The following is a 230,686-nucleotide window of genomic DNA, read 5'->3' on the forward strand; positions in this document are numbered from 1 at the left end:
ACTCATCGATACGACCGATGGAATGTTTGTTGGGCATAGAGAAGCTGTGTTTTTAGGACTTTACGGCTCAACTCTTCTTATTGGGAGAAAATAAAAATCTATATAAATTACCATAAAAAATTTTAGAAAAATAATAGAAGAAGCAGATGATTTAAGCAATGATAACCCCATGGCATACAATGAGAAGTTCTCCCTTACCTTTCTTGCTCCATATATAGTAAGTAAGAAAAAAATACTGGCGTAGGCATCCACAAAATGATCCGTAGCATTCTTTATTTTATTTCAGGCGATAAAGAATGAACCTAAGTTATAATAATATGATTTGGTGAAAATTTGCAGAATTAAGATTAATTGATTATTAAGGGAGTAGAATAAAATGAGTATAACTTATAAAATTGCATCAGAAATAGTAAGACTTCTTGGGGTCAAAAAAATGTTTTTAAAGAATAAGGAAGAGATGCTTGAGTATGCAAAGGGAGAAAACGCAAAGGCGGTATTTGATTTAGATAAGGCAAAGAAGAGAGCCGAGAGAAAAAATTACTATCTCATAGATAGAGATGTTATGGGATACAGCCTTATCTCCTATCAAAAGAATGAGGGCCCTGCTGAGGGAGTGGTGCTACATTTCTTCGGCGGAGGAATGATTACACAACCTGACAAATTGGATTTTGCACTGGCTGAAAGAATAATGGAACAAACTGGTAAAGACGTATGGTTTTTATTTTATCCCCTTTGCTCGGAAGATGTAAAGATAGATAAGACCTATGAAGTTTGTTTTGAAACCTATAGGCTGATGACCGAAACTTATAAGGCAGAAAACATAAGTGTCCTTGGGTTTTCATCAGGCGCTGGTTTAGCCCTAGGAATTTTTTTGCATAATAATGCATTAGGCAGACCTTTACCAATGGCTGGGAAAATAATTTCAGTATCTCCTGGTGGACTTCCAGATGTAAGTCTTGATGAAAATAAAGAAGTATGGGAAAAATTAAATGAACTTAATCATAAAGACATAATGATTGAACCTACTTATTTTAAAACTGCAAGGGAAATCGTAAAAGGAGATGCAGACTTACCTGAATATATGTTAGACGGAACAAATGGAGATTTTTCAGACTTTCCAAAAACTTACTTTTATTACGGAGGAAATGAATGTCTTTACGCTTTTGCAGAATACTTTAAAAAGGCAATGGAAAAACATAATGCTCCATATAAAATCATTGTTGGTGAAGGAATGTGTCACTGTTATCCACTTTTAAGATTTTTTAAAGAAGGTAGAGAGGCACAGGATGAAATTATTGAATTATTAAAGTCTTAATATTACAAAGATATAAGAAAAGTTTATAAGAGGGAAAAATGAACTTTATAACATTTGGAAATAGAAATAACAAGTCAATATTATTTATTCATGGACTTGCCTCTACTGCAGACCTCTGCTTCAAACCTCTGCTTCCTTATTTTCAAGATTATTTTGTAATTTTCTGTGAATTGGACGGACATTATGGGACCGATCCCAAAGATTTGACATCCTTGGAAGAAACCGTAGATTCCATAGAAAGCTACATATTAAATCAAATGGGTGGAATTGTCTATGGACTATGTGGATTTTCTATGGGAGCAACCATCGCAGTAGAACTCATTGGAAGAGGAAATATTTCTGCTTCGAAAGTCCTTTTAGATGCGGCTATTACAGCCGAGTTGGGCTTGATGGCAAGACCTTTGACCTATGCTTTTATCATTGGAACAAGTAGAACCAAAAATAAAAAGCCAATACCTAAATTTTTATTAGATAAGATTATGGGCAAAGATAATCTAAGCGTAATCGAAATGATGTATCCGCAAATTTCAAAAAATACGATTAAAAATGCTTGTAAGTTTATTTATCATTACAAGCCTCCAAAAAATCTAAGCAAGTTTTCAAACCCAGTAATGTTTTGGAGGGGAAGCGAAGAGCCAATCCCTTCTAAAAGTGAAAAAATATTAAGAGAGTATCTTCCGCAAATGGATACAGAAGTATTTGAAGGAATGGGGCACGGACAATTTCTCCATGAACATCCCCAAGAATACGCTGAGAAACTAAAAATCTTTTTGGAAAATAAATAAGGAGAATATTATGGATATAAGACGAGCAATATTAGATGGAATTGCAATGGCTGCTATCTTTAACGGACCAGTGGCAGCTTTTGTACTGATTAACCCAAGATTTTTCTTCGATTCCTATCCAAAGGCAATTCAAAATTCTGCTCCAGATAAGATGACAAAAGAAGAGAAAAGAATAAATTTAATACTTACGATTATAATTTTAGGAATTGTATTTATATATGGAGTGACCTCTCTTTTACATACAGGAATAAGAGGACTTAGAGATCTTTTCTGGATGAGCTATATTCAGTGGATAATATTAAACTTGGGAGATTTCCTTTTGTTGGATCTACTTTTGTTCCAAGGAAGATACAAGGATAGGATAGTCATACCAGGCACAGAAGGGCATGAGGACTACGAATTTGGAAATTGGATGAAACATTTGGCCATCAAGGAACATTTTATCTTGATGCCATTATTACTAATTCCAATCGTATCCATAGTAGAAGCTTGGCTAGTGGTGTTACTGGGATTATAAAATAAAATTTGAAAGGTGTGAAAAAAGTTGTGATGCAGAAGAAGTACGAGAAAAACTCTTCAAAAAAGTGCAACTAATATAAGATATTAATTTAGGACCAGATAAATTCAAGCAAAAACAAGAGGAGAGAAATTTGGAAATTAGAAAAATATCAAAATCAGATTTAGAAGAATTAGCAAAGTTAATGGTAGGTGTCTATAATGCTCCACCTTGGAATGATAACTGGACGGCAGAAACAGCCCTGGAATCCTTAACCGATATTTCAGATTTTCCTAAATTTTTTGGCAATGTAATTGTTGATGGGAATAAAATAATTGGCGCAATAATTGGTCATATAAGAAGATATGCTAGTGAATCAACTTTTTATATTGATGAGTTTTTTATTTCTGAAAAATATAGAGGGACTGGTCTAGCAAAAAAACTCTATCAAACGAGTATAAAACAATTGCAGCAAAGAGGTATAAGCGGTGCATTTTTTACTACTTTAAAAAATTCTCAAGCCTATAATTTTTATGTAAAACAAGGTGCTTGGGTTTTGGAAGATTCAGCATGTTTCTACCATAAATTTTAGTAACTTTCTATCAAGCTGACACGTGTTTTTCTTAAAAAATTTTTGATAAGGGTATTATTGTAATTATTTATTACTTGTGGGGCATTTTATTTTACAGCCTATTATAGAGATAAAATATAGAGCCTTTGTACACTAGTATCATCCTGCAACATTTAAAAAAGAACTATTTGAAAGGCTTTTAAAATTAAGCCAGGAGTTTTCAAAATAGAGAAAACATAGCATTTATAATAATTTCATATCAGAAGCTTAAGGATATTGCAATCAAAAAGTCAAAGACAGAAGAAAATTTTTAAGGGTAAAATTCTAGGATAAAAGAACCTAATTCAATATGTAGATTTGTTTATTGAAGAGCTAAAGATATAATTTGAGTTTAAAATGAAATCCATATTCTCTCAGGACTGATTTTTTGTAATTTTTATTTATATTTAATTAGTCCTATGAGTAATACTTTTATATTAATCCCTCTTTTTTCATAAGAGATAACTCTCTTGAAAGGGCAGACCTATTACAAGCTAAAAATTTAGCTAAGTCCTCTCTGGATAATTTATTTGAAAATAGGTAATCTTTTCCATACCTATCTATATACATATTAATTTTCTCCCTAATCTTAGGTTTAGAATATATATCTAATTTGTAAGTTAAGTATGAAATTTGCTCATCATACAATTTTATAATATTTTCCATAAAAATCGGTCTGCTTGAACAAGACCTTTTATTTTCTTCAAAGATTTTGCTGACATCAAGTGCTAAAACTTCAGAATCTTTTTTTGCGACCATGAATCTATCAGCTAAGGAGGAAAAATTCAAAGAAAAAGAATCTGAAGCCTCATAAATTCTATCTATAATTTCTTTATCATCATCTATTGTAGATAGATCAATTCTTCCCTTCAAAACTATACCTGCCTTAAATCCCTTAGAAAAATCATATAGGTATTCGCCTTTACTAAAAACTAAGATTTTATGATCAATACAAGAAAGTATGTTGTGTATAGTACTTTCGTCTAAACCATAAAATAATTTACTTTTCACAATAATTTTTTCCATAAAATCCTTTCTTGTTGCTTTAGCAACTGCAATAAAAATCATCCATGCTATAATTATAAACATAATGATAATTATTATCAAGGAGGAAGATAAAATGGAAAAAAATAAAATTGTTTTTGGACATGATTTTTTAAAGATGCTTGGAAGAACAAGACTCAGACCAGGCGGCGGTATTATGACCGATTGGTTGCTTGATCAGGTACAGATAGATAAAGATATGCAAGTTTTGGAAGTTGCTTGCAATAGAGGAGATAACCTAATAAGAGTTTATACGAAATATAAATGCAAAGTAATAGGTATAGACAATGACCAAGTTGTCATAGATCAAGCCCTAGAGAATATAAAGCTTTTAGGCTTAGACAAAGAAATTGAAGTTATGAATATGGATGCCTTAAAGTTGGATTTTGAGGATGAAACATTTGACTTAGTAATTAATGAGGCAATGCTCACCATGCTTCCAAATGAAGAAAAAGCAAAGGCTATTAAAAATTATCACAGGGTTTTAAAAAAGGGCGGCTATTTATTAACTCATGATGTAGCATTAGAAAATGAAAGCGAAGATATAAGAAGGCAACTTTCGAAATTTACAAACATGAATGTGTATCCTCTAACCGCAGAAAATTGGAACAAGCTATTTATAGAAAATTCTTTTAGACCTTTTGCACAAAGGACTGGTAGGATGCTTCTCTTAGACAGGGATACGATCATAAAAGATGAGGGGCCAGTAGGGGCTGCAAATTTTTATAAAAATGCTTATTCAGAAGAAAATAAGGATAGATTTGTAAAAATGTTAGAGAGGTCTAAAAATACAAAAATTTCTTATATAGTTTTAGCAAGTAAAAAGGAAGATTAGATGAAAGTTATAAAAAAATAAAGCTAAGCTCATATATAATCCTCATAAGTCTACCCATATTAACTAGTATTTTGGCACTTGCCATAGGTAGGATGCCTCTTAGTATAGCAGGAGATTAAAATGGAAAATATTAGCAAAGGGAAAATATTGACACTAGAAGAGGTCATACCCATAAAAGAAAATCAAACTATAAGTAAGAAACTCTTAGATTTATGTGATCGTCATATCTTACTTATGAGTCTTGACCAAAACACGGACATTTCCCCTGAATTTTATGCTGAAGACAGAATATATTTTGTTTTAAAAGGCGAGATTAACTTTAATAATGAAAAACTTATAAATAATGAATTAATACTTTTTGAAAAAAACAAACTTTTTGACATCGAGACAAATAAAAAAAGTATATTTTTAGAAATTGCCATTAACTTGGAGGAGGAAGAAATGAAAAATATTGAAAAAGGAAAGAAAATCAAATTAATTAACTGTTTAGATTATGTAGAGGGAGCAATCGCAAACATTGATCTTGTATCTAAAGAGGAGTTTAAGGTATTTCTAATGGCCTTTGATGCAGGAGAAGGTCTAAAACCACATAAGGCTCCCGGAGATGCTCTTGTTATGGCACTTGAGGGCAAGGCAAAGCTTCTTGTTGGAGACAAAGAAATCGAGATTCAATCCGGAGAACAAATAGTATTTCCGGCAAATGTAATCCATAATGTAACTGCAATTACAAGATTCAAAATGTTATTAATCTTATCTATAGACAAATAAAAAAGATCTTGAATGATTTCTCAATCATAAATCTGAAGCCTAAAAATGGGACCAATACCAGAGTTGGCATTAAAGCTTACTCTGGTATTTATTTGTAATAAAGATGCTCTATAATAAAGAACATAGCAAATGTACAGAGAGATAAATATCGGAAGTCTTCGGACTGCCTTTATTTTTTCTTTACAAGCACATTTGGCACTGTATAATATTTTCTTGCGCCGGAGATTAAACTCTCTTTTCCGATTCTCGTATATGGTGCGACAAATTCTTCGTCATATATAAACATTCCAAGTACTACGCCGAATTCGCCAACATGAAGCTCTCCCTTGTTGTCAAATTCTACAAACTTAAGTGGATCCATGTCGTAATATTCTTGGTAGATATAGTTCTTTCCAAGGATGTCTCTTAATACTTTTTCGTATTCTTCTTTAGAATAATCCCGTCCTGTATATATTCCTTGTGAAGCATAGGAGTCCATTGGTTTTAATATATAGTCGTCTTTATTATTTAAGACTTCATTAAAGTCTTCTTCTGTTTCAAACTTAAGTGTCTTTGGTATGGACTTTTCTAAAAATTCAATTTCATCCTTCTTTAAAAATGCTTTCGTTTCGTCCATTAGAAGTATTTCAAAAATTGGTTTAATATGCATCAGTTGTGATCTAAAGGAACCAAGCATCATAAATGCATTGTCCATGTAGGCTTCTATAAATGGTTTCACTGTGTCAATTTTATTCATTATTTCAACAGTGACAGCTCTTCTATACACCAAGTCCACCACATAGTCGCCTTTGCATAGTTTGCCATTTTTATATTCAAGATCTCTTATATCTATGACTTCACAGTTAACTCCCGCTTCGATGTAGGCTTTTTTAAAGGCTTCAAACTCATATGTTGTACCAATATCTAAAAAGTCTACGATTGCAACATTTGGTTTTCCATCTTTGTTTCTATTATATATGTCTAGTGACGCCTTAACCCAAGAGTTAATAAGGTCCACATTTATAAGCTCGTACTCTTTTGAAAGCTCTTTCATTGCCAAAGTGTCTAAAAGTATTTGACCGATTTCGTTGTCTTCGTTCATTGCGGAGGATCCGTCGGTGTTAAACTCTACAAATTTAAACTTGTCCTTGGAGTTATAAAATATATCGTATCTACAAATTGGAACGGGAATGTCGTAACCAGGGTCGTGTAAAATTAATTCTTCAAGTTTTTTTGGAAAATTAAAAAGTTTTCTATATTCTTCGTCCTCTAGGTATTGTTTAGTAACTTTCCTTGTAATTTCCATAAGTTTTGATGAGATGTCACTTAAGTTTTTTCTAGTGTCTTCACCATAAAAAAGTCCTTGATAGGTCACAGGTATTGGCTCTCCGTTATAAATTGCATTGGAATGATTTACCCTGTCAACCATATTTAGGTAGTCACTGTAGTATTTATCTTTATCTTTTTCAATTATTTCAAGGTATTTATCAAAATATTCTTGATTATACAATTAGTCCTCCAATCTTATTTTAAATCTGTCTATGGCTTTTAAAAGGCCTTCTTTCCTATAGATATTTTCAAAAATATCCCTTGGAGTCTTTTTATTTTCCACATATGGCTTTAGAGGCTTTAAATAAGGTTTATCCTCTTCATCAAGACCGTCCATGGCAATTTCGTAAAGTGTATTTGAAAGTTCGCTTAGTGTCTTTCCAAGATACTTTGCATCAAGGCCCTTTGATATAATGTCCCTCTTTGCATTAATAGCTTCTTCATAGGTTGTGCCCTTTGCCATTTCATAAAGTTTTTTTAGATTTTCGTCATTGTAGAACAGTCCCTTTATTAAAGCTGGCACTGTAAAGTTAAGAGGGTATGGTACGGCGTCAAACATTCTAACTTCAATATATTTTTTTGCTCTGATGTCAGGAAACACTATGGATAGGGCGTGAAATATCAGTTCATCTGTAAGTTCTACGCCTTCTTCAACGACTTCTCCTAAAGTCATATCTCCAGTGGAAACTGTCTTTCCATCCACATCTCTAAAGATGATTGGCGTATTATATATCTTTGTTGCATATTTTTCGTATGAAAAGTCTTCATCAAAACCTATTTTGAATAGGCCAGACCTGTCTCGGTCAGTGTTTTCCCAAATCTTTTGTCTAATGGTGTGTAAATTAGTAGGATTTGATTGAAAAATATATGCATTGTCATACATTGCATAGAGTACAGGTGTGAAGACACTTAATAGAAAATATTTTAACTTAAAATCTTCTTCGTCCTTGTAGTCTATGGCAGTTTGGACAGATGCAGTTCCCTTCATCATATTGTGTGCCATGTCACCTTGATTTTTGAAATAGTTAAACATGTGGTCATATCTATGTTTAGGAAGAATTTTTATATCTTTAATCTTAGTAACTGGATGGTATCCAAGGGCCACTAATGATTGATCTTTTTCATCTAAATGTTTTAATATATTAGGCATAAACTCCCTATAAATTTTATCAAGTTCTTTTACAGTCCTTTGAGATTTTATGGCTATTTCAAACTGACTGCCAGGCTCTGTGCTAATATCTACAAGGGGAGAATCTAGAGTTAATATATAACCATCTTCCTCTCCAGCTTCAAAATCAAAATTATCCTTTAAATATTTAAGCGTTTCATTTACACCTTCGTCGCCATAGTAGCTAACGGATGTTCCGTCTTTATTGGACACTGTAAAATGTTCCATTTCAACGCCAACAGTGAAGTCTTCTATTTTTTTCTCACCAGACTTTATGTAGTCGGTAATTTTTTGAATATTAACGTCTTTCATAACTCTCCTACTTCTTTATATCTTCATATTTTCCATTTATTAAACTAATTAAATCATCAGGGTCTATCTTTAATTGTACCCCTATTTTACCCCCTGAAACATATATGAAGTCCTTGTCCGATGCGGAAATATCAATAACCGTAGGGAATAGCTTCTTCATTCCAACGGGGGAACATCCACCTCTAACATAGCCTGTAGTTTTAAGCAGGTCCTTTAGATGAAGCATTTCAATCTTCTTTTCATCAACAGAAGTAGCTGCCTTTTTTAAATCAAGTTCTTTATTTACAGGCACAACAAAAACATAATTTGAATTTTTTCCAGTTGTGACCAAGGTTTTATATACAAGATTTTCATCTTCCCCAAGTTTTTTTGCTACGGAAACTCCATCAACATCCTCTCCCGGCTCATAGGTAAAGTATTCAAAATCTATATTTTTTGACTCTAATAATCTAATTGCATTTGTCTTTAACTTTTTAATAGTACCACCCTTTTCCTTTAATACTATTATTTATTATATCACTAATGTATAAATCATGACTTAGAAGGGGCTTATTGGGTACATATAAGTAAAGATGATATTGAGGAGGTTACTATGAAAAATAAAATCAAGATTACATTCATTCACCACAGCTCGTTTACAATTGAAACAGATAAATTCTTTTTCATTATCGACTACTTCAAAGGTGAATTGCCAAAGCCAAAGGAAGATAAGGAAACTATTTTTTTGGTGACACATAGCCATAGCGACCACTTTTCAAAGGAAATCTTTAATTATGGAGACTTTAAGGACAATGTCTATATACTTTCAGAAGATTTGAAGGAGCTACCTAAGGAAGACAAGGTAATCTATTTAAAGGACGACATAGAGGAAAAGAAGAAGATATTCTGCGGTTCAAACATATTTTTTATGAAGCCCGATGAAAAACTAAGCTATCATAACATCGACTTTTATACCTTTGGATCTACAGACAAGGGCGTGTCATACCTAATAGAACTTCCATTTATGACAATCTTTCACGCTGGGGACTTGAATAACTGGGTATGGCCAGAGGACTCACAAATTGAAAGAGAGAAGATGAAGAGGGATTTTGAAAGGGAAATAAATAAGATTCACACAGACATTAATGTGTCATTTTTCCCAGTGGACCCAAGACTAAAGGAGAACTACGACCTGGGAGTATCTTACTTTTTAGAAAAAATTGCACCTGACTATCTGTTTCCAATGCATCTATGGAATGACTTTGAGTTTTCAAAGAAGTTTAAAGAGGATTATAAAGACTCTTACAGCAGTATTTTTGAAATTGAAAAAGACGGACAGAGTTTTGAAATATGTATAGAAGAATAAAAAATTGGCTTATCAAAAGGTAGGCCAATTTTTAAATCATACGTTTAATTATTAAAAGTGCACAAAGTAAAAATAAGATAAAATTTCCAATAGGAACTACTAAATCTTTCTTTGAGCCGCTTTCTCTATATTCTTTGTAATCTAGAAAACCATTTATTATAAGCACAACTGCAAGTAGCCCCATAAAAATATTTTGACTAACGGGAACTTTTAAAAAGAATAGAACCAAGTAGGTTACAGTTGCGACAATAAGTATTATATTAAGAATTTTTTTCATCATGCCCTCCCAATGTAATTATAATATACTACTTTAGAAAAATAAAGAAAAAGACTCATCCCATGGACGAGCCTTAAAAATTATTCGTTTTCACTTACATTTTCATTTTTCCATTTACGATATTTATCTAGTTCTTTCCTTATTTTCTTTATCATATAGGTAAATACAGCTAAATCATCTAAAAATCCAATGCCTATTAAAAAGTCTGGAATTACATCCATTGGATTTAAAAGATATAGTAGTGAACAGATTATTAAAAGTAGGGAAGTCTTTGAAACTTTTTTATAATTTCCATGTAAGTAGTCGCTTACTAAACTAAAAACAGTTCCTAAATCTGATTTTATTTCATTAAATTCATTAACTCCGTCAGCTTTTGACATGGATCTTGTGAAAACATCAAAAAATCTATGCTTATTATTTAAAACTCTGTTTGATTTACCCATAAGGCCATCTAAAATTCTTTTTGCGTTCATATTAACCCCCTAATGTTATAATGAATACTAATTATTTTAATGTAAATTAAGCATTATCTTAATTTGCCAATATATTATATACCCGTTTTTAATAAGATGATACAATTATGTTAGGAAATGTTAAGGAGAAATTATGGAAAATGAAATGTTACGCCTTGCAAAGGGCGTGGAAGAATATATTATTAAACACAGGAGAGAGCTTCACAAAATTCCTGAACTACATTTAGATTTGCCAAATACTTTAAAATATATAACGGATGAACTGGATGAGCTTGGAATAAATTATGAAGTTTATAAAGATATATCTTCGGTGGTTGCAGTTATAGAAGGAAGGAAAAAAGGCAAAACACTAGCAATAAGATGTGATATGGATGGCCTTCCAATAGTAGAAGAGACAAATCTACCCTTTGCATCCATAAATAAAAATATGCATGCCTGTGGCCATGACGGTCATATGGCGGTGTTACTTGGAACTGCAAAGCTTTTAAAAGAGAGAAATAATTTTAATGGCAGAGTTAAACTAATATTTCAAGCTGGAGAGGAATATCCTGGAGGAGCAAAGCTTCTAATTGAAAGAGGAGTTTTAAAAGATGTAGACTCTATAATTGGAATGCACGCTGGAAATTTACACAAAGATCTTCCAAAGGGATGTGTCGGTTTTAAAGTAGGACCATTAATGTCTTCAATGGATAGATTTTTAATTAGAGTTCTTGGCAAGGGAGGCCATGGAGCAAGCCCTGAAAACACAGTGGACTGCATAAACATAGCCTGCGAAATAGTTCAGTCCTTAAACAAGATACCTTCCAGGGAGGTTTCTGCCACAGAACCTGCCATAATTTCGGTTACTAGGATAAATGGAGGTATAAACCAAAATGTATTGCCTAACGTTGTGGAGATTGAAGGAACTTGTAGAAGTACTTCAGAACAGGTGCGACAACTTATGTATAGAAGGATTGGAGAAGTGTCAAAGGCAATTGCAAATTGCTTCGGTGCAGATGTGGAGTACCAATATGACTTTAAATACCCCGCTCTTATGAACGACGAAGAGTTTACGAAGTTTTTAATTAAATCCACGGAAAAAATTATCTCCGCTGACAATATCAAAATACTAAAAAATCCCGTAATGTCTTCCGATGATATGGCATTTTATTTGCATGATATTCCAGGAAGTTATTTCTTTTTATCAAATCCTAAATGTGGGCATTGTCCTACTCCACACCACAACAGCAAGTTTGATATGGACGAAGAGCTACTTTACTTACCTGTAGCTATATATTTAAATATTGTAGAGGAATTTTTAAATGAAGATAACTAAATCAAAAGCATTACTGCTTTCGTTTTTTGCTGTAGCTTTCTATGACCTATTCTTTATGCTATTTTTTAGCATAGTAGAAGTTTCTGCAAATTACTTAAATTTTAATTATGATAGCTTAATAGAAAATAAATATATATTACTGGATAGCATCAGCTGTATTTTAATCCTGCCCATATATATCTACATCTACAAATATAAAATAGACAAAGATTATTTGACGGGGAAAATATCCATATTAAAAGCAACTATTATGGCTTTAGGATGTGGTGGGATTTCCACAATATGGATGATGATACTTGGACAGTTGGCAGAGATAAGTCCAAATGTAAATGACATGTTTGAAGAGTTTGGAGATAGCTGGGATGAAATGCTTAACACCAACTATATATGGATACTTTTATCGGTGGTGGTGCTAGGACCGATTATTGAAGAATTGATTTTTAGAGGAATTTTAATAAATATTTTAAAGAAGCCCTTTGGAAAAATTACCGCAGTTGTGCTTCAGGGAATATTCTTTGGACTATGGCATAGAGACCCAGTGCAAATTGTATACACTGCCATATTTGGAATATTTTTAGGAGTTGTGTACCTTCGTACAAATAAAATTAAGTACCCAATATATATGCATATTTTAAATAACTTGACTAACTCCCTTCCAGAAGGGCCATTTTTTGAAGATGTTTATTCCGCAACAGTAATTGTATCTTTAATTTTAGTATTGCCTGCGGTTATTTTGATTACAAGAAGGGGTAAGAATGAACTGTATATTAGAAAGCAAGATGAATTTATAAATTGATTGAAACTGTCCGATAATATATAATAGTTAAAAAGGGGAGTAGCTATAACGTTCAAGTCGTCAATACGGATTTATCCCGGCTGAACACCCTAGAGGTAGCAAGACCTTTGCTTTATTATAAGGCAAGGGTCTATTTTTATAAGATAACAGGAGGTAAAAAATGAATTGGTATAATCAAAAACCAGATGAAATCGAAAATAAACTCGATACCAATAGAAAATCTGGTTTAACTTCCTCCAAAGCCCAATCACTTCTACAAGAGCATGGACCAAATGCGCTAAAGGAAGGAGAAAAGAAGGGACTTGGAGAAAAACTAAAAGAACAATTTTTAGATCCCATGATTATAATACTATTTATAGCAGCAATTCTTTCCGCAGTTGTATCTGAGTGGTCAGACGCAGTTATAATTATTGCAATCGTAATTTTAAACGCTGCACTTAGTATTTATCAAGAGGGAAAGGCGGAAGAGGCCATTGCAGCTTTAAAGAAGATGGCATCGCCCTCAGCCAAGGTCTATAGGGATGGAGAATTAAAACACATCTCATCAGAAGAACTAGTTCCTGGAGACTTGGTTGAACTTGAAACTGGAGATATTGTTCCAGCAGACCTAAGACTTGTGGATTCAGTTAATTTAAAGATTGAAGAAGCGTCTTTAACAGGAGAATCTGTTCCGGTTGAAAAAAATGCAGATCTTACTTACGACCAAGATATGGGACTGGGAGACACTGCAAATATGGCATATAGCTCTACAATAGTTTCATATGGTAGAGGTAAGGGAATTGTAGTTGAAACTGGAGAACATACAGAAATAGGTAAAATTGCAACAAAACTTGCAACAACAGAAGATGAACAAACACCTTTACAAAGAAAACTTGCACAGCTTTCAAAGGTACTAGGAATACTTACAGTGGGAGTTTGTATCGTAGTTTTAGTAGTTGGAGTTATTTATGGACACGAATTTTTAAACATGGTACTTACTTCAGTGTCCCTTGCAGTTGCGGCCATACCAGAAGGACTTCCTGCCATAGTTACAATAGTTCTATCCCTTGGTATGAGCAGAATGGCGGACAGACATGCCATAGTTAAAAAACTACTTGCAGTAGAAACCCTTGGTACAACAACATTTATTTGTTCAGATAAGACAGGAACCCTTACTCAAAACGAAATGACAGTTGTTAAGGCACTTGTGGACAATGAAGAGATAAATATAACCGGTACGGGATATGCTCCAGAAGGAGAATTTTTCGTAGGAGAAAATAAAATTGGCGTTGAAAACGAAGGATCATTATATACCTTCCTAAATATCTGCGCATTAACAAACGACGCTAAGCTTAAAAAGCACGCTGATGGTTACGAAATGATTGGTGACCCAACGGAAGGGTCATTACTAACATTGGCGGGCAAACTTGGAATCACAAAGGAAATGGCAAACGAAGACTACGAAAGAATTGCAGAAATTCCATTTGATTCAGGAAGAAAGATGATGACAACTTTCCACAATAGATTTATCCCTGAAAAGGTAGTTTCATTTACAAAGGGAGCACCTGACATTGTAATTGACAGATGTACAAAGATTTTAATAAATGGAAAAATCGAAGAACTTACAGAGGATATGAGAAAGAATATCCTAGATAAGAATACAGAATTTGCAAGACAAGCTTTAAGAGTTCTTTCATTTGCATTTAGAATTCACGACAGTCTTCCAAGTGAAATAACATCTGAAAATATAGAAAAAGATTTAATCTTTGTAGGACTTGCGGGAATGATTGACCCTGCAAGACCAGAAGTTAAGGTAGCAATAAAAGAATGTAAATCAGCGGGAATAGTTCCAGTTATGATTACAGGGGACTACCTTGAAACAGCCCTTGCAATTGCAAAGGAACTTGGAATTGCAGAAGATGACTCACAAGCCATCATGGGAAAAGAACTTAACAACATGAGCGAAGAAGAAATTAGAGAAGTTGTTAAGACAAAGAGAGTATTTGCAAGAGTTTCTCCAGAAAATAAAGTACAAATTGTAAGTGCTTTAAAACAAAATGGAGAGATAACAGCCATGACAGGAGACGGTGTTAACGACGCTCCTGCAATTAAAAAGGCGGACATCGGTGTTGCCATGGGTATTACAGGTACCGATGTAACAAAGAACACCGCAGAAGTAATCTTAACAGACGACAACTTTGCAACCATAGTTCACGCAGTTGAAGAAGGAAGAATAATATACTCAAATATTAAAAAATTCGTTTGCTTCCTATTAAGCTGTAACGTAGGAGAAATACTTGTAATATTCTTAGCCATTATATTTAACTGGCCAGTACCACTTGTGCCAATCCAATTACTATGGCTAAACCTTGTAACAGACTCATTCCCTGCATTGGCACTTGGAGTTGAACATGGTGAAAAAGATATAATGGAAAAAGAACCAAGAGATCCAAATGAACCGATTATTGATAAACAACTTACAGTTTCAATAGTTCTACAGTCACTGGCAATTACAGTTGCCGTACTTGCATCCTACTTCCTTGCACTTAAGAACTACGCACCGGCAGGATGGCAAGAACTTCACGCAGCGGGAACACTAAACCCTGTTGAACTTAGAGAACCACGTTCCATAGCCTTTACAACACTTATACTATGCGAACTTCTACGTTCATTCTCAGTAAGATCAACAGACTACACACTATGGGAACTTGGACCTGCTTCAAACAAGAGACTTCTTCAAGGAGTTGGAGTATCACTGCTTCTAACACTTATAGTAGTATATATTCCAGGACTTAATGACCTGTTTGAAACATTTCCACTAGGACTAAGAGATTGGGTTCTTATAATACCTTTCTCACTACTTCCTTTTGTAATTGGAGAGGCGTGGAAAGTTATAAAGAGAAAAAAATAAATCATAGAGGATGTATCTTTAGGGGTGCATCCTTTTATTTATAATACCAAAATAGTATGCTTATTTATTATTTTGCTTTTTTATTTTTATTTACTATGATACAATAAGACCAAGGATTAATCATCTTTAAAATAAAAGGAAAGGAGCGTAAAAATGAAAAAAGAAGACAGTAAAGTATTTATAGGAGGACTTCTTATTGGTGCAATTGGAATTATTTTAATGCATCTAGGAAACCCTGGCAACATGGGCTTTTGTATAGCATGTTTCTGGAGAGACATCGCTGGAGGAATTGGTCTACATAGAGCAGAAGTGGTTCAATATATAAGACCAGAAATAATCGGTCTAATACTTGGAGGTACCCTTTCAAGCTTTATCTTTAAAGACTTTAGAGTAAGAGGCGGATCAAACACACTAATAAGATTTTTATATGGCGTGTTTATGTCCATAGGAGCGTTAGTATTCTTAGGATGTCCTCTTAGAATGTTATTTAGACTTGGTGGCGGAGACCTAAACGCAATAGTTGGACTTGTAGGATTTTTAGTAGGAATTATAATTGGTATTCAATTCTTAAAAAATGGTTACTCACTAGGAAGAAACTACAGAGAATCTAAAGTAGCAGGATTAATCATGCCAGCATTTGCCATAATGTTATTAATCTTCTTACTAGTTAAACCTGCATTCATATTCTTCTCAGAAAAGGGACCAGGCTCAATGCATGCACCAATGATAGCATCATTAGTAGGTGGACTAGTAGTTGGAGTAATCTTACAAAGAACAAGACTTTGTACAGGTGGAGCATTTAGAGATTTATTCCTAATAAAAGACAAACACTATCTATGGGGAATTATTGGAATATTTTTAGCAGCACTAATAGGAAACCTTATCCTTACAAAAGGTCATCTACACATAGGCTTTGCTGAACAACCAGTAGCTCACTCAGATGGACTATGGAACTTCTTAGGAATGGTTATAGTTGGACTTGGCGCAGTACTACTAGGTGGTTGTCCAATTAGACAAACCATCCTTTCATCAGAAGGAGACAGTGACGCAGCAGTTACAGTATTCGGTCTTTTAGTAGGAGCTGCAGTGGCTCATAACTTTGGACTTGCATCAAGCCCAGAAGGAGCTACACCAAATGGAAAGATAGCTACAATCATAATAATAGTTATTATGCTTATAATGTCCGCAATGACAACAAAATTTGCAAAGGAGAAATAATGAAAAATATAGACGTTAGAGGACTTTCATGTCCAGAACCTGTTATCCAAACACAAATGGCAGTTAAAGCAGGGGAAAAATCCTTAGAGATTTTAGTTGACACAAATATAGCAAAAGAAAATATTAACAGATTTTTAGAATCAGAAGGCTTCAAGGTTCAAATCACAGAAGAAGGCACAGACATAAAAATAGTGGCAAACAAATAATGAACCATATTGTAACATTTCACACAATAAGCGAAGCACTGAGATTCGAAAGAGAATTAAAAGCAAATAATTTAAAAGTAGAACTTAGGCCCGTTCCACGAAAACTTAGCAGTTCATGCGGCAACTGTGCCTTCATAGACTCCAGTGAGTTAGAAGAAGTAAAAAACATAATGCAAGAAAAAAATTTAGAATATGACGGTATCTATTCAGAAGCAGATTCTATGTAAGTGTTTAAAGATCTCAAAAAAGGATATATATATTATATCAGAGATTGATTCTCAAATTTTTAATTTTTAAGGAGGCATTATGGGATTTTTATCTTGGATTATAGTTGGAGCCCTTGCAGGATGGATTGCAAGTATGATAATGGGCAAGAACGAACAAATGGGAGGTTTTGCTAATATAATAGTAGGTATTATCGGTGGTTTACTAGGAGGAGGAATTGCAAGTAAGTTCTTTAGCCTTGGAAAACCAGATGGTATTAATATCTATAGTATACTAATATCCGTTGTAGGTGCAGTAATACTATTAGCAATAATCAACGCAGTAAAAAAGAAATAAGATGATTAATCAAAGAGGGAGGCAGCGGCCTCCCTTTTTTATATGGAATTTTATACTAGATTATTTTGAAAACTTCAAGCATAGTTTCATATATTTTGTCTTTTCACATCTTAATACAATAATATAAGTAGCCACCTGCCAACAAGATTACAGAAGTTAATAAATTTACATAATAGCAAATTAGTGGTAAAATATTGTTGACATAAATAAAAGAAAGGATGAGCATATGAAAAAATTACTTAGTGCATTTCTTGCTTTTGTAATGATATTTACAACTGTAGCTCCAGCTACCAAAGCATTGGCACAATCTTTGCCAACAGCTACAGCAAGTGAAATGCAAATGCCAACACCAAAGGATGGGGTAAGCGATTACCACATAAAAGTAGAAGAGCCAAAGGCGGACAAAAATGGAAATTATATTATGTCTGCACTTGGAGGAGCAATCAACATCAACTACCCTAGAGAAGGTGTGAAAAAAGAAGATGTTGTTGTTAAATTCTTTAAAGATGGGAAAGAAATTAACCCTGATTATCATATTGGAATAAGCGAAGCGGGATCTTATGCAAAGGGTGCAGAAATAAAGTCTCAAATTCCTAAAAACGAAACAGATAATGAAATAATTTACAATATTTTTGTAAAAGAAAAATCTGATGCTTACTTTGATACTAAAAACTCAATTGAAATCAAAGTTAAACCACTTGGCGAGTCAGTAATTACAAAACTTAAAGTAAGTGAATTTACGGTTAAAAAAGACACTTTACCAAGAACAGCGAAAACAACTATAGAAGGTTCAGGTCTTACTAAAGACAATGTTGTCTTTGGGATAACAAAGGGAACAGAAGATGCTCCTGATATTGATATGTCAGAAATTGGACTTATCTCATTTGTCGATGACACTGCTCTAATGGCATCAATTCCTATACCAGAAAACAAGACTACAAAAACATGGACTTATTTTGTAGATTTTTATGTTGAAGGTAAAGACGAAAACAAACATAGATTTGCTATTACAGTATTACCAGAAAAAGAAGAATCTGAAAAACCAGAAGAACCAGAAGAACCAAAAATAGAAAGTACTATTTTTGAAGTAAATTTTGACTTTGAAAGAATAAAACCTGAAGACAGTAGAGAAGCTAATGGTAGATTATTAGGTACAAATTTAATTACTTCCAACATTTCTACAGAAGTTGTTAACAAGACAGAAGGTAGTGGAAAATTAGAAGTTGTTTTAGACAATATAACAGATCCTAAAAGTCAAATTCCATTTACAGTAAATGTACAAGATAATAAAACAGCAACTGACTGGGAATATGAAATCAAATTTAGCGCTAAAAATAATCCTACAGATGTTAAAACTGTAAAATTTACTGTTGTAGGAAGTAATGAAATGGAAACAGGCAAAGAATTTGATGTTAAGGTGAGCACCGACAAGTTACCTTCTGAAGGTGGAGAGGTACTATTTTATATAACTGGGGATGGATTTGATACTTCAAATTTAAGTTCATTGATAAAAAAAGAAGATCAACGTACTCCACATAAGGTTATTTATAGTGAAGATAGTACTGGAAAAGCAAGGTTCGTAGGTAAACTTACATTACCACAAAATAGAACAGAAGCAGATGAAATATATGATATAAACATTAGGAAAATTGTTCAAGGCACAGCCAATCCTTTTGTAGAAATACCTTTTAAAGTAACAGTTCTTGCTAAAAGCAGCACACCTGTAGAAAAGTCAGCTACTCTAAAAGTATATAATAACGAGATTGAAGCAAAGGGTGACAATGCTGTTATCTATATTGACACTAAAGACTATACTTTAAATGAGTTTAAGACAGAAGTTAAATTAAATGGAACTACTTTAGATAATCCAAATGGAGAATTTAAAGAAAGTGACAAGGCTGACCACAATTTTATGTATAGTCTTCATATAGCTGAAAATAAAACCGAACTTCCAAAGAACTATGAAATAACTATTTTAGATAATAACAATAAAGTTATTGGAACTGAAAAGTTCACACAAAAGGCGGCGACTATAAAAGCGAATGGTGAAGTATATATAATAGAGCCAAATTCTCTTGAAATAGAATCTTCTGACAAGAAAGCTAAATTAAGTGTTATTACTTCAAAGGGTGTATTACTTGATGATGTTAAACTACAAATTACTAAAGATGGAAAAGTTCAAAATCTAAAATATACTGCTAAAGACAACGGAGCTAGAAAGGATATAGAATTAGACGTTCCTGAAAACAAGACAGGCTCAAATGAAGTATATACCATTAAATTTAACGCCAATGGTTCAGAAACAGAGTTCCAAGATACGCCAGTATTTACACTAACTGTAAAACCTGCTCCACAAGAAAAGAAGGCAGTTATAGAAGATGTACATGTGCTATATCCAAACCTTCCTTTAAAAGCAGCTGAAGGTTCAAAGTTAGAACAGTCTTTAAACATTAAAGGAACTGACCTAACTCTTTTAAAAGAAAAAACATATGAAATTTACGAAAAAGTAAATGGAGAATATGTAGAGTATTCTACAGAAAAACCTGCATTTCAAGGAACAGACAACCTTCAATCTGTAAGAATTCCAATAAATGAATCTGAAGAATCAAAGGAATTTAAAATTGTTGTTAAGTTAGATGATACAGTAAAAGAAGTTTTCTTTAAACAAAGTGCAACTGGAAACACAAATGGACTTCAACATATTATTCCTGCTGAAGCCTTCACAAAAGGAGATGATACTGTAGTTATTAATTTCTTCTCAGAAATTGAAGAAGCAGCTCCTTCAAAACTAAAAGAAGCTATAACTATAATGGCAGGAAGTAAGACTATTAAACTTTCAGAAGAAGATAGTGTTGAAATCAATGGTTCACAAGTCATAGTTAAATTTAAAGAACCTGTTTTAAAAGATAAAAATATAAATTATGCTTTAAATATAGCTGAAAGATCATATTCTAATGGCCAAGCTTTAAATAGAGAGCTTAAAAATTATACAATAACTAAAAACTCTTGTTCTGTTGACTCCTTCAAGTTTATTGAAGGATATCAATTAGATAGCGAGGGAGGAAAGGTAGTAATTGAGATTACAGGACATAACCTGTTAAATGAAAACAATGAATCTAATTTGAAACTAAAAATTCAAGAAAACTCTAAGGAAAAGAAAAATTTTTACGATTCAAATAGAGAAGATAATATTATAAATGATTTAAAAATTACAGGCACAGATAATAAACAAACAATAACATTTACTGCACCTGCAAACACTGGAGACAAGGTTAAGACCTATACAATCTTAGTTTCAAGAGACGGTGGAAAGCTATACACAGCTTCACTTCCAGCAACGCTTGAAGAAAGATTTACAAAATCAGTCATAGCTGTATTGCCTGAGGGAGCAGATCCTAACGAAAAGATGATAGACTTTATCCAAATCCAATCTTATGGAACACAAGGTGGAGGCGACGGAGCTGATATTACTCATACAGACCTACCTACTGGACAAGGATCTAAGAAAACTTTAGTTTGGATTTATGGAACTAATCTAGATGCTTCAAAGTCAAAAGTAAGATTAAAAGACGTTAATGGAGTATACTGGTCACCAATTCATGACGCAGTTTATGATTCATCAGACAGAGTTATGATGACTATGATGGATGCCATTAAAGATGGAAAGACCTTTGGAATGTCTGGTAAGGGCAATAATATGCTAATGGAAGTAATCCTTCCTAATGGATACAAGCCTGATGGACAAGAAGGATTCCCTGAAGGAGTTACTTTTGAGTACGAAGTTGCGCCAGATGGAGTTAATTTTAACAAAGACACCAAAGTTACAGGAACAGTTCTTTATGATGGTGCTACAAAGACATTGGATTTAAAAGAAAAAGTGATTGATTTAACAGTAAGGCATGTAAACGAAGATGGAAAAGATATTGTTGAACCAAGAGCTATAAAAGGATATAAACATCTTCCTCCAAATACTCTATTCTATGGACTACCACTTGTAGATGAAAATGGAGAATTCAAAGATAGCTTTATGGGTTATAAAGTTAAAGATACTGAAGAACTTGTAAAGGGAAGAGATGCATTTGGACATAATAAATTCTATTATGATGGTAAAGCAGTTCCAGAATTACTAAATTCAAATAATGAATTGGTACTTGTATACAAGGGCAAAACTGAAACAGAAAAACCACAAGAAGAAATCAGAGTAACATTTGAAATTGAAGATAAAGACAAAGACGTTGCAGAATTTGTAAAAGACGAACATGGTGGAATTTATATAACATTTGTATACAAAAAAGGAAAAGAAGCTTCAGAAATAGAAGCACAAGCACCAAAGGTAGAAGTTAAAGAAGGTTACGAGTTCAAAGGTTGGACACCAGCGTTCGAAGGTAAATTAACCGAAGATACTGTATATAAAGCAATAATCGAAAAGGTTGAAGAAACAGATCCAACTACTCCTACAGAACCAAGTAATCCAACAGAACCATCAAAACCAACAGAACCATCAAAACCAACAGAACCAAGTAGACCGGGAACTACTACACCGGGCAAGGTAACTGAACAAGACGACAAAGAAATCAAAAACACCGATACCTTTAAAGAAGTATTTGAAAAAATAAACACAACAAGGATATCAGGAAAGAATCGTCAACTAACAGCAGTAGAAGTAAGCAAGAGACTATACAAACAAGCAGACACTATAGTACTAACATCAAGTAGCGAAATGATAGACTCACTTACCTCATCACCACTTGCCATAGCAGCAAAGGGACCAACACTATTTGTAGAAAAAGATACAATACTTCAAGAAGTATTAGCAGAAATAAATAGACTACAACCAAAGAAAGTAATAATAGCAGGAGGAGACTCCGTAGTATCAGAAAAAGTAGTAAAACAAATAGAAGCTATGGGAGTAGAAGTAGAAAGAACTGCAGGAGAAAATAGATTCCAAACAGCAGTAAAACTAGGAGAACAAATTAGAAGAAACTCTACTAATAAGACAGATGTAATCCTTGCAAACGGCTACAACTTCATAGACGCATTAACAGCAGGAAGCCTAGCAGCAAAGATGAACATCCCAATTCTACTAACAGGAGACAGTTCACTAAATAGCATTACAGAAAAAGCCATTAAAGAATGGGGAATAAAAAATGTGATAGTCGTAGGAGGGGACCAACAAGTATCAAATGGTATAATCTCAAAACTACAAAATGATGGACTAAAAGTAGATAGAATTGCAGGAAAAACAAGAACAGAAACAGCATTAAAATTAGCAGAGAGAGTTAACCCAAACCCAGAAAAAGTAATCTTTGCAAACGGAAGAACCTACGCAGATGCACTAGTAGCATCACATCTATCAAATGAAGAAAACGCACCAATAGTACTAATAGAAAAAGAAAACGTACCAGTATCCGTAAAAGAATATCTAAGAGAAAACAAGATAAAAGATTCAATAATTCTAGGTGGGGACAGCAGTATTGCTAATGTAAAGTAAAATAAACTGAGCAATGTGAGAAATCGCATTGCTCTTTTTAGTATTTATGAAATTCTTAATAAAAAAAGGCTCTAAAGAATCCATTGGGGGATGCTAACCTATAAAGTTGGCATCTCCTCTTATTTATACATCATTATTCACTTACTTTTAAAAGACCTATCTAAATAGTCACTTTTTAACTGTTTTTAGGTTCACTTAATAAGCCTCTAGGCTTATTTTTCCTAAAAGCTAATTCTTTTATTCAATTTATGTATATTATTCGAGTGCTAATATCCTATTTCTAAATCTTTTGAAATTTTTCATTCCAAATGTTATTCTCTTTAATACTTTTATTTTGTTGTTCATTCCTTCTACGTATCCATTGGTGAATTCGTAGTCAAAGCTATTGGATATTGGATCTATCCAGTTCTTAAAGGCTGTTGAACAGGCTCTCCACTTAATAGATCCGTCTTTTAACAGGTATTCTATCCAACCTTGTATGTTTTTTGAGCTTTCTCTTTGTTTTCGCTCTTCATTACTAAATTGTAGAAGGTTTCTTTTGTTAGGTATGCTTTTCTTATTTCTTCGTTTCTTTCTAACATTATTGATACTTTTATTTTTTCATCTTCGTGTAGTTTTATCATTGGTTTTGTCAGTAGGGATTTACTTCTCATAAAGTGTGTTCTTTCTTGTTTTTTCATCTTTTTTGATTCTGCTATTCTTGTGTTTTCAAATCCCCATGTTACCTGTCTTATGAAGTGATATCTGTCTATTAGATGTTTTGCGTTTGGAAAGTGTTTTTTCTTTATATCTCTGTATGGTCTATACATATCGCTTACGAAGATTTTTACTTTATCTTTTTCTTCTTTTGGTATTTGACTGAAGTATTTATCTAGGTAATCAAATTTCCTTGTTGGTAGTACGTCTAATATCTTTTTATTTTGACTATCTGCTATTATTGTCTGGTATTTCTCTCTTCCGGAGTCGCCTTTGAATTCGTCTATATTTAGTACTTCTCCTAGTTTTAATCTTTTTATTTCTATGGTATCTATTATATTTGAGACTGTTTTGGGTGAAATGTAAAATTTTTTAGCTATATCTTTGATGGATATTTTATTTTTAAATTCTTCTAATACTCTTCTTTTGAGTCTTGTTGTTATTTGGCAATGTTTTGATACGAATGGTTTAGATTCTGTAAATCTTTTATTGCACTGTCTACATTTAAATCTTCGTACGTCTATTTTTAATACTACTTGTTTATCTCTATATGGTAAATCTCTTATGTTTTGATGTCTATGGTCATGTATTTCTATCTTTTTTGATCCACAGCACGGACATGTTTTAGGTCTTTTCTTACATTTACCTGTTATTGTTATCTTGTCTTCTGTTTCTTCTACTTTTTCTAATTTTATACCTTTTATTCCCACAAGCTTTGTGATATTATTTATTTGCACTTACTTTACCTCCTTTATTTGGTTGTGGTGACTTTATTTTAGGTGATTTGTAGAGTAAGTGCAATTTTTTTATTTAAAAAACTGTTGAGGTGGTATGTTTATTCATACCCCCCCAACAGTTTCTTTTGTTCCTAAAAAAACTGTTGAGAGAAATATCTTTCAACAGTTTTATTTTATCTTGTGCTATTTATAAACTCAAACATTCTATCGGCTATTTTTTCCCAAGAGTGGGCTTTAACTTCTTTAAAGATTTCATCTGGAATCTTCTCGCCATTTTTTGCCCTTTGAACCTGAATGTCGATGGATTTGGCTAGAGTTTTTACATAGTTTGGTATCTCTTCTTCAACTGGCGTGTCCAAATTTTTTAATTTTGGAAGTGGACAGAACTCAATTGCCTTTGAGTTATTTACCTTTTCTCCCAGAACTTCTTTAAGTGGTTTTAAATCTGATGATACTATAAAGCAACCTGAGGCCAATGCTTCTATGGCGACTAGGCCAAGGCCTTCGTAGTATGATGGTAGGATAAATATGTCTGAGTATCTAAACATATCTGCCAGTTCCGCTTGATGCTTTGCGTTAAAAAGTTTTATGTTTTTTGTTCCCTTTATTGCATTATGAATTCTATCTACATTTTCTCCAACTGGTGTACCTATAACATTTAATATTACATCACAGCCATAGTTAAGTGACTTAAATGCTTCTATCATTTCATAGACGCCCTTTGAGTTGTCAATCTTTCCTGCGAATACCACATTTATAAAGCTGTTATGCTCTTCGTATTTATATTCATCGTCACGGTAAAATAGTTCTTGGTTGTATCCGCCACCGGTGTAATGAATTTTTTCTTTATCTATGCCATAAGTTTGTGCAATTTCATCAATCTGTTTTTTTGACAGAGCAAATGCAAGGTCTAGTCTATTTAGATTATGAACGTATTTTTCTTTCATTCTTTCGTTTTGAACGCATTGTCTAATGTCCGTTCCGTGACAGATTCCAATAATTTTTTTGCCCCTATCTCCTAGTAAATCTAGCACCAGTGAAGTTAGCATCCAAAGGTGGTGACACACGATTATATCGGGATTAACCTCGTCAAAGGCCTTTAGTATTTGCTCTTGGAAAGCGCGTTTCCAATTCTTAACCATTTCTTCAGTCATGTCCTTATACCTGGTGTTGTCATAAGGCATAACGTCTGACATTCCGACTATTGGGAAGTTTAGATTGTCTGTTTTAAAATGTACTGGATAGCATTTTTCTTCATTAAGTTCTGTAAAGGGGTATCCTATGCTTTCATCAAATCCATAGATAGCATAGTTTTCTCCATGCTTTTTAAATTCTCTTATTAAGTTTGAAAAGTAAACTCCGCTGCCTGTTCGTGCAGGAAGTTGAGCAATTATATGAAGTATTTTCATTTTTTCTCCTATAAATAAATTTTCTCTCTAATCCCCTATAATTTAACATTATGTGGGAATTTAGTCAAATTATAAATAAGCTAAAAAAGCCTTTAATAATATATGGAAAATATTGTACTTTATTGTTACAATGTAGTTAAGTATTATTAGTGGAGGAATGTGATGAACAAAATTCTTACAATAATTGTGGGTAGCAAATATGGCAAAAAAATACTGGAAAGTATTGACAAGAGCCTCTATAAAGAAGTATTCTTACTTGAAGGCACTGGCACATCTTCCAGTGGACTACATTATTTGCTAAAGCTTTACGATATTAAAAAGGACATTCTGTCATTTATAGTTTCTAACGAGAATTTAGATAAAATTTATAGTTTTTTACTTGATGATATAGGCCTTGGTAACGATTTACGAGGTATAGCCTTTGATATAGACATAGAAAAATTTGAGGAAGAAGATATGGATACAGATAGAAGAAAAGAAGGTTTTCTTTACGATGCAATATTTGCAATAGTTGATCATGGACATAGTGACAATGTTATATTGGCTTCTGAAAGGGCGGGAAGTATCGGCGCAACTGTACTAAATGCAAAGGGATCTGGTTATGAAAAGAGAAATCCTATTTTGGAACTAGTGGTAGAGCCGGAAAAAGAAGTTGTACTTATTATTAGTCCACATACAAAGGCCGATGCCATTATTGAAGCCATTGACAAAGACATGAACAGTGGTGGAAAGAAAAATGCAATAACTTTTGCCATAAATGTAAATAGAGTTGAAGGGCTTAGAGGTTGAAAAATACTTTTGAATTTGAAAGCCCCATGGGGCGTCTCTACATTGGAGAAGAAAGTGGCTTTTTAACTGATATATCCTTTGAGAAAATAGTTGGAGAAAGAAGAAAAACCGAAGTTATTTCAAAAACTATTCAAGAGCTTAATGAGTACTTCAATAATGGTAGAACTGAGTTTGATATTCCAATTAAATTAAATGGGACAGATTTTCAAAACAAAGTCTATGAATGTATTTATAAAACAGGTTACGGAGATACCACTAGTTATGGGGAAGTTGCAAGGGCCATTGGTTCTCCAAGAGCATATAGGGCCGTTGGTAATGCCCTAAATAAAAATCCAATACTTATAGTTATTCCATGCCACAGGGTTGTTAAGAGTAGTGGCGAAGTAGGAGGTTTTAGAGAGGGATTAAAAAATAAAAATTTTTTATTAGAGCTTGAGAGGAAAAATAATGATAAGACGATTTAAAATATTTTTAGCAGTAATTTTATTAATATTTGTCGTATACAATGTGTACAATTTTTTTAATATTGTCATAAATAAGAAGGTGTTTAAAAGTCCAAAGGTTCCAAAGGAATTTGACGGCTTTAGAATAATTCAGATAAGTGACTTCCACAATAAAAAATTTCACAGAAGAGATTTTTTTATAAAGTCTGTAATAACCCAGAGGCCAGATGTGGTTTTTCTAACTGGAGACTTTGTTGACTCTAGAAACCCAGACTTTAAATATGCACTTAATGTTATAAAGGAGCTTGTACCTGTAACTAAAATTTATTATGTTTTAGGAAATCACGAGGGAAGACTTAAGGGAATAGATAAGTTTCTTGACGACTGTACAGAGCTTGGAGTTGTAGTTTTAAGACAGCAGTCTGAAATAATTAGAAGGGGCGACTCTTTAATAAATATTGTAGGTGTGGACGACACCAGTATTACAACCATATGGACCATTAGAGATGTACTAAAGGAAAAGTTAATTAATGGTCATTTAAATATTCTCCTATCCCATAGGCCAGAGATATTTGATGAGTATGTAAACACAGGTTACGACCTTATTTTTACAGGACACACCCATGGTGGACAAATTCGACTTCCATTTCTTGGTGCACTTTTTGTGCCAGAACAAGGTGTACTACCAACCTATGACAAAGGTGCCTTTACAAAGAAAGATAGCATGATGATAGTTTCATCGGGCATAGGGACTTCTGTAGTTCCCATAAGAATTTTTAACAAGCCGGAGTTAGTATTAGTTGAATTAAAATATGAAAAATAATCTTTACCTTTCAATACTACTCTGCTATACTGTACTAAGGAGGTAGTTATGTTAGACGTAAAGAGACTCACTAAAAAATATAATAAAGTTAAAGCCATTGATGATGTATCTTTCTTTATACCCGATGGACAGGTTGGTGTTATTATGGGGCCAAATGGCTCTGGGAAGTCAACCACCATAAAATCCATTGCAGGACTTTTAAGATACACTGGCGAAGTTAGCATACAGGGTTTTGAAAACAGGAGCATTGAAGCGAAAAAAGTTTTTGGATATGTTCCAGAGCTTCCTACAATGTTTCCTCTTTTAACCGTTAGAGAACATATAATATACACTTTAAAGGCATATGGCCTTCCAATTGACGAAGAAAAGATAGAATATTTACTAGACACCTTTGAGCTTAAGGACAAGGAAAATAAACTTGGAGATGAGCTTTCAAAAGGGATGATGCAAAAGGTTTCAATCTGCTGTGCCCTTATTATAGAACCAAAGGTACTTATGCTTGACGAGCCCATGATCGGTCTTGATCCAAAAGCCATTAGAGAGCTTAAAAAAATGATATTAGAGCTTAGGGACAAGGGAGTTACCATACTTATATCAACCCATATGCTTGAAATGGTGGAAGGGCTTTGGGACACCATAGTCATTCTTAAAAATGGCAAAGTAATGGGACAGTTTGACAAGGACATGGCTGAAGGAAAGAACTTGGAAGAAATCTTCTTCAAAGTAACCGGTGATGAAGATGTATAGTTCAAGTGTCTACTATATTAAGAGAAATTTAATAAATAGAGTAAAACAGCTTAGATATAAACCTCTAAAGGTAATTGGGAAACTTCTTATACTACTTTACTTTATAAATCTTCCATTTATCTTGCAGCAGAATTTTAAAAATATAAACTTTGACTCACCGGAAGGTTATGTTGCAGTTTTTGCAGTACTTATGATTTACTTTGGAATCCCTGGAACATTAAGTTATTTAAAGAGAAGGGGAATAATTTTTAAACAGGAGAATGTAAATTTTGACTTTATAGCTCCCTTTACACCAAAGCAAATTCTTTTAAAGGGCTTTACACTAAATGCCTTTTATGGATTAATATTACAACTTGCCATGGCGGTTGGAGGTTACTTTGTGTTTCATTTGAAACTGTGGCAGGTGCTTTTAATATTTGTGATACAACTTACGGTGTCACTGGCTTCAGACTTTGCCATAGCTGTGATTATATATTCATCAGAGGACTTAACTGAAAAACATAAACAGATTATACGATATGTTACCTATGGATTATTATTTATAGTTGCACTTTATATGATATGGATTGTAGTTGAAGGAACAGGGCCAGTAAGTGGAAGAATTTTGGGAATGTTAAACTCAGATCCACTTATGTTTGTGCCAATATATGGATTTGAAATTGGAGTTGTTTCATTAATTATTAAGGGATACACTCTACCAAGGCTTGTTTCTACAATTTTAAGTTTTCTAACAACAATTATCCTGGTAATTTTGGCAAAAAAATGTACTTCCACTGGAGAGTACTATGAAGATGCAATAAAATTTTCAGAAGATTATAGAATTGCCGTTAAAAAGAACAAGGAAACTGGAAAATCCCATAGAGTTGGAAAGAAACAAAAGGTTATAGAAAATGCTAAGTTTACCATTAAGGGAAACTACGCAAAGGCAATTTTTGAAAAGCAGTTAAATGAATATAAAAAACTACCACTACTGGATAAAATAAAACTTCCAGGCTCTGCAATTATTGCTTCTTTATTTTTTGTATTGGCCTTTGGCGACGAAAAATTTGGCGAAGGTTTTTCTGCAGTAGTAGGAGCCATTTCAATATATATAAATCTAATATCATTTAGATTTTTATCTGTAGATGGCGAATACAATCACTATTCATTTTATTTAATTCCAGATACCATGGGTAAAAAAGTATTTTACTCAGGTCTTTTAGGAAATATAAAAACATTGGTGGTTTCGATTTGTCTATTCCTTCCATTTTTTATAATAACTGGGCAAGGACCACTAAGGATACTCGGGGCAGTGCTAATGTTTAACTCAATCTCACTTATCTTCAACTACCTAGGTAAGGGGATAATTAAAGTATTAGAATCTCGCCTTGGAAGAACTTTCGGAATGTTTGCATTTGTAATAATTGGATTAATCCTTTCAGGAATCAGCCTAGGGTTAGGAACAGTAGTAGAAGTATTTTCAAAGGTAGAAGATTCTGGATTTTTTGTTACAGCTGCAATAGCCGTGCTGATTTCGATAATTTTACTTTTTATAAATGGAAAACTCTACAAGAACATGGAGTTTATTACAGAAGAATAATAAAAACTGTTGGGGTGTGATGTCCCAACAGTTTTTTATTGCTATTTAATATTTTTCTTTAATACGCCAAGTAATATTGTGGAAATTGCAGTACCAACTGCCAGTGCCAGTAGATACATAAGTGGGTTTCCAATTACTGGAACTACAAATATTCCACCATGTGGAGCCATTAGAGTACAGTTGAATAACATGGACAATGCTCCCGCAACTCCAGAGCCGATTATACATGAAGGAAGTACCCTTGCCGGGTCTTGCGCTGCAAATGGAATTGCACCTTCAGTTATAAATGAAAGGCCCATTATAATATTTGCCGGCGCTGACTTTCTTTGAGTTTCAGTAAATTTATTTTTAAAGATTAGTGATGCCAGTGCTATTGCTATTGGAGGCACCATTCCACCAATCATAACCGCCGCCATAATATTGTAATTTCCTGCAGCGATGGATGCAGTACCAAATACATAGGAAGCCTTGTTGAAAGGTCCACCCATATCCACAGCCATCATACCTGCAACAATAAATCCAAGTACGAGGCTACTTGTACCTTGAAGGCTAGACAACCATGTGTTTAGTCCCACATTTATCTTTCCAACCACAGGTTCAATGGCAAGTGTCATTACAAGTCCTGTAAATAAAACACCGAACACAGGATAGATTAAAATAGTTCTAATTCCGTCTAGGTTCTTAGGAAGTGGATTTGTTATTTTCATTAAACCCTTTACAATGTAACCTGCTAGAAAACCTGCAGCTAGTGCTCCCAAGAATCCAGAAGTTCCAGCAGCTGCTATGGCACCACCGACAAAACCTGCCACAAGGCCCGGTCTATCGGCAATACTCATGGCAATAAAGCCAGCAAGTACCGGTAGCATAAATGAGAATGATAGTCCACCAATGGTCTTGAGTGTCTTTGCAGTTTCAGTTATTGTACCAAGATTTGATCTTTGTTCCACTGTAAGAGCGCCAAGGTCAACGGACAAACTGTCAACTAAGAATGAAAGGGCAATTAAAATCCCTCCACCAACTACAAATGGAAGCATATGGGATACACCATTCATCAAATGTCTGTATATCTTATGTCCTGTACTTTCATTTTCAACTTTGTTTTCCTTTACAGAACTTCCGCCCTTTGCCTTATATATTGGTGCATTTTCTGAAAGCACCCTTTCAATTAATACATCTGGCTTTGAAATACCGTCAGAAACTTGAGTTTCAATAACCTTTTTGCCAGCGAATCTATCCATTGGCACATTGGTATCAGATGCAATTATTATACCATCTGCATTTGCGATGTCTTCGTCAGTTAAAACATTTTTTGCTCCACCGGATCCCCTTGTTTCAACTTTTATATTGTATCCCAGTTCCCTTGCCTTCTTTTCAAGGGCTTCTGCCGCCATGTAGGTGTGGGCAATACCAGTAGGGCAACCTGTAACTGCAACAATATTTTTAGTTTCCTTTGAAACTTCTTGAGATACAGCAGCTTCTTCTTCAAACTTTTCCTTTTCTGCATTGTCGATTATTTCTAAAAATTCTTCCTTGCTCTTTGCCTTCACAAGAGAACTTATAAAGTTTTTATCCATAAGCATTTTAGAAAGCCTTGCAAGAATTTGTAGATGCACATTTGAGTCGGTGTCAGGAGCTGCAATTAAAAATAATAAATTTACAGGATTTCCATCCAGTGAGTCGAACTCTACACCATCTGGAATTGTAATTGCCGCAAGACCAGGTTTACTTACGGCATTTGATTTTCCGTGGGGGATGGCAACCCCTTCGCCAACTCCTGTGGAGCCCTGTTCTTCACGCAGGTAAACTTTTCTTTTAAACTCTTCCAGGTCTTCAATATTGTTTAAATTATTCATAAGACCTACAGCTTTATCGATGGCTTCGTTTTTGCTATTTAAGCTTTCACCAATGGATATGCTGTCTTTTGTGAGTAAGTCGGTAATCTTCATATTAACCCTCCTTTGCTATTTCGTGATAAGGTTTTCAAACCCAATAAATTACAAGCACTACCTAGCTAAGATAGTGCTATTGTATTTTAAATTATTTTTTCAAGAGCTCTTTAAGATGTCTATATATCCAGTTGCCACTTTTTTCATTTTCTTCTTCATGAGGAACTTTGCCATCAAATACAGAAGTATCTTCTGAAATTGCTTCTTCAAGAAGGCGAGTTGGATTTGTAATGGCGTCTGCAACCTTTGTTAAAACAAGTCTCTTTCCTTCAAATCTCTCCATAGGAACTTTGGTGTCAGATGCAACAATTACACTAAATGCATTTTCAATATCTTCCTTAGTAAGTTCATTTCTTGAATTACTTCTACCTCTAGTTTCAACCTTGATATTGTATCCAAGTTCCTTAGCCTTTTGTTCCAGTGCGTCGGCAGCCATATAAGTGTGAACAATACCTGTAGGACAACCAGTAACGGCAATTATATTCTTTGCTCCAGAAAACTCTTTTTCCTCTTCTTCTTTAAAGCCTTCATCTTTGAATTTTTCTTTTTCAGTTCTGTCGAGTATATTTAAAAATTCATCTTTGTCTTTTGCTTGAACTAATTCATCTATAAAACTTTGATCCATAAGCATTGTGGAAAGTCTAGAAAGAATTTTAAGATGTATATTTGTATCGTCTTCGTGGTCTGCAATTAGAAATAATAACTTAACGGGCTCGCCGTTTAGAGAATTAAAGTCAAGTCCATTTGGAATAGTTATTGCAGAAAGACCAGGTTTAGTAACTGCGTCGGACTTTCCATGGGGAATTGCAACGCCTTTACCAACTCCTGTAGAGGATATATCCTCTCTAATAAGAACTTGTTTTTTAAACTCTTCTACGTCCGATAAGTTATTTAGGTTTTTCATTAAGTCGATAGCTTTGTCAATGGCTTCGTTTTTGTTTTCAAAACTCTCTCCAATAAGAATACTATCTTTTGTTAGTAAGTCAGTAATTTTCATAATCATTCCTCCAATGCATTAATAGTTATATTTTTAATAAGTTTAACAACTTCGTCCTTTGTGGCAAGTTCCTCAGAAAATGCCGATGCAGCACCACATGCAAGGCCATACTTCAAAGCTTCCTCAAAAGAATTTTTCTTTATATAGCCATATAAAAAGCCTGCCACCATGGAGTCGCCGGCACCAACGGAGTTTACAAGTTCTCCCTTGGGGGAGTTGCCACAGTAAACTTTATTACCCTCAGTTATTAGTATAGCACCCTTTTCGCCCAGTGACACTAAAACATTTCTGGCACCAAGCTTTTGAAGCTTCATTGCATAATGTATGACATCATCCCGAGAATTTATTTTTACATCAAAAACTGAACCTAATTCCTCTTCATTAGGCTTAATTAAAAAAGGTCTATAGGATAGAGATTTTTTTAGTTGTTCTTTTTCGGCGTCAACTACAACTTCTACATCTTTGTCAGATACTTGCTTCATAATTTCAAGATAAAAATCAGAAGGCATGGAGGGAGGGATTTTCCCCGCCAATACTAAGTAGTCGCCATCATTTAAGTTTTTAATCTGATTGAGTAATTTATTTTTCGTCTCTTCACATATACTAGGCCCCTGTGCGTTAATTGCAGTTTCACTACCTGAACGAATCTTTACATTTATCCTAGTTAAAATATCATCTTGAAAGATTAGATCTTCATCAATATTTTTTTGTTTTAAAAGAAAGGCCAAGTGCTCTCCCGTAAAACCTCCCACAATTCCAAGGGCCATATTCTCCATTCCCAAGTTGCTTAAGACCTGGCTTACATTAATGCCCTTGCCACCGGGAAGAAACTTTTCGTTATGACTTCTGTTTATAATTGACGCTTCAAAATTTTCCACATCCACAATGTAGTCTAAGGAGGGATTTAGTGTAACTGTTTTAATCATTTTATCTCCTTATAATATTATTTACTATTTTATATAAATTTACCCTGTTTCGCTTGTTTCAAACTTCTTAGAGGATTTACTTGTAAATACTTAATCAATACTAAAACTTGTGATAAAATATGATACATAAACATCTTGTTAACTAGAAGTCATAAGAGGGAGAAGACAATGATAGATTTTAAAAATGAAATTGCCAACATATTAAGTGAAAAGATAAGTGAAATTTCAAAAGACGACATATTTCAAAATATCGAAGTACCACCAAGCTATGAAATGGGAGACTTTGCATTTCCAACTTTTCAACTAGCGAAGGTATTTAGAAAAAACCCAGCTGTAATAGCAACAGAATTAAAAGACTCCATAGATTCAGATATGTTTGAAAAGATTGAAACAAAGGGAGCGTACTTAAACTTCTTTATTAATAAAGAAAAATTATCAGAGACAATTATGAAAGAGTCCCTTGAAAAAAAAGAGGACTTTGGCCGTGTAGACATAGGAGAAGGTAGAAATGTAATCGTTGAATACTCTTCACCAAATATTGCAAAGCCATTCCACATTGGACATATTAGAACTACAATTATTGGTGACTCTTTAAAGAGAATTTTTTCATTCCTTGGATATAATGCAATTGCATACAACCACCTTGGGGACTATGGAACACAATTTGGTATGCTTATAGTTGCAATAAAAAAATGGGGAAATCTAAAGGAAATAGAAAATAATCCAATACCAGAACTACTTAAGCTTTATGTAAAAATAAATGATGCCATTGAAAATGACGAAAAGCTTCACAGAGAGTGTAGAGATGCCTTTGTGGATCTTGAAAACAAAGACCCTGAAGCGGTTAAGATGTGGGAGTGGATTAGAAATATTTCACTGGAAGAATTCAAAAGAGTTTATAAGATGTTAGACATCGAGTTCGATTCATACAAGGGAGAACACTATTACTCAGACAAGATGGACGAACAAGTTAAGAGGATGGAAGAACAGGGAATCCTTGTGGACTCTCAAGGTGCAAAGATAGTTGACCTTGAAAAGTATGACCTACCACCTGCACTTATAATAAAATCTGACGGATCCACCATCTACATCACAAGGGATGTGGCGGCGGCAAAGTATCGTCATGATAACTACAAACCATACAAAAACATCTACGTTGTAGCATCGCAACAAAATCTACATTTCCAACAACTTAAATATGTGCTAAAGGAAATGGGATATGAATGGTATGACGAAGTTACCCATGTTCCTTTTGGAATGGTATCTCTAGAAGACGGAACACTTTCAACAAGAAAGGGTAGAGTTGTATACCTTGAAGATGTATTAAATCGTGCTGTTGATAAGGTTGACGATATATTAACTGAAAGAGAAGAAGAAAAGGGAATAAAGATAGAAGACAAGGAAGAGCTTGCAAAAGAGATTGGAATAGGCGCAGTTAAATTCCAAGAACTTTTCAACCAAAGGATAAAGGACTATGTGTTCTCATGGGACAAGACATTGTCATTTGAAGGAGAAACAGGACCATATGTACAATATGTACATGCAAGAATCTGTTCACTTCTTAAAAAAGGTGACTTCAATTTAGATATGGAGTTCGATCCATCACTACTAAAGACAGAAGAAGAGATAAATGTGCTTAGAGTGTTATACAACTTCAAAGACACTGTAATAGATGCCCATGAAAAGATGGAACCATTCTTCGTAACAAGATATGTGGTAGAACTTGCGAAAGAGTTTAATAAATTCTATAATAGAGTTCCAATTCTTGACGAAGACGAAAAGTTAAAGAACACAAGACTATTACTTTGCTATACAGTTAAGAATGTAATAAAGAAGGGGCTTTACTTACTTGGAATAAAAGCACCAGAAAAGATGTAGTTTTTTAGAAGTGAGAATCACGCCTTCATGTCATTAAGGGGAAAATTTTTGTAAAGCAAAAATTGAAGTCGAAGAATCTCATTTCAAATTAATAAAATTTTATAAAGAGCCCACCATTGTGGGCTTTTGAATTTAGTTAGGAGATAATATGACAGCATTAGCTATGTCAACATTGGATATGTTACTTTTAGGGGTGGGTGTATCCGCCGATGCCTTTGCAGTTGCCATATGCAAAGGACTTTGCCTAAGTCGATTCGACAGGGGATATGCCACAAAGATAGCAATTTTATTTGGATTTTTTCAAGGCATGATGACCTTTTTAGGTTACTATATTGGATATAGGTTTATAGAGTTGATAATGAACATTGACCACTGGATGGCATTTACACTTCTATTTTTGATAGGAGGTAAAATAGTTTACGAAGCCATTACCGAAGAAAAAGACGAAGAATATGTATGTCCACTTGATATGAAATTTGATATAAAAGAAATGCTTGTACTGTCAGTTGCAACAAGCATCGACGCCTTAGCAGTAGGCCTTTCCCTACTTGCATTTGATGTAAATATATTAAAACCTTCTGGCATAATAGCACTGACTACATTTGCTTTTTCATTTGTAGCAGTGTATTTAGGATTTAAATTTGGAGACAAATTCAAAAAGAGTTCAGAAGTTCTAGGTGGAAGTATATTGATTCTTATAGGACTTAAAATATTGTTAGAACATCTTTTAGATCATGGATTTTTAAGTCGTTAGAAGTAAAAGTAATAAATATTAGAGTAATGAAAAGAGTATGAAATTAAAAGAACACTCTTATCATTACTCTTTTTATTGGAAAAACTCAACAAAAGTATATACTTAGTATATACAAGGGGGGATTAAGATGACAATTAAAATTCAGAAGTGGGGCAATAGCCAAGGCATAAGAATACCAAAAGTCATTCTTGACGAACTTAATATAAGTGACAAAGATGAGTTAGAAATAAAAGTAGAGCACAATAAAATATTAATTGAAAAGATAGAGGAAAGAAAAAATATTAAAGAGCTCTTCGATGGCTTTGACGGAGATTATAAAAGTGTGAACCTTAATTTACGAGACTAAATGGGCTATATAAATGATAATGATTATTGATTTAATCTTAAGCACATGCTAAAATGTATTTACAAAAGCTCGTGCTTTTAAAATAAAAAGAAAGGAATAGTTTTAAATGAAAGAACCTGTAAAAAAATTATTGAGAAACAAAAGCTACTTAAGTTACTTTTTTTCAACGGCTTTTTCTATGGGCTCAAGTAATATACTACAATTTACTTTGGCATTATATATTCTTGAAAAAACAGGATCACCTCTAGTATATGCTTCCATTCTTTCTATAGTGATAGTGCCTAGAATTTTTCTAACGCCTATAGGTGGAGTGGTAGGAGACAGGTTAAAAAGAATAAACATAATTAAAACCCTAAACTTAGTACAATTATTAATCATGATTTTTTATGCGGTTTATTCCGGTACATATAGAGATATTTCTCTCTTTTCAGTTTATGTTTTAGTTATTGCATTGGAAATGATAGAGGTATTTTACAACGCTGCGGAAAGTTCGATTTTATCGGAGATAATTGATAAAGATTTAATGGAAGAAGCTGTAACTCTATCTAGAGTGGACGATGGTATTGTATATATAACTACACCTGTGGTTGCAGCATTCATATATAAGAAGTTCGGTATTTTTGGTGCGTTTATATTAATATCTAGTTTATTGTCCATTGCAATGGTATTAAACTTTTTTATAAATACACCCTATGCTTCTGATAAAAAAGAGAAGAAAGTCGGAGGGTTTAAAAATTATTTTTTGGAATTTAAAGAAGGCTTGGAGGAATTAGGCAGAAATAAATTTGCTAAAATCTTTGTTATTGTAGCACCTTTAATAAATTTTTCATTCTCAGCAGTATTTAGCGTAGTGATTACTTATGTGTTTTTAGAAGTGTTTAGCATAAGCGAATATGCTTATGGAGCATATAGAGCGGCAACGGCAAGTGTAAGTATTGTTCTTCCGTTTTTAATACTACCTATAATTAAAAAAGTTAAGCCTGAAAAATTACTTAAATACAGCTCACTTTCCATATCAGCATTTTTATTTCTAATAGGCTGCAGTGTTTATTTTGGAATGAATGGAGGAAAGGAAAATATATTAGTGGCAGTGTGTCTAATAACTGTACTTGATTGTCTAGTAATTAGTTCGGTGATGCCATTAAATATTGCAACGCAGGTATTTTTTCAAAAGAATATCAAAAATGAATACAGAAGTAGAATCATGTCGGTGTTTAGTATGTTGGCATTGTCTTCCATACCACTTGGAAATATGTTTTATGGATTTTTAGCAGATAAATTTCCCGCCTACATCTGTGTTTTTATGGCCAGTTTAGCAGTGTTAATTTCCTACCCAATTATTATATTTGCTTCAAGAGAAGAATCTCTTCAATAAAAAACGCCCCCTTCACCAAGAAGGGGGTTATTTTATCCTCTATAAACAACCTTTCCACCACAGATGGTGTACTTAACAACACCTTGCAGTTTCATTCCCACATATGGAGAGTTTTTTGATTTTGAAACAAATTCATCATAGACTATTTCTTCATCGGGATTAAAGATTGTTATATCCGCAGGAAAATCTTTTTTTATTTCTCCCGCAGGAAAGTTAAATAACTTTGCAGGGTTTAGAGACATCTTTTCAATAAGCTGTTGAAGTGTTAAGTGTCCCGGCTTTACAAGTTTTGTTATGGAAAGAGACAGTGAAGTTTCAAGTCCAAGGATGCCACTAGGTGCCCTTTCAAATTCCCTTTCTTTTTCCTTCATAGTATGGGGAGCGTGATCCGTTGCAATCATATCCACAGTTCCATCTTTCAAGCCTTCAATTAGCGCAAGTCTATCTTCCTCTGTTCTAATTGGTGGGTTTATTCTTGCAAGGGTTCCAATTTTTAAAACATCTTCTTCGTTTAAACTAAAGTGGTTTGGCGTTACTTCGCAAGTTGCGTTTACTCCAAGCTCTTTAAATAATTTTATTATTTCCACCGACTCCTTGCATGAAATATGTTGAATATGGATGTGGCCCTTGGTGCTTAGTCCTATTGCCAAATCCTTTGCAATTTGTGAATATTCCGAAACCTTTGATGCGCCCTTTACATTAAAGGCCTTTGCAACTTCCCCTTCATTTACTCCATGAGAACCTAACATATCCGAGTCCTCTTCGTGTAGACTCACTGGAACATTTAATTTATATGCCCTGTCTAATGCATCTTTTAAAAACTTTCCGTCTTTAATCACAACACCGTCGTCACTAAGACCAACAGCACCAAGTTCAATTAGCTTTTCAAAGTCTGTAAACTCCTTACCATTTAACTTTTTGCTTACTGTGGCAATGGTCTTAACATTTATGGGACATTTTTTCGAACGCTCTAAGAAGCTCTTCAATGTGTCTTCATTATCCATGGTTGGATTGGTGTTACCCATGCAGACAACTGTGGTAAATCCGCCCCTTGCAGCTGCATTTGCCCCAGAGTATATATCTTCTTTATGAGTAAAGCCTGGGTCCCTAAAGTGCACATGCACATCCACAAGGCCAGGGGAAACTACAAGACCCTTTGCATCTATAATTTCTTCACCATCTTCACTTAAGTCCTTGGCAATTTCTACAACTTTGCCGTCTCTAATTCTAATATCCAAAACCTCATCCACATTATTTTTAGGATCGATTACATGACCATTTTTAATTAACATATGTCCTCCTTAAGTTCCACGCTTCCAGTGTTAAGATGTATGACTTTGTCTTTTGTATCAATAACAAGAGAATAATTTTCATCAATATCAATTACTTTGCCTCTTTCTTTTCGCCCTTCATAGTCAAAAGTAACGGTACGGCTTTTAAGATACGACTTTTCTCTATAATACTTATAAAACTCTTTAGAATCAATATTTTTATAATGGTAGATTACATTATCAATTAATCTTGCAATAAACCTTGCCTTAACTTCTTCATCAAAGTCTTCAATAATATAACCGGCAATATTTGAAATATCATTTGGAAAAGCCTTTGGCTTAAAAAGATTTACCCCAATGCCCAAGACCGCATAGGATAAATTTAAATGTTCAAAGTCCATGGAACCTTCAGTTAAGATGCCGCAGACCTTTTTATTGTCAATAAAGATATCATTAACCCATTTTATCTTGCTATCCTTATTAGTAAACTCTTCAATTGTTTTAGAAACAGCAACAGCAGCGGAAGTTGTAATGTTCAATGCCTTCTCCATAGAAAACTTTGGACGAAGGAGCATGGACATATACACTCCCGTAGAATCAGGAGAGTAAAAGGACTTACCCTGCCTACCCTTTCCATTTGACTGACTTTCTGAAATAACAGTATAGTACTCAGGATAATTTTTATTTGCAAGAACCTTCAAATAATCATTGGTAGAAGAAACTTCGTCAAGGTACTCAAGGGAAATTTTATTTTCACATAGGGATAGAATATCCTTTCTAAAACTCTCCCTGCTCTTTCTTAATAGACGATAACCATATTGGTTTTTTGCCTCTATGTCAAAGCCTTCGCTACGAAGCTCTTCAATTGCCTTCCAAATGGCATTTCTTGTAACTTGAAGCTCCAGTGCCATCTTGGTGCCAGGAATAAAATTATTTATATTTTTTTCCAAAAGTTTAAACACTTCATCCTTTAACTTCATAATCTAACCAACTTTCTTTAATAATCTTGCAATATAATCTGCTAATAAAATCTTTAAAACATCAGGAATTATAAATGGAATTACACAAAGGGACAGCGCCTTTGAAAAACTCATGGTGGATTTCGTGTACATATTTATAAACCAAAAAGTTCCAAATATGTAACATATAATAAGGCCAATAAACATAGAAAAGTATCTGTAAGACCTCTTGTCAGGCAAAAACTCCAGAAGATTTCCAGTAACGATTGTAGTTAATAAGAATCCTAAAATATATCCACCAGTTGGCCCGGCGATTGTTGCAACCCCAGACTTAAAACCAGAAAAAACTGGAAGGCCTACAAGGCCAAGGGCAATATAAGAAATCACAACAAAAAATCCCTTCCATGTCCCAAGGACAAGAATAGTTAAGAAGATTGCAAAAGTCTGCAGAGTAAAAGGCACCATCATAGGTATGGATATCCATGAAGATATAACCATAACCCCAAGCAACATTCCCATAAAAGCAATATCCTTTGATTTATTCATTTAATCCCTCCTTAGTAAAATGTTATGTATTTATCTCTCGATACTTTAGCGTATTTGTAATAAATTTATTTTGCTTTTATATTTCAATTCATATTTCGTTTACGCATCGCTTATGTTTATATTTCAATTCATATTTCGTTTACGCATCGCTTATGTTTATATTTCAATTCATATTTCGTTTACGCATCGCTTATGTTTATATTTCAATTCATATTTCGTTTACGCATCACTTATGCTTTTTAATTTCATTTTACTTTTGTTTTTAGTAACACTTATATTTTTTTTTGTTTTTCAATTAACATTTAGTTTTCATATCGCTTATGTTTTTTTATTTTAGTTATTCATTTCATTTTCACGATTAACTTCATTCTAACTATTAACTTTTCATTTCATTTTTAATCTTAACTTATATTTCTTTACATCGTAATTACTTCCACATCCCATCTCTTTATACTATATTCCCACGACAGGGTGAACCTGTCAACCGAAATATCAAAATCAAGTTGACAGGATTGTTAGGCGATAACTTTAAGATGGTAAGTACTATAGGTATTGATATAGGAAAGAGATTTAGATACGAATAGAAAGAGTCACAGGTATTGATGTGAATGAAAAATATCATTGTAATTGATATGGTTAAAGAAAACTTAAAGATAAAATTTTTAGTCGTCTTATTTTCCTTTTTAATTAAAATTCTATTTCAATTTATGTTTTGATATGCTTCTTACTTGGTTTCTTAAATTATTTTATTTTATACACTCTCTCGACAACGCAACCTGTCAACTGAAATATCGAAATAAAGTTGACAGGATTGTTAGGCGATAATTTTAAGATGGTAAGTACTATAGGTATTGATATAGGAAAGAGATTTAGATACGAATAGAAAGAGTCACTGGTATTGATGTGAATGAAAAATATTATTGTCATTGACATGACTAAAGAAAACTTAAAGATTAAATTTTACAGTCGTCTTATTTTCCTTTTTAATTTAAAATTCTATTTCGATTTATGTTTTGATATGCTTCTTACTTGGTTATATAAATGATTTTATTTAATACACTCTCTCGACAACGCAACCCGTCAACTGAAATAATGAAAATAGGTTGACGTGATGGGTAGGCTAATTACTAAAGAATAAAGGATGAGTTATTTTTTGTTGAGAAATGAATTTACTGACTGGGTGAAAAAGTAATAAAATCTTCCTTTGTCATAAGAAGTAATAAAGTTGTTATATTGATGTAAAAGTAATTTGATGAAAGAAATAAAGCTTAGTAGGTAATGATACGGATACTAGTAAAGATATTTTAGAGATATAGAATATAGATATCTCAAGGGAATATTAAAAATTTATTTGAACTTTCTAAAATTTACTAAAATATTTTAGAATTACAACAAAGTCTCTCGACAATGCAACCTGTCAACTGAAATATTGTAAACAGGTTGACGGGATGGGTAGGCTGATTTTTTATATTGATGAGTAGGATAGTTTAATGGTAATTAACAACATGGTTACTCATATGATTGATAAAAATTAAGTAGAGAAAGATTGGAGTCATTATTTTAAACATTTCTAAAATAATAACATAGCTTAAAGTTTTTCCAGACAGCTTTTAAAAATATTTTTTAAAAGAACGATGAAAATACTAAAGACATGTAACCTTAGCGAAAAATTAATTTATTTCTGTTTAAAGGGTGTAAGTAAAGAATTAAAACATGTAAAACTTCAAATATTTCAATTTTTTTCAAATTGTAAGAATTTTGTAATAGTTATGTAATAATTTTGAAATAATTGGATTGTATACTTATAGTAGGAAGAAAAATAAATCAAAGTAATGATAAAGGAGTGAGGGTTATGAAAAAAACTTTATTACTTTTAATGATAATTGGTTCAACTCTTTTTGGATCTTATATGCTATATGGAAATGAAGAGGATATGCCTAATGATGCAAATTTAACTGTAAATAATAGAACTTCTGTAAATTTCAAAAACATTGGACTATATAATGGAAATTGGGCAAGTATTTTGTCTGATGTTAGGGAAAATAAAATCGATCACTCTAAGAATTACTATTTCAACTTAAAGGACTTGGAAAGTAAGGATGAGTGGTGCTTAAAGGGAATTGACAACGACGGCAAAGAATATTTTTCATATGTAAAATTAAAACCTGGTGATGAGCTTGTTGTAAAAGATATTAAAAATGGAAAGCTTATTACAAATAGTGACTGTGAACCAGGAAAGGACTTAAGTAATTTTGATATGGCATCTCTTATTTCAAACTGGGAATATAGAATCGACAATGACAAAATTGTTTCTAGGTTTGTTTGCAAGTACAAACACAGCACAAAGGTTATGGGAAAGGACAACAAGATTAATAGTTCTAAGATTACATCTCCTAATAAGAGTTCACAAGTTTTTGGAGAAAAGGGTAAAAAGAATCTTTCTTGGATAGAGATTGTGTATAATTAAAGTATCAAAGACGGAAAGAGGATTTTATGATAACTTACAATATTTTAGTATGTGAAGATGACAAGAGTATAGGAAACTCAATAAAAATATTTTTGGAGAACAAGGGATACACTGTTTTTAATGCATATAATGGAGTTGAAGCTCTAAAGATTTTTGAAGAGGAAAGTATTCATCTAGTTATTATGGACTTGATGATGCCTTTAATGAGTGGAGAAGAAGCCATAAGGAAGCTTCGTAAGGACACATATGTGCCAATTATAATCTTGTCTGCAAAGTCGGAGGAAGAGGACAAGGTCAATGGGCTTAACATTGGCGCAGACGACTATATTACAAAGCCCTTTAATGCAAACGAGCTAGTGGCAAGGGTAAACTCCGCCATAAGAAGGTTCTACAGATATACTGAAGATGAAAACAGTGATGACAAGATTGAAGTTTCCGATGCAGTTCTTGATTTAAATAAAAAAATTCTTGAAATAAATGGACGAGAAGTTCATCTAACCTCCATTGAGTTTGATATATTGAAGCTACTTATGTCAAACCCAGGGAGGATATTTTCAATGGACGAAATTTACGAAAGGGTTTGGAACGAACCGGCAATAGAGTCAAAGACCGTTTCAGTACATGTAAGGCGAATTAGGGAAAAGATTGAGATTGATCCTAAAAATCCAAGGTACCTAAAGGTTGCATGGGGGGTAGGTTATAAATTTGAAGCAAGCTAATTTAGATAGAGAAATGAATTTCAAAGTGGATATGAAGTTGGTTTTAAAGAGGATGCTCGTAGCTCTTTTAATACTTGCCATTTCAACTGGAACGGGAATTTTTTTCTATAAAAATTATGGACAACTTAGTGAAGATGAAATTATTCCATACTATTTAAATAATGGTTTTGGAAGTTATACGGAAAACAAAAAATATAACAACTATATTGACGACTACTACAACACTGATTTGTTTATCGACTATTATTTTAAATATGGTGACTTTTATCCATCTGACTCAATGGGTCACCCAATTGAGACAAAGAATAGTGAAGAGGAGATATTCGAAGATGCAAAGCCTGAAGATTACTCTGTGCTAAGCAATATAAAAGAAAAGACCATAGACGGATTTGAGTCCTATTACAACGACAACGACTTTGTATTTTTGTCAAAGGGACACATAAAAGACGGTAAGCTGGTCTTCGAAGGCAAGGAGCTAAAGAAGGAATATAAAAAAGCCATTATTCCAATTGTAAATAGCTACATGAATAATATCATATACGAAAATCAAACAAGATATATTCCTAAAACTAGTCCCGACTTCAACGACAAGAATTTTAATGAGATGCAAAACTCCAATGAATCTGACATTGAATACATCTACGCAGATGACGGCGAAGAAGTGGTGGGAGTAAATATAATTACTCCTAAGTACAAGACTGCAAAGCTTGAGAGCTTTAATATTGGAATGACAAGGGATAAATATGAAAACAATCCGATTATAAAACACCCGACTAAACTTGTGTTTTCATATGGATTTTTGCCTGGGAGTATGGCAATGGCAATTTTGTTTTTAATTTATGACTCATTTTCTGATTTTGATAAATACAAAAATCTTCCCGTTGTAAAGGCCTTTAGAAAAACTCCCATTGAAATAAAAATATTATTTTGGGTTGGACTAATTTTGCTATCAGGAATAGTATTTAACTATCCAGTGAGGTTTGGAGACATAAACTATATAAACATAAGCTACATCTCGTCAATAACAGCACTAGTACTATTTTCCTTTGCTGTTATATTAATAGAAAGATCCATTATCCTTCAAATCAAATTAATCTATAGATATGGATTTAAAGAGGCATTTTTAGGAAATTCACTTATTGTAAGTGGATTTTCAATGACAAAGGACTACTCGAAAATTGGAGCAAAAAAATTAATTAAGAAGATAAAGACCCTTCAAGGAGATATTGGAGAGTATTCATTAGTTAAGATTGCAGCCATAGTTGCGATATTCTTAATTCTTATGTTAATTGGACAAACTCTTGAAGTTAGCTGGCTTCTCACTCCAGTAATCGCATATATAATAGGGAAGGTCATATATGATTGGTCAAGGAGTATTTCAAAGATTAATAAACAGAGTAGTCTAATTGCAGAAGGAAACTTCGATGAAAAAGTGGACGAGGACATTCCACACTTCCAAGTGATTGCAAAGAACTTCAACACCATTGGAGACAATATAAATAAATCGGTAGAAGAAAAGGTTAAGGCGGAGAGATTAAAGACTGACCTAATTGCAAATGTAAGTCACGACTTAAAGACGCCACTAACATCTATAATTTCATATTCGTCACTTCTTAAAGATGAGGACACCCCTGAAGAGATGAAGGAAGAATATGTTGATATTATCTATGAAAAGGCAACGAAATTAAACAATCTTATTGAAGACTTATTCCAAATCAGTAAGATTACAAGTAACTCCATACAGTTCAATAAAGAAAAAATAGATATAGTTGCATTTATAAACCAGGTTACTGGGGAATTTAGAGACGAGTTTGACCAAAAGGGAATGAAGCTTATACTAAACGAGCCAGAGTATCCAATATACTGTCTACTGGACGGGCAAAAGACCTACAGGGTATTTGAAAACCTAATTACAAATATACTAAAATATTCACAGGACAACACCCGTGTGTATATTACACTGGATGATGGCGGCGACAAGGTTCGAATAACACTTAAAAATATTTCTAAGTTCGAACTGGATATCTCACCAGAAGAATTGCAACAGAGGTTTATAAGGGCGGACAAATCTCGAAACACCGAAGGAAACGGCCTTGGACTTTCCATTGCCACATCATTTGTGGAAGGGCAAGGTGGAGTTTTCAATATGGAAATAGACGGTGATTTGTTTAAGACGATTATTTATTTTAAGAAGTTTGAGGAGTAAATGTAATCTGCAAAGGAGGTAGAGATGAAAAAGCTAAGCATAGGTTTTTTAATTTTGTTAATGGTGGTTTTTACATCTTGTAATAAGGATGTAAATAAAGTAAATACTTCTAATTCAAAAGACGGAGTAAATACTACAGAGGATGTAAGTGCTACGGATTCTAAAGTCTCATCAAGAAGCACAAGAAACGATGAACTAAGATTTAATTTTCTTGGAGCAGAACAGGGTTATATTGGATTTGAACTCTTCTATGAAGGCCATGAAGATGATGTGGAAGATTTATTTCAAGAACTCGACAAGGTAAAGGAAGACGACCAATATGAATTCATAGGATATATCACTCTTATTCATGAAAATAAATCAATTAACTTTGACTTTCCAACTGACTCTGAAGAGCTTGCTATAAATATTGAAGAGTACGACAATGGAGAGAAGAAACAAAGCTGTGCAGCATTAAAAAAGGGAGATAAAGGCTTTGAACTCATTACAAAGATATATGAAAGTGCTTTAGAGTCTTCTGGGCTTTCACCGGAGATAATTCAGAAGGCCTATGATGAAAATTTCAGTTTAAATAATTTAAAATAATTTTTATGCCCACTGACGGCGATTTGTTTAAGACGATTATTTATTTTAAGAAGTTTGAGGAGTAAAAACAATAATCTCCTAAGGAGGCAGAGATGAAAAGGCTAAGCATAGGTTTTTTAATTTTGTTGATGATATTTACATCTTGTAATAAGGATGTAAATAAAGTGGATACTTCTAATTCAAAAGACGGAGTAAATACTACAGAGGACGTAAGTTCTATGGAGTCCAAAATCTCAACAGAGAAGATTAGAAAAGATGAACTAAGATTTAATTTTCTTGGAGCGGAACAGGGCTATATTGGGTTTGAACTCTTCTATGAAGGCCACGAAGATGATGTGAAAGATTTATTTGAAGAGCTTGATAAGGTAAAGGTGAATAATCATTATAAATTTATTGGGAACACTACTCTTGTTCATGAAAATAAATCAATTAACTTTGACTTTCCAACTGACTCTGAAGAGCTTGCTATAAATATTGAAGAGTACGAAGATGGAGAGAAGAAACAAAGCTGTGCAGCATTAAAAAAGGGAGATAAAGGCTTTGAACTCATTACAAAGATATATGAAAGTGCTTTAGAGTCTTCTGGGCTTTCACCGGAGATAATTCAGAAGGCCTATGATGAAAATTTCAGCTTAAATAATTTAAAATAATTAATCATACCCACTGTGAAGGTGGGTATTTTTTATGTGCATTTTTTTAAGCTGAAAAAGCCACTATTTCTATGTTATAATAAATTAAGAAAGGAAGGTATTATGAAAACAATTTGTATTTTTAATCAAAAGGGCGGAGTGGGTAAGACCACCACTGTTGTGAACTTGTCCTGTGGCATGGGAATAAGGGGAAAAAAGGTTTTGGTTTTAGATATGGATCCACAAGCCAACACCACTTCAGGACTTGGACTTGATAAAAACAATTTAGACAATTCAATATATGATTTATTTTCTTCATCTACTCATGACATAAATGATTTAATTCATGAAACTACAAGCGAAAATGTTCATATAATACCTTCAAATATACAGTTATCCGGTGTGGAAATCGAACTTATCAGCATGGAGGAAAGGGAGTTTTATGTTAAAAAGGCCATAGAGTCTTTGGAAGACGAATATGATTTTATTTTTATAGACTGTCCACCGTCTTTGGGACTATTAAGTATAAATGCCCTTGTGGCTTCGGACTCTGTTATAATTCCAATTCAATCTGAGTACTATGCTCTTGAAGGACTTAGCCTTATTATAGAAACAATTAATCTTGTGAAAAAGTCTTTGAACAGCTCTTTAGAGATTGAGGGAGTGCTTTTGACAATGTATGACGGAAGGAATAACCTTTCTATTGAAGTTGAAAAGGAAGTTAAGAAGTACTTTAAAGACAAGGTGTTTTCTACGATTATTCCAAGAAATGTACGACTTGCAGAAGCGCCAAGTTTCGGTGAATCGATTTTTACTTACGACAAAAATTCTCTAGGAGCGGCGGCTTTTAAAGATTTGACTAAAGAGATAATAAATAATAACAGGTGATTAGATGACTAAGAGAAAAGGTTTAGGAAGAGGCTTAGGCTCACTTATTCCACAAGACAGCATAGAAAAGTCCCTGATGGATTCTGATTTAGGTTCGGAAATACTTGAGCTTGATATAGAAAAGATATACCCAAGGCACGACCAGCCGAGAAAAGAATTTGACGAAGAGAGTTTATTTGAACTAAAGGAGTCAATTGAAGAGTTTGGTATAATTCAGCCAATTATAGTTAGAAAAGTAGACTCAGAATATGAAATAGTTGCAGGAGAGAGAAGGTATAGGGCCTCTCTATTGGCAAATTTAAAAAAGGTTCCTGTTAGGATAATCGATGCCACGGACAAAGAGATTATGGAGATGTCCGTTATTGAAAATATTCAAAGGGAAGATTTAAATCCCTATGAAGAGGCAACTGCATATGAGGAACTTTTAAGAACATATAATTATACTCAAGAGGAGCTTGCAAAAAGGCTTGGCAAGTCCAGATCTTATATTGCAAACACCATTAGACTTTTGAAACTTGACCCTAAGATATTAGAATATTTGAAGCAAGGGGACATAACTTCAACTCAAGCGAGAACTCTCCTTTCTATAAAGGATGAGAAAGAGCGCTTTAAGATGCTTGAAAAATTATTGATGAACAAGTCATCTGTTAGAGAAGTTGAAAAGAGAACCACAAATAAAAGACCAAAGGATATTTACAAAGTCGAAATTGAAGAGAGACTTGTAGATTTTTTTGGAACTAAAGTAAATTTAAAGCCTAAGAAAAAGGGTGGAAAGATAGAAATCCTCTATATGAGTAATGAGGATTTAGATAGAATATTAGAAATTTTGGGAGGTATTTAAAATGTATATTGATATGGATTTAGTTAATTTTCTAGAAAAAGTTAAGGGACCTGAAATGCCAGGAGGTGGCTCTGTAGTAGCTTATACTGGAGCGCTTGGTGCAGCTCTTACACTTATGGTTGCAAACCTAAGTTTTGGTAAGAAATCTTTTGAAAAGCTAGACGACGACATAAAAGAACTTGTTAAAGCAGACTATGTTAAGATGGAAAATAAAATTGAAGAGCTTAAGCTAATGGTTGAAGCAGACGCCAAGTCCTTTGACGCAGTTCTTGAAGCTATGAAATTACCAAAAGAAACTCCTGAAGAAAAGAAAATTAGAAACGAAAAAATGCAAGAGGGATATAAGACAGCTCTTGAAGTACCTCTAAAGACTTGTGAATTAATAATTGACTGTATGAAGCTTCAAAAATCATTTGCAAAATATGGAAATATTTGGGCAATAACTGACCAAGGTGCTGGAACTGCACTTCTTTATGGCAGTGGAGAAGCTGTGTTATTAAATGTAATCATAAACCTAGAATCAATTGAACCGGGAGATTACAAAGACGAAATAGTTAAAAAATTAGAAGACTATCAAGAAACATTAAAAGCCCTTCACGAAGAGCTTATGGATAGTTGCTACAATAGATTGAAAGAGATGAAGTAAATGATTTATTTTGACAATGCTGCTACTTCTTGGCCAAAGCCTGAAATAGTTTATGAAAAGACAATGGAGGCGATGAAGGATTTTGGAGCGAATCCAGGACGAAGTGGTCATGCCATGTCTTTAAAGATGGACAGGGAAATCTTTAACGCCAGAGCAAAAGTTGCAGAGTTTTTTGGAGGGGACAATCCTCTAAACTTAATATTTTCAAAAAACTGTACAGATGCACTAAATATTGCTATTAAGGGAGCCTATAAAGAAAAGAGCCATGTAATAACTTCTGCGCTAGAACATAACTCTGTACTAAGGCCGCTTGTTCATTTAAGAGATGAGGGCCATATAGAGCTTACAATAGTTGAAGCGAAGGAAAAGGGCATGCTTAATCCAGAAGACTTTAAAAAAGCCATAAGGGACAACACTGACCTTTGCGTAATAACTGGAATGTCAAACTTAATTGGAACTATTACTCCTCTTGATGAAATAATAAAAGTTCTTAAAGAAAAAGATATCTTTGTCATTGTGGATGGGGCCCAATGTGTAGGATACCTAGACATAGATGTAAAAAAACAAAATATAGATATACTTTGCTTCCCTGGACACAAGTCACTTCTTGGACCTATGGGCACAGGTGGACTATATATAAACACAGATAGGGTTTTAAGAACTGTTGAAGAGGGTGGTACTGGATCTTTTTCACAAGATTTAAACATGCCAAAAATATATCCAGATAGACTTGAAGGAGGTACTTTAAACGGACCTTCCATTGTAGGACTTGGATATGGAATAGACTTTATTAATGAAACTGGACTTGAAAAGATAAGAGAACATGAAAATGCACACAGAGATAAATTTATTGAAGGAGTAAAAAATATTCCTGGGATTGAATTGTATGGCCCATTAGACGAAAGACAGGGACCTGTAGTTACACTAAATCTAGAGGGAATTGACTCCTCAGCCCTTGCATATAAGCTTGACCAAGATTATGGAATAGCAACAAGAGCAGGTTTCCACTGTGCACCACTGGCACACAAGGCAATTGGAACAGAGGAAAAGGGCGCTGTGAGATTTAGCTTTTCTTACTTTAATACCGATGAAGAAATAGATAAGGGCATAGAGGCTCTTAAAAACATATCTAATGAGGTAAAAAGTGGAAACATTTAAGACGATAGTACAAACGGGAAGCTTCTTTTTATTCATATTATTAGCGCTTCTTATGTTTATAGCTTTTACAAATATCTTTAAATTGAATAGAAAAATAAACAGGCTTAAAAGGCGATATGACAATATATTAAGAGGTAGAGGAGAGCTCAACCTAGAAGAGATACTGTTGTCCCACTCTGAAGACTTAGACAAAGTTATAATATCCCAAGAGCAGATAAAACAAAGGCAAGACGCTTTAGAATCGGTTATAACTAAAACAGTTCAAAAGGTTGGTTACGTTAGATATGACGCCTTTCCTGAACTTAGAAATAGACTTTCTTTCTCCCTTGTGCTTCTAGATGGAAAGGACAATGGAGTTATAATTACAAGTATTTATGGAAGAGATAACTCCGTAACTTTTTCTAAGGTAGTAGAAAAGGGAAAGGTTTCGGAAGATTTGTCGGAAGAAGAGAAGGCGTCTTTGGAAATGGCATTAAAACAAGGAGAATAAATTGGACATAATTAAAAATGTTAAAGATAAAATAGAAGGAAAAAATATAAAGATTGTCTTTCCGGAAGGGGAAGATTTAAGAATATTAAATGCAACAATTAGACTACAAGAAGAAGGCATCATCCATCCAATACTACTGGGAGATGTTGATGAAATTAAAAAAGTTGCAAGTGAAAATGACCTTGATATTTCAAAACTTGAAATACTTGACATGGAAAACTACGAAGAAAAAGAATTGTTACTTAAATCCCTTGAAGAGAGAAGAGCAGGAAAGAATACGAAAGAAGAATGTGAAGAAATGCTTAAGATTCCAAACTACTTTGGAACCATGCTAGTTCATACAGGAAAGGCTTCAGGACTTGTAAGTGGAGCTGTAAACTCAACTGGGGACACAGTTAGACCAGCACTTCAAATAATAAAGACAAAACCGGGCATTTCAAGAACAAGTGGCGCAATGCTTATGCTTGGACCAAATGAAGAGCTATATGTATTTGCAGACATTGCAATAAACATCGAATTAGACGCTTCACAACTTGCGGAAGTTGCAAACTGCTCCGCAGAAACTGCGAAATTATTTGGGTTAGATCCTAAAGTTGCAATGCTTTCATTCTCCACAAAGGGTTCTGCAAAGCACGACTTAGCAACAAAGATGGCAGAGGCGACAAAACTTGCAAAGGAATTAAACAAAGATTTAGTAGTGGACGGAGAAATGCAATTTGATGCAGCTATTTCACCTGTAGTTGCAGAGAAGAAGGCGCCAGGTTCAGAAGTTGCAGGACAAGCCAATGTATTTATATTCCCAGACCTACAATCTGGAAACATCGGTTACAAGATTGCCCAAAGACTTGGAAACTATGAAGCCATAGGACCAATCTTGCAAGGTTTAAACAAACCAATATCAGACCTTTCAAGGGGCTGTGTAGAAGAAGATATTTATAAAATTGCCCTAATAACTGCGGCACAATCATTACAATAATAAATTAGTAGTTTCGGAAAATCCGAGACTACTTTTTTTATTGGGTATAACATATTAGAGGTGAGAACATGAGTGAATTTTATACTTCAATAGCAAATTACTATGAACAAATATTTCCCGTAGGAGCTGAAAAAATTAACTTTTTAATGAAGAGTAATCCTAAAACAGCCATAGACATTGCCTGCGCCACAGGAGAAGTAATGAAGGAGATTCAAGAAAAAGGTGTAAAAGTTTTGGGAATTGATTTAGACGAAAAATTTGTAGAAATGGCAAGAGAAAAAGACCTAGATGCAAGAAAATTAAATATGTTAAACCTTGATGAAATAGATGAAAAGTTCGACTTACTATACTGCATTGGAAACTCCATAGCACACTTAAAAGAATATGATGAAATTAGAAAATTTTTACAAAAGTCCTATGACAGAATTGATTCAGGCGGAAGAATTGTAATACAATTTATAAACTTTGAAAAATTTTTGGAAAATGAAGACGAAAATGGATACCTAGGAAGTCTTCCAGATATAAAAAACGATGAATTTACATTTCATAGAAACTACTTTAAAGAAAAGGATCATATAAGATTTAACACCACATTAGTAGTTAACGATTTAATAATAGAAAATAACGAAATACTATTTCCGCTTTTAAAAGACGAAATGGTTAGCATAATGCAAAAAGTAGGCTTCAAAAACGTAAAAGTATATGGAAACTTTAAAGGCGAAGACTTTGACGAAAAAGTTAGCCTACCAGTAATAATGACGGGAGAAGTATAATGAACAAAACAATCAAGCATCAACTTAAACATAGAAGCATAAGAGAATTTAAAGACCAAGAGATATCAAAAGAAGACCTAAATATTTTTAAAGAAGTCATACAAAGGACAGCCACTAGCACTGGAGTACAGTCCTATTCAGTAATAAGAGTGGTGGACAAGGAAAATAGAAAAAAGATAGCAGAAGTCTGCAAGCAAAGTTATGTGGAAATTGCGCCAGAACTCTTTATTTTTATCGTAGACTGCTACAGAAATAATGAAATAGTAAAAGAGAAAACGAGAAAGAGCTATGAACAAGCATACGACATGGAAAAATTCTTCCAAGGCTTTACCGATGCGGCCCTTGCTTCACAAAATTTAATGAACGCCATAGAATCAAAGGACATGGGCGGCGTATTTTTAGGGTCAATCCTTAATGACAGCAAAGAGATTATAAATATTTTAAAACTTCCAGAGTACACCTTTCCAGTACTAGGAGTTGCCTTTGGATATCCAAATCAAGATCCAATGTTAAAGCCAAGAATGGACATGGACCTAAGATTTTTTGAAGACGAATATAAAATATTCGACAACTACCTAGACGAGATAAAAGATTATGACGAAGAGATGAAAACCTACTATGACCTTAGACAAAAGGATAAACCGCTGGATTCATTTAGCGAGCAATTGATACAGAGATTTGAAAATACATTAGAAAAAAGAACATTAATATTAAATGTAATTAAAGAACAGGGCTTTGACTTTAAATTAAAATAACCATATATAATGTAGGAACAAGAAAAAGAAAACTTCAAAAAAATTAAAACAAGAAAAATGTTAAAAACATTTGACAGAAGTGAAATAACTTGGTAAGATAATTAGGCACTCAAGGAAGTGCCTTTTTAAATTCTTTGAAAAGAAGCAGGTCTTCAAAAAAAGTTTTAAAAAGTGCTTGACAATACATTTTAATGGTGATATGATTAAATAGTTGTCACTTAAGACGAGTGCAAAGAACCTAAACAATAGAAAAGTGTAAAAAACTTTTGAGTAAGTACAACCAAACAATTTCGGTGAAAAAAATAAAAGTCAGCGAGAGCTGATCAAACATTTAATAGAGAGTTTGATCCTGGCTCAGGACGAACGCTGGCGGCGTGCTTAACACATGCAAGTCGAACGATGAACCTCGAAATGACATCTTCGGAAAGATTTTTGAGAGGATTAGTGGCGAACGGGTGAGTAACGCGTGAGCAACCTGCCTTAGACAAGGGGATAGCCTCGGGAAACCGTGATTAATACCCTATGAGACTCCACTTACGAGTGTAAGAGAAGTTAAAGCTATTGCGGTCTAAGATGGGCTCGCGTCTGATTAGCTAGTTGGTGAGATAAAAGCCCACCAAGGCGACGATCAGTAACCGGCTTGAGAGAGTGAACGGTCACATTGGAACTGAGACACGGTCCAAACTCCTACGGGAGGCAGCAGTGGGGAATATTGCACAATGGGGGCAACCCTGATGCAGCGACGCCGCGTGAGCGATGAAGGAATTCGTTTCGTAAAGCTCTGTCCTTGGAGAAGATAATGACGGTAACCAAGGAGGAAGCACCGGCTAAATACGTGCCAGCAGCCGCGGTAATACGTATGGTGCGAGCGTTGTCCGGAATTATTGGGCGTAAAGGGTACGTAGGCGGTTTAACAAGTCAGATGTTAAAACTTGAGGCTTAACCTCATGTTGCATTTGAAACTGTAAAACTTGAGTAGTGGAGAGGAAAGTGGAATTCCTAGTGTAGCGGTGAAATGCGTAGATATTAGGAGGAATACCAGTAGCGAAGGCGACTTTCTGGACACAAACTGACGCTGAGGTACGAAAGCGTGGGGAGCAAACAGGATTAGATACCCTGGTAGTCCACGCTGTAAACGATGAATGCTAGGTGTCGGGAGTCAAATCTCGGTGCCGAAGTTAACACATTAAGCATTCCGCCTGGGGAGTACGGTGGCAACACTGAAACTCAAAGGAATTGACGGGGACCCGCACAAGCAGCGGAGCATGTGGTTTAATTCGATGCAACGCGAAGAACCTTACCAGGGCTTGACATATGGGTGAAAAGTATAGAGATATACTCCTCTCTTTTAGAGACATCCATACAGGTGGTGCATGGTTGTCGTCAGCTCGTGTCGTGAGATGTTGGGTTAAGTCCCGCAACGAGCGCAACCCCTATATCTAGTTGCCAGCACTAAGGGTGGGGACTCTAGATAGACTGCCGGTGACAAACCGGAGGAAGGTGGGGATGACGTCAAATCATCATGCCCTTTATGTCCTGGGCTACACACGTGCTACAATGGCAAGTACAGAGGGAAGCGAAGCAGCAATGTGAAGCGAATCTCAGAAAGCTTGCCCCAGTTCGGATTGTAGGCTGCAACTCGCCTACATGAAGTCGGAGTTGCTAGTAATCGCGAATCAGAATGTCGCGGTGAATGCGTTCCCGGGTCTTGTACACACCGCCCGTCACACCATGGGAGTTAGTAATACCCGAAGCCAGTGACCTAACCAATGGAAGGAGCTGTCGAAGGTAGGATTAATGACTGGGGTGAAGTCGTAACAAGGTAGCCGTATCGGAAGGTGCGGCTGGATCACCTCCTTTCTAAGGAGTACAATAGAGTTTTTTACACTTAACTTAGGTTCAAAAGAACATTGAAAAGAGAATACAGAGACAAAAGCAAGAAAATGGAAAAGTAAAAATATTTCCGGTCAAGCGACAAAGGGCATAAGGCGAATGCCTTGGCACTAGGAGGCGAAGAAGGACGTGACAAGCAACGAAAGCGACGGTTAGGAGCAAATATCCAGCGAGCCGTCGGTATCCGAATGGGGAAACCCACTTAGACAAACTCTAAGTATCTGTAGCCCAACCAATTAAGCTACAGAAGCGAACCGGGCGAACTGAAACATCTAAGTAGCCCGAGGAAGAGAAAGAAAACTCGATTCCCCCAGTAGCGGCGAGCGAAGAGGGAAGAGCCCAACTTAAGGAAAAGATAGGAAGAAGTTAGAAGAATCAGCTGGAAAGCCGAGCCAAAGAGAGTGACAGCCTCGTAATCAAAAACAGACACCTACACCTTAGAAAGAGTACCACGGAACACGAGAAATTCCGTGGGAATACGGGAGGACCACCTCCCAAGGCTAAATACTACCTAGTGACCGATAGCGAATAGTACCGTGAGGGAAAGGTGAAAAGAACCCCGGGAGGGGAGTGAAATAGAACCTGAAACCTTATGCCTACAAGCAGACAAAGTCGAGCACTCAACTTTGCAAAGATTTGGAGGAGCTAAAATGTTTTACGTATACGTACTAACCATGAATAATGGAGAAATTTATATAGGATTTTCAACAAATCTTAAAAATAGAATCAAACAGCATTACGAAAACAAAGTGATATCCACAAAAAACAGAGAACCAAAATTAGTTTACTACGAAGCATATACGTCAAAAAAAGATGCAATGGAAAGAGAAAAGAAACTAAAGCAAAGAGGAAATGCTAAAAGATGGTTAAAAGAAAGAATATCCAATAGCTTAAACCAAGCAACAAATAAAGAATAAGATTTGTGTGCAAAGTTGAGTGCTTGATGATGTCGTACTTTTTGTAGAACGGGCCAGCGAGTTACGATATGCAGCAAGATTAAAGATTTAAGATCTGAAGTCGTAGAGAAATCGAGTCTTAATAGGGCGTAAGTTGCATGTTGTAGACCCGAAACCAGGTGATCTATCCATGTGCAGAGTGAAGTAGAGGTAAAACTCTATGGAGGCTCGAACCGGGTAACGTTTAAAAGTTATCGGATGACATGTGGATAGGGGTGAAAAGCCAAACGAACTTGGAGATAGCTGGTTCTCCTCGAAATAGCTTTAGGGCTAGCCTTATCGTAGTAATTGAAGGGGGTAGAGCACTGAATAGTCTAGGGGCATATAATGTTACCGAAACTTATCAAACTCCAAATACCATCAAATTAGCGATAGGAGTCAGACTATGAGGGATAAGCTTCATAGTCGAAAGGGAAAGAGCCCAGACCACCAGCTAAGGTCCCAAAATATAGATTAAGTGGAAAAGGATGTAACACTACTCGGACAACCAGGATGTTGGCTTAGAAGCAGCCATACATTTAAAGAGTGCGTAATAGCTCACTGGTCAAGTGGTGATGCGCCGAAAATAAACGGGGCTAAAATCTAATACCGAAGCTGTGGATGCGCATAAGCGCGTGGTAGAGGAGCATTGTGTAAGGAGCGAAGACAAGCTGCAAGGCGAATTGGACCAAACACAAGAGAGAATGCTGGCATGAGTAGCGAGAAGGTGAGTGAGAATCTCACCCGTCGAAAGCCAAAGGGTTCCTGGGGAAGGCTCGTCCACCCAGGGTAAGTCGGGACCTAAGCCCAGGCCGAAAGGCGTAAGCGATGGACAACAGGTAGAAATTCCTGTACTATCTCAAGCGTTAAGAGAGAAGTGTTGACGCAGGAGGATATGTGAAGCGTGCGAACGGTAGAGCACGTTCAAGTAAGTAGGAGGTAGAAGTAGGCAAATCCGCTTCTACAAAACTTCGAGATACGATGAGGAGCGAAAAACAAGTAGTGAAGTCACAGATTCCACACTGCCAAGAAAAGGCACTATCCAGCAAAGAGATACCCGTACCGTAAACCGACACAGGTAGGCGAGGAGAGAATCCTAAGACGCGCGGAAGAACCTTTGTTAAGGAATTCGGCAAAATGACCCCGTAACTTCGGGAGAAGGGGTACCGAGAATTGTATATGTTAAACACAAAAAGCAAAACTTGGTCGCAGAGAATAGGCCCAAGCGACTGTTTACCAAAAACACAAGTATCTGCTAAATCGAAAGATGAAGTATAGGTGCTGACACCTGCCCGGTGCTGGAAGGTTAAGGGGAAGACTTAGCGCAAGCGAAGGTTAGAACTTAAGCCCCAGTAAACGGCGGCCGTAACTATAACGGTCCTAAGGTAGCGAAATTCCTTGTCGGGTAAGTTCCGACCCGCACGAAAGGTGTAACGATTTGGGCACTGTCTCAACAAAGGATCCGGTGAAATTGTAGTAGTCGTGAAGATGCGACTTACCCACGGTAGGACGGAAAGACCCCGTGGAGCTTTACTGCAAGCTGACATTGGATTTTGGTATTGAATGTACAGAATAGGTGGGAGACTGAGAAGTTAGGTCACAAGACTTAATGGAGTCCCAAGTGGGATACCACCCTTTCAATGCTAAAGTTCTAACTTGGCACCTTGAAACAGGTGTGAGGACACTGTCAGTTGGGCAGTTTGACTGGGGCGGTCGCCTCCTAAAGAGTAACGGAGGCGTTCAAAGGTTTCCTCAGAATGGTTGGAAATCATTCAAAGAGTGCAAAGGCAAAAGGAAGCTTAACTGCGACACCGACAAGTGGAGCAGATACGAAAGTAGGACTTAGTGATCCGGTGGTACCGAGTGGAAGGGCCATCGCTCAACGGATAAAAGCTACCCCGGGGATAACAGGCTTATCTCCCCCAAGAGTTCACATCGACGGGGAGGTTTGGCACCTCGATGTCGGCTCGTCTCATCCTGGAGCTGGAGAAGGTTCCAAGGGTTGGGCTGTTCGCCCATTAAAGAGGCACGCGAGCTGGGTTCAGAACGTCGTGAGACAGTTCGGTCCCTATCCACCGTGGGCGTAAGAAATTTGAGAGGAGCTGCTCCTAGTACGAGAGGACCGGAGTGGACAGACCGCTGGTGTATGAGTTGTACCGCCAGGTGCACAGCTCAGTAGCTACGTCTGGAATGAATAAGCGCTGAAGGCATCTAAGCACGAAGTCAACCTCAAGATGAGATTTCTTTGTAGAAATACGAGAGAAACCAGGAAGAAAATCTGGTAGATAGGTCAGAGGTGTAAGAGTAGTAATACTTTAAGCTAACTGATACTAATATATCGAAAGCTTGACCGGGAATATTGTTACTTTTCAAAAGTTGCAAAAAATGGGCGAAGATAGCGGAAGGGATACACCTGTTCCCATCTCGAACACAGAAGTTAAGTCTTCTAGCGCCGATGGTACTATGGGGGAGAGCCCATGGGAGAGTAGGTATTCGCCCGTCAGACTCTACATTGTAGAGTCTTTTTTATTATTATAATAAAGTAAGATACCTTATTATGAGTTGCTACATAATAAATTTTCCTAAATCTTAGATTTAGAGTATAATAAAGATGATAAGGTGGGGATTTTATGAACAACGATAAAGACAATAAAGATTTAAACATAGAAAATACTGACAAGATTGATTACGCTGAAATAAATAGAAGATTTCGTGAAGAACAATATTTTTTAAATGGACAAGATCCATATAATGAAAGAGAAGAATATGAAAGATCAAATTCATATAGGGAAAATAGAAATGATAGATATGTAAATAATAGACCACAAAAGCAAAAGAAAAAATCTAACTATACTCCATTTTTAGTTTTTCTAACATCTCTTTTAGTTATAGCAACGGTTATTCTTGCGGCATGGACACTTGCAAATAATAGAAGGATAAATAAAAAGCTTGATAACCTTGATAGGATTGGTCAAACAGAAACAATAACCGAAGAAACTGGAAACTCTACCACTGAACAAACTTCTCCATCAGAAGAAACTGCAGACGCAGAAGAGACTGAAGCTACTGAAGAGACAGAAGCTACGGAAGCTACGGAGGAAGAGACCATAAGTGGAACACTTACTCAAGACTTAAACTTTAGATCAGGACCAGGATATGACTATGAAGTTATAGGAACCGTTCCTGCCGGCGCAGAAGTGTCAGGTCATATTGAACAGGGATGGCTAAAAATTGAGTATAATGGAAGAACGGGATATATTGGACCGAAATATGTAAAATAATAATTTAAAGTCACTGGAAACGGTGACTTTTTATTTATTATACTCTTTCAATCCATGGTATAATTACAAAATAGAGAAGATTAATTCTTTTCGCATAGTTGATTAATTAAACAACCGAGGTGACAAATGGAAAATAAAAAAATTTACAAAAATGAAATTGGTTTTGAAGCGCCAATATTTATAATAATATTTTTTGGGATATTCATATATATAGGTAGAATCATGGGTGGCACCAATATGATTAAGACTATGATGAACACAGGTTTTGATTTGCTTATGAATGTGTGTTTCTATCTTATGGCGGTGTCGGTGTTGGCTGGTGGCATGGCTGCAATTTTTTCTGAATTTGGCGTAATTGCTCTTATAAACAAGGGGCTTTCAGTGATTATGAAGCCAGTTTATGATTTACCTGGGGCAAGCTCCCTTGGAATGTTAAACTGCTTTATGTCCGATAACCCTGCCATACTTACCCTTGCCTATGATGACAACTTTAGAAAATATTTTAAGAAGTATCAAATGCCTGCCCTTACAAATCTTGGCACTGCTTTTGGAATGGGACTTATTATAGTTACAACTATGATGGGTCTTTCTGTTCCAAATGCAATATCTGGAGCTGTAGTGGGATTTTTTGGTGCGGTTTTTGGTTCAATTGTGTCCGTTAGGATAATGATGATAAAGACTAAAAAGTTCTATGGTACTGAGGAGTATGTAATATGTAAAAATGTTGAGCCAATTCCTAAAAACCAAAGAAGAGTGAGGGAAGGGTCCATTGGTTCGAGATTTATCCAAGCCCTTCTTGATGGAGGCAAGGTTGGAGTTGATATGGGTGTTGCAATTATTCCAGGAGTCGTACTTATTTGTACATTTGTAATTATGCTAACTAATGGAGTTGGCGAGGCAGGAGTGTACAATGGCTCTGCAAACCAAGGTATTGGTCTACTACCGGTTGTGGGAGAAAAGTTAAGTTTTATTTTAACTCCACTATTTGGTTTTAGCACTCCCGAAGCAATCGCAATCCCTATAACTGCTCTTGGAAGTTCTGGCGCTGCCATAGGTATGGTTTCAGACATGGCATCAAGGGGAGTAATAAATGGAAATGACATTGCAGTGTTCACATCAATTTGTATGTGTTGGAGTGGATACCTTTCAACTCATATTGCCATGATGGACGCCCTTGACACCAAAGAGATGACAGGCCATGCAATACTATCCCATACAATTGGAGGAATAGCTGGAGGAGTTTTTGCCCATATAATTTGGATGATTTTATTTTAGTATCATAAATGAGAATAATTATATAAGAGACTAGCAAAATAAAAAAATTATGAAAACATTTTAAAAAAGTATTGTAAAAAAACATTCAACTGTGATAATATTGAAATAGGTTTTCTTTAGTTACCAATATGGTATGAAGATAAAATAAAAAATGTATAATCTTTTTATTACTAAGAAGAAAACATTTAGAACCTAAACACAAGATTATTCCATAATATTGTTCGAGTTAAGCTTATAATATTTGTTTCCCTGTTCATAAATTAAAAAAATTATCATATTGATACTTAGGAGGATTTTATGAAAAACAAAGTTGTAATAGCACTTGGAGGAAACGCTCTAGGACATGATTTAGAAACTCAAAAGATTGCGGTAAAAAACACTGCAAAGGCAATAGTGGATTTAATTGCAGATGGTAACGAAGTTGTTGTAACCCACGGTAATGGTCCACAAGTTGGAATGATTAATAATGTTTTTACAGACTACAAGAAAAATAATCCAGGATTTCAACATATGCCACTATTTACATGTGTAGCTATGAGTCAAGCATATATTGGATTTGACTTACAAAATGCATTAAGAGAAGAACTTAATGCAAGAGGAATTGAAAAACCAGTAACTTGCGTAATTACTCAAGTAGTAGTTGATAAAGAAGACAAGGCATTTGAAAATCCTACAAAACCTATTGGACCTTTCATGACTTTAGAAGAAGCTGAAGCATGCAAGATGGAGGGAATGGACGTTGTGGAAGACTCTGGTAGAGGATACAGAAGAGTAGTTGCATCTCCAAAGCCAATTGAAATCGTAGAAATATCAACTATTAAAAAGCTTATAAAAGAAGGCGAAGTTGTTATAGCATGTGGTGGAGGCGGAGTGCCTGTACTAAAGGGCGAAAAAGAATATGAAGGAATTGACGCTGTAATAGACAAGGACTTTGCATCTTCAGTACTTGCAGAACAACTTGAAGCTGACAAGCTTGTTGTGCTTACAGCTGTTGAAAAAGTTGCTATAAACTTTGGCAAAGAAAATGAAGAATGGCTTTCTGAAATGTCAGTGGAAGAAGCTAAAAAGTTTTCTGATCAAGGAGAGTTCGCTCCAGGATCAATGCTTCCAAAGGTAGAAGCTGCAAGTATGTTTGCAAGCTCTAAAGAAGGAAGAGAATCACTTATTACATCTTTGGAAAAAGCTGCTGAAGGTCTAAAGGGATTAACAGGAACAGTAATAAGAAAATAAAAATACTTAAATTTTAGAGTACCATCTTTTTGTTTTGAAAAGTCGGTACTCTTTTTATGGAACAAAAGAAACTGTTGGGGGGTATGAATAAACATACCACCTCAACAGTTTTTTAATAAAAAAATTGCACTTACTCTACAAATCACCTAAAATAAAGTCACCACAACTCAAAAGGAGGTAAAGTAAGTGCAAATAAATAATATCACAAAGCTTGTGGGAATAAAAGGTATAAAATTAGAAAAAGTAGAAGAAACAGAAGACAAGATAACAATAACAGGTAAATGCAAGAAAAGACCTAAAACATGTCCTTGTTGTGGATCAAAAAAGATAGAAATACATGACCATAGACATCAAAACATAAGAGATCTACCATATAGAGATAAACAAGTAGTATTAAAAATAGACGTACGAAGATTTAAATGTAGACAGTGCAATAAAAGATTTACAGAATCTAAACCATTCGTATCAAAACATTGCCAAATAACAACAAGACTCAAAAGAAGAGTATTAGAAGAATTTAAAAATAAAATATCCATCAAAGATATAGCTAAAAAATTTTATATTTCACCCAAAACAGTTACAAACATAATAGATACCATAGAAATAAAAAGATTAAAACTAGGAGAAGTACTAAACATAGACGAATTCAAAGGAGACTCAGGAGGAGAAAAGTATCAGACAATAATAGCAGATAGTCAAAATAAAAAGATATTAGACGTACTACCAACAAGGAAATTTGAATACCTAGATAAATACTTCAGTCAAATACCAAAAGAAGAAAAAGATAAAGTAAAAATCTTCGTAAGCGATATGTATAGACCGTATAGAGATATAAAGAAAAAACACTTTCCAAACGCAAAACATCTAATAGACAGATATCACTTCATAAGACAGGTAACATGGGGATTTGAAAACACAAGAATAGCAGAATCAAAAAAGATGAAAAAACAAGAAAGAACACACTTTATGAGAAGTAAATCCCTACTGACAAAACCAATGATAAAACTACACGAAGATGAAAAAATAAAAGTATCAATAATGTTAGAAAGAAACGAAGAAATAAGAAAAGCATACCTAACAAAAGAAACCTTCTACAATTTAGTAATGAAGAGCGAAAACAAAGAGAAAGCTCAAAAAAACATACAAGGTTGGATAGAATACCTGTTAAAAGACGGATCCATTAAGTGGAGAGCCTGTTTAACAGCCTTTAAGAACTGGATAGAACCAATATCCAATAGCTTTGACTACGAATTCACCAATGGGTACGTAGAAGGAATGAACAACAAAATAAAAGTATTAAAGAGAATAACATTTGGAATGAAAAATTTCAAAAGATTTAGAAATAGGATATTAGCACTCGAATAATATACAAGAACTGAATAAAAGAATTAGCTTTTAGGAAAAATAAGCCTATAGGCTTATTAAGTGAACCTAAAAACAGTAAAAAAGTGACTATTTAGTTAGGTCTTTTAAAAGTAAGTGAATAATGATGTATAAATAAGAGGAGATGCCAACTTTATAGGTTAGCATCCCCCAATGGATTCTTTAGAGCCCTTTTTATTTACATTAAATCTTATTAAATCTAGAGCAAGGTAAAAAATTATAGATAATCGTTTTTAGAAAAAAATTGAAGAATTTATGAAAAATGTTGTAGATACAACTTTAAGAGAAGAATTTATGTTGTAAAATGTAATTGAACATAAGGGAAATGTACAAAAAATATTATGAGGAAAACATTAACTCAATAGATTGGAAAAGAGGTGTTAACTTGCACAGTATTTATGTACCTAATGAAATAGGTAAATTAAAAAAGGTCATGTTACATCGTCCTGGAAACGAATTACTTAACATGACTCCCAGCGCTTTAGGAGATTTACTTTTTGATGACATACCATTCTTAAAAACAGCGCAAGAGGAACACGATAATTTCGCAAACGTTCTCAAGAACGAAGATATAGAAGTTGTTTATCTAGAAAATCTAGTAGCAGAAATATTGGATAAAAAACCTGAAGTAAGGGAAATATTCATAAAACAGTTACTAGAAGATGCAAACATTCAAAGTACGAAGAGAAACGATGCGGTTAAAGAATACTTAGAATCTATAAAAGACTCTAAAGAGCTTGTAGATAAGGTTATGGCAGGGGTAAGTTTAAAGAAATTGGATTTAAACGAATCTGATTTCATAAAGGCTTGCAACAGTGATAACTTTGATATGGCACTTATGCCAATGCCAAACCTATACTTTACAAGAGATCCCTTTGCAAATGTAGGCACAGGTGTTATCATAAATAGGATGAAGAACTTAGTAAGACAAAGGGAAACGATTTTTGGAGATATTTTATTTACTTATGGTGATGGATATAAAGATGTAGATAAACTTTATAGCAGATATGAAGAGTACTCAATTGAAGGTGGAGATGTCCTAATCATCAATGAACACACTTTAGCTATAGGAATTTCTCAAAGAACTGATGCAGAAGCAATTGAAAAGCTTGCACAAAATATATTCTTCCACTCAGAAAGTAAAATAGATACTATTCTTGCAATAGACATTCCTAAGATTAGAGCATTCATGCACTTAGACACTGTATTTACTCAAATCGACTACGATAAGTTTACAGTTCACCCAGGAATATTCAGAACACTAAGAGTATTCGAGTTAACTAAGGGTAATGCAGAAGATGAAATAAAATCTGTAGAGATGCATGACAGCTTAGATCATATACTAAGTAAATACTTAGATAGAAAAATTGAACTTATCCTTTGTGGTGGAGGAGACAGACTTGTTTCTGAAAGAGAACAATGGAATGATGGATCAAATACACTATGTATTGCTCCGGGAACCGTTGTAGTATATGAAAGAAATACAGTTACAAATGATATCCTTGAAGAAAAGGGAATTAAAGTTCTAAAGATTAAAGACAGTGAAATTTCTCGAGGACGTGGCGGCCCAAGATGTATGAGTATGCCATTCTTAAGAGAAGATATTTAATATAATTGGAGGTATTTAATGGGAGTAAACTTAAGAGGAAGAAGCTTTTTAAAATTATTGGATTACACAACAGAAGAAATTGAATATCTAATGAGTTTATCAGAAAACTTCAAAGACTTAAAACGTGCGGGAACACCACACAAGTACTTAGAAGGAAAGAACATAGTACTTCTATTCGAAAAGACTTCAACAAGAACAAGATGTTCATTTGAAGTAGCAGGATACGACCTAGGAATGGGAGTTACTTATCTAGATCCAGGCAGCTCTCAAATGGGACATAAAGAAAGTATCAAAGATACAGCAAGAGTTCTTGGAAGAATGTATGATGGAATCGAATACAGAGGATTCTCACAAGAATTAGTAGAAGACCTTGCAAAATACTCAGGAGTGCCAGTATGGAACGGACTTACAGATATGTTCCACCCAACACAAATGATTGCAGACTTCTTAACAGTAAAAGAAAACTTTGGACAATTAAAAGGACTTAAATTCGTATACCTTGGAGACGCAAGAAACAACGTAGCAAACTCACTAATGATAGCATCAGCAAAACTCGGAGTAAACTTCGTAGGATGCTGTCCAGACGAATTAAAACCAGAAGAAAGTTTAATAGAAGAAGCTAAGAAAATAGCAAAAGAAAATAGATGTACAATCGAATTTGAATCAGATGTTATGAAGGCGACAAAAGACGCACATGTACTATACACAGACATCTGGGTATCAATGGGAGAACCTGCTGAAATTTGGGAACAAAGAATAAAACAACTTAAAGCTTACCAAGTTAACAAAGAAGTTATGGATAACGCAGACGAAGACGCAATCTTCTTACACTGCTTACCATCATTCCATAACCTAGAAACAACAACAGCAGTAGAAGTAAACGACAAATTCAACATTCCAGAAATGGAAGTAACAGACGAAGTATTTGAATCAGCTAAATCTAAAGTTATGGATCAAGCTGAAAACAGAATGCATACTATAAAAGCAGTTATGTATGCAACATTAAAATAATAATAATTGCTTTGCAATTAAATATATAATTGGAGGAACAAAAATGAAAATAGTTAATTCATGGAACGACTTTGACCCTCTAAAAAGAGTCATAGTAGGTAGAGCAGACAATTGTTGTATTTCACCTTCAGAACCAGCTTCTGAAGCTAAAGTACCACTAGACAGTCCAATGAGAGGTATGACAGGACCTAGACCATTAGACACAGTTGAAAAAGCAAACGCACAACTTGACAACTTAGCAAAAGTATTAGAAGACCACGGCGTTATCGTTGATAGACCAGAACCATTACAATTCAACCAAGCTGTAGTAACTCCTTTCTTTATGACAGGTTCTCAATTTGGATGTATGCCACCTAGAGACGTATTACTTACAATTGGTAGCGATATAATCTGTGCATCTATGTCATTTAGATCAAGATTCTTCGAACATTATTGCTATCATAAAAACCTTCGCGAATATTTCGAAAAGGACCCAGAATTTAGATGGTTCTACGGACCAAGACCACAATTAAGTGACGAAAGTTACGATATGCACTATTGGGACGATGTAGACGGACACGAAGTTACTGAAGAAATCTTACTTGAAAGAACTGCTAACTTAGAAATGGTTACTAAAGAACACGAAATTCTATTTGACGCAGCAGATGTTATGAGACTTGGTAAAGATTTATTTATCCAAAAAGGTTTAACAACTAACTGGAAGGCTATGGAATGGTTAAGAAGAATGTACCCTGATTTCAGAGTTCACTCTCTAAACTTCCCAGGAGACCCATACCCAATCCACATTGACGCTACATTTGTACCATTAAGACCTGGTCTAATTATAAATAACCCACACAGAAGATTACCTAAGGAACAAAGAGCTATCTTCGAAGCTAACGATTGGGAAATCGTAGACGCAGCAATGCCGGCTCACGAGGAACCACCTGAATTATGTTATTCAAGTGTATGGCTATCAATGAACTGCCTAGTTCTTGACCACAACACAGTAATAGTTGAAGCTTCTGAAACAGCACAACTTGAACAAATGGATAAATTAGGCATGAACGTAATACCTGTTCCATTCAGAGATGCATATCCATTTGGTGGAGGTTTACACTGTGCTACAGCTGACGTTTACCGTGAAGGAGAATGTCAAGATTACTTCCCTAACCAAGTTGAAGATCCTACTCTTATCACTTACGCAGACAAGAGATGGTAATTCATTAGTTAAAAACAAAGCTGTTACAAGAAATTGTAACAGCTTTACTTTAACAAAAAAAATTAAAATAAACCTTTCAAGGAGGTAATTATGACAAGTTCATGGGCAGTTAACTGCTTTATAACAGGAAGTATAATACTTTTGGTTTATCCTGCGATAACGTTTATCTACAGAGAGACCAAATCTAAAGGCAAAAAGAGGTAATTTATGGCTAATTGGATAATATTTATAGTGGCCTCATGTGTTCTAATTGGTGTAGGATACATGTCAGGAAGAAAGATCGAAAAAGACCAAGTAGAGGGAGAAGGTTTTCTTCTTGGAGCAAAACAAATTGGACCGTTTATCGGTGCTGGAACATTAATGGCAACAGGATATAGCGGTTGGGGATTTATAGGTTCTCCTGGTACTGCATATGCCTATGGAACAATTGAGCTATTGGCAAACTTTTTCTTTGCACCTGCAATAACCTTTGGTACATTATGGTTTGCAAATTACATGAGAAAAAATGCAGAATCTATGGGTGGACTTACCGTACCAGAGTATCTATCAAAGATACATAGAGGTACAGAAGCAGAACAAAGAAGAGTACACTTGTTAGCAGGATTTGCTACACTTATGTTCTTAACTGTATATATAGTTGGACAAATCAGAGCTGTCGGCCTTGTTGCATCAAAATGGCTTGGAATATCTGAAGCCATAGCGGCAACAATATTGTTATTAGTAGTAATCATATTCACTATGCAAGGTGGACTTTTAGCGGTAGCTATAACAGATACAATCATGTGTGTAGGAATGTTGGTTTCAGCAGTTATAGTAATAACAGTTATAAAACAAGATATTTCTATAATGGAACTTATTGATAAATTAGGTGAAATAGATCCTAAAATAACAAACCCTGTTACATCAGTACCTTATGGTCGTAGCAAATACCAGGTATTTTTAGTATTTATCTATGCCTTGTTATTTACAACAACACTTCCATATATGTCAGTAAGATTTTTGTCATTGAAAGAAGATTTAAAAGTTCATAAAATGGCTCTATATATGGCACCTATGGGACTAATACTTAGTTTTATTCCTATGGTAGGTCTTTATATGAGATATAAAAATCCTGGACTTGAAAATCCAGATGCAGCAATGCCGGTATTTCTAAACACATATTTACATCCTGCTGTAGGTGGTGTGATAACGTTATTTATTCTATTCGCAATGTTATCAACAATAAGTTCGGTGCTACAAACGCAAGCTTCTGCGCTTTCCCACGACATGTACGTTTCTATTAAAAAGAAAATGCATCCAAAGGGAGATAAATTTAACAGACTTATGGTACTTGTAATAGCATTAGTATCACTATGGTTAACATTCGTTGCACCACAAGGTATGTTAAATCAAATAGCATATATAGGAACAGGTGGTCTTATAGCAATGTTCTTAGGACCTACAATTGTACAAATTTTTATAAAAGCTAATGCTAAGACATGTTTTGTTTCAATGCTTGCAGGACTAATTACAAATGTATTCTTAGTTCTTGGAGTAAACACAGGATGGGTAGAAGCTCCAATTCTTGGAGGACTTGCTTCCGCAGTTGTATATGCAGTAATGGGATATATAACAAATGGAAACAAGAGAATACCTGATGGATATAACGAAAAGAAAATAGAAGAAGCTCTTGAAGAAGCAAAAGAAGAAGCAAAATAAATAACTCAAATTAAAATAAACAACTCAATTTAAAATAAAAAAGGGGAGGCGATGCCTCCTCTTTATATTAACTCTTCCAGTAAGTCTGGCCTTAATACTTTTATATTAACTCCATTAACCTCTATAATCCCTTCACTTTCCATATACTTAAGCTCTGAATTTAAACAACATCTGTTAACCCTTAAAAGATCTGCTAACATTTCTTGGGTCTTTGGAAGTTTTAAAGGATTTACCAAGTCCATATGTAATAGCCAATAGGCTAAACGCTGATTTATTTTATAGTACTGAGTTGCACGAAGAACAAATTTATTAAAACAAAGGTACTCTGACACAAAGGTCAATACATTGTTCATAAGAACTAGGTCATTATCTATAATAGGTTTAAATTCGTCAAAGGGCATAAAGTATACTTCGGATCTTTTTATTGCATAAACATCATATGGGAAGTTAGAATAATTACCATAATGAAGATAAAATGGAAAGGCATCTCCTTCGTTATAGTAGGAAGAAACAATCTCCTTGCCATTAATCATATACTCCGTAGTCTTTAGGCAACCCTTCCGAATGAGTAAAACGTATTTCAAAAACTCGTCATTTCTAACGGAAATATTTTTAGCTTCATAATAATATATTTGAGGATTTATATCTATAATTGCTTGGGCAGTATCATCGGATATACCTTCAAATATTTTAAAATCGAGTAAATCTACCATAATTATCCTCCTTTTTTAATGTACATATACTAATCAACAATGTTGTTATTTAAATAGAAACGAAGAAACAAATTAGTTCTTCTCTACTCTTAAGTTTAACATATGAATGAAATAATTGGAAGAAAACATTTACAAGACAGCTGGTGTAATAAAAATAATTATTCTTCAAAATAAAAAGCTGTTAAGTATGAGACTCATACCTAACAGTTTAGTCTAAATATATATTGGTTTGTTTTCAAATACCGATTCACAAGTTGCTTGAATTCCAAGCTTCTTAAATAATTTTTTATCTACAGATCCAAGCATTGCAGAAATGTGAACCTGAGCGCCCTTTAGTTTTGGTATTTGATCTAGTGCAAGTTGGGCTCTTTCGTCATTTGCCGCAGAAATTGAAAGGGCAATTAGCGTTTCGTCTATATGAAGTCTTGGGTTTTTGCTGCCAAGATAATCAATTTTCAGTTTTTGAATTGGCTCAATTGCTTCAGGAGATATAAGGTGAACAGGGTCTTCAATGCCAGCAAGGTACTTAAGTGCATTTAGTATAAGGGCCGCAGAAGGTCCAAGTAGGTCCGAGGTTTTTCCCGTAATGATGTGGCAGTCGGAAAGTTCCATTGCCGCAGCTGCAAAGCCCGTTTCGTCAGCTCTTTTCATTGCCGCCGTAACAACTGGTCTATCCTCAGGACTAAGTTGAAGTTGCTTCATCAAAAGCTCTATTCTATATACAACTGAATGATTTATTCTTCCCTTTGCATATTCGTTTAGGGCGTCATAATACCTTCTGATAATCTCTTGTTTAGAAGCCTCTCTACAAACTTCGTCATCGGAAATACAAAATCCAACCATGTTTACACCCATGTCAGTTGGGGAGTAGTATGGAGAACTTCCGTAAATCATTTCAAACATCGCCTTTAAAACTGGAAATATTTCAACGTCTCTATTGTAGGACACCACAGTTTCGCCGTAGTGCTCAAGATGATAGGGGTCAATCATATTTATATCATTTAAATCTGCAGTTGCCGCTTCATATGCCAAGTTGATTGGATGCTTAAGTGAAAGATTCCATATAGGGAAGGTTTCAAACTTTGCATACCCTGCCCTAATACCTCTTTTTTGATCGTGATAAAGTTGTGATAGACAGGTTGCCATCTTTCCACTTCCAGGTCCCGGTGCGGTTACAACAATTAGCGGCTTAGTTGTCTTTATATATTCGTTTTTTCCAAATCCCTTTTCGCTAACGATATTCATAATGTCAGAAGGATAGTCTTCTATTATATAGTGGGTGTACACATCTATTCCAAGATTAGTAAGTCTTTCTTTAAAAAGATCTGCTCCTGGCTGTCCAGTGTACTGTGTTATAACAACTGACCCCACATATAGTCCATACTTCTTAAAACAGTCGATTAGACGTAGAAGTTCTATGTCATAAGTTATACCAAGATCTCCTCTAACCTTATTCTTTTCAATATCCTTGGCATTAATGGTTATGATTATCTCAATTTCTTGGGACAATTCCATCAAGAGTCTAAGCTTTATATCCGGTTCAAAACCAGGCAGAACTCTTGAGGCGTGGTAGTCGTCAAAGAGCTTTCCACCAAATTCAAGATAGAGCTTGTTGTCGAACTGTTCTATCCTCTTTCTGATATTTTTAGATTGTAATTCAATATATTTATCCTTATCAAAACCGATTTTCATATGTCCCCCTAATATTCAAAATACATATTAAGTTTACTACAAAACGCTAAATTATGCCATTGTTATTTGAAGATATAGCCTTCAAAATAGCCTAATCCATAGTCTTCGGTTTCGGTATCATATTGAATACTAAGCTCTGTTAGAAAAACTTTTACATTTTCATTTTTTTTAAAATCTAATTCAAATGGCTTTTCTCCATTTATTTTTTTTATTTCCTCTGAAAGATTATTAACATCATAAGTTATTTCTTCGCCGTTAAGACTAAAAATTACCTTCTCATCTCGAACTGCTACCTTAAAATCATTTACTTCATTACTTGAAATTTCTACCATGTTGTTAAAAGTTGAAATATCCATGGAATTTAGTCTTGAAAAGTGATAGATCTCAAAATTTTCATAAATATTTTCTTCACTAACTTCACCTTGAAGCTTAGTAACATCAATCTTTTTATTTTCTTGTAAACGGCTAAGCTCATCTCTGTGATAAAAATAATTTATAATGGAAGCTAAATTATTTTTGTCAGTTCTACTAAGTTTAGAAATATCCAAATCTGTAGAAATATTATTTCTTTTAAGAATTTTATCAAAACGCTTAGATTGGCTATTTAAACTCATGTTATAACTATTAATTGGTCCAAGAGTTGATACAAGTATAAATAAAGCTAACACGGCAATTGAAATCACATTGCTTTTTTTATTACAAAGAATGCTATAAATCATAAACAGAGTTAGGCATATTCCAATTACGATAACATAATATCTATTTTCCGTAAGGCCAAAGTTAGCTATTCTATGGCCCATGGTGTAATACATTAATCCCAAGAAGACAAGGGAACTACAAGGTAGATAGAATCTTATAAGCCCATTAGAATTTTTTCGTTTTTCAGGACTGAAAAATATTATGGCAAAGGCAAGTATTCCATATACCAAAGCCAAGTAACATACGATTCTTAAAGGCATTATACCTTGAGCAATAATTTTTACAAAGTAGGCTATAAGCACGAGGCTAAAGATAAGTTCAATTGGAATTAAAATATTATTTAAAATCTTAAGTCCAAATTGAGGCTCCTCCCATGAATCTTCTTCAGTTTCACTTGGGAAATTATTTAAAAACATCCACAAGTTCAAAGTTCCAAGACTTAGTGCCATAGCTTTTAAAATATACTCGTCCATGCCCTTTAGTCCAAATAACATAAATATAGAAAAGATTATTAGTGACACTCCAAGCCAAACTACAATTGAAAGCAGTGTTGAAATAAATAGGGAACGGATAATCCTATAAACATAAAACTCATGGTTTTTAGGGTTGTTATACTTTTCGGCAATTAAACTAAGGGCGATAAAGAAAAAGCATAGTCCAAAAAAGTAAATATAGTTTTTGGAAAATTCATTATCCCAAGTCCTTCCCATGAATCTGTATGTCAAAAAGACTATTACAATTCCTGGAATATAACTTAACATTCCAGATATTTCTTTCGGACTTTTATTAAATTTTCCATTTAATATTTCGATAAATATAAATACAAATAGTCCGACTAGGGAAGTTGTAACATAGCCAATTAGCTTTTCAGAAAATGAGTAATCATCCATTACTAAACAAATTAGCACACCGATTACAAGTCCCATAAAAGTTGAAACTGGGAATCTTGAAAGGGTATTTTCAAAATTCATAAAATTTTTCTTTAGAAATTTTTTCATTTTAATCCTCCACATATTCTAAAATATCTCCAGGCTGACAGTCTAGCGCTTCACATATTTTGCTTAAGGTGTCGAAGCGAACTGCCTTTGCCTTGTCATTTTTCAAAATGGATATATTTGCCATAGTTATACCCACCCTTTCAGAAAGTTCCGTTACAGACATCTTTCTCTTTGCAAGCATTACATCAATATTTACTCTAATCATAGTATCACCTAAATAGTTAAGTCACTGTCGTCTTGAAGGTTAACAGCGTCACTCATCAACATGCACACAAGGGACAGTGCCGCATAAACCATTGCTAACATCAACAGAAAAGTTATATTAATAATCATCAAATGCATAGTTTGTAAAGATAAAATAAATGCCAAAATATTACATAGGATTACAATAAAAATATTTGTAACTACTGCAAGTCTAATGACCTTTAAATAGCCAAGGTTATCTGACGTAAAGATTTTGTCCTTATAAATATTTTCATAAATACAGATAAACATAAGCCCGCAGTATAAAATAGGCAAAAGTTCTACCCATGCAATTATGTTCCATATAAGTTTGCCATTATCATTATATTTAAAAATTAAACCAATTCCCGCAGGAAATAACTCGAAAAGTGAAAAAGCTATAAAGAGTATTAAAAAAATGGAAATCAATTGTAAAGATCTACAGTAAAATTTTTTCATAAGAACCTCCCTTTTCTTAAATTATAACAAAAATTTATCGTAAGTCAATAAATAATTACCGAAAAAGGATAAAAATATCTTACATAATTTTTACAATTCCTTTAAAATTTCTTTACACTCAAGGAGGATAATATAAAAAAGGAGGGTTATATATGAAGACATTTAAACTAGTAAGCGAAATAATGATATTTTTTGCAGTAGTGGCAGTGTTTTTAGAAATATTTTTATAAGGATGTGATAAATTGAATAATGTTTTTTTATGCGACAGTTTAAAGGGCAGAGTCAGCATAGACCTTGACGACAAAGTTTTTTTAACAGTTGACGGCGAGAAGATACTTTATGGTGAGTTTGAAAAAGAAAACTATGAAAACTTTACAAAGCTCAATCCAAAGGAGATTAGAAAAAACTTTGAAGAGGTTTCAAATCTCAACATAGAAAACGCCGTTAATTCACAAGATCCAGTAAAAGTTGCCTTTGCCTTATTAGACAAGAGACTAAGCCTAAAGGAGTTAAAAAAACTTAGAGAAAAATTTGAAAACAAAGAAGGGGTACTACCTTTTCTATACAACATAAGATACCAGGCGGAAGGATTCTATTTTTAATTGCAAATAGGGTCCTTTTAATATATTCTTTTACATAGGTGATGAAATGAATCTTATAATAGAAAAGGCTAAGCCACAACAGGCAAAAGAAATTTTAGACTGCATAAAAAAGGCGGTAACAGAGTCAGACAATCTAATAGTGACAATGGACAACTTAAAGAATTATACGGTTATAGAAGAAAAGTTTTTAATCGAAGGCTACAATAGGTCAAAGACGGGACTTATGTTAGTTGGCATGGTGGACGAAAAAATAGTTTCAATTGGAACATTACAAGGAAACGATATAACTTCCAAATCGGGACATAGGGTAACCCTTGGAATCTTTGTACTAAAAGATTATTGGAATATGGGAATAGGAAGACAGATGATAACAGCCATGTTAGACTACTGCGTGGAAAATCCATATATTGAAATAGTAGACCTAGATGTTAGGGCGGACAATGAAGCTGCCATTGGACTATACGAGAGATTTGGTTTCGATAGAATTGGTTACTACGAAGACTACTTTAAAGACGAAGGTGGAAACTATGGAGATGCCATACTTATGGCGCTATATTTATAAGAAAAAGGTGCTTATCTTAAGCACCTTTTGTAATTACTTTTCATTTAAATATCTTACAGTTTGTAAGTCGTGATACTTCCAAGTGTATACTCTTGAGTATTCTTCAATAATAAATCCACCAGCAAGTGTTGCATGGGCAGTCATTGGTCTTCCACCGTTTTTACCGATGTAGATTGCACCGTGACTATAGTGTCCCGCTCTTCTTGAAGAGTAAGGAAGATCTCCAGGAAGTAGGTTGTTAAAATCTGTTTTAATATATTTTCCACCATACTTTGGAGCTTGTTTATATTGAACTTCTACCATCTTGTATCCGCCATCTGCTTTAACATCGCAAAGGTTAGGTCCTGGAACAGCAATTCCATTTTCCTTATAAGCAGAGTAAATTGCACCAACACAGTACACTCCAGACTTATCGTTTAAGTCGAAGCCATACCATTTGAAAGGAATTCCTGCTCTTTCACAAGCGTAGTTAGCGATTTTTTGTCCAAGGAATCTATTGTCTTTGTTAGAACCTTCAAGCCAAGTGTTTTTTAAATCTTCTGCTGTAGGCATTTCCCATTTAACAGGAATGTCCTTTTTATATCCAGACATTCTAGTTCCAGATTTTATTGCACCGTCATCGCCGAACCAATAGCATGTAAGTCCAGTGTTTCTTGGTCCACCCTTATACATATTGTAGTCAACTGGGTCAAAGTAATATATCTTTTGACCTTCTTGCACGAATCCCCTTGCAAGACCGGTTTCAGATTTTGCAAAGTAAGTCTTAGCACCTTCCTTAATAAAGCCAAGTTTTAATGAACCGTCTTCATTAATTAGGTATCTATGACCATCAACATCCACAACGCCCTTGTTGTTTTCATCTTTTACAATAACTTCACCAGATTCAACATTTCTTAAGAAAGTTTTTGATCCATCGTCAATAACTTGAATATTGCCAAAGTCCTTAAATATTTTTTCGTAATAGCCATTAATAGCAAGTTCCATAGCTTCTTCAGAAACTGAAGAGTTACCACCAACTACAAAGATTTCTTCTGCAGCTTCACATAGAGCCATAGTTCTTTCGCTCTTAGCTCTTGGAGCAAATACAACGTCAACACCCTTGGCATTTACAACGTTTACAGCAGAAAGTGCATCAGGGAAGTCCATTCCATTTACAAATGCAAGGTTATAGCTTTCAGTAGCTTCAGCAATCTTTAAAGCTGTGTCATATCTATCCTTACCAGCAAATACAGTTTCAGCAGCAACATCAACAGATGACTTTCCACCAAAAGCGTATTTAACAACAACATCTTCTACAGGAAGTTTATTTGAAGGAGGTACAAGTACAAGACCTGCATTATTTTCCTTTAATAAACCAGTTGAAGCAAGAGCGTCGGCAAAGTTTTCACCACTTGCTACACCAACTTCACTAAGACCAGATTCTTCAATAGTCTTTGCGTTTGTTAAGTATCTATTTGAACCTGAAAGTCTCTTAACCTCTACAGAAGTAGCCTTTAATTTTTCTTCAAACTCCTTAGAAATTGATGAAGTTCCACCAATGATATAAACTTCTTCAATTCCATTTTCCTTAACGAAATTAGAATAATCTTCATTTCCGTTAACTAAAATAAGTTTACCATTTTTAGTATTACAAATATTTGCAGAAGAAAGTGCGTCAGGGAACTGTCTTCCATTTGCGAATACTACAGTTGTTGATTCTAACATATGTGAAGCTTTAATTGAGGTTTCAGTTCTGTCTTTGCCAGCAACTCTTGTCCATGTTGTAGCAGCATGAGAACTAGTTACAGCTGTAACTGAAAACGTTATAGCTAAAGCCACAGAAAGAATCTTTTTACCAAAAGAATGCTTTTTCATAAGTCCTCCTAATAAATTATTTGACCTCATTATACCCTAAAGTTATAAAAATATCAATGTAAAAAAACTATAAAATGAAAGAAAAAATAGAGTGTGAAAAAATATAATAGAATATTTAAAAATGGGATTTTAACAAATAGAATAGGATTTTATTTTTTATATACATCATAAAATTGAGTTATTTTTATATGAATGATAAAATTATTTAAAGGAAGGTTATTAATGAAGTTAAATCAAACTTTATTGCATTGCTTTGCTTATATTATTAATATATTATGGAAGAGGAGGTTAGAATAAATGAAAATTATAAAAAACATTTTCCTTTTTTGCTTTTTGATATTTGGATTTATTATGCAATCGGAAATTTTTCAAAATGAGCTTTTTAATTTCTCGACAGCTTATTATAAAGCGTCTAGTTTTGAAGTTTCAAGTGAAAACATTCAAGATTTTTTAGATGATGCACAGAAGGCTTCATCTAAAAATAATGTAGAAGTCTTTTCTTATTATAGAGAAATAAAAAGCAAGTTTCGCTTCACGCTCCACATTTATGGCGATTCAGATGTGATTCGAAAATCGATTAAAGATGTGGCAAATGTTGAAGAGAAGCAGTACACATCATTAATTTCTGGAATTACAGATGTTAAATACCATGATTTGAAAGAGCTTGAAACAGAGTCCGTTAACTACGAGAACCTCATATGCTATATAGGAGATGAAACGGCCGTTAACTCCACATATAAGGACTTAGAAGCAAAGTATAACTTAACTAGCCCACAATACTGGAATGCAACAGAAAAAGATATGATGATAATCGTATGGGGAATGATTAGTTTACTTATGATAATAATGAACTTAGTGGAGGTAATTAGAAGAAAGAAAGAGATTGCCGTAAGAGTTTTATTTGGAGAAAGTGTAAGTTCAATTGTGTTTAAAACGGCGATTATTAATTTGGTTTCTTCTATAGTCATATTTATTTTGGCAAAGCTATTGATGTTAAACTTTATATCAGGAGCTTATGAAAATAAATTAATAATTTTAATTTACCTGGTAGGAGTAGCACTTTCAACACTTCCATATTTTATTTTTTATTCTATGGACATTAAAAAATTGCTTTCAAATGCCACTGACTCAAAGGTCTCAATGTACTTACTGTATGCACTTAAGCTAATTGCAGGAGCTCTAACTATAATAACGCTTATTACAAATATCAGCAGTATCAATGGCAATTTATTTGCTGACGGAAGTTTACTTAAATCATATTACAACGCAAATTATCTTAGAGTACAAACTGAAGGCTTTGACTACGACAAGGAACAAAAATTTTGGGATGAGGTTTATGAAAAAGAATATTCCGTAATAAATCCTTCCATATGTATAAATATTTCAAGTGGCAAGAATGACGTTGTTTTTGTGAATGATAATGGAAAGGATATGCTACAGGGTTTTAAAGAGAGTGTGGAGAAAGAGTCTTCGGATGAAAATGATTTAATTATTTTTATCCCTAAGGGAAAGTCATATGAAGAAAATAAAATGTTAGCATATGACAGGTTGGATTTTTGTTTTAAATATCCAAAAGAAGATTTCAAAGACTGGAAAATAAAATATGTGGAGTACTCCGACTCTAAATATTTTTCCTATCTTGATAACAACTCAATAGACGGAGTTGAAAGGACAAAAAATCCTATACTAATTTATCAATTAAATAATGATTTGAAAATTGATGGGGCAAATCTTCAAAGCTATAAAGGAGAAGCTATATTATTTAACACAGCCAGAGAAAACTTGGAAGAGATTTGTAGCAAATATGAAGATATATTAGGAAATTATAATCAAGTAATAACCAATGTTGAAGATCAATATAACTACAATCATACTTTTTTTGTTAAATTGCTTGCGTTTTTAAGCTCACTTTGTGTGGTTATTATATTTTTAGACATTGCAATTATTTTGGCAGTAAGTCAATTGGAGTTTAGGCGAAATGCAATGAAAATTTCACTTATGAAAATTTTGGGATATGGAATATTTAATCGTCACAAGTCATTCCTTAGACTTATTATGATAGAAAATCTTGTGATATTTACAGGTTTTTTAATACTTTCCTTAATATTAAAACGAATTGATACAGAAATTACTATTTTAGTAAGTGCTTTAGTAATTCTGATTGAGTTCATAATAATTATATTTAATATAATAAGGATAGAAAGAACAAATGTGCAAAAGTCGTTGAAAGGAGGATGTCTATGATAAAAATAAATGAAATTTGTAAGAAGTATGATGAAAAAGTGTTGTTTCAAAACTATAGCTTAGAAATTCCTGACGGGAGTTTTGTCATAATCAGAGGAGATAGCGGAAGTGGTAAAAGCACTTTACTAAATATGATTGGCGGCATAGAATATCCAGATAGCGGTTCGATTATTGTAAATGGCTTTGATGTATCAAAAAGGAAAAAGCAAAAATACTTCTCGGAAGTTGTAGGATTTTTATTTCAAAACTTTGCCCTTTTAGAAAACAAGACCGTGTTAGAAAACTTAAATTTGATAAAGAAGACAGGAAGAACGGACATATCAATAGATGAAGCTTTAAAAAAAGTTGGTTTAGAAAAAGAGAAAAATAAAAAAGTTTATAAACTATCAGGAGGAGAGCAACAAAGAGTTGCCTTAGCTCGTCTTATGATAAAGAAGTGTTCTGTATTATTGGCAGATGAACCAACAGGATCCCTGGATAAAAAGAACAGTGAAATTGTAATGAAAATTCTTCACGATTTAAATAGACAGGGAAAAACTGTAATTGTTGTAACCCATGATGATAACATTATCGAAAAGGAAGATATGGTTATATATTTAAGTTAGATTTTATGTGAGACTTCAAAAGTATATATTAAAAAATCCCGGTAGATCACTACCGGGAAAAATTTTACTTATTTAAAGGGCGGATTTCTTTAAATACTTCGCCGTCTTCTTTTATTTTTTCGTTGTTTCCTATTGTTGCAATATAATCTTCCTTCATTGCTCTTTCAATTATATCTGCAACTTTTTCAAAGTCTTCCACTTTTGTTTCAAGGGCTTCTTTAAGATTTCTATTAAGGTCTTCAGTTGTCTTTCCTGAAAGGTACATTGTAAGTGCAACATTGCCCTTTTGCATATTTGTAAGTGGTGGATTGAATTTGTTTAAGGATCCAATTATAAAGCTTGAAAGTTCTTCCTTTGAAAGCTTTAAGTTTCTCAAGTACTCTGCCACTGAATTGTAAACATCAACGGTGTTTTTAACATTAGGGTCTCTAAATGAGTACATGTGAACTGTTCCAGACTCGCTAATTCCCATTCCACATCCATATGCGCCACCTTGGGCTCTAATTGAGTTGTAGATATAGGTTAGACTTAACATTGATGAAATCACAAACATCGATCCGTCAAACTCAAATTCACTTGGGTCAAAGGTAAATGACTTTGCAACATAGTTTACATTTGATGAAGAAGTTATTCCTTCGTTTTTCTTTTCTAAGTCAAATACTAAATTTACACTTGAAAGTTCCTTATTTGAAAGATTCTTTATGAATTCTTCTCCTTCTTTTTCAACCCTTTCAAACTCCTCTCTGTCTGTTGTAACATTTAAGATAAGTTTATTTTGGTTAAAGGTCTTTTCTTGAACTTCCACAAGTTTTTTCTTAATTTCTTCAAATTTATCATCAAAGTTTTTGTTTAAATCCCTTACAAAGTCATAGTAGGAAACTCCACCAACTAAGTCATTGAACATTCCAACTTGGCTTTGATATGACTGTGTTCTAAGGATTGCAATGGAATGTCCGTGTGATAGGATTTGATTTTCCAAGTTTATTAAAATTTGGGATATTAACTCTTTCATTCTAGCTCTGTCGTCAAACCTACTTCCTAGTAGCACATCTTCTACAAGGCCAAACATATCCTTTGATTTTTCGCCGATTGCCTTTGAAGAAACTCTAAACTTCTTGTAGTACTTCTTAGGATTTTTATAGTCCACTATGGAGCTAATGCTAGTGTCAATTCCACCGGTCTTTAGGAAAAGTTCCGTTTCCATATCCTTGTAGGAGTGGTTTTTAGTTGAAACCTTTGTAAGCATATCGGAAAGTAGTGCAATATATTGTATGTCTTCCTTTTCTGCCCATTCTAAGTCGAAGGCAAGGGTAATATAGTTTATCTTACCTGTGAAAAGGTCGTGATAAAGCACAACATGGTTATCCTTTTTTATCTCTTCTGTAGGAATTTCTAAAACTTTTCTTTCGATGTCGTCAAGATTAAGTTTTGGAATAGTATTTTTTTCTTCCTCTGTATCTTCTGAGTTTTGGAATTTTTCAAGAACTCTATTTTGTTCCAAAAGCTCTTCCAATTCCTCTTCGCTTAGGCTTGCCTTATACTCTTGAAGTTTTTTATCCACTTCTTTGTCCTTTTCCATATTCATTCCAGGAGTGGCTTCAAGGGAAATAATAACTTTATTTGGATTGTTTAAAATCTTTTCTTCAATATACTTTTCAAAGTAATCTGTTCCAATTTTTTCTCTAATCTTTGAAAGCACATCTTCAAACTTGAAGTTAATAGTAGGGTCCTTGTCATATAGCCAAGTGTCAAAGCAGTTTATAAAGTAGATTATACCTTTAGTGGCAAAGTTTTCAGCCTCTCTTATGTTATATTCCATCTTGTTTATGGCAGCTTCAATCTTCTTAGAGTCCATACCCTCTTTAACAATCTTTTTAAGTTCATCTTCTATTATCTTTTTGAACTCATCTTTTTTGTCCTTTGAAGTGTTAATAGCCACAAGACCAAGGCCCATTTCCATTCCGTCGGTGTAAAGGCCGTCAATGTCTTCGCCAATGCCACTTTCCAGTAGGGCAAGCTTTAGTGGGGAACCGTCGTTTTCAAACAGAGTGTCCCTAATAATGGAGTTGGTTAATGCATCCACTGGGTCATATTTAAATCCAGATCTAACGCCATAGATAAGCATGTCCTTATTCTTAGGATCTTCATCGGAAGAGATTGAGTATGAAACATTAAAGTCTCTCTCCTTATCAAAATCCTTTTGGATTTCAATCTTTGAATCAATTTCGTCCTCTTCAAAATGTGCTAGATATTCTTCGTCAATAAACTTTAACTGCTCATCGGTGTTCATGTCACCATATATAAAGATAAATGAGTTTGATGGATGGTACAATTTGTCGTAGAAGCCAACAAATTCTTCATATGAAAGATTTGGAATATCATATGGATAGCCGCCGGACTCGTTGCCGTAAATTGAGTCAGGGAAAAGTCCCTTTGCAAACTCTTGGTACATTATAGTGTCCTTAGAAGAGTAAGCTCCCTTCATCTCGTTATACACAACACCCTTGTAACTTAACTTGTCGTCCTTGTCCTTTAATTCATAATGCCATCCCTCTTGTAAAAAGATTTCTTTTTTAGTTCTTACAGCAGGGAAGAACACAGCGTCTAGATACACATCCATAAGGTTGTGGAAGTCCTTGTCGTTTCTGCTGGCAATAGGGTAGATGGTCTTATCAGAAAATGTCATGGCATTTAAAAAAGTTTGAAGAGATGTCTTTAACATATCCATAAAAGGCTCTCTCGTCTTAAACTTTCTTGAACCATTTAACACACAGTGTTCCAGTATATGGGCAACTCCCGTAGAGTTATGAGGTGGAGTTCTAAATCCAATACCAAAGACTTTGTTGTCATCGTCATTTTCAACGGCCATTAGCCTAGCCTTTGTCTTCTCATGTTCAAAAATTTTAACATTTGAAGAAATATCATCTATAAATTCTTCAGAAATTAATTTAAATCCATTTGTAGTCATAAATACCTCTCTTTCTATAAGTTATTATAACATTTGAAAAAGAATTTTACGACTTTAACATGGTTGGACTGTTTTCTTCTTTAATATATAATAGAGTAGTAATGGATATAATAATGATAAGATAATAAAATTGAAATATGGAGGAAAAATGAAATTAATATCATGGAATGTTAACGGGCTTAGGGCTTGTATGAAAAAGGGATTTATGGACTTCTACAATGAAGTAGACCCAGATGTTATTGGGCTACAAGAAATAAAGATGCAAGAGCATCAATGGGAGTTTGAATTTCCTGGAAAATTTGTCTATATAAATGCGGCAGAAAGACCAGGGTATTCAGGCACAGCTGTAATAAGTAAAATAGAACCACTTAGTGTAAAATACGGCATTGGAATACCTGAACATGACGACGAAGGTAGAGTAATAACCTGTGAGTTTGAAGACTTCTTCTTTGTTACATGCTACACACCAAATTCAAAGAGAGGCCTTGAAAGACTAGAGTATAGAACAACTGTGTGGGAAAAACTATTTAGAGAATATTTAAAAAGTCTCGAAGAGTCAAAGCCAGTTGTACTATGTGGTGACTTAAACGTGGCACATAAGGAAATTGACCTTAAAAACCCAGATACCAATAGAAGAAACGCAGGCTTCACCGATGAAGAGAGAACTGAAATGACAAAGCTTTTAGACTCAGGCTTTATAGACACCTTTAGATATTTCTATCCAGATGCAATAGACAGATACAGCTGGTGGTCATACTTTGCAAAGTCCAGAGATAGAAACGTAGGCTGGAGGATTGACTACTTTTTAGTATCAGAAGCTTTAAAAGATAATTTGGTTTCTGCAGACATATTGGACCAAGTTATGGGTTCAGATCACTGCCCTGTGGAATTAAATATAAAATTCTAGGAGAAAGAAATATAACCTCATCCACAGTCTCAATGACGGGATAAAAGAACGTAATTTAGAAGTGGGAATGTTGCCTACGCAGTTATAAAAGCCACATCAGTAATGGTGGGAATAGACGAATAGAGAATATCCGGTACTTAATGTGAATTAGGTATCGGATTTTTTAAATTTAATTCAAAAGTAATGTTTGCAATCGGTATCATATTTGACTATAATTAATTTAACAAATTAAATTATTAAAATAAAAAGTAATCCAGGAGGAAGTTATGGAAAGTAAACCAAGGAAGAAGATATCTTTAAGAAGTCTTGACCAGGTACAATTTTTCGCCACGGCGGCCATGGCGGTGCTTTCAATCATTACGATTATTACAGCCATAGTTATGGGGCAAGCCGCTGACAGAATGGGCTTTGACAACTTAGATGGCATTGACAAATCAATTAAGGCAATTTATCGTGTTTATAATTTTTATAATCTAATACTCATAGCTCTTGTGGTGGCGCTTTTAATATTTTTATATACCACCTTTATACGAAACAAACTTGGAAAAAATTTTCTAACGGTGCAAAATATTATTTCCTGCATAACCTATGGAATTTTTGTAATTGACTTTATACTGTTTAGACCAATATTAAGCGTTTTAAGAGCCAGCAAGAGGGCTTTAAAAAACATTCAAAATTTAGACTTTGGATCCTTTGGACAAATAGAGCAGTTTATGCAAAATCTTATGAGAATTTCTGAAGAGAGAGTTGCAGCGGCGGGAATATTTTTTGTAATTGCCATGATTCTTGCGATAGTTCTTTCTATAATGCTTTATAGGAGAATCTACCATGGACAGCGTTCTATAAATGTGGAAAGGGAAGTGTCAGGATTTACTGAAGCCATAAGAGAAAAAAGTCAAGTGGCGAAGGAGTTAATTCAAAATCAAGTAAATGAATTTAAAGAGACTGACTACGAAGACTATGTTGGTGAAGAAAAACTTTCAGATAGAAGAGAAAATCCTGAAAGAAATAATCTTGTGCCTTCAAATGAAGAGATACATGTAACAAGTGAACTTCCAAAAAATATAAATGCATATGAAAACTATCAAGAGAATAAAAGAGCATATCAAGAGAATAAAAGAGCATATCAAGAGAATAAAAGAGCATATCAAGAGAATAAAAGAGCATATCAAGACTATGACAGGGAAGCTCAAAACTATTATAACGAAAACAGAAAACCCGTTAATAAAAAATTATTGGCGTCAATTTTAATCGTAGGAATACTTCTTATATCTGCCATATTTATAGTTCCAAAGGTGCTTTATGCAATGAAGCCCGACGCGGTAATTTCATTGGATAATATGGACATTGAAATAGAAGTAGCGGGCTTTGATGGAAGTGGAACGGCAACGGCAACCCTTGTGGGAGAACCTGAAATAATAGAATCTAAAAAAGTTATTGATGAAGATGCGCTGTTACAATATATTAAGGAACAAGAGGTTAAACTTTCTAAATCTGAAGGCCTTAAAAACGGCGACAAGGTAAAGGCAGTATTTGAATTCAAACCTAGCGACCGATATAAAATTGAAATTGATAAAGAAAGAATCGAAAAAGAAATTGAAGTTGAAGACTTAGAAGTATTTATAAACTCCTACAAGGACATAGATCCAAATATTATTAAGAAACTCGACCAGGAGTTTAAGTCTAGAATCAATAATGACACAGGATTTTGGAATGTTGAAAAATTACGAATCCAAAGACTTGGCTCATATGAATATAAAGTTGATGACAACGACATCAAGACTGGAAACTTCTCAAGGAATGATTATACTTTTACAAATGTGTACAAGGTAAGCTACAGATATTTTGATAATGCTGAAACGGAATATGTGGCATATGCTGCCAACAACTTCCAAGAGGCCAATGGCGCATATAGATACAATGTTAAAAATCTAATCACAAGGGACGACCTAGATGACTTACTAAACTCACTACAGTTTGATGGCTATACAAAAATTGATGAGCTTAAAGAGGAAGAGGCTCTTAAGGAAGAGCCAACGGAAGCTACAGAAGTCACTGAAGATGAAACTGAAAAAGAAAATAGTGAAGTTATAGCAAGTGACAAGCTTAGTAGAATTGCAGCAAATTATGAAAACAACACAAGATATGTGGGCAATGTGGCAAACTTAAGAAGTGGTCCATCGGTAAATTCTCAACTAATAAAGACTTTCCATGCAGGAACACCGGTGCAAGTTCTATACACAGATATAAACGACAACATAAGAGTATGGTGTTATGTTAGAGTTGAAACCAGCGACGAATTTTATGAAGGTTGGATATCACATAGAGTTATACATTAGAAATGAAGCATATGATGGAAGAAAAGATTAAAGAGTTTTGGAGAAAATTTTGTGAAGAAAAAAATATTTCTATAGATACTTCATTTGATGCGTGGTCATTTGGAAATAGCAAGGACATAGCAGACGAACTCTCTGATTTAGTAAACAGAGGAATTAAAACTGCCACCACTTCAGCATATGAACTTTATGAAGAGGGAGAAGCCATACCAAAAGTTGGAGACTATAGTATTATATTAAATGGTTCAAGTGACCCAGTATGTATTATACAAACCAAGGTTATATATGTTATTCCCTACTATCTAATAACTCCAGAACACGCGTATCATGAAGGAGAGGGAGACAGAAGTTATAAATATTGGAGAAAGGCCCATGATGATTTTTTCATTGAAGAATATAAAAATTATGGAAAAGTTTTTTATGAGCAAGCTCCAATGTTATGCGAAGTTTTTGAAAAAGTTTATTAAGGAGACCGACACTTATAATAGGTGTCGGTTTTGTTATATAATCATACTAGAGGTGCATAATGAAAAGACAGGACTATGATATGGCTTTTATGTTGCAATATGAAAATGTGGCTTGGTATGAAGATGGGCGTGTTCGCATTTTGGACAGAAGAGTGTATCCAGTGGAAGTTTCCTTTGTGTATTGTAATAGCTACGTTGATGTTGCAAAGGCAATTAAGGATATGGTTACCCAATCTGCAGGACCATACACCGCATGTGGTATGGGTATGGCCCTTGCTGCATATGAATGTAGAAATAAAAGCGAAGAGAAGCAACTTGAATTTATGAAAGAGGCTGCCCATGCTCTAACCTACGCAAGGCCAACAACTTCAAATAGAATGGGGAAGGTCTGTAGTAACTCATTAAAAGTTTTTGAAGAGGCATTAGCTGAAGGGGTTGACGCGGACAAAGCTATTTTTGATTTGACAATTGAGTCTTTAAACAGGCGCTACTCCACAATGACAGTTGTGGGGAAGTACTTAGTCAGTTTAATGGAAAGAGACTTCAATGTTATGACCCAATGTTTTGGAGAGACTATTGTTGGCACAATGCTTCGTGAGGCAAGGGAGATAGGACTAAATCTTCATCTATGGGTTCCAGAGACGAGACCCTACTTTCAAGGTTCTAGACTAACCGCATCGGTGTGTCATGATATGGGCTTTGACACAACTGTAATAACGGACAACATGGTAAGCCAGGTGCTTAAGGAAAAAGATATTAACATTTTTACATCTGCCGCCGACTCTATAACCATGGACGGCTATGTGGTAAATAAAATTGGAACTTATCAAATTGCAATCTCTTCAAAGTATCATCATGTACCATATTTTGTAACGGGGATTCCAGATATTGATAAAAAAAGTATAGATGAAGTAAAGATAGAATATAGGGACGACAGGGAAGTCCTTGAAGCAAGGGGAGTTAGGAATGCCATGGAAGGCGTGAAGGGATATTATCCTTCTTTTGATATAACACCACCACATCTTGTTTCTGGCGTGGTTACTGACAAGGGCATCTACACCCCATATAATTTAAAGGAATATTGTGAAAGTGAAGTAAAGGAGTTTTATTAATGAGATTTTTAGAACAGAGACAGGAGCTTGTTGATGGAGGTAACGACCTTTTAAATCTTGGATTAACCAAGGGGACGGGAGGAAACCTTTCAATATTTATAAGGGAAGAAAAATTAATGCTTATAACTCCATCAGGAATTGAGTATCCAAAGTTAAAACCAGAGGATATGGTGTTAATGGATTTAAATGGCAATGTGATTGAAGGAAATTTAAAACCGTCATCAGAACATAGAATGCACTCAATTATTTATGAAAACAGAGACGACATTGATGCAGTGGTCCATTCCCACACAACTTACTGTGCAGCGGTTTCATGTTTAAGACAGAGCCTTCCAGCGGTTCACTACATGATTGCTGTGGCCGGGGGAAAGGACGTTCCATGTGCAGAGTATGCAACCTTTGGAACTGAAGAATTGGCACAAAACGCAATAAAGGCAATGGGTGACAGACGTGCAGTTCTTCTTGCAAACCATGGACTTTTAGCAGGGGCAAAGGACATAAAAAATGCAATTAATATTACTGACGAACTTGAATTTGTTTCGAAGTTATACTTTTTAACTAAGTCTGTTGGTAATCCCGTTATCCTTCCAGATGATGAAATGGAACTAATGCTTGAAAAGTTTAAGACCTATGGAAATATAAAGGAAAAGTAATGGATTATAAATTGCTTGATAAAGAAAGTGGGGTTGAATACGCCAAAAGTAAAAAGTTATTTCAAAGTGATGAAAAAGTAACTTGCCAAGAGATTGGTGACGGAAATATAAATTATGTGTTTAGGCTTAAAGGGGAGAAGAAGTCCTATATATTTAAACAGGCGGACGAATTACTTCGTTCATCACAGAGACCACTGAGCCAAAACCGTATGGATATTGAAGCCTTTATGCTTAATTACTACAACAAGTCCACGCCGAATTTTTCTCCAAAATTATATTTCTATGACAGGGACTTGAAGTTAATTGCCATGGAAGATCTATTTGATTATAAAAATCTTCGACATGAGTATATGAATGGCAATTTTTATCAAGGTACAACAAAAAGGCTGGGAGAATTTTGTGTAAAGAGCCTTCTTCCCACAACGATTTTTTACATGGATTTAAACAAGAGAAGAAAATTACAGTCTATGATATGTAATGAAGACATGTGTAATATTACAGAGGACTTGGTTTTAACGGAGCCATTTATAGATTACAAAAAGAGAAATGTCATTACGGAAGGTCTTGAAAAATACGTTGAAGAAAATATTTATAATGATAGAAATTTACAGCTTAGGGCAGCGGTGTTAAAGGAAAAGTTTGTAAATGATAAACAGGCTCTTATCCACGGTGACCTACACACTGGATCCATATTTGTAAAAGAAGGGGAAGTAAAAATAATTGACCCAGAGTTTGCAACCTTTGCGCCAATAGGCTACGACCTTGGCAATGTACTTGCAAATCTATTCTTCGCCCTTTTATATAATGAAGAGGTTTTGAAAAGTGTTGATGGGGCAAATGAAATAAAACAGCAAATAGAAATTTTTATTAAGTCACTTTATAGAAGTTTCACGGAGTATTTTAAAAAGAAAAAGATAATTGACCCAAGTTTTAATAATTCTAACTTTATAAATAAGACTATTCAGGACTACATGACCGACATGTATTCATTTTGTGGAATGGAGCTTTTAAGACGCACTATAGGCGACTCTAAAGTTTTGGAACTAACTACAATAGAAGATTTAAATAAAAGGCAGATGGTGGATAAAATACTGATTAATTTTTCTAAGAATTTAATTACTAGTCCAGAAAGTTTTATGTCTACAAATGTTATAAAAGCTTATGAGGGTTGGCATAAAGCCATTAATCTAATATAATGATATTTATGTTTAAAGCATTAGAAAGAAAAGGGAATGTACATGAGACAAGATGAATTAAATAATAGGATTGAAGAACATTTAGAAAGATATAAGAATGAAGTCTTAAAGATTGATGGTGAGGGAACTTTAGTAGAGTTAAAGGATAACTTTATTAATGACGGTTTCAATGTTTTTGAAAAATATTATCATGGCGATGAAATAAAAAGATATGGTAACGACTTAAAGTCCTCTAAGGTAATGGGAATGAATTTATTTCTTCCAATTTTGGAAAACAAGAAACTTGCTACTGATTTTATTTCACATATCTTAGAGAGAGATGACCTTGGAGAAGTTACCCATGTTGAATTTGACAAGGTTGTAAATAACGACGTCAATAACAGTATGGATTTATATGTGGAGATGTCTTCAGGAGTTAGAATCTATTTTGAGTTTACCTACTGGGAGGACCACTTCGGTTCATTCAATGGAGAAAACAACCAGGATATGTGGGAGAAAGAATTTTCAAAGCAAGTGGAAAAGTCTTTTAATTTAGGGGATATTACGAGGGAAGATTTTTGTAAAAATTTCAGAATAAATAGAAATGTATCTATTCTTGAAAATAAAAACGACTACACTGTGTTTATATATCCATTTGAAAACGACCCTCTTAAGGAGAGAATGGAAGAGTTTGATTACGAAAATCTAATTGAAATTGATTTACATGAAATACTTTACTTCATTTTGAAAAGGGATTTAACTGAAGAAGAGGAAGAGTACTTTAGAGAATTTTCAAGAAAATATTTAATTTACTAAACTGGCTGCTCAGAGGAGCGGCCTTTTTTATTGCACTGTTTTGTTATTTTTACAGTAGGGTATAAAGAATATAGTGTAATTTTAAGAGAAAGGGAGTAAATAAATGAAAATAGGTTTAATTATAAATCCAGTTGCAGGTATTGGTGGCTCTGTAGGACTTAAGGGAAGTGACGGAGAGGAAACTCAAAAGCTTGCCCTTGAAAGAGGTGGAAAGTTTTTATCAAATAGCAAGGCAAAGACAGCCCTTAAAGAGGTTGTGGACCTAAAGGATAAAATAGAATTTTTCACCGGCGCAGGTAAGATGGGTGAAGATGTTTTAAAGGAACTTGGTTTTAACTACAAAGTTATTGGAGAAAAGAAAGAACACACCACTTTCCAAGACACTGAAGACATAGCTAGAGAGTTAAAAAAGGAAAATGTGGACTTAATTCTATTTGCCGGAGGAGACGGGACTGCAAGAAATATATTTAATGCGGTAGAAGTTTCCATTCCATGTATTGGTATTCCAGCAGGTGTTAAGATTCACTCTGCAGTTTATGCAAACAATCCAAAGGACGCAGGTCTTGTAATAAGAGAGTATGTTCAAGACAAAAATTCTATTGTTACAGCACATTCAGAAGTTATGGACATTGATGAGGAAAAATTTAGACAAAATGTTCTTCAAGCAAAATTATATGGCTATTTAGATGTACCAAGGGTTGAAAAATTAATGCAATCATCAAAGTCAAGCTCATCATCTTCTGTTGAAGAGATTGAAGGTATTGCAGAAGAATTAGAAAAGATTATGAATAACAAAGACGACGACATGGTTTATGTTGTAGGTACCGGTGGAACTGTAAACTCCGTTATGAGAGATATTGGATATGACGTTTCACTTCTTGGAGTTGACATAATCTATAAAGGCGAAATCGTATTAAAAGAAGCTACAGAAAATCAAATCTACGACTTTATTAAGGACAAAAAGGCAACGCTTATTGTTACAGTTATAGGTGGTCAAGGCCATGTGTTTGGTAGAGGTAACCAACAACTTAGTCCAAGGATTATAAGACATATTGGCAAGGACAATATAATTATTATTGCAACCCATGCAAAGCTATACTCCATTGCCGATGGAGTTATAAAAGCGGATACTTCCGACCCAGAACTTGACGAAGAACTAAAGGGATACTGGAAGATATTGATTAATTACAACCACACAATAGTATTTAAATTAGACTAGGAGATAAAATGTTAGATAGATTTTTAAAATATATTAGTATTGACACACAAAGTGACGACAAAAGCAAAAGCTGTCCATCAACAAAGGGACAGCTTGAACTTGGTAAGATACTTGTAAAAGAGCTTAAGGAAATGGGAATAGATAACGCAGAGCTAGACGAACATGGTTACATCTATGCGTCAATTGAAGGAACTGTAAAGACTGCGCCAAAGATTGGACTAATTGCCCATATGGACACTGCCCTTGAAATGCCGGGGAAATGTGACAACCCACAAATCGTGGAAGAGTATAAGGGCGGCGACATTGTACTTAATGAAAAGTACAAGCTTACGGAAGAGGAATTTCCATTCTTAAAGGACCTCATTGGACACAAAATTGTTACAACAGATGGAACTACATTGCTTGGTGCTGACGACAAGGCAGGAGTTTCCATTGTAATGGAAGCGGCGAAATTTTTCATGAATAATAGAGATTTAAAATTTGGCGACATTAAAATCGGCTTTACTCCTGATGAAGAAATCGGCAGGGGAGCAGATTTATTTGATGTGGAAAAATTTGGTGCCGACTTTGCATATACAATTGACGGCGGTCCAGTGGGAGAGCTTGAGTACGAAAATTTCAACGCTGCAACTGCCACATTGGAAATTGAAGGAAAGGCAGTTCACCCAGGTTCTGCAAAGAATGTTTTAATAAATGCACTACTACTAGCTCAGGAGTTTAATCAAATGCTTCCTGCAAACGAAAGGCCAGAACACTCTGAAAAGTATGAAGGATTTTATATGCTTCACGGAATCAAAGGAACTTCAGCACAGGCAGAAGTGGTTTATATAATCAGGGACTTCTTTAAAGATAGCTTCCAAGAAAAGAAGGATTTGATGCAAAATGCCGTGGACTTTTTAAATAAAAAATATGGCGAGTGCATAAAGTTAAATATAGAAGACTCCTACTACAATATGAGAGAAAAGGTTGAACCACATATTGAAATAGTTGACCTTGCAAAGGATGCAATTTCACAAGCGGGACTAACTCCAATTATAAAGCCAATTAGAGGTGGCACCGACGGAGCAAGACTATCTTTTATGGGGCTACCAACACCAAATCTTTTTACAGGTGGCTACAACTATCATGGAAGATACGAAATAGTATCTGTAGATTTAATGGAAAAATCTCTTGAAGTGATTAAAAATATTATCCTTAACAACGCAGAAGGTAACTAAATGGAAAATTTAGAAAATTTAAAACCACAGAGAGTCTTTTACTATTTTAAAAAGCTAATGGATATACCAAGGCCCAGTGGACATGAAAAAGAAGTTTCAAACTATTTGGTAGAAACTGGGAAAGAACTTGGCTTTGAAACCTATCAAGATGAATATTTAAATGTAATTTTAAAAAGATGTGCCTCAAAGGGCTATGAAGATGCGCCGAAGGTGGTATTACAAGGCCATATGGACATGGTGGGGTCAAAACTTTCAGACTCCAACCACGACTTTACTAAAGATCCAATCATCCCAGTTGTGGAAAATGGATTTTTAATGGCAAAGGACACAACCCTTGGTGCAGACAATGGAATTGCCATTGCCATGGGCCTTGCCATAATGGAAGACTGTAACTACACCGGCCCACAAATAGAACTTCTTGTTACAACGGAAGAAGAAACCAGCATGAATGGTGCGTTAAAACTTTCCGACAAAGTTTTAGAGGGTGACTACCTTATTAACATAGACTCGGAAGAAGAGGGCATCCTTACAGTGGGATCTGCAGGAGGGCTTACGGTTTTCGTTGAAGAAGAAATTCAAAATGACGGCGACAAAGAGGGCTTTGAAATAAAAGTTCATGGCCTTAAAGGCGGCCACTCTGGAATGCAAATTAATGAAGACAGAGGCAATGCAGTAAAAGTTTTAGGAAGCTTCTTAGCAGAACTTAAAGATATTTCCATTGGAGAAATTAATGTTGGCACCTTGGACAATGTTATTCCTTCCGAAGGATTTGTAAAGGTCTATGGAATTGACAGAGGAACCCTTGAAGAAGCCAAGGACAAAACAATTTCAGAATATTCCAAACTTCTAGGAGAACTTCAAATAAATATAATTGAAACCACAGGGCAAAGTTATTCAAAAGAGCAATCACAAAGGCTTATTAAAGCAATAAATGAACTTCCAACGGGAGTAAATTCCTTTATGAATGACGGAACAGTGGAATCTTCCAACAACCTTGCCTTTATAAAGGAAGAAGACGGCAAACTAAAGAGTGAAATCTCCCTACGTTCATCGGAAAACCATGTGTTAGAAGAACTAAAAGAAAAAATCACAAAGGTTTTAGAGGAAAATGACTTTGATTATGAAATCGGCGCAAGATATCCAAGTTGGGAGTATAAAGAGGATTCAAAACTTCGCACACTTGCCCAAGAGCTATATAAAAAAATTGAAGGAAGAGACTTTGAAACAATTGTAATTCATGCAGGACTTGAATGTGGAGCAATTTATGAAAAATATCCAAACATGGATATAATTTCAATCGGACCAAACATAACGGGAGCCCACTCCGTAAAAGAAAGACTTGAAATAAAATCAGTGGAAAGAGTGTATGACTACCTGGTGGAACTGTTAAAGGAAATAAAATAAATTGAGCATGGTGAAAGCCATGCTTTTTATAGTATGACGGGCATGTTCTAATGCTGGGTGAAATTCCCTACATAGCGTAGTTACCAACGAATCTAATAGCGACTTGCAAGTTTTAGATGGCGACATCTAGGAGAGAAGAAGCAATAGCGAAATCGTGGCTTGACGAACAGGAACAGAATATAAGGCGTAACAGGTGGGCAAGCTAGCTATAGATAGCGAAGACCCAAAAGGTAACCGTAAACCCAAAGCGTAAATTCTGCAAGTAAACGATGAAAGTATTAGGGCTTATCCCGTGAGATCTCATAGACGACTCAGTAGTAACAACGAACTATGAGAAGTCAGCAGACTCCATAGTAGTGAAGAAATTTCTGTAATGGAAATGGAGCGAAGGGAGGAACGATATTTATTGTAATATTTGAAAAGGATGTACTATGACTTGATGGAACACAAGGAATGACGTATTCATTTCTCAAGGTTCGGATACAAAAAGAATAAAGTTAAATAGATACATCAGTAATAAATAATATGATACAAGAAGATATTGAACCGCCGTATGCCGAACGGTACGTACGGGTGGTGTGAAAGGGGCTAGTTCATAGCCCCTATTCGATTTTTTGAAAATAAATAATAATTAAAAATAATATGAATTTCAATCATCATAATCAAAACGCTCGTTTTTAAAAATGAAAATGTCTTTGTCCTTGTATTGGTCAAAGATTTCATATATAAGATAAAATTATTTTAATCTAATAGCATGCCCGCCTACGAAACCAGTAACAGGGATACCAGGTATGGCATAAGCATATTGTTTATTTTCTATATCGACATATATCCAAGGACAATTCGGAAATACACCTTTATTAGTGTTTAACTTATAACCATCATCTCTTAAAAATTTAAGAAAATCAATATCAGGATTCATTGCATCATCGGTTGCTACTAAAAATACTGACTTACTAAATTCTTGATACATAAATTCCTCCTAAAAATAGAGAAAAAAACACCCATCGTCTGATGGATGCCAAACCATCATACAAGCATTAGCACCTTTCCTAATGGTAGGTTGCTGAAGGATCGATGAGCTTGTCTCTCGCCTTCTCTTTATGGTGATTTTATTTTATCGCATTTTATTAACAAAAGTAAGGCCTTTCATCAGCCGATGATAATTATTATCAAAAAAAAGATTGACAAAAATAAAAACAGGGACTACAATATAAATAGTTAGGCGTGCCTAACAAAATATTTATAATTATTGGAGGAAATATGAAATTAAAAAAAATATTAATTGCCCTAGCGATGCTTATTATTGCTAGTTCTTGTTCAAAAAATGAAAATCTAGGAAGTTCAGAGGTAAAGGATAAAGAAAGTGGCAAGAAGATAGTGACAGTTACAACTTCTTTCTTGTATGATATGGTCGATAATCTGGTTGGGGATAAGGTTGAAAAGGAGCTAATAATCCCTGCTGGTGAAGACCCACATTTATATACTGCAAAACCTCAAGATTTAGAAAAGATTAAAAAGGCTGACCTTCTTTTATACCATGGCCTACACTTTGAGGGCAAGATGGTAGATGTTCTAGAAAAAAGAGGTTCAGAAGTTTCTAGGACCTTTAAAAAAGAAGATATCGGAGAAATGGATGAAGATGGTAAGACTGTTGTAGACCCACATTTTTGGTTTGATATAAATCTTTACAAGGAAGCTACAAAAAATGCTGCCGAAGACTTAGAAAAACTTCTACCAGAGGAGAAAGAAAATATTGAGAAAAACCTAGAAGCCTATCTTGCAAAGCTAGAAGAACTTGATAAGGAAAATAGAGAGAAAATAAACTCTATCCCAGAATCTACTAGGTATCTAATCACTCCTCACGATGCTTTTAATTATTTTTCTAGGGCATACAATATACCAGTTAAGGCACCGCAGGGAGTGTCTACAGATAGTGAAGTTGCAAATAAAGATATAGAAGATACTGTCAATTTCATCGTAGATAAAAAAATAAAAGCTATATTTGCAGAGTCTACTACAGATCCAATGAGGATGGAAAAATTAAAAGAAGCTGTAAAGGCAAAAGGCTTTGATGTAGAGGTTGTATCTGGTCAAGGAAAGGAGCTTTTCTCAGACTCTCTAGCTCCTCTTGGTCAAGATGGCGATAATTATATAGATATGTATAGGCACAATGTTGATCTTATTGTAGAAAATCTTAAGTAGGTTGAATTATGAAAGATGTAATAATAAAAGTAGAGGACATGACAATTGCCTATGCTGACAAACCTGTTCTTTGGGATAATGATATCGAAATAATAAATAATTCAATAACTGCTATCATAGGTCCCAATGGAGCTGGCAAGTCCACGCTTATAAAGGGAATCTTAAATTTGCAAAAAAAGTTATCAGGTTATGTTAGTATCATGGGCAAGTCCTTTGATGAGGTTAAGAAACAAATTGCCTATATACCACAGATAGCTTCGGTAAATTGGGATTTCCCAACTACAGTTCTAGATGTGGTGTTGATGGGTAGGTATGTCCACCTTGGTTGGATAAAAAGGCCAAGCAAAGAAGACTACACCCTAGCTAGAGAGGCCTTGGAAAAAATTGGGATGGCTGATTTCGAAGATAGGCAGATATCAGAACTATCTGGTGGTCAAAGACAAAGAGTTTTTATAGCCAGAGCTATATGCCAAGATGCGGACATATATTTTATGGATGAGCCCTTGGCAGGAGTCGATAAGGTTACAGAAAAAATCATATTTGATTTTATGAAAGATGCACAAAAAAAGGGCAAGACATCTATTGTTGTCCACCACGACCTAAATACAATAGAAAAATACTTTGACCATATAGTGATACTAAATAAAAAAGTCATTGCCCAAGGCAAAGTTGCTGAGGTTTTTACAAAAGAAAATGTAGATAAGGCTTTTGTGAGGTAGGATATGGATATTTTTAGAAACTATTCTTTTATAATAGTAGCTCTCGGTACGGTGATTTTGGCCATGGCTACTGGCATAATTGGATCAATTAGCGTCCTTAAAGGCAAGTCCCTAATAGGAGATGCTATCGGGCACTCTACCTATCCTGGTATAGTCCTTGCCTTTATGTTATCAATGGAGAAATCACCGATTATACTTCTTTTAGGTGCAGCCCTTGCTGGAGCTATATCATTTTTTCTAATTGATACTATATCAAATAATTCAAAAATAGACCTTGATGCTACTTTGGCAATAATTTTATCTAGCTTTTTTGGCCTGGGTATGGTTCTAAAATCATATATCCAAGGTAATCCATCCTATGCAGGAGTATCTCAATCAGGGCTTAAAAATTATATTTTTGGTCAGGCCTCATATATTATGAAAAAAGATGTAAAGATAATTTTTGTAGTATCAATTTTATCAATTATACTTCTCCTTTTCTTTTATAAAGAGATAAAAGTTTATGTATTTGATGAAGTCTATGCCAAAACTATAGGTATAAATCCTATATTGATGAACACAATCCTACTGATAGCCACCATGCTATTAATCACGACAGGTCTAAAACTTGTAGGTGCTATTTTGATCTCATCAATGCTTATTGTACCTGCAATCACAGCCTTGCAGTGGACGGATAAATTTCATGTTATGTTATTAATAGCAGGATTTTGTGGAGGACTATCAGCTTTTTTAGGGACCTATATATCCACAGTCTATGATGGAATGAGTACAGGATCTACAATTATTTTGATAATGAGTTTTATATCTTTATTATCTATGCTAGTTGGTCCAAGAGGGATGAGAAAAATGATTGTGAGGAAAAAATATGATTGATTTTCTAAGATACTCATTAATGTCTAATTATGAAACCTTATTAGTACTCTTGGTGACAGCTATAGCTTGCAGCATCATTGGAGTTTTCTTGGTCCTAAGAAGTCTTTCAATGCTCGCTGATGCTATCAGTCATTCAATTTTACTAGGTATTGTCCTTGCATATTTTATAGTGAAGGATATCACATCAGTCTATCTAGTCTTTGGTGCGGCCCTATTCGGAATTGTAACGGTTTTTTCAATAGAGTCCTTGTCAAAGACCAAACTTGTAAAAAATGATGATGCAGTAGGGATAATATTCCCAATGTTTTTTGCTTTAGCAGTAATCCTTATCACAAAATATGCCAGAAATGTCCACCTGGATGTAGATGTTGTCCTTATGGGAGAGGTAATAATGGCTCCTTTAAATACAATGAACTTTTTTGGTTTTGAGATCCCAAAATCACTTTTTCAAATGTCGGTAATGGGGCTTATCAACTTGGCCTTTATAATAATATTTTTTAAAGAATTGAAGTTAACTACTTTTGACGGGGAATTTGCCAAGATTGCGGGATTTTCGGATCTTATTTTGTTTTATAGTCTTATGACCCTTACGTCATTTACAACTGTAGTAGCATTTGAGGCGGTGGGGGCGATTTTGGTTATATCATTTCTAATCACACCTGCCGCGAGCGCCTATTTGATAAGCAAAAATCTCAAAACCATGATTATAATATCGGTTCTATACTCTATCATAAACTCTGTACTTGGTTTTGTGTTTGCCATGTATTATAATCTTTCTATGTCGGGTATGACTGCCACAATAGCAGGGATAACATTTCTTCTTACATTTTTATTTAATAGAAATGGTTTGTTGATGAAAATTTTCACTCAAAAGAGAAAACACAAAGAGTTTAAAAAAGATACCTTCTTGATGCACGTAGGCAACCATGAATTAGAAACAAATTCTAAAGAGGAGCTAGGATTATCTACAATAGACCAACACCTCTCTTGGAAAAAAGAAGAAATAGAGAAATACAGTCAAATCCTTATTTCTGAAAAGAAGATTAGAATAGAGGATGGGATTTATAAACTGACTGAAAAGGGTAGAATCTTATATATAAGTTTATTAAAAGATTATGGACTATGAGGTAAGCCATGAATTACATTAGACAAGACTACATTCAAGCAATATACAGACTGTCAAAAGAAAAGGGATATACTAATAACAAAAATATATCTGATTATTTTTCCATTAGCAGGCCATCGGTAAGTGAAATGATCAAAAAACTCGTAGAAGATGGGCTTGTAATCCAAGATAAGACAAAAATTTACCTAAGTGAATCTGGAGACAAGAGTGCCAAGGAAGTTCTCTCCAAACACAGAGTTTGGGAATGTTTTTTGGTGGATGTATTGGGTCTTGATGGAAGCATCGTCCATAACCAATCTGACTTATTAGAACATGTCACAAGCGATGAAATGTTTGCAGCCCTTAATAAGTTCTTAGACTACCCTAAAAAATCTCCTAACGGAAAAAGAATCTACACAAACGAAAATATTTAAAACATAGAAGTCAAGTCCAGTTCTTATCTTATTACTTATTGAAATTGGGCTTGGCTTTTTCTTTAAAAAATTTACAAAAAATACTTTTAAAATTATCATTTTTAATATAAACTTAAATCAGATAGGAGAAAGAATGAAACTAATAGAGACGAAACAAAAGCACATCATAAAAGTTTTAAGCATATATGAAGATGGAAGACTTATCCTTAAGGAAAAAGGCGTTAATCAGTGGCAAGATGAAGGGCCTAGTCTTGAGACTTTACTTAGAGACATGGAAAATAAATTTTCGTATGTGCTAGAAGACGAAGAAGAAATAGTCGGAACAACAGCAGTTACAGAAGGCGTTGACAAGACCTATTTAGAAATTGATGGCGCTTGGCTAAATGGAGAGGACTATGTGACGGTACATCGATTTGCCGTGTCTAGAAATTCCCGAGGCAAGGGCTATGGCAAGAAGATGTTTGAAGAAATTGAAGAACTTGCGAAATCAAAAGGAATAAAAAACATTAGAGTGGACACCCATAAAGACAATGAAAGCATGAAGGGGCTTTTAGAGAGTCTAGGTTATAAATACTGTGGAATAATTCGCCTAGAGAATGGCGATTTAAGAAATGCATATCAAAAGGAGTTGAGATAATGAAATATGAAATAGTTGGAGGAAACCTTCCAGTACTTAAAGTGAAACTTGAAAATGGAGAAAGCATCATAACAGAAGGCGGCGGCATGAGCTGGATGACACCAAACCTAAAGATGGAAACCACAACAAGGGGAGGAGTTGGAAAGGCATTGGGAAGACTGTTCACCGGTGAAAAGATGTTTCAAAACAGATACACCTGCGTCAACGGAACGGAAGGAGAAATTGCAATTGCATCGTCATTTCCTGGAAGCATTTTAGCCTTCGACATAGAAGATGGAGATATTGTTGCACAAAAGTCCGCCTTTTTAGCAAGCGAAGAAATAGTTGACCTATCAGTTCAATTCCAAAAGAAACTAAGTACAGGCTTTTTTGGTGGTGAAGGATTTATAATGCAAAGACTGTCAGGACATGGCAAGGCATTTATAGAAATAGATGGACACTGCGAAATTATAAACCTAAACCCTGGAGAAAAAATAGTTATAAGCACAGGCAACCTTGCTGCAATGGATGCAACATGCGACATGGAAATAAAATCAGTAGAAGGCCTAAAGAATATGTTTTTAGGCGGCGAAGGCGTGTTCAATACAGTTGTTACAGGTCCAGGCAAAGTGTACCTACAAGGCATGCCAATATCTCAAATTGCAAATTTAATAATGGCAAATAGCATTAAGGCAAATGATTAAAAAGGAAAAACTGTTGGATATTTGTCCAACAGTTTTTAAATTACAATAAAACTTTTACCTCACCAACAACTTCCTCACGGTGGTTTTTAATCTTGTTTGTAAATAGATTTTCAAAATAATCATAATCCTCTTGTGGGATAACTTCGAATTTCTTCATTAGTTCAATTAAAATAAGATTTCTTACGGAGCTTATTCCGTCGTAGGTCTTAATACAGAAACCGTATTTTTTGTCTGGAAGGTATCCTCCGAAGTAGCCATTTGCTCCTGATTTTACAATTATTTTTCCAGGGTATCTTGAGATTAGATAGTGATCTATTCTGTCAGATCCGGAAGTGTATTTGGAATGTTTTGTAATTGCGTTGTAAATATCTTTTGAAGCTTCTTCAAATCCTTCTAAATTTTCAAAGTCACTCATCTTCTGCATGCCATGGGCAAATTCCCTCATGGTCATTGCATGCACTGGAACGCCACAGCCATCTACTGAAATATGTTCCAGAGGGATTTTACACTCGCAAACTCTTTCTATATTTTCTGTAATCTTTCTTTGAACTGGGTGGTCAATCTTATAATAATCTTTCATATCCCAGCCCATTATCTTACATGCAAGTAACATCCCCGTGTGTTTGCCGCTGCAGTTGTTGTGAATGTCTTTAGGTTTGATGCCATCTTTTTTCATTTTTTCTGCAACATCTTCTTTGAAAGGATAGTGGGGTCCACATTTTAAATAGCTTTCATCAAGACCAGCTTTTTTCAAAATATTTCTTATGGTCTCTATATGAAAGTCCTCTCCTGAATGGGAAGCGCAAATAACTGCAATCTCTTTTTCTGTAAGGTCAAACTCCTCTTTAGCACTAAGGGCTAAAGGTGTTAGAGCTTGCATTAATTTTGCGGAAGATCTTGGAAAGGAAATTTCCGAACTGTCTCCCTTTTCATAAATTATTTTATTGTTTTCGCCGACTACCACAATATTACCAAAGGTGTACATGTCTTCGATGCTGCCTCTAGTTGTAATTGCGAGTTTTTCCATATTATACCTCTTGTAAATTCATTTCTCTCATTTCTTCTTCTGTGTATCTTGCAATGCCGATGCCTGTTAAACCACAAAGTAGGTTGAAGATTGGACATAGGAAGCAGAAGAATGTGTATGGGAAGAAGGTTGCAAAGTCGATTCCCAAGGTGTCAACGATAAATAGGGCCGTAACTCCATATGGAATTAATGTAACTCCAAGTGTACCGCAGTCTTCTGTTATTCTTGAAGCATTTTCTGGCTTAAGTCCATTCTTTTTATAAAGGTCTAGCATTGTTGATTGAACCATGATTGATGCAAACATGTGAGAACCTGTAAGTGCAATGGATAGGTATGTTATAAAGATTCCTGAGAAGATTAGTGCAAAGTCTGACTTTATCTTCTTTGAAATCGGATCTACAAGAACTTTTAAAATATCCATCTCTCTAAGCATTCCACCAAGTCCAGTAGTAAAGATTAGGGCTTGTATTGTCCTTGTCATGGAGTCCATGCCGCCTCTGTTTAATAGTTTATTGAAGAATTCGTCATTGAATTCGTAGTTAAATCCTGTTAGTCCTGAACCAATAACCATTTTTGCATCAAAGCCTTGATAGAATATAGCAAGGGCCATTCCAAGGATTGCACCAATAAGAATTGACTGTGATGCTGGTCTTTGCATAATCAACAGTACTATAACCACTATTAAAGGTATTAGTGTAATAAAACTGATTTTGAAAAATGAATCTAATTGACCTGTAATCTGTGTTATTACAGTGTCGTCAAAGGATGCAGCGTTACCTCTACCTAATATAAAGAAAAGTATTGCTGAAACTATAAAGGATGGCACTGTGGTGTAAAGCATGTGCTTAATATGGGTCATAAGCGGAACTCCCATTACTCCTGATTGGAAGTTTGTAGTGTCTGATAGTGGAGAGAGTTTATCTCCAAACCATGAACCTGATATAAGTGCACCTGCAATCATTCCAGGATGAATTCCCATACTTATTCCAATTCCTAAAAGCGCCACACCTACTGTCCCAATAGTTCCCCATGATGTTCCTGTGAACATTGAAACTATGGCACAAATAACCAAAGTTGTTACAAGGTAGTAGTCGGGATTAATAATCTTTAATCCGTAGTAGATTATTGTAGGAACTGTTCCCGATGCAATCCATGATGATATAAGCATACCAACTGCAAGCATTATAACCACCGATTGAAGTGAGTGGCCAACTTGTTTAATTGCAATTTTTTCAAGCTCTTTATACTTGTAGCCAAGTCTTATGGCAAATAGATTTACAACAATCCATGCAATAAACATAATTACAGCAAGGGGAGCTTTGATTACACTAAGTCCATAGACTAAGATAGCTGCCAGTGTTAATAAGATTATAATGGCATAACCAAACTCCGGTCTTTTTTTCTCTTTAATATTTTCCATAATGTCCTCCTTTTAATAAGATATAATAGTATAGTATGATATAAGTAATCGCATTGTCAATGATGATTTAAAGCAGAAAATTGTGAAAATTTTAATGGATAGGAGGAGTAGTTATGGGAATAAAAAAAGAAATCGGTATGTATAAAAAAGGCAAAAATAATTCTATAACAGATGTTGAAGGTGTTAAGGTAGGACAAGTTACAATTAAAACGGGAGATGTTCAAACGGGAGTAACTGCCATAGTGCCAAAGGAAAATATATTTAAAGAAAAACTTTTAGCCGCAAGCCATGTGGTAAATGGGTTTGCAAAGCCACAGGGGCTAATTCAAATTGATGAACTTGGAACAATTGAAGCTCCAATAGTGCTTACCAATACCCTTTCAGTGGGAACGGCACTTACAGCATCTGTAAAGTATATGCTTGAACAAAATCCAGAAATTGGAGTGGACACTGGAACCATTAACTGTCCAGTGCTTGAATGTAACGATATGAGACTAAATGATATTAGAGGACTTCATGTTACAGAAGAAAATGTGCTTGAAGCAATAACAGGTGCATCAGTGGACTTTGAAGAGGGCGCCGTTGGTGCAGGACGTGGCATGAGATGCCATGAACTTAAAGGGGGAATTGGAACTTCTTCAAGGGTGGTTCACTATGACAGGGACTACAACGTAGGAGTTTTAGTTCTAACTAACCATGCAAAGTTTCACGAACTAACCATTGATGGAAAAAATATAAAAGCACTTAGGGAAGACAGATTACAAAAAAAGTTACCTGTGGACAAAGAAAAGGAACAGGGATCAATAATAATTATTATTGCAACGGACCTTCCACTTTCATCAAGACAGTTAAAGAGGGTTTGTAAGAGAGCCATGGCGGGAATTTCAAGAACGGGAGCAAACTCTGGAAATGGCAGTGGAGAAATTGCCCTTGCTTTTTCAACTTATAATAAAGTGTTACATGAAAAAGACGATTTTGTAGAAATAAAATGCTTAAGTGATGACAAGATTGATGATGTTTTTTCTGCTACAATAGATGCAATTCACGAAAGTATTTTAAGCTCCATGATTCATGCAGAAAAGGTGAAGGGATACAAGGACTTTGAAGTGGAATCGTTAAGGGATGTACTGCAAGAGATTGGAGACTTCGAAGAATATTTAAAATAAAAAGAGTCAGTATTTTGGTAGTACTAAAATACTGACTTTATTTTTAGAATAAGATGTGCATAAAGATTGAACCTATTATGATTGCAAGTATTGTTCTTTCAATGAACACAACTACAAGCTCCCATAATTTTATAGGTAACTTCGCAGACATCATTACAACTATTGTTTCAGCAAAGAATATTATTTGTGAAATCGAAACTGAAACAACTAAGAATCTCGCTTGTGGATGAAGCACAGGTACCTTTTCTGCTATTAAAAGTACAGGCAAGAACATCTCTGCTATTCCAACAGGGAAACTTGCGGCAATGTCAGCTGCATTAGGCACTCTCAATAGATTTAGAAGTGGCACGAAAAGTTTTCCTAAAAATCTAAAGATAGGTGTGTTTTCTGCAAGTATCAAAGCTCCTGTACCAATTGCGCAAAGTGAAGTAACTACCTTTGGTATAACTTCCACGCTGTCCTTAAGACTTGATTTGATTTCTCCCGCAAGTGGTGGCGCTAAGAATGCTTTCTTAACTGCTCTTTTTCCACCAGTTGAAAAGATTCCATTTGATGAAGACTTAGTGTTGTCAATGTCTTCTTTAGTTTGAACCTTGCCATTTGGATAGACATCTCTCTTTTTGTTAAAAGGAGGGATTCTTCCAACTATTCCTGAAATCATAAGTGTCATAAAAGCAGACACAAGGTAAACAAGGGCAAAGTGATCTTGAAGCCCTGCAGTTTTAATTACCATGTAGGCAAAACCTACAGATACTGCAGAGAAACCTGTTGCAACTAGTACTGCCTCTTTCTCAGTATAAACTCCTCTACGGTATAACTTGTTTGTAACAAGTACACCAACTGAACTACTGGAAAGGAATGAAACTAATGCGTTTATTGCTGCTCTTCCAGGAAGTTTGAAAACCGGTCTCATAAGTGGCTCCATCAAAGTTCCTATTAAATCAATAAAGCCGTAGTTGATTAAAAATGGCATACAGAATGATGAAACCAATATTATCCAGAAAACTGCAACAGCTATTGATGGAATTACAGTACCCCCGGTTGATGGACCAACAATAACTTCAGGTCCATTAAATGAAGTTGTTGCATTCATTGTGTATAGTAGGGCAAATGCTGCACCGATTGTATAAATCAGTGGATGTATTATAGAGTCGCCATGAAAGTAGTCATAGATTTTTCCGCTCTTTGCAAAGTACTTGCCATATATACTAAGTAGCGCAGTCACTATGGTTATTAATGTTACAAACCATAGTCCATAATTTCCTGTTAAGTTCATAAGTCCGTTATAAATTATTCCAAAAGTAATATCGGTCTTGCCGTCAATTGTAATTGGAATAAAAAAGATAAAGATTGCTATGGCTGTGAAAATCAAACTTTTAGCAATCCCTTTTTTTCTATCATTTGGTTTTAAATCGAAAGAGTCTAACTGGTGTAAGTCTTCGAGATCTAAATTTAGATCTCGAATTTCTGACTTACTAAGAGCTCCTCTAAAATTAGTTTGCTCTTTCATTATTTTTGTTTCGCTTTCTTATTTAATGCAAGGATTGATAAGAATTCAAAGATTAAGTTAGCTGCAAGTAGAGAAGTTATTTCCGCATGGTCATATGGAGGTGCAACTTCAACTACGTCCATTCCAACAAAGTTCAATCCTTCTAATCTTCTGATAATGTCTACACCTTCAAGTGAAGTGTATCCACCAACTTCAGGAGTACCTGTACCAGGTGCATAAGCAGGGTCTATAAAGTCGATATCGAAAGTTAAGAATACTTTGTTATCTCCGATAATTTCTTTTGCCTTTTTAATTGTTTCAGGAATTCCCATTTCACGAACCTTGTGAGTTGGAATAAGAGTTAATCCTAAGTCCTTAGCTAGTTTAAATTCGCCAGCATCATATAGAGATCCTCTCATACCAATTTGTACAGATTTATGTGGATCGATTAATCCTTCTTCAATTGCTCTTCTAAATGGAGTTCCGTGATTGTACTTTTCTCCAAACACTGTGTCGTTAATGTCAGCGTGGGAGTCAAAGTGAAGTAGTGATACAGGTCCGTGTTCCTTTGCTACTGCTCTAAGTTCTCCAAGAGTTATAGAGTGGTCTCCACCAAGAGCTATTGGAATAGCGCCTGCCTTAATTATTTCGCTTGCAAATTTTTCAATTGCATCATAAGTTGGATGTATGTATCCAGGAACAACGTTAACGTCTCCAAGGTCTCCACCCTTTAGGTAGTCAAGGATATTAACTTCGTGTACAGGATTGTTAGTCTTCATCATTACAGAAATGTTTCTTATAGCTTGAGGACCAAATCTTGCCCCAACTCTGTATGAACAAGCTGTATCAAAAGGAATTCCGTAGATCGCAAAGTCTAATCCTTCTGCATTGTCGAATCTTTGCATACGCATAAAGTTTCCTGTGTTAACAAATCTTGGTGAAGCAAATGCTGTTGCCGGTTGTTTAATATTTTTTTCTGTCATTTTTCATTACCCCTTTTAAAATTTTTCTAAATTGTTTTCCTTGCAAGAAATGATTTACAAGCAAAGTATATGGGGTAATGCTTATAAATGCAAGTTTTAAAGGTGAAAAATGTGCTGAAAAACAAAGGAAAACATTCCCTCAGTAAAGATTGAAATTGGAAAAAATTCCAAAATAAAAGTTTTATGTCAAAGAATGGGAATTATGAATAAAAAAATTTTCGGAAAAAATTCCGAATGTTTGGAAAATTTTCCGAAAAGATATGTTACGAAAATGTAATATTTAAATTAAATCTTTCAATCTTCTTTCGAAGTGTGGATTCATTTATCCCCGCAAGGATTGAAAGTTCTTTTATTGAAGACACCTGCTTGCTATATTCAAGAATAAGTTTCTTCTCATAGCTTTCAACTTTTTCTTTAAAAGTTTTGCCGTCATCAATCTTAGTGTAAAAATTATTTATAAACTCTTCCACATGTTCCACGTCAATTACATCGGTGTCGCTGGTGACAACAAGCCTTTCAATTATATTTTCTAGCTCACGCACATTTCCAGGCCAACTGTAATTGATTAAAAACTTTTTACAATTTGGAGAAATTGATTTGTCTTCGTTGTAAAACTCATTGTACTTGTTTAAAAATAGATTGATAAGTGGAATAACATCTTCACCTCTATCCCTAAGCGGGGGAATTTTAATTGGAATAATGTTAAGTAGATAATATAAATCCATTCTAAACTTTCCATCGGAAATGTTTTTGCTGATGTTTTCATTTGATGCAGCTATAATTCTTATACTAGGACTATTTCCGTCTGTTGAATGTGATTCTTTAATCCTATTTAATTCATATACCAGTCTTTGTTGACATGGCAGTGGCATATCTGCAATCTCGTCAATAAATAGAGTTCCACCTTCCGCTTGCTTAAGTAGAGAACCGTTATAACTATTTTCGTCATCAAACATTTCCGTTTCGATAATTGACTTTGGAATTGCAGAGCAGTCTACCTTTATAAAGGGCTTGTCGCTTCTAAGAGAGTTGTCGTGAATGTACTTTGCAAACATCGTCTTTCCACATCCCGGCTCGCCGAGTAAAAATATGGGCGTTTCTAGCTTGGAAACTCTATTTGCAACTTTCATAATTCTCTGCATGGCTTTGGAATTTGAAATTATAATTCCTTCCTTTAAGTATTTCGAATTATATTTAGAAAGATTTTCTGCCATGGAGTTATTTTCAATAAGTAAATCTTTAAGTTGCAGTGTCATATCACGAAGAAGTTTTGAATCTTTAACAAACACCACCACAGCTTCTAAATCTCTACCCTTCATAATGGGAACGCCTGTAGCAATAACAATCTTGTCATTTATATGTTGAACAACCTCTTTTTGCTTGCCCGATTCAATTACATCAAGGGCGACGGATCTTGAAAAAAGTCCCGTCCTTACAAGGTCCTTCATGTTTTTGCCTAAAATTTCTTCCTTAGAAATGCCGTCAATCTCTTCAGCTAATTTATTATAATATAGAGTTGTCCCAGTAGGATCAACTATATGTATGCCCTGATTGGAATTGTCCAGAACTTTGCTTAAAAAATTCTTATTTATAATGTTCTTAGTCACAATCATTCACCTCTACAAATGTCATCATGTACCTTTTCTGCAATGCTAATTAGCTTTTCTCTTTCATTAATCTTAGGCTCTCCAATAACCTGTTTCAACAGATACTGTAAAACTTTTTTTATGTTTTCCCCTTCATATCCAATTCCAATCATGTCGCTGCCATTTATAGCAAGGTCCGAAAGTTTTGTTGGTCCTTCATAAACTTTTCTATAGGCTTCCTTTACCTTTTCTAGATTTTCCAAACGGTGGATATAATATGGATTTTGTGAAGAGATGTCCGCCTTTTCCATTTCAAGTAAATCTAAAAAGTCGTCATAGGTAAAGCTTCTATCTACAACAAACTTCATAATGGACCTAAGCTTTGTGTTTAGTACAGTGTCATGAAATTCAATTATTTTAAGAATGTGTTTCTTGTCTTCGTTTGAAAACTTTAGACGATTTAATACGTCTCGGGCAAGTTCAACAGAGTACTTGCTGTGAAAATAAAAGTGATCCGTTCCATCCTCACCAGTGGTCTTAGCAGGAACCTTGCCAAGGTCGTGAAGAAGGGCCACATACTTTAGCCTTACATCATTTTTAATCTTCGTCACCGCCATCAAGCTGTGATCCCCTACATTATAAACATGAAAACTGTTGTTTTGAGTGGTCTTAAACATGGCGTCAATCTCTGGAAATAACACCTTAAACACGCCGCAGTTATATAACATACGAAGATTTTCAAAATTTGATTCAAGAAGAATCTTGTTAAGTTCCTCTCTAATACGCTCCATGGAAATCTCTTTTAAAAGGGGAACGGAATTACAAAGACTCGAAAGCGTTTTTTCTTCAATTACATAATTAAATCGACTGGCAAACCTAAAAGCCCGCATAATTCTAAGGGCGTCTTCTTCAAATCTCTTCGAAGGCTCGCCAACAGCTCTAATGATACCTTGTTCAAGGTCAAGCTTTCCATCAAAGGGGTCAATTACTTCATCATTAAAATAGTCGTAGGCCATTGCGTTAATTGTAAAGTCCCTTCGTTTCAAATCTTCAACAAGATCCGTTGTAAAACTTACAGCAGAAGGGTGCCTACTATCAACATAGTCGTGGTCATACCTCATGGTGGTTACTTCATATATCTTTTCATTTAAAAGAACGCCAATGGTTCCGAACTTTTCACCGAGGCGAATGGTTTTTTGCTCCTTAAAAACCTCCAAAGTTTCACTAGGAGTTGCATCGGTGGTAATATCAAAATCACCGGGAGTTTTTCCGAGGAGGCTGTCCCTAACGCAGCCTCCAACAGGATAGGCGGAAAAACCATATTCTTTAAATCGCTCTAATATATAAATTACCTCTTTAGGTAAGTTCATAAGACCACATCCTATTTAAAAATATCGTAATCTAACTCGTCATAACTTTTTATAAATTGATTTGCCAAAGACTTTATAATCTCCTCATCATGAAAAGAAGCCTCGTCGGATATTGCAATAATATTTCCATTTAGATTGCTAACGGTTTCGATACAGTATAGCGCATCTTCAAAGACAACCGTATTAGGCATGTCAGATTCAAGTCTTAAAGCTGCCTTTTTCCAGTACATCGGATCATTCTTGTGATGATTTATGTTGTCACAGGTTTGAACAAACTCAAAATACTTTATCAAATCCTTGGCCTTAAGAGCTTCCATCGCAATATGTTCCGGAGTTGCAGTTGCAACTGCCATCTTTATGCCATCAGCCTTTAAATTTTCCAAACAGTCAATCACGCCTGGCTTTAATGCAAACTCATTAATATATCCATGAAGCATAAGCCCCAATATATTATGATAAGAGTCATTTGGGTCTTCACTAAGACCAAAGTCAGTTTTAATATTATTTATTATATTATGCATGGACAGTCCAATTAAAGACTTTTTATAATCATCATCAAAGACAATTCCAAGGTCTTTGAAATAGTCTTCAATAACAGTGCCCCACTTTGGCATCGAGTCTATGATGGTGCCGTCCATGTCAAAAATTGCAGTTTTTTTCATTAAATACCTCCTTAGGTAAGTATAACATGAGAGAAAGTAAATTTGCGAATTGGTGTGGTGTAAAGGAAAATAAATTTTCACATTAAGAGATAAAATAAACACAACTAAATTTACTTATACAAAAATACCTGTTAAACATAACACAACAGTATAGAGTTATGATATAATAAAAAAGATAGAAATAAAGTAAAGTCTGATATAAAAATTTTATACGATTTTACTTTATTTTATAATAACCAAGGGGGTATATATGAAGAAAAAATTACTATCAATTCTGTTGATAGCAGCCTTCCTTTTTACGGCTTGTAGCCCTAAAACTGGAAATAACACGTCAACAGATGCATCTGGAGCTTCGGCTCAAACGCAAACTGAAGAAAAGGGTGACAAGATATTTACGCTTACTCTTTTTCAAAACCCAAAGACATTAGACATTCAAAAGACTAATGCAGACTACTTCATTCCAATTCAAATCTATAATAGATTAGTTGAAACAGAAGTAGGTTCCGATGGCAAACCAGAAATTGTACCAAGTCTTGCAGAAAGCTGGGAAATTTCTGATGACGGATTAGTTTACACTTTCCATCTTAACCAAGGCGTTAAGTTCCACAATGGTGAAGAACTTAAGGCAGACGATGTGCTTTTCACAATTGAAAAAATGATGGATCCTAAAGAAGCAACTGTAAACAGCTCTGTTTTTGAAAACATTAAGGGAGCAAAAGATAAACTTGATGGAAAAGCTGACAGTGTAGAAGGTGTTAAGGTAATTGACGATTACACTGTTGAACTTACACTAGAACAACCATCTGGTCCATTCCTTGCAGGACTTTCAGGAGCGCCAGCATCTATATTTAACAGAAAAGCTGTTGAAGAAGGAAAGGATAAGTTTGGTTTTGATCCTGAATACACTGTTGGTACAGGATACATGAAGTTCAAAGACTGGACTCAAGATAAAGAAATCAACCTAGTGAGAAATGACGATTACTTTAAAGAACCTGCAAAGGTTGATGGCGTTAGATATCTTATGAACATTGATAAAGCTACAGAAAGAATGATGTTTGAAAATGGCGAAATCGACTTTATGAGTCTTGACAAGACAAGTTATGAAAAGTACAAAGAAGATGATAAACATAAAGATAATATTATTGATTTCTTAGCTCCAAGTATGGACTATATGATATTTAATCAAAAAGATCCTAACATGGCAAAGGTTGAAGTTCGTCAAGCAATAAGCAAAGCAATTGACAGAGAAACTTTCAACAAAACTTTCTACGATGGAGAAGGTATATTATTAAATGGTGTAGTTCCTCCAGGAATGCCAGGTTATAAAGAAGATTTACCTGCAATTGAATACAATCCTGAAGAAGCAAAGGCTTTAATTGAAAAGGCAAACATCGACAAGAGCCATCCATTCGTAATTCTTCAAAATGGAGATTCAGACTATACTCATCCAATGAACGAAATGCTTCAAAAGATGTTAAAAGAAGTTGGAATTGACGCTGAAATCAAAAACATGGATATGACTAGCTATTGGGATACTGTATTTAGTGGCGAAGGCTACTCTATGACAATTGGTCCTACAACAGCTGACGTGGCAGATCCAGATGATTTCTATGCACAATTTACAGACGAAAACAGCAAGTCTGATGGATCCAATATTAACGACCCAGAACTTACTAAGAAGATAAATGAAGCAAGAGCTATTACTGATGCAAAAGAAAGAATAGCAGCGCTTAACGAATTAGATGAAGTTATAGTGAAAGAAAAAGCACTTTACTTCCCAATTGCTTCAAAAGTAAGACACTTTATAACTAGTCCAAGAGTTAAAAACCTTAACCTTTCATGGCAAGGTTGGGTAGCAGGAGCTACTTATGGAGTTGAAATTGTAGACGAATAAAAAACTGATATGAATACCCCGAAATCCATTTTAGGATGGAGGGGTTTTTCATGTGGATATGAAAGATAATGAGGATGATATGAAAAAATTTATTTTAAAACGCCTTGGTCAATCGATTTTAATATTTTTCGGAGTGATATTTATAACGTTTATACTAATGAATATTATTCCAGGTAATGCAGCAACGGCATTGATTGGAGAAAAGACAAATTCTGCAGTTTATGAGAGAGTGACATCGGAGCTTGAACTAGATAAGCCAGTAATGGAAAGATTTTTTAGTTACATAGCCAGATTGTTCAAAGGGGATTTGGGAAAATCCATTATAATGAATCAATCAGTGGTGGAAATTATTAAGAGGGCTTTTCCTAACACATTAAAACTTTCAATTGCAGCAATGATAATATCCTGGGGATTTGGGATACTATTTGGAGTAATTGCGGCGATGTATCAAGGTACAATTGTGGATAGAATATTTATGTTCAATTCAATACTTGGAATATCTATGCCATCATTTTGGATAGCCATACTTCTTCAATATATTTTTGCATATAAACTTAAGCTTGTTCCAATTTCTGGATTTGGAACTTTAAAAGAGTTGATACTTCCATCTATTGTACTTGGGTGGAGTTTCTCAGGAGAAATAACCAGAGTGTTAAAGACCAACATCAATCACATCTTGGCAGAGGGATATATAGATACTGCAAAGGTAAAGGGACTTTCTAAATTCCAAATAATATTAAAACATGCCTTGAAATCTAGTATGCTACCGATAGTAACCATAATGATCTTACAATTCACTTCACTACTTGGTGGTGCAATGATTACAGAGACAATCTTTGGAATACCAGGACTTGGAACACTATCTATTTCAGCTTTAACAAATAGAGACCTGCCTTTACTTCAAGGAACAATACTTCTTGCAACATCTGTAATAATATTTGGAAATTTCATTTCAGATATTTTATATTCGATTATAGATCCAAGGATAAGGGTGGAATAATATGAAAAACTTTTTAAAATTTGCGAAGAAGAGACCAGTTTTAATAATTTCCATGATTATAATTGTAATATTTATAGTTATGGCAATTTTTGCACCACTAATAGCTCCATACCAGGTGGATGAAACAAGTTTTTCAGCGCCACTTTCGCCACCATCTAAAGAATATCTTTTGGGAACTGACGAACTAAGTCGTGATATTTTTTCAAGAATTATATATGGACTTAGAATGTCGTTGTTTATAGGTTTTGTACCTACAACTATAAACATTATTATAGGATCTTTTATAGGAATGCTTGCGGGGTCTTCTAATAAGTTTTTAGATTCGCTTTTAATGAGAATTGTAGATATCGGCCTTTCATATCCATTTATGATACTTGCCATGGCAATTGTATATAACATGGGGTCTGGGACTGGGTCAATGATACTTGCGCTTGTAATCTTCGGATGGACATCTTCTGCAAGAATTATTAGGGCTCAGACAAAACAGATTATCAACTTACCATATATAGACGCTGCAAGAGCATCGGGAATAACAAAATATGCAATGATGTTTAAACATATTTTACCGAATATAAAACATACTATCCTTGTGCTTTACACAATGGGAATACCATCTTCCATACTTGCAGAAGCTGCCCTTAGCTTCTTGGGGTTTGGTGCACAAGCTCCAAGAACAAGTCTTGGTCTAATGGTTTCCAAAGGAAGACAGTTTTTATTTGATGCACCTTGGATATCTATAGCTCCGGGAGTGTTTATATTATTACTTTCTCTTAGTTTTAATTTTCTCGGAGACGAGTTAAGTGTATACTACGGCGTAGATAGAAAGGAGATTAAGTAATGGATATATCTTCATCTAAAGAAACAAATCTTTTAACTGTGGAACATTTAACCATTGGTGTTAGAAAAGATAAAAAAGAGATTTTACTTGTGGAAGACTTTTCCATGACCATAGAAAAAGGACAGGTCGTTGGAATGGCGGGAGAGTCGGGATGTGGAAAGAGTATGGTCTGTAAGGCAATTCTTGGAATCCTTCCACCGGGAGTGGAAATCTTTTCGGGAAATATTTACTTTGAAGGAAAGGAAATTAAAACTAAAAAAGATTTTAAAAATATCAGAGGCAAATTTATAAACATGATATTTCAAGAGCCTGTTTCGGCACTCCATCCATTAAAGAAAGTTGGTCACCAAATTGGAGAAGGACTTAAGCTTCACTCAAAATTAAATGGAAAAGAAATCAAAGAAAAAGTTATAGATACAATGATTTCAGTTGGCATAAACGACCCGGAGAAGAGATATAATCAATATCCTCATCAACTTTCAGGAGGGCTTTGTCAAAGGGTTGTAATAGCAATGGCAATTATAAACGAGCCAAAGTTAATCATTGCAGATGAACCAACAACGGCACTTGATGTTACAGTACAGTCAAGAATAATAAATTTATTAAAAAGTTTAAATAAAAACAACGGCACTTCCATTATTTTCGTGTCCCATGATTTGGCGGTGCTTTCGCAAATAGCAGAGAGAATAAATATAATGTACTGTGGTGAAGTGGTGGAAGAGAATTTATCAAAAAATATTTTCTCAAAACCAAAACACCCTTATACAGCTGACCTTCTAAATTCAATACCAGAGATTGGAAAAGAGTATTTAAAACCAATTAGAGGGTCGGTGCCGGTTCCAGAAGAATACCCGGCACTTTGTAAGTATGCCGACAGATGTGATGAAAAATTTTGCCTTTGTGATGAATTGAAACCAGAGTTTTTGGAGGTGGAAGATGGAAAAGTTAGATGCCTTAAATACAAATAGAGATGTGATTTTAAAAATTGAAAATGTTGACTTAACTTATGACAACAATAAAGATACAAAAGCATTAGATGACTTTTCTATGGAAATCTACAATGGAGAAATATTAGGCCTTGTTGGAGAATCGGGATGTGGCAAGACTACACTTGGTCGTGCTGTAATTGGACTTGAAGAGATTGATAGCGGAAAAATATCCTTTATGGGAAATGACATAAAGTACAAAGATAAAAAGGCAATAAAAAAACTTCGACAAAATGTACAGATGATATTTCAAGATCCATTTCTGTCTCTGGACCCTACAATGACAGTGGCAAATGTAATAAAAGAGCCGCTACTATATCTTCGCAAGGAGATGAAGGGCAAGGAAAGAGATTTAAGATTAAAAGAAGTTATGAAACACATTAATATGGACGAGAAGTTTCTTAATAGAAAATCTGGAAATCTTTCAGGAGGGCAAAGACAGAGGGTTGGAATAGGTAGAGCCCTTGCCATAGAGCCAAAGCTTATTATTTGTGACGAGCCGGTGTCAGCCCTTGATGTGTCTGTGCAGGCAAGCATTTTAAACTTGCTTAAGGAGTTACAAAAAGAATTAAACCTAACCATGATATTCATATCCCACGACCTTTCTGTAGTCAACTATCTTGCGGATAGAATATGTGTAATGTTAAAAGGTAAAATATGTGAAATAGGAAATAAGAAGGATATATTCGAAAATTCTAAACATCCATACACAAGATATCTACTAGAATCAATTCCAAAAATAAACCTAGACGAAGAAGAGGTTATAGAAGACGTTGAAGAAATAGAATATTTTTCAATAGGCTGTCCATTTAGAAGTAGGTGTAAATATGCAACGGAAATTTGTAAAAAAGATTTTCCAGAAAAATCAGAAGAAGATGGACACATTTGGTATTGCTATAATAGTGATGATATGAAATAAGATAAAAAACCTCCTATATCTCAAGGAGGTTTTTTATCTTACAGTTTCAAAATTTAATTAAAAAAGGTTTAAGTCAGAGGCGTTAAAACTAATTTTAATTTTTGTTCCAACATTTTCTTTGCTGTAAATATTAAAGGTGAATGAATTTGGAAACATCAATTTAAATCTGGAATATACATTATTAATTCCTACATTTTCGTTAAAGACTTTTTCATTTAATAGAATTTTATTTATTTCGTTAAGCTTTTCAGAATTAATTCCTATTCCGTTATCGATTATTTCTAAGTAGCAAACATCTTCCGGTTTTTGTAATATTATTTTTAGTGTTCCCATTTCTTCGGTATCTTTAAAAGCGTGTTTAAAAACATTTTCTACTAAGGGCTGTAATGAAAAATATGGTATTATTACATCAAGTGCAGATTCATCAACTTCTAAGCTATAATCAAATTTTTTGCTGAATCTAATTTGTTGTATGTTTAGATAGTCCTGAATACACCTAAGCTCCTTTCTAATGGTTGTCGAATTGTCGGTATAAGAAAATACATATCGCAGCATATTGCTAAAACTAAAAATCATATCACTGGCTTCGGGGCTTCTTTCTAATGAAATTAATCGGGATATACTGTTTAATACATTGAATATAAAGTGAGGCATTATCTGTTTTTGCAAAGTAGAATATTTCATTTTTGCAAGTTCTGATTCCAAAATTAAATTTTGTTTTTCCACTTCAAACAATATTTCTTTTTGTTTGCCAAGTTCCTCCGCATATATTCTATTGGCATTTATTTGTATTATATAGTCTGTAATATTATTTAATGCTATTACTGTGGATTCAATTTCTTCATCGGACATTTCTGGTATTTCGTTAAAGTAATTATCCAATAGTTTATTATCTAAATCAATAGGCCAATTTTTCTTAACTTCTTTATAATATTTTGAGTCCTTAGTACATCTAACTTGTCCAGCAGTCAACGCCCCTAATAGAACATCATTCAAATATAGGGGAATGGCTATATTTATCAATCCAGCATGGCAAAGGTAGACGCTTGGTTCGTTAGTAGTTTTAGACTCCTTTATTGCGGCTTTATTACATTCTTTGCAGTTATGAGATCCTTTTTCAGATGAGTTAATTAAAGTGCAAAATCTACAGAAATTACCACCTTTTCCTATATGATTTCCTTCTTCATCTACAAAAACAACCCCAAAACCTGTAGCGTGTCCAAAAGAATTTTCAAGTTCTTTTTGTTTATTTCTGGGAATTAATTTATTTATTGAATTTGTCATTTTTTTCTCTTCTCTCCATCGGTGTCATTTTAAATCTTGAATTAAAAGATCGATAAAATTGTTGCTTATTTTTAAATCCTGAAAGATTCCATATATCAGAAATCTTGAGATCTGTTGTATCAATCAGTTCCAAAGCTCTATTGAGTCTCAACGTTTCTATATAGCTGTCAACTGTTATATTTTCCTCTTGTTTAAAAACTCTACTCAAATAAGTTTTGTTCACAAAAAAGATATTGCTAATTTCATTTAGTCCTATTTCAGGATTAGAAAAATTGTTTTCCATAAAATTTTTTATGATTGTTATAGAGAAAGTTTCTTCAGATCTTATACTAAAGGATTCTATACAAATTTTCCTTAACGATTTATTTATGTTTGAAAATGTCAGGTCGTCTTCTAAAAATGAAGATAGATGACCGAATATATTATACTTTGTGCTTTTAATGTTCCTCAATGTGGTTTCTATTGATAATAGAAAATGATCAATATATGTCATTTTAGCTCTGTGATTTATTTGATTTGCAATTAATAATGAAAGGGATTCGACGATTTCTAGTCCCGCTGACAAGTTATTGTTTATTAAATTTTCGTTGAATAAATCAATTGTTTCAACTAATTTAAATCTATCTTCGGTTGAATTACTAAGAATGGATTTGCTTTCATCAATAAAATCAAATAAGTTTTCTATAGTTTTTATAATTTTAGATTCCTCTGTTGGCTTAAGTAAGTAATCATTAAATCCGTACTTTATGGCTTGTTTGGCATATTGAAATTCAGAATAGGCTGAATTGAGAATAATTTTAATATCTGGATTATATCTTTTTATTAACTTACCTGCCTCAACACCGTTTTGCAAAGGCATTGATATATCCATAATAACAAGGTCGGGGTTTAATTGTTTTGTCAATTTAACTGCGTCACGCCCATTGTTACATGTTCCTATGACCTTCATATTTTTGTTTTTATTTATTATGTATGACAAATACTCAAGCTCCAAAGATTCATCTTCGGCAATAAAAATTTTTATCATTGAACTTCACCTCAGTAAATAAATGATACTAAATAAGATAAAAAATGCAACTGCTAGTTGTTAACGTTTCCACTATAATAATATTAACATCAATAAAAAGAGATGGCAAAATATAGGAGGTAGGTTATGAGAGTAAATGAAAGACATTGTTCTTTTTATTATGAAAAAGAACAGATTAATGGAAAGTTGGAGTTTAATCTTGAAACGACGGCATTATTGATAGTTGATTTACAAAATTATTTTGTAAATAGACCAGATTATGACTTGAATAATCCGTCTGAAAAAGATGAAGCAGAAAGATGGAAATATTTTTATGACAGGATTGATAACGTTATTCTTCCAAACAACAAGAAGCTTCTTACTGAAGCAAGAGAAAAGGATATGTTAGTGTCATATGCAACAATTGTTACTCAACTTTCAAACGGAAGAGATAGATCATTATCTCAAAAAGAAAGCGGATTTAATAATCTTATGATTCCAAAAGGAAGTGAAGAAGCAAAAGTTCATGAGTCTATAAAACCCATAGAAGATGAATTAGTTATTGAAAAAACTACAGATTCTGCATTAACTGGATCAAATTTAAGATTATTATACAGAAATTGTGGCATAACAGATGTAATAGTTACAGGAGTATTTACAGATCAATGTGTGTCAGGGACTGTTAGAAGCTTAGCAGATGAGAGCTTTAAAGTTTGGTTAGTTGAAGATGCTTGTGCTGCAGCAACAGAAGAAATACAAAATCACGAGTTACAAGTACTAAATAATATTTATTGTAATGTTGTAAATACAGAAGAAGTACTTGACTTTGTAAGGAGCAAATAATGAAAGATAATAAGTTAAAGAAAAATTTATCAATATTTAATATGATAGCTCTATCATCTGGTGCAGTTATAGGAGGATGGTTAGCAGAAGCTCCATATTGGTTCAAAACAACGGGGGCCGGAGCAGCTTTCATATTTCCAATATTAGCAATATTATTGATTCCAGTTGGGTTAGCATTTGGCGAACTTACTGCAATGTTACCATTTGCTTCTGGGGTAGATATTTGGACTACAAATGCATTTGATCACAGAATGGGTTTTGGAGTTCAATGGATGATGTTTTTAGTTCAGGTTGTTGAACCACCTTTAATGGCGTTTATATTTGGTACTGTAATAAACCATTTTATTCCTCTAAGTCAAATGCAAATCTTAATAATTGCATTGGTAATTGTTACGATTTGGTTTATTGCTTCTAACTACGATATAAAGATTGCAGGAACTTTATCAACGATATTTTTTGTAGTAATGATTGCTGCAAGTTTAATAGTATCATTTACATTCTTATTCAGTGGAAAGTGGTCAATTGAAAACATTAACACTAATGGTGGATTTTTCCCTATGGGAGGTAAGGGAATTTTTATAGCCATGGCAGTTTTCTCTTTGAAATATATAGGTTTTGAAATGGCACCTACACTTATTGAGGAAACTAACTTCCCAGCTAAAGATATATGGAAGGTTATCGCATCTGCACTTCTTATCCCAGCTGTTCTATACTTTATTGTAGTAATGGCTATTGGAGGAATGGCTCCTTGGCAAGAGATTAGTGAAATGACTATGCCTGAACCACAACTTGTAGCTCTACATGGACTACCTAAAATAATAGGAATAGTTGCAATTATATCTGGGCTACTACATGCATTTACTACTCTTATGGGATTCTGGACATCATCTACAAGAGTTCTTTACGGAGCTGCAGAGCTTAATCAGCTTCCAAAAGCTTTCAGTAAGATAAATAAACATGGGCAACCATATATTTCAAATATTGTAGTTTATGTATTTACAATCTTATTCTGTTTCTTTAGTGGCAGTAACTGGGTTCAATATATTTATGCAATCTCTAGTATAGCGGCAGGTGTTGTATACTTTGTATCATGTGTTAATGTACTTGTATTAAGAAAGAAACATCCTGAATGGAAAAGACCTTTCAAGGCCCCAGGTGGAGTACCGATGATGATTGGTGGTATGATTATATCTGTTTGGCTTATGATAGGGGCTGGCTTGGAGTTAGATAAGGGAGGATATATTTCTCTATTGGCATTCGTAGTTGTAGGATTTATTGTATACTTCATTAATAAATCATACAGAAAGTCTGATCCGAATAAACAACCAATAACTTTAACTCCAGAGGATATAGACAAGTATTAATAAAATATTCTAAATAAAAAATCTACTCTAGCCTTACAGGCAGGAGTAGATTTTATTTATTTAAGCACTAAAAAGTCCTTTAATGTGTTTGAACTTTCTAAAAATGTTATTCGTCCTTTATTTTCAAGTCTTGTGCTTGAAACTGCATTTATAAATGGGGAAACTCTTCTTCCATTTACATAGTGGTAGCCATAGGAGTGAACCATCATTGGTATACCTTGTTCGTTTACTCCCAGGTACATTACTGTGTGTCCTGGCATGTATAGTGCACTGCCCGGGTTTTGTTTTTTCAATAGTTTTTCTTTTGCACTATTTCCACCGGAGATTTTAAAGTTTACTTTTTTACCAACAACGTCAGCTTCTTGTGCCGATGTGTTTCTTGCCATCTTTATTCCAAAGGATCTATACACATCTCTAATAAAGCCGGAGCAGTCTCTAGTGTTATTTGAATGGCCCCATCCATATTTTTCTCCTTGGAACTTTAGTGACTGTGCTATTACATTTGCCTGTGTAAATGGCATATAGCCCTTAACTGCGTCACTGTTTTTTATTGTAACTTCTGTTGTTTTAAAAGTATTTCCCGCCACTGGCATTAAAACTTTAAAGAAGTTACCTTCTTCACTTACTAGGGGAAGATAGGTTCCCATGTCAAGATAGCGACCATCTTTTAATTTAATCTGTCTACTGGTGATGGTTACAAATGACTTTGATTTAATATTTTTAATATTGTCCTTTGACACAATCATTATATCTTTTGATGGAATCCAACCTTCGTAGTCAGCACAAACTACATTTGCCCAGCTTCGGTCTTTGTTATATCCCTTAATTGCAACTTCGTCCCATGGGAATAGTCCTGTTTCCGCGTTGTAGTCGTCATATGTGGCAGGGTCTCTAAATGACTTGCCTAGAGGTTTTTTCTTTAATACGGTTCTCTTTGCAACATAGCCATACTCTTTGGCTTTTATTTCGAATGGTTCAAACATATATGGAGATAAAGAGATATTCTTTTTGTTTATTGCGTTTATTTCTTCTTCTGTATAGATAACATCCCTTGAGTAGCTGTTAAAGTAGTCGAAATATTCAAATGAAGTTTTGTTTTTTGGAACTTCTTTTTTAGTCGCTGGATTTACAACGCCATCGTCAACTGAAGACTTGCCACCGACAACATAGATTGAATCGCTTTTATTTAAAAATTCTCTGCTATTTGGATCTAAGCTTTTTCCGTCTGTCAATATAATTGCCGCCTCCTTTTTAAAACTTAATGTGCCTGCAGCTAGACCGTCGATAAAGCTATATCCATTTACAAGGGCGGTGTTTTTATAACCTGAGGCCTTTGAAATGTTAAGAGATGTTTCAAAACGGTTTTTGCCTGAAATTCTCTTAGTTGCACCAATGTATTTAAATGTATTTTCTGAAATGGAAGACTTGCCTCCTAGAACAGTTTTAGTAGCTTCTTTTTCTTTCAGATAAGCAGATGGATTGTTGTTATTTACTAGTATTAGTGGTTTATCTCCCTTTGCCATAGAAGAGGATGCAACTGCATCTGCCACTTCAGAAGCTACAAGATATCCACTAACATCAGAGTGTTTAGAAATTTCCTCACTGATAAGTTCCGATGTTTCGTATCTGTTTTTTCCACCAAGTCTAATAACATTATCTACATACTGCTTAAGATTTTCTTCCGTATCTTCAGAGATGGAAGAAGTTCCACCTAAAATGTATAAAACATTTGGATTAATTCGATTTATTTCATCCATGGTCTCCTTTGGAATTTCTCCTTGATTTGTTAAAAGTAATGTTCCAGAGGCAGAGTTTGCCAACACCCCTCCTGGAAGGGCGTCTATAAATGAATATCCGTTTGCAAGTACAACTTTTTTATTTTCATTTTCAAGTTCCTTTGCATCTAAAACTTTTTTTGAAATTTCCACAGCAGTTTGAAATCTATTTGAACCGCTTATTCTAGTAAACTGTCTATCTTTTGCATAGCCCGTTGAAGCTAAGGCAATTGTTAGACCAAGAGCTAAAATTATTTTTTTCTTTTTCATAATTCACCGTCCATTTCTATTTTCATTAAGCATACCACAATCTAAAAGCCATGTGAATTAAAAAAACCTTGGGTCTCCCCAAGGTTAGAATTAAAATGCCCAGTTACCATCTTTAAAGATGTATTCAACTTCTCCATTTGGAAGCTCGCCAGTTATTTCAAGGTCCTTTGAGCCAACCATAAAGTCTTCGTGGATTAGTGAGTCGTTTACACCGGCTTCAAGTAACTCTTCGTCGGATAGGTCAACGCCACCCTTAATACAAGTTGGATATGCCTTTCCAAATGCAAAGTGACATGAAGCATTTTCGTCAAACAATGTGTTGTAGAAAAGTAGTCCTGAGTTTGAAATTGGACTGTCATATGGCACAAGTGCAACTTCTCCAAGGTATCTTGCATTTTCATCAACGTCGAATAGGTCTGTTAGATGTTGCTTTCCAACCTTTGCGTCATAGTCAACTACCTTTCCATTTTCAAATGTGAACACCATTTCGTCCACAAGATTGCCCGACATATTAAGTGGCTTTGTAGAATATAGTTTTCCATTAACGCCAGTTCTCTTAGGAAGTGTAAAGACTTCTTCTGTAGGCATGTTTGCAATAAACACATCGCCCTTTGCGTTTTCAGATCCACCGGAAATCCAAATATGATTTTCTGGAAGTTCTACTTCTAAATCGGTTCCCAGTGAGTTTTTATAATGAAGTTTTTTATATTGCTTTTCATTTAATACAGCTGCGTGTCTGTCCATAACGCCAATATGTTCGTCCCATGCAGAAACAGGATCATCTTTGTCTGTTCTTGTGGTGTAGAAGATTGCGTTCCAAAGTTTTTCCATTGCTTCATCTTCAGAAACATCTGGGAAGACTCTCTTCGCCCATCCAACAGTAGGAACTGACACAACGCACCATGAGTTTAGGTCGTTCATTGTGTACTTCATATTTTCTTTGTTGGCAGCAGAGAAGGCCTTGCTCCATGTTGCAATCTTTTTAGGATCAACATCCTTTAAAAGCTCAGGATCTGTTGCTGCAACAGATATTACACATGCACCCTTTTCCATGTAGTACTTTGTTCTTTGAACCATCCAGTCTGGAACTTCTTCAAAGTGTTCCACCGGTGCGTTTTCAAACTTCATTAATGTAAGGGGGTCATCGGACCATTGCATCACAACTTCAACTGCGCCTCTTTCATATGCCTTCTTTGCAACAAGTCTTGCAAAATCCGCTCTTTCAACTGGACAACGTAGTAGTACAGGCTGTCCCTTTTGAACATTAACACCTTTTTTTACTACTAAGTCTGCTAATTTTTCCATATTTTTTTCGATATTTGTCATTTAATCACCTCATAATTCATTATTGCCTACTTAATTGTATACCCAAAAGATAAAGGGAGTAATATAATTATAGATGAAAATGTTTTATAATGTTTACATGGGTATATAAAAACTAGTGAAATATAAAGAGGAGGGCAACATGGATATACTTAAAATGGTAGATAGAAAAGATGTTGACGAAAGATACACTTGGGATTTAAGTCACATTTTCAAAAATAAAGAAGAGATGTTAAAACAGGTTGACGAGGTAAAGGTTTTAACAGAAAAATTTATTAGTGAATTTGACAAAGTGTATGAAGACAAGAAAATAGTCAAAGATGCACTTGATTTATACTGTGAAATTTTAGAAAAGGCCTACCTTGCATGGGACTATGTGTCACTGGATGTTGAAACTGATTACAATAATGGAGAAAAATTCAAACTGCTATCAGAAGTGGACAATATTTTAAGTGACCAAATGGCAAAAATTTCTTTCTTTAAGATTAGACTATTAAACACCGACGAAAAAGTTTTAAATGAACTAAAGGAAGATGAAAGTTACGGTTCATTTATCGAAAGGGCGTTGGAAGATAAGCCATATGTGTTATCGGAAGAAACTGAAAAGGCAATTGCAAAGATGACTCCACTTAATTCATTTTATTCAATTTACAATGCAATTAAGTTACAGGACATGGCATTTCCAGACTTTGAAGCAAATGGAGAGAAGAAACCTCTTTCATACAATCTTTATGAAGGAACTTATGAAGGTTCCAACGACACAGAAATAAGAAGAAATTCATATAAAGAGTTTTATAAAGTCTTAGAAGCACACAAGAACTCAACAGCCGCCGCATACCTTGGAGAGTGTCAAAAGATGAAGGTGCTTTCTGAGTTACGAGGCTACGACAGTGTGTTTGACTTCTTATTACACGACCAAAGGGTGGATAGAGAGCTATACAACAGACAACTGGACGTTATTATGGAAGAACTTTCTCCAATTATGAGAAAGTACGCAAAGATATTAAAGAGAAATCATAACCTGGACAAGATGACCTACATGGACTTAAAGGTTGATCCAATAACAGGATTTGAAAGGGAAATAAGCGTTGAAGAGTCAAAGGATTTAATTAAAGAAGGCCTTGCAGTACTTGGAGAAGAGTACGGCGAAATGCTTGAAGAAGCCTACAACGACAGATGGATTGACTTTGTAAACAACCACGGCAAGTCAACTGGAGCATTTTGTTCATCACCATATGGAACAAATTCCTTTGTGCTTATTAACTGGACCGGCACAATGACAGAGGCAATGACCCTTGCCCACGAACTTGGACATGCGGGACAGGGCAAGTACACCAACGAAAACTGCAACCTCTTAGACACCGACCTTTCGCTATACCTAGTGGAAGCTCCTTCAACAGCAAACGAACTCATTATGGGTAGAGAGCTTTTGAAAAAGGCAAAGAGCGAAGATGAAGCAAAGTATTTAAAGGGACAAATCATTGCAAGAACCTACTACCACAACTTTGTAACCCACTTTATAGAAGGATATTACCAAAGGGAAGTTCTAAAACTAATTGACGAAGGAAAGTCCTTTACTGCAGACGACCTTTCAGAAATATTCCTAGATACATTAAAGAAGTTTTGGGGAGATGACGTTGAACTTACAAAGGGAGCTGAACTAACATGGATGAGACAGCCACATTACTACATGGGACTTTATCCATACACTTACTCAGCGGGGCTAACAATAGGAACACAAGTTGCAAAGCTAATTGAAGAAGACGAGGCAAATGCAAAGAAATGGATTGAAGTTTTAAAAACCGGTGGAAAACTAAAACCACTTGACTATGCAAAGGCAGCTGGAGTTGACATTTCAACTGACGAGCCACTTAGAGACACAATAAAATATATCGGCTCTCTAGTGGAGGCGCTGGAATAATGTATACCCTTGGCTTTATTGGATTTGGTAACATGGGCAAGGCAATGGCCCTTGGTGCCATAAATAACGGTTATAATAAAGAAGAGATTGTGTTTTCGAAAGTGTCGGACATAAAAGCGGTGGAAGAAGATACGGGCATAAAGGGATTTGAAGAAAACACCGATGTTGCAAAAAATTCTAAAATAATTATCCTTGCCATAAAGCCCTATCAATATGAAAAGGTGATAGGTGAAATAAAAGATTACGTTGATGTAAATAGCATTGTGGTTCCCATAACACCCAGCTTTACAATGGAAGAGATTAGAGAACTTTTTGAAAGAGATGTAAAAGTTGCACGCATTATGCCAAACACCCCTGCCATGGTAAACTGTGGAATAACGGGAGTTTGCTTTACAGATAATATGACCGGCATCGAAAAAGAAACAGTATTAAAGTTTTTGAGATCCTTTGGAGAAATTATCGAAGTAGAAGAGCATTTAATTGCAGCTGTGTCTGCAGTAAGTGGTTCAGGGCCAGCGTACATCTACATGCTTATAGAAGCCATGGCGGATATGGCAGTGTCAGCAGGAGTAAAGAGAAAAGAAGCCTACAAACTTTCTGCAAAGACCGTTGAAGGGGCGGCGAAGATGGTTTTAGAAACTAAAAAACATCCGGGAGAACTTAAAGACGACGTTTGCTCTCCACTGGGAAGTACCATACAAGGTGTAATGGAACTTGAAGAAAATGGATTTAGAGGAAGTATAATAAAGGGGCTTAAAAAGACCTTAGATAGATTTAACGAGATGAACGAAGATAAATAGAGGGAAATTTCTTTTATCAAAGGAGGAAGACATGAAGGACTTATTAATAGTTGTAGATATGCAAAATGATTTTGTTTCAGGAAGCCTTGGAACAGAAGAAGCAAAAAAAATAGTTTCAAACGTGGTGGACGTTATAAAAAACTTTGATGGAGATATTTATTTTACAAGGGACACCCATGAAGAAGATTATCTTGAAACACAAGAGGGAAAAAATCTTCCAGTAAAACACTGCATTAAAGGAACCGAAGGCTGGGAAATAATCGACGATCTAAAGGGCTTTGTAAAGGACAATGTAATAGACAAAGTTACCTTTGGATCAAAGGAGCTTGTTGAAAAGCTGGACAAAATTAATCAAACTGAAGGAATAAAATCAGTTATATTAGTTGGCCTTTGCACCGACATCTGCGTTATATCAAATGCACTTATGCTAAAGGGCTTTATGCCAGAAGTTCCAATTAAAGTTATTGCAAATGCATGCGCTGGAGTAACACCGGAAAGCCACGAAAGGGCATTAGAATCAATGAAGACCTGCCAAGTTAGTGTGGAGTAAAAGATAAATTATTCGAAGTATTAAAATGAAATTAGAAATTAAAGAAGTAGTAGATGAAAATTCTAAAATAGAAATAAGCGAAAAAATTTTATACAATTTGCCAAAATGGTTTGGAAGAGAGGACAGCATAAGAGAGTATGTTAAAGAGTCAACTAAATTACCTTTTATTGCTTGCTTCTGTGAAAATGAATCGGTGGGATTTATTGTGATGAAAGAGACTGGAAAGGACACTTGTGAAATTTTTGTGATGGGAGTACTTGAAGAGTACCACAGAAAGGGCATTGGAAGTATTTTAAATAGTGCATATGAGGAACTTGCAAAGAAAAAAGGTTACTCCTATTCACAAGTAAAGACAGTGAAAGAAGGTAAATACCACGAATATGATATAACAAATAGTTTCTACAAATCTATTGGATATTCAGAATTTGAATGCTTCCCAACGCTCTGGGATAAAGATAATCCATGCCAGATATATGTAAAATATCTTAACAAATAAAGCGGAGATTTCTCCGTTTTTTTTATTGGAATATTTTGGGTTCGTAAGTATGCAAAGAAACTTATTCAAATAAAGCCAAATAAAGGTTGACAATATAAAAATTAAAGCTTATGATTATATGTAAATTTAACAGGTAAAAGCGTTAAAGCGAAAAGGAGATTTACATGAAAAATAATAAGTTTACATCAACATGGGGTTTTATCCTGACAACTGTAGGCTCTGCAGTTGGCATGGCAAATGTGTGGGGCTTTCCATACAAACTTACGGCAAACGGTGGAGGAGCATTTTTAGTAGCGTATTTATTCTTTATTATTATATTTGCTTACTTCGGCTTGTCAGCAGAATATGCAGTGGGAAGATATTCAGAAACTGGAACCATTGGATCATACGAAAAGGCATGGTCACATGTTAAGCTTTCAAAAGTTGGAAAGATTATAGGAATATTACCACTTTTAGGTTCAATTTGTATTGCCGTTGGATATGCAGTAATAATTTCCTATGTTTTAAAATCACTTTTACAAAGTTTAACAGGAAGCTTGATGACAGTGGACCCAGAAGTTTGGTTTAAGTCTTTTTCAGGGACAAACTTCAGTGTTATACCATTTCACTTTATAGTAATAGTTATGACACTTTTAACCTGTGTAAGAGGTGCCCACTCCATAGAAAAGGCAAATAAGATTATGATGCCACTTTTCTTTGTGCTATTTGTCATATTGGCAATTAGAGTAGCTTTTCTGCCAAACGCAGTAGAAGGATACAAATTTATGTTTAAACCAGATTGGCAAATGTTAAAGGATCCAAAAGTTTTAGTTGGCGCCATGGGACAGGCTTTTTTCTCCCTATCAATTACAGGAAGTGGAATGATTGTTTGTGGAGCGTACTTACACAAAGACGAAGACATAATGGCGGGAGCAAAACAAACGGCCGTTTTCGACACAATTGCAGCCCTTGTTGCAGCCCTAGTTATGATACCTGCACTGTTTTCATATAGCGCAAACCCAGAAGGAGGTCCGGGCCTACTATTTGTAACCCTACCAAAAATTTTACAAAATATGATTGGAGGAAGAATATTTGCAGTGGCACTATACTTGGCAGTACTATTTGGAGGGATTTCTTCATTACAAAATATGTTTGAAGTAGTCTGCGAATCAATCCTTCACAATTTTAAAAAGCTAAATAGAAAAACAGTATTAATTTTTATAGGCATTGCAGCATTTGTTCCAGGAATTTTCATGGAGCCAATAGGGGGAGTCAAAGGAGCAATCCTAGGAGGATGGGGCCCTTGGATGGACTTAGTTTCAATTTACATCATCCCAATGGGAGCAACCCTAGGAGCCTTTACATGGTTTTGGATTATGGACAAAAATGCACTACTAAATGAAATAAATACAGGAAGCAAAAAGAAATACACAAAGACCTGGTACTACCTTGGAAAATTCATCTATGTACCAATGGCAATAATTTTATGCTTTGTGGCATTGTATTTTAAAATTGCGTTTTAATAGAAACTGTCAGGGGCGACCTTGGCAGTTTTTTAATTGACCCAAATCTAGATATATAATATTATTTAATATATACTACAAAACTTTAAGGAGCAAAGATGATTACAAAAACTGTTGACTGTATAAATTTGGGACTAAAGCCTACGCCAATTCAAAAGCTTGAAAATATCTCAAGGGAATATGGATGTGAAATCTATATTAAAAGGGATGATTTAATTGGTGTTGGTCTTGGAGGAAACAAGGTAAGAAAACTTGAATATCTTTTAAAGGACGCTAAAGATAAAGGGGCAAAGGTTGTTTACACAAATGGTGCGTTACAGACGAACCATGGAATGTTAACTGCCACTTGTGCAAGCAAACTTGGAATGAAATGTCTACTATTTTTAAAGAAGGAAGATGAAAGGGAAATTGAAAAGCTAAGTGGCAATCTTCTTCTTGATGAATACATAGGCTGTGATGTAACTTTTATTGACCTGTCCAACATCAATGACAGTGCCAAGGCAAATGAAAAGTTCAATGAAGAGATTGAAAAGTGCGTTGAAGAATATAAAGCGAAACACTCTTTGAAAGATGAAGAAGTTTATAATATTCCATTTGGTGGAAGCACTCCCCTTGGAGTACTTGGCTACAGTGAGTGCATCAAAGAGATAATGGAACAAGACTCTAGCTTTGAATATATATTCTCTGGAAATGGATCTGGGGGAACCTATGGCGGAGTGTTTTTAGGATGCAAACTCTATGCGCCAAACACAGAAGCTATTGGTGTAAATGTTATGAATATGCCTCCGGACAAAAAGACTTTTATTAAGGGACTAATTGACGAATCCCTTAACTATTACGATGGCAAAGTTCAAATAGACGAAAGTGAAATGAAACTTCTTTCAAATAGTATTAACGAAGGTTATGCCATCCCTGACCATGAAACAATAAACTTTATAAAGAAGATGGCAAGGAGTGAAGGAGTATTTTTGGATCCAGTTTATTCTGGAAAAATTTTCAATGGAGCTTTGAAGTACATTGAGGAAAACTTAAAAGATTCTGGCAAAAAGATTTTAATTATCCACTCTGGAGGTCTGCCAGGATTATTTAATGAACCGATGATTGATTTCTGTTCTAAAAGTTCCGAAGTTTTAAAAATAAAATAAAGTTATGTAGAGGCAAGGTTTTACTTTGCCTTTTGTAATATAGAAAATCTTTGATATATTGTAGCAATTGCCATCTAGTAAAGCCTTTCCCATAGGTATATAATAAAACAAAGAGCAAGGAGGGTGCTATGAAAAAAATATTACTTACATTGTTGTCGCTGTTAATTATTTTTAATTTATCAGCATGTAACAAGGCAGAAGAATCAAAAATTGAAAGAAATATAGGTAAGTCTGAAAAGTTCTCCACTGAAGAGATAAACAAGGCTATGGTTACAGTTGAACAGTACTTTAAACTTAAAGACGCAGAGATTACAAAGATTTATTACGATGAAGAAAAAGCGAATGAAGATGTTGAAACATACATGACATATGGAAATGGGTCTAGTAATGGGATATCTCCTGATAATGTGTTGATTATATACACTGACTTCACTGTAACTAGCGATGCAAATGAAACTATTGATGCAGGTGACTACAAAGCTCAGAAATGGATACTTATAAGAGAAGATAAAAATAGTGATTGGAAAGTAGACGATTACGGATATTAAATAATGCAAATCCTTTAATATTGAATAAATTATAAAACTATCGGGTATAGTTATAATAGTTTGATTTTTTAAAGGGGGATAATATGAATAACGACTTTAAGGATATAGTCTTTAATAGACGTTCTGTTAGAGTGTTTGACGAAAACTACAAGATACCAAGGGATGAGATGCTTCAAATAATCAAAGAGACAACAGAAGCACCTTCATCAGTAAACTTACAACCTTGGAGATTTGTGGTAGTTGAGTCACAAGAGGGGAAGGACAAACTACGTCCACTTATAGAGTTCAATATAAGTCAAAACGATACATCTTCAGCAATGATAATTATCTTTGGCGATATGAAATGTTACGAAAAGACTGAAGAAATTTATGGACGTGCTGTTGAAAAGGGACTTATGACTGAAGAAGAAAAAAAGAAAATGGTAGACCTTATTATGCCAGCATACACAGGAGCAACAAGGCAAAAGATGAATGACATTGTAAAGATTGACTCAAGTCTCGCAGCAATGCAGATGCAACTTGTGGCAAGGGCCCACGGATATGAAACCTGTTTAATAGGTGGATTTGAAGAAGATGTTATTGCAGAAGAATTTGGCCTAGACAAGGAAAGATATGTTCCAGTTACCATAGTTGCCATTGGAAAGGGCAATGAAGATGCAAGTGATAGCGTAAGACTTGAACCAGAAGAAGTAACTAGATTTGAATAAATTTGCCACCACATGGTGGCTTTTTTATTTGTGTACACCTGAAGGCCTGAAATTGACAACATGTAGACAAATGGGCTAAAATATTCTTGGATTGATATAAATAAATAATTTTTAATAAATGATGAAATAGAAGGAGATATTATGACATTAACATTACCGGAACGTTTTGAAGAGCTTTCTGATGCAAGGAAGGAAGGCTTTGTCAAAGTTATGAAGTTAAAGGAAGAGGGCAAGGGCATTGCAGGGGTTTTCTGTGCATATACACCTACTGAAGTGCTAGATGCAGCGGGACTTGTTTCTGCGGGACTTTGTGGAACTAGCCAAGAGACAATTCCAATTGCTGAACAGACTCTACCTAAAAATCTTTGTCCACTTATAAAGTCATCTTATGGTTTTGCTGTTTCTGAAAAGTGTCCATATACTTATTTTTCCGACATTATTATTGGAGAGACAACTTGCGATGGAAAGAAGAAGATGTATGAACTATTAAGGGACCTAGGCAAGGACGTCTATGTAATGCAGCTTCCTCAAAGCAATAAAAGGTCCTATGCGGCACAAGTTTGGAGAGAAGAGATTAAGCTTTTGATAGAGTACCTTGAAGAGAAATTTGATATTGAAATTACTGATGAAATGCTTCGTGAATCTGCAAAGAAGATGAACAGACTTCGTAAGGCAAAGCATAGAATGTTTGAGCTTCAAAAGATGGATCCACCTCCAATGTATGGAATAGACATGGTAAAGGCAACGGAAGGTGAAGGCTTTAAACTAACTGTTGATGAAAGAATAAAAGTCGTTGAGGACCTATGTGATCATATTGAAAAAAACTACAAGGAAAATGGAACCGACGTGCCTAAGACTCAAAAGAGGATTATGCTTACAGGTTGCCCAATGGGCGGCGTTATGGACAAGGTTGTAAAGACTCTTGAAGACAGTGGTGGAGTGGTTGTAGTATATGACACTTGCGCTGGAACTAGAACTTGTGAAGACCTTGTTGACGAAGATGCTGACGATATATTACTTGCCATAGCAGAGAGATATCTAAAGATCGGTTGTTCTGTAATGGCGGACAACACCGAAAGAACCGACAACATGGAAAGACTTATTGAAGAGTACAAAGTTGATGGCGTTGTGGAAGTTGTTCTTCAAGCATGCCACACATTTAACGTGGAAGCAGTAAAGATAGAAAGAGAAGTTAGACGCGCGGGAGTGCCATACACAAAACTTGAAGTGGACTACTCCGACACCGACAGAGGACAAATCGCAACAAGACTTGAAGCCTTTCTTGAAATGATTGATAAATAGAGAGTGTGCCTTTAATAGGCGCACTTTTTTAGGAGGATAAAATGATTATATATTTTTCTGGAACGGGAAATAGTGAATATATAGCCGAAAGGCTTGGAGAACTTATAGAAGATGAAGTTATAAATCTATTTGATTATATTAAGAACAATGAAAATAGAAATTTTAATTCAGAAAAACCATTTGTACTAGTAGCTCCAACCTATTCGTGGAGAGTACCAAGATTTTTAACAGACCACCTTAAGAAATGTAAATTTAAAGGGAATAAAAATATTTATGTAATAATGAACTTTGGTGACTCCTGTGGCAATGCAAACAAGTACATAAGAGAAGATGTGAAAAGTTTGGGACTAAACTATAAAGGACTATATGGAATAAAAATGCCAGAAAACTATCTTGCACTTTTTGAACTTGACTCCGATGAAAAAAATAGAGAAATTGTAAAAGAAGCGGACATAAAAATTGAAAAGGCGGCAAAGATTATAAGAAAAGGTCTAGATTTTGAAAAGAAGGAAATTAAATTTCAAGACAAGATAATTTCAGGTCTTGTTAACAACCTGTTTTTCAAATTTATCGTAAAAGATAAAAAGTTTTATTACACCGACAAATGCATAGAATGTGGTAAATGCGAAAAAGAATGTGTACTAAATAATATTTCCTATGAAGACGGCAAACCAAAATGGAATGGAAACTGTACCCACTGCATGGCATGCCTTTCAAAATGCCCAACAGCAGCCATTGAGTACGGCAAAAAGACCGTAGGGAAAGAAAGGTATTTGCTTAAAAATATTATTGAAGAAAGAAAGTAGAAATGGAAAAAAATAATAACAATTTGGTTAATGAAAGTATGGAAAACTTATTTCATACTAAATTCTATATTAGAAAATCAATGGACTATCAAAAACTATTGCCACTATTTAAAGATGCGGGACTAGAAGTTGAACTTGACGACCCAAACCCAAAAGGACTTTTAACCTGCTTTGAAGTTGTTGATAAAAAAACTGATGAAATTATCGGCGCATCGTCAATTATAAATAACAATGGCATTTACCAAGTTAAAACCCTGGCCGTAACAAAAGAATATCAAGGTAGGGGAATTGGTCGTTATCTGATGGATGAAATGGTTCATGAACTAAGAAAGCTTGGAGCAAAGAAAGTGATACTTAACGCAAAAGAGCCGGGCTTTTATAAAAGAGTTGGCTTTATAGAGTCTCCCATGGACACAAATGACATTGAATATGATTGTGGAGACTGTGAACATTTTAATAGGTACTGCTTTCCAAAAATTATGGAAAGGGAAATTTAAAACCGGCATCCTGAGACGCCGGTTGTTTAGTTATTATTAATTTTTAGCATTTTTAGCTCTGTTTTCTTCTATAGTATCTTTAACATGTTGGAAGTATTCTTTTTCTTCGTCTTTATTGTAGTACATGCTGTTATTTTCTTCGAAGTATTTCTTTTGTTTTTCCCAGTATTCAGGATCTTCGTCTCCAACTTCTTCAATAACTTCGTCTAATGCTTCTTTATATAAATCAACAGTGATGTGGTCCCTTAAATCAATACTTTTAGCATTTTCATCTAAGAATCCAAGTTCATCAAGATAAGCCCAAGCTCTTACACATGAATTATATAGTGGGTCAGGGTGAATTTCATATCCTGAATCTAGTGTGTAAGCTTCTACAAATTCTAGAGGCACATCTAACTCTTCTGCAAGTAGTTTAGATGCGGCATTAGGATCTTTTTCATAATCTCTCATTCCTCTAAGAAGTGCTTTAAGTAGAGCCTTTGTTGTATTAGGTTTTTCTTTTATAAATCTTTCTGCAGTTTCCATTCTACAGCAGGAGTATTTATCCATAATATCGCCATATTTTGCAATTTCTTTTATAGCTGGGTCTGTTTTAACTTGGTGAGCAATTTCTGTACCTACACAAGCATAATCAACTTCTCCGCTTTTTAAAGCCGCCACAGCATCTGAACCTTTTCCTACTTGAACCCAATCAACATCTTCTTTAGGATCATATCCCATTTCAAGTAATGGACCAGTTATTACATAAGTAATAGGGGATCCAGCAACTTTTTTGCCTACTAAGGAACTCATATCTTTCCATTCAGAATCAGGCCTACCAATTAAGAACATTGCACCTTCAACCATATGACCACCAAATATTTGTAGGTCATCACCTTTTGCAATTCTTTGAAGTGGAGTTGAGGTACCAGCGTTTGAAACTATATCAACTTGGTTTCCTGCAACTGCCGCAAATGATTCATCTGTAGTTTGCATAGGAATTTGTTCAACTTTTAATCCGTACTCTTCTAAGTAGCCATTATGTTCAGCCATTGTCATCATTAGGTTTCCAGAGTGACCTCTTACCCAACGAACAACACCATCTTCACCATTTAATTTATCGGAAAAGTCTTTCTTTCCGCCGTTGTCTTTACTAGATACTTCGGTCTTATTGCCAGTACCCTCATTATTACCTTTTTTGTTATCAGGATTAGCACATGCACTTAAAGTCATGGTTAAAGCTAAACCCAATGCTAAGTATTTAGATTTGTTTTTCATATTTTCACTCCTTATTTTTTGGCTAGAACTTGAACTATTATTGAACATATTTTGTTCTAAAGTTCTAGTTTGAAAATTTATTAAATATCCCTACCCTAATAAACTTAATAAATAAGCACAAGGGATATCTTATTAATATTATAACATAAATTAATAAAAGTAATAAAATATTTCTAGGTGCATTATGTAAAATTAAATAAAAAACCGACATCACAAGATGCCGGTTTAACAAAATTATTATTTCTATTAATCCATAGTCCAATATAAGGCTTTATCCTTAAGTCCTTCAAATATTCTAAGCACAATTACAAGAACTACTACCAAGAATATAAATCCACTCCATACATTATTAAACAAACCAAAGTCTGCATTCTTTCTTACAAAGTAGCCCATACCATATTTAGCACCATACATTTCCGCAAAGACTAATATAGTAAAGGAACCTCTTAAAGAAGATACAAAACCTGAAAGTATAGTTGGTGAAGCCGCAGGTAAAATTACTCTTAATAATCTTTTTAAACCATGAATTTCAAGAGTATCTGCTGTATCCAAGTATGCTTTATCAATGGATGCAATCCCAAATATTACTCCAAAACAAGTTGGCCAAATAACATTGTATATTATCATTATTCTTGAAGCAGCTGCAAGACTTGGAGCAAGCAGTAGTAAGAAAGGTGATAACAATAGTGCAGGTATTACACTAAAGCTATATACTATTGGCATCATAACTTCTCTAGCTTTTCTATTTAATCCCAATGGAACACCTATTAAGAGTGCAATTATAACCGCAATAAATAGGGAAGGGAAAAGCAGTTTAAATGAAGAAAGCATGTTCATAAACATGGTTTTTCCATTATCTGCAAAAGATTTGTGAATTTCTTGGGTTGAAGGGAATAAGAATGGGTCTAGTAATTGTCTATTAGCCATTATTGCATAACCGATTATTAATAGAATTAGAATAAATACGGTTATCCAATATTTTTTGATTAAATTTATTACTTTTGACATTTTACTCTCCTAAAATATAACTATCTTATTTATTTTGAGCGTTTTTAGCTCTGTTTTCTTCTATAGTGTCTTTCATATGTTGGAAATATTCTTTTTCTTCGTCTTTGTTGTAGTACATGCTGTTATTTTCTTCGAAGTATTTCTTTTGTTTTTCCCAATATTCAGGATCTTCGTCTCCTACTTCTTCAATAACTTCATCTAGTGCTTCTTTATACAAATCAACAGTAATATGATCTCTTAAATCAATGTTTTTAGCATTTTCATCTAAGAATCCAAGTTCATCAAGATAAGCCCAAGCTCTTACGCATGAATTATATAGTGGGTCAGGGTGAATTTCATATCCTGAGTCTAATGTATAAGCTTCTACAAATTCTAGAGGCACATCTAATTCATCTGCAAGTAGTTGAGATGCAGCATTAGGGTCTTTTTCATAATCTCTCATACCCCTAAGAAGTGCTTTAATTAAAGCCTTTGTTGTATTAGGTTTATCATTAATAAATCTTGAAGCTGTTTCCATTCTACAGCAAGAGTATTTATCCATTATATCGCCATGTTTTGCTAATTCTTTTAATGATTTATCAGTTTTAATTTGGTGAGCCATAGATGTACCAACTGATGCAATATCAACTGATCCGTTTTTTAAAGCGGTTATTGCATCGGCAGCTTTACCTATCTGAACCCATTCAACATCTTTAATAGGATCATAACCCATTTCAAGTAATGGACCACTAAGTACATAATCAACAGGATTTCCAGCTACTTTTTTTCCTACTAATGAACTTAAATCTTTATATTCAGTTTCAGGTCTTCCAACTAGGAAAACTGCTCCTTCAACCATATGGCCACCAAATATTTGTAAATCGTCACCTTTAGCGATTCTTTGAAGTGGAGTTGAGGTACCTGCATTTGAAACTATATCAACTTGGTTTCCAGCAACTGCAGCAAAAGATTCATCTGTAGTTTGCATAGGAATTTGTTCAACCTTTAAGCCATATTCTTCTAAGTAGCCATTATGTTCAGCCATTGTCATCATTAGGTTTCCTGAGTATCCTCTGACCCAACGAACAACGCCATCTTCGCCATTTAACTTATCGGAAAAGTCTTTCTTTCCGCCGTTATCCTTACTAGATACTTCAGTCTTATTACCAGTACCTTCGTTGTTGTTTTTTTGATTATCAGGATTAGCACATGCACTTAAAGTCATGGTTAAAGCTAAACCCAATGCTAAGTATTTAGATTTGTTTTTCATTATCTTCGTTCCTTTCATTTTGTTCCGCCATACTTTGAACGTCTTCATTTATTTGATGTATAAGCTCGTTTCTAAGCTCAATTGTTTTAAGATTGTCGTCCCTTCCTCTAACTAGTCTTTGTTCGTCGGAAACTTTAGTTTCGAAAACTATGTCATTACTACCTTGCCCAATTACAAAAATTCTTTCTGCAAGAAGAAGAGATTCATCAACATCATGTGTTACGAAGAACACTGTTTTTTTGGGATTTGCATCTCTCCATAGCTCAAGTAACATATCTTGAAGATTAGATCTAGTAACCGCATCTAGAGCTCCAAAAGGTTCATCCATAAGTAAAATAGGGGAGTCTATTGCAAAGGCTCTAGCAATAGCACATCTTTGTCTCATACCACCAGAAAGTTCCTTTGGAAGCATATTGTATACTTCAGGCTTTAGTCCAACCTTTTCAATCCATGTTTTTGCCTTTTCTTCCTTTTCTTGCTTGCTCATTTTTGGATATCTTTGTTCAATAGCAAGCTCTATATTCTTCCCTGTACTCATCCAAGGGTAAAGACCATAATCTTGGAATACTACACCTTTTTCAAGACCAGGTCCTCTATGTGGGATTCCCCCAAAAAAGATTTCTCCATTTGTTGGTTTTTCAAGTCCTGCAATAAGTCTTAAAAGAGTAGATTTACCACAGCCTGATTGACCAAGTAAGCAACAGAACTGTCCGCTAGGAACTTCCATATTAGCATTTGTAAATATTCTTTTTTCGCTGCCTTTATAGCAGAAGCCCACATTTTTAACAGAAACACTGTTTACAAAAGTATCCATATTAAATTTCTTTTCACTCAACACTATCACCTTCCTTTCTTTTATTGAAACAGTTATTATGTAAGTCTTATCAACATAACTCATAAAACATAATGAAAAAAGTAAACCGACTTAAACGCCGCTGCTTTAAAGATTAAAGCAATACTAACCAGTGTCAAAAAAATATCATAAAAAAATTAAAATTTAGACACCTGCAGTATGAGGAGTCTTTAGTAGACTATATAAAATTTTTATTCACTAAAATCATTTGCTATATAAGCTAAATCAATAAAATAAATAAATCTTACATAGGGATTATAGCATAAAGGGAATCGAAATTCAAAAGTTTAAAATAAATAAAAAAATATTTAAAGAACAAATCAAATCATTATAAAGCTTACGATAGATTTCTATAGATTATTTAAGGTTAGAACTTATTTCATATGAAAAAGAAGAAGATGAATAAGAATGTGATTAAATTAGTGGTTAGTAAAAAAATAGTGCAATACACAAGAGAGCAAGATTAACATGATATAGCACTTTATAAATTGATTGTAAAAGAGTGCACAGCTCCTTTTGAATAATTAAAATCATAAATCCTTTTCAGAGATAGGCTAAATTAGCAAAAAACAGTTAGGTTTGAATGAGTTAATACTAATCAACGCCCTTAAATTCTGTTTGGTATCAATCAAGCTTATAGCCCATGAAAAAACCACCCGTTTGGCGGGTGGTAATGATTTAAAACTATTTTTATCAAATTTTATTAAAATATACAAATAATTAACATAAGATAAATAGCAAATATCTCTAGAGTTAAATGTATAAGACTCCATATAAGAATTTTATTAGGCTAGTTATAATATTATTTTAAATTCTTAGTAACATCTGTGAAGAACCATTTTTCACTTATCTCTTTAATAGTTCCATCATCAAGCATTTCCTTAATGGCTTTATTTACATCATCGAGTTTCTTTTTTGAATCAGGATCATCCTTTCTGAAAAAAGCTCCAATTTCAGTAGATTCAAATGCAGGAGGAATAATGTTGATTTTTACTCCTGCTTTTTCAGAGTCAAATGATAAAGTTATATGAGAGTCAAGCCAAGCATCAACTCTTTTTAGCGATAAATCTTGTACACCACTAGTTCCATCACCAAAAACCACTACCTCAAAGCCATATTGACTAGAAACTTCATTTGCAATTGCTTGTCCCCATGAACCTTCTGCGACGGCAACTTTTTTTCCTTTTAAATCATCTGCAGACTTTATTTCATTGTTTTCTTCTAAAACTGCACAACTAACTTCTTCTTGACCATATGAAGTAGTTGCATCATATTTGCTTAGTCTTTCTTTAGACTTTCCAAAATAGTTACTTGCACAGTCAACTTTTCCAGAGTCTACTGCTCCAAAAATACTACTAAATCCCATTGTTTCCATTTTAATTTCATATCCGGTTCTTTTTCCTATTTCATTCCATAAGTCAACTTCAAAACCTTTGTGTTCTCCATTATCAACAAATGAATAAGGTTCAGCAGTATTTGAACAAGCTACCACTATTGTTTTTTTATTCGAATTTTCAGCCGCACCAGCATTAGTAGGGGCAGTGTTTTGACTTTTGCAGCTTGTAAATACTATACTGGATAATACTACTAGCGCTGCTGCTAAAATATATTTACGCATTTTGTTCCTCCTTAGAAAGTTTAGTTATTAAGTATCTAATAAATTCGTATATTCTATTTGTAGAAGCTATATCTAGTTTTTCATCAGGCGAATGAAGATTGTATATATTAGGGCCAAAAGATATTGGATCTAATCCTGGATATTTATCGGCAAATATACCTGTTTCAATGCCAGCGTGTATTATAGTAACTTTCATATCTTTTCCTGTAAACTCTTTATAGGCTTCAAGGGTTATATCTCTTAATTTTGAATTTTCATCAAAAGCCCATCCCTTAGAAGGTTTAGTTTTTTCTATATTTGCATTAGTATCTAAAGCTATTTTTTCAACTTTGTCTGCTAATTCATTATTTACATCTAGATTTATGCTTCTTATTGAGATGTAAAAAACAATTTTATTGTCAATAATATTTATTGTTGCAAGATTAAGAGAAGTATCTACTACATCTGAAAATGGATCATCTAAAAATGCATAAGGCCCATGTGGTATTGAGTTAATAGCGCTGATAACATTTTTAGAAATTTCTTTATCTATAGCGTTAACTTTAAGTTCTCCATAATCTTCAAAGTCGACAGCCATATTTGTTTCTTTTTCTTTAAACTTATGAATTAAATCATTTAAAATTTCAAAATTTATTTTTTTGTCTGAAGAAAACTTTATATATAGATCTCTTGGGATGGCATTGTGTTTATTTCCGGCATCTATATCAATAATATTGATATTATTTTCTTCCATGATTTTTGCCATTAGCTCTCCGCCACACTTAATTGAGCTTAATATGTCTTGATGGATATCCATTCCTGAGTGTCCACCTCTTAAATTAGAAAGTGCAATAGAATATACATTACCTTCGACATCTAGCCAATTTAAATCATAAAACAACTTTATTGTCATGCCTCCAGCACATCCGCAAATTAAACGACCTTCTCTTTCTGCATCAAAATTTAATAGGTATTTTCCTGTTATTTGGCCTGGCTCATATTTTTTTGCCCCTAAAAGACCTACTTCTTCCATTGATGTTGCAACAAATTCTAATTTTGGAGTTTTTAAAGTTTTATCTTCTAATATTGCTAAAGCATAAGCTATAGCTACTCCATTATCAGCCCCTAGAGAAGTATCTTTTGCTTTTAAAAAATTCTCATCATAAATTAATTCTAAAGGATCTTTGGCAAAGTCATGACTAGATTCAATGGTTTTTTCACAAACCATATCAGTGTGGCCTTGTAAAATAATGCCCGGTCTATTTTCATAGCCCTTATCAGCTTCCTTTACAATAGTTACATTAAGATGTTCGTCTTTAAATGCTTTTAGATTATGATCTTTGGCAAATTCTAAGAGATAATCAGCTATAGCTCCTTCATTATAAGATTCTCTTGGGATTTTTGATATTTCTTCAAAATAATAAAAAACTCTGTTTTTTTCCAAATTTAAACACCTTCCTTAAATTATTAATACTTAGAATTTAATCTAAACTCTAGTTTTCTTTGAAGAATAGTTAATAGATTAATAATGCACCAATATATAAGCATTACACTAGCGTACCCTTCAAAAAATCTAAAGGTCTTTGCAGACTCAATCTTCCCCATGCCCATGATATCTGGAACTCCAACAACAAAGGAAATAGAAGAGCCTTTTATAAGATCTATAAAATTATTAAACAATGAAGGGAAAGCAATTCTAAAGGCCTGTGGAGCAAGAACTCTTCTCATTGTTTGCCAATTAGACATACCTAAAGATTCAGCGGCCTCAATTTGCCCTTTATCGATGGCTTTCAAAGCTCCTCTTATATTTTCAGACATGTAAGATCCCATATTAAGGCTTAGTACTATGGCTGTTGCAGTAAAAGCTGATAAGTTTCTAACTGTTTCGCTAAAATAAGCTATTCCAAAATAAAAGAAAAAAAGTTGAGGAATTACAGGAGTTCCTCTAAATATAGATACATAAACTCTACTTAAACTTTTAAAGAATTTTACATTGTAAAATTCCGAAATAGCTGAAAAAACACCAATAATAAGCGATAATACTAACGATATTAAAGCCAAAGATAAAGTTATATTAATTGCTGACAATATCTTAACAAAAACACTAAGAAAATAATTAACGTCAAAAAAAGCTTGATTCATTACACTATCCTTTCCAACATTATTTGATTAATCTTATGAGTATAGATTAGCACCACTAATCTTCAATGTCAATAAATTAACCAAATTAACAATTAAACTAAGAATTATTTATTATTTTGTGATAAAATGTAATTATTGAAATGTATATTTATAAAAAGGGGAGCTATTATGAGCGAAAACAAACCTATAATTAAGATAGAAAACTTAAAAAAAAGCTTTGGACAAAATATTAAAGTATTAAATGGAATAGATCTTGAAATTTTTAAAGGAGAAATCGTAGCTGTAATTGGACCTTCTGGAACTGGTAAATCAACAATGTTAAGATGTATAAATTATTTAGAGATACCAGACGAAGGGATAATAACATTAAATGGATCTTCAATAGATGCCTCTAATTATAATAAAAAAGATATTACAGAAATAAGAAAGCATACAGCGATGGTGTTTCAACATTATAATTTATTTAAGAACATGACTGTACTAGAAAATGTAATGGAAGCACTTAGATTAGTGCACAAAATTAATAAGGAAGAGGCTGAGAAGATAGCGTTAGATTCCTTAGAGATGGTAGGAATGCTTGAAAAAAAAGATCAGTATCCATCTAGGTTATCAGGAGGACAACAACAAAGAGTCGGAATTGCGAGAGCTATATCTGTTAAGCCGGATATCTTACTTTTAGATGAACCAACATCTTCACTAGACCCTGAGCTAGTAGCAGGAGTTTTAAGTACAATAAAAAAACTGGCAACTACTGGAGTAACTATGATTATAGTTACACATGAAATAAATTTCGCAAAGGAAACGGCTACGAGAGTTTTATTCATGGAAAATGGAAAAATTGCAGAAGATGGTAGCCCTGAAGAGGTTTTAAATAATCCTAGCAGCAGTAGACTTAGAGATTTTTTAAGTATTAATAAGTAAAAATCAAAAATTCTAATAGTCACACAAATTAATGAATTAAATTTTATTATTCTAATGTAATAAAAAAGATATCTCATCATAAAATATTAATTATAAAACCACAACACTTTGCCGCAAAAATATAAAAATATTGTTGATTTTTATAATTTATCATGCTACCATATAGATGTACTCTTTAATATTTTTTAAAAGTGTGGTTATTATGATTAAAAGAAAAGAAAAGCTTGTTGAAAAGCCAGATGATATTATTTTAAATGTAAATGAATTGATTTTTAAAGCTGTTCAAAGGGGCTGCTCTGATATTCATATTGAACCATTTGCTGAAAGTGTAAGGGTTAGATTTCGTATTGACGGAAGGCTATACACTGAAGATGCTATTTCTAGGCTAGAGTATGAGAGGTATGTTAGTAGAATAAAGGTAATGTCTAAGCTTAACATTGCGGAGAAGAGGCTTCCACAGGACGGTTCTTTTAATTTTGATTATGAGAATGTGAATGTGGATATTCGTGTTTCTACAATTTCAACTATCTATGGGGAAAAGGTTGTACTAAGAATTCTTGAAAAAGACGAGAACAAAATAAGTTTGAAAAACCTTGGACTTAATGAAGAGGATATGTATAAGCTTTTAAACCTGGCAAAGGTTGATAATGGTCTTATCTATTTAACTGGGCCAACTGGTTGTGGCAAGACTACAACTTTGTATTCTCTTTTAAGGGAATTAAATAACGACAGGGTAAATATTATCACTGTTGAAGATCCAGTTGAATTTAAGATTTCTGGTATTAACCAAATTCAGATAAATGAAAAGGCGGGCATTAATTTTTCAAATGCTCTTCGTGCAATTTTACGTCAAGACCCAGAGATAATTTTAGTTGGTGAAACCAGAGACAAGGAGACTGCACAAATTTCCGTTAGGTCTTCCATTACCGGGCACAAAGTTTTTTCAACTTTACATACTAATGACGCCTACTCTGCCATTGTAAGGCTACTTGACATGGGTGTTGAGGATTATTTGATTAGGGAAGTCTAAGAGGTGTTGTATCTCAAAGGCTTATTCGTCTACTATGTCCTAATTGTAAGAGGGAAGTTTCTTTAAGTTCGGAAAGAATTGACTATTTAAAATCCATAGGCATTTCTGAATTTCCCACAAAGGTTTATGAGCCATGTGGCTGTGAACACTGCAATGAAGGATATCTTGGAAGGAAGGCCCTTGTTGAAATAGTTATTATTGACAAGGATTTTAGGGAGCTTATTGAACCTGATGTCAATTTAGACGCTCTTAAGGCGCTGGGCAAGAAAAAGGATATTAAAAATTTACAGTACAAGGGTGGCGTTGAGTTTTTAAAGGGAAACACTTCCTTTGAAGAGCTTGCCAATCTTTCTATAGTATGATGATTGATTTTAAAGCTTTTAAAGAAGTACTTAATAAACCAATTTACATAAAACAAAATAATAAGGACCTATCCATCTTCCTAAATGAATTCTCTTCACTTTTAAAGGCGGGGATTAATTCTGAAGATGCGGTTTACATTCTTAAGGACCAAAGGGAGATTAAGAGTTTAAATTATATTTTAAATAAAGTGTATAACGATCTTCTAATGGGTCATAGCCTTTCTGAGAGCTTTTCCAGGCATGGGAATTTTGAAGAATTTTTTATTACCATGATTAAAACTGGAGAGGAGACGGGAAGGATTGAAGAAATTTCTAAAAATCTTTCTCTCTACTACAAGAGGACGGATCAGATTGACAAAAAGGTAAAGGGCGCTTTGGTGTACCCGATTATCTTAATGTTAACTGCAATTTGTGTTTTGTTTTTTATTTTTACATATGTTATGCCAACCTTTTTGGACTTGTTTAGGGAAAGCGAAAACACACTTCCTAAGTCCACGAAAGTTTTAATTGTAATAGTTTCATTTTTTAACAATCACGGCGCCACGCTGTTGGTTGCTATTTTAATATTCATTTTTATATTTGTGCTACTCTATAAGAAGACTGGATTTAAACTGGCAGTAGATAAATTTAAATTTAAAATTCCCATAGTTGGAAAGAATTATTCAAAGGTCCTAACGGGGAAGATTGCCATGGCCCTTTCAATTTCAACCAATGCAGGTCTTAATTTTATTGATGCGGTTTCAATAATCTCTGAAGGCATTGGTAATAGATATTTAGAAGAGAGAATAAAGATGGGGATTTTAGAAATTCAAAATGGAAAACGTATTTCTGAAACTTTTCACGAAATAAAAGAGCTTCCAAAACTATTTTCATCAATGATTGAAGTCGGTGAACAAACAGGAGAGCTTTCCGATATATTAAATGTTATTTCCACTCACTACAGCGAAGAGAGTGACTACGCCATAGACAACATGCTAAGGATATTTGAGCCTGCAATCATCATAGTGATGGCCATAATAATTGGATTTATAGTAATTTCCATTGCCACTCCTATGTTTGATTTAATAAATTCATATAACTTTTAAGGGGGAACTATGAAAAAACTTATCAGAAAAAAGACAAAGGGATTTACATTAATTGAACTGATTATTGTAATAGCAATCCTTGCAGTGCTTGCGGCAATTGCACTACCTAAGTACAACAACTCTAAGAGAAAGTCTGTAATAACTGCCCACAATGCAAATGTTAGGGCGCTTGAGTCGGCGGCGCTTAACTATGTTGCAAATGGTGGAGGGGCTGCAACTTGGCCAGGGGATGCAAGTCACAAGGAATATGTAAAGAATTATCCAAAGGTTCCAAAGGGAATAACCGAACTTAGCGGCGAAGCTGGACAAGATTATACTGTTACAATTACAGATAAAGGCGATGTTGAAGTTTCCCCGGGAATCATTGAACTAAAAGAATAATGAATTTTTTCTCCTTTATACTTGGTTCTGTTATGGGGTCGTTTTTGAATCTTCAAATTATGAGAAAAACTTCTCACCCTATAACAGAACCATTTTCAGTATGTGACCACTGTCATAAAAGGCTTCACTTTTATAATCTCGTTCCCATACTGTCCTTCTTATTTCAAAGGGGGCGAAGTAGCTGTTGCAATAAAAAACTTTCCATAAAGTATCCTATTTCTGAAATTCTTTTTGGTTTTTTATTCGTAATGGTAAATGCATTTGTGGATGATTTTTATAAAGGAATTTTTATGGCCACTTTAATTTCACTACTAATTGCCATGTCCATAATTGACTTTAAAACAAAAGACATCTACTATTCACATATACTAGGCGTGTTTTTTCTATGTGCTATTTTATCCTATTACAATTTTTGGTTTAAGGAAGAAGTAATCTATAAAATTATTATCTCAATCCTTCTTCTTATAATAGGTTATATGTTAAGCAGAAAAGAGTACGCCGGGTTTGGAGATATTTTACTTATTATATGTTTAAACCTAAGTTTGAATTTTTACGAAACCACAATCTTTCTTTTTCTTATGTCTGTGGTAGGTGGTTTAGTTGCCCTCGTGATATACTTAAAGAAGAGAGATAGGAAGATGAAGATTGCTTTTGTTCCAATAATCGCTTCGTCTTTTATCATACTGGAAATAGTAAAGGGCATGATAGCATGAAAAAACTACTTAAAGTATTTATTTTTTTAATGGTGTTAATTACAATCGCCTGTTCAAGGGAGCAGGTTAAAGAAGTTGAAAAGGAAGAATATACCGTTCAAGACATGGATGTAGACTATAGCATGATTGAGTATGAGCTTCCTAAAATAGAAGAAGAGTATGAAATTCTAAAGGCATATAAGAATAGACTCTATATCTTAATTCATGATGTAAAGGACGAGGACAGTGACAAAATAGTAGATTCCCTTATGATTTATGACTTCCAAGCTGAAAGGGAAGTTAAGAGATATAACTTCCAAAAGGGAATGAAAATTCACGACCTTATCGTTTATCAAGGGGATATTTACATTAGTTTTGGCGATGGCGGAAAAGATTTTTTTAATGAGAGAGCGGAAGCTACAGATATTGGAGAAACCGAAAATAAGTCTAAAGAAACCGTACAGGCCACTGAAGAGACAAAGCATAAAACTGAAAACAAAACGTTGCCAACAAATAATACACCTACAGATCCTTTCTTTGGGAAAAGTATTGAAAACAAAACTTATTCCATTGGAAAACTTCAAGACGGTGGGATTACCTTAGTAATTACTTTGGAAAAACAAAAGTTTGCACCAAAATTTTTGTATGCTTTTGATGACCTATACTATCTTAATTTGAAAGATGGTAAGTACAATGTATCTCCGCTACTTGATGAAAGTTCAAATGATATATTTTCATTTGACTTTGTGGACGAGATACAAGATAGGATTTATAGCAGCGGCGACCGTCTAATTGCTCAAGGCAAGGACAAGAATAACAGTTATTTTTATCTTGTTGATGAAGATAACAATGTGGAAAAAATTCCCATAGAGCCGTCGGAACAGTTCTTTTCATTTATTGCACTAAAAAATGGAATCTTTTCTTCATATACCGATATCTATGACAGAGAGTCCCTAAAGATTATGTATATTGACATAAATCCAAAGGGCGAAGAGAAGTATAAGAAAAAAATTGTCTCATCGGATAGTATCTACAAGTTCTATTCCAACAATACTGACAATATTATAGCTGAAGGATCCGGCGGAGGGATTTACTTTATTCGTGTTAAGAGAAGTCAAATCTATCGTGGAAAGGTGTCTGGAATTGGCGACAATAGATATAAGATATTTCCAAACGAAGACTCAAGATATGGCTTTGTAGATGAAGAACATGGAAAATATTTAGATATTTACTTTAATTAATTATGAAAAAGACAAAGGGATTTACATTAATTGAACTTATTTTAACCATTGCCATATTGGCACTATTGGTTGGAGTTGGGTCGCTTAGGTACGATTTTTTAACAAATTATCAAGAGAAAATTGAAATCCAGTCGGTTTTAAGGACCATAAACGAAGCGAGAAACGCGTCCATTACAAGTGGATATGTTCATACCGTAACATTTTCTAGAAATGAAAACATGGTGCAAGTTAACAAGGGTTATGAAGTGGTGGATAAGCTAGACTTAAATAAATTACAAGTGCTAGAACGAAATAGCTTTCGCTTTACCACTACGGGAGCGCCAAGCAAAGCGGGAACATATTACATTCTCGGACAAAAAAAGGAATACATTATTACTATTGAAGTTGCCACAGGGAAGGTGAATCTTGTTGAAAAAGAAATTTAAAGGATTTACATTATTAGAATGCCTTGTGGCACTTTTTGTATTAAGTATTATAGTTGCATTTACCCTTCCAGCCCTGGGAAATATTTCAAACCTTCGAAATAGACAAAAGAACTACTTGGAGTTTACGAATTATTCAAAAACCATTACAGAAAAAATAATTGCAGATATTTCCACAGACAGTACAATTTCCATACCGGAAGATGAAAAATATGTTGTGAGTTACGACATAACTTCACTTGGCGATTTTAAGAAGCTAAAAGTTAAAGTATTAGATAAAAATAGCGAAAGGGAACAAGTTTATGAAACCATCCTTCCTAAATAAAAAGACCAAGGGTTTTACAATGCTTGAAGTTATCCTTGCCATGGCAATATCCCTTGTAATCCTTTCAGTCATAGCAGTTTTGATGGGATTTTCACTAAATATTTTGAAAACCGACTTTGAATATAATAAAAAGAAGTCGTCCATCAGCTATGCCCAAAGCTATATAGAAAAGGAGATTTCAAGGTCCTACAAAGTTTATGAGGAAAGTGAGTTTCCCCAAAGACTTCGCTCCAACAACTTAGGATTTGTAATAGAAATACTTCCATATAAGGACATGGAGGAATATAGCCACGATTATGTGTATTACTATTTAAATAACGACAAGCTTCAAAGGGTGCTTTACAGTAGCTACCTTCCCATTGAAGAAGAGGGAAAGCTTTATTACCAAGGCACCAACACTATTTGTGAAAATGTAGAGTCCATTGATAAAACTTTCTTTGATAGAGCTTCCAACTACATAGAGTTAAACTTTTCCTTTGACGAAAGTGGAACAAATAAAGAAAGCACACTAGGCATATTTGTGGAGGGGCAAAGTGAAGAAGACTAGAGGATATATTTCAATTTACACCCTTATTATTTTTATGCTTTTAGTTTCCATAATAACCGTACTTATTTTAGGCGTTAAGACGGAGTCAAGGAAGGTCATAAACCAGGGGGACTACTACCAAAACAAATTAATTGCAAGGTCGATTTACTACATAGTAATAAACGACGAAAACTTTATAGAATTTACAAAAGATCCGTCAAAAGAAAGTCTTAAAAAAGTACAAATAGGAGACTTGGGCCTTGAAAGCTACAACGGACCAGTTCGTCTAGCATTTGGTGAAAACGAAAGAGGAACTGTAGTGTCCTATGAAGTGAAATATAAAAATACCTTCACAAAAAATAATATTGTGGTGGAAAAAAATAATTCAAAATTACTGGACGATAATTCCAAAGTTAAATTAAGTGATGAAGAAATTCAAAAGATAATTGAAAATGACTTGGAAAAAATCGGCGATGATATAGTTTTTTATCAAAAGGACGAAACCCTTTATTATTTAGATAGAAAAGATTATGAAGAGCTTCTTAGAGAAATAGAAAAGAGTTTTAATGAAGAAGACATAGAGGAAGATTACGAAGTGGAAGATGAAGAGGCAGAAGACCAAGAGGTAATAGAAATAGATATAGCAGACTACTTGGACAAGTTTAAAACTTTGGATGGCGACTACTTTTATAGTTTAAAAAGTTTCGAAGTGCTATCCGAAGATGCGCCACAGCTAAAGGGAATAGCCATGCTTGAAGAAGAGGGAGAAAAACTTGGTAGCATAACACTAAATGGCATACTAATTAACCACTCACCATATAAAGATGTAAAAGTTAATGGAAAAGTTGTGGAAGTTTCAAAATATGAAGGTATATCAACCACATCACAGGAAGAAATTTTAAGATTAAAAGACGCCTTCGGTCTCAACTTAAGACCAAAGGTTCACAGGCTTATGATTAAGTAACCTATGTTATAATTAAAATAGGTGAGAATATGAAGGATAGATTTGGAAGAGAGATAGATTATCTCCGAATTTCCGTTACAGATAGATGCAACTTAAGATGTAGGTATTGCATGCCGGAAGACGGTTTTCACAAGGTGGACTCCAGGCAAGTACTTACAATTGATGAATATATAGAAATAGTAAAGGCCTTCAAAGAGCTGGGCATAAAAAAAGTTAGAATTACCGGTGGGGAGCCACTGGTAAAATATGGCGTTGTGGACTTAATAAGGGGAATAAAAGAGCTGGGCATTGAAGATATTTCAATGACCACAAATGGAATCCTCTTAAAGGACATGGCGAAAGACTTAAAAGAAGCGGGACTAAATAGAGTGAATATCTCTCTAGATAGTTTAAAAGAAGATAGATATAGCTACATTACAAGAGGTGGCAAATTACAAGACGTTATAGAAGGCATCGAAGCTTGCAAAAAGTATGGCATAAAACCAATAAAAATAAACACGGTGGTACAAAGGTCATTTAACCTTGACGAGTACAAAGACTTTTTAGAACTTACGAAAGATGAAGACATTATCGTAAGATTTATTGAGCTAATGCCCATTGGAGAAGCCATAAAAAATAGAGACGACTACATTTCAAATGAAGAACTTATAAATTTATGTGGCAATTTAAAACCGGTCAAAGAAAGCATAGGATCAGGACCGGCGAATTATTATAAAATAGATGGCTACAAGGGAGAAATTGGATTTATAAACCCAATATCATGTAACTTTTGCAAAAACTGTAACAGACTAAGACTTACAGTTAAGGGCAATTTAGTACTATGTCTTCACTCTAAAAAGACAGTGGATATTAAGACGCCACTTCGAAATGGCGAAGACATAAAAAAAGTTATATTACAGGCCGTTAATGAAAAGCCCGAGAGACATTCTTTAATTCAGGGAAAGTACAACGAAACCGACATGAATGAAATTGGAGGATAAATGGAATTAACTCATATAAATGAACAGGGTAGAGCCAAGATGGTGGACGTGTCCTCAAAGGACGATACCCTTAGAGTTGCTACGGCAAAGGCAACCATAAGAATGAAAAGAGAAACCATTGAAACGATAAAAAGTGGTGGAATAAAAAAAGGAGATGTGCTTTCAGTGGCGCAAGTTGCCGGGATTATGGGAGCAAAGAACACTCCGCAACAAGTTCCCATGTGTCACACCATACTACTAACGGGAGCGGATATAGAGTTCGAAGTAAAAGAAGACTGCATAGACATATACTGCACAACAAAGACCACAGGCAAAACTGGAGTTGAAATGGAAGCACTGGTAGGGTGCTCCACTGCAGCCCTAACAATATACGACATGTGCAAGGCCATAGACAGAGGCATGGTAATAGAGGAAGTGAAATTAGTGGAAAAAGTTGGAGGAAAGTCCGGCCACTACAAAAGAGGCGTTGGAGAAGTAATAGACGTAAACATCTCAAAGGAAAAAGGCGTAATAAAAACGCCAGTAGAAGTTGGAAATTTAATAGAAAACTTTGGACTGGAAGGAGACGCCCATGCAGGCGACTGGCATAGACAAATAAGTTTACTTGCAGTTGAAAGCATAGACAAGATGAAGGCCATGGGACTACCGGACTTAAAAGACGGAGACTTTGCAGAAAATATTACAACAAAGGGACTAGTTCTACACGAAATTCCCGTTGGAACAAAGTTTAAAATAGGAGATAGCCTTTTAGAAGTTACACAAATTGGAAAAAAATGCCATAAGGGCTGTGCAATAAAACAAAAAGTTGGCAACTGTATCATGCCAACGGAAGGAATTTTTGCAAAAGTATTAAAGGGAGGGCCTATTAAAAAGGGCGACAAGATAGAGCTTTTAGACTAAGGAGTTATTATGTATTCAAAGATATACACCTGTTTTCTTGAAGGTTTACAAGGATATAAAGTAGAAGTTGAAGCAGATATTGCAAGAGGACTTCAAGCATTTAATATAGTTGGGCTGGCAGATGTATCAATTAAAGAAGCAAAAGAGAGAGTGCGTTCAGCAATAACAAACTCCGGATTTAAATTTCCCGTTGGAAGGATCACCATAAACCTTGCGCCGGCAAACTTAAAGAAGGAAGGTTCTCAGCTAGATATTTCAATTGCAATATCAATCCTTACAGCCTATGGAACCATAATAAAAGAGCCAAAGGACAACATTGCATTTATAGGCGAGCTTGCCCTAGATGGAAGATTAATGTCAGTTGACGGAGCACTGCCCATGGCAATATCACTAAAGGAAATGGGCTTTGAAAAAATAATAGTTCCCGTGGACAACAAAGAAGAGTGTTCATTAGTAAAAGGCGTTGACATAATCCCAGTGGACAATCTTACAAACCTCGTGGACTATCTAAACGAAAATATAGACATAGAACCGTTTAACGAAGACGTGTTTAGCGACTTTGAAGAAGAAGTAGAATACGACATAGACTTTTCAGAAATAAAAGGACAAAAAAATTTAAAAAGAGCCATGGAAATTGCAGCGGCAGGAGAACATAATCTGCTTATGATAGGGCCACCAGGTGCGGGAAAGACAATGGCAGCAATGAGACTTCCTACAATCCTACCACCACTGGACTTTGAAGAATCCATGGAATGTACAAAAATATATTCAGTTAGCGGCGAGCTAAAAGAAAATAGACTTGTAAAGAAAAGACCATTTAGAGCGCCACACCACACCAGCTCATCGGTGTCCATCATAGGTGGAGGACGAATTCCAAAACCAGGAGAGATTTCCCTGGCCCATAATGGTGCACTATTTCTTGACGAGCTTCCAGAATTTCCAAAATCAACCATAGAAGTTTTGAGACAACCACTGGAAGAAAAGACTATAACCATCTCCCGTGCTAACGCAACTCTTACTTACCCTGCAAACTTCCTTTTTATAGCGGGGGCAAATCCATGTCCATGTGGATACTACGGTTCAGAGGAACACGAGTGCACATGTAGCGCGTCACAAATACAAAGATACCTTGGAAAGATATCCAGACCAATCCTTGATAGAATCGACATACATGTGGATGTTAAGCCAGTAAAGCTAAAGGACTTAAGGGATAAAACGCCAGAAGAGCCATCCAAAGAGATTAGAAAAAGAGTAGTGAAGGCGAGAAATATTCAACGAGAGCGTTTCAAAGGGGAAAAGACCAAGACCAATGGTCAAATGAACAATAGACTTATAAAAAAATATGTTAAACTTGACGACAACTTAAACGAATTACTAGAAGCGGCGTACCAAAAATATAAATTCTCAGCCAGAAGTATCAATAAAATTCTTAAACTTTGCAGAACCATTGCAGACCTTGATGAAAGCGAAGAGATAAAAGAAAAGCATTTGCTTGAAGCAATACGCTTTAGAACTGTTGATACAAAGTATTGGGGATAGAGTATAAATGTTCAAATATCTAGTAAAGATTGTTGTTACAAATTAAAATAATAAAAAAAGGAACTGTTGGGTATGAACAAAACCTCAACAGTTTTTTGTTTGAAAAGTGCAAAAATATGGACAATAAGACTTTTCTTCCATATAATGAATAGGGAGGAATATATGACAAAGGACGAAAAAATAAGAATAGAAATTTTTAATAGAGTTTCCAAAGAACTTTTTGAAAAAGAATATGAAGAAACAAAAGTAGGTATGGGCATAGTTAAAGCAAATATAATTGTGCTCTTCATCTTCGCACCAATAATGTATTTGATTTTTAAATTCTATGTGAAACTTTATTCCATAGATGATTTTATAAATTTTTTGCTTGATATAAAAAAATTTATGTTTTTTATAATTACATCCATGGTGTTTATTGTAATACACGAACTACTGCATGGCCTTACATGGTCACTCTTTACTGAAAATGGCTTTAAGGACGTTGCATTTGGATTTATGTGGAAGTACTTAACGCCATACTGCTCATGCAAAGTGCCAATGAAAAAGGGACAATATGTCTTGGGACTACTAATGCCACTAATCCTTTTAGGAATAGTGCCAACAATTTTAGGATTTGCCATGGGAAGTGTTTTTTAACAATACTTGGAGCGTTTTATATTTTCGCCGCGGGAGGAGATATTATAATGGCATACTTGATTTTATCAAGGAATGTAGAGGGAAAAGATGTTTTGCTTTACGATAACCCAACAGAAATGGGCGTAAGTTTTTTTGAAAAAGATTTGAGTTAATAGAAGAAACAAAGTTCTCGCTAATTAAAATAGAACCCAAGTCTATAGGGACAAGGGTTCTTTTAAAAACTTTTTAACAAATGTAATCTTACTAAATTTGTACTATAATAGATTAAAGAATTAATTTGCCCACATGGGCAATATAGAAGGTGAAAATTGTGGATGATAAATTAAATAAAAAGGGCGGTTTTCATTACGCCTGGATAATTTTGGTGGTGACTACGCTCACTTTGGGAGTGTATGTGCCGGTGGTAAACTCATTATCGAATAGCTGGCAGATTGCTGTTACTAACGACTTGGGCTTTTCAAGGACTGCATTTTCCTTTACAGGAACCATTACTCAAGCTGTGGGAATTTTCCTTGGTCCTGTAATTTCTGTCATGCTAACTAAATATAATTTTAAACGCATTTGGACAGCGGCGGCAATTACTTTTGCTCTAGCTGTCTTTGGATATTCTATGGCTCAAAGTAAGTATCATTTTTATATTTTAGGTTTTGTGGTTGGTGCGTCCTATATAACCACTGCGCAAATTCCTATGATGATGCTCATCAACAACTGGTTTCAAGAGAAGAAGGGCCTTGCAACTTCCATCGCAGTGTCGGGAATTTCTGCGGGAGGTGCGCTACTAAGTCCTCTTATAAATATGCTTATTGAAAACATGGGCTGGAGAATGTCCTATAGGGTCTACGCTTTAATAATTTTGGTTTTAGCAATTGTCTTTGGATTCTTTTTAATTTATTTAAAGCCAGAGGACAAGGGACTTAAACCATATGGATATAAGGAAGAGGACGAGTCTGTAGGTAGCTTAGTGGACTCTAACAAGTCTTTAAATGTGGGGCTTTCCATTGGAGCATCACTATCATGCAGCTTTTTTATTTTCCTTTTACTTGGAACTGTTATGAACGGCCTTGCCAATGGTGCGTCACTTCAGTTTCCACCGGCGCTTCAAGAGGCGGTGGGCTTTCAAGTGGCAGGCACTGTAGTTTCAATCTATTTACTAGTTGGAGTTTTTGGTAAGTTATTGCTTGGTCGAATTGCGGACAAGTATGGTATTAATCATGCAATTATTTTTGGTGCTAGCACATTGGCCCTTAGTTTTGTTTCCATGCTTCTTGTTGATAAACCCTTTGGACCTTGGCTAGTTGCCATCGTGTTTGGTTTTGGCCTTGCACTTGGCTCGGTACTGCCACCTCTTGTAACTTCTTCAATTTATGGACGTAAGATGTATGGAGAAGCCTACGGGTTTGTACAGTCAAGTACTCAAGTTGGTGCGGCTTTTGGACCACTTCTAGTTTCCTTTATTTTTGATTCATCGGGAAGCTACAGGTTTGCATGGCTAATCAATATTGGTTTTGCAATTTTAACGGGACTACTATGGCTTCTTGCTCATAAAACTGCAAAGCCATATGAAGGTAAGAGTGAAAAATAGAGGAGGATTTCATGGAAAAATATATTTCTATTTTAAGGGACTTAATACAATTTGAATCGGTAAATGATGGAGAGGACGAAGTTGCAAAGTATATTGCAAATCTTTTCGAAGGCTATGACAATGTGGAAACGGAAATAATTCCTTCGTATCCTAGTCGCTCTAATGTTATCGTTAAGCTAAAGGGAAGTGAAAAGGGCAAAGTCTTTGCAATCTCTGGACATCTTGACGTTGTTGCAGCTGGCGAAGGCTGGACCTATCCACCTTTTGAAGGTGTGGTTGAAGACGGCAAGATGTATGGCAGAGGAACAGCGGACATGAAGGCGGGAGTTGCAGCTGGAATTTATGCACTTCTTGATCTTATTGAAGAGAAAAAAGATTTTCCTGGAGAGATTTGGTTCATTGGAACCGTTGGCGAAGAGATGGGAATGCAGGGAGCCCTTGACCTTGTGGAAGGTGGATACCTAAAGGATGTGGATGCAATCATAACACCGGAACCTACAAAGCGTGATGGAGAAAACCAAGGGATTTTTGCATCAAAGGGGTCAATTATGTATGCGGTTCACGCCGAAGGAAAGGCAGCCCATTCATCAATGCCAGAGATTGGGGTAAACGCAATTACGGCAATTGCAGACTTTATACAAAAGGTGCAAAAAAAATTTGACGAAGTTACGGCTAACAAAGATTTTCAAAATAAAGAACTGGGCTCTACACTAAATGTGTTTTCAATTATGGAAGGCGGAATTCAAATTAACTCTGTGCCGGACAAGGCCTTTGTTAAGGGGAATATTCGTACGGTGCCTGAGTTTGGATCAGAACAGTCCATTGGAATTTTAGAAAAGGCAATTGAAGAAAATAATAGGGACGAAAGTCGTGCAAAGTTAAGTCTTGAACTAATTCAAGTGTTGGACCCGGCTGAGGCTCAAAAAGACAATGATTTAATTAGAGCCTTAAAGGAAGCGGCTTTTGACAAAAATGTTCAAATAAGACCACTAATTGGAACCTGTGAACTGTCTCGTTTTATTCATATTTCGAACGATGTACAGCTTTTGGTGTATGGACCGGGACTAACAAAAGAGGCCCATGTGGTGGACGAGTACATTGAGCTAGATGAATATGTGGACACAATTCGTATTTTCAAAGACACGGCAATTAAATTTTTAAAGATGTAAAAGGCGGCTTAGGTCGCTTTTTTTAATAATTTTTTAAAGGCGTTGCTGGGTATCTATTAATAAAAGAATTAATTGTACCAAAATTTTCTTTATATTATAATATGGCAAGGTGATTAAATGAGATATTTATTTTTAATGAGTAAGAAGGCGGGAAGTGGTTACTTTGATGAACTTGAAAAAAGTATTATTTCTTCTTACGGTGAAAATAATTTAGAATATAAAATTATAAAGACGGAGCATAAAGACCATGCCAAGGAAGTGGTCTGGCAGTACCATGATGATGAAGAACTAATTTTTTATGTTTGCTCTGGAGATGGCACTTTAAATGAAGTTGTCAATGAAATGAAAAAAGTTAATGCAAAGTTTGCTGTGGGACTTATTCCTTCGGGAACTGCCAATGACTTTTCTAAAAATTTTGACTATAAAAATTTTAAAATAGAGGACACTATTAATCCAAAATTTGAAAACATCGATTTAATCAAGGTGAACGACAGATACTCAGTAAATGTTTTGAGTTTTGGTTTTGATACTGTAATTTTAAAGACTGCCTATGACCTTCTAAAGAAAAACCCAAAGCTTGGTCAGAGGGCATATCCAAGGGCGGTTTTAAAAAATATTTTTAAGATACCAAAATACAAATTAAAATGCTATGTTGAAAAGGATGGTGAGTCTTTAGAATTAGAAGGAGATTTTCTTCTTGGTGCCATTTGTAATGGCGGCTACTACGGTGGAGGTTTTAATCCATCGCCAAATGCAGATGTAAGTGACGGAGTTTTGGAAATCTGTTTAGCGGAGGAGATGTCTTTATTAAAACTTATTCCACTTGTCTTCAAATATAAAAAAGGAAAGCATCTTTCACATAAATTAATTTACTTTCAAGAGCTGACTAAGGGTCGAATCGAGTTTGAAAAAGAACTTATGGTCAATGTTGATGGTGAAATTTTTAAAACTGATTATTTAGATTTTAGAGTTTCACCAAAAGCTTTGAAATTTGCAAACATATGTAATGAAAAAATATGAAAATGTCTCCATACCATGTTATTTGGTAAGGAGACTTTTTATGCTTTTAAATCGTTTTAGATTTTAAAATCTCTGTGTAGTCTCAAGATTTCAAGGAGCATTCCATCTCTGTACTTTGTAAGACTTTCGTTGGTGTTTCCAATATCAGACGGTCTGTTTTTGATAGCTTCTTTAACTCCGTCTACAGTTTTTTTCTTTATATCATCGGTAAACTCGGTCCATGTGGCTGCGTCTTTTAACCAGGTTTCCATAGAAGGACCTATATGATCAAGAAGTCCTTGAAGTCCGCGTTCACCTCCGCCGAGTTCAAATATCTGTCCTGGTCCCATAATCGCCCATCTTATTGCTGGACCGAAGGTAAGTGCAGTTTCAGCATCTTCCATACTTACTACATCTTTATAAACTAAGTCCATCATCTCTCTTAATACCACAGCTTGAAGTCTGTTAGCTATAAATCCAGGAACTTCGTTTCTTATAATAATTGGTTTTTTGCCTAATTTTATAAAAAGTTCTTTTATTTCATCTGCCAATATTGGGTCTGATTTTTCTCCTTGTGAAACCTCTATTAGAGGGATTAGGTGAGGAGGGTTGTAGGGGTGAACTCCAAAAATTCTTTCAGGGTACTTGGCGTCTTCTGCTATTTTTGTAATGAGTAGTCCTTAGGTTGCAGAACATAGAACGCATTCTCTATCTGAAAAACTTTCAAAAGTCTTTACAAATTCTTTTTTTATAGCATAGTTTTCTGGAAGAGCTTCTTCAATTATGTCAGCGTATTTGATAGCATCTTCTTGACTATTGGTAAAACTTATTCTTGAAAGAATTATATTTCTGTCTTCTTCTAAAACTACATTTTTTTCCACCAATTCGTTTAAGTAGGTTTCGATATTATTTTTAGATTTTAGTTCTCCTTCGGCACTTCTGTTATAATTTTTAACATTCATTCCGCCCATCGCAAAAAGCAATGTAAAAGACGAACCGATTACTCCACCGCCTATGACGGATGCTGTTTTAAATTTTCTAACCATTATATTCTCCTTTTAAATTTCCTGTTTCATATTATATACCCAAACTCATAGAAGTTTTTACAATAGATTAATATCTTATTTAAAAATTAGAAAACATATTAAAAAAGTAGACAATTAACTAATAGGCTGGTATTATAAGTATGTAAATAAAATTATCAGGAGGTAAAAAATGAATTTTTACGAAAAATCAAAAGAATTTGCTAAAGAACACATTGCACCATTTAGTCGTCGTAGTGACGAAGAAGGAAAATTCCCAGTAGAATCTTTCGAAGCTATGGGAAAAGAAGGATATTTTAAACTTCTTATTCCAGAAGAAATGGGAGGATTAGGAAAAACTGCTGTAGAACATCAACAAGCTGTATTAGCTTTTGCAGAAAGCAATCCAACAGCAGGTCTATGCTACATGATGCACAACGTTGCACTTATGACAGTATTAACTAATGGCAATGAAGAATTGAAGAAAAAAGTTGTAGATGATATTGTGAACAACAATAAATTTATGGCTTTAGCTTATTCAGAATTTGGAACAGGAACACATTTTTATATTCCTGAAGTTAAAGTAACTAATAATAATGACGGAACATTTACATTTAATGGAACTAAGTCAATGGTTACAAGCGCAACAAACGCAAGTTATTACTTAATCTTAACTCCATCAACAGAAAAAGAAGGAGCAATTAACAACTGGTTAGTTCCTCTTGAATCTGAAGGATTGGAATTTAAGATGGAACACTGGAAAGGTATAGGCATGAAGGGAAATGTTTCTTGCCCAATGAGATTAAATGATGTAAAACTTGATGAAGTTAATAGAATCGGTGAAGAAGGTTCAGGACAAGACCAAGTATTTAATGTAGTAGCACCATATTTCATCTTAGGACTTGCAAGTGTTTACACTGGACTAAACTTAAAATTATCAAGTGTTACAAATGAATATGCACTAAATAGAAAATATCCTGATGGAAGCAACTTAGCTAATATAGAAACTGTTCAAATTCACCTTGCAACAATTTACAAAAATGCTATGAGTTCAAAGGCTCTTACAGAACTTGCTGCAAGATCTTTAGTTGACGGTGAAGCTGATGCAGTTGCTAAGATTATAGCTGCAAGAATCGCTGCAATTGACAATGCCATAGCTTCAGCAACACTTGCAATGAGAGTTGGTGGTGGAAAGACTTACAACAAGGCAAGCGAAATCGAAAGATTGATGAGAGATGCATATGCAGGACAAATTATGGCTCCATCACTAGACGTGCTTAATGTATGGCTAGGCAAGGCAATTACAGGACAACCATTACTATAGGATTAGGATAAAGGAGATACAATGAAAAAATTAAAGGTTGGAGCAGTTATATACGCTCCTCGTGTTACAGTTATTTGGGAAATGATTGAAAAGTTTTACAAGGATCGTGGAGCTGAAATTGAAGCTGTTTTCTTTAAAGACTACAAACTTCAAGTGGATGCTTTAGTTAATGGCGATATAGATGTAGCTTGGAACTCTCCACTTGCACAACTTGATGCAAGACTAAGACTTGATGGAAAGGAAAAAATAGGCTGCATGAGAAACACCGACCAAGATAGAAAGACCTATCTTGTTGTAAAGAAGGACAAATTCAAAGAAGTTGCTGACCTAAAGGGAAAGACAATTGGATTTGGTGCGATCGACTCACCTCAAGCAAGACTTATTCCTATCAACCACCTTCATAAAAAGGGTTTGGAATTTGGAAAGGACTATGAAGAAAAGAGATTTGACATAGGAGTTGGCCTACACGGAGACCATGTTGGTGGTGAACTTGATAGCATGAAAGCCATGTTAAATGACGAAGTTGATGCAACTTTCTGCTTAGACTTAAACTACGATGCATGGGTAGCTGATGGAACTATTGACAAAAACGCTGTTGAAGTTTTAGACAAGACTGACCACTTTGACCACTGCATATTCACTTTCAATCCAGAAGTTTCAGACGAAGACATAAAGGCCTTTGACGATATAATGTTCAAGATGGACTACAACAAGGAAGAGGACAAAGAAATTATGGACCTTGAAGGACTTACTGAATGGCTTCCTGGTAGACGTGACGGATTTAAACAAATCACAGAAGCGAATGAATATTTAGACAATTTTATAGAAGGCTTTAATAGTGGAAACTAAATTATTTAAAACTGCTTTAATTGGATCTATGCCAAGGGGCAAGGAGATTTTGCTTGCCCGTAGAAAGCTGTCTGCAAATTTAATTGATAAAGCTAGTTATGACAAGCTAATAGAAGAAAAGACTAGAGAAGTTATTAAACTGCAAGAAGACCTTGACATAGACATTATTACAAGTGGTGAAATCGAAAGAGACAATTACGTTTCATTCATATCTGAAAAACTGGGAGGAGTTACCCAGATGAGCATGGCGGAGATGCTCGACTATGTAGATGACAAGAGGGAGTTTGAAAACATCTTGACCACATTGGATGTTCCCGCTTCTTCAATAAAGAACGCTATTTGTACTGGTAAATTGGAATATAAGGGAGATATAGTATTAAATGAATTAAAACTTTTAAAATCCCTTACTAATAGGCCGGTAAAAATAACTATGCCAGGTCCATACCTTGTTACTAGAAGTATGTGGCTACCAAATGTCAGCTCAAAATACTATGATAGCAAGGAGGAACTGGGAGAAGATGTAATTAGAATCTTCAAAGAAGAAATAAAAAATCTACAGGAAATTGGAGTTGATGTAATCCAGTTTGACGAACCTGTTTTAACGGAAATTGTATTTACAGAAGGTAGACCGAGAACTTTTATGTGTGCATCTCTATCGCAAAGAAAGGATCCAACAGAGGAGTTGAAGTTTGCAACCCATCTTATAAAAGGCGTTATGGACGGAATTGACAGAGAAAAGTCCATTGCCTCAATGCATGTTTGCAGAGGTAACTGGAGTAAGAACGAAAGTATTTTACTAGAAGGACCATATACTCCACTTATAGAACTATTCGCAAATATTAATGCAGATTTACTTTCCCTTGAATTTTCGACACCGAGAGCTGGAGAGATAAAATCCCTTTTAAGTGACGATAGGATTAGGAACAAGGTTATTTTGGGACTTGGTGTAATCAATCCACGATTTGACGAAAAAGAAGATGAAGATGTGATATATAATAGGGCAAAAGAGGCTCTAGAATATATTGAACCAAAAAATCTTTGGTTAAATCCAGACTGTGGCTTTGCAACTTTCTCAAATAGACCGGTAAATGAATACGAAAATATCAAAAACAAATTACAATCCATGATAGATGCTCGTGACAGACTAAGGAAAGAATATGGAAGATAATATTAATTTCTTTGAGAAAAACTATAGAGCAGTAGTTAAGAGTGACGATGTAAAGGTATATAACGAAAAGTCGCAACTTACCATAGACTCCGCAATTTCATTTGACTCAGAGAAAGAAGAATTCACATCCATAGACTACTTTGTTTCAGCCATAGTATCTGAAATAATCCTTACTATGGAGAGAGTAGCAAAAAAACGTGGAGAAATTCTTCAAGATATAGAAGCGAAAGTGAATTTAACTATAAAAAATCCAATGTATCTGCTTAATGTAATTGGATTTGAAGAAAGCGCTTTAATAGAAAAGATAAATATAGATATCTATTTATTTTCGTTTTTAGAAGGCGAAGAATTAGAAGATTTTTTAAAAGAAGTTTTAGACAGGACATTAATCTACAACTCCTTTAAAGAAAAAATTGAGGTTAATTTTAAAACTGTCTTATAGGACTGTTGGAGTGTATGAAAGTACGCTCCAGCAGTTTTTTATTTATTTCCTTTTGTTTAAAATCTTATCATTTTGGTATAAATTTACTATAAACCTTAGAGGTGATAAGATGAATAGACATAAAGTTTTTATAATTTTCATGATAGTTTTAGTTATTATTGGAGTTAAGTTTTATAAAAACAATTCGAATACAAATTCAAACAAGGGAAATACAGAAGGGACTGATATAGATATGAGTAATGTAAAAAATAGAAATGAAATCTACTTAGCCGGTGGATGCTTTTGGGGAGTGGAAGGATACTTCAAGAAAGTTCCAGGTGTTCTTGACACTTCCGTTGGATATGCAAATGGAAAAACCAAAGATACAACGTATAGAGAAGTAAAGGAAACCGACCACAGTGAGGCTGTTAAAATAATTTATGATGAAGACAGAGTTTCGTTGCAGGATCTATTGGAACATTATTTTAGAATAATTGACCCAACATCTGTAAACAAACAGGGCAATGACAGAGGAAGGCAATATAGAACTGGAATTTATTATACAAATCGAAACGACAAACTCATTATTGATGAAATTATAAGACAAAAACAAGAGCTTTTCGATGAAAAAATTGCAGTTGAAGTTGAACCACTAAATAATTTTGTTCTCGGAGAGGACTATCATCAAGATTATTTAGATAAAAATCCGGGAGGATATTGCCATATTAATCTTGCACTGGCAGATGAGCCACTAGATACAAAGGGCAAAGTAATAGAGAAGGAGCAAGAAAAATTAAAGAAAAAACTTACGGAAGAACAGTACCGAGTAACTCAAGAAGATAAAACGGAAAGGGCCTTTACTTCTGAATACGACGACTTCTATGAAGAGGGAATCTATGTGGATGTAGTAAGTGGAGAGCCACTATTCTCATCAAGGGACAAGTATGACGCAGGCTGTGGATGGCCTTCATTTACAAAGCCAATCGATTCAAATATAAATTACAAAAGCGACAACTCTTTTAACATGAGCAGGGTCGAAGTGAGAAGTAAAACTGGCGACTCACATCTTGGACATGTGTTCAATGATGGTCCAAAGGACAAAGGCGGCGCAAGGTATTGTATAAATGGTGCGTCACTTAGATTTATTCCACTAAGCAAGATGGAAGAAGAAGGTTACGGCGACTATATTGATAAAGTAAAATAATTAAGAGGGAGACGAAGGTCTTCCTTTTTTTGTGATTTTTTTTAATTTCTAATTGATAATGGGTGTGAAATTTTTAAAATTTTAATGGAAATTTTATGATTCAAAAAATGAAAAATAAAATTTAGATTTTGGAATGATTTTAATTATAAAAAATATTCCTGAATTATCTAAAAGCTTCGGTTAAGTTCGATTAACAAGAAACAAATGGCTAAATTTAAAGGTTTAAGTGGAGTTTAAGTAAAATAAAAACTTTAATTCATAGCTAGCTGATAGGTATTATCAAAGATGGCTTAATTTCAATGTTTAAGCATGGTTAACAAAAATATTATAAAAAACATTTGCATTAAAGCAAAAATGGTGCTACAATTGTCAATGAGATGATAATCAATATCAATCCCAAATCAGATTGTCATTATTAATCCTTGCCATCTGTAGCAAATGGATTTTACATATTAAAATTCATAAAAGTAATTAACTTACCCCCTATAAGTTTGGTGCTATGGATGGCGAGGACAAATTTAGGAGGAAAAAATGAAAAATAGTTTTAAAATTCTTTTGGCATTTGCCATAGTTGGAATGTTTGCTTTTACAGGTTGTGAAAAGAGTGGAGACAAAGACAGCACCACTGCCGGTAATGTAACCACTGAAGAAAGTGCTGGTCACGACCACGACCATGATCACGACCACGACCATGATGATGAGGAAGAAGCTTCTCTTTCTGACTGGGAGGGCGAATGGAATAGTATAGCTACTTATGCTGATGACGAAAAAGTTCAAGGAGCATACAAGGAAGTGGCTGAAAGAGATAAGATTACTGAAGAGGAAGCAAAGCAAAACTTTGCAGAACATGTGAAAGTAGAATTTGGTGCAGTTAAGATTGAAGATGGAAAGATTACTTTCTATGACGCTCCAAATGGAAATGAAATTGACAGTTCAAATTTTGAATATGTTGACAAACATCCAATGGAACATGGTGGAAAGACTTACTACTGGTACGAATTCAAATCAGATGGAAAGTTTGAACATGTTTTATTAATGCCTGTTCATGGTGAAGAGACTATGCCTCACTTCCACTTAAGAACAGGAAGTGACGTTGAAAGTATGTTAGGAATGGATGACTGGTATCCTACTTTCGTTAGCCCAACAGTAACTCTTGACCAAGTTTATGAGGAGATAGCTGAATAAAAATTTTAGTTAAGGAGGTAGTATGAAAAAGAAAATAATTTCATTGTTTTTAATTTTACTGAGCCTTCTTACCTTTACGGGCTGTAAGACAAGTGGAAAGGATAAAGAAAAACCAATAGTCTACACTTCTTTTTATCCGGTTTACAGCCTTGCAAAAGAGGTTTTTGGAGATACGGTGGATCTTAGGATATTTATGCCACTAAGTCAAGATCCACATCTCTGGGAACCATCTCCGAAAAAGATGAAAGAGCTTGCACAGGCGGACCTTTTAATTATTAATGGTGCAAACCTTGAAAAGTGGGCGGACAAAATTCCACAGCTCTTACCGGATCTTGAAATCTTAGACCTTGCGGGAGGAGTCAATCTTATTTCATATAAGGGAGCCGCTGCCATAGGAGACTTTCAATATTTGGCAAAAGCTGATTTAACTAAGCAAGAATATAAAATAGAATTTGGTCACACACATGAAAAGAGCCTTAGGATGGCTTTTGTACCTTACGATGAAAATTTTTCGGAAAAGGAAATGATTAAAATAGGACGAGAGATTATGGAGTCAGAGGGTGAAGTGGTAGCTCAAGAGGATGTTATCAAGGTGGAAAAAAATAAGGTCTATGCCCTTGAGATGGGCCATGAGTCGGGAGAGATTTTCTTTAAACTTCCCAAGGCGGGCAAGTGGTTAATCTACACCGACAGAGTTTCATCGGACATGTTGTCCTATGAGTTTTATGACTCGAAGGAACAAAAATTAAAGCTTGAAACCCTAAGAGATAAATCTACAACCTCTGAGGACAAGATAACTTACGATCCTCACACTTGGATGAGCATAAGAAATGCAAAGCGATTTGTAAATGATATGGAATATGTGGCAAGTAGAAAATTTCCAAAGTATCAAAAGGTATATAGAAAAAATGCGTCCAAGTTAGTGCAAGAATTAACTACCTTAGATTATAAATATAGAGAACTTTTCGACAATGTGGATAGAAAAGAGTTTATTGTAAGCCACTATGCATTTGCATATTTGGCAAAAGACTTCTCCCTAGTCCAATATCCTCTACAAAGTTTAACCAGTATGGAAGCGCCAAGCATAAAAAAGATAGTAAGGGTAATAAACGAATCGAAAAACAAAGGCATTAAGACTATATTTTATGAATATGGAATGGCAACAAATGGTGCTGACATAATAGCAGAGGAGATAGGCGCAGATCTTAGAGGCCTAATATCCATGGAATATTTAAATAGGGATATGGAGAAAGTTGGAGACAGGTATATAGATTTTATTGAGTACAACTTGAAGTCCATATATGAGTCTTTGAGGTGAGAAGATGAAAGCAATAGAAGTTAAAAATTTGGATTTTAGCTATGGAGAAAATAAAGTTTTAAAAGACATTAACTTTACTGCAAATGTGGGAGATGTAATTGTAATCACAGGAGAAAATGGCTGTGGCAAGTCCACCCTTATAAAGGTGATGACTGGAGAGAACACTCCCGACAGAGGAGAAGTTAATATTTTAGAAGAACCCATAGATAATAAAAATATAAAAAAAATAGGATATGTACCCCAAAGTCAAGGAGATAACTTTATAGCATTTCCCCTGACATCAAAGGAACTTGTAGTATTACAGGCCTATGATGAGTTTGGATTTATAAAGATACCAAGCAGAAAGCTTTATAAAAAGGCGGAGGAATTATTAAAGACACTTGGACTTGAGGAATATATAAACACTCCCGTATCAGAACTATCGGGAGGGCTTAGACAGAGAGTGATGATTGCAAGAGCTCTTATGAACGAGCCATCTATTTTGATTTTCGACGAGCCAACAGCTGGTGTTGACGAAGATTCAAAAAAATATTTGGCGGAAATTCTAAAGAAGCTCAACGACAAACATGGTAGCACAATTATCCTTGTAACCCACGAATTAAGTTGGATTAAGGACAATATAAACACTCCTCATATATACAAAATAAGTCAAGGAGGGATATCATGTTAGCCTTTAAATTTATGCAGCGTACATTAATTGTTTCAATGATGATATCTATAATGATACCTTTAATTGGAATTGTACTTGTAAATAGAAAGACTTCAATGATTGGAGATGCACTGTCCCACGTTTCCTTGGCGGGAGTTGCCGCTGGACTGATACTAAGCATCAATCCACTTATCGGAGGAGTAATAGCATGTATAATAGGTGCCTTTGGAATTGAAGGCATTAGAAAAAAGTTTCCCCACTATGGAGACATGGCAACAGGAATGATAACGGCTGTTGGACTTGGTATTGCGGCGGTGCTTTCCGACTTTGCGCCGGGAGGTAATAGCTTCGAAGCCTATTTATTTGGAAGTATCGTGTCCATATCAAAGCTGGACCTAATACTTATTTCGATAACATTCTTATTGGTGGTGACTATGTCCATAATGTTTTACGGTGGTTTATTAAACATCTGTATCAGTCCAAACCTTGCAAGACTTGCAGGAGTGAATACGAAATTCATAAATGGACTATTTACTTTTCTAGCCTCCATCACCGTAGCATTGTCATCAAAAGTAATAGGAGCTTTGATGGTTACTTCATTAATAGTGCTTCCAGTAGCAAACGCATTAATGGTTAGTAAAAGTTATAAAGAAACCTATATTTACACCATACTATTCGGAATACTTCATACAATGTCGGGAGTTTTATTCTCCTACTACTTTGACGTAAAACCCGGAGGAGCCATAGTGGTGTTTGCAGGACTAGGACTTTCTATAACATTTATTATTACAAAATTAAGAGAAAGAGCATTAAAGAAAAATAAAGTAATATTAAGAGAACAACCGGAGAATTAATATAACCCTCATCCCAATGGATGGGGGTTGTTGCTATAGTTAAAATATTATGGTATTCTAGACTATGAAGTGTTTACTTGGCACCCACTTAAAAAATCAAGATGTGATGGATATCTGTCTCGTCTTTTGGCGAGACTTTTTTTATTTTAGATATCCGTGGTGTCATAAAACATAAATATTTTTTAAGGAGATGTTTTATGAACAAAAAATTTAATCAAAAATTCTTAGTTAGACAGGGAATCGTTGCGGCGCTTTACGCAGTGCTAACACTGGCATTCCCAAACCTTGCCTATGGACCATTACAGTTTAGGGCATCAGAAGCAATGACTCTACTTGCATTCTTTAACCCAGAGTACATTTGGGGACTTACTCTTGGATGCTTTATTGCAAATATTTTCAGTCCATATATACTGGATATAATTGTAGGAACATTTGCATCCTTCATAGCAGTTTACTTTATGAGTAAGTGCAAGAATATTTTTGTGGCGTCTATTATACCGGCCATAGCAAATATTTTAATCGGAGTACAAATCTACTTTGTAACAAAGGGAGAGGCGGCGTTCTTTTTAACAACAGGACAAATAATGCTTTCTGAGATAATTATTGTTACAATAATAGGAGTACCACTATTTAAACTACTTACAAAAAACAAAGAGTTCGTAAATATTCTAGACCTAGATAAGAGGGGACTCGTTTAAAGGAGAACAAAATGAAATGTATAGGAACCATCGGTAGATATTTCAATGGACCACTTTATAAATCTTCATATATAAAAGAAAATTCACTAAACTTGGCAAAAAAGTCAGACATAGTACTTTTTTCACTGCCAATTACAAAAAATGAAGCTATAATAGATGAATTACTTTTAAAACTTGACGGCATTTTCATTAGTGGAGATGAAGAAGTAAATCCATTTTTATTTGGACAAGACCCTATAGACAATAGAGGAAAGTTTGATCTTTTACAAGATGATGTGGAACTTCTCTACATTGAAAGGGCAATTAAAAATAATATACCACTTCTTGTTACAGGAAGGGGAGCGCTTTTATTAAATATCTACTTTGGTGGAAACCTATACCGAGATTTAGAAAAAGAATTTGGCGTAGAAGTGTATCACAAAGGTGAAGAGGAAGGTACATTTCACTTTGTGGAATTAGAAAAATCATTTTTAAAAGATGTCTTTAAAGAAGAAAAAATCGTAGTGCCATCAAACCACAGACAGGGAATTAAAGTCCTGGGAAGTGGCATGAAAGTTACAGGAAGATCTTTAGATGGACTGGCTGAAGTTATAGAACCTGAAGGGGACGAAAAATTTCTGGGACTACAATTTAACTTGGAAGATATGGAAATGGAAAGTGGCGTTAAGATATTAAAAAGCTTTTTTGAAGGAGGCCATTATGAGTAAGATAATCGGAATACCTCTTTGGACACATTCAGATGTAGTCAGGCGACAAGAAACAAATAATAGTTTTGTGGAAAAACTAATATCCCTAAATGCCATTCCATTAATGTATCCTCAACAGCCTGACGACAGGTCGGTGGATGAATTTATAAATCGAATAGATGGTCTTATCCTTACTGGAGGGGCAGATGTGTCTACAGTATTATACAAGGAAGAGATGTCTAATGAACTACAAGAGACCCAGTACCACAGAGACCTTGTTGAAATGAAAATACTAAAAAAGGCAGTAGAAAAACAAATCCCAATTTTTGGAGTGTGTCGAGGACTACAGCTAATAAATGTATTCTTTGGAGGAACCCTTTATCAAGACATCTACTCACAGTTTGATAATCCGTTCCTACATTCAGATAAAAATAACAAGGGATATGAATACCATCATATGATTGAAACTAAAGAAGGAAGTATATTAAGAAAAGTTCTTGGAGAAAGGGACTATGTAAACTCTATTCACCACCAGGCCATTAAAGACTTGGGACAGGGACTAAAAGTTACTGCCAAAGCATCGGACAAGATGATTGAAGGCATTGAACATGAAAGCCTTCCAATATTTGCAACACAGTTTCATCCCGAACTTGATAAGTACAATGAAAAGTATATAGATATATTTAAAGCCTTTTTAGAAATGATAAAGTAGCCGCGAATTGACGGCTACTTTTTTATTGACTCATTATGTCTTTTTGCATACTCTTTTAAAATTTCATAAAATTTCTCGCCTATGCTTGAAAGTGTTACGTCCTCATGGACGATTGTTCCAATAATAATCTCTTCATCTGCAGACACAGGGATTGAAATAATATCCTGATCGTGCAGGTACTCTGGGAATATACCAGAAGAGAAGGTGTAGGCGTTTAGGCCCATCATAAAGTTTACCACGGCGGCTCTGTCTGAAACGTTTATGGATCTTTCCACTGGAAGGTTGCTAAATACCTCTTCGCTATAGTAAAAGGCGTTATACATTCCCTGGTTAAATGAAATCTTTGGATACTCTCTTAGGTCTTCCAGGTCGATTAATTCTTCCTTTGCCAGTGGATGTTCTTTATAAAGAAACACATGGGGTTTTGCCCTAACAAGTTCTTCAAAGATTAAGTTGTTTTCTGTTAGAATTTTTCTTATAACTGCCTCGTTGTACTTTGAAAGGTATAGTATTCCAATTTCAGAGTAAAGTGTCTTTACATTTTCGATAACTTCATATGTAGTTGTTTCGCTAAGTGTAAAGTTGTAGTCATCTTCTTCATATTCCTTTACCAACTCCACAAAGGCATGGGACACGAAGGGATAATGTTGTGACGATGCACAAAATGATTTAATCTGTTTTGTCTTCTTAATATATTTTTCTTCCAAAAGGTCTGCCTGGGTTATAACCTGTCTTGCATAGCCTAAAAACTCCATCCCTTTGTGGGACAGAGTCACTCCTCTATTTGTCCTTATAAATATTGGGAAACCCAGTTCTTCTTCTAGCTCTTTGATTGAGTTTGAAAGACTCGGCTGTGATACATATAAATATTTTGCAGCTTCATTGATAGAACCTTTTTCTGCTACAATAATAATATAGCGTAATTGTTGTAATGTCATTTTCTTCTCCTTTGTAAATATCATACCACAATTTAGGGGTATAATATAAGAAGGGGGATGATCATGGTAGATAATAAAATTTTAAGATTCTTCAAAGTTATATTACTGGTACTGATTGCTTCATACATTATTTATCAAGTGTATGGGCTATATAGCAAATCATTTAAAAGTGTGTTTATTCATGTGCTTTTAATTGTTATCTTACTTTATGTTTTTTACAAGATAATTGTAGGACTATACAGGTATATTAAAGATAATAAAATAAAAAAATAAGACGGTCGCCCGTCTTATTCAAAGGAAGTTGTTATGAAAAAAGTCATCTCTCAATTATTATAGTAGTACAACTTGCTTAAAAATTTCTTAAAAGGAGAAAAGAATGGAAAAAGAGAAAAACAAAAAGAAGACGAATAGGCTTCCCATAGCCATTGGTCTTGGAGTGGTGTTTGCACTAATTTATTTTTATGTGGTGCTTCCACCGATAAACCTATACTCTGCAGAGTTTTATGTGTCACTTACAATTGTTGTGGCAGTGACATCACTACTGGTGGTGCTGTTACATACTAGAACATTTAGAAACTTTTTGCAGACTGGGAAGGTCTTTATTGGAATATTGGTTCTGGCATGGGGAGTTTTTATTTGCATGAACATAATATCCCTTCCAATCTTTCACGCAAAGGCCTATTCAAACCTACTTGGTATTAAGGAAGGCGTGTTTAAAGAAGATGTAACTCAAGTGGACTTTAATAGAATTCCCGTGGTTGACAGGGACACTGCAGCAAAACTTGGTTCAAGAAAGATGGGAGAGATGGGCGAACTTGTATCACAGTACAATATAGACTCCTCCTATAGTCAAGTTACCGTTGATGGGAAACCGGTTAGAAATACTCCGTTAGTGTATTCTGATTTAATAAAGTGGTTTCAAAATAAGAAAAGTGGAATACCATACTTCATCTCAGTTGATATGACAGAGCAAGATGTTACAATGGTTAAACCAGAAAAGCCGATTAAATATTCTTTCTCAGATAAGTTTGGAAGAGATATTCAGAGGTTAATCAGATTTAAATATCCAACTGCGATTATTGACGAAATAAACTTTGAAGTGGACGACAACAACAAACCGTATTGGGTTGCATCAACAGTTAAGCCAACCATTGGACTTGCTGGAGGATTTGACTCAAACTCAGTTATAGTAGTTGACGCTTCAACAGGAGAGACTAACAGATATGATGTGGGAAATGTGCCAGAGTGGGTTGACAGAGTATACTCTGCAAACCTAGTTATGAAACAACTGAAATGGAATGGTGCATTAAAGAGAGGTTTTATAAATCAATATATTGGACAAAAGGGAGTTAACCAACCAACAGACGGATACAACTACCTTTCAATAGATAACGACATCTATATGTACACAGGAATCACTTCCGTTTTACAAGACGAATCAAACATAGGCTTTGCACTTATTAACCTAAGAACAAAGGAAGCAAAGTTCTATCCTGTGTCATCAGCAGACGAAAAGTCTGCAATGGAATCGGCGGAAGGTGCAGTACAGGAAAAGGGATATAAGGCCACATTCCCAATCCTTATAAACCTATACAATAGACCAACCTACTTCCTTTCATTAAAGGACAACGCAGGACTGATTAAGACCTTTGCATTTATAGATGCACAGAACTACCAAACCGTTGCAACTGGAGCAACTGTAGAACAGGCCCTTAACGCATACGACAGCACTTCAATTTCAAAGGAGACACCTACAGAAGAGCTTGATGAAAAGACCGTTACAATTTCAGAAATAATTCCAGTGACAATTGATGGAAATACAAATTACTTTATTAGAAGTAAAGGAGATGACGTGGTCTATGTTGCACCGATTTCAGCAAGCAACAAATTGCCGTTTATGAAAGAGGGCGATGTGATTAAGATAAAGGGAGAAGACTTGGGCAAACAGTTTAATATAGCAAATATTGAAGAATAATTTATGAAAAGAAGGCAGAGATGTCTTCTTTTTTAAGTACAAAAAAATTTTTATGGTAAAAGGAAGTTAAAGGATAGTTTATTTGCTTAAACGATGTTTATTATTTTAAACAACAAATGATATACTGAAGTTGAAACTTTAAACTTAACTAGGAGAACAAATTGAAAAATACTTTAATCATAGAGGACAATAAAGAAATTGAAATGCAGATAAAAAAATTTCTTTTAAAAAATCAATATGAAGTTGATCTTGCGAATTCATATTTTGATGCCCTTAATAAAATTGATATTAAGTATGATGCTTGTTTGTTGGATATTAATTTGCCAGACAGAGACGGACATCATTTAATAGATGAACTTAAAAACAAAGATATTCGAATCATAATTACTACAGTTAAAAGCGATGAGAACTTTATTATAGATTCTCTCGATAAGGGTGCGGATGACTATTTAATTAAACCATTTTCACTTGCCATATTGAGGGCAAGAATTGATGCGGTTTTAAGGACAATACCTCTAAGTCAAGACAAAATAATTACTTACAAGGATATAAAAATAGATTTAAATCAGTCAAAAGTTTATTTTAAATCTAAACTTATAGAATTAACTCCACTTGAATACGAAATGTTATTATTATTTATCAAAAATCCTCACAGGGTTTTTACAAGGGGACAACTACTTGAAATGTTTTGGGAAGATAGGGATAGGTTTGTAAATGACAATACTCTCACATCAACTATTAAGAGAATCAGAGAAAAGCTTGATAGGGAAGTTATCACTACTGTTAGAGGAATTGGTTATAGGATGGATTAAGATGATATATATATTTTGGATAATAAGTCTGGGACTACTCTATTATTTTTTGGAAAAAAGAAAGAAAAATAGAATAAATGAACTTATAGATCTGATAGAAAATATGAAAAATCAGGACTACAAAATTCCTATGAAGCAAGATGATTTTTCAATTTTAGAGGATAAAATTTACAAGCTTTTTATAGAAATAGTAGAAGCCAAAGAGACAAGTACTAAAAATAGTGAAAAGCAAATAGAATACCTAGAAGATATCGCCCATCAAATTAAAACTCCCATCACATCTATGCTTTTTTCCATAGAGAGTTTGGAGATGGATTTTCCAGATAATGATGATATAGAGATTTTAAAAAGGCAAACAATCAGATTAAACTCTCTTTCCGATATACTACTTAAGCTTTCAAATTTAGATGCAAATAAGAATATGATGAAAAAAGAGTCTGTGAACTTGAATGAAGTTTTGATGTATGCACTTGACACTCTAAACGTAAAAAGCGGTATAGATGTAGTAGTAGATAACAGTTTAAAAGAAAAATATATTGAGGGAGATTTTTATTGGCTCTGTGAAGCTATAATAAATATTTTAAAAAATGCTTTAAATAGACCTGTTTGTGACAAGATTATTATTAATTCATATAAAAATCCTCTCTACACTTCGATTACAATTGAAGATAATGGAGGAGGAATAGAAAAAGAAAATATGAAAAAGATATTTAAAAGATTTTACAAAACTCCTGACTCAAATGGATTTGGTATTGGACTTGCCATGGCTAAGACCATTGTTGAAAAGAATAATGGAGAAATAGTTGTTAAGAACGTAGATGACGGGGCAGTTTTTGAAACAAAATTCTATAATGTCACTTAATAATCACATTTGTTTTATATGATGACCTTAGACAGGGAGGTTATTATGGAGATACTAAAAGTAGAAAATTTAAGAAAAGAATACGGCGAGGGAAATAATAAAGTTATTGCTCTTGATGGAATTAATCTTGAGATTGAAAGAGGAGAATTTGTCGCCATTGTCGGACCAAGTGGTTCTGGCAAGTCAACGCTTTTACATATCATTGGAGGGGTGGATAACCCAAATGATGGGAAAGTTTATATTGATGGTAATGATATTTCAAATTATACTTCAAAGGAATTGGCGTATTTTAGAAGGAGAAAGGTTGGACTAATCTATCAGTTTTATAATTTGATTCCAAATTTAACAGTCAGACATAATATAGAACTTCCTCTTAAATTGGATAAAAATAAAATTGAGACAGAATTATTTGATGACATTGTAAAAAAATTAGGTATTGAGGATAAATTAGACTCTTTTCCAAGTGAACTATCTGGAGGACAACAACAGAGGGTCGCCATTGCAAGGAGTTTGATTTATAGACCTTCAATTATTCTTGCAGATGAACCAACAGGTAATTTGGACAGGAAAAATTCTAAGGAAATAATTGAAATTTTCAAATACTTTAACAGAACTTTAAAACAAACCATCATACTTATAACTCATGATGAAGAAATAGCTCTACAAACAAAACGCATTATTACAATAGTCGATGGAAAAATTGTAGGAGATGAAAGAAATGAATAAGAAGAATTTTCCTATTTTTATTTCCTTATTTATTGTAAGTTTGTTCTTCACTGTAATTTTTTATTATGGATACAGAAGTTTGAGAGCTAACTATGGTTATTACATGGCTTCAAGCTTTTATCATGGGGAGATTAAAGAAGAACTTTCAAATGAAGATGTTGAAAAACTAAAGCCCATTGAAGATATAGATTTGGTCGGAAAAATGTCTCTTAATCCTGACAACGGAAAACTTGCTGACGATTTAGTCGTTATAAACTATCAAGACGAAGCAATCAATAAGATGAGAGAGTATTCAAGACTTATTAAAGGCAGATTTGCTGAAAAGGAAGACGAAATTGTACTATCTGAAAGCCTCGTAAAGAAAAATAAACTTAAAATAGGCGATCGTGTAGAACTTGATTTGGGCAAAAGGTTTCTAAATGGCGAAGAAATAGGCCCCACAAGTGCAAATACTGACAGGGAAAAATTTGAGATTAAAGGTTCTAAAAGTTTTACTTTAGTCGGTGTTTACGGAGATGTCTACAACAAGTACAGCAAACTAAGTTTTGCTCTAGGTCTACAAGATAAAATGCCTACATTTAGAACATTTATAAAGTTTAATTCTTTCGAAAAAGCTTACAGAGATAGAGATGAAATTCAAGAAGAAATCAATCAGACTTTGGGCAAAAAAGCTACTTTAGAATTTTCTAAAAGTCTTATAAACTATTATGGAGTAGAAAACGAACCCTTACAAAATATAATGAGCCAGGCTGTTCTTGTTCTATCAGTTCTTGGATGTATAGTAATCTTTGTATTTTTTATAAAAAACATCTTTTGGGTTTGGGGACTAAGGAAGATTCGAGAGCTTTCTATTTACAAGTCTATAGGATCTACCAATGGACAAATTTATCTCTTACTTCTAAAGGAAGGACTTGTTACAACTGCAATTCCAATACTTTTAGGACATATTGCAGGATTTTTATTTATATATTGTTTGTATAAAAACATAACAATAGGTGAAGGAGTAAGTGCCTTTGAAGTTATAAAATTTAATCCCTTATTAAGTTTGGTAATACTTTTCGTTTCCTTTTTGATTGTAGCATTAGCTATTAAATCCCCTGCGAAAAAGATTTCTAAAATAAATATTATAGACGGCATAAGAGGAAATATAGATTTTTCAAAATCAAAGAAGAAGAGAGCCAAAGATTTTTGGAAGGAATTAAAACTCAACAACTTGGCATCAATAAAATCACAACGATATATTTCTGCAATAGGGATAATTATAATTTCGGTTTTTATAATCATCATAGGCATCTCAACATACTACAGAGATTTTTCGCATTACGATGCTGGCTATAATTTTTCCGTGGACTATTATAGCGAAAATAACCAAGTCCCAAAAATATTAAAAGAAATTGTAGATAAAATTCCTAACGAGAAGTCTTATATTTCAAAAGATAAATATGTTCGAGTGAAAAACACTAACGAATTCTCAAAGGAAGCAAAGGCGGCAGGTTTAGACGAGGAAGCGAAAAAGAATATAGAAAAATATAAGAAAGAGGGTATGGATGGATTTATCATCGCCTTGGAAGAAAAAGACTTAAAAGAACTTGGAGGAAAGAAGGGTGAATTTGTCCTATACAATACAATTCAAGAAGATTCTTCTATTCCAATAGCTAAGGCAAAGAGAATTCCATATTTTGAAAATCCGCAGAGTTTAGATATTGTCTATGCAAATGATTATAATAAGACAATTGAAATTTCAAATACTATAACAGATTTGGAAAAATACAAGTCGAGAACAATGCCTTTTGATGTAAAAATTTATACAGATTTTGACACTTATTTTAAACTTATGGAAGAAGCAGGTGATGAGAAATATACAAACTATGCCTATACTTTAAACATGAAGGTAAAAGATTCTGATACCAAAGATGTAAAAGAATATGTAGAGGCCATGATTAGAAGTAAAATCTCACCAGAAGATCGCTTTAATATCACAACAGGTGAAGAAATCGAAAAAAATAGATATAATGACTTGAAAAGTCTAATAAAAATTGTAATAGGAATTGCATCAATCATCTTTGTACTAAATATCACCAACGGTTACTCGTCCATTAATTTAAGTCTCATGAGCAGAAAAAAAGAAATCGGCAGCCTTTACTCTTGTGGTATGGACGTGGATGAGTTAAAGAGTATTTATCAAAAGGAATTTATTGAAGAACAGGTAAAATCCTTTATAATTTCTATTATGGTGAGCTTAGGAGTTATGTTTATAATATCGATAATCGCTTCTGATTTAAGAATGAGTACTTTAATAAAATATTATGACTACAAAAGCTTCCTAGGATTCTCACTAGTGGTCTATAGTATTAATCTAATCATCTATCATTTTTCTTTAAAGAGAATTTTAGACAGACCGACTATTGATTTGATTAGGACAATTTAGAATAAGTGAAATAGCCCGTACAAAGGGCTATTTTTAGTATAAGAGATAATGGTATACTATTAGTAGCTATAGAAAAGGAGACTAAGTAAGTGAAAAATATTTTAATAATAGAAGATGATAAACATCTTAATAAGGGATTATCTATAGCATTAGAAAAAAACTATGGAGTGATTTCTACATTTTCTATAAGCGAGTCAAAAAAACATATTAATGATTCAGATTTAATTTTACTTGATATGAACTTGCCAGATGGAGATGGACTTGAAATAATAAAATATACGAGGGAAATTTCTACAATACCTATAATAGTTCTTTCTGCCATAGATTTAGAATCGTATATAATTTCTGCTATAAATTTAGGTGCAGATGACTATTTAACTAAACCTTTTTCTTTAGGAATCTTAGAAGCAAAGATAAATAGGGCATTTGAGAAAATTAACTCTGATGATTTAACTATTTATAAAAAAGATGGTATAGATTTCAATTTTAGTGAGAATAAGTTTTCAGTTGATGGTGTTAATTTTGATTTGACGAGAACAGAAATTAAAATTTTATATGTTTTGATAAAAAACAAAGGGCAGGTTTTAACAAAAGAAACACTATTTGATTTAGTTTGGGGAATAGATGATGAATTTATTGATCAGAATACTCTTAGCGTCAATATTTCTAGAATAAGAAATAAATTAAAACCCTATGACCCAATAGAAACAGTCTTTGGAGTTGGATATAAATGGAATTTTTAATAGGTCTTTTAGCTCTTATAATTGGAATTCTTTTATATAAATATATGGTCTTGAGAAATGAAATACGTGAACTTTCAGCTTATATTGATAAGGCTTTGGATGGGAATTTGGAAATTACAGAATTTGATGAGAAGGAATTATCTAAAATAAAATCAAAGCTCATTAAGTTTTTGTATGCCAGCCAAGTAAAAGAAGCAAAAATAAATACAGAGAAAGGTAAAACAAAAGGCTTAATAGCGGATATATCACATCAAACCAAGACACCCATTACCAACCTTTCTTTATACATCAGTCTTTTAGAAGATAGTCCTAAAGATGAGTACATTGAAATTATAAAGTATGAGCTTAATAAACTAGAATTTTTAATTCAAAACCTAGTAAAATCTTCTAGGCTCGAATCCGATATTATTTCCTTACAAAAACATCAAGCAAATTTAAAAGACATAGTAGAAGATGTTTTGAGAGAATTTAAAGTAATATTGGATGAAAAATGTATAAGCATAAATTTAAAAGACGAAGACTTGATTTTCAATTTGGACGAAAGATGGCTTAAAGAAGCTATCCACAATCTAGTAGATAATGCTATAAAATACTCACCCAATGGTTCTACAATTAATATTTCGGTTTATAAATCTTACCTAAACTATAATCTAGACATAGAAAATAAGTGCAAAGACCTATCAGAAGAAATTTTGCCAAAGATATTTGAAAGATTTTATAGAGGAAAAAATTCAGTTTCAAAGGACGGTTTGGGTTTAGGTCTTTTTATAGCCAGAGAAATTATAGAAAAACATGGTGGAAATATAAGAGCGTCTTTGGACGAAAATAGAATAAAGTTTTCAGTAGACTTCCCTTTGTGAGAAGTCTTTTTTCTTACAAAACTGTAAGAAGTCTCGTAAGTACTTTGTAAGATGCGAATGTTATATTAAATGTAAAGAGGTGATAGATATGTTAAAAGTAGAAAATTTAAAAAGATATTATAAAACAAATGACGTGGAAGTAAGAGCTCTTGATGGAGTATCTTTCGATGTGGAAAAAGGAGAATTTATTTCTATAATAGGAGCATCTGGCTCTGGAAAATCAACCCTTTTACATTTACTAGGAGGACTTGATTATCCTACAAGCGGAAAAGTTTTAATTGATGATACCGACATTTATGCATTGAAAGATGATGAGAGAACTATTTTTAGAAGAAGAAATATTGGTTTTGTCTTTCAAGCATATAATCTCTTGCCAATGTTAAATGTGTATGAGAATATAATTATTCCCTTTGGTCTAGATGGAGACAAAGTAGATAAAAAATATGTTGATTCCGTAATAGACATTCTAGAAATAAGTGATCAAAAATATAAAATGCCTAATGAATTATCAGGTGGACAGCAACAAAGGGTTGCTATAGCAAGAGCCTTGGTTACTAAACCCTCTTTAATTCTAGCTGACGAACCTACAGGAAATTTGGATTCAAAATCTTCTTCCCAAGTTGTTTATTTACTAAAAAAGATTAATAAAGAGCTTGGAAATACTATTCTTATGATTACTCACGATGATGCCGTCGCTCAAGCTGCAGAAAAAACTCTAAGAATAGAAGATGGAAGGCTGGTGGGAAATAATGAAAGTCAAAAATAAAGCTTATATAGCACGTCTGTCAAAAAATATTTTAAATGCGAATAAAAGCAGGAGAAATATTCTCTTATTAGCAATTGCTTTGACTTCTATACTATTTACAAGTCTGTTTTCTGTAGCCTTAGGTTTAGGAAAAAGCATGGAAACCCAAACGATGAAAACTATTGGCACAATCAGCCATGGCTCTTTTAAAGAACTTTCTGACAAAGACATAAGTATTTTATCAAAGGATAAAGACATAAAAGAATTTTCAATAAGGGAGAAAGTTGGGATTCTTGATGATGAAAAAGTTATGGCAGAACTATCTTATATGGATAAGAAAGGATTTGAATGGTCTCTAATAGAAAAAGTTAAGGGGGAGTTTCCAGAAAAAGAAAAACAAGTATTTATAGACATAGCTACTGCTAAAAAATTAGGTTATAAGGGTGAAATCGGAGAAGAGATAGAAGTTCCTTTTAAAATAGAAAAACCTTACACGGGAGAGATTATCGAAAAGAAAAGTGATAAATTTATTATATCTGGAACTTTTCAAAATCCAATTGACTCCAATGTTGGTGTAGGACAAATCTATTTATCAAAAGCTTATGTAGATAAATTATCACTTCCAGAAAATAATAAAGATTTGGAAGTAATGCTAAAGAATTCCTTTATGATAAGGGATAAACTTATAAAAATTGCAGAGAGAAATGGTTATAAAGTGGTAGATGACCCTGGAAATCTATCCGACAAAGAAATAAGAATTGGTGTTAACTTTGCATATCTTTTATCTGGTGATTCTAGTTTTGATTTTAAAACATTTCTACCCTTCTTAGCTTTTTTGATTTTGGTAATAGTCTCCGGATATTTGATAATAAATAATATTTTTAAGATATCCGTAAATGAAGATATTAAACTTCTAGGACTTTTAAAAACAATTGGAATGACAAAGCCACAAATCAAAAAACTTGTTCATCTAGAGTCTTTAGCAGTCGTACTTCCAGCAATAATAGTTGGAGACATAGTAGGGATTTCTATTGGAAAAGTTATTTTAAATAAAATATTTGCAAATAATGAGATGTTAACGGATGTAAAATTATCACTCATGGTAATAATCTTAATTATAGTATTTTCGACAGCCTTTACTTTGCTTACTGTATTTCTATCGGTGATGAGACCTGCAAGGTATGCGGCAAAAGTTTCTCCAATAGATGCCAGTAGATACAATGAAACCACGATTAAAAAGAAATATAAGAGTGAGAATATTTCTCTGGGCAAGCTTGCTAGAAGACAAATCTTTTCCAATAAATTTAGATTTATATCCATAGTTCTCTCCATTAGCCTTTCTGCTGTTATTTTGAATAGTGTCTTAACTTATACAGGCAATATTGATTTAGAAAAAGGAATATCTGATGTAATTGCAACAGATTATAATATAGCAAGCCCAAAATATTTTAGGTATATGTACTCAGGAAGTGAGGACGGTATCAAGGATAATTTCATTGATGAAATAGAAAATCAAAAGGGATTTAAAGCTGGGGGAGCATTATACTATTATGGTTATGAATACGATTATACAGATATAAAAATAGAAGACAAAAAAGTTGCACCAATTCTATTCGGTATGGATGAGTTTCTAATAAATAAACAAAAATTTATAGATGGAGAATTTGATAAAGAAAAATGGCAAACAGGAAATTATGTTATCATAGGAGAATATGGAGATAAAAAATCTGCATTTAACGCTGGCGATAAAATAAAGATTAATGTCAAAAATAAAGTCAAAGAAGTCCAAGTGATGGGGAAAGTTGAATATAATTTTTCAAATGGTCTTAGATATTTTCCTGTAATTAAGGAAGATATAAATGACGAATCTAGTCCTACTTTAAGTTTGGAATATATTTATATGAATCCGAATGAGTATAAAGAGCTCACAGGAGATAAGAGTATAATGTCCTATGGATTTGATGTGGAGGATAGTGAAAAAGAAAATTTTGATAAGTTATTAAAATCTTTTGAAAATGAACCAGGATTTTCCTACGATTCAAGGGATCTTCAGATCAAATCTACAATGGAATTCAAAAACCTAATAGAATTTGCTGGCTACAGCTTGTCTATAGTATTGTTCTTAATATCGGTGCTTAATTTTATTAACGTTATTGCTACTGAGATATTAAGAAACATGGTTAACTTATCAATTCTTGAAGCAATTGGAATGACAAAGAAAAATATTAAAAAATATTTGGTGAAAAAGAATTTGATCTATTCTTTATGTGGCTTAGTATTTTCTTTAATCATTATGCTTCTTGTAGACAAATATATCTTGATGGATTTTATGGCAGCAACTAATTGGACTTCCTATAAATTTGTAATCATGCCTCTTATCCTTGTAAATTTTGTAAATATAATTATTGGGATATTATTTACTGGCAAGTTCTATGAAAAGCATAGCCAAAATAGTCTTGTAGATAGAATAAGAAGTTTAGAATAATATATGAAATTCAACTTTAAAAGGCGATGAAGAAATCTCATCGCCTTATTTCTATTCTATTTCATTTAGTAATTGAAAAACTTTCTTTTTTAAAACTGGATGCACCAAGAAGGGTTCAATTTCATTTAGTGGCTCTAACACAAATTTTCTCTCTTCTATATATGGATGTGGCACTTTTAGTCTGTCGCTATAGATTATTTCGTCGTCAATGAAAAGTATATCTATATCGATTGTTCTTGGTCCCCACTTTTCGTGACGCTCTCTACCTAGTTCCAGTTCTATTTTTTGAGTAATATCTAAAAAGTCTAGAGGCTCTTCAAAGGACTCTACTACTACAACCTTGTTTAAAAAGTCATCTTGGTCCGTCTTTCCCCATGCCTTTGTTACATAGTCGCTGGACTGTCGTATTATTTCAAAATGTTTTGACAGTTCTTCTACGGCTCTACTCATATATTCTTCTTTGTTGCCAATGTTTGATCCAAGGGACAGGTAGTACCTTCTCTTTGTTCTTGAGATTTCAACTGAAACTGTATCCAGTGGGAGATGTACCGGTGCCCAAGGTTTTTTTAATTCCAGGTCAACTCTTTCAACCATTTTATATTTATGGAAGATAAATTCCACAAGTTTTAGACATGCCTCTTCAATAAGGTCATAGGACTCTCTTCTAAACTCTTCTGTTAGTTCCTCTGCCAAGACTCCATAGTGAATTGAAGCTTCTAGGTCGTTTTCTCTAGCGGCTTTTGTCATGTTATAGTATATATTTAAATCTAGCACAAATTTTTGTCCAAGATTTTTTTCTTCTTCAAACACACCATGCTTACCAAAAATTGTTAAATCTTTTATTCTGAGTGTATCCATAACTCTCCTTTAATAGGTGATTTTGTGATTTTTCTTTTCTTCAGACCAATAGCAAATATCATAAGCGGGGCATCTAAAGCAGATTCGTGAAAGCTTGTCCGCCTTGTAAAAAATTTCATTAAAAGGGGTGCTTGTTTGTTTTTCTCTATGCTTTCTGATGCAGTCTAGAATCATTTCTCTTTCTTCTTCGCTAAATGAAGTTAGTGGAAGTAATTTTTCTGCAATCTCGGCGGAGGCCTTGTCGTGGTCCGTTCCATCGCGGTACTGCATAACCCTTCCAATGTCGTGAAGAAGGGCAGTTGTATAAATTAAATCCTTTGATATATCCAGGCCCTCTTCCAAAACCATAATATAACAGATCCTTGCCACATCTAAAAAGTGGGCAAGGTCATGTTTACAAAATGGTCTTTCTCTTTCAAACTCCTCCAAGTCGTTTAAAAGTTTTACATACTCCTCATTAAACATTATGATATTTGTATTTTCCATATTACATCTCAATCAATCTGTAAGCTTCGTTTCTAAGGTCTAAATTAGTTTCCATTTCTCCAAGGGCTACTGAAGTTACTGTGTAGGAACCAGGCTTTTTAACACCACGCATTGTCATACACATATGTTCAGCTTCAACAACAACTAGAACTCCCTTTGCTCCTAGGTAGTCCATCATTGCCTCTGCCACTTGAAGATTTAATCTCTCTTGAAGTTGTGGTCTCTTTGCATAGGTTTCAACTGTTCTTGCAAGTTTTGAAAGGCCGGCAACTCTTCCATTTGGTACATAGGCGATGTGAGCCTTGCCATGCACTGGTAAAAAGTGATGTTCGCACATTGAGAAGAACTCAATGTCCTTAACCACTACTATATTGTCATCCACATATTCGAAGGTCTTTGAAAGATGCTCCTTGGCGTCTTTACCTAAACCTGAAAATATTTCTTCATACATTCTTGCCACCCTTTGAGGGGTTTCAAGAAGTCCTTCTCTATTTGGGTCTTCTCCTACAGCTTCAATTATCATCGATACTGCTTGTTCAATTTTCTTTTTATCCATTCTACATACCTCTTTCTAGTTTCTACAAATAAAATTAACCAGTACCAATAGGTACCGGTCTTCCGCAAGTATGATAATAATATTAGCGGAAGCGATAAGACACCGCAATTTAAAATTTTCGTTAAAGGGCAACTCCCTATCCCTTTACACTTAACGCGTCTTACCTACTCTATTCTGTATTCAATTATACCATACAAAGGGGGTATGGTATTCTATTTATTATAATACCCGTAAAATATTTTTTTTAACAGGAGTTATAAATCTAATAAAATAAATGTTATTGATTTATTAAGAGGGGTATATATTTTATGAAATAATTTACATAAAAAATTCAAGGAGGATGTTATGGAAAGTGTAAAGACTTCAAAGAAAGGCTTCACAGTTAAATTAATCGTTGTAATTGCTTTTTTAGCAGTACTGTATCTGTTCAGAAACACAACTTGGGTTCAATTGACATCCGTAGGTGCTTTTGGTTCTTACTTAATCTACGATGAACTTGCATCACATGGTGCTAAGGAATTGGCTTTACGTGTCATAATATTATTTTTAGTACTTGAAGCCATTACAATTTCAATTTTTATAAGGTGATAGGGTTACAAAATAGTTTACAAAAACCTAAACGTACATTATAATGTACTTGGAGGTGCATTCTATGAGTTACATTAATATTACAAATTTCAGAAAAAATGCATTCGAATATATTAACTCTGCCGTAGAATTTGGAGATGTAATTAATATAAGTACAAAAAATGGAAATGCAGTAGTGTTAAGTGAACAAGATTATAGAGACATGTTGGAATCAATATTTTTTGCTCAAAACAGTGCAATGGCAGACATTTTAATAGAAGGTAAAAACACTCCTCTAGAGGAATGTGAAGAATTCGAGTGGTAATGTACAAGCTTGTTATGACTAAATCCGCAAAAAAGGATAGAGATAAAATTAAAAATGAGAAGAACTTGAAGAATAGAGTTCAATCTCTTTTAGAAGTTATACAAGAAGATCCATATAAGAATCCACCGCCATTTGAAATGTTAAAAGGAAATTTTAAAGGATTGATTTCAAGAAGAATCAATATACAACACAGACTTGTGTATGAGGTATTTGAAGAAGAAAAGATAATAAAAATAATTAGCATGTGGACTCATTATGAGTTTTAGAAAAGAGAGCTGGTAAAACAGTTCTTTTTTTGTTTTAGCAATCAAAAAAAATCTTTTAAATATAACTCTCCATTTTACATTTTACTAAATTTGATGTATCTTTATCATAGAGTTCCCAAGGGAGGTATAAAGATGGAAAGAATATTTAAATATAGAGATAAAGTTATTAAATCCGGTGGCAAGACTATTTTATGTGGAATTGTAAATGTAACTCCGGATTCTTTTTCTGATGGTGGCAAGTGGTTTGGTACTGAAAAGGCCATTGAACATGGTCTTGAACTTGTAAAGCAAGGTGCGACCATGCTTGATGTTGGTGGCGAGTCCACAAGGCCCGGTGCTACAAAGGTTGATGTGCAAGACGAAATTGACAGGGTCGTTCCTGTAATAAAGGGACTTAAGGAACGTACTGATGTATTAATTTCCATTGACACATGGAAGAGTGAAGTTGCAAAAGCTGCAATAGATGCAGGTGTTGATATTATAAATGATATTACTGGCATGCTTGGAGACCCTAACATGGGTAGTGTTGTTGGAGACTCAGACGTTGGAGTTGTTGCCATGTTTAATCCAGTAATCCTTAGACCAGAGCACAAGTCATCAAAGGCATTTATGAAGTTTGGTGGCGACGGCGTGTTTACAAAAGAGGAAGAAGAAAGTGCAATGAGTGATTCAATAGTTGACTCATGCAAGATGTACTTTGAAAAGACTTTGGAAGTTGCTAAGAAAAATAATATTTCTAAAGAAAGAATCATGCTTGATCCAGGAATTGGATTTGGACTTACAAAGAGAGAAAACCTTGAGCTAATTAAAAATTTTAAATTCATTCATGATTGGAATATGTTTGCATTTATCGGTGTGTCAAGAAAGAGATTTGTTGTAAATATTCTTGAAGAGGGTGGATTTAATGTGGACTCAAATACTGACGAAGGATTTATAAATAGGGACGACGGCTCAGCGGCGCTAACATCCATTGCAGCCGTTATGGGTGCAGAGGCCCTTAGGGTACATGTTATTCCAAGACATAAGATTGCAGCGGATATTGCAGATGCCGTAAGGATGGCGGAAGAAACTGAAGATATAAATTTTGACGCATATAAAAAATAAATTCCATGGGCGACCATGGTCTTTTTTTTGATGCCCCACGAGTAGAAATATGTTAAAATATATCTGGAAGGGGAGGGCGTATGAAGGTTAAAAAGAAAGATTTAGCAAATTTAGAAAAAAAATCTACAAGAAAAGAATACATAAATATGGCAATAGGAGTTATTTTAATTGCCCTTGGTATTCATCTGTTTTTGGCTCCAACTAAACTTACCCTAGGTGGTGGAGCGGGGCTTGCAATAGTACTTAATTCGGTATTTCCTATATCCACAGGGGCATGGCTTGTAATTATAAATGTTGTTCTATTTATAATTGGCTTTATTTTCCTTGGTCCTTCCTTTGGGAAGCGTACCATAGTGGCATCCCTCGGACTATCGGTGTTAGTATGGATATTGGACATAGCATTTCCGATTAAAGAACCAATTGTTGATAATCTATTCATCCAACTGGTGGCATGTGTGCTTATGTATGGACGTGGGGTTGCCATGGTGTTAAATAGCTATGGCTCCACAGGAGGATCAGACATATTTGCAAAGATTTTAAACAAGTACTTTGGACTGGACCTCGGTAAGGGATGTCTAATAGTGGACTTTTCCATAACACTACTGGCATGGTACCAATTTGGTACAGAGATTGCACTTTATTCGCTGGTGGGAGTTGTGCTTAATGGAACTGTTATCGACAACACTATAAACGGACTTAACACATCTAAATTATGTTTTATAAATACATCGAAGACGAAAGAGGTATGTGAATTTCTTACGGACAACTTAACTCGTTCTGCCAATGTGTACAAGGCAATTGGAGCTTACACTGGAGTGGAGAAAGATGTTATTCAAACAGTCGTTTCAAATAGAGATTACATTGTATTAAAAAGATATATAAGGGATATTGATCCACTGGCCTTTATTGTAGCAGCTTCGGCATCAGAGACATTGGGCTGGAGATGGAGAAGTATTGTAAGATAGACGGAAGTGAAAACTTCCGTTTTTTTATGAGTAAATTTATTCGTAGGCTTTATCTATGCTATAATGAAATAGTTGAGGTGATAAGATGATCGTTGTTGAAAATAATAGTGTAAATCCTGCTTATAACCACGCACTGGAAGAATATTTTTTCAATAATTATGATGATGACATCTTCATCATATGGAGAAATAGACCGACGGTGTTACTTGGAAGGAATCAAAATATATATAAAGAAGTAAACCTAGACTATTGTATTGCAAATGGAATTGACGTGGTGAGAAGGCCTTCAGGTGGAGGCACAATCTATTGCGACCTAGACATTATACAATATAGTTTCATAACAAAGGAGAGAGAGGGAGATTCTTTTAGATACTTTACTAAGCCGATTATAGACACTTTGGCGAAATTTGGAATACATGGCGAGTTTACAGGAAGAAACGACCTTGTTATTGACGGCAAGAAATTTTCTGGAAACGCCCAGTATCATAACAAGGGGAAAGTATTACATCATGGATCCATTCTTTATGGTGGCAACGTTGAAGTTATGAAACACTGCCTTAGACCAAATCCATTAAAATTTGTGGGGAAAAATGTTTCTTCAATTGCAAGTAGAGTTGGATTTTTAAAAGAGTTACTAAATATTTCCGTAACTGAATTTATGGATGAAATTTCAAAGACGGTTATGGAAGACTTTAACATTACAGAATTTATAAAAATTGATGAAGACATAGACCGAGAGATTAGAAAAATAGTTGACACTAAGTATGGCTGCGACGACTGGAACTATGGCAAGAACCCTAAAGCAAATATAAAATATTCTGTTAAGCACGACTTTGGCATAGTTGAGTATGCTATATGCATAGAAGAGGGTATAATAAAAGAAATGGAAATTTTTGGAGATTTCTTTGGCATGGAAGATGTAAAGGAACTTACGGACAAGCTCAAAGGAATTAAATTTTCAGAAAAACATCTAAGAGATGCATTAGAAGACGAAGAACTCTCTTGTTACATAACAGGCCTTTCAATGGAAACACTTATTAAAGACCTGTTTTATAAAGAGTTAATAGACAAAGAACTAGTTATAAATGAATAAGGATGGTGACGATGAAGATAAAAAGAAAACCAGAATGGATGAAGATTAAAATTCAAGGTGGAGAAAAGGCTGCAGAAGTTAGAAATTTAATTTCTGATTTAAATTTGAATACAGTTTGTTCAGAAGCCAACTGTCCAAATAGAATGGAGTGTTTCGAGTCAAGAACTGCTACATTTATGATACTTGGAAGTAAATGTACAAGAAATTGTAACTTCTGTGATGTTATTCATGGAACTCCAGACATGGTAGACAAGGACGAGCCGGCACACATAGGAGAGGCAGTAAGAAGACTTGGACTTAAACATGCTGTAGTAACATCAGTTACAAGGGATGACCTTCCAGATGAAGGAGCTACTCAGTTTAGAGATGTTATTAGAGAAATAAGAAAGAAAAACCCAGACACAACTGTGGAAGTATTAATTCCAGACCTACATGGCAAAGAAGAATTCATGGATATAATCTATGACGAAAAGCCAGATGTGCTTAACCACAATATTGAAACAGTTCCTTCACTTTATAAGAAAGTAAGACCAGGAGCAAATTTTGATAGATCACTAAAGGTTTTAGACTATGCAAAGAAGAAGGGCCTTGTAACAAAGACAGGTATCATGGTAGGCCTTGGAGAAACTGAAGAAGAGATGATAGAAACATTTAAGGCACTTAGGGAAATTGATGTAAATATGCTTACCATCGGTCAATACCTAAGACCATCTCTTGACCACTTGGAAGTTGAAGAGTATGTAACACCAGAACAATTTGACAAGTACAAGGAGATAGCTTTAGACATGGGCTTTAAAGAAGTTGCATCAGGTCCATTTGTAAGATCATCCTACAAGGCAAAGGCTATAAAATTAGATGAATAAAAAGAATTATTATATAGAATTCGAGAAGGTGATTAGGGGGATAGATTTAGAAAATCCCCCTTCTTTACTTTTGCACTCCTGCTGTGGGCCATGTTCCACATCGGTGCTAGAGCTAGTTAGTAACTACTTTAAAGTTACACTATTATATTACAACCCAAATATCTATCCCAGTGAAGAGTACTATAAGAGGCTGGAAGAGCAGAAAAAAGTTTTAGAAAAGGTTAATGGAAGATTTGAAATTGAATTTTTAGAAGGAAGATATGACCCTACAGAATACTTTGACGCAGTTAAGGGAGTGGAACATCTTCCCGAAGGATCACAAAGATGTTTTAACTGCTATGAGCTTAGACTTAAAGAAGCGGCGCAGTTTGCAAAAAATTTAAATATGGATTACTTTGCAACAACCCTTTCAGTAAGTCCATATAAAAATGCACAGACAATAAACGAGCTTGGAGAAAAAATTGCGCAAGAATATGAAGTAAAGCATTTACCGAATGACTTTAAGAAAAAAGATGGATACAAAAAGTCGGTGGAACTTTCAAAGAGTTGGAACATCTATAGGCAGGACTATTGTGGATGTCCATTTTCAAAAAGAGAAGCTGAAGAAAGAGAGAGGGAGTAGCCTCTCTTTTTTTAATTATTACAATTTGTCTAAGTCGAATAAATAAAGTTTTAATAATGTATAATAAAGTCAGGAGGGCAATATGAAGATATTTATTGTAGAAGACGAAAAGAAAATCTGTGAAGAGTTACAGTTTCAACTTCAAACCTGGGGATATGAAACAGGGACAGTTAAAGACTTTAAAAATGTTGTGGAGGAGTTTAAAGAGAAAGACTACGACTTGGTGCTAATGGATTTAAAACTTCCATACAAAAATGGATTTATATTTTGTGAAGAGATTAGAAATTTTTCAAATGTACCAATAATCTTTTTAACTTCCGCCGGTGACGACATAAATTTAATTAACGCCATTAATTATGGTGGAGATGACTTTTTGGCAAAGCCATTTCAAATGCAAATACTTCGTTCCAAAATAAAGGCGCAGCTTCGTCGTGCATACACATTTAACAAAAGCTCCAACTCTCAAATAAAACATGGAGACGTGGCACTGGACCTTGACGCCATGACAATAATATATAAGGGAAAAGAACAGCCGCTAAGCAAGAACGAATATCTAATTTTGGAAATACTTATGGAAAACATTGGCCGAGTTGTAACAAGGTCGCAAATTATGGATAAGCTTTGGGCAACAGACTCTTACATTGATGACAACACCCTTACGGTAAACGTGACAAGGCTTAGAAAAAAGTTACAAGATGTGGGAATAGAGGAATTTGTAGAAACTAAAAAGGGCGTAGGTTATATAATAAAATGATTGATTTTTTTAAGATAAATAAAGGCTATGTAATATCATACATAATCATGTGTGTGGCATCTGTGTTGGTGTTCTTTGCCTTTGAAATAAATTCTAAAATAACAGCCTACTATATGGGACTGTCACTATTTTTTCTATGCATCCCCATGATAATAAGGTATTTTATATTTAAATCAAAACTTAATTCAAATGAATATGTGGTTTTAGATAAAGATTCATTAAGTTTGAAAAATAAAAAGGCATATGAAGAACTGGAAAGGGAAATAATTGAAATAAATAGTAGAAACCAAAGTGAAATGAGGGATTTAAATTCATACCTAACACTTTGGGCACATCAAGTAAAGACACCACTGGCGGCGATTTCCCTTATGGCAGAGAGAAGTGCGGAAAGTTCTGTGGAGCTTGAAGTGCAAAAGACAGAAGAATATATTAGTCAGATGATAAACTATATGAAGTCCATGGAAAAATCAAAGGACTATAGCTTTAAGAAAGTAAAACTTGAAGGGGTTATAAAAAAGACCATTAGAAAGTATAGACTATTCTTTATTGAAAAGAATTTAAAATTGATTTTAGACATTAAGGACATCGAAATTGTCACAGATCCAAAGTGGTTTAGTTTTGTGCTAGACCAAATTGTGTTTAACTCACTTAAATATACGGAAGATGGCCATATAAAAATTACAAATAGCGAAGACCCCAACGTGCTTGTTATAGAAGATAGTGGCATTGGTATTCCAAAGGAGGACTTGCCAAGGGTTACGGGCTTTGGCTTTACTGGCGAAAATGGTAGAGAGTTTTCAAACTCCACAGGAATTGGACTGTTTTTAGTTAATGATATACTTCATAAATTAAAATATGATTATACAATAGAGTCAAAAGTAGGAGTAGGGACTAGGTTTAAAATAAATTTACAAAGAAAAGGTCTTATTGAAGATTAAGAACGAAGCCCATCGTCTTGTCATCTTGAGCGGAAAAATTCCAGAGGAATTTTGTATTCGAAGAATCTCTTATTAGAAGTGAGAAGTGAGAAATGAGAAGTTGGAAAAGAGGTAGCAAAAAAGCGTTGCTTTTTGAGGTCCTTCGAGTCGCTTCGCTCCCTCAGGATGACAAGTATTTTTATTGTAGGTCAAATGTGGACCTTGTTTTAATTTCTAGTAGTAAAGTGTTATCGGAGTTGGCAACTATGCACAGTAGGTATGATAGCATCGCGTGTGTCATCTTGAGCGAAAATTTTTGCAAAGCAAAAATTGAAGTCGAAAGATCTCGTGAACTTTCTATTAGAAAGTTCACGCTAAAGTATCCTGAAATTTTTTTTCAATTTCTCCAACCTCCAACTTCTAAATTCTCACCTCTAGCTCCTAAACTTACAACTTGTAAGTTTACAAAAAAACTGTAAGGTTAAATTTGGGATTAATTCCACAAAAAACTATATTATAATCTCAACTAAATAATCAGGAGGTTAAAATGAATATTCTTGAAGTAAAGAATTTGAAAAAAGTTTATAGAGGAAAGAAGACTTCGGTAGAAGCCCTTAAGGACGTTAACTTTACAGTTGAAGAGGGAGAGTTTGTTGCAATTATGGGAGAGTCTGGTTCGGGAAAGACCACATTACTAAATATTATTGCAACTGTGGATAGCCCAACTTATGGAGAGATCAACTTAAAGGGCGAGAGCATTTTTAAAAAGAGTGACGAAGAAAGGGCGGCCTTTAGAAGAAATAATTTAGGTTTTGTATATCAAGACTTCAATTTATTAAATTCATTAAACAACAGGGACAATATCTATCTTCCACTGGTGCTTTCAAATGAAAAAGTATCTCTAATGGAAGAAAGGCTTAACAAAATTTCAAAAGAGTTAAGGATAGAAAGGATTATTGATAAATACCCATACGAAGTGTCTGGAGGGCAAAAACAAAGAGTTGCCATAGCCCGTGCCATGATAACAAATCCAAAGATACTACTTGCAGACGAACCTACGGGAGCTCTTGACTCAAACTCCAGCATGGAACTTTTAAATGTATTTGACGACTTAAATTTAAAAGGGCAGACCATACTAATGGTAACCCACTCCACCATGGCGGCAAGTCGTGCGTCAAGGGTTCTCTTTATAAAGGACGGAATAATCTTTCACGACATTTACAAAGGTGATATGACTAACGACCAGATGTATAAAAAATTAGTTCAAACACAAATGATGTTACTTGCGGGAGGTGGAAGCCTTGAAGAAGCTGGAATTTAAATTAGCCCTAAGTAATATCAAAAACAACAAGCTTATATACATCCCATACATCTTTGCATCATCGATTTTTGTATACATCTACCTTTTGCTTTTGAACTTGGACGGCGCCGAGTTTATTAAACAAAGCGAAGGATCAAGAACCATATTTATGGTACTGGGATTTGGAACATGGATTATAATGATTTTTGCAGTGCTGTTCCTACTATACATTAACTCTGTCCTTAGAAAGAGTAGGCTCGGAGACTTGGCACTTTATTCCATGATTGGCGTTTCAAAGAAGAGCATTGGCAAAGTCATCACCATAGAAACTTTTTTAACCGCTATTATATCAATGATTATAGGAATAGTTACAGAGATTATAACCTATCCATTGGTGTTCAGGATGGTTGTTAAAATACTTGATGTAAAGGCCGTCGACGTGTTTTCAGTAAACAAGTTTTTTATTTTTGAAACAGTTAGAATATTTCTAATAATCCATTTGGTTTTAGGTTTTATAAATATCATCTCCACAAGAAAGCTAAATCCAATTGAGCTTATGCAAAAGAGCAGAGAGGGAGAGCGTGAGCCAAGGGCAAATATTATAGGGATAGTTATAGGAATGGCCCTTTTAATCTTTGGTTACTATATGGCCCTATCCACAGACTCCATATTTACAAGTTTAAAAATATTTTTCGTTGCAGTAATAGCAGTTATAATTGGAACTTTTTTTCTCTTTGGCTCAATATCAGTGATAATTTTAAAGGCGTTAAAGAAAAATAAAAGAGTTTATTATAAAGAAAAGAACATGAACTTTATCTCTGGACTTTTATTTAGAGTTAGAGAGTCTTCTGCGTCGTTAGCAAGTATATGTATCATATCAACAATGTTCTTAGTTGTGTTTACTTGCCTTACAGGAATGTTAAAGAGTAGAGATTTCTTTTTAGAAGACGCCTTCCCGGCGGACTACGACATAACCTACTATGCCTTTGATGATCAATTGGAAAAAGAAATAGAGCAGGAATTACAAAAAATTTCTGAAGAAACTAATATGCCCATAAAGGATATTAAATCCGTAAAGACAATTAAGTTTGAAGCCAAAAGTGAAAAGGAAAACTTTACACCAAAGCTATATGTAGATGGGTTGGAACAAAAAATGGAAGAAGACACCGACTTAATCAGTGTAGTTGACATAGAGGAAATGAATAAGATGTCAGAGGAAAAGTATGAGCTTGGTGATGGAGAAATTTTAATTTACTCAAACAAGAAAAAAACTTTCGAAAACTTCCATATGGGAGATTTAAATTTCAAAGTAAGAAACTTAGAAGAAAAACCAAAATATATTTCAGATCCTGCCCAAGGACTATTTCACAATGTAATTATTGTGACAAAGGACACTAAGGCATTTACCGACGAAATCGACAAGATGATTGATGGACATGAAGACAAAGGAAGCTACCATAAATTCACGGAAATTTTTATTGACCTAGTAGACAATAAAAATGCAAAGAGCAGTTTTTATAATGGAATCGCTGAACATATTGTTATAGGTCTTATAGATGGAAAATATGAAGCATCATGTGGTAATGATATTTCATCAAGACAGGAATTTAAAGAGATCTATAGTGGAATCTACATTGTTTCCACACTGCTTTCCATTATATTTATAATAACCACTTCCATAATAATATTTTACAAACAGATTTCAGAAGGAATTGAAGATGGGAAAAATATTTCCATTATGAAAAAAATCGGAATGAGCAATAGACAGATTAAAAACCAAGTGGGAAGACAAAACTTTTTTATGTTCTTTGCACCGCTTATAGTTGCCTTTTGCCACACCATGGGTTCGTCTAAAATAGTCTTTGACATTGTAAAGATAGTAGGAGTTATGGACAAGACGACATTTATTAAGTCCACAGCCATTGGCATAGGATTATACCTTGTGGTTTACTTTGTAATGTTTAAGCTTTCAACAGTGGTGTATTTAAAGATGGCAAAAAGATACGAAAATAGATAGTGTCCGAAAGGGCACTTTTATTTTATATTTAAAATAAATTTGAAAAATAAAAATAAAAATATATAATAGGATTGAGGTGATAATATGAAAAAGCGTAAAAAAATAATAATTATTATTATAGCATTAATCGCAATTCACATTGGCAGTAGACTAATTACAGGCTATGTTGTTGAAAATAGAATAGATGATTATATTGCAAAACAAGGAATAAAAAAAGAAGATATTATAGTTAGGAACGAATTTGGCTTATCGTTAAACTTACTTGAGTATACAAAAATTATAAGTTTAAAAGATTATCCTGATACAGAGCTAAGATATAGTCACATAATATACGACCCTCCTATAATAGTAATACCAAAAAAATATACAGAATGTTACAATGGAGTGTATTATAGTCACATTAACAGTAAGCCTTTAGAAGAGGGACAAAAATATGAAGAAGGTACTTTAGGGAAAGATGGGAAATTCTTAAGAGAATTTGAAACTATAAAGATAAAGTAAAAGCGACCGATTGGTCGCTTTTTAATATTTTTTTGGTTTTCTAATATATTTTCGAGGTCTAACCTTTATATACTCTTTTATATTCATGTATACTTTTAGCTCCGCGAGGTCGACTTCTGACACTTTCTTTCAGAAAGTGAAACGAGATCGACATTTGACCTACAACGAAGACTTCGTCTTCTGTTAGGTCAAGAATACTTCGACTCGCTACGCTCGCTCAGGATGACAATTACGTCATATATTTGTTGAATATAGCGGTTATATCCCTTGAATGTCATTCTGAGCGGAAATTTTTGCTTTGCAAAAATTGTAGTCGAAGAATCTCAAAAAGCGATAGCTTTTTGTTACCTCTTCTCCAACTTCCAACCTCTCACATCTAACATCTCAACTCTTTATTCAAAAGTCAATCTATTCTACTTGCTTTCATGCAAAATCTTTACAATCTGTTCTGCCGCGTTTCCACTTCCATAAATATTTTTTTCAAACACCACATCGTCATTACTCATAATATGTTTATAAATATCTTCCGGAGCGGAAAGCATATTTATTCCCTTGTCCGTAAGTTCTCTCCATGAAGTATCTTCCATAACTACTACTGCACGCTTTCCTGCAAAGTAGGACTCTTTTTGAAATCCACCGGAGTCTGTTAAAACTATTTTACATTTTTCCGTAAGGCCCATTAGACTTAAGTAGTCTATTGGATCTAACACCTTTACATTTTCAAGAAGATGGGACAGGCCAAATTTTTCAACTCTAGACTTTGTTCTTGGATGAATTGGAAACACCACTGGTATCTCCTTTGAAACTTTATCAACCTGTGTAAGGATTTCTTCTAAAGTCTCTTTTTTATCCACGTTAAAGTCCCTGTGTAGTGTCATTAGTATAAAGTTATCTTCTTTAAGTGACAGTTCCTTCATTAGTGAGTCGTCAAAGGAAGGTCTCATCTTTAAGAAGATGTCATACATAACGTCGCCAGTAAAGTAAACATTATTTGTGATATTTTCCTTTTTAAGATTTTCAAGGCCATATTCACTTGGAACAAATAAAAAGTTTGAAATTCTATCTGTAAGAACTCTATTTATCTCTTCAGGCATTGTCTTAGGTTCCTGTCTTAGGCCTGCTTCAATATGGCAGACACTTATACCTAACTTTGATGCTGCAATTGCTCCAGCCAAGGTGGAGTTGGTGTCACCGTATAGGATTAAAAGGTCCGGCTCTTCCTTTAGTAAAATCTTTTCTATTTCGATAATCATATTGCCGGTCATTTCACCATGGGTCATGCCATTGATGCCCAAGTTGTAGTCGGGCTTTTTCATCTTTAGAACATCGAAGAACACTCCCGACATATTTTCGTCATAATGTTGTCCAGTGTGAACAACAACTTCTTCAATATCGTCATATTTATTTATTTCATGTTGCACAATGGCCTCTTTTACAAACTGAGGTCTTGCACCTATTATTGACATTATCTTCATTTACTTAGATCCTCCTTTACCTTCGTTGCCCTTGCAGTCCAAGTGTTTTGTGGAATAATTTCTTTTGTATTTCTCGTCTTAACTTCGATTTCGCTTTTATCTTCAAAAAGCTTTGTAAGTAAATTTTTTAGTTCATATGAAGAGTAGGGCAGTACCCAACCAATATCATTTTTTTCTACAAAATTTCCAACAGCAGAGCCTTTGACGGAAAGAATTGGCTTTGAGTATTTAATATATTCAAATAGCTTTACTGGAATTGCAAAGTCCCAATACTTTATTGGCTTTACAAAAAGAACTGCTATGTCTGCTTCTTTTAAGTATGGAGCATAACCAGAAGGACCTTCATGAATAACATTAACTCTTTCATTTAAGTAAGGAGAATATCTTTCTTTAATATTTTTCCATTCATCTTCTCTTGTGCAAACTGTGACCTTTACAAAATCAAGGGAGCTTACAGCTTTGAAAAACTCATCAAGCTGGTAAAGCTCTCCCATGCCACCGACATAAAAGAGTTTTAATTCTTTATTTTCAGATTTTTCATATTCTATTTCCTCATCAATGGCCGGTGGAAGCTCTTTAAAATTAAGATTTTGATTTATTGGGATATAGCTTTTCATCTTTAAACTTGGCAAGTAGATTACATCTACAAGGTCAACATACTTTTTCAAGTCGTATTTATAAAAGTATGTTGAAACAGCTCTTTTTAAAAATGAAACATTGTTCTTGTACTGCTCAAAGAGCCAGTGTATATCTCTATAAAAAAGTCCAATCTTTATATTTTTTGATTTTAAATATTTAAAGAAGCCAAAGTCTAAGTTTGGATACTTAGGTAAGTGATTTTTTTCTGTAAGTAGTGTTGGCATGGTGGAGCTTTCGCTGTAGCAAAAGTCATATGAAACTCCCTGTGCAATATTTTTTTTAATATTTTCTATTTGAGTCTTTCTTTCGGCTCCATAACCCATAACCACATCCACATTAAATCCAATCTTTTCAAAGGCTTCAATCATCTTATATGGTCTTATATTTGAACCACTTAAATGGTTTTTGTCCGCATAAAACGGAATGTGAAATATAATATTTTTATTCATAATAATCCTTTCTTTCCGTATGATTATAACATAGCCTTTCAAAAATTACATTAAAAAAGGACAATCGGAAGATTGCCCTAAACATTATAAATCAACTTTATTATCTAGCATGTATCTAGTTACGAAGTAATATACTATGCATAGCACAGTAAATAATATTGCTGTTGCTAAGTTAAATGATAGTAGTACACTTTGAGGAGATCCCTGTGCAAACATATCAAAACTTTTGTAAACCAATTCTATTCTCTTAAAGAACTCAACTCTATATGGCACCATTAGGTTTATAAAGTAAGCTGCTATTGAGTGTGCAATAGAGAAAGCAAGGTAAACTAATAGCCAAAGTATTCCTGAGTTTGAGTTTTTAAACACTGCCTTTGTAAATGTTATTGAAAAGTATAACAACACAAAGGAGAAGATAGTTTGTAAAAACTGAATAATGGTTGCAAATATTACATGGCTAATATTAATTTCGTTTGCTGTCATTGCCATACGAAGTGACTTTACAACTGCTTCATGAAGATTTGGGATTAAGAACTTTGAGAAAAAGTAAAATCCTGCTGTTATGGTCACATTTAATATTATGGTCCATATAGTTATATTAATTAGCTTTGAGTTTAAAAAGTCCTTTCCATTTATTGGAAGAGTAAACTTTAATAGAGATTGGTCGTTATATAAATCCCTTTTGTAATTTGAAACCACATAAAATATAAAACATATTACTATTGCCGTAGCGATTACTATGGATACTATTAGTGTTATTGGAAAGATTAATCCAGTGTCATTAACTGTGTTTAGTCCTGGTTCAAGATTGTCTCCAGTAAAGGTTTTAAGACCGAGAAGTAGTAGTCCTGAAGCTACGAGCCCTCCTATTATTAGATATAGGAAGTAGGACGCAGTCTTTTTAAATTCATATTTTAAAAGTTTTCCCATTGCAAACCTCCAAATACTCTTTTGTATTTTTCTTCAACGGATGATCCATCTTTTTCTCTGATGTTCTCTGTAGTATCAAAAAGAGCTATCTCTCCGTCTTTAATAAATATAACTTGTTCAAAGATGTTTTCGATGTCCTTAACCAAGTGGGTTGATATAATCATAAGACTTTCCGGCGCGATATTGTCTATTATGGTGTTTAAGATTTCGTCCCTAGCCACAGGGTCAACTCCTGCAATAGGTTCGTCCATAATATAAATCTTTGCCTTTCGTGAAAGTACCATGGCAAGGTGAAGCTTTTCGTTCATGCCCTTTGATAGTGAAGAAATCTTTTGACTTGGATTAAGTCCAAGGCTTTCTAAAATCTTTACAGATTTTTCTCTGTCGAAGTCTTCATAAAAGTCTGCATAGTACTTTATGCAATCGGAAATCTTGTTGAAAGTGTATAAGATTTCTCTGTCTGCAAGGTAGGACACAAATGCCTTTGTGGTCTTTCCTGGTTTGAAGTCATCAAGTAGTACTTCGCCCTTATAGGTGTTAATAAGTCCTGCAATAATTTTTATTAAAGTAGTCTTACCAGAGCCGTTTGGTCCTAAAAGGCCAATAACTTTGCCCGACTCTAAAGACAGGTTAACATCTTTTAGGGCATAGTTGCTACCATATTTTTTATTTAATTCTCTTATTTCAATTAGATTGCTCATGTGCCTGCCACTCCTCTTCTAATAAATTGAAACATTCTTCTTTATTAAGTCCAAGGCTTTTTATTTCGTTATAAAAATTTGAAATAATCTCTCTGCCTTTAACGACTTTTAATTCTTTTAATATCTTTTCATCTGATGTTATAAAATTTCCAAGTCCTCGTTGAGAATATATAATCCCTTCATTTTTAAGCTCTTGAAAGCTACGTTGAACCGTATTGGGATTGACCTTTAAAACGGAGGACACGTCTCTTACAGATGGAATCTTTTCGTTGGGATTTAGTTCGCCCCTAATAATCTTGTACTTAAAGTAATCCATAATCTGTACGTAGATGGGTTGAAAATCGTTAAATTCCATATTACACCTCCTACTGTGCTATCTTAATAATACAGCAACATGAAAGTGATGTCAATATTTTTATTCCACATATAGATTGTTTAAGTCCTTTGAAAAGTCTGTAAACACCTTAACGCCATTTTCAAATAGATCCATTAAATAGGAAATGTCTTCGCTCTTTATAACATCGCCCTTTTTAAGGTAAATATTTCCCGGTGGATAGATGATTATATTTTCCTTTAGCTTTCGTCCTTCTGAGTTACGAAGGGAAACTCTATTATCTTCACTTACACTATCTATATCTTCATGGGTTACAAAGTCTTTGTAGTCATTTATGTTGAAGGACATAATTGCCTTTGAAAGTGCTTTAAAGTCTTCCTCTCTATCCATGGGACTTGTGATTAATACCATAATATTTTTTGTAATCATCTCGATAAAAATACCGTGACGCTCAAGATGATGACGAAGATAGATGGAAGGACTTGTGGTCTGTAGTATTATCCTTGAAAAGTCCTGCTCTAATTCTTTTTTAAAACTTGGATAGAACACAAAGTCCAGGTCTTCAATTGACTTATAGAAGTTATCCACATAACTCTTTAATTTTTCAAACCTTTCTTCTCCATGCTCTGCCATATATGCACTTGCCAACTCCAAAGACATCATAAAAATGTATGAGGGAGAGGAGGTTTGAAGTTTTTCAATCATAGATAAGACCCTTGCAATATCTTCATCACTCATATGGTGACCGAAGTTTATAACCGAAGTCTGTGTCAGTGCAGGTAAGGTCTTATGAAATGAGTTTACTGAAAGACTTGCTCCAAGCTCCATGGCGTTAATGGTTAAGTCCTCATGATACTTAAGATGGGACCCATGGGCTTCGTCCACAAATAGATACACATCATTTTCTCTGCAGTACTTTGCAAGCTCCCTAATGTCCCTAGACAGTCCAAAGTAGTTTGGTCTTGAAAGGATAACCATCTTAATGTCTCTGTCTTTTTTTAAAACCTTTAAAAAATCTTCTTCTGCAATTGGAATTTCAAGTCCCGTATCTGTGCTTTCATGTTCTAAGATAATTGGCACCAGTTCATTAAGTTCAATTGCATTGTAAACCGACTTGTGGCAGTTTCTTGCAATTAACACCTTGTCCTTATGTTTTGTAAGTGCCATTATGCCTGCAAGAATCCCCACGGTGGTACCATTGGTAAGGTAAAAAGATTTTTTAGAACCCCTTTCCTTGGTCAAAAGTTTTAGCGACTCTTCAATAATTCCATTTGTGTTATAAAGATTGTCTGTACCGTCAATCTCTGTGAAGTCAAGTTGCAGTAGATTATCTATTATAGGTTTATAAAGTTCAACAGCATGGCCCTTATGTCCCGGCATGTGAAATCTTATTTTGTCGCTGTCTTTAAGTTTCATTAGACCAGACAGTATTGGCGTATTCAGTTTCGTCATCTAACTATCCTTTAACATCTTTTCAACTTCTGTATAGATTGCACATTCAGTTCTCTTCTTTTGCATCTCGCAGCCAACTTCATATGGCTTGTGAATGTCGCCATTAAAGTTATATGCATTGGCATGACATCCTCCAGAGCAATAGAATTTATTCCAACAGTCCTTGCAGTCTTCCTTTTCAAACACATGGGCTGAGCCGAAAAGTTTTTGTGTCTCTTCAGGCATTGTAAAGTCTTCGTCTAAGATATTGCCCATTTTAAAATCTTCGTTACCTACAAATTGATGGCATGGATACACGTCTCCTTCTGGAGTAACAGCCACATATTCACAGCCGGCTCCACATCCAGAGACCCTCTTTAAGATACATGGACCTTGGCTTAGGTCCACCATAAAGTGGAAGAATTTAAAAGGATCTCCTTCAACTTGAAGGTCTGCATAGGTCTTTGCATAGTCTTCATATTCCTTTAAGATAACTGGCAAATCCTCTTCTGTAATTGCATATGGATTGTTGTCAGGGTCTACCACCGGCTCCACAGAGGATAGGTTAAAACCGAGTTCTCTGAAAAGTTCTAAGTCCTTTGAAAAGTCTAAATTATTTTTAGTAAAAGTTCCCCTAACATAGTATGATTTCTTTCCTCTTTTCGAAATCAGCTTTTGATACTTTGGAACGATTATGTCGTATGAGCCCTTGTCGTTTAGAGTAGGTCTCATCTCGTCATTAACTTCCTTACGACCGTCAAGACTTAGCACCACATTGTGCATATTTTCATTTATATAGTCGATGATTTCGTCATTTAATAAAACTCCATTGGTGGTTATTGTAAAACGGAAGTACTTTCCATTTTCTTCTGCAATTTTATTGCCGTACTCCACAAGTTTTTTTACAAGTGGGAAGTCCATAAGTGGTTCGCCACCGAAGAAGTCAACTTCTAGAGCCTTTCTTGTTCCAGAGTGGTCAACAAGGTACTTAAGCGCCTTCTTACCAACCTCTTCAGTCATATAGGCCTTGTGTCCACCAAAGTCCCCTTGGGATGCAAAACAGTATTTACATTTCAAGTTACAGTCATGCACCACATGAAGGCACATTGCCTTTAGAACAGGCTCTTTATTTTTAATTGCATCAAAGTCGATGTAGTCATCTGATGAGTAAAGCAGACCGTTTTTCTCCATGTTTTCAATTTCGTCATAACAGTCGGACACGTCAGACGCATCGTATTTTGAAAGTATTTCTATTATCTCTTCCTTATTCTTATCTTTATAGTAGTCTAAAATATCAAATGAGATGTCATCAAAAACGTGAACAGCTCCACCATTAACATCAACTACGATATTTCTACCATGCATTTTATATTTATGAATCATAAAATCTCCTTCATTAATCTATTTAAATCTATAAAGTAAAAAAGGGATGAAATTAATCAACCCCTTCTCAGTTATCTGTTTTCGTTTTCACACTCTTGGTTACCTACAGTACAAGAAGTCTTGCAAGCAGATTGACAAGAAGTTTGGCATTCTCCACATCCACCTTTACAAGCAGATTCTTTAAGAGAATTACCTGAAATAGTAATAATATGTTTTTCCATTATGTACCTCCTCATTGGTTTTATTATAACATATAAAAGTTCAGTAGGAAATTAAAATTTTAATAATGTGAGAATTTGTGTATAAAAAAGGCAATCCATGTGGACTGCCCTAAAATTATTTTATTTCCTTAGCGCCTTCAGGCTTAACTACCTTTTTAGGTTGAGAGTTTTTTGTAAAAATATTTACATCATCATATTTTGGTTTTCTCTTAATAGACGACTCATCAATCTTATATTTTTTAATATCCTTCTTAGATGCTTCAAACTCTTGGATGTCCAGCTTGTTTAAATGGGTGAAGAAGGAACTTCCATTTGCAACTGCTTCTTCAATATTTATAATTCTGTCATCTGTAGCAACAATTTTATTTGCAAAGAATAGAGGATACACCGGCTTGTCTTCATTTATTATACTTTGAATATCGCCATAAGTTTCGAGTCTTTTTTGAAAATCCTTTTCGCTTTGTGCCTCTTGCCAAAGTGGATCCAGTTCGGCGTTACTATATCCAGAATAATTTAAAGCACCGTCAGTTTTAAAAAAGTTTTTAAAGTAATCTGGGTTATCATTTGAATCGTATTCGTAAAGGCAGAAGTCAAATACCTTAGAGTTTGGATCCTTTAGCTCTTCCAAATACTCCTCTTCATATAGTGCCACCAACTCTATGTCAATTCCTCTATTGATAAAGCTCTCTTGAATGGAAACTGCAAACTTCTCCTGTGGCTCTCCTGGGTCAAGAATGAAACCCATTTTTAAGGTGGAGTCTTCATGTTCCCTTTGATACTTTTTAATATATTCAATAGCATTTCCGCTTGCCATTTCATCCACCAAGTTGTCGTTGTACTTATAGAAGTTGTTATGACCAAACACTGAGTTTGCCCTTGATACATTTGTATTGTCTCCAAATATTGAAGATAAATTATAAGAGTTTACTAAGTTACATATGGCATTACGCATTCCTTCGTCTTTAACAACAGGATTATTTACTTTAAATAATAGTGACTTTACATTTCCCGCTTCAACGGTGTTTATATTGTAAAAGTCCTTTACAAAAGCACCTACGTCATTTCCTAAAATATAACCACCTTGTATATTGTAGTCGAGCATGTCGTATCTTGTGGAACTGTAGTGGGCCACGTTTTTAATGGACAGCTTTGGTATATTGGCAAGCCCTTCAAAGTATTTGTCAAAGGCTTTAAACTTAAATTCGTCCACATTGAAATAATCGTCATGGACCTTTTCGTCAAATACATATGGACCAGATCCGATTAAATGATTTTTGTCTTCAAAAGTAAATTGCTTTGGAGCGTCTTTAAAAGTCTTTGCCGGCACTACCTTTAAACTCTCCAGGGAATATTTAAATGTGAAAGATGGTTTTGGTAGTATAAATTCAAGTTCCGTATCTGAAACCTTGTTCATTGTAATTTCTTTGCCATCAACTAAAAAGTTATTAAGATATACCGTGTCCTTATTTTCGTAGCTATATTTAATTGAAAAGATAATGTCATCCACCGTTATCCTATCTCCATTATGCCAATAGAGATTGTCCTTTAATTTTAAATTATAGACAGTTCCATCTTCAGAAGAGGTTAAACTATCTGCCAAAAGATAATTGAACTCCTCTTGGTGATGTGACTCCTCAATGGTAAAAAGATTTTGATAGAGCATAGATGTAATTATCTTTGAAGATTCGTCTTCGTTATAAAAAGGATTTAAATTTTCTACAGTTTCAACAACTCCAAATTTTATTTCATCCTTTAAAGGGGTTTGAAAAGCGATTCTCTTTTCCAAGGCCTCTTTTTCATCTTCGAAAATTTTTTTTGCATCGTTATCCGCCGCAGTTCCTGCACAAGAAGTAAAAACTAAAGTCAGGGCGAATAGCGTTATAAGTTTTTTTAATTTAGTCATTGGTACCTCCTGTTAATTATTATTGCAAAAAAACAAGATGGTTTCAATAGCGATAATATTATGTTCTGTATGCTATAATAAAAAAGAAGGAGGTTTATATGATAATCAATCTACAATTCACTTATATTATATTTTTCTTTATAATAACGACAGCAATTTCAATTTATTTATATAAAAAAGCAGCGGGAACATTGTCCCTTGAAAAACTGGGACCAATATCACTTACATTTTACTTTTTGTATTTCCTATCATACCTAGGAACTACATTATTAAATTTAAGACTTGCCAATCACTCCATGATGCGTTACATGAGACATTGGCAAATGGTTACAGATGCATTTTTTATTATTTCAGCACTGATGATAATCTTTCCAGGAGTAATAATTCTCTGTAACAAAATATTTAAGTATGACCCTTTGACCTATCAAGAGTACAGGACAAAGAAGCTTAGTTCAAAGTCATCTGAAGACGCTCAGTTTACCACAATGGTATTGGCGTCAATCGTCTGTATAGCGGCGGTAATATTTGTCTTTGTAAAACTTGGTACTGAACACAATCCCTACCTTGCCATGATAAGAGGAGGAAGTAAGGACCAACTTGCTGTGCTAAGAAATGTAATTGCAAATGAATTTACTAGAATTTCTGGATATATAAAAAATATTTTTGCGCTGACCATGACACCTTTTCTGTCCTATGTTGCATATGTGCATCTTAGAAACACAAAGGAGAAGAGATGGCTAGTGCTATTTATCATCCTATTCATGTTTTCAAATATGATGGTGTTTTACAATCTTCAAAAGGCAACCCTTGTAATGTACTGGCTAAACTTTATAGTTCTTTCACTAATATATGGGGACAGAGTAAAAGTAAAGTACCTTATTGCCTTTGGACTAATAGGATTTATTACACTGAACTTGATGTACTACTTTATATCTAAAGTTGAACTTAGCAAGCTCTTATCAGCGGACAATCCAATATTTTCGAGACTATTTATAACAACACCAATGGGCTTTTTGCTTCACCTGGAAGTATTCACATATAGAATGCTTCCACTAGCAGGGGCGTCACTGCCAAAGATTATAAGTGCTCCTCTATTTGGATTTAGTGAAGTTATTAGATCATCATCAGTTGTTATGCAGTCCGTAAACTTTATTGGAGAGAGGTCTGGCCAAGCGGGAGTGTATAATGGTCTATTTTTAGGAGAAGCCTATGCCAACTTCCAAATACCAGGAATATGGATTGCGATGATACATGTGCCAATAGTATTCTTTTTACTAAATATGATTTTCACACGTTTGCCAAAGACTGCAATAAATGTATCGCTGTTTTCATATTTAACAGTGGCGTTTTTATTAACTTTACACGGAGGATACGCAGACTATGTGTTCAATATGATTTGGGCAATAGTAGTTGTGGCTAGTATATTGATGGGAGTTTTTAGTAATCTTTTGGATAAGTTGATTTTTGAAAAGAGACAGTCTAAAAATGAAAATGAAATAGTTTAATCAAATTTAAAATCGGCGGAAATTTCGCCGATTTTTTAGTGGAATGTATTAAAAAATGGAAAAGAAATATTTACCATAACTGCGTTTTGTAGTAAAATTAAAACAAGAAACATTGATGTTTCCTAATTTGTCAAAGGAGGTAGAATATGAAAAAAACTTTGATGTTTATTTTGGCTGCTCTATTTTTAGTTAGCTGCACAAAAAAACCGGAATCAGAATTGTTTAAAACTGGATTTGAAGAAATAAAAGAAAGTGATACAAATTATGCTGAAGTAAAAGAAGAAATAGATAATAGGTATATTGATATTTCAGTTTTAGACAGAGAACGAAATGACCTAGCTGTTGAAAAGTTAAAGGCCTTTGACTTTTTATCTAAAGAGGACTCGCCTGCAATATATAAGAATGAAAAAGGTTCAATAGTAGTTCTTGACGCTAAGGACAAGTTGGTCTTCTATCATAAAGGTAATGGCGATACTGATTTAAAACTTAAAGACATAATGGATTCAAATTTTTTAGAAGAGGGATATGACAAGGTTAATGAAATAAAAAATGATAATGGCAATAGAGTTTTATTAACAGATTCTAAAAAATCCATAACTAATTACTTAGACTCCTATGAATTTATCTTTGACGGTGAATATGTAACTGACATTGTAAAAAGAAGGAACGAAGTATTAAAGGATGAGCCAAAGGTTTTAAGTTTGGATGTTGTACTTGATAATCTGTTTAAAGAGTTAGGTCAAAGTGAGAACAATGACATTAAACCTGAAGATATTGATAAAGATAAATGTGAGTTATTAGTTACAAATATGTTTTATGAAAGTTTGAAAGTAAATGGGGAAGAGATTCTAACTATGGGAACCCCTTCAGAAGATTTTAAAAGTGAATTTGGAAACATGTTTTATAGAATACCTACTAAGGACAATGAAAAATTATTTTATGTAGATCCATTTTCTGGAAAGTGGTTAGCAACCTTTGACAAGGATATCCTAGGCAATTAAAATTCAAAAAGAGCGGCGTTAATGTCGCTCTTTTTAGTTATATATAATGAAGGGAACGAAAAAAAGTAAAATTTTCAAAAAAATTTAAAAAAACTTTGAAAAAGACTTGCATTAATCCCATATGTCATATATAATGTATGAGTGTCAAAAATAGGAAAAGCGTAGAAACGGTAGGTTGCTGAGGTTTCTCAGGGAATTTCCGTGGAGTAAGTCTGACACGATTCAGGCGAAAAAGATTACTTGGACCGAAAGGTCTTTATAAAATGTTTGACACGATACACCCGGATGGGTTGACGCCGAAAGTAATCAGACGCTTCCAAAATTTTAAGGAGGTGCCTATAATGGCAAAACAAAAGATAAGAATTAGACTAAGAGCTTATGACCATGAGTTAATCGATCAATCTGCTCATAAGATCGTGGACGCAACTAAGAGAACTGGTGCACAGGTTTCAGGACCTATTCCTCTTCCAACTGAAAAGGAAATCATCACTATCTTAAGATCTGTTCACAAACACAAAGACAGTAGAGAGCAGTTTGAGCAAAGAACACATAAAAGATTAATCGATATCGTGGAACCAAACCAAAACACTTTAGAAGCTTTAAAGAAATTAAATCTTCCTGCAGGTGTTGATATCGAAATCAAGCTTTAATCTTAGTATGATTGTAAGTGGACAATCCGCTGTAAGTAATTAGGAGGTGTGCTCATGAAGAGTATATTGGGAAAGAAAATTGGGATGACTCAAATCTTCGCTGAAGGTGGAGAGGTTGTTCCTGTAACTGTTATAGAGGCAGGCCCTATGATAGTTACTCAAATTAAGTCAGAAGAAACTGACGGATATAATGCAGTTCAAGTTGGTTATGTTGATAAGAAAGAACATAGAGTTAGCCAACCGCTGAAAGGTCACTTTGACAAAGCAAACGCAGGATACAAGAAGTACTTAAGAGAGTTTCGTGTAGACGATGTATCTTCTTACGAACTTGGTGCTGAAATTAAAGTTGACGTATTTAATGATGTAGAAAAGGTTGATGTATTTGCAACTTCAAAGGGTAAGGGAACTCAAGGTGCTATAGTAAGACATAACTATGGTAGAGGACCTGAAGCTCACGGATCTAAATCACATAGAGTTGCTGGTGCAAGATCTGCTTCTGCATATCCAGGACGTGTATTTAAAGGTAGAAAAGGTAGCGGTAAGATGGGTAATGAACGTGTTACTGTTCAAAATCTACAAGTTGTTAGAATTGATGAAGATAAGAATCTAATTTTAGTTAAGGGAGCTGTTCCCGGACCTAAAGGTGGACTTGTAACATTAAGAGAGTCTGTAAAGGCTAAATAGTTTAGGAAGGGGGATGGAATATGCCTAGCATTAAAATGTTAAACCAACAAGGCGAAGCTGTTGGTGATATAGAACTAAGTGAAGCTATATTTGGCGTAGAAGTTAATGAACATGTAGTTTACGAAGTTGTTAAGAATCAACTTGCAAATAGAAGACAAGGCACTCAATCCGCAAAGACGAGAGCTGAAGTTAGAGGCGGAGGAAAGAAACCTTGGAGACAAAAGGGTACAGGACGTGCTCGTCAAGGTAGTATCAGAAGTCCTCAATGGAGAGGCGGCGGTGTGGTATTTGCACCAAAACCAAGGGACTACAGCTACAAACTACCTAAGAAGGTTAAGAGACTTGCTATTAAGTCTGTTTTAACTTCAAAGGTTAATGAAGAAGAATTAATCGTGTTAGATGCTTTAAAATTTGACGATTTCAGCACTAAGGCAGCTAAGGGTGTACTAAACAACGTAAAGGCTTTAAAGAAGGCTTTAGTAGTTGTTGGGGAAGACGACAAGAAGGTTATGAAATCTTTTGGAAATATTCCTGGAGTTATCGTAGCTACAGCTGATAAGATAAATGTTTATGATATCTTAAAACACGACTCACTTATACTGACAAAAGATGCAGTTGAAAAGATTGAGGAGGTGTTCGCATAATGATGTCACCTTACGATATTATTATAAAACCTATTATAACTGAAGCTTCCATGGACAATATGGACAAGGGAGTTTATACATTCAAGGTTGATAGAAGAGCAAATAAATCAGAGATTAAAAAAGCAATTGAAGTTGTTTTCGGCGAAGGAGTTAAGGTTGCTAAGGTTAACACTATGACTGTTCCTGGTAAACTTAAGAGAATGGGCCAAAACCAAGGTAGAACACCTAGTTGGAAAAAGGCTATCGTAACTTTAAAACCGGATTCAAAAGATATTGAATTCTTTGAAGGAATATAGTTAGGAGGTAATTAAATGGCTATTAGAAAATACAAACCAACCTCTGCCGGCGTACGTGGAATGTCCGTACTAAGCTTTGAAGAAATCACAAAGAATAAAAAACCTGAAAAGTCACTACTTGTTGACTTAAAGAAATCAGGTGGTAGAAATTCATATGGTAGAATTACTGTTCGTCACAGAGGCGGCGGTGCTAAGAGAAAATATAGAATAATTGACTTTAAGAGAGATAAGGATGGAATTCCTGCAACGGTAGCTTCCATCGAATACGATCCAAACAGAACTGCAAACATTGCACTTCTTCACTATGCAGATGGTGAAAAGAGATACATCCTTGCACCACAAGGACTTAAAGTAGGTTATAAAATAGAATCTGGGGAAGATGCAGATATCATGATTGGTAATGCATTAAAATTAAAAGACATCCCAGTTGGTACTACAATCCACAACATTGAGTTAAAACCTGGAAAGGGTGGACAACTTGCAAGAACTGCAGGTGCTGAAGCTCAATTAATGGGTAAAGAAGGTAAGTTTGCAACATTAAGATTACCTTCCGGAGAATTTAGACTTGTTCACCTTGAATGTCGTGCAACAATCGGCCAAGTTGGTAACACAACTCACGAACTTATTAATGTAGGTAAGGCTGGTAGAAGCAGACACTTAGGTAAGAGACCTCATGTAAGAGGTTCTGCGATGAACCCGGTAGATCACCCTCACGGTGGTGGAGAGGGAAGAGCGCCAGTTGGTCGTCCTGCACCATCTACACCTTGGGGTAAAAAGGCTATTGGAGTTAAGACAAGAAAGAAATCCAAGAAGTCTAATAAGTACATTGTAAGAAGAAGAACTAAGTAATAAGGAGGGGTTTTAATGGGAAGATCCGTTAAAAAGGGACCATTTTGTGATGAACACCTTATGAAAAAAGTCGAAGCGCTAAACGCTGAAGACAAGAAGAAGGTTATTAAGACTTGGTCACGTAGATCTACAATATTTCCACAATTTGTTGGACATACAATTGCGGTACATGACGGAAGAAAGCATTTACCGATTTATATAACTGAAGATATGGTTGGTCATAAGTTAGGAGAATTTGTTTCCACTAGAACTTTCAAAGGCCATATAGGAAGTAAAGAAAAAGGTAGTAAGGTTAGATAGGAGGATTAAGATATGGAAGTAAGAGCTATTTCTAAATATGAAAGAATATCACCTCTTAAAGTTAACTTTATTTGCAAAGAAATTAGAGGTAAAAATGTTGATGAAGCTTTGGCGATTTTAAAGTTCACTCCTAAAAAGGGAGCAAGACTTTTAGAAAAAGTTTTAAAATCTGCTATTGCCAACGCTGAACACAATTTCAACTTAGACAGAGATGAGCTTATTGTAGCCCACGCATATGCAAATCAGGCTCCAGTTATGAAGAGATGGAGACCTAAGGCTAAGGGTTCAGCTTATCCGATCTTAAAGAGATCAAGCCACATCGGCGTTGTTGTTAAGGAAAGAGAATAAGGAGGGTAAGCGAATATGGGTCAAAAAGTTAATCCCCACGGTTATAGAGTTGGTGTAATTAAGGACTGGAGCTCAAAGTGGTTTGCCGACAAAAAGGACTTCGCTGATTTACTTGTTGAAGATAATGAAATTCGTAAATTAGTTAAGAAAGAAGTTTATTTAGCAGGCATTTCTGAAATCAAAATCGAAAGAGCTTCAAATAAGATAAAAGTTACAATTGAAACTGCAAAGCCAGGCATGGTAATTGGTAGACAAGGTGCCGGCGTTGAAGTATTAAGAAATAAATTAGAAAAATTAACAGACAAGCAAGTTATTATAAATGTTGAGGAAGTTAAAAGACCTGATCTTGACGCTCAACTTGTAGCTGAAAGCATTGCAGCTTCTCTTGAAAGAAGAGTTTCTTTCAGAAGAGCGATGAAACAAGCTATTCAAAGAAGTATGAGAGCAGGAGCAAAGGGAATTAAGACTTCTGTTTCAGGTCGTGTTGGCGGAGCTGATATGGCTAGAACTGAAGGATACAGTGAAGGAACTATTCCTCTACAAACTCTTAGAGCTGACATAAGCTATGGATTTGCTGAAGCAGATACAACTTATGGTAAGCTGGGTGTTAAAGTTTGGATTTACAAGGGTCAAGTTCTTCCAGGAATGAAGGAAGCTGAACTACCTGAAGTAAAGGATAACAGAAGAAAAAACAAGAGAAATAGAAAACAAAACCCAAAGAGAAATAACAGAGGTCAATTAGAAAACAAATAGTTCATAGGAGGAAAGAATCTATGTTAATGCCTAAAAGAGTTAAGCATCGTAAGGTTCACAGAGGCAGAATGACTGGTAAGGCTCACAAGGGCAATACCTTAGCTTACGGAGATTATGGTCTTCAAGCGTTAGAACCTTGCTGGATGACTGCTAATCAAATAGAAGCCGCAAGACGTGCGATGACTAGATATATAAAGAGGGGCGGAAATATTTGGATTAAGGTATTTCCGGACAAGCCGGTAACTGAAAAACCTGCAGAAGTACGTATGGGTTCCGGTAAAGGTAATCCAGAGTACTGGGTAGCGGTTGTTAAACCAGGTAGAGTTTTATTTGAAATGGCTGGTGTTCCTGAAGACGTAGCTAGAGAAGCTATGAGACTTGCAGCACACAAGCTTCCAATTAAAACTAAATTTATAGCTCGTGATAATATGGAAATGGACGGTGAAGCTAATGAAAACTAAAGAAATACGTCAAATGTCCGACGCTCAATTACAAAGTTCTTTAAAGGATTTAAAGGCTGAACTTTTCAATTTGCGTTTTCAATTGGCAACCGGACAGTTAGACAACCCTATGAGAATAGGTGGAGTTAAGAAGGATATAGCCCGCATTAAGACCATCGTAAGAGAACGAGAACTTAATATAGGTAAGGAGGCTTAATCTCATGGAAAGAAATCAAAGAAAAACAATAATTGGTACGGTTGTATCAGATAAGATGGATAAAACTATCGTTGTAGCTGTTAACACTTTTGTTTCCCATTCGCTTTATAGTAAGCAAATGAAAAAAACTACTAAGTTTAAAGCTCATGACGAAAATAACGAATGCAACATTGGGGACAAAGTTAAGATAATGGAAACTAAGCCTCTTTCTAAACAAAAGAGATGGAGATTAGTTGAGATCCTCGAAAGAGCAAAATAATCTTATACTAGAAAGGAGAAACTAAATGATTCAACAAGAAAGTCGTTTAAGAGTAGCGGATAACTCCGGTGCAAAAGAACTACTAGTTATAAGAGTATTAGGGGGTACAAAAAGAAAGTACGCCAATATTGGGGATATAGTAGTTTGTAGCGTTAAGACTGCAACACCCGGAGGAGTTGTAAAGAAGGGTGATGTTGTTAAGGCTGTTATAGTTAGAACAAAGACAGGTGTAAGCAGAAATGACGGAAGTCATATCAGATTTGACGACAATGCAGCGGTAATCGTAAAAGAGGACAAAAATCCGGTTGGTACAAGAATTTTCGGTACTGTAACTAGAGAGTTAAGAGCCGGAAACTTCATGAAGATAATTTCTTTGGCACCTGAAGTTATATAGTTGGAGGTGTATCACATGAAAATTAGAAAAGATGATACGGTAATTGTTATTGCCGGTGCTGATAAAGGCAAAAAGGGTAAAGTTTTAAAGACTTTTCCTAAAACTAACAAAGTGATTGTTGAAGGTATAAACATTCAAACAAAACACAGAAAGCCAAGAGGACCTCAAGATCCAGGCGGAATTGTTAAGTCTGAAGGTCCAATAGACGTATCAAATGTAATGTATTATGATTCTAAGCTTGGTAAGGGCGTTAGAATAGGATATAAAGTTGAGTCTGGCAAGAAACAAAGAGTTTCTAAAGCGGACAATAAAGCTATAAAGTAGTGAAGGGGGTAATTTAGTGACTTCCAGATTAGTTGAAAAATATAGAAATGAAGTTGTTCCTGCAATTACAGAAAGCTTTGGATATGAAAATGTAATGCAAGTTCCTAAACTTGAAAAGATAGTTATAAATATAGGACTTGGTTCTCACAAGGACAATCCAAAGGCTGTTGAATCTGCAGTTAGAGATTTAACTACTATTACAGGACAAAAACCTGTTGTTACAAAGGCAAGAAAGTCAATAGCTAACTTCAAATTAAGAGAAGGAATGAGCGTTGGTTGCAAAGTAACTCTTAGAGGCGAAAAGATGTATGACTTCTTCGACAAGCTAGTTAGCATTTCTCTTCCAAGAGTTAGAGACTTCAGAGGTGTTTCTTCTACATCATTCGACGGTAGAGGTAACTATTCTCTAGGTATTAAAGAACAACTTATATTTCCTGAAATAGAATACGATATGGTTGATGAAATAAGAGGAATGGATATCGTAATAGTAACAACTGCTGAAACTGACGAAGAGTCAAAGAAGTTGTTAGAGTTAATGGGTATGCCATTCAAGAAGTAGACCGAGGAGGAATAACGTGGCAAAAAAATCAATGATTGCTAAACAACAAAAGCCAGCTAAGTACAGCACTAGGGCTTATAATAGATGTAAAATTTGCGGTAGACCTCATGCTTACTTAAGAAAGTATGGAATTTGTCGTATATGCTTTAGAGAATTGGCTTATAGAGGCGAAATCCCAGGCGTAAGAAAAGCAAGCTGGTAAAATAGAGAGGAGGAAGCTTTTATGATGACAGATCCTATAGCAGATATGCTAACGAGAATAAGAAACGCTAATAATGCTAAACATAAATCAGTTGAAATACCTTCTTCTAAGATAAAGAAAGACGTTGCTTCAATCCTATTGGATGAAGGATTTATTAGCGGCTTCAATGTTACAGAAGATGACAAACAAGGTATTATAACTTTAGATCTTAAATACGGTCCAAACGAAGAAAGAGTAATCTCTGGTATTAAGAGAATTTCTAAACCTGGTTTAAGAGTATATGTAAAAGCTCAAGAACTACCAAAAGTACTTGGAGGTCTTGGAATAGCTATAATCTCTACATCAAAAGGCGTTGTAACTGACAAGGTTGCAAGACAAGAAGGTGTAGGTGGAGAGGTTATCTGTTACGTATGGTAATGGATAGTATTATTAGGAGGTAAAAATGTCTAGAATTGGATTAAAACCAATAGAAATCCCAAGTGGCGTTGAAGTAAATGTCGGCGACAAAAATCTAGTTCATGTTAAGGGACCTAAGGGAGAACTTACTCAAAAGCTAGATGGGGAAATGACTATAAATATAGAAGATAATGTAATATCTATATCTCGTCCTTCTGAAGACAAACATCACAAATCTATTCATGGACTAACAAGAACCTTGTTGGCAAACATGATTGATGGTGTTACTGAAGGTTATAAAAAGACTTTATTAATTGAAGGTACTGGTTATAGAGCAAGCAAAAGTGGAAATAAACTTGTAATGAACTTAGGATTCTCACATCCAATCGAGATGGAAGAGCCTGAAGGAATTACAGTTGAAGTACCTGATGCACACACAATTGTAGTATCAGGAATAGACAAACAATTGGTAGGAAGCTTTACAGCTAAGATTAGAGATCACAGAAAACCTGAACCATATAAAGGCAAAGGTGTTAGATATTCTGATGAATACGTTAGACGTAAAGTTGGTAAAACTGGTAAGTAAAGGAAGGAGTATTAAATGTTAAAGCGTATAGATAAACAAAAAAATAGAAAAGCAAGACATATAAGAAATAGAAAAAATCTTTCCGGAACTTCTGAAAAGCCAAGACTAAACGTATATAAGAGCAATACCAATATATATGCTCAAATTATAGATGATGCACACGGAAAGACTTTAGTATCAGCGTCAACTCTTGAAAAAGATATTAAATCTGGTTTAGAAAATACTTCTAACAAAGAGGCTGCTAAAGTAGTTGGTAAAGCTATCGGAGAAAAAGCTGTTAAACTTGGAATTGAAGAAGTAGTGTTTGACAGATCTGGATACCTATACCATGGTAAAATTAAAGAATTAGCAGATTCCGCAAGAGAAGCTGGACTGAAATTCTAGGATACGGAGGTACAATATTGGAACTTTTAACTAAGAATGTAGAAGGTTTAGAATTAGAAGAAAGAGTTGTTGCTATCAACCGTGTTGCGAAAGTAGTTAAGGGTGGTAGAAACTTTAGATTCACAGCCGTTGTAGTTGTTGGAGATAAAAACGGTAAGGTTGGAATCGGTACAGGTAAGGCACAAGAAGTTCCTGAAGCTATCAGAAAGGGAGTTCAAGATGCTAAGAAGCATATGATTGAAGTACCTTTAGTTGGAACAACAATCCCTCATGAAATAACTGGAGTATTTGGAGCTGGAAGAGTATTCTTAAAACCAGCATACGAAGGTACTGGAGTTATTGCGGGAGGACCTGTTCGTGACGTATGTGAGCTTGCTGGAATCAAGGACATTCGTTCAAAATCTCTTGGAACATCCAACCCTAGAAACATAGTAAACGCAACTATTGAAGGATTTAAAAATCTTAAGAAAGCAAGTGATGTTGCTAGATTAAGAGGAAAATCCGTTGAAGAGATCATCGGGTAAGGAGGCTTTTATGAAGAAGCTTAAGATAACTCTAAAGAGAAGTTTAATTGGTAGAACTGATAAGCACAAAAAGGCTATTAAGTCTTTAGGTCTTAAGAAAATCGGTTCACAAGTAATTAAAGAAGACAATCCTGCTTTAAGAGGTGTACTACAAAAAGTAGGGTATATGATAGATGTTGAAGAAGTAGAATAAAGGGGAGGTGTACTTTACAATGAAATTACACGACTTAAAACCTGCTAACGGTGGTGGAGTTAAGCCAAGAAAAAGAGTAGGTAGAGGTTATGGTTCAGGCCTTGGACACACTTCAGGACGTGGACGTGACGGACAAAATTCAAGATCTGGCGGAGGAGTAAGACCTGGTTTTGAAGGGGGTCAAATGCCTTTATTCAGAAGACTTCCTAAGAGAGGTTTTACGAATATATTTAGCAAGGTATATGGTGAAGTTAACGTAGAACAATTAAATAGATTTGAAGACGGTACTGTAGTAACCGAAGAACTTCTGATTGAAGAAGGTATAGTAAAGAAATCTAAAGCTAAAGATGGAGTAAAGATACTTGGAGCAGGTGAATTAACAAAGAAACTAACAGTTCAAGCTACTAAGTTTACTAAATCTGCTATGGATAAAATTGCCCAAGCCGGAGGAAAGGCTGAGGAGGTATAAAATGCTTCAAACGCTGAAGAATGCTTGGAAGGTAAAGGAAGTTAGAGATAGACTAATTTTCACCTTCCTAATGCTGGTAGTATATAGATTGGGTAATGTAATCCCAGTTCCATTTATGGATGCAAAAGTCGTTCAAGCTCACATGTCAGGGCAAGACGCGGGACTTCTTTCTATGCTTAACGCATTCTCAGGAGGAAGTTTATCAAATATGAGTATATTTGCTCTAAGTATATATCCTTATATTACTGCTTCCATCATAATCCAACTTCTTACTATTGCAATTCCAAGACTTGAAGAAATTGCAAAGGACGGAGAAGAAGGAAAGAAAAAAATTGGACAATACACAAAGATAATGGGTGTTGTACTTGGTTTTGTACAAGCCTATGCAATGGTAAACGTACTTTTCAGCGATGCTGTTCAAATAGCAAAAGGTAATGCCCTTTCAAAAATAATCATGTTACTAACATTAGTTGCAGGAACAATGTTCCTTGTATGGTTAGGTGAAATGATAACAACTAAGGGAATTGGAAATGGAATTTCTATAATAATCTTCTTTGGTATTATCTCAGGAGCTCCAAGAGCTGTTCAAACCATGATTGCTCAAAAGCAAGGTGGAATGGTAGCTTGGTGGGCGTTTGTAATATTTGCACTTGTTTCAATTGCAATACTTGTTATAGTAATTGAGATTAACCAAGGTGAGAGAAGAATTCCTGTTCAATATGCAAAAAGGGTTGTAGGAAGAAAGATGTATGGTGGACAATCTACACATATTCCAATTAAGGTTAATATGTCAGGGGTTATGCCAGTAATCTTCGCATCATCAATTTTGCAATTACCAAATACTATAATTTCACTTTTTGGAGCTAAGGCACCTAAGTGGTTAGAATATTTGTTTAGCATGCAAACTATAAGCGGGTTGATACTATACTGTTTAATCAATCTGGTTTTAATCATAATATTTGCTTACTTCTACAGTGCTATTCAATTTAACACAGTAGAATATGCGAAAAACTTACAACAATATGGTGGATTTATTCCAGGAATCAGACCTGGAAGACCAACAGGTGAATACCTACAAAATATTTCTGGAAAGATTACTTTGATAGGGGCTTTAATCCTTGCAGTTGTTGCAACAGCTCCATTCATAATAAACTATGCACTAAAGCTTAGAATGATCTTTGCGGGAACTTCACTAATCATCGTTGTAGGTGTTATATTAGAAACAATCAAGCAAATTGAATCAATGTTGACAATGAGACATTATAAAGGTTTTTTAAATAAATAGGAGATATAAATGAGATTGGTACTATTAGGACCACCGGGAGCAGGTAAAGGCACTCAAGCGGAAAAAATCGTAGATGAATTTGGAGTGTTACATGTTTCTACGGGGGACATTTTCAGGAAGAATATCAAAGAGGAAACAGAACTTGGTAAAAAAGTTAAAGGTTATTTAGCAGAAGGTAAACTTGTTCCAGACGAATTAACAATTGACTTAGTATGGGACAGACTTGATCAAGACGATTGCAAAGATGGATTTATGCTTGACGGTTTTCCAAGAACAATTGCTCAAGCAGAAGCCTTAACAAAAGGTCTTGAAGAAAGACAAATCAAATTAGACTCTGTAATAAATATCGACGTAGACTCAGAAGTGCTTGTAAAGAGACTTGCAGGAAGAAGAGTTTGCTTAAACTGTGGAGCTTCTTATCATGTTGACAATAAGCCTTCAAAGGAAGAGGGAATTTGCGACAGATGTGGACACGAAATTGTTCAAAGAGAAGACGACAAGGAAGTGACTGTTAAAAACAGAATCGACGTTTATAAAAAGCAAACAGAGCCTTTAATTGAATACTATAGTAACCTTGGATTAATCTTTAATGTGGATGGAACTTTAGGACCAGACGATGTGTTTGGTAAAATCAAAGACCATCTTACACAACTGAAACGAATGTAATATTCTCGGGAGAGAAGATGGACCAATTTAAAGAGTTAGTTGAAGGTCAAGTGGTTAGATCCCTGTCAGGACGTGATAAAGGAAAATTCCAAATAGTTATAAAACTCTTGGACGATAATTTTGTACAGGTCGCAGATGGGAAAAGAAGAAAACTTGAAAGGCCTAAGCTGAAGAAGATAAAGCATTTACAAAAAACAAATAGCGTCTTTGACATGACGAATGTAACTAATGACAGTCATATAAGAAAGCTATTAAAAGAGTTTATGGACGACAAGGAGGCTCATTAACTAATGGCGAAAAAGGACATAATCGAAGTTGAAGGTAAAGTTGTTGAAGCTCTACCAAATACGATTTTTAAAGTACAACTAGAAAATGGACATGAAATAACGGCTCATATCTCCGGAAAACTAAGGATGAATTACATTAGAATTCTTCCCGGAGATAAAGTGGTGGTAGAGCTATCACCATATGATTTAACAAAGGGAAGAATAACTTGGCGTAACAAGTAGGAGGTTAGCATGAAGGTAAGATCATCAGTTAAAAAGATGTGTGAAAAATGTAAGATTATTAAACGTAAAGGCCGTATAATGGTTATTTGCGATAATCCTAAACATAAACAAAGACAAGGTTAAGGAGGGACAATAGTGTCAAGAATTGCCGGGGTAGATTTACCCAGAGAAAAAAGAGTAGAAATCGGGCTTACAGCTATATATGGCGTTGGAAGAGCTCGTTCATTAGAAATTCTTAAAGCTGCCGGAGTTAATCCTGGAACAAAAGTAAAGGACTTAACTGAAGCTGAAATGGGAGCTATAAGAGAAGAGCTTGATAATTATGAAATAGAAGGTGACCTTCGTAGAACGGTTGCTATGAATATCAAGAGATTAAAAGAAATCAATTGCTATAGAGGAATTAGACATAAAAGAGGTCTTCCAGTAAGAGGACAAAACACAAAGAACAATTCAAGAACTCGTAAGGGTCCTAAGAGATTAGCACAAAAGAATAAGTAAGGAGGGGATTTAATTGGCACAAAAGAAAGCAAAAACTCGTTCAACTAAAACAAAGAGAAGAGTTAGAAAAAATATTGATAAAGGTCAAGCACATATTGTATCATCATTCAACAATACTATGGTTAGCTTAACAGACCTTCAAGGCAATCTTATTTCTTGGGCATCAGCAGGTCAATTAGGCTTCCGTGGATCAAGAAAATCCACTCCTTTTGCAGCGCAAGAAGCAGCACAAGAAGCGGCTAAAAAAGCTATGGAACATGGATTAAAAGTAGTTGAAGTATATGTTAAAGGACCTGGTTCAGGAAGAGAAGCAGCTATAAGATCATTACAAGCTTCAGGTCTTGAAATCAGCCTTATTAAAGACGTAACACCAGTTCCTCATAATGGTTGTAGACCACCTAAGAGAAGAAGAGTTTAATATAAGTAAATTAATATTCCTAACTCAACGTACTTCATAGGAGGCGCAAATTATGACACAAAACTTAATGGCTAAGATTGAAATAGCAGATATCAACGAAGAAAAAAATCATGGAAAATTTGTTATAGCTCCTTTAGATAGAGGTTTTGGAACTACACTTGGGAATGGATTAAGAAGAGTACTTCTTTCATCTCTTCCCGGAACTGCAGTTACCAAGGTGCATATACAAGACGTACTACATGAATTCTCAACAGTAAAAGGTGTTTTAGAAGATGTTTCAGAGCTCATATTAAATATCAAAGCAATATCTTTAAAGAGCTTAACAACAGAGCCCATAGATATTGACATAGATCTTAAAGGGCCATGCATCTTCACAGCAAAAGACTTTGAACAAGATGTAAACTTGGAAGTTGCAAAGCCAGACCAGTATATTGCAACACTGAACGAAGATGCACATTTAAAGATGAGTCTTCGAATAGAAAATGGAAAAGGCTATAGAGTTTCCGATTTAAACAAATCAGAAGAAGATCCAATAGGAGTTATTCCAATAGATTCTACATTTACACCAGTTACAAAAGTGAACTTTGAGATTACAGAACTTGTATCTAACAAAGAAAAACTAGAACTGGACATATGGACAGACGGAACAATATCAGCTCAAGAAGCACTAGCTCAAGGAGCACAGATATTAACAGATTATCTAGCTATATTTATAGATTTACCGGAATACACTTTTGAAGAAGAGGTAGAGGACGAAGAAGAGTCTGCTATAGAAGATTTACTATCTACAAGCATAGAAGAGCTTGACCTTTCCCTAAGATCATTCAACTGCTTAAAGAGATCGGATATAAATACAGTTGGAGATATAATATCAAAGGGCGTTGAGGAATTAAGCAAGATAAAGAATTTTGGTAAGAAGTCCTTTGAAGAAGTGGAATCTAAAATCCATGAATTGGGCTTAGAATTTTCAGAGAAAGAAGATTAGGAGGAGGCGTAAATGGCAAACCTTAGAAAACTTGGTAGAAGATCAGACCATAGAGATGCTATGCTTAGAAACCAAGTTCAATCTCTTCTTGAACACGGAAGAATAAAAACTACTGTAACTAGAGCAAAAGAAACTAGAAGAGTAGCAGAAAAGATGATCACCCTTGCAAAAAAAGGTGATTTACACTCAAGAAGACAAGTAATGGCTTATGTATATAGAGATGACATTGCACATAAGTTATTTGAAGAAATAGCTCCGCAATACGAAGAGAGAAACGGTGGTTACACTAGAATTTTAAAACTAGGACCTCGTATGGGCGATTCAGCTGAAATGTGTATATTAGAACTTGTTTAATATAAACAAGTAGTAGGAAAGATAGATTTGAACTGTGGCTTAAAATTATCCGCGGCAAAATAATTTTAAGGAGATTATGATATGGCAAAAATGATGCAACCAAGATTCAAGCAAGCAAGAAGACTTGGATTAAACGTTTCAGGACATCCAAAGGCTGAAAAGAGAATGGGAAAAGGCCTTGGAAGAGAAGACAAGAAACTAACTGAATATGGTAGACAATTACTAGAAAAACAAAGACTTCGTGCTTATTATGGAGTAATGGAAAAGCAATTCTTTAACTACTTCAAAAAAGCATACAAATCTCAAGAATCTACAGGTGATGCTCTAGTTAAAATGTTAGAAACAAGACTAGACAACCTAACATATAGAGCAGGATTTGCTTCATCAATCAGACAAGCAAGACAAATGGTAGTTCATGGACATATTTTAGTAAATGGTAAAAAGGCAAACATCCCTTCATACCAAGTACAACCAGGAGATGAACTAGAACTAAGAGAAAAATCAAGAAAAAATGAAATGTTCAAAGAAAACTTTGAAACTAATTTCAGCTATTCACTTCCATACATTTCAAAAGCGGAAGGATTTAAAATCAAATTAGATAGAATGCCTGAAAGAGAAGAAGTACCTATTGAAATCACAGATTCATTAATAGTAGAGTTCTACTCAAGATTAGTATAATCATTAAGCCGGGAAGTTAATCTTCTCGGTATTTTTGTGCCCAAAAACAATAACTTTTCATACATAAAGGGTATATAATAACTTGAAAAGAAATATCAAAGAACATATAATTATTTAATAAAGGAAAATAAAAGAGGAGATAAAAATGGAAGACAGACTCTACATTGTTATGCAAAGACTAATAGACGAAAACGACCAATCAGGACTATCAGATTACGTTATACAATTCCCATTCGGAAATATAGAAAATGTAAAAAAATTTAACGAAATAGCAAAAGAACTTTTCAGCTTAAAAGATATAGAAAAAACAGACAGAAAATTTACAATAGATATAAGTTCAGACGACTACCGCATAAAAATGTCATCACCAACAAAATACGATACACAGACAATTCAAATCGAAGACATTAAAAATGGAAAAGACAATGCAAAATTAAAAATCGTAGAACTAAATAAAGAAGAAATTAGAAACTTCTTTAAAAAACTTGTGAAAGCAGCAAAAAAAGAAGAAATATATCCACAAGAAGAACCAGATGTAAGACTAAAACACCCACATCTATTACAAGGGGGAATAAACCCACCAAACACATCAAGAGAGTAGGTTGAAAATGAAAAAAAAGATTATAATACCAATAATAATTGCGGTTATATACCTGGGAGGAGCTTTTTACTTTAAAAACTACTCATACCCTAAAACAACCGTAAACGGAGATAAAAAAGGATTTGTAGCAATAAAAGAAATAACAAATCCAAAATATGACGACTACACACTTAAAGTAAAAGGGAAAAATAGCAAAGAAGAAGAATTTACTCCAGAAGACTTAGACTTCAAAGTAGAAGAGGAAAAGCCATTAGAACTAAACCAAAAAGAATTTTTGTGGTTTGTCGAAGCCTTTAAGAAACATGACTACAAAGTTTCGTATAACTACTCACTAAACGAAGAAAAACTAGAAGAGTCAATAAAAAATTCAAAACTTAACCAAGGCGTAGAAAAATCAAAAAATGCAGAAGTAGAATTAGTCGGATCAAAATATGAAATCATACCAGAAAAATATGGCGACGAACTGGACATGGAAAAAACAAAAGAAAGCATAGTGACAGCTTTCAAGAACAAAGAAAAAGAAATAGAATTAGACGAAGAATATATAAGACCAACAATAACAAAAGAAAGTAAAGAGATAAAGGAAGAACTAGAAACAAAACAAAAACTCTTCTCAACAATACTGACCTTCGACTTTGACGACAGAAAATTTGAAGTAAAAGGCGATGAACTAATTTCATTTTACGATAAACTTCAAGAAGGATATCAACTAAACAGAGATAGAGTTAGAGCATACGTAGCAGACCTTGCAAAAAAGACCGATACATTTGGAACCGATAGAAAATTCCAAACAACAGGAAGAGGCGAAGTTACAGTAGGCGGAGGAATATACGGCTGGCAAATGGACGTAGACAAAACAACAGACAACACAATGAAGGCCATAGAAAAAGCCGAAAACCAAGACGTGGAAATAGAATATAAACTACGTTCCCTAACAAGGGCAGAAAACGACATAGGAAACACATATATCGAAATAGACCTTACAAGACAACATCTATGGTTCTACAAAGAAGGAAACCTAGTAGTAGAATCAGACGTAATAACAGGAGCTCCATACGGTGGAAGAGAAACACCAACAGGAGTATTCAAAGTATGGTCAAGAGAAACAGATAGAAACCTAACAGGAGAAGACTATAGTTCACCAGTTTCATTCTGGATGCCAATCAACTGGACAGGCGTAGGACTACACGACGCCTCATGGCAAGATAAATTTGGAGGAGAGCTTTACAAGTCAAGAGGATCAAGAGGCTGTATAAATCTTCCATACGAAGTAGCAAAAAAAGTTTATACAGAAGTAAAAAACGAAACACCAGTAGTCATATACAAATAATGTAAAAACATTTGACAAAAGAACACAATAATGATATTATAATTAGGCACTCAGCGAAGTGCCTTTTTAAATTCAAAAAAATGTTAAAAATATTTGACAAAGAGAAATTAAATTGGTACTATATATGAGTTGTCACTCAAGACGAGTGCAAAGAACCTAAACAAGTAAAAAGTGTAAAAAACTTTTGAGTAAGTACAACCAAACAATTTCGGTGAAAAAAATAAAGTCAGCGAGAGCTGATCAAACATTTAATAGAGAGTTTGATCCTGGCTCAGGACGAACGCTGGCGGCGTGCTTAACACATGCAAGTCGAACGATGAACCTCGAAATGATTTCTTCGGAAAGATTTTTGAGAGGATTAGTGGCGAACGGGTGAGTAACGCGTGAGCAACCTGCCTTAGACAAGGGGATAGCCTCGGGAAACCGTGATTAATACCCTATGAGACTCCACTTACGAGTGTAAGAGAAGTTAAAGCTATTGCGGTCTAAGATGGGCTCGCGTCTGATTAGCTAGTTGGTGAGATAAAAGCCCACCAAGGCGACGATCAGTAACCGGCTTGAGAGAGTGAACGGTCACATTGGAACTGAGACACGGTCCAAACTCCTACGGGAGGCAGCAGTGGGGAATATTGCACAATGGGGGCAACCCTGATGCAGCGACGCCGCGTGAGCGATGAAGGAATTCGTTTCGTAAAGCTCTGTCCTTGGAGAAGATAATGACGGTAACCAAGGAGGAAGCACCGGCTAAATACGTGCCAGCAGCCGCGGTAATACGTATGGTGCGAGCGTTGTCCGGAATTATTGGGCGTAAAGGGTACGTAGGCGGTTTAACAAGTCAGATGTTAAAACTTGAGGCTTAACCTCATGTTGCATTTGAAACTGTAAAACTTGAGTAGTGGAGAGGAAAGTGGAATTCCTAGTGTAGCGGTGAAATGCGTAGATATTAGGAGGAATACCAGTAGCGAAGGCGACTTTCTGGACACAAACTGACGCTGAGGTACGAAAGCGTGGGGAGCAAACAGGATTAGATACCCTGGTAGTCCACGCTGTAAACGATGAATGCTAGGTGTCGGGAGTCAAATCTCGGTGCCGAAGTTAACACATTAAGCATTCCGCCTGGGGAGTACGGTGGCAACACTGAAACTCAAAGGAATTGACGGGGACCCGCACAAGCAGCGGAGCATGTGGTTTAATTCGATGCAACGCGAAGAACCTTACCAGGGCTTGACATATGGGTGAAAAGTATAGAGATATACTCCTCTCTTTTAGAGACATCCATACAGGTGGTGCATGGTTGTCGTCAGCTCGTGTCGTGAGATGTTGGGTTAAGTCCCGCAACGAGCGCAACCCCTATATCTAGTTGCCAGCACTAAGGGTGGGGACTCTAGATAGACTGCCGGTGACAAACCGGAGGAAGGTGGGGATGACGTCAAATCATCATGCCCTTTATGTCCTGGGCTACACACGTGCTACAATGGCAAGTACAGAGGGAAGCGAAGCAGCAATGTGAAGCGAATCTCAGAAAGCTTGCCCCAGTTCGGATTGTAGGCTGCAACTCGCCTACATGAAGTCGGAGTTGCTAGTAATCGCGAATCAGAATGTCGCGGTGAATGCGTTCCCGGGTCTTGTACACACCGCCCGTCACACCATGGGAGTTAGTAATACCCGAAGCCAGTGACCTAACCAATGGAAGGAGCTGTCGAAGGTAGGATTAATGACTGGGGTGAAGTCGTAACAAGGTAGCCGTATCGGAAGGTGCGGCTGGATCACCTCCTTTCTAAGGAGTACAATAGAGTTTTTTACACTTAACTTAGGTTCAAACCTTTAACCATGTGGGGGTGTAGCTCAGTTTAACATGCTTACCCGCAAGCGAAGCGAGCGGCTAGGAAGCATTTATGCAGCCTTTTCCCAAGAGAAGCAAAGCTTCGATTGGCAAGAAAAGCACGTAGGGAGAGCGGAGCTTCGAAGAAGCTCAAACATCCAAAAACAAATTAAATAGCAAAATAAAAAACCTATGTGGGGGTGTAGCTCAGTTGGGAGAGCGCCTGCCTTGCAAGCAGGAGGTCAGGAGTTCGACTCTCCTCATCTCCACCAACCCTAATAAGGGTATAGAGTCGCAGCGTCAAATCAAAGATTTGTTAGTTAGCGACCATTTTAATACAAAAAACACAAGTATTAATATAGAACATTGAAAAGAGAATACAGAGACAAAAGCAAGAAAATGGAAAAGTAAAAATATTTCCGGTCAAGCGACAAAGGGCATAAGGCGAATGCCTTGGCACTAGGAGGCGAAGAAGGACGTGACAAGCAACGAAAGCGACGGTTAGGAGCAAATATCCAGCGAGCCGTCGGTATCCGAATGGGGAAACCCACTTAGACAAACTCTAAGTATCTGTAGCCCAACCAATTAAGCTACAGAAGCGAACCGGGCGAACTGAAACATCTAAGTAGCCCGAGGAAGAGAAAGAAAACTCGATTCCCCCAGTAGCGGCGAGCGAAGAGGGAAGAGCCCAACTTAAGGAAAAGATAGGAAGAAGTTAGAAGAATCAGCTGGAAAGCCGAGCCAAAGAGAGTGACAGCCTCGTAATCAAAAACAGACACCTACACCTTAGAAAGAGTACCACGGAACACGAGAAATTCCGTGGGAATACGGGAGGACCACCTCCCAAGGCTAAATACTACCTAGTGACCGATAGCGAATAGTACCGTGAGGGAAAGGTGAAAAGAACCCCGGGAGGGGAGTGAAATAGAACCTGAAACCTTATGCCTACAAGCAGACAAAGTCGAGCACTCAACTTTGCAAAGATTTGGAGGAGCTAAAATGTTTTACGTATACGTACTAACCATGAATAATGGAGAAATTTATATAGGATTTTCAACAAATCTTAAAAATAGAATCAAACAGCATTACGAAAACAAAGTGATATCCACAAAAAACAGAGAACCAAAATTAGTTTACTACGAAGCATATACGTCAAAAAAAGATGCAATGGAAAGAGAAAAGAAACTAAAGCAAAGAGGAAATGCTAAAAGATGGTTAAAAGAAAGAATATCCAATAGCTTAAACCAAGCAACAAATAAAGAATAAGATTTGTGTGCAAAGTTGAGTGCTTGATGATGTCGTACTTTTTGTAGAACGGGCCAGCGAGTTACGATATGCAGCAAGATTAAAGATTTAAGATCTGAAGTCGTAGAGAAATCGAGTCTTAATAGGGCGTAAGTTGCATGTTGTAGACCCGAAACCAGGTGATCTATCCATGTGCAGAGTGAAGTAGAGGTAAAACTCTATGGAGGCTCGAACCGGGTAACGTTTAAAAGTTATCGGATGACATGTGGATAGGGGTGAAAAGCCAAACGAACTTGGAGATAGCTGGTTCTCCTCGAAATAGCTTTAGGGCTAGCCTTATCGTAGTAATTGAAGGGGGTAGAGCACTGAATAGTCTAGGGGCATATAATGTTACCGAAACTTATCAAACTCCAAATACCATCAAATTAGCGATAGGAGTCAGACTATGAGGGATAAGCTTCATAGTCGAAAGGGAAAGAGCCCAGACCACCAGCTAAGGTCCCAAAATATAGATTAAGTGGAAAAGGATGTAACACTACTCGGACAACCAGGATGTTGGCTTAGAAGCAGCCATACATTTAAAGAGTGCGTAATAGCTCACTGGTCAAGTGGTGATGCGCCGAAAATAAACGGGGCTAAAATCTAATACCGAAGCTGTGGATGCGCATAAGCGCGTGGTAGAGGAGCATTGTGTAAGGAGCGAAGACAAGCTGCAAGGCGAATTGGACCAAACACAAGAGAGAATGCTGGCATGAGTAGCGAGAAGGTGAGTGAGAATCTCACCCGTCGAAAGCCAAAGGGTTCCTGGGGAAGGCTCGTCCACCCAGGGTAAGTCGGGACCTAAGCCCAGGCCGAAAGGCGTAAGCGATGGACAACAGGTAGAAATTCCTGTACTATCTCAAGCGTTAAGAGAGAAGTGTTGACGCAGGAGGATATGTGAAGCGTGCGAACGGTAGAGCACGTTCAAGTAAGTAGGAGGTAGAAGTAGGCAAATCCGCTTCTACAAAACTTCGAGATACGATGAGGAGCGAAAAACAAGTAGTGAAGTCACAGATTCCACACTGCCAAGAAAAGGCACTATCCAGCAAAGAGATACCCGTACCGTAAACCGACACAGGTAGGCGAGGAGAGAATCCTAAGACGCGCGGAAGAACCTTTGTTAAGGAATTCGGCAAAATGACCCCGTAACTTCGGGAGAAGGGGTACCGAGAATTGTATATGTTAAACACAAAAAGCAAAACTTGGTCGCAGAGAATAGGCCCAAGCGACTGTTTACCAAAAACACAAGTATCTGCTAAATCGAAAGATGAAGTATAGGTGCTGACACCTGCCCGGTGCTGGAAGGTTAAGGGGAAGACTTAGCGCAAGCGAAGGTTAGAACTTAAGCCCCAGTAAACGGCGGCCGTAACTATAACGGTCCTAAGGTAGCGAAATTCCTTGTCGGGTAAGTTCCGACCCGCACGAAAGGTGTAACGATTTGGGCACTGTCTCAACAAAGGATCCGGTGAAATTGTAGTAGTCGTGAAGATGCGACTTACCCACGGTAGGACGGAAAGACCCCGTGGAGCTTTACTGCAAGCTGACATTGGATTTTGGTATTGAATGTACAGAATAGGTGGGAGACTGAGAAGTTAGGTCACAAGACTTAATGGAGTCCCAAGTGGGATACCACCCTTTCAATGCTAAAGTTCTAACTTGGCACCTTGAAACAGGTGTGAGGACACTGTCAGTTGGGCAGTTTGACTGGGGCGGTCGCCTCCTAAAGAGTAACGGAGGCGTTCAAAGGTTTCCTCAGAATGGTTGGAAATCATTCAAAGAGTGCAAAGGCAAAAGGAAGCTTAACTGCGACACCGACAAGTGGAGCAGATACGAAAGTAGGACTTAGTGATCCGGTGGTACCGAGTGGAAGGGCCATCGCTCAACGGATAAAAGCTACCCCGGGGATAACAGGCTTATCTCCCCCAAGAGTTCACATCGACGGGGAGGTTTGGC

Annotated in this window: 227 protein-coding genes, 1 tRNA gene, 5 rRNA genes, 3 pseudogenes and 2 riboswitches (2 of these 238 only partly in view); of the genes and pseudogenes, 181 read left to right on the forward strand and 55 right to left on the reverse strand. The window is 34.8% G+C overall.

What is annotated here, in order from left to right; all coding sequences use genetic code 11:
- The 5 genes from L6651_RS09380 to L6651_RS06135 form a co-directional block, all read left to right on the forward strand.
- Positions 1 to 94, forward strand: the 3' portion of a protein-coding gene (locus tag L6651_RS09380) for a hypothetical protein (protein WP_255784659.1). It extends 74 nt beyond the left edge of the window; only the last 94 of its 168 coding nucleotides appear in the window; its start codon lies off the left edge, out of view; its stop codon occupies positions 92 to 94.
- A 282-nt stretch (positions 95 to 376) separates the two neighbouring features.
- Positions 377 to 1,315 carry an alpha/beta hydrolase gene (locus L6651_RS06120; protein WP_237037085.1) on the forward strand — a complete coding sequence of 313 codons (939 nt, stop codon included), beginning with the start codon at positions 377 to 379 and terminating at the stop codon, positions 1,313 to 1,315.
- Positions 1,316 to 1,353: 38 nt separating this feature from the next.
- Complete coding sequence (locus L6651_RS06125; RefSeq protein WP_237037086.1) at positions 1,354 to 2,100, forward strand: alpha/beta fold hydrolase; 747 nt, start codon at positions 1,354 to 1,356, stop codon at positions 2,098 to 2,100.
- A gap of 10 nt (positions 2,101 to 2,110) precedes the next feature.
- On the forward strand, positions 2,111 to 2,617 hold the full coding sequence (locus L6651_RS06130; protein WP_237037087.1) for a hypothetical protein: 507 nt from the start codon (positions 2,111 to 2,113) through the stop codon (positions 2,615 to 2,617).
- 133 nt (positions 2,618 to 2,750) lie between these two features.
- Positions 2,751 to 3,188, forward strand: a complete 438-nt coding sequence (locus L6651_RS06135; RefSeq protein ID WP_237037088.1) for a GNAT family N-acetyltransferase — start codon at positions 2,751 to 2,753, stop codon at positions 3,186 to 3,188.
- 450 nt (positions 3,189 to 3,638) lie between these two features.
- Here L6651_RS06135 and L6651_RS06140 read toward each other — a convergent pair whose 3' ends face one another.
- On the reverse strand, positions 3,639 to 4,232 hold the full coding sequence (locus L6651_RS06140; RefSeq protein WP_237037089.1) for a Crp/Fnr family transcriptional regulator: 594 nt from the start codon (positions 4,230 to 4,232) through the stop codon (positions 3,639 to 3,641).
- A 94-nt stretch (positions 4,233 to 4,326) separates the two neighbouring features.
- On the opposite strand from L6651_RS06140, the gene L6651_RS06145 reads away from it, so the two are divergent.
- Both L6651_RS06145 and L6651_RS06150 read left to right on the forward strand, forming a co-directional pair.
- Positions 4,327 to 5,085 (forward strand): class I SAM-dependent methyltransferase, encoded by a 759-nt coding sequence (locus L6651_RS06145; protein ID WP_237037090.1) that lies wholly within the window; start codon positions 4,327 to 4,329, stop codon positions 5,083 to 5,085.
- A gap of 120 nt (positions 5,086 to 5,205) precedes the next feature.
- Complete coding sequence (locus L6651_RS06150; protein WP_237037091.1) at positions 5,206 to 5,853, forward strand: cupin domain-containing protein; 648 nt, start codon at positions 5,206 to 5,208, stop codon at positions 5,851 to 5,853.
- Between the two features lie 169 nt (positions 5,854 to 6,022).
- Here the strand turns inward: L6651_RS06150 and L6651_RS06155 are convergent, their stop codons facing one another.
- The 3 genes from L6651_RS06155 to ybaK are packed head-to-tail and all read right to left on the reverse strand — an operon-like array spanning position 6,023 to position 9,149.
- Entirely contained in the window at positions 6,023 to 7,342 is a 1,320-nt protein-coding gene (locus tag L6651_RS06155; RefSeq protein WP_237037092.1) for a glutathionylspermidine synthase family protein, read from the reverse strand.
- Positions 7,343 to 8,641, reverse strand: coding sequence for a glutamate-cysteine ligase family protein (locus L6651_RS06160; RefSeq protein ID WP_237037093.1), 1,299 nt, complete (start codon positions 8,639 to 8,641; stop codon positions 7,343 to 7,345).
- 7 nt (positions 8,642 to 8,648) lie between these two features.
- A complete protein-coding gene (ybaK, locus tag L6651_RS06165) occupies positions 8,649 to 9,149 on the reverse strand; it encodes a Cys-tRNA(Pro) deacylase (protein ID WP_331473718.1) in 501 nt (166 codons plus the stop codon).
- 84 nt (positions 9,150 to 9,233) lie between these two features.
- Between ybaK and L6651_RS06170 the strand changes: the two genes are divergently transcribed.
- Positions 9,234 to 9,986, forward strand: coding sequence for an MBL fold metallo-hydrolase (locus tag L6651_RS06170; RefSeq protein WP_237037094.1), 753 nt, complete (start codon positions 9,234 to 9,236; stop codon positions 9,984 to 9,986).
- Positions 9,987 to 10,017: 31 nt separating this feature from the next.
- On the opposite strand, the gene L6651_RS06175 is transcribed toward L6651_RS06170, so the two are convergent.
- Both L6651_RS06175 and L6651_RS06180 read right to left on the reverse strand, forming a co-directional pair.
- Positions 10,018 to 10,263, reverse strand: coding sequence for a hypothetical protein (locus L6651_RS06175; protein WP_237037095.1), 246 nt, complete (start codon positions 10,261 to 10,263; stop codon positions 10,018 to 10,020).
- Between the two features lie 80 nt (positions 10,264 to 10,343).
- A complete protein-coding gene (locus L6651_RS06180; RefSeq protein ID WP_237037096.1) occupies positions 10,344 to 10,736 on the reverse strand; it encodes a YkvA family protein in 393 nt (130 codons plus the stop codon).
- 133 nt (positions 10,737 to 10,869) lie between these two features.
- Here L6651_RS06180 and L6651_RS06185 point away from each other — a divergent pair, with 133 nt between their 5' ends.
- The 8 genes from L6651_RS06185 (at position 10,870) to L6651_RS06220 (ending at position 23,213) form a co-directional block, all read left to right on the forward strand.
- Complete coding sequence (locus L6651_RS06185; RefSeq protein ID WP_237037097.1) at positions 10,870 to 12,051, forward strand: M20 metallopeptidase family protein; 1,182 nt, start codon at positions 10,870 to 10,872, stop codon at positions 12,049 to 12,051.
- Positions 12,038 to 12,847 (forward strand): CPBP family intramembrane glutamic endopeptidase, encoded by an 810-nt coding sequence (locus L6651_RS06190; protein WP_237037098.1) that lies wholly within the window; start codon positions 12,038 to 12,040, stop codon positions 12,845 to 12,847. The genes L6651_RS06185 and L6651_RS06190 overlap by 14 nt, the downstream gene beginning before the upstream one ends.
- Before the next feature lie 160 nt (positions 12,848 to 13,007).
- Positions 13,008 to 15,737: a cation-translocating P-type ATPase gene (locus tag L6651_RS06195; RefSeq protein ID WP_237037099.1), complete on the forward strand. Its 2,730-nt coding sequence runs from the start codon at positions 13,008 to 13,010 to the stop codon at positions 15,735 to 15,737.
- Positions 15,738 to 15,890: 153 nt separating this feature from the next.
- Positions 15,891 to 16,955 carry a YedE family putative selenium transporter gene (gene yedE / locus L6651_RS06200; protein WP_237037100.1) on the forward strand — a complete coding sequence of 355 codons (1,065 nt, stop codon included), beginning with the start codon at positions 15,891 to 15,893 and terminating at the stop codon, positions 16,953 to 16,955.
- On the forward strand, positions 16,955 to 17,161 hold the full coding sequence (locus L6651_RS06205) for a sulfurtransferase TusA family protein (protein WP_237037101.1): 207 nt from the start codon (positions 16,955 to 16,957) through the stop codon (positions 17,159 to 17,161). The genes yedE and L6651_RS06205 overlap by 1 nt, the downstream gene beginning before the upstream one ends.
- Positions 17,161 to 17,388, forward strand: coding sequence for a putative Se/S carrier protein (locus L6651_RS06210; protein WP_237037102.1), 228 nt, complete (start codon positions 17,161 to 17,163; stop codon positions 17,386 to 17,388). The genes L6651_RS06205 and L6651_RS06210 overlap by 1 nt, the downstream gene beginning before the upstream one ends.
- 79 nt (positions 17,389 to 17,467) lie before the next feature.
- Positions 17,468 to 17,722 carry a GlsB/YeaQ/YmgE family stress response membrane protein gene (locus L6651_RS06215; protein WP_237037103.1) on the forward strand — a complete coding sequence of 85 codons (255 nt, stop codon included), beginning with the start codon at positions 17,468 to 17,470 and terminating at the stop codon, positions 17,720 to 17,722.
- A 226-nt stretch (positions 17,723 to 17,948) separates the two neighbouring features.
- Positions 17,949 to 23,213, forward strand: a complete 5,265-nt coding sequence (locus L6651_RS06220) for a cell wall-binding repeat-containing protein (protein ID WP_237037104.1) — start codon at positions 17,949 to 17,951, stop codon at positions 23,211 to 23,213.
- A gap of 255 nt (positions 23,214 to 23,468) precedes the next feature.
- Here the strand turns inward: L6651_RS06220 and L6651_RS06230 are convergent.
- A pseudogene (locus tag L6651_RS06230) lies at positions 23,469 to 24,646 on the reverse strand (ISL3 family transposase).
- 173 nt (positions 24,647 to 24,819) lie between these two features.
- The gene (locus tag L6651_RS06235; protein WP_237037106.1) at positions 24,820 to 26,055 is read right to left on the reverse strand and encodes a glycosyltransferase family 4 protein; all 1,236 of its coding nucleotides are present in this window, start codon (positions 26,053 to 26,055) and stop codon (positions 24,820 to 24,822) included.
- Between the two features lie 162 nt (positions 26,056 to 26,217).
- Here L6651_RS06235 and L6651_RS06240 point away from each other — a divergent pair, with 162 nt between their 5' ends.
- From L6651_RS06240 to L6651_RS06260, 5 genes are read left to right on the forward strand one after another with little or no spacing between them, the layout of a single operon-like run.
- The gene (locus L6651_RS06240; RefSeq protein ID WP_237037107.1) at positions 26,218 to 26,844 is read left to right on the forward strand and encodes a P-II family nitrogen regulator; all 627 of its coding nucleotides are present in this window, start codon (positions 26,218 to 26,220) and stop codon (positions 26,842 to 26,844) included.
- Positions 26,841 to 27,308 (forward strand): methylated-DNA--[protein]-cysteine S-methyltransferase, encoded by a 468-nt coding sequence (locus L6651_RS06245; RefSeq protein WP_237037108.1) that lies wholly within the window; start codon positions 26,841 to 26,843, stop codon positions 27,306 to 27,308. The genes L6651_RS06240 and L6651_RS06245 overlap by 4 nt, the downstream gene beginning before the upstream one ends.
- A complete protein-coding gene (locus tag L6651_RS06250) occupies positions 27,292 to 28,110 on the forward strand; it encodes a metallophosphoesterase (protein ID WP_237037109.1) in 819 nt (272 codons plus the stop codon). Before L6651_RS06245 ends, L6651_RS06250 begins: the two co-directional genes overlap by 17 nt.
- Positions 28,111 to 28,158: 48 nt before the next feature.
- Positions 28,159 to 28,857, forward strand: coding sequence for an ABC transporter ATP-binding protein (locus L6651_RS06255; RefSeq protein ID WP_237037110.1), 699 nt, complete (start codon positions 28,159 to 28,161; stop codon positions 28,855 to 28,857).
- Positions 28,850 to 30,436 carry a putative ABC exporter domain-containing protein gene (locus L6651_RS06260; protein WP_237037111.1) on the forward strand — a complete coding sequence of 529 codons (1,587 nt, stop codon included), beginning with the start codon at positions 28,850 to 28,852 and terminating at the stop codon, positions 30,434 to 30,436. Before L6651_RS06255 ends, L6651_RS06260 begins: the two co-directional genes overlap by 8 nt.
- Positions 30,437 to 30,477: 41 nt before the next feature.
- Here L6651_RS06260 and L6651_RS06265 read toward each other — a convergent pair whose 3' ends face one another.
- The 3 genes from L6651_RS06265 to pfkB form a co-directional block, all read right to left on the reverse strand.
- Complete coding sequence (locus L6651_RS06265) at positions 30,478 to 32,382, reverse strand: PTS fructose transporter subunit IIABC (protein WP_237037112.1); 1,905 nt, start codon at positions 32,380 to 32,382, stop codon at positions 30,478 to 30,480.
- A 91-nt stretch (positions 32,383 to 32,473) separates the two neighbouring features.
- Positions 32,474 to 33,379, reverse strand: a complete 906-nt coding sequence (locus L6651_RS06270) for a fructose PTS transporter subunit IIA (RefSeq protein WP_237037113.1) — start codon at positions 33,377 to 33,379, stop codon at positions 32,474 to 32,476.
- Between the two features lie 2 nt (positions 33,380 to 33,381).
- Positions 33,382 to 34,305 (reverse strand): 1-phosphofructokinase, encoded by a 924-nt coding sequence (gene pfkB / locus L6651_RS06275; protein ID WP_237037114.1) that lies wholly within the window; start codon positions 34,303 to 34,305, stop codon positions 33,382 to 33,384.
- A gap of 168 nt (positions 34,306 to 34,473) precedes the next feature.
- Between pfkB and argS the strand changes: the two genes are divergently transcribed.
- From argS to L6651_RS06295, 4 genes are all read left to right on the forward strand, one after another.
- Entirely contained in the window at positions 34,474 to 36,183 is a 1,710-nt protein-coding gene (gene argS / locus L6651_RS06280) for an arginine--tRNA ligase (protein ID WP_237037115.1), read from the forward strand.
- 148 nt (positions 36,184 to 36,331) lie between these two features.
- The gene (locus L6651_RS06285) at positions 36,332 to 36,937 is read left to right on the forward strand and encodes a manganese efflux pump MntP (RefSeq protein WP_237037116.1); all 606 of its coding nucleotides are present in this window, start codon (positions 36,332 to 36,334) and stop codon (positions 36,935 to 36,937) included.
- A gap of 127 nt (positions 36,938 to 37,064) precedes the next feature.
- On the forward strand, positions 37,065 to 37,283 hold the full coding sequence (locus L6651_RS06290) for an AbrB/MazE/SpoVT family DNA-binding domain-containing protein (RefSeq protein WP_237037117.1): 219 nt from the start codon (positions 37,065 to 37,067) through the stop codon (positions 37,281 to 37,283).
- 106 nt (positions 37,284 to 37,389) lie between these two features.
- The gene (locus tag L6651_RS06295; RefSeq protein WP_237037118.1) at positions 37,390 to 38,658 is read left to right on the forward strand and encodes an MFS transporter; all 1,269 of its coding nucleotides are present in this window, start codon (positions 37,390 to 37,392) and stop codon (positions 38,656 to 38,658) included.
- Positions 38,659 to 38,690: 32 nt separating this feature from the next.
- Here L6651_RS06295 and L6651_RS06300 read toward each other — a convergent pair whose 3' ends face one another.
- From L6651_RS06300 to L6651_RS06310, 3 genes are read right to left on the reverse strand one after another with little or no spacing between them, the layout of a single operon-like run.
- The gene (locus tag L6651_RS06300; protein WP_237037119.1) at positions 38,691 to 39,950 is read right to left on the reverse strand and encodes a dihydroorotase; all 1,260 of its coding nucleotides are present in this window, start codon (positions 39,948 to 39,950) and stop codon (positions 38,691 to 38,693) included.
- Entirely contained in the window at positions 39,944 to 40,909 is a 966-nt protein-coding gene (locus tag L6651_RS06305) for a biotin--[acetyl-CoA-carboxylase] ligase (protein ID WP_237037120.1), read from the reverse strand. Before L6651_RS06305 ends, L6651_RS06300 begins: the two co-directional genes overlap by 7 nt.
- Positions 40,910 to 40,912: 3 nt before the next feature.
- The gene (locus L6651_RS06310) at positions 40,913 to 41,434 is read right to left on the reverse strand and encodes a biotin transporter BioY (RefSeq protein ID WP_237037121.1); all 522 of its coding nucleotides are present in this window, start codon (positions 41,432 to 41,434) and stop codon (positions 40,913 to 40,915) included.
- A gap of 1,852 nt (positions 41,435 to 43,286) precedes the next feature.
- Here L6651_RS06310 and L6651_RS06315 point away from each other — a divergent pair.
- From L6651_RS06315 to L6651_RS06430, 24 genes are all read left to right on the forward strand, one after another.
- Complete coding sequence (locus L6651_RS06315; protein ID WP_237037122.1) at positions 43,287 to 43,901, forward strand: hypothetical protein; 615 nt, start codon at positions 43,287 to 43,289, stop codon at positions 43,899 to 43,901.
- 26 nt (positions 43,902 to 43,927) lie between these two features.
- Positions 43,928 to 44,620: a response regulator transcription factor gene (locus tag L6651_RS06320; protein WP_237037123.1), complete on the forward strand. Its 693-nt coding sequence runs from the start codon at positions 43,928 to 43,930 to the stop codon at positions 44,618 to 44,620.
- Positions 44,607 to 46,826: a sensor histidine kinase gene (locus L6651_RS06325; protein WP_237037124.1), complete on the forward strand. Its 2,220-nt coding sequence runs from the start codon at positions 44,607 to 44,609 to the stop codon at positions 46,824 to 46,826. The genes L6651_RS06320 and L6651_RS06325 overlap by 14 nt, the downstream gene beginning before the upstream one ends.
- A gap of 24 nt (positions 46,827 to 46,850) precedes the next feature.
- A complete protein-coding gene (locus L6651_RS06330) occupies positions 46,851 to 47,411 on the forward strand; it encodes a hypothetical protein (protein WP_237037125.1) in 561 nt (186 codons plus the stop codon).
- 92 nt (positions 47,412 to 47,503) lie between these two features.
- The gene (locus tag L6651_RS06335) at positions 47,504 to 48,061 is read left to right on the forward strand and encodes a hypothetical protein (RefSeq protein WP_237037126.1); all 558 of its coding nucleotides are present in this window, start codon (positions 47,504 to 47,506) and stop codon (positions 48,059 to 48,061) included.
- Positions 48,062 to 48,160: 99 nt separating this feature from the next.
- Positions 48,161 to 48,928 carry a ParA family protein gene (locus tag L6651_RS06340; RefSeq protein ID WP_237037637.1) on the forward strand — a complete coding sequence of 256 codons (768 nt, stop codon included), beginning with the start codon at positions 48,161 to 48,163 and terminating at the stop codon, positions 48,926 to 48,928.
- A gap of 4 nt (positions 48,929 to 48,932) precedes the next feature.
- The gene (locus L6651_RS06345) at positions 48,933 to 49,769 is read left to right on the forward strand and encodes a ParB/RepB/Spo0J family partition protein (protein WP_237037127.1); all 837 of its coding nucleotides are present in this window, start codon (positions 48,933 to 48,935) and stop codon (positions 49,767 to 49,769) included.
- Between the two features lies 1 nt (position 49,770).
- A complete protein-coding gene (locus tag L6651_RS06350) occupies positions 49,771 to 50,415 on the forward strand; it encodes a cyclodeaminase/cyclohydrolase family protein (protein ID WP_237037128.1) in 645 nt (214 codons plus the stop codon).
- Positions 50,416 to 51,573 carry an aminotransferase class V-fold PLP-dependent enzyme gene (locus tag L6651_RS06355; RefSeq protein ID WP_237037129.1) on the forward strand — a complete coding sequence of 386 codons (1,158 nt, stop codon included), beginning with the start codon at positions 50,416 to 50,418 and terminating at the stop codon, positions 51,571 to 51,573. It abuts the gene before it with no gap.
- Positions 51,560 to 52,063, forward strand: a complete 504-nt coding sequence (locus tag L6651_RS06360) for a DUF4446 family protein (protein WP_237037130.1) — start codon at positions 51,560 to 51,562, stop codon at positions 52,061 to 52,063. The genes L6651_RS06355 and L6651_RS06360 overlap by 14 nt, the downstream gene beginning before the upstream one ends.
- A gap of 1 nt (position 52,064) precedes the next feature.
- Positions 52,065 to 53,039, forward strand: a complete 975-nt coding sequence (pta, locus tag L6651_RS06365; RefSeq protein WP_237037131.1) for a phosphate acetyltransferase — start codon at positions 52,065 to 52,067, stop codon at positions 53,037 to 53,039.
- A 68-nt stretch (positions 53,040 to 53,107) separates the two neighbouring features.
- A complete protein-coding gene (locus L6651_RS06370) occupies positions 53,108 to 53,812 on the forward strand; it encodes a class I SAM-dependent methyltransferase (RefSeq protein WP_237037132.1) in 705 nt (234 codons plus the stop codon).
- The gene (locus L6651_RS06375) at positions 53,812 to 54,567 is read left to right on the forward strand and encodes a nitroreductase family protein (protein WP_237037133.1); all 756 of its coding nucleotides are present in this window, start codon (positions 53,812 to 53,814) and stop codon (positions 54,565 to 54,567) included. The genes L6651_RS06370 and L6651_RS06375 overlap by 1 nt, the downstream gene beginning before the upstream one ends.
- 331 nt (positions 54,568 to 54,898) lie before the next feature.
- Positions 54,899 to 56,427 (forward strand): 16S ribosomal RNA (locus L6651_RS06380).
- A gap of 105 nt (positions 56,428 to 56,532) precedes the next feature.
- Positions 56,533 to 59,749, forward strand: a 23S ribosomal RNA gene (locus tag L6651_RS06385).
- Positions 59,750 to 59,780: 31 nt separating this feature from the next.
- A 5S ribosomal RNA gene (gene rrf / locus L6651_RS06390) occupies positions 59,781 to 59,897 on the forward strand.
- Together the 16S, 23S and 5S rRNA genes form the textbook arrangement of a ribosomal RNA operon.
- Positions 59,898 to 60,025: 128 nt before the next feature.
- Positions 60,026 to 60,676, forward strand: a complete 651-nt coding sequence (locus L6651_RS06395) for an SH3 domain-containing protein (protein WP_237037134.1) — start codon at positions 60,026 to 60,028, stop codon at positions 60,674 to 60,676.
- 126 nt (positions 60,677 to 60,802) lie between these two features.
- Positions 60,803 to 61,951 carry a CD0519/CD1768 family membrane protein gene (locus L6651_RS06400; RefSeq protein ID WP_237037135.1) on the forward strand — a complete coding sequence of 383 codons (1,149 nt, stop codon included), beginning with the start codon at positions 60,803 to 60,805 and terminating at the stop codon, positions 61,949 to 61,951.
- Positions 61,952 to 62,248: 297 nt separating this feature from the next.
- Complete coding sequence (gene arcC / locus L6651_RS06405) at positions 62,249 to 63,181, forward strand: carbamate kinase (protein WP_237037136.1); 933 nt, start codon at positions 62,249 to 62,251, stop codon at positions 63,179 to 63,181.
- A gap of 186 nt (positions 63,182 to 63,367) precedes the next feature.
- Entirely contained in the window at positions 63,368 to 64,546 is a 1,179-nt protein-coding gene (locus L6651_RS06410) for an ISL3 family transposase (protein ID WP_237036195.1), read from the forward strand.
- 403 nt (positions 64,547 to 64,949) lie between these two features.
- On the forward strand, positions 64,950 to 66,173 hold the full coding sequence (gene arcA / locus L6651_RS06415; protein ID WP_237037137.1) for an arginine deiminase: 1,224 nt from the start codon (positions 64,950 to 64,952) through the stop codon (positions 66,171 to 66,173).
- 18 nt (positions 66,174 to 66,191) lie between these two features.
- Positions 66,192 to 67,184: an ornithine carbamoyltransferase gene (gene argF, locus L6651_RS06420; RefSeq protein WP_237037138.1), complete on the forward strand. Its 993-nt coding sequence runs from the start codon at positions 66,192 to 66,194 to the stop codon at positions 67,182 to 67,184.
- A gap of 43 nt (positions 67,185 to 67,227) precedes the next feature.
- Positions 67,228 to 68,385, forward strand: coding sequence for a serine/threonine protein kinase (locus L6651_RS06425; RefSeq protein WP_237037139.1), 1,158 nt, complete (start codon positions 67,228 to 67,230; stop codon positions 68,383 to 68,385).
- Between the two features lie 207 nt (positions 68,386 to 68,592).
- Positions 68,593 to 70,083 carry a sodium:solute symporter family protein gene (locus L6651_RS06430; RefSeq protein WP_237037140.1) on the forward strand — a complete coding sequence of 497 codons (1,491 nt, stop codon included), beginning with the start codon at positions 68,593 to 68,595 and terminating at the stop codon, positions 70,081 to 70,083.
- A 62-nt stretch (positions 70,084 to 70,145) separates the two neighbouring features.
- Here L6651_RS06430 and L6651_RS06435 read toward each other — a convergent pair whose 3' ends face one another.
- The 5 genes from L6651_RS06435 to L6651_RS06455 form a co-directional block, all read right to left on the reverse strand.
- The gene (locus L6651_RS06435) at positions 70,146 to 70,796 is read right to left on the reverse strand and encodes a Crp/Fnr family transcriptional regulator (protein ID WP_237037141.1); all 651 of its coding nucleotides are present in this window, start codon (positions 70,794 to 70,796) and stop codon (positions 70,146 to 70,148) included.
- A 213-nt stretch (positions 70,797 to 71,009) separates the two neighbouring features.
- A complete protein-coding gene (locus L6651_RS06440; protein WP_237037142.1) occupies positions 71,010 to 72,488 on the reverse strand; it encodes a DUF1846 domain-containing protein in 1,479 nt (492 codons plus the stop codon).
- 62 nt (positions 72,489 to 72,550) lie between these two features.
- On the reverse strand, positions 72,551 to 74,185 hold the full coding sequence (locus tag L6651_RS06445) for a DUF4153 domain-containing protein (protein ID WP_237037143.1): 1,635 nt from the start codon (positions 74,183 to 74,185) through the stop codon (positions 72,551 to 72,553).
- A gap of 1 nt (position 74,186) precedes the next feature.
- Positions 74,187 to 74,390, reverse strand: a complete 204-nt coding sequence (locus L6651_RS06450; RefSeq protein WP_255784669.1) for a helix-turn-helix domain-containing protein — start codon at positions 74,388 to 74,390, stop codon at positions 74,187 to 74,189.
- A gap of 8 nt (positions 74,391 to 74,398) precedes the next feature.
- The gene (locus tag L6651_RS06455) at positions 74,399 to 74,866 is read right to left on the reverse strand and encodes a DUF2975 domain-containing protein (RefSeq protein ID WP_237037144.1); all 468 of its coding nucleotides are present in this window, start codon (positions 74,864 to 74,866) and stop codon (positions 74,399 to 74,401) included.
- A gap of 242 nt (positions 74,867 to 75,108) precedes the next feature.
- Here L6651_RS06455 and L6651_RS06460 point away from each other — a divergent pair, with 242 nt between their 5' ends.
- Complete coding sequence (locus tag L6651_RS06460) at positions 75,109 to 75,468, forward strand: hypothetical protein (RefSeq protein WP_237037145.1); 360 nt, start codon at positions 75,109 to 75,111, stop codon at positions 75,466 to 75,468.
- A 46-nt stretch (positions 75,469 to 75,514) separates the two neighbouring features.
- Entirely contained in the window at positions 75,515 to 76,030 is a 516-nt protein-coding gene (locus L6651_RS06465; RefSeq protein ID WP_237037146.1) for a GNAT family N-acetyltransferase, read from the forward strand.
- Between the two features lie 33 nt (positions 76,031 to 76,063).
- Here the strand turns inward: L6651_RS06465 and L6651_RS06470 are convergent, their stop codons facing one another.
- Positions 76,064 to 77,884: a cell wall-binding repeat-containing protein gene (locus L6651_RS06470; RefSeq protein WP_237037147.1), complete on the reverse strand. Its 1,821-nt coding sequence runs from the start codon at positions 77,882 to 77,884 to the stop codon at positions 76,064 to 76,066.
- Positions 77,885 to 78,235: 351 nt separating this feature from the next.
- On the opposite strand from L6651_RS06470, the gene L6651_RS06475 reads away from it, so the two are divergent.
- Together L6651_RS06475 and L6651_RS06480 are read left to right on the forward strand one after the other, a co-directional pair.
- A complete protein-coding gene (locus L6651_RS06475) occupies positions 78,236 to 80,128 on the forward strand; it encodes a DUF1430 domain-containing protein (protein ID WP_237037148.1) in 1,893 nt (630 codons plus the stop codon).
- Positions 80,125 to 80,733, forward strand: a complete 609-nt coding sequence (locus L6651_RS06480) for an ABC transporter ATP-binding protein (RefSeq protein ID WP_237037149.1) — start codon at positions 80,125 to 80,127, stop codon at positions 80,731 to 80,733. The genes L6651_RS06475 and L6651_RS06480 overlap by 4 nt, the downstream gene beginning before the upstream one ends.
- 64 nt (positions 80,734 to 80,797) lie before the next feature.
- On the opposite strand, the gene L6651_RS06485 is transcribed toward L6651_RS06480, so the two are convergent.
- On the reverse strand, positions 80,798 to 83,701 hold the full coding sequence (locus tag L6651_RS06485; RefSeq protein WP_237037150.1) for an insulinase family protein: 2,904 nt from the start codon (positions 83,699 to 83,701) through the stop codon (positions 80,798 to 80,800).
- Positions 83,702 to 83,849: 148 nt separating this feature from the next.
- Here L6651_RS06485 and L6651_RS06490 point away from each other — a divergent pair, with 148 nt between their 5' ends.
- The 10 genes from L6651_RS06490 (at position 83,850) to pepD (L6651_RS06535) (ending at position 95,007) form a co-directional block, all read left to right on the forward strand.
- A complete protein-coding gene (locus tag L6651_RS06490; RefSeq protein WP_237037151.1) occupies positions 83,850 to 84,608 on the forward strand; it encodes an exodeoxyribonuclease III in 759 nt (252 codons plus the stop codon).
- A 266-nt stretch (positions 84,609 to 84,874) separates the two neighbouring features.
- Positions 84,875 to 86,947: an SH3 domain-containing protein gene (locus tag L6651_RS06495; protein WP_237037152.1), complete on the forward strand. Its 2,073-nt coding sequence runs from the start codon at positions 84,875 to 84,877 to the stop codon at positions 86,945 to 86,947.
- Between the two features lie 14 nt (positions 86,948 to 86,961).
- A complete protein-coding gene (locus L6651_RS06500) occupies positions 86,962 to 87,411 on the forward strand; it encodes an ASCH domain-containing protein (RefSeq protein WP_237037153.1) in 450 nt (149 codons plus the stop codon).
- A 59-nt stretch (positions 87,412 to 87,470) separates the two neighbouring features.
- Positions 87,471 to 88,523, forward strand: coding sequence for an S-methyl-5-thioribose-1-phosphate isomerase (locus tag L6651_RS06505; protein ID WP_237037154.1), 1,053 nt, complete (start codon positions 87,471 to 87,473; stop codon positions 88,521 to 88,523).
- Positions 88,523 to 89,176: an L-fuculose-phosphate aldolase gene (locus L6651_RS06510; RefSeq protein WP_237037155.1), complete on the forward strand. Its 654-nt coding sequence runs from the start codon at positions 88,523 to 88,525 to the stop codon at positions 89,174 to 89,176. Before L6651_RS06505 ends, L6651_RS06510 begins: the two co-directional genes overlap by 1 nt.
- Entirely contained in the window at positions 89,176 to 90,372 is a 1,197-nt protein-coding gene (gene mtnK / locus L6651_RS06515) for an S-methyl-5-thioribose kinase (protein WP_237037156.1), read from the forward strand. The genes L6651_RS06510 and mtnK overlap by 1 nt, the downstream gene beginning before the upstream one ends.
- A 42-nt stretch (positions 90,373 to 90,414) precedes the next feature.
- Positions 90,415 to 91,167, forward strand: coding sequence for a PGN_0703 family putative restriction endonuclease (locus L6651_RS06520; protein WP_237037157.1), 753 nt, complete (start codon positions 90,415 to 90,417; stop codon positions 91,165 to 91,167).
- Between the two features lie 103 nt (positions 91,168 to 91,270).
- Positions 91,271 to 92,386 carry an ATP-NAD kinase family protein gene (locus L6651_RS06525; protein ID WP_237037158.1) on the forward strand — a complete coding sequence of 372 codons (1,116 nt, stop codon included), beginning with the start codon at positions 91,271 to 91,273 and terminating at the stop codon, positions 92,384 to 92,386.
- Positions 92,387 to 92,394: 8 nt separating this feature from the next.
- Entirely contained in the window at positions 92,395 to 93,603 is a 1,209-nt protein-coding gene (pepT, locus tag L6651_RS06530) for a peptidase T (RefSeq protein WP_237037159.1), read from the forward strand.
- Positions 93,604 to 95,007, forward strand: a complete 1,404-nt coding sequence (pepD, locus tag L6651_RS06535; RefSeq protein WP_237037160.1) for a beta-Ala-His dipeptidase — start codon at positions 93,604 to 93,606, stop codon at positions 95,005 to 95,007.
- Between the two features lie 736 nt (positions 95,008 to 95,743).
- Here pepD (L6651_RS06535) and L6651_RS06540 read toward each other — a convergent pair.
- Positions 95,744 to 95,980, reverse strand: coding sequence for a hypothetical protein (locus L6651_RS06540; protein WP_237037161.1), 237 nt, complete (start codon positions 95,978 to 95,980; stop codon positions 95,744 to 95,746).
- Between the two features lie 28 nt (positions 95,981 to 96,008).
- A riboswitch (SAM riboswitch) is annotated at positions 96,009 to 96,117 on the reverse strand.
- 153 nt (positions 96,118 to 96,270) lie between these two features.
- Here L6651_RS06540 and L6651_RS06545 point away from each other — a divergent pair.
- From L6651_RS06545 to L6651_RS06575, 7 genes are all read left to right on the forward strand, one after another.
- The gene (locus L6651_RS06545) at positions 96,271 to 97,212 is read left to right on the forward strand and encodes a metal ABC transporter solute-binding protein, Zn/Mn family (protein ID WP_237037162.1); all 942 of its coding nucleotides are present in this window, start codon (positions 96,271 to 96,273) and stop codon (positions 97,210 to 97,212) included.
- An 8-nt stretch (positions 97,213 to 97,220) separates the two neighbouring features.
- Positions 97,221 to 97,931 carry a metal ABC transporter ATP-binding protein gene (locus L6651_RS06550; protein WP_237037163.1) on the forward strand — a complete coding sequence of 237 codons (711 nt, stop codon included), beginning with the start codon at positions 97,221 to 97,223 and terminating at the stop codon, positions 97,929 to 97,931.
- A 3-nt stretch (positions 97,932 to 97,934) separates the two neighbouring features.
- On the forward strand, positions 97,935 to 98,804 hold the full coding sequence (locus tag L6651_RS06555) for a metal ABC transporter permease (RefSeq protein WP_237037164.1): 870 nt from the start codon (positions 97,935 to 97,937) through the stop codon (positions 98,802 to 98,804).
- A complete protein-coding gene (locus L6651_RS06560; protein WP_237037165.1) occupies positions 98,797 to 99,930 on the forward strand; it encodes a metal ABC transporter permease in 1,134 nt (377 codons plus the stop codon). The genes L6651_RS06555 and L6651_RS06560 overlap by 8 nt, the downstream gene beginning before the upstream one ends.
- An 8-nt stretch (positions 99,931 to 99,938) precedes the next feature.
- Positions 99,939 to 100,343 (forward strand): metal-dependent transcriptional regulator, encoded by a 405-nt coding sequence (locus L6651_RS06565; protein WP_237037166.1) that lies wholly within the window; start codon positions 99,939 to 99,941, stop codon positions 100,341 to 100,343.
- A gap of 133 nt (positions 100,344 to 100,476) precedes the next feature.
- Positions 100,477 to 100,980, forward strand: coding sequence for a GNAT family N-acetyltransferase (locus tag L6651_RS06570; protein WP_237037167.1), 504 nt, complete (start codon positions 100,477 to 100,479; stop codon positions 100,978 to 100,980).
- Positions 100,980 to 101,663, forward strand: coding sequence for a TIGR00266 family protein (locus tag L6651_RS06575; protein ID WP_237037168.1), 684 nt, complete (start codon positions 100,980 to 100,982; stop codon positions 101,661 to 101,663). The genes L6651_RS06570 and L6651_RS06575 overlap by 1 nt, the downstream gene beginning before the upstream one ends.
- 40 nt (positions 101,664 to 101,703) lie before the next feature.
- Here the strand turns inward: L6651_RS06575 and L6651_RS06580 are convergent, their stop codons facing one another.
- Both L6651_RS06580 and nhaC read right to left on the reverse strand, forming a co-directional pair.
- On the reverse strand, positions 101,704 to 102,690 hold the full coding sequence (locus tag L6651_RS06580) for an asparaginase (protein ID WP_237037169.1): 987 nt from the start codon (positions 102,688 to 102,690) through the stop codon (positions 101,704 to 101,706).
- A gap of 1 nt (position 102,691) precedes the next feature.
- Positions 102,692 to 104,110 carry a Na+/H+ antiporter NhaC gene (gene nhaC, locus L6651_RS06585; protein WP_237037170.1) on the reverse strand — a complete coding sequence of 473 codons (1,419 nt, stop codon included), beginning with the start codon at positions 104,108 to 104,110 and terminating at the stop codon, positions 102,692 to 102,694.
- Between the two features lie 113 nt (positions 104,111 to 104,223).
- On the opposite strand from nhaC, the gene L6651_RS06590 reads away from it, so the two are divergent.
- Entirely contained in the window at positions 104,224 to 105,276 is a 1,053-nt protein-coding gene (locus L6651_RS06590) for a DmpA family aminopeptidase (RefSeq protein ID WP_237037171.1), read from the forward strand.
- 43 nt (positions 105,277 to 105,319) lie between these two features.
- Here the strand turns inward: L6651_RS06590 and L6651_RS06595 are convergent, their stop codons facing one another.
- The 5 genes from L6651_RS06595 to L6651_RS06615 form a co-directional block, all read right to left on the reverse strand.
- Positions 105,320 to 106,786 carry a YjiH family protein gene (locus L6651_RS06595; RefSeq protein WP_237037172.1) on the reverse strand — a complete coding sequence of 489 codons (1,467 nt, stop codon included), beginning with the start codon at positions 106,784 to 106,786 and terminating at the stop codon, positions 105,320 to 105,322.
- Positions 106,786 to 107,748: an agmatinase gene (speB, locus tag L6651_RS06600; RefSeq protein ID WP_237037173.1), complete on the reverse strand. Its 963-nt coding sequence runs from the start codon at positions 107,746 to 107,748 to the stop codon at positions 106,786 to 106,788. The genes L6651_RS06595 and speB overlap by 1 nt, the downstream gene beginning before the upstream one ends.
- A gap of 263 nt (positions 107,749 to 108,011) precedes the next feature.
- On the reverse strand, positions 108,012 to 109,355 hold the full coding sequence (locus L6651_RS06605) for a sigma-54 interaction domain-containing protein (RefSeq protein ID WP_237037174.1): 1,344 nt from the start codon (positions 109,353 to 109,355) through the stop codon (positions 108,012 to 108,014).
- Between the two features lie 2 nt (positions 109,356 to 109,357).
- The gene (locus tag L6651_RS06610; RefSeq protein ID WP_237037175.1) at positions 109,358 to 110,704 is read right to left on the reverse strand and encodes a CCA tRNA nucleotidyltransferase; all 1,347 of its coding nucleotides are present in this window, start codon (positions 110,702 to 110,704) and stop codon (positions 109,358 to 109,360) included.
- Between the two features lie 11 nt (positions 110,705 to 110,715).
- Complete coding sequence (locus L6651_RS06615; protein ID WP_237037176.1) at positions 110,716 to 111,366, reverse strand: HAD family hydrolase; 651 nt, start codon at positions 111,364 to 111,366, stop codon at positions 110,716 to 110,718.
- A gap of 250 nt (positions 111,367 to 111,616) precedes the next feature.
- Here L6651_RS06615 and L6651_RS06620 point away from each other — a divergent pair, with 250 nt between their 5' ends.
- From L6651_RS06620 to L6651_RS06640, 5 genes are all read left to right on the forward strand, one after another.
- Positions 111,617 to 113,260: an ABC transporter substrate-binding protein gene (locus tag L6651_RS06620; protein WP_237037177.1), complete on the forward strand. Its 1,644-nt coding sequence runs from the start codon at positions 111,617 to 111,619 to the stop codon at positions 113,258 to 113,260.
- A 79-nt stretch (positions 113,261 to 113,339) separates the two neighbouring features.
- The gene (locus L6651_RS06625) at positions 113,340 to 114,260 is read left to right on the forward strand and encodes an ABC transporter permease (protein ID WP_237037178.1); all 921 of its coding nucleotides are present in this window, start codon (positions 113,340 to 113,342) and stop codon (positions 114,258 to 114,260) included.
- A gap of 1 nt (position 114,261) precedes the next feature.
- Positions 114,262 to 115,098 carry an ABC transporter permease gene (locus L6651_RS06630; protein ID WP_237037179.1) on the forward strand — a complete coding sequence of 279 codons (837 nt, stop codon included), beginning with the start codon at positions 114,262 to 114,264 and terminating at the stop codon, positions 115,096 to 115,098.
- The gene (locus L6651_RS06635; RefSeq protein ID WP_237037180.1) at positions 115,098 to 116,066 is read left to right on the forward strand and encodes an ABC transporter ATP-binding protein; all 969 of its coding nucleotides are present in this window, start codon (positions 115,098 to 115,100) and stop codon (positions 116,064 to 116,066) included. The genes L6651_RS06630 and L6651_RS06635 overlap by 1 nt, the downstream gene beginning before the upstream one ends.
- A complete protein-coding gene (locus tag L6651_RS06640) occupies positions 116,035 to 117,003 on the forward strand; it encodes an ABC transporter ATP-binding protein (RefSeq protein WP_237037181.1) in 969 nt (322 codons plus the stop codon). The genes L6651_RS06635 and L6651_RS06640 overlap by 32 nt, the downstream gene beginning before the upstream one ends.
- 57 nt (positions 117,004 to 117,060) lie before the next feature.
- Here the strand turns inward: L6651_RS06640 and L6651_RS06645 are convergent, their stop codons facing one another.
- On the reverse strand, positions 117,061 to 118,287 hold the full coding sequence (locus tag L6651_RS06645) for a sensor histidine kinase (protein WP_237037182.1): 1,227 nt from the start codon (positions 118,285 to 118,287) through the stop codon (positions 117,061 to 117,063).
- Complete coding sequence (locus tag L6651_RS06650) at positions 118,268 to 119,314, reverse strand: response regulator transcription factor (RefSeq protein ID WP_237037183.1); 1,047 nt, start codon at positions 119,312 to 119,314, stop codon at positions 118,268 to 118,270. The genes L6651_RS06645 and L6651_RS06650 overlap by 20 nt, the downstream gene beginning before the upstream one ends.
- Positions 119,315 to 119,440: 126 nt before the next feature.
- Between L6651_RS06650 and L6651_RS06655 the strand changes: the two genes are divergently transcribed.
- The gene (locus tag L6651_RS06655) at positions 119,441 to 120,136 is read left to right on the forward strand and encodes a cysteine hydrolase family protein (RefSeq protein WP_237037184.1); all 696 of its coding nucleotides are present in this window, start codon (positions 119,441 to 119,443) and stop codon (positions 120,134 to 120,136) included.
- The gene (locus L6651_RS06660; protein WP_237037185.1) at positions 120,136 to 121,500 is read left to right on the forward strand and encodes an APC family permease; all 1,365 of its coding nucleotides are present in this window, start codon (positions 120,136 to 120,138) and stop codon (positions 121,498 to 121,500) included. Before L6651_RS06655 ends, L6651_RS06660 begins: the two co-directional genes overlap by 1 nt.
- 56 nt (positions 121,501 to 121,556) lie before the next feature.
- Here L6651_RS06660 and L6651_RS06665 read toward each other — a convergent pair whose 3' ends face one another.
- Both L6651_RS06665 and L6651_RS06670 read right to left on the reverse strand, forming a co-directional pair.
- Entirely contained in the window at positions 121,557 to 123,545 is a 1,989-nt protein-coding gene (locus tag L6651_RS06665) for a cell wall-binding repeat-containing protein (protein WP_237037186.1), read from the reverse strand.
- 90 nt (positions 123,546 to 123,635) lie between these two features.
- Positions 123,636 to 124,871: an aminopeptidase gene (locus L6651_RS06670; RefSeq protein WP_237037187.1), complete on the reverse strand. Its 1,236-nt coding sequence runs from the start codon at positions 124,869 to 124,871 to the stop codon at positions 123,636 to 123,638.
- Between the two features lie 139 nt (positions 124,872 to 125,010).
- On the opposite strand from L6651_RS06670, the gene pepF reads away from it, so the two are divergent.
- The 11 genes from pepF to L6651_RS06725 all read left to right on the forward strand — a co-directional run bounded on the left by pepF (position 125,011) and on the right by L6651_RS06725 (position 135,142).
- On the forward strand, positions 125,011 to 126,789 hold the full coding sequence (pepF, locus tag L6651_RS06675) for an oligoendopeptidase F (RefSeq protein WP_237037188.1): 1,779 nt from the start codon (positions 125,011 to 125,013) through the stop codon (positions 126,787 to 126,789).
- Positions 126,789 to 127,589 carry a pyrroline-5-carboxylate reductase gene (gene proC / locus L6651_RS06680; protein ID WP_237037189.1) on the forward strand — a complete coding sequence of 267 codons (801 nt, stop codon included), beginning with the start codon at positions 126,789 to 126,791 and terminating at the stop codon, positions 127,587 to 127,589. Before pepF ends, proC begins: the two co-directional genes overlap by 1 nt.
- A gap of 31 nt (positions 127,590 to 127,620) precedes the next feature.
- Positions 127,621 to 128,139: a cysteine hydrolase family protein gene (locus L6651_RS06685; protein WP_237037190.1), complete on the forward strand. Its 519-nt coding sequence runs from the start codon at positions 127,621 to 127,623 to the stop codon at positions 128,137 to 128,139.
- Positions 128,140 to 128,164: 25 nt separating this feature from the next.
- Positions 128,165 to 128,635 carry a GNAT family N-acetyltransferase gene (locus L6651_RS06690; protein WP_237037191.1) on the forward strand — a complete coding sequence of 157 codons (471 nt, stop codon included), beginning with the start codon at positions 128,165 to 128,167 and terminating at the stop codon, positions 128,633 to 128,635.
- Between the two features lie 164 nt (positions 128,636 to 128,799).
- Positions 128,800 to 130,137, forward strand: a complete 1,338-nt coding sequence (locus L6651_RS06695; protein ID WP_237037192.1) for a sodium-dependent transporter — start codon at positions 128,800 to 128,802, stop codon at positions 130,135 to 130,137.
- 98 nt (positions 130,138 to 130,235) lie between these two features.
- The gene (locus L6651_RS06700) at positions 130,236 to 131,282 is read left to right on the forward strand and encodes a 1-aminocyclopropane-1-carboxylate deaminase/D-cysteine desulfhydrase (RefSeq protein WP_237037193.1); all 1,047 of its coding nucleotides are present in this window, start codon (positions 130,236 to 130,238) and stop codon (positions 131,280 to 131,282) included.
- A 128-nt stretch (positions 131,283 to 131,410) separates the two neighbouring features.
- Positions 131,411 to 131,830, forward strand: a complete 420-nt coding sequence (locus L6651_RS06705) for a DUF4829 domain-containing protein (protein ID WP_237037194.1) — start codon at positions 131,411 to 131,413, stop codon at positions 131,828 to 131,830.
- Positions 131,831 to 131,913: 83 nt separating this feature from the next.
- Complete coding sequence (locus L6651_RS06710; RefSeq protein WP_237037195.1) at positions 131,914 to 132,537, forward strand: nitroreductase family protein; 624 nt, start codon at positions 131,914 to 131,916, stop codon at positions 132,535 to 132,537.
- Positions 132,538 to 132,678: 141 nt separating this feature from the next.
- Positions 132,679 to 133,839, forward strand: a complete 1,161-nt coding sequence (locus L6651_RS06715) for a double-cubane-cluster-containing anaerobic reductase (RefSeq protein WP_237037196.1) — start codon at positions 132,679 to 132,681, stop codon at positions 133,837 to 133,839.
- Between the two features lie 41 nt (positions 133,840 to 133,880).
- On the forward strand, positions 133,881 to 134,645 hold the full coding sequence (locus L6651_RS06720; protein ID WP_237037197.1) for an EFR1 family ferrodoxin: 765 nt from the start codon (positions 133,881 to 133,883) through the stop codon (positions 134,643 to 134,645).
- Between the two features lie 2 nt (positions 134,646 to 134,647).
- On the forward strand, positions 134,648 to 135,142 hold the full coding sequence (locus tag L6651_RS06725) for a GNAT family N-acetyltransferase (protein WP_237037198.1): 495 nt from the start codon (positions 134,648 to 134,650) through the stop codon (positions 135,140 to 135,142).
- A 36-nt stretch (positions 135,143 to 135,178) separates the two neighbouring features.
- Here L6651_RS06725 and L6651_RS06730 read toward each other — a convergent pair whose 3' ends face one another.
- The 7 genes from L6651_RS06730 to L6651_RS06760 form a co-directional block, all read right to left on the reverse strand.
- Complete coding sequence (locus tag L6651_RS06730) at positions 135,179 to 136,399, reverse strand: ABC transporter substrate-binding protein (protein ID WP_237037199.1); 1,221 nt, start codon at positions 136,397 to 136,399, stop codon at positions 135,179 to 135,181.
- 246 nt (positions 136,400 to 136,645) lie between these two features.
- Positions 136,646 to 137,407 (reverse strand): ABC transporter permease, encoded by a 762-nt coding sequence (locus L6651_RS06735; RefSeq protein WP_237037200.1) that lies wholly within the window; start codon positions 137,405 to 137,407, stop codon positions 136,646 to 136,648.
- 25 nt (positions 137,408 to 137,432) lie between these two features.
- Positions 137,433 to 138,674 carry an ABC transporter substrate-binding protein gene (locus L6651_RS06740; protein ID WP_237037201.1) on the reverse strand — a complete coding sequence of 414 codons (1,242 nt, stop codon included), beginning with the start codon at positions 138,672 to 138,674 and terminating at the stop codon, positions 137,433 to 137,435.
- A complete protein-coding gene (locus L6651_RS06745) occupies positions 138,640 to 139,491 on the reverse strand; it encodes an ABC transporter ATP-binding protein (RefSeq protein ID WP_237037202.1) in 852 nt (283 codons plus the stop codon). The genes L6651_RS06740 and L6651_RS06745 overlap by 35 nt, the downstream gene beginning before the upstream one ends.
- 820 nt (positions 139,492 to 140,311) lie before the next feature.
- Entirely contained in the window at positions 140,312 to 141,127 is an 816-nt protein-coding gene (locus tag L6651_RS06750) for a transporter substrate-binding domain-containing protein (RefSeq protein ID WP_237037203.1), read from the reverse strand.
- Positions 141,120 to 142,550, reverse strand: a complete 1,431-nt coding sequence (pepD, locus tag L6651_RS06755; protein WP_237037204.1) for a beta-Ala-His dipeptidase — start codon at positions 142,548 to 142,550, stop codon at positions 141,120 to 141,122. Before pepD (L6651_RS06755) ends, L6651_RS06750 begins: the two co-directional genes overlap by 8 nt.
- Positions 142,551 to 142,573: 23 nt before the next feature.
- A complete protein-coding gene (locus L6651_RS06760) occupies positions 142,574 to 143,248 on the reverse strand; it encodes an amino acid ABC transporter permease (protein ID WP_237037205.1) in 675 nt (224 codons plus the stop codon).
- Positions 143,249 to 143,416: 168 nt separating this feature from the next.
- Between L6651_RS06760 and L6651_RS06765 the strand changes: the two genes are divergently transcribed.
- From L6651_RS06765 to L6651_RS06850, 19 genes and pseudogenes are all read left to right on the forward strand, one after another.
- A complete protein-coding gene (locus L6651_RS06765) occupies positions 143,417 to 144,169 on the forward strand; it encodes an amino acid ABC transporter ATP-binding protein (protein WP_331473709.1) in 753 nt (250 codons plus the stop codon).
- A gap of 202 nt (positions 144,170 to 144,371) precedes the next feature.
- Complete coding sequence (locus tag L6651_RS06770; RefSeq protein ID WP_237037206.1) at positions 144,372 to 145,199, forward strand: GspE/PulE family protein; 828 nt, start codon at positions 144,372 to 144,374, stop codon at positions 145,197 to 145,199.
- A 23-nt stretch (positions 145,200 to 145,222) separates the two neighbouring features.
- Positions 145,223 to 145,561 (forward strand): ATPase, T2SS/T4P/T4SS family, encoded by a 339-nt coding sequence (locus L6651_RS09515; RefSeq protein WP_465221315.1) that lies wholly within the window; start codon positions 145,223 to 145,225, stop codon positions 145,559 to 145,561.
- A complete protein-coding gene (locus L6651_RS06775) occupies positions 145,561 to 146,646 on the forward strand; it encodes a type II secretion system F family protein (protein WP_237037207.1) in 1,086 nt (361 codons plus the stop codon). The genes L6651_RS09515 and L6651_RS06775 overlap by 1 nt, the downstream gene beginning before the upstream one ends.
- Positions 146,647 to 146,655: 9 nt before the next feature.
- Entirely contained in the window at positions 146,656 to 147,027 is a 372-nt protein-coding gene (locus L6651_RS09395) for a prepilin-type N-terminal cleavage/methylation domain-containing protein (RefSeq protein WP_305067683.1), read from the forward strand.
- The gene (locus L6651_RS06785; protein ID WP_255784687.1) at positions 147,027 to 147,740 is read left to right on the forward strand and encodes a prepilin peptidase; all 714 of its coding nucleotides are present in this window, start codon (positions 147,027 to 147,029) and stop codon (positions 147,738 to 147,740) included. The genes L6651_RS09395 and L6651_RS06785 overlap by 1 nt, the downstream gene beginning before the upstream one ends.
- The gene (locus tag L6651_RS06790) at positions 147,737 to 148,960 is read left to right on the forward strand and encodes a hypothetical protein (protein WP_237037209.1); all 1,224 of its coding nucleotides are present in this window, start codon (positions 147,737 to 147,739) and stop codon (positions 148,958 to 148,960) included. Before L6651_RS06785 ends, L6651_RS06790 begins: the two co-directional genes overlap by 4 nt.
- Before the next feature lie 2 nt (positions 148,961 to 148,962).
- On the forward strand, positions 148,963 to 149,385 hold the full coding sequence (locus L6651_RS06795; RefSeq protein WP_237037210.1) for a pilus assembly FimT family protein: 423 nt from the start codon (positions 148,963 to 148,965) through the stop codon (positions 149,383 to 149,385).
- The gene (locus L6651_RS06800) at positions 149,369 to 149,707 is read left to right on the forward strand and encodes a type II secretion system protein (RefSeq protein ID WP_237037211.1); all 339 of its coding nucleotides are present in this window, start codon (positions 149,369 to 149,371) and stop codon (positions 149,705 to 149,707) included. The genes L6651_RS06795 and L6651_RS06800 overlap by 17 nt, the downstream gene beginning before the upstream one ends.
- Complete coding sequence (locus L6651_RS06805; RefSeq protein ID WP_237037212.1) at positions 149,685 to 150,254, forward strand: type II secretion system protein; 570 nt, start codon at positions 149,685 to 149,687, stop codon at positions 150,252 to 150,254. Before L6651_RS06800 ends, L6651_RS06805 begins: the two co-directional genes overlap by 23 nt.
- Positions 150,241 to 151,197 carry a hypothetical protein gene (locus tag L6651_RS06810; protein ID WP_237037213.1) on the forward strand — a complete coding sequence of 319 codons (957 nt, stop codon included), beginning with the start codon at positions 150,241 to 150,243 and terminating at the stop codon, positions 151,195 to 151,197. Before L6651_RS06805 ends, L6651_RS06810 begins: the two co-directional genes overlap by 14 nt.
- Before the next feature lie 29 nt (positions 151,198 to 151,226).
- A complete protein-coding gene (gene moaA / locus L6651_RS06815) occupies positions 151,227 to 152,177 on the forward strand; it encodes a GTP 3',8-cyclase MoaA (RefSeq protein ID WP_237037214.1) in 951 nt (316 codons plus the stop codon).
- A pseudogene (gene moaC / locus L6651_RS09440) lies at positions 152,178 to 152,636 on the forward strand (cyclic pyranopterin monophosphate synthase MoaC); the annotation flags it as partial.
- 96 nt (positions 152,637 to 152,732) lie between these two features.
- Positions 152,733 to 153,077: an MOSC domain-containing protein gene (locus tag L6651_RS09445; protein ID WP_334301423.1), complete on the forward strand. Its 345-nt coding sequence runs from the start codon at positions 152,733 to 152,735 to the stop codon at positions 153,075 to 153,077.
- A gap of 9 nt (positions 153,078 to 153,086) precedes the next feature.
- Positions 153,087 to 154,616 carry a YifB family Mg chelatase-like AAA ATPase gene (locus L6651_RS06830; protein ID WP_237037215.1) on the forward strand — a complete coding sequence of 510 codons (1,530 nt, stop codon included), beginning with the start codon at positions 153,087 to 153,089 and terminating at the stop codon, positions 154,614 to 154,616.
- Between the two features lie 162 nt (positions 154,617 to 154,778).
- The gene (locus L6651_RS06835) at positions 154,779 to 155,252 is read left to right on the forward strand and encodes a DUF3267 domain-containing protein (protein ID WP_237037216.1); all 474 of its coding nucleotides are present in this window, start codon (positions 154,779 to 154,781) and stop codon (positions 155,250 to 155,252) included.
- Positions 155,253 to 155,562: 310 nt separating this feature from the next.
- Positions 155,563 to 156,834 carry an MFS transporter gene (locus L6651_RS06840; protein ID WP_237037217.1) on the forward strand — a complete coding sequence of 424 codons (1,272 nt, stop codon included), beginning with the start codon at positions 155,563 to 155,565 and terminating at the stop codon, positions 156,832 to 156,834.
- Positions 156,835 to 156,845: 11 nt separating this feature from the next.
- Positions 156,846 to 158,003 (forward strand): ArgE/DapE family deacylase, encoded by a 1,158-nt coding sequence (locus L6651_RS06845; RefSeq protein WP_237037218.1) that lies wholly within the window; start codon positions 156,846 to 156,848, stop codon positions 158,001 to 158,003.
- Positions 158,004 to 158,120: 117 nt separating this feature from the next.
- Entirely contained in the window at positions 158,121 to 159,023 is a 903-nt protein-coding gene (locus L6651_RS06850) for a diacylglycerol/lipid kinase family protein (RefSeq protein WP_237037219.1), read from the forward strand.
- Positions 159,024 to 159,079: 56 nt separating this feature from the next.
- On the opposite strand, the gene L6651_RS06855 is transcribed toward L6651_RS06850, so the two are convergent.
- Positions 159,080 to 159,526: a 3-hydroxyacyl-CoA dehydrogenase family protein gene (locus L6651_RS06855; RefSeq protein WP_255784958.1), complete on the reverse strand. Its 447-nt coding sequence runs from the start codon at positions 159,524 to 159,526 to the stop codon at positions 159,080 to 159,082.
- Positions 159,503 to 160,048: pseudogene (locus tag L6651_RS06860) on the reverse strand (3-hydroxyacyl-CoA dehydrogenase NAD-binding domain-containing protein); the annotation flags it as partial. The pseudogene L6651_RS06860 and the gene L6651_RS06855, both read right to left, overlap by 24 nt.
- Before the next feature lie 169 nt (positions 160,049 to 160,217).
- Here L6651_RS06860 and L6651_RS06865 point away from each other — a divergent pair.
- From L6651_RS06865 to L6651_RS06920, 12 genes are all read left to right on the forward strand, one after another.
- Positions 160,218 to 161,348 carry an acyl-CoA dehydrogenase family protein gene (locus L6651_RS06865; protein ID WP_237037220.1) on the forward strand — a complete coding sequence of 377 codons (1,131 nt, stop codon included), beginning with the start codon at positions 160,218 to 160,220 and terminating at the stop codon, positions 161,346 to 161,348.
- A 21-nt stretch (positions 161,349 to 161,369) separates the two neighbouring features.
- On the forward strand, positions 161,370 to 162,197 hold the full coding sequence (locus tag L6651_RS06870; protein ID WP_237037221.1) for a phosphate/phosphite/phosphonate ABC transporter substrate-binding protein: 828 nt from the start codon (positions 161,370 to 161,372) through the stop codon (positions 162,195 to 162,197).
- Positions 162,187 to 163,365 carry a cobalamin-independent methionine synthase II family protein gene (locus tag L6651_RS06875; RefSeq protein WP_237037222.1) on the forward strand — a complete coding sequence of 393 codons (1,179 nt, stop codon included), beginning with the start codon at positions 162,187 to 162,189 and terminating at the stop codon, positions 163,363 to 163,365. Before L6651_RS06870 ends, L6651_RS06875 begins: the two co-directional genes overlap by 11 nt.
- Positions 163,355 to 163,807, forward strand: coding sequence for an OsmC family protein (locus L6651_RS06880; RefSeq protein WP_237037223.1), 453 nt, complete (start codon positions 163,355 to 163,357; stop codon positions 163,805 to 163,807). The genes L6651_RS06875 and L6651_RS06880 overlap by 11 nt, the downstream gene beginning before the upstream one ends.
- 109 nt (positions 163,808 to 163,916) lie before the next feature.
- Positions 163,917 to 164,990 carry a peptide-methionine (R)-S-oxide reductase MsrB gene (gene msrB, locus L6651_RS06885; protein WP_237037224.1) on the forward strand — a complete coding sequence of 358 codons (1,074 nt, stop codon included), beginning with the start codon at positions 163,917 to 163,919 and terminating at the stop codon, positions 164,988 to 164,990.
- Between the two features lie 531 nt (positions 164,991 to 165,521).
- Entirely contained in the window at positions 165,522 to 166,175 is a 654-nt protein-coding gene (locus L6651_RS06890) for a ZinT/AdcA family metal-binding protein (protein ID WP_237037225.1), read from the forward strand.
- A 22-nt stretch (positions 166,176 to 166,197) separates the two neighbouring features.
- Entirely contained in the window at positions 166,198 to 167,493 is a 1,296-nt protein-coding gene (locus L6651_RS06895) for a metal ABC transporter solute-binding protein, Zn/Mn family (RefSeq protein ID WP_237037226.1), read from the forward strand.
- Between the two features lie 4 nt (positions 167,494 to 167,497).
- A complete protein-coding gene (locus tag L6651_RS06900; protein WP_237037227.1) occupies positions 167,498 to 168,163 on the forward strand; it encodes a metal ABC transporter ATP-binding protein in 666 nt (221 codons plus the stop codon).
- A complete protein-coding gene (locus tag L6651_RS06905; RefSeq protein ID WP_237037228.1) occupies positions 168,157 to 168,996 on the forward strand; it encodes a metal ABC transporter permease in 840 nt (279 codons plus the stop codon). The genes L6651_RS06900 and L6651_RS06905 overlap by 7 nt, the downstream gene beginning before the upstream one ends.
- 197 nt (positions 168,997 to 169,193) lie before the next feature.
- On the forward strand, positions 169,194 to 169,694 hold the full coding sequence (locus L6651_RS06910; RefSeq protein ID WP_237037229.1) for a QueT transporter family protein: 501 nt from the start codon (positions 169,194 to 169,196) through the stop codon (positions 169,692 to 169,694).
- An 11-nt stretch (positions 169,695 to 169,705) separates the two neighbouring features.
- On the forward strand, positions 169,706 to 170,401 hold the full coding sequence (locus tag L6651_RS06915) for a gamma-glutamyl-gamma-aminobutyrate hydrolase family protein (RefSeq protein ID WP_237037230.1): 696 nt from the start codon (positions 169,706 to 169,708) through the stop codon (positions 170,399 to 170,401).
- Positions 170,394 to 171,092 (forward strand): gamma-glutamyl-gamma-aminobutyrate hydrolase family protein, encoded by a 699-nt coding sequence (locus tag L6651_RS06920; protein ID WP_237037231.1) that lies wholly within the window; start codon positions 170,394 to 170,396, stop codon positions 171,090 to 171,092. The genes L6651_RS06915 and L6651_RS06920 overlap by 8 nt, the downstream gene beginning before the upstream one ends.
- A gap of 14 nt (positions 171,093 to 171,106) precedes the next feature.
- Here L6651_RS06920 and L6651_RS06925 read toward each other — a convergent pair whose 3' ends face one another.
- Positions 171,107 to 172,030: a LysR family transcriptional regulator gene (locus L6651_RS06925; RefSeq protein ID WP_237037232.1), complete on the reverse strand. Its 924-nt coding sequence runs from the start codon at positions 172,028 to 172,030 to the stop codon at positions 171,107 to 171,109.
- A 63-nt stretch (positions 172,031 to 172,093) separates the two neighbouring features.
- Here L6651_RS06925 and L6651_RS06930 point away from each other — a divergent pair, with 63 nt between their 5' ends.
- From L6651_RS06930 to L6651_RS06975, 10 genes are all read left to right on the forward strand, one after another.
- Entirely contained in the window at positions 172,094 to 172,303 is a 210-nt protein-coding gene (locus L6651_RS06930; protein WP_237037233.1) for a hypothetical protein, read from the forward strand.
- Between the two features lie 103 nt (positions 172,304 to 172,406).
- Positions 172,407 to 174,005, forward strand: coding sequence for a hypothetical protein (locus tag L6651_RS06935; protein WP_237037234.1), 1,599 nt, complete (start codon positions 172,407 to 172,409; stop codon positions 174,003 to 174,005).
- 161 nt (positions 174,006 to 174,166) lie between these two features.
- The gene (locus tag L6651_RS06940) at positions 174,167 to 174,817 is read left to right on the forward strand and encodes a response regulator transcription factor (protein ID WP_237037235.1); all 651 of its coding nucleotides are present in this window, start codon (positions 174,167 to 174,169) and stop codon (positions 174,815 to 174,817) included.
- A gap of 1 nt (position 174,818) precedes the next feature.
- Entirely contained in the window at positions 174,819 to 175,679 is an 861-nt protein-coding gene (locus L6651_RS06945) for a sensor histidine kinase (protein WP_237037236.1), read from the forward strand.
- Between the two features lie 45 nt (positions 175,680 to 175,724).
- Positions 175,725 to 176,405, forward strand: coding sequence for an ABC transporter ATP-binding protein (locus tag L6651_RS06950; RefSeq protein ID WP_237037237.1), 681 nt, complete (start codon positions 175,725 to 175,727; stop codon positions 176,403 to 176,405).
- Positions 176,398 to 178,833: an ABC transporter permease gene (locus L6651_RS06955; protein WP_237037238.1), complete on the forward strand. Its 2,436-nt coding sequence runs from the start codon at positions 176,398 to 176,400 to the stop codon at positions 178,831 to 178,833. The genes L6651_RS06950 and L6651_RS06955 overlap by 8 nt, the downstream gene beginning before the upstream one ends.
- Positions 178,834 to 178,922: 89 nt before the next feature.
- On the forward strand, positions 178,923 to 179,576 hold the full coding sequence (locus L6651_RS06960; RefSeq protein ID WP_237037239.1) for a response regulator transcription factor: 654 nt from the start codon (positions 178,923 to 178,925) through the stop codon (positions 179,574 to 179,576).
- A complete protein-coding gene (locus tag L6651_RS06965; RefSeq protein WP_237037240.1) occupies positions 179,564 to 180,436 on the forward strand; it encodes a sensor histidine kinase in 873 nt (290 codons plus the stop codon). The genes L6651_RS06960 and L6651_RS06965 overlap by 13 nt, the downstream gene beginning before the upstream one ends.
- An 82-nt stretch (positions 180,437 to 180,518) precedes the next feature.
- Entirely contained in the window at positions 180,519 to 181,202 is a 684-nt protein-coding gene (locus tag L6651_RS06970) for an ABC transporter ATP-binding protein (protein WP_255784969.1), read from the forward strand.
- Complete coding sequence (locus L6651_RS06975) at positions 181,186 to 183,666, forward strand: ABC transporter permease (RefSeq protein ID WP_237037241.1); 2,481 nt, start codon at positions 181,186 to 181,188, stop codon at positions 183,664 to 183,666. The genes L6651_RS06970 and L6651_RS06975 overlap by 17 nt, the downstream gene beginning before the upstream one ends.
- Positions 183,667 to 183,717: 51 nt before the next feature.
- Here the strand turns inward: L6651_RS06975 and folK are convergent, their stop codons facing one another.
- The 3 genes from folK to folE are packed head-to-tail and all read right to left on the reverse strand — an operon-like array spanning position 183,718 to position 185,566.
- Complete coding sequence (gene folK, locus L6651_RS06980; RefSeq protein WP_237037242.1) at positions 183,718 to 184,524, reverse strand: 2-amino-4-hydroxy-6-hydroxymethyldihydropteridine diphosphokinase; 807 nt, start codon at positions 184,522 to 184,524, stop codon at positions 183,718 to 183,720.
- 9 nt (positions 184,525 to 184,533) lie between these two features.
- Entirely contained in the window at positions 184,534 to 185,010 is a 477-nt protein-coding gene (locus tag L6651_RS06985; protein ID WP_237037243.1) for an HD domain-containing protein, read from the reverse strand.
- 1 nt (position 185,011) lies between these two features.
- The gene (gene folE, locus L6651_RS06990) at positions 185,012 to 185,566 is read right to left on the reverse strand and encodes a GTP cyclohydrolase I FolE (RefSeq protein WP_237037244.1); all 555 of its coding nucleotides are present in this window, start codon (positions 185,564 to 185,566) and stop codon (positions 185,012 to 185,014) included.
- 81 nt (positions 185,567 to 185,647) lie between these two features.
- Positions 185,648 to 185,740: riboswitch (THF riboswitch) on the reverse strand.
- A gap of 171 nt (positions 185,741 to 185,911) precedes the next feature.
- Here folE and L6651_RS06995 point away from each other — a divergent pair.
- The 13 genes from L6651_RS06995 (at position 185,912) to L6651_RS07055 (ending at position 196,860) form a co-directional block, all read left to right on the forward strand.
- Complete coding sequence (locus tag L6651_RS06995; protein WP_237037245.1) at positions 185,912 to 186,154, forward strand: hypothetical protein; 243 nt, start codon at positions 185,912 to 185,914, stop codon at positions 186,152 to 186,154.
- 64 nt (positions 186,155 to 186,218) lie between these two features.
- On the forward strand, positions 186,219 to 186,458 hold the full coding sequence (locus L6651_RS07000; RefSeq protein ID WP_237037246.1) for a type II toxin-antitoxin system Phd/YefM family antitoxin: 240 nt from the start codon (positions 186,219 to 186,221) through the stop codon (positions 186,456 to 186,458).
- Positions 186,458 to 186,724, forward strand: a complete 267-nt coding sequence (locus L6651_RS07005) for a Txe/YoeB family addiction module toxin (RefSeq protein ID WP_055078552.1) — start codon at positions 186,458 to 186,460, stop codon at positions 186,722 to 186,724. The genes L6651_RS07000 and L6651_RS07005 overlap by 1 nt, the downstream gene beginning before the upstream one ends.
- A 132-nt stretch (positions 186,725 to 186,856) precedes the next feature.
- A complete protein-coding gene (gene folP, locus L6651_RS07010) occupies positions 186,857 to 187,828 on the forward strand; it encodes a dihydropteroate synthase (RefSeq protein WP_237037247.1) in 972 nt (323 codons plus the stop codon).
- 80 nt (positions 187,829 to 187,908) lie between these two features.
- Positions 187,909 to 188,793: a YitT family protein gene (locus L6651_RS07015; protein WP_237037248.1), complete on the forward strand. Its 885-nt coding sequence runs from the start codon at positions 187,909 to 187,911 to the stop codon at positions 188,791 to 188,793.
- Positions 188,794 to 188,878: 85 nt separating this feature from the next.
- Entirely contained in the window at positions 188,879 to 189,886 is a 1,008-nt protein-coding gene (locus L6651_RS07020) for a lipoate--protein ligase (RefSeq protein ID WP_237037249.1), read from the forward strand.
- 11 nt (positions 189,887 to 189,897) lie between these two features.
- Positions 189,898 to 190,749, forward strand: a complete 852-nt coding sequence (lipA, locus tag L6651_RS07025; protein ID WP_255784706.1) for a lipoyl synthase — start codon at positions 189,898 to 189,900, stop codon at positions 190,747 to 190,749.
- Positions 190,742 to 191,371, forward strand: a complete 630-nt coding sequence (locus L6651_RS07030) for an epoxyqueuosine reductase QueH (RefSeq protein WP_237037251.1) — start codon at positions 190,742 to 190,744, stop codon at positions 191,369 to 191,371. Before lipA ends, L6651_RS07030 begins: the two co-directional genes overlap by 8 nt.
- Before the next feature lie 82 nt (positions 191,372 to 191,453).
- Positions 191,454 to 192,125, forward strand: coding sequence for a response regulator transcription factor (locus L6651_RS07035; RefSeq protein ID WP_237037252.1), 672 nt, complete (start codon positions 191,454 to 191,456; stop codon positions 192,123 to 192,125).
- On the forward strand, positions 192,122 to 193,063 hold the full coding sequence (locus L6651_RS07040) for a sensor histidine kinase (RefSeq protein ID WP_237037253.1): 942 nt from the start codon (positions 192,122 to 192,124) through the stop codon (positions 193,061 to 193,063). The genes L6651_RS07035 and L6651_RS07040 overlap by 4 nt, the downstream gene beginning before the upstream one ends.
- 526 nt (positions 193,064 to 193,589) lie before the next feature.
- The gene (locus L6651_RS07045) at positions 193,590 to 194,363 is read left to right on the forward strand and encodes an ABC transporter ATP-binding protein (RefSeq protein WP_237037254.1); all 774 of its coding nucleotides are present in this window, start codon (positions 193,590 to 193,592) and stop codon (positions 194,361 to 194,363) included.
- Positions 194,344 to 196,359, forward strand: coding sequence for an ABC transporter permease (locus L6651_RS07050; protein WP_237037255.1), 2,016 nt, complete (start codon positions 194,344 to 194,346; stop codon positions 196,357 to 196,359). The genes L6651_RS07045 and L6651_RS07050 overlap by 20 nt, the downstream gene beginning before the upstream one ends.
- Positions 196,360 to 196,443: 84 nt before the next feature.
- Positions 196,444 to 196,860, forward strand: coding sequence for a DUF3139 domain-containing protein (locus L6651_RS07055; RefSeq protein ID WP_237037256.1), 417 nt, complete (start codon positions 196,444 to 196,446; stop codon positions 196,858 to 196,860).
- A 413-nt stretch (positions 196,861 to 197,273) separates the two neighbouring features.
- Here L6651_RS07055 and wecB read toward each other — a convergent pair whose 3' ends face one another.
- The 9 genes from wecB to L6651_RS07100 all read right to left on the reverse strand — a co-directional run bounded on the left by wecB (position 197,274) and on the right by L6651_RS07100 (position 206,326).
- Entirely contained in the window at positions 197,274 to 198,335 is a 1,062-nt protein-coding gene (wecB, locus tag L6651_RS07060; RefSeq protein ID WP_237037257.1) for a non-hydrolyzing UDP-N-acetylglucosamine 2-epimerase, read from the reverse strand.
- Complete coding sequence (locus L6651_RS07065; protein ID WP_237037258.1) at positions 198,332 to 199,423, reverse strand: glycosyltransferase family protein; 1,092 nt, start codon at positions 199,421 to 199,423, stop codon at positions 198,332 to 198,334. Before L6651_RS07065 ends, wecB begins: the two co-directional genes overlap by 4 nt.
- Before the next feature lie 84 nt (positions 199,424 to 199,507).
- A complete protein-coding gene (locus L6651_RS07070) occupies positions 199,508 to 200,353 on the reverse strand; it encodes a hypothetical protein (protein ID WP_237037259.1) in 846 nt (281 codons plus the stop codon).
- On the reverse strand, positions 200,338 to 201,054 hold the full coding sequence (locus L6651_RS07075; protein WP_237037260.1) for an ABC transporter ATP-binding protein: 717 nt from the start codon (positions 201,052 to 201,054) through the stop codon (positions 200,338 to 200,340). Before L6651_RS07075 ends, L6651_RS07070 begins: the two co-directional genes overlap by 16 nt.
- The gene (locus L6651_RS07080; protein WP_237037261.1) at positions 201,038 to 201,409 is read right to left on the reverse strand and encodes a GntR family transcriptional regulator; all 372 of its coding nucleotides are present in this window, start codon (positions 201,407 to 201,409) and stop codon (positions 201,038 to 201,040) included. The genes L6651_RS07075 and L6651_RS07080 overlap by 17 nt, the downstream gene beginning before the upstream one ends.
- A gap of 60 nt (positions 201,410 to 201,469) precedes the next feature.
- Positions 201,470 to 202,840: an aminotransferase class I/II-fold pyridoxal phosphate-dependent enzyme gene (locus tag L6651_RS07085; protein WP_237037262.1), complete on the reverse strand. Its 1,371-nt coding sequence runs from the start codon at positions 202,838 to 202,840 to the stop codon at positions 201,470 to 201,472.
- Positions 202,841 to 204,202 (reverse strand): thioether cross-link-forming SCIFF peptide maturase, encoded by a 1,362-nt coding sequence (gene scfB / locus L6651_RS07090; protein WP_237037263.1) that lies wholly within the window; start codon positions 204,200 to 204,202, stop codon positions 202,841 to 202,843.
- A 71-nt stretch (positions 204,203 to 204,273) separates the two neighbouring features.
- A complete protein-coding gene (gene scfA / locus L6651_RS07095) occupies positions 204,274 to 204,423 on the reverse strand; it encodes a six-cysteine ranthipeptide SCIFF (RefSeq protein WP_077064928.1) in 150 nt (49 codons plus the stop codon).
- A gap of 115 nt (positions 204,424 to 204,538) precedes the next feature.
- Positions 204,539 to 206,326 (reverse strand): ABC transporter substrate-binding protein, encoded by a 1,788-nt coding sequence (locus L6651_RS07100; RefSeq protein ID WP_237037264.1) that lies wholly within the window; start codon positions 206,324 to 206,326, stop codon positions 204,539 to 204,541.
- Positions 206,327 to 206,424: 98 nt separating this feature from the next.
- Between L6651_RS07100 and L6651_RS07105 the strand changes: the two genes are divergently transcribed.
- From L6651_RS07105 to L6651_RS07290, 38 genes are all read left to right on the forward strand, one after another.
- Positions 206,425 to 207,831 carry a hypothetical protein gene (locus L6651_RS07105; protein ID WP_237037265.1) on the forward strand — a complete coding sequence of 469 codons (1,407 nt, stop codon included), beginning with the start codon at positions 206,425 to 206,427 and terminating at the stop codon, positions 207,829 to 207,831.
- A 146-nt stretch (positions 207,832 to 207,977) separates the two neighbouring features.
- Positions 207,978 to 208,832: a hypothetical protein gene (locus L6651_RS07110; RefSeq protein ID WP_237037266.1), complete on the forward strand. Its 855-nt coding sequence runs from the start codon at positions 207,978 to 207,980 to the stop codon at positions 208,830 to 208,832.
- Between the two features lie 341 nt (positions 208,833 to 209,173).
- The gene (gene rpsJ, locus L6651_RS07115; RefSeq protein ID WP_237037267.1) at positions 209,174 to 209,482 is read left to right on the forward strand and encodes a 30S ribosomal protein S10; all 309 of its coding nucleotides are present in this window, start codon (positions 209,174 to 209,176) and stop codon (positions 209,480 to 209,482) included.
- A 54-nt stretch (positions 209,483 to 209,536) separates the two neighbouring features.
- Entirely contained in the window at positions 209,537 to 210,166 is a 630-nt protein-coding gene (gene rplC, locus L6651_RS07120; RefSeq protein WP_237037268.1) for a 50S ribosomal protein L3, read from the forward strand.
- A gap of 20 nt (positions 210,167 to 210,186) precedes the next feature.
- A complete protein-coding gene (rplD, locus tag L6651_RS07125; protein ID WP_237037269.1) occupies positions 210,187 to 210,810 on the forward strand; it encodes a 50S ribosomal protein L4 in 624 nt (207 codons plus the stop codon).
- Positions 210,810 to 211,106: a 50S ribosomal protein L23 gene (gene rplW / locus L6651_RS07130; protein WP_237037270.1), complete on the forward strand. Its 297-nt coding sequence runs from the start codon at positions 210,810 to 210,812 to the stop codon at positions 211,104 to 211,106. The genes rplD and rplW overlap by 1 nt, the downstream gene beginning before the upstream one ends.
- 15 nt (positions 211,107 to 211,121) lie before the next feature.
- Positions 211,122 to 211,955 carry a 50S ribosomal protein L2 gene (gene rplB, locus L6651_RS07135; RefSeq protein ID WP_237037271.1) on the forward strand — a complete coding sequence of 278 codons (834 nt, stop codon included), beginning with the start codon at positions 211,122 to 211,124 and terminating at the stop codon, positions 211,953 to 211,955.
- A 15-nt stretch (positions 211,956 to 211,970) separates the two neighbouring features.
- On the forward strand, positions 211,971 to 212,255 hold the full coding sequence (rpsS, locus tag L6651_RS07140) for a 30S ribosomal protein S19 (protein WP_237037272.1): 285 nt from the start codon (positions 211,971 to 211,973) through the stop codon (positions 212,253 to 212,255).
- 12 nt (positions 212,256 to 212,267) lie between these two features.
- The gene (gene rplV / locus L6651_RS07145; RefSeq protein WP_237037273.1) at positions 212,268 to 212,603 is read left to right on the forward strand and encodes a 50S ribosomal protein L22; all 336 of its coding nucleotides are present in this window, start codon (positions 212,268 to 212,270) and stop codon (positions 212,601 to 212,603) included.
- Positions 212,604 to 212,618: 15 nt separating this feature from the next.
- Positions 212,619 to 213,356 (forward strand): 30S ribosomal protein S3, encoded by a 738-nt coding sequence (rpsC, locus tag L6651_RS07150; RefSeq protein ID WP_237037274.1) that lies wholly within the window; start codon positions 212,619 to 212,621, stop codon positions 213,354 to 213,356.
- 20 nt (positions 213,357 to 213,376) lie between these two features.
- Positions 213,377 to 213,817 (forward strand): 50S ribosomal protein L16, encoded by a 441-nt coding sequence (gene rplP / locus L6651_RS07155; RefSeq protein ID WP_055078578.1) that lies wholly within the window; start codon positions 213,377 to 213,379, stop codon positions 213,815 to 213,817.
- A complete protein-coding gene (gene rpmC / locus L6651_RS07160; protein WP_055078579.1) occupies positions 213,807 to 214,013 on the forward strand; it encodes a 50S ribosomal protein L29 in 207 nt (68 codons plus the stop codon). Before rplP ends, rpmC begins: the two co-directional genes overlap by 11 nt.
- 4 nt (positions 214,014 to 214,017) lie before the next feature.
- A complete protein-coding gene (gene rpsQ / locus L6651_RS07165) occupies positions 214,018 to 214,272 on the forward strand; it encodes a 30S ribosomal protein S17 (RefSeq protein ID WP_237037275.1) in 255 nt (84 codons plus the stop codon).
- Positions 214,273 to 214,297: 25 nt separating this feature from the next.
- Positions 214,298 to 214,666 (forward strand): 50S ribosomal protein L14, encoded by a 369-nt coding sequence (gene rplN, locus L6651_RS07170; protein WP_237037276.1) that lies wholly within the window; start codon positions 214,298 to 214,300, stop codon positions 214,664 to 214,666.
- Between the two features lie 15 nt (positions 214,667 to 214,681).
- Complete coding sequence (gene rplX / locus L6651_RS07175) at positions 214,682 to 214,990, forward strand: 50S ribosomal protein L24 (protein ID WP_237037277.1); 309 nt, start codon at positions 214,682 to 214,684, stop codon at positions 214,988 to 214,990.
- A gap of 16 nt (positions 214,991 to 215,006) precedes the next feature.
- Entirely contained in the window at positions 215,007 to 215,549 is a 543-nt protein-coding gene (gene rplE, locus L6651_RS07180) for a 50S ribosomal protein L5 (protein ID WP_237037279.1), read from the forward strand.
- 16 nt (positions 215,550 to 215,565) lie between these two features.
- Positions 215,566 to 215,751 carry a type Z 30S ribosomal protein S14 gene (locus L6651_RS07185; RefSeq protein ID WP_055078584.1) on the forward strand — a complete coding sequence of 62 codons (186 nt, stop codon included), beginning with the start codon at positions 215,566 to 215,568 and terminating at the stop codon, positions 215,749 to 215,751.
- Positions 215,752 to 215,772: 21 nt separating this feature from the next.
- The gene (rpsH, locus tag L6651_RS07190) at positions 215,773 to 216,168 is read left to right on the forward strand and encodes a 30S ribosomal protein S8 (protein WP_237037280.1); all 396 of its coding nucleotides are present in this window, start codon (positions 215,773 to 215,775) and stop codon (positions 216,166 to 216,168) included.
- 25 nt (positions 216,169 to 216,193) lie between these two features.
- Positions 216,194 to 216,733: a 50S ribosomal protein L6 gene (gene rplF / locus L6651_RS07195; protein WP_237037281.1), complete on the forward strand. Its 540-nt coding sequence runs from the start codon at positions 216,194 to 216,196 to the stop codon at positions 216,731 to 216,733.
- Between the two features lie 15 nt (positions 216,734 to 216,748).
- Positions 216,749 to 217,117: a 50S ribosomal protein L18 gene (gene rplR / locus L6651_RS07200; RefSeq protein ID WP_237037282.1), complete on the forward strand. Its 369-nt coding sequence runs from the start codon at positions 216,749 to 216,751 to the stop codon at positions 217,115 to 217,117.
- A gap of 17 nt (positions 217,118 to 217,134) precedes the next feature.
- Entirely contained in the window at positions 217,135 to 217,641 is a 507-nt protein-coding gene (rpsE, locus tag L6651_RS07205; protein ID WP_237037283.1) for a 30S ribosomal protein S5, read from the forward strand.
- A gap of 10 nt (positions 217,642 to 217,651) precedes the next feature.
- Positions 217,652 to 217,834, forward strand: coding sequence for a 50S ribosomal protein L30 (gene rpmD, locus L6651_RS07210; protein WP_237037284.1), 183 nt, complete (start codon positions 217,652 to 217,654; stop codon positions 217,832 to 217,834).
- 19 nt (positions 217,835 to 217,853) lie between these two features.
- Positions 217,854 to 218,303: a 50S ribosomal protein L15 gene (gene rplO, locus L6651_RS07215; protein ID WP_237037285.1), complete on the forward strand. Its 450-nt coding sequence runs from the start codon at positions 217,854 to 217,856 to the stop codon at positions 218,301 to 218,303.
- Between the two features lies 1 nt (position 218,304).
- Positions 218,305 to 219,588: a preprotein translocase subunit SecY gene (secY, locus tag L6651_RS07220; protein WP_237037286.1), complete on the forward strand. Its 1,284-nt coding sequence runs from the start codon at positions 218,305 to 218,307 to the stop codon at positions 219,586 to 219,588.
- A gap of 9 nt (positions 219,589 to 219,597) precedes the next feature.
- A complete protein-coding gene (locus L6651_RS07225; protein WP_237037287.1) occupies positions 219,598 to 220,254 on the forward strand; it encodes an adenylate kinase in 657 nt (218 codons plus the stop codon).
- 17 nt (positions 220,255 to 220,271) lie between these two features.
- A complete protein-coding gene (locus tag L6651_RS07230) occupies positions 220,272 to 220,541 on the forward strand; it encodes a KOW domain-containing RNA-binding protein (protein ID WP_237037288.1) in 270 nt (89 codons plus the stop codon).
- 3 nt (positions 220,542 to 220,544) lie between these two features.
- Positions 220,545 to 220,763 carry a translation initiation factor IF-1 gene (gene infA, locus L6651_RS07235; RefSeq protein WP_237037289.1) on the forward strand — a complete coding sequence of 73 codons (219 nt, stop codon included), beginning with the start codon at positions 220,545 to 220,547 and terminating at the stop codon, positions 220,761 to 220,763.
- Between the two features lie 9 nt (positions 220,764 to 220,772).
- Positions 220,773 to 220,886 carry a 50S ribosomal protein L36 gene (gene rpmJ, locus L6651_RS07240; RefSeq protein ID WP_055078595.1) on the forward strand — a complete coding sequence of 38 codons (114 nt, stop codon included), beginning with the start codon at positions 220,773 to 220,775 and terminating at the stop codon, positions 220,884 to 220,886.
- A 12-nt stretch (positions 220,887 to 220,898) separates the two neighbouring features.
- Positions 220,899 to 221,261: a 30S ribosomal protein S13 gene (gene rpsM, locus L6651_RS07245; RefSeq protein WP_237037290.1), complete on the forward strand. Its 363-nt coding sequence runs from the start codon at positions 220,899 to 220,901 to the stop codon at positions 221,259 to 221,261.
- A gap of 13 nt (positions 221,262 to 221,274) precedes the next feature.
- Positions 221,275 to 221,679 carry a 30S ribosomal protein S11 gene (gene rpsK / locus L6651_RS07250; protein ID WP_237037291.1) on the forward strand — a complete coding sequence of 135 codons (405 nt, stop codon included), beginning with the start codon at positions 221,275 to 221,277 and terminating at the stop codon, positions 221,677 to 221,679.
- A gap of 52 nt (positions 221,680 to 221,731) precedes the next feature.
- Positions 221,732 to 222,664, forward strand: coding sequence for a DNA-directed RNA polymerase subunit alpha (locus L6651_RS07255; protein ID WP_237037292.1), 933 nt, complete (start codon positions 221,732 to 221,734; stop codon positions 222,662 to 222,664).
- Between the two features lie 12 nt (positions 222,665 to 222,676).
- Complete coding sequence (gene rplQ / locus L6651_RS07260) at positions 222,677 to 223,018, forward strand: 50S ribosomal protein L17 (protein WP_237037293.1); 342 nt, start codon at positions 222,677 to 222,679, stop codon at positions 223,016 to 223,018.
- 81 nt (positions 223,019 to 223,099) lie between these two features.
- Complete coding sequence (gene rpsD, locus L6651_RS07265) at positions 223,100 to 223,696, forward strand: 30S ribosomal protein S4 (protein ID WP_237037294.1); 597 nt, start codon at positions 223,100 to 223,102, stop codon at positions 223,694 to 223,696.
- Between the two features lie 145 nt (positions 223,697 to 223,841).
- Positions 223,842 to 224,297: a hypothetical protein gene (locus L6651_RS07270; protein WP_237037295.1), complete on the forward strand. Its 456-nt coding sequence runs from the start codon at positions 223,842 to 223,844 to the stop codon at positions 224,295 to 224,297.
- Between the two features lie 7 nt (positions 224,298 to 224,304).
- The gene (locus L6651_RS07275; protein WP_237037296.1) at positions 224,305 to 225,627 is read left to right on the forward strand and encodes a L,D-transpeptidase family protein; all 1,323 of its coding nucleotides are present in this window, start codon (positions 224,305 to 224,307) and stop codon (positions 225,625 to 225,627) included.
- Between the two features lie 248 nt (positions 225,628 to 225,875).
- A 16S ribosomal RNA gene (locus tag L6651_RS07280) occupies positions 225,876 to 227,404 on the forward strand.
- Between the two features lie 241 nt (positions 227,405 to 227,645).
- Positions 227,646 to 227,721 (forward strand) — tRNA-Ala (locus L6651_RS07285).
- Between the two features lie 149 nt (positions 227,722 to 227,870).
- Positions 227,871 to 230,686: ribosomal RNA gene (locus L6651_RS07290) — 23S ribosomal RNA — on the forward strand; it runs 401 nt beyond the window's last position.

Source organism: Mediannikoviicoccus vaginalis, assembly GCF_928097925.1.
Taxonomy (GTDB): Bacteria; Bacillota; Clostridia; order Tissierellales; family Peptoniphilaceae; genus Mediannikoviicoccus; species Mediannikoviicoccus vaginalis.

Bases quoted from the DNA above. Each gene is read 5' to 3' on its own strand.
- L6651_RS06560 (WP_237037165.1), top strand. From the start codon at position 98,797: ATGATTGATTTTCTAAGATACTCATTAATGTCTAATTATGAAACCTTA.
- L6651_RS06465 (WP_237037146.1), top strand. From the start codon at position 75,515: ATGAATCTTATAATAGAAAAGGCTAAGCCACAACAGGCAAAAGAAATT.
- L6651_RS06140 (WP_237037089.1), bottom strand. From the start codon at position 4,232: ATGGAAAAAATTATTGTGAAAAGTAAATTATTTTATGGTTTAGACGAA.
- L6651_RS06655 (WP_237037184.1), top strand. From the start codon at position 119,441: ATGAGAGTAAATGAAAGACATTGTTCTTTTTATTATGAAAAAGAACAG.
- L6651_RS06965 (WP_237037240.1), top strand. From the start codon at position 179,564: ATGGAATTTTTAATAGGTCTTTTAGCTCTTATAATTGGAATTCTTTTA.
- L6651_RS06915 (WP_237037230.1), top strand. From the start codon at position 169,706: ATGAAATGTATAGGAACCATCGGTAGATATTTCAATGGACCACTTTAT.
- L6651_RS06930 (WP_237037233.1), top strand. From the start codon at position 172,094: ATGGTAGATAATAAAATTTTAAGATTCTTCAAAGTTATATTACTGGTA.
- L6651_RS06170 (WP_237037094.1), top strand. From the start codon at position 9,234: ATGAAAAATAAAATCAAGATTACATTCATTCACCACAGCTCGTTTACA.
- arcC (WP_237037136.1), top strand. From the start codon at position 62,249: ATGAAAAACAAAGTTGTAATAGCACTTGGAGGAAACGCTCTAGGACAT.
- L6651_RS07225 (WP_237037287.1), top strand. From the start codon at position 219,598: ATGAGATTGGTACTATTAGGACCACCGGGAGCAGGTAAAGGCACTCAA.
- L6651_RS06650 (WP_237037183.1), bottom strand. From the start codon at position 119,314: ATGATAAAAATTTTTATTGCCGAAGATGAATCTTTGGAGCTTGAGTAT.
- L6651_RS06590 (WP_237037171.1), top strand. From the start codon at position 104,224: ATGGGAATAAAAAAAGAAATCGGTATGTATAAAAAAGGCAAAAATAAT.
- L6651_RS06700 (WP_237037193.1), top strand. From the start codon at position 130,236: ATGATTACAAAAACTGTTGACTGTATAAATTTGGGACTAAAGCCTACG.
- L6651_RS07100 (WP_237037264.1), bottom strand. From the start codon at position 206,326: ATGACTAAATTAAAAAAACTTATAACGCTATTCGCCCTGACTTTAGTT.
- L6651_RS06760 (WP_237037205.1), bottom strand. From the start codon at position 143,248: ATGAATCAAGCTTTTTTTGACGTTAATTATTTTCTTAGTGTTTTTGTT.
- L6651_RS06370 (WP_237037132.1), top strand. From the start codon at position 53,108: ATGAGTGAATTTTATACTTCAATAGCAAATTACTATGAACAAATATTT.
- L6651_RS06725 (WP_237037198.1), top strand. From the start codon at position 134,648: ATGGAAAAAAATAATAACAATTTGGTTAATGAAAGTATGGAAAACTTA.
- L6651_RS06635 (WP_237037180.1), top strand. From the start codon at position 115,098: ATGGATATATCTTCATCTAAAGAAACAAATCTTTTAACTGTGGAACAT.
- L6651_RS06450 (WP_255784669.1), bottom strand. From the start codon at position 74,390: ATGATTAGAGTAAATATTGATGTAATGCTTGCAAAGAGAAAGATGTCT.
- L6651_RS07075 (WP_237037260.1), bottom strand. From the start codon at position 201,054: ATGAGCAATCTAATTGAAATAAGAGAATTAAATAAAAAATATGGTAGC.
- L6651_RS07005 (WP_055078552.1), top strand. From the start codon at position 186,458: ATGTACAAGCTTGTTATGACTAAATCCGCAAAAAAGGATAGAGATAAA.
- L6651_RS07015 (WP_237037248.1), top strand. From the start codon at position 187,909: ATGAAGGTTAAAAAGAAAGATTTAGCAAATTTAGAAAAAAAATCTACA.
- L6651_RS06130 (WP_237037087.1), top strand. From the start codon at position 2,111: ATGGATATAAGACGAGCAATATTAGATGGAATTGCAATGGCTGCTATC.
- L6651_RS06625 (WP_237037178.1), top strand. From the start codon at position 113,340: ATGAAAAAATTTATTTTAAAACGCCTTGGTCAATCGATTTTAATATTT.
- L6651_RS06235 (WP_237037106.1), bottom strand. From the start codon at position 26,055: ATGAAAATACTTCATATAATTGCTCAACTTCCTGCACGAACAGGCAGC.
- rplQ (WP_237037293.1), top strand. From the start codon at position 222,677: ATGGCAAACCTTAGAAAACTTGGTAGAAGATCAGACCATAGAGATGCT.
- rplC (WP_237037268.1), top strand. From the start codon at position 209,537: ATGAAGAGTATATTGGGAAAGAAAATTGGGATGACTCAAATCTTCGCT.
- L6651_RS06545 (WP_237037162.1), top strand. From the start codon at position 96,271: ATGAAATTAAAAAAAATATTAATTGCCCTAGCGATGCTTATTATTGCT.
- L6651_RS06620 (WP_237037177.1), top strand. From the start codon at position 111,617: ATGAAGAAAAAATTACTATCAATTCTGTTGATAGCAGCCTTCCTTTTT.
- L6651_RS06740 (WP_237037201.1), bottom strand. From the start codon at position 138,674: ATGAAAGGAACGAAGATAATGAAAAACAAATCTAAATACTTAGCATTG.
- L6651_RS07000 (WP_237037246.1), top strand. From the start codon at position 186,219: ATGAGTTACATTAATATTACAAATTTCAGAAAAAATGCATTCGAATAT.
- L6651_RS06950 (WP_237037237.1), top strand. From the start codon at position 175,725: ATGGAGATACTAAAAGTAGAAAATTTAAGAAAAGAATACGGCGAGGGA.
- L6651_RS06150 (WP_237037091.1), top strand. From the start codon at position 5,206: ATGGAAAATATTAGCAAAGGGAAAATATTGACACTAGAAGAGGTCATA.
- L6651_RS06705 (WP_237037194.1), top strand. From the start codon at position 131,411: ATGAAAAAAATATTACTTACATTGTTGTCGCTGTTAATTATTTTTAAT.
- L6651_RS07055 (WP_237037256.1), top strand. From the start codon at position 196,444: ATGAAAAAGCGTAAAAAAATAATAATTATTATTATAGCATTAATCGCA.
- L6651_RS06125 (WP_237037086.1), top strand. From the start codon at position 1,354: ATGAACTTTATAACATTTGGAAATAGAAATAACAAGTCAATATTATTT.
- L6651_RS06435 (WP_237037141.1), bottom strand. From the start codon at position 70,796: ATGGTAGATTTACTCGATTTTAAAATATTTGAAGGTATATCCGATGAT.
- rpsD (WP_237037294.1), top strand. From the start codon at position 223,100: ATGGCAAAAATGATGCAACCAAGATTCAAGCAAGCAAGAAGACTTGGA.
- rplF (WP_237037281.1), top strand. From the start codon at position 216,194: ATGTCTAGAATTGGATTAAAACCAATAGAAATCCCAAGTGGCGTTGAA.
- L6651_RS06430 (WP_237037140.1), top strand. From the start codon at position 68,593: ATGGCTAATTGGATAATATTTATAGTGGCCTCATGTGTTCTAATTGGT.
- L6651_RS06265 (WP_237037112.1), bottom strand. From the start codon at position 32,382: ATGAAGATTACCGACTTACTCACAAAAGACAGCATATCCATTGGTGAA.
- L6651_RS06935 (WP_237037234.1), top strand. From the start codon at position 172,407: ATGGAAAAAGAGAAAAACAAAAAGAAGACGAATAGGCTTCCCATAGCC.
- L6651_RS06790 (WP_237037209.1), top strand. From the start codon at position 147,737: ATGAAAAAACTACTTAAAGTATTTATTTTTTTAATGGTGTTAATTACA.
- L6651_RS06470 (WP_237037147.1), bottom strand. From the start codon at position 77,884: ATGAAAAAGCATTCTTTTGGTAAAAAGATTCTTTCTGTGGCTTTAGCT.
- rpsJ (WP_237037267.1), top strand. From the start codon at position 209,174: ATGGCAAAACAAAAGATAAGAATTAGACTAAGAGCTTATGACCATGAG.
- rpmC (WP_055078579.1), top strand. From the start codon at position 213,807: ATGAAAACTAAAGAAATACGTCAAATGTCCGACGCTCAATTACAAAGT.
- L6651_RS06540 (WP_237037161.1), bottom strand. From the start codon at position 95,980: ATGTATCAAGAATTTAGTAAGTCAGTATTTTTAGTAGCAACCGATGAT.
- L6651_RS06595 (WP_237037172.1), bottom strand. From the start codon at position 106,786: ATGAAAGAGCAAACTAATTTTAGAGGAGCTCTTAGTAAGTCAGAAATT.
- L6651_RS06775 (WP_237037207.1), top strand. From the start codon at position 145,561: ATGATTGATTTTAAAGCTTTTAAAGAAGTACTTAATAAACCAATTTAC.
- L6651_RS06665 (WP_237037186.1), bottom strand. From the start codon at position 123,545: ATGAAAAAGAAAAAAATAATTTTAGCTCTTGGTCTAACAATTGCCTTA.
- L6651_RS06570 (WP_237037167.1), top strand. From the start codon at position 100,477: ATGAAACTAATAGAGACGAAACAAAAGCACATCATAAAAGTTTTAAGC.
- moaA (WP_237037214.1), top strand. From the start codon at position 151,227: ATGAAGGATAGATTTGGAAGAGAGATAGATTATCTCCGAATTTCCGTT.
- L6651_RS07230 (WP_237037288.1), top strand. From the start codon at position 220,272: ATGGACCAATTTAAAGAGTTAGTTGAAGGTCAAGTGGTTAGATCCCTG.
- L6651_RS06310 (WP_237037121.1), bottom strand. From the start codon at position 41,434: ATGAATAAATCAAAGGATATTGCTTTTATGGGAATGTTGCTTGGGGTT.
- L6651_RS06345 (WP_237037127.1), top strand. From the start codon at position 48,933: ATGACTAAGAGAAAAGGTTTAGGAAGAGGCTTAGGCTCACTTATTCCA.
- L6651_RS06120 (WP_237037085.1), top strand. From the start codon at position 377: ATGAGTATAACTTATAAAATTGCATCAGAAATAGTAAGACTTCTTGGG.
- L6651_RS06490 (WP_237037151.1), top strand. From the start codon at position 83,850: ATGAAATTAATATCATGGAATGTTAACGGGCTTAGGGCTTGTATGAAA.
- L6651_RS06770 (WP_237037206.1), top strand. From the start codon at position 144,372: ATGATTAAAAGAAAAGAAAAGCTTGTTGAAAAGCCAGATGATATTATT.
- L6651_RS06615 (WP_237037176.1), bottom strand. From the start codon at position 111,366: ATGAAAAAAACTGCAATTTTTGACATGGACGGCACCATCATAGACTCG.
- L6651_RS06295 (WP_237037118.1), top strand. From the start codon at position 37,390: ATGAAAGAACCTGTAAAAAAATTATTGAGAAACAAAAGCTACTTAAGT.
- L6651_RS06660 (WP_237037185.1), top strand. From the start codon at position 120,136: ATGAAAGATAATAAGTTAAAGAAAAATTTATCAATATTTAATATGATA.
- L6651_RS06920 (WP_237037231.1), top strand. From the start codon at position 170,394: ATGAGTAAGATAATCGGAATACCTCTTTGGACACATTCAGATGTAGTC.
- L6651_RS06455 (WP_237037144.1), bottom strand. From the start codon at position 74,866: ATGAAAAAATTTTACTGTAGATCTTTACAATTGATTTCCATTTTTTTA.
- rplR (WP_237037282.1), top strand. From the start codon at position 216,749: ATGTTAAAGCGTATAGATAAACAAAAAAATAGAAAAGCAAGACATATA.
- L6651_RS06445 (WP_237037143.1), bottom strand. From the start codon at position 74,185: ATGAAAAAATTTCTAAAGAAAAATTTTATGAATTTTGAAAATACCCTT.
- L6651_RS06395 (WP_237037134.1), top strand. From the start codon at position 60,026: ATGAACAACGATAAAGACAATAAAGATTTAAACATAGAAAATACTGAC.
- L6651_RS06690 (WP_237037191.1), top strand. From the start codon at position 128,165: ATGAAATTAGAAATTAAAGAAGTAGTAGATGAAAATTCTAAAATAGAA.
- L6651_RS07065 (WP_237037258.1), bottom strand. From the start codon at position 199,423: ATGAATAAAAATATTATATTTCACATTCCGTTTTATGCGGACAAAAAC.
- L6651_RS07110 (WP_237037266.1), top strand. From the start codon at position 207,978: ATGAAAAAAACTTTGATGTTTATTTTGGCTGCTCTATTTTTAGTTAGC.
- rpsH (WP_237037280.1), top strand. From the start codon at position 215,773: ATGATGACAGATCCTATAGCAGATATGCTAACGAGAATAAGAAACGCT.
- L6651_RS06850 (WP_237037219.1), top strand. From the start codon at position 158,121: ATGAGATATTTATTTTTAATGAGTAAGAAGGCGGGAAGTGGTTACTTT.
- L6651_RS07030 (WP_237037251.1), top strand. From the start codon at position 190,742: ATGAATAAAAAGAATTATTATATAGAATTCGAGAAGGTGATTAGGGGG.
- L6651_RS07035 (WP_237037252.1), top strand. From the start codon at position 191,454: ATGAAGATATTTATTGTAGAAGACGAAAAGAAAATCTGTGAAGAGTTA.
- nhaC (WP_237037170.1), bottom strand. From the start codon at position 104,110: ATGGAAAATATTAAAGAGAAAAAAAGACCGGAGTTTGGTTATGCCATT.
- L6651_RS06900 (WP_237037227.1), top strand. From the start codon at position 167,498: ATGAAAGCAATAGAAGTTAAAAATTTGGATTTTAGCTATGGAGAAAAT.
- L6651_RS06195 (WP_237037099.1), top strand. From the start codon at position 13,008: ATGAATTGGTATAATCAAAAACCAGATGAAATCGAAAATAAACTCGAT.
- folK (WP_237037242.1), bottom strand. From the start codon at position 184,524: ATGGATACACTCAGAATAAAAGATTTAACAATTTTTGGTAAGCATGGT.
- folP (WP_237037247.1), top strand. From the start codon at position 186,857: ATGGAAAGAATATTTAAATATAGAGATAAAGTTATTAAATCCGGTGGC.
- L6651_RS06890 (WP_237037225.1), top strand. From the start codon at position 165,522: ATGAAAAATAGTTTTAAAATTCTTTTGGCATTTGCCATAGTTGGAATG.
- rplB (WP_237037271.1), top strand. From the start codon at position 211,122: ATGGCTATTAGAAAATACAAACCAACCTCTGCCGGCGTACGTGGAATG.
- L6651_RS06320 (WP_237037123.1), top strand. From the start codon at position 43,928: ATGATAACTTACAATATTTTAGTATGTGAAGATGACAAGAGTATAGGA.
- L6651_RS09395 (WP_305067683.1), top strand. From the start codon at position 146,656: ATGAAAAAACTTATCAGAAAAAAGACAAAGGGATTTACATTAATTGAA.
- L6651_RS06485 (WP_237037150.1), bottom strand. From the start codon at position 83,701: ATGACTACAAATGGATTTAAATTAATTTCTGAAGAATTTATAGATGAT.
- L6651_RS07045 (WP_237037254.1), top strand. From the start codon at position 193,590: ATGAATATTCTTGAAGTAAAGAATTTGAAAAAAGTTTATAGAGGAAAG.
- L6651_RS06495 (WP_237037152.1), top strand. From the start codon at position 84,875: ATGGAAAGTAAACCAAGGAAGAAGATATCTTTAAGAAGTCTTGACCAG.
- msrB (WP_237037224.1), top strand. From the start codon at position 163,917: ATGAATAGACATAAAGTTTTTATAATTTTCATGATAGTTTTAGTTATT.
- pepT (WP_237037159.1), top strand. From the start codon at position 92,395: ATGTTAGATAGATTTTTAAAATATATTAGTATTGACACACAAAGTGAC.
- L6651_RS06985 (WP_237037243.1), bottom strand. From the start codon at position 185,010: ATGGAAAATACAAATATCATAATGTTTAATGAGGAGTATGTAAAACTT.
- L6651_RS06355 (WP_237037129.1), top strand. From the start codon at position 50,416: ATGATTTATTTTGACAATGCTGCTACTTCTTGGCCAAAGCCTGAAATA.
- rplP (WP_055078578.1), top strand. From the start codon at position 213,377: ATGTTAATGCCTAAAAGAGTTAAGCATCGTAAGGTTCACAGAGGCAGA.
- L6651_RS06995 (WP_237037245.1), top strand. From the start codon at position 185,912: ATGGAAAGTGTAAAGACTTCAAAGAAAGGCTTCACAGTTAAATTAATC.
- L6651_RS07040 (WP_237037253.1), top strand. From the start codon at position 192,122: ATGATTGATTTTTTTAAGATAAATAAAGGCTATGTAATATCATACATA.
- L6651_RS06975 (WP_237037241.1), top strand. From the start codon at position 181,186: ATGAAAGTCAAAAATAAAGCTTATATAGCACGTCTGTCAAAAAATATT.
- L6651_RS06315 (WP_237037122.1), top strand. From the start codon at position 43,287: ATGAAAAAAACTTTATTACTTTTAATGATAATTGGTTCAACTCTTTTT.
- pepF (WP_237037188.1), top strand. From the start codon at position 125,011: ATGGATATACTTAAAATGGTAGATAGAAAAGATGTTGACGAAAGATAC.
- L6651_RS06375 (WP_237037133.1), top strand. From the start codon at position 53,812: ATGAACAAAACAATCAAGCATCAACTTAAACATAGAAGCATAAGAGAA.
- L6651_RS06525 (WP_237037158.1), top strand. From the start codon at position 91,271: ATGAAAATAGGTTTAATTATAAATCCAGTTGCAGGTATTGGTGGCTCT.
- L6651_RS06250 (WP_237037109.1), top strand. From the start codon at position 27,292: ATGATAAGACGATTTAAAATATTTTTAGCAGTAATTTTATTAATATTT.
- L6651_RS06260 (WP_237037111.1), top strand. From the start codon at position 28,850: ATGTATAGTTCAAGTGTCTACTATATTAAGAGAAATTTAATAAATAGA.
- rpsS (WP_237037272.1), top strand. From the start codon at position 211,971: ATGGGAAGATCCGTTAAAAAGGGACCATTTTGTGATGAACACCTTATG.
- L6651_RS06335 (WP_237037126.1), top strand. From the start codon at position 47,504: ATGAAAAGGCTAAGCATAGGTTTTTTAATTTTGTTGATGATATTTACA.
- L6651_RS07105 (WP_237037265.1), top strand. From the start codon at position 206,425: ATGATAATCAATCTACAATTCACTTATATTATATTTTTCTTTATAATA.
- L6651_RS06440 (WP_237037142.1), bottom strand. From the start codon at position 72,488: ATGAAAATCGGTTTTGATAAGGATAAATATATTGAATTACAATCTAAA.
- L6651_RS06475 (WP_237037148.1), top strand. From the start codon at position 78,236: ATGCAATCGGAAATTTTTCAAAATGAGCTTTTTAATTTCTCGACAGCT.
- mtnK (WP_237037156.1), top strand. From the start codon at position 89,176: ATGGATTATAAATTGCTTGATAAAGAAAGTGGGGTTGAATACGCCAAA.
- L6651_RS06255 (WP_237037110.1), top strand. From the start codon at position 28,159: ATGTTAGACGTAAAGAGACTCACTAAAAAATATAATAAAGTTAAAGCC.
- folE (WP_237037244.1), bottom strand. From the start codon at position 185,566: ATGGATAAAAAGAAAATTGAACAAGCAGTATCGATGATAATTGAAGCT.
- L6651_RS06645 (WP_237037182.1), bottom strand. From the start codon at position 118,287: ATGACAAATTCAATAAATAAATTAATTCCCAGAAATAAACAAAAAGAA.
- L6651_RS06510 (WP_237037155.1), top strand. From the start codon at position 88,523: ATGAGATTTTTAGAACAGAGACAGGAGCTTGTTGATGGAGGTAACGAC.
- rpsC (WP_237037274.1), top strand. From the start codon at position 212,619: ATGGGTCAAAAAGTTAATCCCCACGGTTATAGAGTTGGTGTAATTAAG.
- rplO (WP_237037285.1), top strand. From the start codon at position 217,854: ATGAAATTACACGACTTAAAACCTGCTAACGGTGGTGGAGTTAAGCCA.
- rplV (WP_237037273.1), top strand. From the start codon at position 212,268: ATGGAAGTAAGAGCTATTTCTAAATATGAAAGAATATCACCTCTTAAA.
- L6651_RS06215 (WP_237037103.1), top strand. From the start codon at position 17,468: ATGGGATTTTTATCTTGGATTATAGTTGGAGCCCTTGCAGGATGGATT.
- L6651_RS06565 (WP_237037166.1), top strand. From the start codon at position 99,939: ATGAATTACATTAGACAAGACTACATTCAAGCAATATACAGACTGTCA.
- L6651_RS06695 (WP_237037192.1), top strand. From the start codon at position 128,800: ATGAAAAATAATAAGTTTACATCAACATGGGGTTTTATCCTGACAACT.
- L6651_RS06730 (WP_237037199.1), bottom strand. From the start codon at position 136,399: ATGAAAAACAAATCTAAATACTTAGCATTGGGTTTAGCTTTAACCATG.
- speB (WP_237037173.1), bottom strand. From the start codon at position 107,748: ATGACAGAAAAAAATATTAAACAACCGGCAACAGCATTTGCTTCACCA.
- L6651_RS07085 (WP_237037262.1), bottom strand. From the start codon at position 202,840: ATGACGAAACTGAATACGCCAATACTGTCTGGTCTAATGAAACTTAAA.
- yedE (WP_237037100.1), top strand. From the start codon at position 15,891: ATGAAAAAAGAAGACAGTAAAGTATTTATAGGAGGACTTCTTATTGGT.
- L6651_RS06805 (WP_237037212.1), top strand. From the start codon at position 149,685: ATGAAACCATCCTTCCTAAATAAAAAGACCAAGGGTTTTACAATGCTT.
- L6651_RS06270 (WP_237037113.1), bottom strand. From the start codon at position 33,379: ATGAAAATTACTGACTTACTAACAAAAGATAGTATTCTTATTGGAGAG.
- L6651_RS06305 (WP_237037120.1), bottom strand. From the start codon at position 40,909: ATGAAGTTAAAGGATGAAGTGTTTAAACTTTTGGAAAAAAATATAAAT.
- rplX (WP_237037277.1), top strand. From the start codon at position 214,682: ATGAAAATTAGAAAAGATGATACGGTAATTGTTATTGCCGGTGCTGAT.
- L6651_RS06220 (WP_237037104.1), top strand. From the start codon at position 17,949: ATGAAAAAATTACTTAGTGCATTTCTTGCTTTTGTAATGATATTTACA.
- L6651_RS06180 (WP_237037096.1), bottom strand. From the start codon at position 10,736: ATGAACGCAAAAAGAATTTTAGATGGCCTTATGGGTAAATCAAACAGA.
- L6651_RS06210 (WP_237037102.1), top strand. From the start codon at position 17,161: ATGAACCATATTGTAACATTTCACACAATAAGCGAAGCACTGAGATTC.
- L6651_RS06870 (WP_237037221.1), top strand. From the start codon at position 161,370: ATGAAAAAATTAAAGGTTGGAGCAGTTATATACGCTCCTCGTGTTACA.
- rplW (WP_237037270.1), top strand. From the start codon at position 210,810: ATGATGTCACCTTACGATATTATTATAAAACCTATTATAACTGAAGCT.
- L6651_RS06720 (WP_237037197.1), top strand. From the start codon at position 133,881: ATGATTATATATTTTTCTGGAACGGGAAATAGTGAATATATAGCCGAA.
- scfA (WP_077064928.1), bottom strand. From the start codon at position 204,423: ATGGAAAAACATATTATTACTATTTCAGGTAATTCTCTTAAAGAATCT.
- rplD (WP_237037269.1), top strand. From the start codon at position 210,187: ATGCCTAGCATTAAAATGTTAAACCAACAAGGCGAAGCTGTTGGTGAT.
- L6651_RS07070 (WP_237037259.1), bottom strand. From the start codon at position 200,353: ATGGGAAAACTTTTAAAATATGAATTTAAAAAGACTGCGTCCTACTTC.
- secY (WP_237037286.1), top strand. From the start codon at position 218,305: ATGCTTCAAACGCTGAAGAATGCTTGGAAGGTAAAGGAAGTTAGAGAT.
- lipA (WP_255784706.1), top strand. From the start codon at position 189,898: ATGAAGATAAAAAGAAAACCAGAATGGATGAAGATTAAAATTCAAGGT.
- proC (WP_237037189.1), top strand. From the start codon at position 126,789: ATGTATACCCTTGGCTTTATTGGATTTGGTAACATGGGCAAGGCAATG.
- L6651_RS06640 (WP_237037181.1), top strand. From the start codon at position 116,035: ATGGAAAAGTTAGATGCCTTAAATACAAATAGAGATGTGATTTTAAAA.
- L6651_RS06905 (WP_237037228.1), top strand. From the start codon at position 168,157: ATGTTAGCCTTTAAATTTATGCAGCGTACATTAATTGTTTCAATGATG.
- L6651_RS06300 (WP_237037119.1), bottom strand. From the start codon at position 39,950: ATGTTAATTAAAAATGGTCATGTAATCGATCCTAAAAATAATGTGGAT.
- argS (WP_237037115.1), top strand. From the start codon at position 34,474: ATGATAGATTTTAAAAATGAAATTGCCAACATATTAAGTGAAAAGATA.
- L6651_RS06710 (WP_237037195.1), top strand. From the start codon at position 131,914: ATGAATAACGACTTTAAGGATATAGTCTTTAATAGACGTTCTGTTAGA.
- L6651_RS06785 (WP_255784687.1), top strand. From the start codon at position 147,027: ATGAATTTTTTCTCCTTTATACTTGGTTCTGTTATGGGGTCGTTTTTG.
- L6651_RS06685 (WP_237037190.1), top strand. From the start codon at position 127,621: ATGAAGGACTTATTAATAGTTGTAGATATGCAAAATGATTTTGTTTCA.
- L6651_RS07080 (WP_237037261.1), bottom strand. From the start codon at position 201,409: ATGGAATTTAACGATTTTCAACCCATCTACGTACAGATTATGGATTAC.
- L6651_RS06555 (WP_237037164.1), top strand. From the start codon at position 97,935: ATGGATATTTTTAGAAACTATTCTTTTATAATAGTAGCTCTCGGTACG.
- L6651_RS06715 (WP_237037196.1), top strand. From the start codon at position 132,679: ATGACATTAACATTACCGGAACGTTTTGAAGAGCTTTCTGATGCAAGG.
- rpmD (WP_237037284.1), top strand. From the start codon at position 217,652: ATGAAGAAGCTTAAGATAACTCTAAAGAGAAGTTTAATTGGTAGAACT.
- L6651_RS06480 (WP_237037149.1), top strand. From the start codon at position 80,125: ATGATAAAAATAAATGAAATTTGTAAGAAGTATGATGAAAAAGTGTTG.
- L6651_RS06520 (WP_237037157.1), top strand. From the start codon at position 90,415: ATGAGACAAGATGAATTAAATAATAGGATTGAAGAACATTTAGAAAGA.
- L6651_RS07255 (WP_237037292.1), top strand. From the start codon at position 221,732: ATGACACAAAACTTAATGGCTAAGATTGAAATAGCAGATATCAACGAA.
- pepD (WP_237037160.1), top strand. From the start codon at position 93,604: ATGGAAAATTTAGAAAATTTAAAACCACAGAGAGTCTTTTACTATTTT.
- scfB (WP_237037263.1), bottom strand. From the start codon at position 204,202: ATGATTCATAAATATAAAATGCATGGTAGAAATATCGTAGTTGATGTT.
- L6651_RS07275 (WP_237037296.1), top strand. From the start codon at position 224,305: ATGAAAAAAAAGATTATAATACCAATAATAATTGCGGTTATATACCTG.
- L6651_RS06500 (WP_237037153.1), top strand. From the start codon at position 86,962: ATGGAAGAAAAGATTAAAGAGTTTTGGAGAAAATTTTGTGAAGAAAAA.
- L6651_RS07020 (WP_237037249.1), top strand. From the start codon at position 188,879: ATGATCGTTGTTGAAAATAATAGTGTAAATCCTGCTTATAACCACGCA.
- L6651_RS06765 (WP_331473709.1), top strand. From the start codon at position 143,417: ATGAGCGAAAACAAACCTATAATTAAGATAGAAAACTTAAAAAAAAGC.
- L6651_RS06955 (WP_237037238.1), top strand. From the start codon at position 176,398: ATGAATAAGAAGAATTTTCCTATTTTTATTTCCTTATTTATTGTAAGT.
- rpsQ (WP_237037275.1), top strand. From the start codon at position 214,018: ATGGAAAGAAATCAAAGAAAAACAATAATTGGTACGGTTGTATCAGAT.
- L6651_RS06185 (WP_237037097.1), top strand. From the start codon at position 10,870: ATGGAAAATGAAATGTTACGCCTTGCAAAGGGCGTGGAAGAATATATT.
- L6651_RS06575 (WP_237037168.1), top strand. From the start codon at position 100,980: ATGAAATATGAAATAGTTGGAGGAAACCTTCCAGTACTTAAAGTGAAA.
- L6651_RS06925 (WP_237037232.1), bottom strand. From the start codon at position 172,030: ATGACATTACAACAATTACGCTATATTATTATTGTAGCAGAAAAAGGT.
- pfkB (WP_237037114.1), bottom strand. From the start codon at position 34,305: ATGATTAAAACAGTTACACTAAATCCCTCCTTAGACTACATTGTGGAT.
- L6651_RS06190 (WP_237037098.1), top strand. From the start codon at position 12,038: ATGAAGATAACTAAATCAAAAGCATTACTGCTTTCGTTTTTTGCTGTA.
- rplN (WP_237037276.1), top strand. From the start codon at position 214,298: ATGATTCAACAAGAAAGTCGTTTAAGAGTAGCGGATAACTCCGGTGCA.
- L6651_RS06630 (WP_237037179.1), top strand. From the start codon at position 114,262: ATGAAAAACTTTTTAAAATTTGCGAAGAAGAGACCAGTTTTAATAATT.
- L6651_RS06145 (WP_237037090.1), top strand. From the start codon at position 4,327: ATGGAAAAAAATAAAATTGTTTTTGGACATGATTTTTTAAAGATGCTT.
- L6651_RS06795 (WP_237037210.1), top strand. From the start codon at position 148,963: ATGAAAAAGACAAAGGGATTTACATTAATTGAACTTATTTTAACCATT.
- L6651_RS06670 (WP_237037187.1), bottom strand. From the start codon at position 124,871: ATGACAAATATCGAAAAAAATATGGAAAAATTAGCAGACTTAGTAGTA.
- L6651_RS06285 (WP_237037116.1), top strand. From the start codon at position 36,332: ATGACAGCATTAGCTATGTCAACATTGGATATGTTACTTTTAGGGGTG.
- L6651_RS06425 (WP_237037139.1), top strand. From the start codon at position 67,228: ATGAAAATAGTTAATTCATGGAACGACTTTGACCCTCTAAAAAGAGTC.
- L6651_RS06610 (WP_237037175.1), bottom strand. From the start codon at position 110,704: ATGAACTTACCTAAAGAGGTAATTTATATATTAGAGCGATTTAAAGAA.
- L6651_RS06895 (WP_237037226.1), top strand. From the start codon at position 166,198: ATGAAAAAGAAAATAATTTCATTGTTTTTAATTTTACTGAGCCTTCTT.
- L6651_RS06580 (WP_237037169.1), bottom strand. From the start codon at position 102,690: ATGGAAAAACTCGCAATTACAACTAGAGGCAGCATCGAAGACATGTAC.
- L6651_RS06160 (WP_237037093.1), bottom strand. From the start codon at position 8,641: ATGAAAGACGTTAATATTCAAAAAATTACCGACTACATAAAGTCTGGT.
- L6651_RS06865 (WP_237037220.1), top strand. From the start codon at position 160,218: ATGAATTTTTACGAAAAATCAAAAGAATTTGCTAAAGAACACATTGCA.
- L6651_RS06350 (WP_237037128.1), top strand. From the start codon at position 49,771: ATGTATATTGATATGGATTTAGTTAATTTTCTAGAAAAAGTTAAGGGA.
- L6651_RS06550 (WP_237037163.1), top strand. From the start codon at position 97,221: ATGAAAGATGTAATAATAAAAGTAGAGGACATGACAATTGCCTATGCT.
- L6651_RS06835 (WP_237037216.1), top strand. From the start codon at position 154,779: ATGACAAAGGACGAAAAAATAAGAATAGAAATTTTTAATAGAGTTTCC.
- L6651_RS06750 (WP_237037203.1), bottom strand. From the start codon at position 141,127: ATGCGTAAATATATTTTAGCAGCAGCGCTAGTAGTATTATCCAGTATA.
- L6651_RS06290 (WP_237037117.1), top strand. From the start codon at position 37,065: ATGACAATTAAAATTCAGAAGTGGGGCAATAGCCAAGGCATAAGAATA.
- rpmJ (WP_055078595.1), top strand. From the start codon at position 220,773: ATGAAGGTAAGATCATCAGTTAAAAAGATGTGTGAAAAATGTAAGATT.
- L6651_RS06910 (WP_237037229.1), top strand. From the start codon at position 169,194: ATGAACAAAAAATTTAATCAAAAATTCTTAGTTAGACAGGGAATCGTT.
- L6651_RS07270 (WP_237037295.1), top strand. From the start codon at position 223,842: ATGGAAGACAGACTCTACATTGTTATGCAAAGACTAATAGACGAAAAC.
- L6651_RS06845 (WP_237037218.1), top strand. From the start codon at position 156,846: ATGGAAAAATATATTTCTATTTTAAGGGACTTAATACAATTTGAATCG.
- L6651_RS06240 (WP_237037107.1), top strand. From the start codon at position 26,218: ATGAACAAAATTCTTACAATAATTGTGGGTAGCAAATATGGCAAAAAA.
- L6651_RS06735 (WP_237037200.1), bottom strand. From the start codon at position 137,407: ATGTCAAAAGTAATAAATTTAATCAAAAAATATTGGATAACCGTATTT.
- L6651_RS06175 (WP_237037095.1), bottom strand. From the start codon at position 10,263: ATGAAAAAAATTCTTAATATAATACTTATTGTCGCAACTGTAACCTAC.
- L6651_RS06505 (WP_237037154.1), top strand. From the start codon at position 87,471: ATGAAAAGACAGGACTATGATATGGCTTTTATGTTGCAATATGAAAAT.
- L6651_RS06205 (WP_237037101.1), top strand. From the start codon at position 16,955: ATGAAAAATATAGACGTTAGAGGACTTTCATGTCCAGAACCTGTTATC.
- L6651_RS06400 (WP_237037135.1), top strand. From the start codon at position 60,803: ATGGAAAATAAAAAAATTTACAAAAATGAAATTGGTTTTGAAGCGCCA.
- wecB (WP_237037257.1), bottom strand. From the start codon at position 198,335: ATGAAGATAATGTCAATAATAGGTGCAAGACCTCAGTTTGTAAAAGAG.
- L6651_RS06945 (WP_237037236.1), top strand. From the start codon at position 174,819: ATGATATATATATTTTGGATAATAAGTCTGGGACTACTCTATTATTTT.
- L6651_RS06830 (WP_237037215.1), top strand. From the start codon at position 153,087: ATGTATTCAAAGATATACACCTGTTTTCTTGAAGGTTTACAAGGATAT.
- L6651_RS06880 (WP_237037223.1), top strand. From the start codon at position 163,355: ATGGAAGATAATATTAATTTCTTTGAGAAAAACTATAGAGCAGTAGTT.
- L6651_RS06330 (WP_237037125.1), top strand. From the start codon at position 46,851: ATGAAAAAGCTAAGCATAGGTTTTTTAATTTTGTTAATGGTGGTTTTT.
- argF (WP_237037138.1), top strand. From the start codon at position 66,192: ATGGGAGTAAACTTAAGAGGAAGAAGCTTTTTAAAATTATTGGATTAC.
- infA (WP_237037289.1), top strand. From the start codon at position 220,545: ATGGCGAAAAAGGACATAATCGAAGTTGAAGGTAAAGTTGTTGAAGCT.